The sequence below is a fragment of the Acidiluteibacter ferrifornacis genome, from assembly GCF_009909615.1.
Taxonomy (GTDB): Bacteria; Bacteroidota; Bacteroidia; order Flavobacteriales_E; family Vicingaceae; genus Acidiluteibacter; species Acidiluteibacter ferrifornacis.
Window position 1 is genome coordinate 1 of the sequence record NZ_WWNE01000008.1, and the last position, 225,347, is coordinate 225,347.

Genomic DNA, 225,347 nt, shown 5'->3' on the forward strand with positions numbered 1-225,347 from the left:
GAGCAATCAATTCTGATTACTCCTTGTAGTAGCGGGGATACGTCCCGATAGCTATCGGGACAAACGAGTGACCAAATTTTAATATCTATTGAAGTGTTCTGAAAAAGTTAGAACAAAAAAAGGAGCAATCATTTCTGATTACTCCTTGTAGTAGCGGGGATACGTCCCGATAGCTATCGGGACGAACGTATGACCTAATTTCAATTTCTATTGAAGTGTTTGTAAAAATAAGGCACAAAAAAAAGGAGCAATCATTTCTGATTACTCCTTGTAGTAGCGGGGATACGACTCGAACGTATGACCTTCGGGTTATGAGCCCGACGAGCTACCAACTGCTCCACCCCGCAATATATCTTTAAACAATATTGTCTTTTTCAGTAAATCGATCCCGTTAAACCGCTGTTTAACTCTCAATTAAAGGCTATTTTTATTCAATAAATAAAGGTGCCTTCCTTAATTGGAGTGCAAATATATTATTTGTTTCTTTGCAGTGCAAATAAAATGCATAAAAAATGTCACATAAAGCAGGATTTGTTAACATCATCGGTAACCCAAATGTGGGCAAGTCGACACTAATGAATGGATTAGTGGGAGAAAAGATGTCAATAATAACATCAAAGGCTCAAACGACTCGTCATCGTATTTTGGGAATAGTGAACGATGAGGACTATCAAATCGTCTTTTCTGACACTCCTGGGGTGTTAGAACCGAACTATAAACTGCACGAAGGAATGATGAAATTCGTGTATTCTGCATTAGAGGATGCCGATGTTTTATTATTGATTGTAGATGCCTACGATCAAATCATCAAAAATGAGAAGGTCTTAAAGCGTCTTCAAACTATTGAAGTGCCATTAATCATTGTAGTCAACAAAATAGATTTGTTGGATCAAGAACGATTAGAGCAGACGGTTAATCTTTGGATTGAGCAGTTCCCTAAAGCTGAAATCTTACCTATGTCAGCTTTGCACAAGCAAGGCCTAGATACTTTGTTAAAAAAGATTACAGAATTGTTGCCTGATTCGGCACCGTACTTCGAGAAGGATGCTTTAACAGATAAAACGGAGCGTTTTTTTATGGCTGAAATCATTCGTGAAAAGATTTTCATGAACTATAAAAAGGAGATTCCATATTCTTGTGAAGTGGTTGTAAATTCATTTTTAGACGAAGAGAATATTGTTAGAATTGCTGCAGATATAATGGTAGCTAGGGATTCTCAAAAAGGGATATTAATTGGACATCAAGGAAAGATGTTGAAGAAAGTTGGAACGTCTGCACGAATTGATATGGAGAAGTTCTTAGATAAAAAAGTGTTTTTAGAATTATACGTGAAAGTTGATAAAGACTGGAGAGATGAAGATTCTAAATTAAAGCGTTACGGCTATTTATAAGTAGAAATTATGGCAAATATTGTTGCAATTGTAGGACGTCCAAATGTTGGAAAGTCTACATTATTTAATCGTATTACAGAAAGTAGAAAGGCAATCGTAGATGAGCAAAGTGGGGTTACTCGCGATCGTCATCATGGTCATGCCAATTGGTCTGGACGTGAGTTTACGATAATCGATACTGGTGGTTATATCAGTGGGTCAGAGGATGTTTTCGAAGGTGAAATTCGAAAACAAGTTGAAATTTCTATTCAAGAAGCCAATATTATTTTATTTGTAGTAGACGTTACTGCAGGTATTACCGATTTGGATGATGTGGTGGCTGATATGCTGCGTAAAAGTGGAAAAAAAGTGTTTGTTATTGCCAATAAGGTAGATAATAACGAGCGGTGGGGAGAATCTGCAGTGTTTCATTCATTTGGCTTAGGTGCTCCTTATAATATTTCTTCACTGAGTGGCAGTGGTACAGGAGATCTACTAGATGCTGTAATTGCCGAATTTCATGATGGAGATGAGGAAGAATTAGATATCCCAAAGTTTGCAATTGTTGGTCGCCCGAATGTTGGGAAGTCGTCTTTGGTAAATGCTCTAATTGGTAAAGAAAAGAATATCGTCACAGACATCGCAGGAACTACACGTGATGCACTTGGTACTCGTTACAATGCATACGGTTTTGACTTTATGTTAACTGATACTGCAGGACTGCGTAAGAAAGGTAAGGTGGACGAAGATGTAGAATTTTATTCTGTAATGAGGTCGATTCGTGCCATTGAAAATAGTGACGTTTGTATTCTGTTAATTGAAGCAGATAAAGGCGTGATGGCTCAAGATCTGAACATTCTTCAGTTAGCGTTGAAGAATAAGAAGGGTTTGGTAATTATGGTGAATAAATGGGATTTAATTGCGGATAAAGGATCAAACACCATGCGTGATTTTAAGAACGCGATTTTAGAAAAAATTGCACCTTTTAATGATGTTCCAATCATTTTTACTTCGGTGACCGAAAAGCAACGAATATTTAATGTTCTAGAAGAGGCTGTTCATGTGTATCAAAACAGAATCAGAAAGATTCCTACCAATAAACTGAATAAAGTGATGTTGCCAATTATCGAAGCAGTGCCACCTCCAGCAGTTAAGGGGAAGTATATTAAAATTAAGTTTGTAAATATGCTGCCAACTTTCAAGCCTACTTTCGTCTTTTACTGTAATTTACCTCAGTATATTAAGGAGTCGTACAAGCGGTTTTTAGAAAATAAATTGAGAGAGCAATTTGATTATACTGGAGTTCCTATTCAATTGTTTTTTAGAGAAAAATAATAGCATACTGTCTAAAACGAAAAACCATCTTAGAATCAACTAAGATGGTTTTTTTATGAATATAAGTTTCAGAAATTACAATCCAAAACCTGCTTTTACTTTATCTACATAGTCTAACTTTTCCCAAGTAAACAATTCAACATCCATTGTTTTAGTCTCGCCATTTGGTTGCGTAAAACTTTTAGAAACCACTTCGTTTACTCTACCCATATGTCCGTATGCAGCAGTTTCGCTGTACATAGGAGAGCGTAATTTCAATCTGCTTTCAATAGCTGATGGACGCATGTCAAAGATTTCAGAAACCTTTTTAGCGATTTCGCCATCTTTCATGTTCACTTTAGAAGTTCCATAGGTTTCCACAAAAATTCCCATCGGTTCTACAACTCCAATTGCATAAGAAACTTGAACTAAAATCTCATCAGCAACGCCTGCAGCTACTAAGTTTTTAGCGATATGACGTGTAGCGTATGCAGCACTTCTATCTACCTTACTTGGATCTTTTCCTGAAAATGCACCACCACCGTGAGCACCTTTACCACCGTAGGTGTCTACAATAATCTTTCGGCCAGTTAAACCAGTGTCTCCATGAGGACCACCAATTACAAACTTTCCTGTTGGATTAATGTGGTATTTAATATTGTCATTGAATAATGCTTGTATTTCCGGTGATAACAAGGCTTTCACTCTTGGAATAACGATTTCTATAATGTCTTTTCTAATTTGAGCCAACATAGTTTCGTCATCAGCAAAATCATCGTGCTGTGTAGAAACAACAATAGCTTCAATTCTTTGAGGAACGTTATCGTCAGAATACTCTATAGTAACTTGGCTTTTAGCATCAGGACGCAAGTACGAAATATCTGTTCCTTCTCTTCTCATTTTCGCCATTTCCTTAAGGATTAAATGCGATAAATCTAAAGCTAAAGGCATGTAATTTTTAGTCTCGTTGGTTGCATAACCGAACATCATTCCTTGGTCACCTGCACCTTGCTCTTCTTTCGAAGCTCTATCAACTCCACGGTTGATATCGTCAGATTGCTCATGAATGGCAGAAAGTACTCCGCAAGAGTTTCCATCAAACATATATTCACCTTTTGTGTAACCAATTTTGTTGATTACGTCACGTGCAATTTTCTGAACGTCTAAATAGGTATTTGATTTTACTTCACCAGCAAGAATAACTTGTCCGGTTGTAACTAAAGTCTCACAAGCCACTTTCGACTCAGGGTCAAAAGCTAAAAAATTATCAATAAGAGCGTCAGAAATTTGATCTGCTACTTTGTCAGGATGTCCTTCTGAAACCGACTCGGATGTAAATAAATATGGCATTTAATTATATTATTGAATTGTTATAAGGGCGCTAAAGTACGAATTTGACTTAGAAAAATAAAAGTCATTTATAAGCTTTATTTATTGCCTAGTTAATTGTTTAAATACGTCTTCTAATTTTTGAGATTCCTTTTGCAGAGTAAGCACAGCAGCACCTTCGCTCACCGCAAAGTTGAAAATAGCGGTTCTTAAATCTATATCAGAGCTACTTTCTATTTTGTATGTATTGTCTCCTATTTTGGCAAATTGAGTAATTCCTTTGATGTTTTTTAGGTTTGATTCTTTAATTTGACCTTCAAACTCTACTGTTATTACTGTTTTTTCAGTAGCTAAATTGGTTAATTCCTTCGCCGACTTATTGGCTACCAATGACCCTTTATTGATGATCATCACTCGGTCACAAATGGCCTCCACCTCTTGCATGATGTGAGTAGAAAGCATTACCGTTTTTTCTTTTCCCACCAGCTTGATTAGATTTCTAATCTCAGCCAATTGGTTAGGATCTAATCCTGTGGTAGGTTCATCTAAAATCAACACTTTGGGGTCGTGAATTAAGGCTTGCGCTAATCCTACTCGTTGCCGATATCCTTTTGATAAAGCGCCAATTTTTTTATTTTGCTCTACTTGAAGTCCTACTTTTTCTATGATGTCATCAATTACCTTTTTGGTGGGTTTGATGCCGTGTATCTGAGCCACAAAGGCAATCGACTCTCTAACGTACATGTCTAAATAAAGTGGGTTGTGTTCAGGTAGGTACCCAATTAGTCCTCGCACGGCAAGTGCATCTTTGGTCACATCAATGCCGCAAACACTTACCTGTCCTTCTGATGCTGGAATGTAAGTCGTTATGATTTTCATCATTGTAGACTTTCCTGCACCATTTGGCCCTAAGAATCCAACGATTTCTCCCGGTTTTACCTCAAAACTAACATCGTTTAACGCACGCTGAGTGCCATATAATTTAGTTATATTCTCTACCTTTATCGACATATTTAAACCTCGTTTAGAAAGGCCGAATTTACTAATTTTAAGCTGTAAGGCATTGTTAAAATAATTGAAATACATTTGAAAGGAATAGTTACAAAATCAACAGGTAGTTGGTACATAGTTCGAGGAGTAGATGGGGAAATCTATAATTGCCGTATAAAAGGTAAGTTTAGGATAAAAGGGATAAAAAGTACTAATCCTATTGCTGTGGGAGATAAGGTGGAGTTTGATTCAGATACTGACTCTTATGTTATCCACAAACTAGAACCCCGAGAGAATTATATTGTCCGAAAATCAATTAATTTATCCAAGCAAACGCATATCATCGCGGCCAATATTGATCAAGCATTTTTATTTGTAACATTAAAGTTGCCAGAGACTTCCACGGAGTTTATTGATCGGTTTTTAGTAAGTGCTGAAGCTTATCACATTCCTGTGAAATTGATTTTTAATAAGATAGACATCTACGATGAAGAGGAGTTGAAGTTCTTGCGTTTTATTCAATCTATTTATAAAAAGATAGGCTACGATTGTTACGAGGTCTCTGCGGAAAAACAAATTAATCTTGAGATAATTAAGGGGTTGTTAAAAGATAAGATCACCATGCTTTCGGGTCATTCGGGAGTTGGAAAAAGTACTTTAATCAATCAATTGGATCCTGAGTTGGATCTTCGAACATTGGCGATTTCAGAAGCTAATAAATCAGGAATGCACACCACCACTTTTGCAGAAATGCATCCACTTATTTTTGGAGGCGATATTATCGATACCCCCGGAATTAAAGGTTTCGGAGTAGTGGATTTGGAAAGTGGCGAACTCAGTCACTACTTCCCAGAAATGATGAAAGTGCTGCCCGATTGTAAATTCAGTAATTGCATTCATATTAATGAGCCTGGCTGTGCTGTAAAAGCAGCAGTCGATTCTGGAGAAATTTCACCAACAAGATATAGCAGTTACTTGTCAATAACGGAAGATGAGAAAGGAGAGAATTACAGAGCAAAAGGATATTAATGAGAGTGATTATTCAACGAGTGTCAGAAGCTTCTGTCACGATAGATGGCAAAGAGAAAGCAAATATTAATCAAGGTTTATTAATATTGTTAGGTATTGAGGTTGCCGATGAAAAGGACGACCGCGATTGGTTGATTCGAAAGGTGGTCAATATGCGTATATTCAATGACAAAGATGGCGTTATGAATTTATCTGTCAATGACATTAACGGAGATGTTTTGATAGTAAGCCAGTTTACGTTGCACGCAAGTACTAAAAAAGGAAATCGTCCATCTTATATGAAAGCTGCCCCACCCGTTCAAGCAGAAGAGCATTATGAATTGTTCAAGAAAGAAATGACGGAAGCTATTGGTAAGCCCATCCAATGTGGAGAGTTCGGTGCAGATATGAAAGTCCATTTGTTGAATGATGGACCTGTGACAATAATTATGGATTCTAAAAACAAAGAATAATGACATTGCAAGAAGCTCAGAAAAAGGTAGACGATTGGATCAAGCAATACGGTGTTCGGTATTTTAATGAAATGACCAATATGGCTATTCTAACTGAAGAAGTTGGAGAGGTCGCTCGGATAATGGCCCGAGAATATGGGGAGCAGTCCAAGAAGAAATCAGACGAAGGAAAAGAGTTGGGAGATGAATTAGCGGATGTTTTATTTGTGTTGGTTTGCATTGCTAATCAAACCGGAATCGACTTACAAGCTGCTTTTGAAAAAAATATAGAGAAGAAAACGCAACGGGATAGCACTCGACACAAAGAAAACGACAAGTTGTAACAGTGGTTTTTGATAATTGGTTACAAAATGTAGGCTTCAATAGCCAACAAATTCAAAAAACATGATGGCGATTGTTTCATTAATGTTAAATTTGGGTTTCTTATAAAAAATATTCAATAAATGATCCGATTCACAGCGTTATCAAAATCAATCGTTTTGACGATTGGAATACTTTTTAGTTCATTGTTAATGGCTCAAATTCAAGAGCCGATTAAGTGGGAAGCTTCAGTTAATCAATTGGAAAATGGAGAAGCAGAATTAATAATGACTGCTAAAATTGATAAAGGGTGGCATTTGTATTCTCAGTATCTGCCTAATGATGATGGTCCTATAGCGACTGAGTTTTCTTTTACTCCTTCCGATAAATACCAATTAATTGGAAAAGTAGAAGAGCCAAAACCGATAACAGAATACGACAAGAATTTTGATATGGAATTGAGCTTCTTTGCTAAAAAAGTTCAGTTTATTCAAAAGATTAAAATCCTTTCTGGTGCAGATTTTACCATTTCCGGAGAGAGTTACTCTATGGTGTGTAACGACGAAATGTGTTTGCCTCCAGAAGCGATTGAGCATGTTTTTAAAATAAAGGGGTCGGGAGAAACGACTGGTAGTGTCTCTTCTGAAGGTGAGAATGCGACTACTTCTGTTTCAGACGAATTTTTAGATGCTGTGAAATGGGAGTATTCTTCCATTTTAAAGGACGAAAGTACTGGTGCTTATGAATTCCACTTTAAAGGAGAAATAGGAGAAGGATGGCATTTGTATTCACAAAAGCAGAAGTCGGAAGAAGAGCAAGTAATGGCGACGAAATTCTATTTGAATCGTTCATTAGAAGCGGATGGTGGATTCAATGAAATTGGAGAATTGATTACAGCATTTGATCCTACGGCAGATTTAGAACTAAACTATTTTGAGCACAATGTAGACTTTGTGAAAACCATTAGTGGGTTAGATAAAGGAGTTTACACCATTGAATTTGAGTATATTGTTTGTAATGCTACCATGTGTTTGCCACCTGAATTAATCGAAGTAGAGTTTGATTTAGCTACTGGTAAAGGAATGAATGTTTTAGAGAAAGAATCCCAAGAAGCTTCTTTGGATATTACTACCATTATACCTCATTTGCCACTTGTAGACTTAGAAAATCCTCAAGGTGACTGCGGCGAAGAAAAGCAAGAAGTGAGTAATGTGTGGATGGTTTTCTTATTTGGATTCATTGGCGGGTTGATTGCATTATTAACTCCATGTGTATTCCCAATGATTCCATTAACGGTAAGCTTTTTTACCAAAGGCGACGGTGGTGGAAAAGGATTAGGGAAGGCCGTTCTTTACGGATTTTTTATTTTCTTGATTTATGCCATTCTAAGTATTCCTTTTCACTTTAATACCGACCCAGCAGTCCTCAATGAAGTGGCTACGAGTGTTACTTTGAACATCATTTTCTTCATTGTGTTTGTAGTGTTTGCAATCTCGTTTTTCGGATACTTCGAAATTACATTACCTAGCAAATTGACCAATAAAGCAGACAATGCTTCAGAGGTAGGTGGTATTCTGGGGATCTTCTTTATGGCGTTAACGCTAGCATTGGTTTCATTCTCTTGTACCGGTCCAATTTTAGGAACTGTTTTAGGAAACGCTCTGAAAAACGGACCATGGCCAATTACAGCAGCCATGAGTGGCTTCGGTATCGCTTTGGGGCTTCCATTTGCGATTTTTGCAGCTTTCCCAAGTATGATGAGTAAGTTACCAAAGTCGGGTGGATGGTTGAATTCTGTAAAAGTAGTGTTAGGTTTTATTGAAGTTGCTTTAGCGATCAAGTTCTTGTCAAATGCTGATTTAGTAGAGCAGTGGGGATTGTTAAAAAGAGAAAGTTTCTTTTTGATATGGACAGTTATAGGAATTGGGTTAACAGCTTATTTGTTTGGATGGATTAAGTTTCCACATGACTCTCCAATAAAACGATTGTCTCCATTTAGAATTGGATTAGCAATACTCGTTTTAGCGTTCACTATTTATATCGCTCCAGGAGTTATGAAAACTTCTCCATGGAATCATAATTTGTTAAGTGGATTTCCACCTCCAACGTTCTACAGTTGGTATGAAAAAGAAACTTTCCACGCAGAATTTGATAGCTTCGATGAGGCTTTAGCAGAATCTAAGCGTGTGAATAAACCACTGTTGATCGACTTTACAGGGTGGGCTTGTGTAAACTGTAGAAAAATGGAAGAATCGGTTTGGACAGTAGAAAGTGTAAAAAAGAAATTGGAAGAAGATTTCGTTTTGGTGTCACTTTACGTTGATGATAAAGTAATGCTACCAGAAGAGCAACAGGGTGTTTTTGAATACATGGCTGGAGAAGAAATGAAGAAGAAAAAAATCAAAACCATTGGAAATAAATGGGCAACTTTTCAGACGCAAGTATTCAACAATAATTCTCAACCTTATTACGTGATGCTGAGTCCAGATGGATACTTATTGGGTAACCCTGTTGGATATACTCCAAGTGTAGAAGAGTATTCTGACTTCTTGGATTGCGGAATAGCTGCATTTAAAATGAACGCATCGAATTAGATTTAATTCCACTTAAAATACAAAAAGCATCTCGATTTTCGGGATGCTTTTTTTGTGAGAATTATAGCAACGTTGAGGTGATGTTTTATTTCTGAGTTGAAGTTTTTAAATCTTTATTTTGTCTTTTAAGCGGCTTCTATAGCAGAAGTCTAGATGACTCCATAGCTAGAATTTATAGAAGATTGCTTGCAAATTACCCCAATAACAATCCCAGTCCCAATATAGATAATACCCCAACGTTCATCCATTTGGTGTATTGCCAGAATCGATCGCTACGAAGGAATGGGGTTAATTTGGCTGCTAGGAGACAAACTATCCCGAAGATGAGAATAGCTTGAGTCATAAAAATTCCACCTAGAAAAACCATTTGTGTGGCGACTGTTAAATCACTTTCAGAAAGAATAAACTGGGGGAAGAAAGCGATAAAAAATAACGACACTTTGGGATTTAGGACATTCATAAAGAAGCCCACTTTCCAACGTTTCCAAAAGGAAGGGGAAACCTGCTCATTCCCATTCATGCTTATTGGACTAGAGGTGCTTTTAGCTGCTTGAAAGGCCAAATAGAATAAATAGGCTGCTCCGGCGTATTGAATTCCTTTCATCGCCCATTCGGATTGTGCTATGACAATGGAAAGTCCAGTAGCGGCTAAAGTAGTATGTACAATCAACCCACTGACTAAACCAATAGCTATGCTGAAACCGATTTTAGCTCCATTGCTCACGCTTTGAATTACAACAAATACTAAGTCAGGACCTGGCAACAAGGTGAGGGCAATAGATGCCAAGATAAAACTCCAATAATTGGTTAACAATTCCAATTAGTCGATCATTGTAGGAGATGGTGCTCGATTGTAGGCTTTTCTTTTCGGCTTAATGCTTTTGACAAACATCACATTGATTAGCTCGTCTTCTACTGTCACCATGGTCTTAGAAATTCCATTCGTAATTTTTAAAAACTTGTCGTACTTGGATTTCTTATCCAATGGTTCAAATGTTTTATCTATCATCTGAATTTGGATGTTGTTGCCATCAATTTTTCCATTGCTTACAGTTACTTTTCCAATGAAGCAGTCCGCAAAAGTTCCTTTTCTTACAGTAATTACAACATCATCATAAGTGCCATCTTCTACAAAATTAGCACCTCTAGTTTCAAATATCTTTGCATATTCTTGATAGCAATTCGAGTCGTCTTGAGCGTTTAAGCTCATGAAGGTCAATAAAGTAAATGTTGCGGCTAAGAAAAGTTTCATGTGTTGGTTGATTTGAAATATTAAGCCGCTAAAATAAAAATACTTTTTCGAAATACCCCGAAGAAGTTCAGCTTATTCTATCTTTGTGTAAAAGGAAACGATAGAGCTATGAGTTTACAGACCATCAAAGACAACTTTACGGAGGCGCAAGAAGTATTGAATCAATTTATTTCAAACGAATCGAATTTGAAAAAAGTTGATGATGCTGCGACATTAATCGCAGCTGCTTTGAAGGCAGGAAACAAAGTTATTTCGTGTGGTAACGGTGGGAGCATGTGTGACGCCATGCATTTTGCAGAAGAGTTAAGTGGTCGTTTTAGAAATGATCGACCTGCATTGGCTGCGATCTCTATTTCAGACCCTTCTCACATTAGCTGTGTTGGAAACGATTATGGGTATGAATATATCTTTTCTAGATACGTAGAAGGGGTTGGCCAAAAAGGCGATGTGTTGTTAGGGATTAGCACGAGTGGAACCTCTAAAAATGTGATCAAAGCAATTGAGGCTGCCAAAAGTAAAGGCATGAAAGTTATTGGTTTGACAGGCAAAGATGGCGGTGTTATGGCTGATTTATGTGACATCGAAATTAGAGCTCCGCATACTACTTATGCGGATAGAGCTCAAGAAATACACATCAAAGTAATCCACAGTTTAATTCATACCATCGAGCAGAAAGTTTAGTTGCTGGAGTTCGAATTGCCGTCAAACATTTCAAACCCACCTGAGCCGCCTGCATTAAAAAGAAGTCTGAAAGTCATCTTCGTACGGACAGCTTTTCCATCTTTTATTCCTGGTTCCCATCTCATCAATTGCAGTAGTCTCAATGTCTCCTCATTACAACCCGCAGGGAGAGCATTTACTAATTTATAGTTGGAAGACATGCCATAAGGTTCAATTATAAATTCATATTTCACCTCTCCTTTTACTTTTCGCACAATAGCTTCTTGAGGATATTTCATCGCTTTCAATGCAAATGCATTCATATTGTCTGCTCCAATTAAATTCGGGACAGAATCCAGTTGTTTCACCGTATATATTGTTCCAGATTCATCAACAGGAATACCTTCTGGATACGGTAATCCATCATAACCTCTTTTTTTAACTACTTTTTTATAGGTTTTAGGCGAAAACTTGATTCGCAATCCATCCTCCAGTTTTTCATTGACCAAACGTGTGTAGTCTACTTTCCAAACAATGTGATGGAAGAGTCGCATGGCTTCTTTATTAAATGCTTCATTGGTAGAAGCACTAATATTTGACTGAACCACTTCTCCTTCATTATTAATGATGTATCGAATTGTGACCTCTCCCTCCGTTTCGCTTTCGAGCATTGTTTTGGGATAAACAATTTCTTGTTTAATAAAGTCCTCTAAGTATTCGTTGCCTCCAACTGGAGAGGCTGCAAACCTGGAAGCCGGTAATAATTCAATCTTTTGAGCGAAGCCAATAGTGGATAGCCCTATGATTATTAGTGCAGTTATAATAAATTTCATTTGCTTTCTTTATATGCTAAAGGTAATAAAATTGTTATATTGCTATTTCATTTTGAAGGGTTTAATATGCTAGTAAAAACATACGGTAGTGCGGTTCAAGGGGTAGATGCCATTACAATAACAGTTGAGGTAAATGTAGATCAGGGTATTAATTTCTTATTGGTGGGACTTCCTGATAGTGCTGTAAAAGAGAGTCAACAGCGAATTGATTCGGCCTTAAGGTGTCACGGATATAAAATTCCTGGGAAAAAGGTTGTGATTAATATGGCACCAGCTGATATTAGAAAAGAGGGTTCTGCTTATGACCTGACGATTGGAGTTGGTATCCTAGCAGCTTCCGAACAAATGAAGTCTGATCAAATAAGTGACTTTGTAATCATGGGTGAACTTTCATTAGATGGTGGGTTACAATCGATGAAAGGCGCCTTGCCTATTGCCATTCAAGCTAAGAAGGAAGGATTTAGAGGAATTATTTTGCCGAAACAAAATGCTCGGGAAGCAGCTATCGTTGAAGGCCTAGAAGTCTATGGTGTAGAAAACATTAAAGAAGTAATTGACTTCTTTAATGGTGTTGGAGAGTTGGAGCGAGTAACTTTAGACATCAAACAAGAATTTTACAAGAATCTAACTTCTATTGAGTTCGATTTTCAAGATGTAAAAGGACAGGAGAATATAAAGCGTGCCTTAGAGATTGCCGCCGCTGGTGGACATAATGTGATTTTGATTGGTCCACCTGGAGCAGGTAAAACTATGCTGGCAAAACGATTGCCAACCATACTTCCTCCACTTTCTTTAAATGAAGCCTTGGAAACCACTAAAATTCATTCGGTGGCTGGTAAAATGGATCATAATGCAAGTTTGATAACTATGCGCCCATTTCGATCGCCACACCATACCATTTCTGATGTTGCCTTAGTCGGTGGAGGTGGATTTCCTCAGCCCGGTGAGATTTCTTTGGCTCACAATGGAGTGCTGTTTTTAGATGAATTGCCTGAATTTAAACGGACGGTTTTAGAAGTGATGCGCCAACCAATGGAGGAACGAAGAGTCACAATTTCTAGAGCACGTTTCACGGTTGATTATCCAGCAGCGTTTATGCTGATTGCCTCCATGAATCCATGCCCTTGTGGGTATTACAATCACCCCGAAAAGGAATGCATGTGTGCTCCTGGTGTGGTGCATCGATATTTGAATAAGATTTCAGGACCTTTATTGGATCGTATTGATTTGCATGTAGAAGTGACGCCGGTGCCTTTTAGTAAATTGTCGGAAGCGGCACTTTCTGAGAAAAGCCACGAAATTCGAGAAAGGGTTATCAAAGCAAGAGAAATTCAGAATGTGCGCTATGCTGAAAGTGAGAGCATTTATTGTAATGCTCAGATGGGTTCTAAACAGTTGAGAGAAATTTGTCGAATTGAAAAGGAAGGGCAAGATTTGCTCAAAACAGCAATGGACCGATTGGGATTATCAGCACGTGCGTATGATCGCATCTTAAAAGTATCGCGCACCATTGCTGATCTGGAAGAGAGTGAAAATATTCAAACGCATCATCTTGCCGAAGCGATTCAATACAGAAGCTTAGATAGAGAAGGTTGGGCAGGTTAACTATTTCTTGATCAACTTACGGATTAACAAAACCACAAACGCGATCATCGGAACACCATGCATAATGGTATCCCACCAATCCATGGGTTGCATTCCGTTTGCTCCACCCATTATCCATTTTACTTTTCCAAACAAGTGCGGCTCAGGCGAAAAAGGGGCTAGTCCAATCGCCAAGCAGGCTATGATAATAAACCATCCACTTTGATTGGTCGTATTGTTTGTGGTATTATTCATCTTTTATGAAAGGATAAATTTCTTGTTTAACAAATGATTCAGGAAATTCGTTTTCGTCGTCAAAACCCAATTCAATATCTCTGCCATCATGTGGAATGTAAGCCGTTTTAAATAGGTAGTCCCATATACTTAATGTCAACCCAAAATTAACTCCCATTTTTCGATCTTCGGGGAGTTTTTTTGCATGATGCCATATGTGCATTTGAGGGTTGTTAAAGATGTATTTTAATGGACCTAAATTCAATTTGAAGTTGCTGTGGTTGAAATGCCCCACCGCCAATGCGAATGCATCTACAATGAAAAATTCTACTAAATTAAATCCTAGCATGGCCAATGGAACATATTGAATGAATTTATAAACGATGGTTTCCATCCAGTGAAAACGAAGGTGAGCAGCAAATCCCATTTCTTTTACACTATGGTGTAATTTATGAAACTGCCACAAAAAAGGGGAGGCATGTAATAAACGATGAACGTTCCATTGAATAAAATCTCGAACGATGAAAAGTATACCTAACTGTGCCCAAATTGCTAGTTCGTTAATTTTTATGGCTACGATGTTAGTGATTCCAAATAGAGCTAAGAAATCACTAAAAAGAGTTACCAATACATTGGAAACCGAATTGTAAATGATCAACGAAAAAATGAAAAAGTTGAAAAACATATAAAATACATCCAACCAAAAGTCTTTTCGGATTAGTTTTTGATTTTTTCGCCAAGGGAAAAATATTTCAAGCAAATAGAAAAAGATAGACACTGCGATTAACAAATAAAAATAGCTGTGCCAAGAGGGATTAACAATGTCATTGACTAGATAATTCCAATAATCTCCAAAACCTTTAAGAAATATTTCAATGTATTTACTCATTTCATTTTACAATTGGTAATCCTTCTTTATTCCATGCGCCTATGCCACCATCCAAATCGTAAACTGCAGGAAATCCTTGAGATTTTATAAAATTAGCGGCCCTCGCACTTCGTCCTCCAACGGCACAATAAACCAAAACAGGTTTTGATTTATCCAGTGCAGCGATTTGGGCTTCAAATTGAGCATCGTTAATATTGATGTTCTTCGCATGCTCTATGTGCCCGCTGTTAAACTCTGTAGGAGTTCTCACATCAATCACTTGAATAGTGGATGGGTCATCCATTTTAGAAAGAAAACTGTTGCAGTTAATTACTTCAGAGACTGTTCCTTGCTTTAAGCTTTCTTGCCTTTGTTGTTGTGGCTCTTGTCCGTTTGAACAGCTTATTAAGCTGATGGAAAGAAATGAGAATAAAATGATTCTTTTCATATTTGTTTTATTTTTGAAGTTCTTCGGCCGTTTTTTCTACACCTTTATAGCTAAAAAATAAGTTGGCCCAAATGATTTTTGAAATGGCATAAATGAATGGAGAGAAAAGAATTAGAATTCCTGCAATGACGAAAACGATGGTCCAATAACTTAAATCTAATCCTAAAATTAATGTGGCTACCCAAACTGTTATCATTACTGCTACTCCAATGGAATAGGCTACATACATAGCTCCAAAATAAAAGCCAGTTTCCATATGCAGACTACGGTCGCAAACGGGACACCTTTTAAGTACCGGCGACATAGTCGATAAATTGTATGGGTTTTTATCTTCGTAAAATTCACCCTCATGACAATGGGGGCATTTTCGATGAAGGATACTATAGGCCTTGGTTCCTTTTTTTATCATTTTAAATAAAGTTGCAGTTTTTAATACAGTCAAATAATCTAAGAATAGATGGATCTACTAAACTGTAATTAATGTTTCTACCATTTCTTACCGACTTCAGTACACCCTTATCCTTCATTTTTATTAGGTGATGAGAAATTAATGATTGCTCAAGTCCTGTTAATTCCATTATTTGAGCAACGTTAAGAGCTTCTGAATTATTCATCATTTTTAAAATTTCTAGACGTACAGGATGAGCAATAGCTTTTAAAATGTCAGCTATTTTCTCCATTTTTTCGATTGAAATTTCTGTTTCTTTTGATTTCATAATTCTAAATACAAAAATATGAAAATATGTTCATATTACATTTAAGAAAGGTTAAATTAATAGCTAGTTCATATTGATTAGAAAAACATAATCCAATACTAAGATTGAGAATATATAGAGATAAGATAATGGGTTGAAATTAGTACACCATAAAATAGAGATTAAGTCTTTAATAAAAATTAATTAAAACTCTAATTATGAATTATTTAATTGAAATATATCAATTGTTAGTAATCCGATTTTTTCGTAAAAGGTGGGCCGGATTGTTTCATCAGCCAATGAGGCATAAAAAGTCGATGGATAACATTAATCCTCAAGTGGTATGAGTCAATCCAATTTAAAACGTTCTATAGATCTAGTAGTGTTATCAGATATCCACCTCGGAACTCGAGGTTGTCATGCAAAGGAGTTGCTGAAGTATATGAAAAGCATAGACCCTCAAAAGGTAATTTTGAATGGGGATATAGTGGACATATGGCAATTTAAAAAAAGTTATTTTCCTAAAGCGCATATGCAGGTAATTAAGCAAATTGCGAACTGGGCTACCAAAGGAGTTAAGGTGTATTATGTAACTGGGAACCACGATGAAATGCTCCGAAAGTTTGTAGGTTTTGAAATGGGAAGCTTGAAAATTGTCAATAAGGTAGTATTGAAATTGAATGGTAAAAAAGCTTGGTTCTTTCATGGTGATGTATTTGATGTCACGATGCAGCATAGTAAGTGGTTAGCTAAACTTGGAGCAAATGGATACGATTTGTTGATATTAATCAATCGATTAGTGAATCATATCTCAATGAAATTAGGGAAAGGAAAAATTTCTTTGTCGAAGCGAATTAAAAATAGCGTAAAAGGAGCGGTGAAATTCATAAATGACTTTGAAACCGTAGCCGCAGATATTGCTATTTCCAATAATTACGATTTTGTGGTTTGTGGGCACATTCATCAACCAGAAATGAGACTAATCAAAAATGAAGAAGGAGAAGTGTTGTATTTAAACTCTGGAGACTGGATAGAAAATCTAACAGCATTGGAGTTCAATAACAAGGCGTGGAGTATCTATAAATATGACGATGCGCATTATACAGACGATCATTTTCAAATAACACCGGATCAGGAATACAATAATAAAGAGCTGTTTGCTAAGTTGGTGGCAGAATTCAAATTGATGGAATTGACAAAAAGTTAGCAAATGAAAATATTATATGCGATACAAGGAACTGGAAATGGCCATTTGAGCAGGGCAAAGGAAATTATCCCTTACTTGAAAGAAAAGGGGGAGTTGGACCTTTTAGTGAGTGGAATACAATCTGATATTCCATTGCCTTATGAGGTGAAATACGTATTCAAAGGAATGAGTTTTGTTTTCGGGAAAAAGGGAGGAATAGATTACCTAAATACGTACATGAAAAATCATGTAAATCGTTTTATTGCTGAAGTCAAGAGTTTACCCATTGAACAATACGATATAATAATAAACGATTTTGAGCCAATTTCAGCTTGGGCTGCGCATTTTAAAAAGAAGTCTTGTATTAGCTTAAGTAATCAATGTGCGGTATTGTCTCCCAATGCCCCTAAACCTAAAAAAGAAGATACTTTGGGGAAATTCATGTTGAATAATTATGCACCAACAACGGCTACTTATGGTTTTCATTTTCAAAGTTATTCGGATAATATTTATACCCCAATTGTTCGTCAAGAAGTCAGAGACTTAAAGGTCTCCAATTTGGGTCATTATACTGTTTATTTGCCGGCCTATGATGATGAACGAATTATCAAGAAGTTGAAACTAGTTACGGATGTCCAATTTCAAGTTTTCACTAAACACGGTAAGTCAACTTACCAAAATGAGAATATACATGTTCAGCCCATCAACAATGAGGCGTTTCTAAAAAGTATGGCTTCTTGTACAGGGGTATTGTGTGCAGCAGGATTTGGAACTCCATCAGAAGCTTTATTTTTAAAAAAGAAATTGATGGTAATTCCGATGAAAGCACAGTATGAGCAACAATGCAATGCTGAGGCCTTAAAGTTAATGGGAGTGCCCGTTATTAAAGAATTACGGAAAAAACACATTCCCGCTATATTAAAATGGATTATGACAGACGATTTTGTGGAAGTAAATTATCCGAATCAAACCAAAGAAATAGTCGATTCCATTTTTGAAAATGAATTCTTTAAAAGGGATTCTTACTTGAATTTTATTCAAACGGATCAATTTAAAGTAGGCGCATAATAATGGAAGAATTTCAATTTCGCGACGACTTCCATTGGGGGGTGTCAACTTCTGCTTTTCAGATAGAAGGAGCACATGATCAATATGGAAAAGGGCCCTCTATATGGGATAAGTTCACCGAGAACAAAAAAAATATTTCCAATAGGGATAATGCTAAAATAGCATGCGATTTTTATCATAAGTATGAAGAAGACTTGCAAACCATCAAAGCACTTGGGATACCCAATTTTAGATTTTCTATTTCATGGTCAAGAATTTATCCTGAAGGATATGGGCACATCAACCAAAAGGGCGTTGATTTTTACAACCGATTAATAGATCGGTGTCTGGAATTGGAAATTGAACCTTGGGTGACTTTATATCATTGGGATTTGCCACACAATATTGAGTTGAGAGGAGGGTGGACAAATAGACGAATCGTTGACTGGTTTTTTGAGTATACTGCTTTTTGTGTTGCTCATTTTGGAGATCGTGTGAAACGATGGATGGTGCTAAATGAGCCAATGGTTTTTACGGGAGCTGGATATTTTTTGGGCATACACGCACCTGGTAAAAGGGGGTTGAAAAATTTTGTTCCAGCGGTTCATCATGCAGTATTGGCACAAGCAGTTAGTGGGAATATAATTAAAGATTTACGTCCAGACAGTATAGTGGGAACCACTTTTTCATGTAGTTTGATTGAACCCTTTAGGCCAGATAACGAGAAAGATATTCGTGCAGCAAAACGTGTAGATGCGTTGACCAACAGACTTTTTATCGAGCCCTCTTTAGGAATGGGGTACCCATTAAAGGAACTTCCATTTTTGAAAAGGATAGAAAAATATATGCGACACGATGATGAGGCACGAATGAAATTTGACTTTGATTTTGTAGGTATTCAGAATTATACGCGAGAAATAATCAAATTTTCACGATTTACTCCTTATATCGGTGCGAAGTTAGTTGAATCTAAAAAGCGAAATGTTCCCACAACAGAAATGGGGTGGGAAGTGTATCCCAAATCGCTGTATGCAATGGCGAAAAAGTTTTCGGCTTACGATGGGGTAAAGCAAGTGATTGTGACAGAAAATGGTGCTGCTTTTGATGACGAGATTCAGAATGATAAAATCTATGATTCCAACCGAATCAGTTACATCGCCCAAAATTTAAAACAATTAAAAAGAGCTCACTTAGAAAATTTGAAAGTTTCAGGATATTTCGTTTGGTCGTTGCTCGATAATTTTGAATGGTCGGAAGGTTATCGGCCACGATTCGGTATAGTTCATGTAGATTACAAAACTCTGAATAGAACCATAAAGTCGTCTGCCTTGTGGTACCAACAAGTGATTCAGTACAATCAAACTCAAATGAAGCAAAGTTGCCTTTAGCCTAATACCTAACCCGGCTAAGACTGCTATAGAAATCACATTGGACGTAGAGCAAATAGAAGGAGTAAAAATGCTCCGAGTTTATGCCATCAATGGACAAATTTTTACAAGGCAAGGTCGTGCAATCGGTTAATCACAAGGTCAATTCTATTGCTGTCAATGGCTTAAAAAATGGCATTTACTTTCTAAAAGTCATTTCAGAGAACGGGGTGAGTACGGAGAAAGTGGTGGTAGCTAAATAAGCGTAACACCTCTTAGGTTTTCAAAACTTTGGAGGGCTCTAATATGAAAATGCTCAATATGACTAAAATTTCTAAGCGATAACAAATGTTCATTTTTTAATTAAGATTAATTTGTGCGATTGGCCTTGAGTGATTCTCGAGGTTTTCGAAGTAGAGCCTTAGTAAATTCGTCTAGCTCCGAAGAACTGAGGAGATCCGACGAATGTCTTAGGCTGTAGGAGACAAATTGAAGTGAATTACTCAAAGCCTTGAACTTTTGGTTCATTTTGGTTCAAGCCAAAAGAACAAAAAAATCGCTTACCTATTATTCTAGTATGTACTCATTGATTTAGTTTCTAGGTCCCCGTTTGGTTGAAAGTAAATCATTTGAAACCGATCATCATTCGTTACTTTTATTTCGTAAAACAAATCTTCTCCAGTGCTCTCCGCTTCATAAGCCTCTTCTACTTTCCAAAATTTATATTCTGTCTTTTTAAATCCTTTCACTATTTTCTTCGGAAGTTCATCCGGCCAAGCGAGTTTTTTTCTTCGTTCTAAGATTCCTCCTTTTTCGTTTATCAAAACTTTGTGTGTCTCTCCGTTTAATGCAAATTCAGCTTGATAATTTTTGTCAATTCTCCACCACTGAATTAGTTTTCCTTCTGGATAAGAAGCTTCAAAACTTTCAATGGCATCGTCAGGTACTTCTGCTGCCGTTAGTCTAGCTACATGATTGGATTGAGCATCTAATGTGCTGGTTGATAAGAATAAATTAAAGAGAATTAAGTGAAGTAAATAGAAGCGTTTCATATTTTTTAATTTTTTTAAAAGACTAAAGAAACATTTATGCCGTTTTTGGTGTCTAGGGAATAAGTGTGTTTTCTTCCTCATCAATTCAAGATAGGTGAGGATTTTTAGAAATAAAGTGTGAATAATTTGTTACACTAGTTTACAGCTTGAAGAAGTAACTTTTAGTACAGAATGTTGGCACAATTTTTAACCACTTCAATTGAATTAAAACGTACTGATATGAACATTACAGAAAATAGAATGCAATTGTTTCCCCACGCTGGTGGTTGGGCGATATTTTATGAACGAACCTTTTCGTTCTCTAAAGTGATTCACAGTTTTGCAAAAGCATTGTTAGTTGCGAAAGAACTAGCACGGATGAATTGCGCTCAACTATTAGTAAGAGATGAAGAAGGACAAGTGTTGTTAAACGCGTCGTTCACTAGTTAGTTAGAATTAGATTGTTAGTTAGTTAATACGGATAAGGAGGAATGCCTAAAAAGGCATTCCTCCTTTTTTTTACAGCAATTCGTTGGCAATGTTTGCTAGTTCTGATCGCTCTCCTTTTTCTAGTGTGATGTGAGCGAATAGTTTGTTTCCTTTTAATCGATCTACTAAATAACTCAAACCATTACTTTGTTCGTCCAAGTATGGGGTGTCAATTTGATGTACATCGCCTGTAAAGATGATCTTGGTGTTTTCTCCAGCTCTTGTGATAATTGTTTTGACTTCATGTGGCGTTAAGTTTTGAGCCTCATCTACTATAAAGATAACATCAGAGAGGCTTCTGCCTCGAATGTAAGCAAGAGGAGTAATGATGATTTTTTCACTGCTTTGCATTTCAGTGATTTGTTTGTATCGCTTGTCTGCTTCGTCAAACTGGTTCTTGATGTACTTTAAGTTGTCAAATAATGGTTCCATGTATGGACCAATTTTGTCTTTAATGTCTCCTGGTAAGAAGCCCAAATCTTTATTGCTCAATGGTACAATTGGGCGCGCTAAAATGATCTGCTTAAAATTCCTTTTTTGTTCTATTGCACCTGCCAGTGCTAAGAGTGTTTTTCCGGTTCCAGCCACTCCTTGAAGTGTAACCAATTTGATGTCCGGATTTAAAATGGCATGAAGCGCAAATGCTTGTTCTGCATTTTTTGGTTTTATTCCAAAAGCATTTTCCTTTTCTACGCGTTCTATTCGATCTAGTACTGGATTGTAGAACGCGAGTGAACTGGCTTTACCATTTTTTAGAATGTAAAAATGGTTGTTGATAATCTCTTTTTGCATGAAAGAATAATCCTCTAAAAAGCCTTTTTCGTATATATTTTTAATTATTTCATGGTCAAGATTGTTGATGAGCATCTTGCCACTGAAAACACTTCCTAAGTCCTTTACTTTTCCGGTTTCATAGTCTTCAGCAATTATATTTAATGCTTTAGCTTTTAATCGAAGGTTGATGTCTTTGGTCACTAATATTATTTTCCTACCCTTTTCGGTTTCCTGAAGACTTAATGCAGTATTTAATATTTTATGATCTGCTTTTTTATCTCCAAAAACCTTTTCGGCATCAACAAGGTAATTTTTGTTGGCAAGCACTATCTTAAACTTAGATTTTTTGTTTTCAGCCAAAGGAATCCATTCCTGAAGAGTGTGGTTAGCACTCAATCGATCGATGATTCTTGTAAACTCTCTTGCTTCATAATTTTTGGAGTCGTTCCCTTTTTTAAAATTGTCTAATTCTTCTAAAACGGTGATTGGAATAACGACATCATTGTCTTCGAAATTATGAATGGAGTTGTGATCGTGTATAATCACGGATGTGTCTAAGACATAAATTTTGGCTTTTTTTTGAGACTTGGTGGGGGTAGTTTTTTTAGTAGTAGTTTTCGGAGATTTGGCACTTGCTGGCATAGGCACTGTTTTTTTCTTTTAAATCTACACCCAATAATCACTTTAATGGACGCTTGAGCGAAAAAGAAATAAACTGTTAACCTTTGATAATTATTAGTTAATGAAAATGTAAAACGAATTAAATGATTGCTTAACTTGTACCTTCGTTTGGAGCTTAAGCATCCTTTTTGGACAGATAATCGAGAATTTTTTGGGTAGCTCCTCCTTGACTAAAGACGTATTCTTTGGCTTTCTTTCCTTTCTGGATACGATCGGTATTATTTTTAAAAAGAGTATCCGCAGTGATTTGAAATTCTTTGGCATTAGAAATGCTTCTAGCCGCCTCGATGTCAATCAAATCTTTGGCCTCTTGAAATTTATCAAAATTGGGCCCAAAAACGACTGGAATGCCATAGCTAGCAGCTTCTAAGGTGTTGTGAATCCCCGTGCCAAATCCTCCTCCAATATAAGCCCAAGAGCCATATGCATAAAGGGAAGAGAGTAATCCAATGGTATCTATGATAAGGATGTTTTTAGACACATCCATGGTAGAATATAAAGTAGCATCAGAACCAAAAATATGCTGTAGTGATTTTATCCTTGAAGGATTTACTTCATGAGGAGCAATGATTAATTTGATAGTATTTTGTTGCACATAGGGAGCAATTACTTTTTCATCTTCAAGCCAAGTGCTTCCTGCTACAATAGTTGGTTGATCGTTTACAAAAGCAGAAATATCATGCAGTGGCTTGGAAGATTTGACCACATCTATCACTCGGTCAAACCTTGTGTCGCCAGTCAAGGTGTAGTTATGGTAATTAATGGATTGAAGTAAATCTAAGGACGTCTGATTTTGTATGAAAAAATGTTCGAAAGAGCTTAGCTGTTTTCTAAACCACCCGCCATACCATTTAAAGAAATGTTGTTGTGGCCTAAATATCCCAGATACCAAAAAAGTAGAAGTATTTGATTTTTTCAGTTCGTTGAGATAGTTAAACCAAAACTCATATTTCACAAAGAATGCTAAGGAAGGGTTTACGGTCTTTATAAAACGGTTGGCATTATTGCTCGTATCAGCAGGCAAATAGCAGACATAATCTGCATGGATATAATTTTTTCTTATTTCATATCCCGAAGGAGAAAAGAAGGAGAGCAAAATAAAGTCGTCTGAATAAGCTTTTTTGTAGGCTTCTATTAATGAACGTCCTTGCTCAAATTCACCTAGAGAAGCACAATGAAACCAAATTACCTTTTTGTCCTTTGGAACATTCTTTTCTAAATCTTCAAAAATAGTAGCACGACCAACTGACCATAATTTTGCTTTTTTATTGATGGGAGCAACGAGTTTAATCGCAAATTGATAGATAAGGATGCTGAAGGTATAAATTATCCTCATCGATGTTTAGTAATAATAAAATTCTTGGGTAGTTTTTTTATAGAATGGGATAATCCATCCTACCTTAATACCATACATGCTGTCGAAGCGTTCTTTTGTATCAACTTTCTGTGTGTCGTAGTTATAGCCTCTTCTATTTTTCGTAAATGCCTGAATGCCCTCAATTCCTGCAAAGAAGTTGATTAATCTAGTTTTTCCAAAATACTGATAACCGATAAACTGGTTCAAGGAAAATCCTGTTGAAAGTCGGTCATAGCCTTTTTCCATTTCTTCAGTAAGTTGCAATACGTTACCATCCCGATAATCTAAATTTATTCGATGACTGAGAAAACCAATACCAGCTGAAATTAAAAGGCCTGAGTTTTTATTAGCTCCGTTGAAATTAAAAATTTTACCTGTCATAAAGTGAAAATTGTACCCTCTTTGTTCAACAAGAATTGAAGTAATTATTCCCTCCTGTGTCGTAACATCTCCATCTCCATTGGTTAAAAAATTTAGTATGGAAGGCTCTTTTACTGTATTGCCAAAGTTAGCATCCATTTTAAAAGAGAATTGCCAATTAGATTTTGTTTTATACCCAATTTCACCTCCTACAGATGCAGTATTTCCAAATCTCTTTTCAAAATCGTTTGCTGGGGCGAAATAGCCGAAGTTGAGTTTCACAAATGGAACCCCAAGTAATGAGTCCATATTTACTTGTGAAATTCCTTTAAGGCATGCTATCACAAGAAAGGCTAATAAAAGAAAAGACTTTATTGGAGAAATGATTTTTTTCATTCTGCGAATTTACGAATTGTTTTAAATGCCTAAGGTCACTCAAAAATAACTATCTTCGCAACGCAATTTTTTATATTATCTTATGAATGATATTCAAATGGTTGACCTAAAAGGTCAATACCAAAAAATTAAGGATAAAGTGGATGCCCGTATCGCTGAAGTGATTAACTCTGCTGCATTTATTAATGGTCCTGAGGTTAAGTCCTTTCAAGAAGAATTAGAGCAATATTTAGATGTAAAACATGTGATTCCTTGTGCAAACGGAACGGACGCCTTGCAAATAGCAATGATGGCTTTGGATTTAAAGCCTGGTGACGAGGTAATTACAACGACTTTTACTTTTGTGGCAACGGCTGAGGTTATTGCTCTTCTTGGATTGGTGCCTGTTCTGGTTGATGTGGATCCTGATACTTATACCATTAATGCAGAGTCATTAAAAGCAGCAATTACTGATAAAACAAAAGCTATCGTTCCAGTTCATCTGTTTGGACAATGTTCCAATATGGATGAAGTGATGGAAATTGCCAACGAGAAATGTCTATTCGTAATAGAAGATAACGCTCAAGCAATAGGTGCAGATTATACCTTTAAGGATGGGACTGTTAAAAAGGCAGGCACTATAGGTTTAGTAGGTTGTACTTCTTTTTTTCCATCCAAAAACTTGGGTTGCTATGGCGATGGAGGTGCTATTTTTACGAATAATGATAAATTAGCTGAAAGGATTAGGATGGTAGTTAACCACGGCATGAAAGTGCGCTACTATCATGATGAAATAGGAGTGAACTCTAGACTGGATAGTATCCAAGCTGCAGTTTTGGGAGTAAAATTGCCTGAGCTGGATCAATACAATGCTGCGAGAAGAGCGGCAGCAGATTTTTATGATGCAGCATTTGCTGGAACTAATAAGATTGAGACTCCCGCACGAGCTCCCTATTCCACACACGTATTTCATCAGTATACCTTGAAATTAAATGGAGTTGATAGGGCAGGTTTGCAACAATATTTGTCGGATCATGGGATTCCTGCAATGATTTACTATCCTGTGCCGTTGCATTTACAAAAAGCATACAAAGATGACAGATATAATGATGGAGATTTTCCTGTTTCCGAAGATTTAAGTAAAAGGGTGTTGTCTCTTCCAATGCATACAGAATTAACAAAGGAACAATTGACATTTATCACCGAGAAGGTGTTAGAATTTATAAACAAATAATAAATATTTTCTATGAAAATAGCAGTAGTAGGAACCGGTTATGTAGGGTTAGTAACAGGTACTTGTTTAGCCGAAACTGGAAATGATGTGATTTGCGTAGATATTGACGCATCAAAAGTTGAAAAAATGAAAAGTGGAATTGTGCCCATCTACGAGCCCCACTTAGATGTTATTTTTGAGCGAAACATCAAGCAGAAGCGATTAAAGTTTACCACAGATCTAGAGTCTGCAGTAAAGAAGGCCCAAATCATTTTTTTAGCATTACCGACTCCTCCAGGAGAAGATGGATCTGCTGATTTGTCTTATGTGTTAGGAGTAGCAGACCAGTTGGGTAAAATAATTGAAGATTATAAGGTCATTATTGATAAAAGCACTGTGCCTGTTGGGACTGCTGAAAAAGTACATGCAGCAGTAGCTGCTAATGCAAAAGTTGATTTTGATGTGGTGTCCAACCCAGAGTTTTTAAGGGAAGGTTTCGCAGTCGACGATTTTTTAAAGCCAGATAGGGTAGTAATTGGTACAGAGTCTCCTAGGGCTAGAAAGATATTGGAAGAGTTATATAAGCCTTACGTGCGTCAAGGTAATCCAATAATTTTTATGGATGAGAAGTCTGCTGAATTAACAAAATATGCTGCTAATGCATTTTTAGCGACTAAAATTACTTTCATGAATGAAATTGCAAATTTCTGTGAGAAAGTAGGCGCTGATGTTGATATGGTAAGAGCCGGAATTGGTTCAGATACTAGAATTGGAAAGCGATTTTTATTTCCAGGAATTGGATATGGTGGTAGCTGTTTTCCAAAGGATGTTCAAGCATTAAGTAAGTCGGGAATTGAGGCGGGCTATCCATTCCAGATTTTAGATGCGGTTATGAAAGTTAATCAAGAACAAAAAACATCCATTCTTCCGAAAATTGAAGACTATTTTAACGGAGATTTAAAGAATAAAAAAATTGCCATTTGGGGGTTAGCGTTTAAGCCTGACACAGATGACATTAGAGAGGCTCCAGCATTGTATATCATTGAAGAATTAATAAAAAGAGGTGCTACAGTAACTGCTTATGATCCGGAAGCAATGGATAATGTTAGTAAGGTTTTAGGCAATAAAATAAATTACGCATTAAACATGTATGCCGCTGCAGAGGAGGCAGATGCATTAGTGATCGCTACCGAATGGTCTGCATTTAGAACACCTGATTTCTCTAAACTAGCCAAAAAATTAAAGAATAAAGTTATATTCGATGGACGGAACTTATATGACTTAGAGCAGATGAAAGAGCAGGGTTACTATTATAGCAGTATTGGAAGAACATTAATTGCTTAAAATGAAAAGAATACTAATAACTGGGGCAGCAGGTTTTCTGGGCTCACATTTGTGTGACCGATTTATAAAAGAAGGGTATTACGTTATCGCCATGGATAACTTAATAACTGGTAATATTGAGAATCTGAGCCACCTGATGCCTTTGGCGAACTTTGAGTTTTTTCACCACGATGTATCCAATTATGTGCACGTTTCAGGTGAATTAGATTATATTTTGCATTTTGCCTCACCGGCAAGCCCGATCGATTATTTAAAAATTCCGATCCAGACATTGAAAGTAAGTTCTTTAGGAACACATCGTTTGTTAGGCTTGGCAAAGGCTAAAGGTGCTAAAATATTAGTTGCTTCTACTTCAGAAGTCTATGGAGATCCGTTGGTTCATCCTCAAACCGAAGATTACTGGGGGAATGTTAATCCGATTGGTCCCAGAGGAGTTTATGATGAAGCTAAGCGATTTCAAGAAGCCATTACGATGGCATACCATACCTATCATGGTGTTAGGACTTCAATAGTTCGAATTTTTAATACTTATGGACCTCGAATGCGATTGAATGATGGTCGAGTTCTGCCCGCTTTTATTGGCCAAGCCTTGAGGGGAGAAGACTTAACCGTTTTTGGTGATGGAAGCCAGACTCGTTCATTCTGTTACGTAGATGATTTAATAGAAGGAATCTATCGATTGTTGATGAGTGATATTTCTGAACCTGTTAATATTGGAAACCCCAACGAGATTACTATAAGTCAATTTGCAGAAGAAATAATTAAACTAACCAATACTACTCAAAAGGTTATTTATAAGCCACTTCCTGTGGACGATCCTATGCAAAGACAACCAGATATTACAAGGGCAAAAACTTTACTGCGATGGGAGCCTAAAGTCGATCGTGCCGAAGGCTTAAGAATTACTTATGAGTACTTTAAGTCACTGCCGGAGACAGAATTGTATAAAAAGGAACATAACACCTTCGAAGGATATATAAAGCACTAATGGATTATTACTCACACGAAACGGCAGTAATTGACGAAGGCTGCCAGATAGGAGCAGGAACAAAAATTTGGCATTTTACACATATTATGCCGAATTGTGTAATTGGTAATGAATGTAATATTGGCCAAAACTGTGTTATTTCACCAGATGTGGTATTGGGGAATAATGTTAAGGTTCAAAATAATGTATCCATTTACACAGGGGTTGTTTGTGAAGATGATGTTTTCTTAGGTCCTTCAATGGTTTTCACGAATGTTATAAATCCAAGAAGTGCCGTTGCAAGGAGAGATCAATATTTAAAAACAGTAGTGAAAAAAGGAGCTAGTATTGGTGCAAATGCTACCATTGTATGCGGGCATGACATAGGCGAATACTCTTTTATTGGTGCAGGTGCAGTAGTGACTAAAACGGTCTTACCTTATGCTTTGGTAGTTGGTAATCCGGCTAAACAGATTGGTTGGATCAGTGAGTTCGGACATCGATTAGAGTTTGGAAAAGATGGGATAGCCACATGTGCAGAAAGTAAACAGAAATATAAATTAGAGAATAATAGTGTAAATAGAATTGCGTAATGGGAATCTATAAAAAAATAGTAGAAAAAGAGACCTCAATCGCGGTAATTGGACTTGGTTATGTTGGGTTACCCATTGCTTTGGAGTTTGCGAAAAAAGTAAAGGTTGTTGGATTTGATATTAATCAGGAGCGAGTTAATATGATGAACAATCATATTGATCCGAGTGAGGAACTAGAAAAGGAAGCTTTTGAGAATTGTGATATTGTTTTTACTGCTGATAAGACAGATCTGAAGTCAGCTACGTTTTTTGTTGTGGCAGTGCCTACTCCAATTGATCAACATAATCTGCCAGATTTGAAGCCGCTATTGTCTGCTTCTAAAATTGTAGGAGAAGTTTTAAAAAAGGGAGATTATGTAGTTTTTGAATCAACAGTATACCCTGGTTGTACCGAAGAGGATTGTATTCCTGTGCTAGAGCAAGTTTCAGGCTTAAAGTTTAAAGAGGACTTTAAAGTAGGGTATTCTCCTGAACGAATTAATCCGGGAGACAAAGAGCATACTTTACACAATGTGGTAAAGGTTGCTTCAGGGTGCTGTGAAGAGTCGCTAGAGGAGATCGCTCAAGTATATGAACTTGTTGTTCAGGCAGGGGTACATAGAGCTTCATCAATTAAAGTCGCTGAAGCAGCAAAAATTATTGAGAATACTCAGCGTGATGTAAACATAGCACTAGTTAATGAGCTTTCAATGATATTCAACAAGATGAATATAAATACCTATGAGGTGCTTGAAGCTGCAGGTACAAAATGGAACTTCCTTAACTTCAGACCAGGTTTAGTTGGTGGACACTGTATAGGAGTGGATCCGTATTACTTAACATACAAGGCAAAGGAGTTTGGTTTCCATGCGCAAATAATCAATTCAGGCCGATCTGTAAATGATGGGATGGGCGCCTACATCGCGAAAAACACTATTAAAAAGATCATATCTAGTGGTGTACATGTAGGAGAGTCTAAGGTTTTAGTAATGGGTGCCACATTCAAGGAAAATGTGAGTGATATTCGAAACTCTAAAGTCGCAGATGTGATAGAAGAATTGAAATCATTTGGAGCAACTGTTGATGTAATTGATCCCCATGCGAGTTCTGAACACTTAAAACATGAATACAATTTTGGTTTAGTAGATAAACTTTCAAATAATTACAATGCAGTAATAGTGGCAGTTAATCACAAAGAGTATTGCGATTATGATGAAAATTACTTTAAATCTATAACGACCAAAGATGCGTTAGTTTATGATTTGAAAGGTATTTATAAAGGAAAAATTAGAGATTTAAACTACTTAAGTTTGTAATAATGAAGAATGTTTTAATAACCGGTGGTGCGGGATTTATAGGTTCACATGTTGTACGTCTATTTGTTAACAAATATCCTGATTATCAAATTTACAATTTAGATAAGCTGACTTACGCTGGAAATTTAGAGAATTTAAAAGATATTGAATCAAAGCCTAATTATACTTTTCTAAAAGGAGATATAGTAGACGGTGATTTTTTGAAATCCATTTTTGAAAAATATCAATTCGATGCAGTTGTGCATTTAGCTGCCGAATCTCATGTGGATCGCTCAATTTCAAACCCACTAGAGTTTATTAAAACGAATATTGTTGGGACTGTAGAGTTATTGAATATTGCCCGAACCTCCTGGAATGGGAATTATGAAGGAAAACGATTTTATCACATCTCTACTGATGAGGTGTATGGGTCGTTAGGAGAGACAGGACTATTTGAAGAGACTACTCCTTATGATCCAAGAAGTCCTTACTCCTCTTCTAAAGCATCTAGTGACCACCTTGTTCGTGCCTATTTTCATACCTACAACATGCCTGTAGTTATTTCTAATTGTTCAAATAATTATGGATCACATCAGTTTCCAGAAAAGTTGATTCCTTTATTCATTCATAATATCAAGAATAATAAAGCATTACCTGTATACGGGAAAGGAGAGAATGTTAGGGATTGGTTGTGGGTGAATGATCATGCTATTGCGATTGATTTAATTTTTCATAAAGGAAAGAACGGAGAAACTTACAATATTGGTGGCCATAATGAATGGACGAATATTGATTTAATTAAAGAATTGTGTTCTATAATGGATGATCGTTTGGGTCGAGAAAAAGGTACGTCTGAACAATTAATCACATACGTAAAAGATAGAGCCGGTCACGATGCACGATATGCAATTGATGCAACTAAAATTAAAAATGAGTTAGGATGGGTTCCATCAATCACGTTTGAGGAAGGTTTACGAAATACAGTAGATTGGTATTTAAATAATGAAGATTGGTTGAATAATGTAACGTCTGGAGACTATAAAAAGTATTACGAACAACAATACCAAGAGAGATAATATGTACGATACTCCCTATCATGCTATTGATCTGACCTCAAGAACAGTTTTGGTAACTGGAGCTGCTGGGTTTATAGGTTCTCATATTGCAGAGTATTTATTAAAATATGGCGCTAAGGTAGTAGCTTTTGATAGTTTAGTTACAGGCTTGCAATCTAATATTGATTTATTCCTTAATCATCCTAACTACACTTTTGTAAAAGGAGAATTAACCAACCTATACGATTGTGAGAGAGCAATGGTAGGTGTTGATGTTATTTGTCATCAGGCTGCATTGGGATCTGTGCCAAGGTCTTTAAAGTATCCCAAAGCCACACATGAGTCTAACGTAACAGGCTTCTTGAATATCCTAGAAGCCGCCAAAACTCATTCAATAAAAAGGGTGGTTTATGCTAGTTCTTCATCTGTTTATGGAGATAGCAAGGGATTGCCAAAAGTAGAAAGCAGTATTGGGCAGCCATTATCGCCCTACGCGGTTTCAAAGTATAGTGATGAGTTATATGCGAATGTATACAATTCAGCATATGAAATGGAATTGATTGGGTTGCGTTACTTTAATGTGTTTGGCCCAAGACAGAATCCCGAAGGAGAATATGCAGCCGTCATTCCTCTTTTTATGAAGAGCCTGCTTGCCAACCAGTCACCTTATATTAATGGGGATGGAGAACAGACACGGGACTTTACTTTTGTTGAGAATGCTGTGCAAGCAAATATTAAAGCACTCTTTACCACTAATCCTGCTGCATTTGGAGAGGCCTATAATGTTGCCTTTGGAGCGAGAGTTTCACTTAATCATTTGGTAGATCAGCTAAAAGTTTTGACTAATACCAATGTCAATGCCATTCATCGAGAGCCACGACAAGGGGATATTAAAGATTCATTAGCAGATATTTCTAAAGCTAAAGAGTTAATTGGTTATCAACCTTTGTTTAACATTGATGTAGGGTTGAAAATTACTTTGAAGTGGTTTGAGGAGAATCAAGAAATCTTAGGTTTGTAAAAGAGGTTAGTATCGTAATTATGGGCTTATTTTCAAAATTATTTAAGAAGAAAGAAAAATTAATAGAGCCTGCTGACCTATCAGTGCTCCAAACAGATTTTCATTCCCATATCATTCCTGGTATAGATGATGGCGCTCAAACTATTGAAGACTCAATTGATTTAATCAAAGGTCTTATGGAGTTGGGTTTTAAAAAAATCATCACAACGCCACACTGTATGGTCGATTATTACCGCAATACCCCAGAGATTATAAATGAAGGATTGGCAAAGGTACAAGCGGAGATAAAAAAGCAAAACTTGAATGTCGTCTTGGAAGCAGCAGCTGAATACTATGTCGATGATGACTTTGAACGAAAAATCAATGCTGGTGAAATTCTTACTTTCGGGAATAATTATGTATTATTTGAATTGCCCTTTCTATCAGAGCCGCCGAATCTTGCTCAAGTAGTATTTTCATTACAGTCAATGGGTTATCGCCCTATTTTGGCCCACCCTGAACGGTATGGATTTTACTATAATGATTTTGAAAAGTATCAGGACTTTGTTGATCGAGGGGTGTATTTACAGGTCAACTTGATGAGTCTAATGGGGCATTATTCACCTGAAACAAAAAAAGTTGCTGAAAAATTAATTGAGCGGGGCCTTGTATCCTTCATTGGAAGTGATTTGCACAACGTACGTCAATTAGAATTGTTGAAATTGGCCACTAAGTTCCCTCATTTGCATCAGCTGCTTGATTCAGGAAAGTTAAAAAATGCTGAACTGTAGATTATATAATATTTACTTCTCTCTCTAATTCAACACCAAATTTACCCTTTACTGACTCAAGAATGTCGGTAGATAACTGGAATATTTCGTTTCCGGAAGCACCACCATAGTTTACTAATACAAGAGCTTGTTGTTTGTGAACTCCAAAATTTCGAATTGTTTTCCCTTTCCATCCGCACTGCTCAATTAGCCATCCTGCAGCCAATTTGAATTCATTATTTCCGACATCGTAAATTGGAATGTCTGGAAATTGTTGCTTGAGGGCGTTTGCTTTTTTTGTGCTGACTACTGGGTTTTTGAAAAAACTTCCTGCATTACCAATAATTTTTGGGTCCGGTAACTTAGAAGATCGAATTGCAATTACTGCATCACTTACATCTTTGATGGTTGGTGAGGTAATCCCTTTTTTGTTGAGCTCTGTGTTAATTGCACCATAACTAGTGTTGACATTGGGATTCTTATTCAACTTGAAGTTTACTGCTGTAATTAAGTACTGGCCTTTTACAGTTGTTTTAAAAATACTTGTCCGATAGCCGAATTCGCAAACTTCGTTGGAAAAAGTTCTCTTTTCGCTAGTTGGTAAGTGATAGGCTTCCACACTTTCGATTACATCTTTCACTTCTACCCCGTATGCACCTATATTTTGCATCGGACTGGCACCTACTTTGCCAGGAATTAAAGAAAGGTTTTCTATTCCTGCATAATTGTTTTTAATACAAAACAAAACAAATTGATGCCATCCTTCTCCAGCTGCTACTTTAAGAGAAACAGAATGTTCGTCTTCGTCAGTTTTTTTAATTCCTTTCAGATTGTTAATGAGCACTATTCCATCAAAGTCTTTCGTGAACAAAACATTACTGCCTCCTCCTAAGATTAGTAAATCCTTTTGGCAGTTAGCAACATACTCCAAGATGGAGGGGATTTGGTTTTCATTTGATAAATCAATGAGTTCTGATGTGGAACACTGAATTCCAAAAGTATTAAGTGATTTTAATGAAACATTCTTGTCAATCTGCATAATGTGCTGGTTTGTCTACAAATTTAGATTTTCCACAATAATATAAGAAACCAATGGTTAAACTATTTGCTTTTTATATTTTCGCAACTCCATTATGGCAAAAAATCGATACGTCATTGTTTCTGTAACAAATGACCTTTGCACTGATCAAAGAGTCGCGAAGGTTTGTCAATTTTTGGTTGATCAAGGGTATAGAGTAACTTTAGTTGGGAGAAACCTTCCTAGTAGTTGGGAATTAAAGGTTCCGTATGCTACTAAAAGATTTAATTTGATATTTAATAAAGGCCCTCTCTTTTACATCAATTATTCTGTTTCACTTTTTTTCTATTTATTGTGGGCTCGAAGGTCTATTTTGTTATCCAATGATTTAGACACTCTGTTTCCTAATTTTATCATTTCAAAATTAAAACAAGTTCCATTAGTGTATGATAGCCATGAATACTTTACAGAAGTTCCGGAGCTAATCAATCGCCCTTTTGTACAAAGAGTTTGGGAGTCCATCGAAAAGGCCATTGTGCCTCAATTAAAATTATGTTATACCGTAAGCGGAGCTATTGCTGAAGCCTATGAGAAAAAATACGGGGTTCAGTTCAGGCTCGTAAGAAATTTACCCAAGGAAAGAGAGGTAGAAATTATGGAAAAGAAAAATAGAATCATCTATCAAGGGGCTCTGAATGTTGGTAGAGGCTTAGAATATTTAATAGAGTCGATGCAGTTTGTTGAGGGAGAGTTAATCATTGCAGGAGCCGGTGATATTGAAGAGAGGTTAAGAATGATGGTTAATCATTTTGCACTTGGTAATAAGGTCAGGTTTGTAGGCCGTTTGAATGCTTCGGATTTATTTGAGCTTACCAAAACAGCTAAAATTGGCGTTTCACTAGAGGAGGAGCTGGGGCTGAATTATACTTATGCCCTTCCCAATAAACTATTTGATTATATTCAAGCAAGAGTGCCAGTTTTAGTCTCTTCATTACCTGAGATGAAAAAGGTGACTCAACAATATGGTATTGGAGAAATAATTAATTCGCATGATCCAAAAGTGATTGGCGACGCCTTGAATAGAATGTTAGCTTCAAACCATTACCAAAAATGGGTCGAAAACTGTGATCAAGCTGCGAGAATTTTGAATTGGGAAAATGAACAGACCGTGCTAAAAGAAATTTTTAGTTCTCTTTAGTCAATACTCTGAGAAGCGTTTTTCTCATTGGGAACTTCTACTTTCGCTATACCAGGATCAATAGTTCCTTTTTCAAAACTTAGTTTTCTTCCAGGGAATTTTGCCATTAATTCGTAATCATGGGTGGCCATCAACACCGCTTTCCCATTTTGAGCAATACTAAATAAAAGCTTCATTATTTCATTTGATGTTTCAGGATCCAAGTTTCCGGTAGGCTCATCCGCAAGTATAATATCAGGATCATTGACCAAGGCTCTTGCAATTGCTACTCGTTGTTGTTCGCCGCCAGAAAGTTCATGAGGAAACTTAAATCCTTTTGTTCCGAGGCCTACTTTAGTTAACAATTCTTGAATGGCTTCTTCCATTTTCCGCTTTTCTTTCCATCCCGTAGCCTTCATGACAAACTTTAAGTTGTCATTTACACTTCGGTCAGTTAAAAGTTGAAAATCTTGAAAAACAATGCCAATCTCTCTTCTTAAAAATGGTACTTTTTTGCGCTTTAGTTCTTTTAAGTTAAATCCTGCGACATTCCCTTCTCCATGTTCTAGTTTCAATTCACCATAAAGCGTTTTCAAGAAACTACTTTTGCCACTACCATTTTTGCCGACTAAAAAAACAAACTCTCCTTTATTGATTTGAATACTAACGTTTGAAAGTACTAAGTGTTTTTTTATAAATACTTGAACATTAGTTAAGTCGATGATAGTTTCTGAGGCCATGATTATTATTTTATTAAAAGACAAAGATATAAAATCTATTCGGCACTAAAGATTTTGATAATTCAAGTACAAATATGATACAAATAGGTTTGGAAACACTTTGCACTTGTTATTTATGTAAACAAGATTGCGTTGAAAACTTGAGAAGGAATAATTTTCGTGCACCATAATATAGTTTAATTTTAACGTTTATAGTTATCCAATCAATTAAAGAAAATTAAAGGTGAGTGTCATTCAAACCCCAAAAAAGGCGATTCATTTTTCACAATTACTCGCTGCTCTATTGGTTTTAATGTTCTGTTTCCAACTGGAGATTAAAGCGCAGCAGTCGGTGAATTATGTAGACGAATATGTTTCATACCGAGAAGCTTTGGATCTTTTTGATAAAGAGAAGTATGGTCCTGCTCAAGAGAAGTTTTCTCAAGCGATGACCTTTATCAATAATACCTCAAGCGAGGCCTACAAAGATGCAAAGTATTTGCACGCCATTTGTGCGATTGAATTGTTTCATGCTGATGCAGAAGCATTGTTAGTTGATTTTATTCACCAGTATCCGGAGAGTAAAAACATAAAGCAGGCTTATTTTAATCTTGGAAAATTTGAATTTCGAAAGAAAAGATACGATGATGCTATCGAATATTTTGATAAGATTGTGGTGTCTGATTTAGAGGTAAAACAGCAGCCGGAGTATTATTTCAAAAAAGGGTATAGCTTGTTTTCAGAAGAGCGTTTTGATGAAGCGGCAAATAACTTTTATGAAATTGTGGATACTGATAATCCATACACTTCCACGGCAAGATATTATTACGCCCATATTTCCTATCACAATGGAAAGTATGAAACCGCAGCCCGAAACTTCAAGAAGATACAAAATGATCCTCTCTTTGCGCATATAGTTCCTTACTATTTCACTCAAATTTATTATTTACAGGAAAAATATGACACTTTGTTAGCATACGCACCTGGTCTTTTGGATTCTACTAAAACAGATAGAGCGGCAGAAATTAGTCGATTGGTAGGAGATGCATATTACAGAACAGGAAAGTATGCGGAGTCTTTACCTTATTTGGAGAAGTACATGATCGGTAACCCATCTGTTCGTTATGAGGACAAGTATCAATTAGGGTATGCTTACTATAAAAGTGGTGATTGTGACAAATCTATTGATTGGCTAGAAGGTGCAATCGGAGATAATGATACAATCAATCAATCGGCATTTTACAGTCTTGGAGAATGTTTCTTAAAAGTAAATAATAAGAAACAAGCAAGAGCGGCATTTAGAAGTGCTTCTGAGATTGATGTGGATGCTTCAATTAAAGAGGATGCATTATTCAATTATGCTAAACTAGCCTATGAGTTGTCCTATCATCCTTATGATGATGCTATTTTAGCATTTGAAGAATTCATTAATACCTATCCAAAGTCAAGAAAGGTTGAAGATGCCTATGAGTATTTGGTGGCGGTCTACTATACGACCAAGAATTATAAAGAAGCCCTTCGTTCGATGGCGCGTATTAAAGATAAAAATTATAAGCTTCAGCAGGCTGAACAACGAATCGCATACTACAGAGGAGTTGAGTTATATAATGATGGAGAATATAAATCAGCTGTAGTGCATTTTGATCAGTCTACAGCTCTCCCAATTGATCCTGTCTTGACTGCTCAAGCTACTTATTGGAAGGCAGACGCTTCGTATAGAGTGAAGGATTATGATAATGCAATTGGTTACTTTACTGAGTTTTTATACTTACCGAGCTCTGCTAAATTGAGCTATTATAATTCAGCTTTTTATAATACAGCTTATGCGTTTTACGATCAAAAGGATTATGCAACAGCAATTTACTGGTTTAGAAATTTTATCTCCAAAGAGAAGGGTAAGAAAACCCCGCTCAGAAATGATGCTTATTTAAGATTGGCAGATGCATATTATGTCACTACAGATTATAATAAAGCACTAGAGAATTATGAAGAAGCATTGAATATTGGTTTAATTGAAATGCCATACGCCACCTATCAGTCTGCCATGGCTAGTGGTTTAATAGGAGATAATAAAGGGAAGTCAGAATTGTTGAAACTATTAATTAATGATTACGATAAGTCTGACTATACAGATGATGCGTTGTTCGAGTTAGCAAAGACGCAGCTTGTATTTAATAATCCTGATGCGGCTTTAGCAAATTTTCAACGATTGATTACAGAGTTTCCTAATAGTAGTTATATGAGTGAATCCTTACTTAAAAAGGGCTTGATTTATTACAACAAAAATCAAGATGATATGGCGTTGGCCGCATTTGATAAGGTAGTTAAAGATTATGGAAATAGTAAAAACGCAAAGGAGGCTTTAGAGAAAATTAGAAAAATTTATGTTGATAAAGGAGATATTAGTGCATTTGAAAAATATATTGATGGAGTGCCATTTGCTGATATTTCCAAAGCACGTTTAGATTCTACTTCTTATGAAATCGCTCAAAATAGCTATTTGTCTGGTGATTGTAAGGGAGCTACAAAAAATCTAACGAATTATATTTCTAGGTATCCCAACGGAGTGTTTAAGTTAAATGCGCATTTCTATAGGGCTGATTGTGAATATAAAAACAGCTTCTTCAATGAGGCGTTGTTGGATTATAAGGTAGTATTGTCAGCACCTAAAAATAAGTTTACTGAAGACGCGACTTATGCGACAGCATTTATTTACAAAGCACTAAATGATACAATGAAGGCGATTTCAACCTTCGAAAAGTTAGAGAAAATTGCTGAGAAGCCTACTAATCGTTTTGATGCCCAGTATAATCTGATGGAGTTGTATTTTATGAATAAAAACTTTGATGCCGCTTTTAAATATGCGGAATTAATTTTAGCTAGTGAGAAGTTAGATGCCCAATTAATGGAGGAAGTGAAGTTAATTAAAGCGAAAATTGATTTTACAAGAGAAAATTATGACTCCGCCATTTCGACCTATGAAGAGGTTTCTAAATACGCTAATAAGCGAGGAGCAGAAGCAAAGTACATGGTGGCAAAAATTCGTTACCTAAAAGGGAATTATAAAGGGTGCGAAGAGATGGTTTATAAGTTAGTTAACCAAGTTCCATCTTATCCTAAATGGATAGGAAAAGCATTTATACTATTGGCCGATAACTTTTTAGCTCAAGATGATGCGTTTAACGCTAAAGTAACCCTGCAGAGCGTAATTGATAATGCAGATGATGAAGAATTGATTCAAATTGCTAAAGAAAAATTGAATATCATTATTAAGACTGAAAAAGAAGAGCAGTCCAAAGAAAGGAAAAAAGCACCTGAAATCGAGTTGATCGAAAATGATTCCAAAGATGAAAAATTATTCAATGAGCAAACTCAAGCAGAGAAAGAGGAGGGTAAAGATGAAAAGTAAAATTCTATTTTTAGCTGCACTTTTTACAATGGTTCAAATGAGTGCTCAAAATCAAGTTCTACGCGACTCCTTTGTAGTCGTAAAATCTTATAAGCCAACAATAGCTGAAGGAAACCGAATAGGATTTAACCCTGTAATTGAAGATACTCAAAAAGTTATTCAAGATTTGAAGTATTCTTTCATCACCAAGCAGGTTCCTGTTAGTTTTGAAGTTGAGCCCATCTCTGCTGCTAAAATAAAGGGAGAGCCTCTCGTGAAACTATACAATGGGTATGCTAGGGTTGGCGTTGGAAATGCAATTACACCATTAGCAGAATTGTACTTGCATAATTCGCGTTCTAAAACCTTTTCCCTAGGTACACATTTAAGGTATCAAAATAACAATGATATCAAAGGATATGATAACTCCTCCATGAGTAGGTTAGGAGCAACTGTATTTGGTAAACGTTTTTGGAGATCGAACACTTTTGGCGGTGCTGTTGACTACAATCGTGAAGGTTTTAACTATTACGGTTTCAAGATTGATGATACTAATCAGGCTATGGCAGATACCACCGATACGAAGCAAGTGTACCATTTGTTGTCTGCAAATTTAGAATTAAAGAGTACTAAACAAGATTCATTTAACTTACGCCACACTTTTGGCCTTAACTTTTATAGAATAACTGATCTGGATGCTATTGCGGCTGAGAATAATTTGGTTGCTACTGCAAATGTTGGAAAGTTTCAAGGGAATGAATATTACATGGTTGATGCGTCATTAGATTTCAACAATATATCCAACCCTTACGATACAACTAATAATGTTTTGGTTAGCTTAAGGCCTCAAGTAAATAGCATTGGGGAAAAGTTTAGACTGAATGTTGGGTTAGGGATATATGTAGATGCCAATGAGTCTGCCAAATTTCACTTTTATCCGATTGTGGACTTTAAATATAATGCATTGCGCGACGTAATTGTACCTTATGCAGGCTTTACGGGACGGATGCAACGAAACAACTTCCGTTCAATAACTAGAGATAACGAATTTGTTACCAATAATTTATTGTTGTTGAATACGAATTATCGTTATGAAGCATTCGCTGGAATAAGAGGTGTAATTAGTTCTAAACTTTCCTTCAATACTTCGATTAAGAAGTCAAAGATGGATGATTATGGAATGTTTGTAAAAGACGTAAGTGGATTGAATAACAAATTTAATATTGTCTATGACGATATCGAGCAACTACAATTAACTGGTGAGGTGCACTATCAACAATCTAAAAAGTTAAAGGTTTATTTAAGAGGAGATTATTTTGGTTATGACGCTGGGGCTGAGGAAGAAGTATGGCATTTGCCCAATTATAAAGTAACACTTTCTGGAGTGTATGATCTTAATGATAAAATCTTGGTTCGTTTAGATCTGCACAGTATTGGTGCGCAGTATGCTAAACTTTATGAGCCTGTAATTACCAATTCTACATTAGTTGCTGATGTAGTAACTAAAGAAAAATTAGATGGAGTTTTTGATGCTAATTTAGGATTGGAGTATCGCTATACAAAGAGACTTTCAGCTTTCATCAACTTCAATAATATTGGTTCGTTTAGTTATGAAAGATGGCAGGATTACCCGACTCAACGCTTCAGCGTTTTGGGAGGGTTAACTTATAGTTTTTAATTAATTAACAAACGAAATAATTATTTCTGTTTCAATTGGTTAAATGTTGATAAAAGACTTGATTTAGTCGTTGATTTATTGGTTCGCTAGAAAGGCAATGGTTATATTTGTTACTGATTGAATTTAATATAAATCCAAGCTGATAAAATGAGCGAAAAAGAAGAAGAAAAGTTGGATCGAGGTGATTATTCTGCATCCAATATACAGGTCCTCGAAGGATTAGAGGCTGTTAGGAAAAGGCCAGCGATGTATATCGGTGATATCGGAATTAAAGGATTGCATCACCTGGTTTATGAAGTTGTTGATAACTCAATTGATGAGGCATTAGCAGGCCACTGTGATACTATAGGTGTATACATCAATGAGGATAATTCCATTACTGTCGAAGATAATGGTAGAGGAATTCCAGTAGATTATCATGAGAAGGAAAAGAAGTCTGCTCTCGAAGTGGTAATGACGGTATTGCACGCCGGTGGTAAGTTCGATAAGGATACTTATAAAGTGTCTGGAGGTCTTCATGGTGTAGGTGTTTCTTGTGTGAATGCTTTGTCAACAGATTTAAAAGTAGAAGTTCATCGTAAGGGAAAAATCTATCAACAAGAATATAAAATTGGAAAACCTTCTTATCCTGTTAAAGAAGTAGGAGATACAGATAGAACCGGTACTATCGTGACTTTTATGCCTGATAAGTCCATTTTTCAGGAGTCAGTATACAACTATAATACGTTGGTTGCGAGGTTAAGAGAGTTAGCATTCTTAAATAAGAAGATTCGACTAACTATTACTGATAAAAGAACCAAAGACGAAGAAGGGAATTTTATTTCTGACTCCTTTTACAGTGAAGGCGGTTTAAGAGAATTTGTTGAGTTTTTGGATGAATCAAGAGAGAGGTTAATTGAAGATACTATCTACATGGAAGGGGAAAAGAATGGAATTCCTGTAGAAGTAGCTATGGTCTATAATACCTCTTATTCTGAGAATATTCACTCTTATGTGAATAATATTAATACTCATGAAGGAGGAACTCACTTATCTGGGTTTAGAAGAGGTCTGACCAGGACTTTGAAGAAATATGCAGAGGAGTCTGGGGCCCTTTCGAAGTTAAAATTTGATATTAATGGTGATGATTTTAGAGAGGGTTTAACCACCGTTATCTCTGTAAACGTTGCCGAACCTCAATTTGAAGGTCAAACTAAAACCAAACTGGGTAACAGTGAGGTGATGGGAGCTGTTGATCAGGCTGTAAGTGAGATGCTTGCCAATTATTTGGAAGAGCACCCCAAAGATGCTAGACAAATCGTTCAGAAAGTTATTTTGGCCGCCACCGCACGTCATGCTGCTAGAAAAGCACGAGAAATGGTCCAGCGGAAGAATGTAATGTCGGGAAGTGGATTGCCAGGTAAATTGGCGGATTGTTCGGAAAAAGATGCTTCTCAGTGCGAGATTTATTTGGTCGAGGGTGACTCTGCAGGTGGTACTGCAAAGCAAGGCCGTGATCGAAAGTTTCAAGCTATTATGCCTTTGCGAGGTAAGATTTTGAATGTGGAAAAGGCCATGCACCATAAGATTTTTGAGAATGAAGAAATTAAAAATATATATACGGCACTTGGTGTAAGAGTTGGTACAGAGGAAGATTCTAAGGCACTTGATACTTCTAAATTGCGTTACCATAAAGTAATTATTATGTGTGATGCCGACGTAGATGGTAGCCACATTGAAACATTGATACTTACCTTCTTTTTCCGTCATATGAAAGAGTTGATTGAAGGTGGAAACATTTATATAGCTACGCCACCACTTTACTTAGTAAAGAAGGGAAATCAATCAGAGTATTGCTGGACTGATCTTCAAAGGGATCAAGCAGTTGAGCGAATGAAAGGTAATGGAAAGGAAAGCAGTGTAGGTGTTCAGCGCTATAAGGGTCTTGGAGAGATGAATGCAGAGCAATTGTGGTCGACTACCATGAATCCTGAGTTCAGGACACTCCGACAAGTTGGAATCGATTCTGCTGCAGAAGCAGATCGTATTTTCTCTATGTTGATGGGCGACGAAGTTCCACCAAGAAGAGAATTTATCGAGAAGAACGCAAAATACGCAAAAGTGGATGTATAGACAATCCATTTATTACTTGAAGAGCCATCCAAATATATTTGGATGGCTTTTTTATTGGTTCGATTCATATTTCCTTAAAGTGATAGGCTTATAGATTTTGATTAGTTTTATTGCTTTAAAATTTATCTTGAGTGAGTAAAATATTAGGAATTTCTGCATTTTATCACGATTCTGCAGCAGCAATAATTGATAACCATGATATTATTGCAGCGGCACAAGAGGAGCGCTTTACAAGAGTCAAGCATACTTCTGAATTTCCTATTCAATCTATACAATATTGTTTGGAAGCTTCTGGCTATACAATTGATGAATTGGATGCAGTAGTGTTTTATGATAAACCATTCTTAAAATTTGAACGTTTATTAGAGACCTATTACGCATACGCACCGAGAGGATTGGTTTCATTCTTGAAATCAATGCCAATTTGGTTAAATGAAAAACTATTTTTAAAAAAGCAGATTCTGGATGGTTTGAAAGATGTTCAATCCTATGATAAGAAAAAGTTAAAATTGTTGTTTTCTGAACATCATTTGTCTCATGCAGCGAGCGCCTTTTACCCTTCCAGTTTTGAAGAGTCTGCAATTTTAACTATTGACGGAGTAGGAGAATGGGCAACCGCATCTATTGGGAAAGGTGTTGGGAATAAAATTTCTATTCTTAAAGAAATGCATTTTCCGCATTCAGTAGGGTTGTTGTACAGTGCTTTCACCTATTACTTGGGCTTTAAAGTTAATTCTGGAGAATACAAGTTGATGGGTTTGGCTCCTTATGGTGATCCAAATTCATTGCAAACCAAAAATTATATAAAAACTATAAAAACTAATTTGGTTGATATTAAATCGGATGGATCAATTTGGTTGAATCAAAAATATTTTAATTACGCTGTGGGCTTAAGAATGATTCATTCTAATAAATGGAATGAGTTATTTGGATTGCAAGAAAGAACGGAAGAAGATGAGCTGACTCAATCCCATTGCAATTTAGCTTTAGCTATTCAGCTAGTGACCGAAGAAATTGTTCTTTTACTAGGCAGGGAAGCCAAAAGGCTTACTTCTTCGGATAATTTAGTGATGGCTGGAGGTGTTGCGCTAAATTGTGTGGCTAATGGGAAATTGCAAGCCTCGGGATTGTTTAAGAGTATATTCGTTCAGCCCGCATCAGGAGATGCGGGAGCCTCTTTAGGCGCAGCTTTAGCAGTTAATTACGGTTATTTCAATAATAATAGAAAGGTAGATTCTTCTAGTGGTAGTATGAAAGGCGCCTATTTAGGTCCTTATTATTCTGAAAAAGAGATTTTACAAATGAATGCAGCATATAAAGCGGTTTCAATAAAAATTGAGTCGGATGAAGGATTGACAGCAATTTGTACTCAACATTTATTAGAGAACAAAGTGGTTGGATGGTTTCAAGGGAGAATGGAGTTTGGACCTAGAGCTCTTGGCAATAGGAGTATTCTTGCAATTGCAAACGATGCGGATATGCAGCAGAAAATTAATCTTAAAATCAAGTATAGAGAGAGTTTTAGACCATTTGCTCCTTCTGTTCTTAAAGAAGATGCTAAGCTCCTTTTTGAACTTGATAGTGATTCTCCATATATGCTGATGGTTTCCTCTTTAAAGGAGGTGCATAGATTTTCTATTCCGAAAGAGTCTTTTTCAATTCCCCTTAAGGAGCGGATGTCCATCCCACGGAGCAAATGGAGTGCGGTGACGCATATGGATTATTCTGCAAGAGTACAAACGGTGACTGAGTTAGAGAATCCTTTGTTTTACAAGTTATTAAAACAAGTGAAAATGGAGACAGGGTTTGGTATTTTGGTAAATACCAGTTTTAATGTGCGTGGAGAGCCCTTGGTATGCAGTCCTGTAGATGCTTATAGTTGTTTTATGAATACTGAAATGGATGTTTTAGTTATCAATAACTATATGTATTTCAAGGAAAATCAACCCGATTGGCAGAATAATAAGAAGTGGAAAAAACAATTTAAAAAAGATTAGAATGGATTTTATTAGAAATTTATGGCTTTTTATGCGTGAGAGGAAAAAGTTTTGGCTGGCTCCAATGATTATTATTCTTTTGTTGATTGGCTTTTTAATTGTATTTGGTTCAGGCAGCGCTGTGGCTCCATTTATTTACACCTTATTTTGAATGAAAAAATTGAAGGCGAATACAGATAAATCAATACTGACTATAGTTGTAGGTTTAACATTGATTTCTATATTGTCAGAGGTCAATGAATTTCTTTATGCAGCTGTCATTATTGGAGGAGTTAGTTTAGTTTCAGTTTCTCTATCCAAATGGATCGAGAAGTTATGGATGTGTCTAGCAAACGTTTTAAGTTATATTATCCCAAATATTATTCTGACTCTTTTATTCTACTTAGTGCTAACGCCATTGGCATATTTGTCACGATTAGGTAATAAGAATCCTTTGCAGTTAAAAAATACGGAAGGCAGTATGTTTAAAGATAGAATTACTGAATTTCAGCCGACCGATTTTGATAAAATGTGGTGAATCATTTAAATTAAAAAAGGAGCTCAAAACAATTTGACCTCCTTTTTGTAACTAGTTAGAATAGGGATTCATAATTAGTAATTTCTTTATTTGAAATTTACAATTTTAATTTGTCCATTATGAGGATGAATTTCGTTGTTGTCATCATATAAATTAACTTTCCATAAATACGTTCCGACAGGCATTAACTCCCCATCGTTATTTCGTCTCCCATTCCAAGGTTTTGAAAAGTCAGTAGTGCTGTATAGTAATTGACCTGATAAGCTATAGATCATCATTTCGAATTTCAAATTATTCGCTTCTATCGCTTTTGGTATAAATTCATCATTTATACCGTCTCCATTTGGGGTAAAAGCATCGTATGAATAGATGTCGAAGTCTTCTTCAATTTGTATAGTTTTAAGTGTATTGGATTTGCATCCTGAAGCATTTTCAGTTGCTAATTTAACTTCAATCTTTTCTGATCTTCTAAAGTGTTTATTAAAATCTGGCTTGTTAGAAACTACTTCTCCATTGATCCTCCATTCATACTTATACTCATCATTAGTTTCACTTTCAAAATTATAAGTGATTTTTGCAAATTCTTCACTTTTCTTGCTAGCAATAAAATTAGATTTAGGTTTCGAGGCAATCGTAATTGCTTTTGAGTCAACGATTAATCCATCTTCTAGTAGTTCTATTTTATAATCGCCTTCTACCTCGGGAATAAACTCTGAAGTAGTTAAAGACTTGTTGTTAACCTTGAAGCTAAAATGACTGTTGAGTGGTTGGCTGGTCTGTATTTTAATTAAATCATTGATGCAATAAACAGATTTTTCAATTCGTAATTTAATCGAGTGCTTTTTATTTTCATTAACACTGGAAATCTTTTTTTGATTTTGATTGAGGATGTTGTCTAACTTTTCTTCTGAATTAATGACTTGTTCAGCTGATGCTTTATCTTGTTCGGCTATATCTTGATTGAACCTCTTAGGTTTATTTTGCTTAAAATCATGGGAAGTTAGGTTCTCTTTTTCTTGCGAAATAGAATCTGATCCTATTTCGGATAAAGTAGGTTTATTTTCATCTGCTTCAAAAATTGGAGTTGCCTGCTCAGTTTGGGGAGATTGAATTTCTTGAATGTTTTTATCATTACTTAAATAAAAAGCGCCTGCCGCAATAATTAAAGCACCCGCAAATATAGAGGCGATTTTGAGGTAGCTAGGAAATCCCTTTTTAGGCAACTTTTTAGACAAAGAAGTCCAGTCAGCCGCATCATATTCAAATTCAAACCCATCAAGTTTGTCTTGAATCAACTTATTATATTTTTCGTGTTCTTTCATTTTAATATCTTTTTCTATCTTCTAGAAGAGTTCTCAGGTTTCTTTTTGCCTTAGCTAAATTTGATTTTGAAGTGCCCTCACTAATATTTAATTCGGTTGCAATTTCTTTGTGGGAATATCCATCTAGCACGAACATGCTAAAAACGGTCCGATAAGAAGGGCTCAACTTCTGAATACTTTCCATTATGTCTTTCGCATTGATTTCTTCATAAATTGATTCATCTTCATCAACTTCTTCAATGAGCATATCTTCATTGATATTAGCTTCTGAAATAGCAAACTTATTTTTATTCAATCGATAATAGTCAATGGCATTATTAACCATTATTCTCCTGATCCATCCTTCTAAAGAACCTGCATTATTGAACTTATGTATTTTTTTAAATACCTTCAAAAAACCATCTTGAAGCAAATCTTTAGCTTCTTCTGGTCTTCTTGAGTACCGATAGCACACTGCTAGCATTTTACCATACATCAACTTGTATAGATCTTGCTGCGCATCACGATTGCCTTTTACGCAACCTTCCACTATTTCTTCTAACTTTTCAGGCGATATCGGCTCCATTCAACTTTTATACTGCTTTGACGGTAAAAGTAACAAAGGTTGCCTTCAACTTTTGAATTTAATTGATTCCTTTTTTTTAGTGTTTTTTACAATAAATAAATCGTGGTTTATTTTCCTTAAAGGTTTAGGTTTCCTAATTTAGCAACGTCCTTAGAGTTTCTTATTAAAACATAAAATAAAATGAAAGTAACTGTAGTTGGTGCCGGTAATGTAGGTGCAACATGTGCAAATGTTATTGCTCACAAAGAGCTTGCTAATGAAGTAGTATTAGTTGATATTAAAGAGGGATTTGCCGAGGGTAAAGCTCTTGATATTTGGGAGACTTCCCCAATCAATTTGTATGATACTAGAACAATTGGTTCTACAAATGATTACACTAAGACTGCTAATTCAGACGTAGTTGTTATTACATCAGGTTTGCCAAGAAAGCCAGGTATGAGTAGAGATGACTTAATTTCTACTAACGCAGGTATCGTAAAGTCAGTAACTGAAAATATCATTAAGCACTCCCCTAATTCAAAAATTATCATTGTATCTAACCCATTAGATGTAATGACTTATGTGGCTTATTTAACTGCCAAAGTTGATTCAAGTAGAGTGTTTGGAATGGCTGGTATATTAGATACTGCACGTTACAGAAGTTTCTTAGCCGAGGCTTTAGATGTTTCACCAAAGGATATTCAGGCAGTGCTAATGGGTGGTCATGGAGATACTATGGTTCCTCTTCCACGTTACACTACTGTTGGTGGTATCCCAGTAACTGAATTAATCGATTCAGAAAAATTAGATGCAATTGTTGAACGTACCAAGAAAGGTGGTGGAGAGCTAGTTAACCTTATGGGTACTTCTGCTTGGTATGCTCCAGGTGCAGCCGCTGCTCAAATGGTTGAAGCTATCGTTAGAGATCAAAAAAGAGTATTCCCTGTTTGTGCGTGGTTGCAAGGTGAGTATGGAATGAAGGATATCTATTTGGGAGTTCCAGTTGTTTTGGGAAAAAATGGAATAGAGAAGATTATTGAGTTAGACTTGAATGATGATGAAAAGGCATTGTTAAAAGAGTCCGCTGCTGCTGTTAAATCAGTGATGGATGTATTTGATAATATGAATATCGTTTAATTTTAATAAAACACTTATGTTTAGGGTGAGATTTTCTCACCCTTTTTTTTTGTCAGAATGCAAGTAGTTATTCCGATTGAATTTGTAGTTATTGATGAAGGAATTCACCTTCTGGTAAAAGTGGAAGTAAATAGTTTCAGAGTAAACTTAGTGTTAGATACTGGAGCTTCCAAATCAGTTTTAGACAGTAATTCTATTGACTTGTTTTTAGTAGATCAAATTCATGATACTGATGAAGAGTCTACGAGTATTGGAAATACGACACTCAGAAGTCAAAAGGCACTGATTGAGGAGTTGAAATTTGGAGGAATTACCTTATGGAATAAAATGGTAAATGTACTTGACCTCTCTAATGTTATTCATGTCTATGAAAGCCTCAATCTTCCTATGATACACGGTATTCTTGGGGCCGATCTACTGCAAGAATTGAATGCAGTAGTCGACTTTAAGAATAAAACATTAATGTTAGAATATTAGCGGATTACCAATTTTTCAGAACGACTAACCTTTCCATCGGTCAATAATTGAATAAAATAAATCCCTTTGTTTTGTTGATTTATATCTAGTCGAGTTATCTCTTGATTTATTGACTTTGATAAAATTAATTTTCCAACTAAATCAAATATTTTAATTTGATAATTATTACCCTCTTTAAAGTTGGTTATTTGGATATTAAATTCTCCGTCCGTTGGATTTGGGAATACGCTAAGCCCTGATTTATTGGAGCTTTGAAAAGAAGGGTGTTGATCGTCAATACCAACAAATCCATCGCCATATAGTATGTTTATTCCTCCAGACTCGTTTCCTAAAACGATATCAATTTTGCCATCATTGTTTAAGTCGTAAACGTCACCTGATAAATTGTATCCAAGATTTACCTCAAGTGCATTATCCTGATAATAAGTGAAAGAACCAAAAATATTGGAGTCTATGTCTGTAAATGATTTTATTCGCCCGTCATTGGTAGGTGATAATAGTTGAAGTTTTCCTTGATATTCGTAAAATAAAGGTTGACTATTGTTAGAGGATCTGTTGCGGTTATCAGAGATGAAGTCTCGGACATTTCCAATAGAATCATAAACAACTCCAATGTAACCTTTCCCGCTTTCATTAATGGTGTCACTATCTATGATGTAATTTCTGAATGTCAAGGAATAGTTAGATTGATTTATACTGGTTAAATATAGGAATCCTTTGTTTGCTGGTATGTTGGTTTCCGTAATTTCATAACGCTTGTTTATGGTTAGTCCAGAAAGGTCAGGGTTTCCACCTAAATAATACCTATAAATATAGTTTCCTTCCCAGATTATTGAGTCAATTTTTAAGGTGAAAATAGGGTTTGCGTTAGTGCCTCTATTTTTAAAAAAGTTAAGGTTTCCGAGTATTTCTCCTACGACCAGGTCAAGTTTCCCATCTTTATCGAGGTCTAAGATTCTTGGATTTGCGTTTTCTCCGACTTCAATTTGCTGAAAATTTTGCTCGCTTAATCTAAAGTCGGCCTCAGCACCAATTGATGCGACATTTTCAAAATAATGTAATTTCCCTGATTCATCACCAATAATCATATCCTTGTCTCCATCATTATCTAAATCGCCAAATGCAGTGGAAAGCCTCCTAGTGGCACGTGAACCAAAGCCTAATAAGGGAAGAGTGTCTATCTGTAAATAGTTACGATTAACTAATTCAAATTTTGGATAATTTAGAGTTCCTACATTTTTCAATAGTGCCAATCGACCTTCGATTTTCGAAGAATCATCTAAATAATACTCATTGCCAACAACAATGTCCATCAAGCCATCAGAATTATAATCAAAGAAAGTAGGGAGAGATCCTCTACCAAAATCTAAGATTTCATCTTGAAGGAAATCACTTTTCAGGTAAGTAAAGTCAGGGTTTCCCACTGTTCCATTATTTAGGAATAGTCTGATATTCTTAGCATTAAGTGCGTTTGTGTCGTCAGAAGTATTAACAGTTAGAATTAAGTCGTCTTTTCCATCATTATTAAAATCTTGAATATATGCAGCAGGGAAGATTGCTATTTTGTTTCTATTGAGTGAGTCAGGTGGGTATACGCCATCGTAACTAACTATTTTTGATGATTTAAAGTCTGGTGACATGTCTCCATTGATCAATCTTTTAACAGAGTACGAGGAAATGTCTCCTAATAAAAGGTCCATTCCATTTTTATTATCAAAGTCATATAAAGTAACAGTGGAGCCAGCATGTTTGTCGGTATTTTGTTGAGTTCCTTTGGTACCATCACCCGTTAATTCTGGGTTTACAATGGTGTTGAAACCACAACTGTCCAAGAATATTTGTTCATCCAGACCTCCTTCGGTAAAACTTCCCCAACAAACACTTCTTAACTCAAACTTTAACCCACATACTCCCAATGAATCCATAGATACATTCTTTTGATAAAGTAGTTGTGTAGCTCCAAAGGTTAGAAAGTCGATGTCTCCGTCACCATCGATGTCTGCAATACCCGGAATATCTGTTTTTATAGCACTTAAATTTTGTGGAAAACTAGAATTACTCTTAATAAATAGTAATTCTCCAGGTCCAAATTGAATGTTTCCAGTTGAGCCAATATTTCGATGCACGATAACGTTACTGGATTGATTGCCATGAAATAAGTCTGCTCTACCGTCACAGTCGTAGTCAATTAATTTCATCCAGTCGAATATAAATGGCGGAAATATTTTGAGGTATTGGGGGGCGTATTCATAGTTGATTGATCCTAGACCTCCTTTATTGAGATATGGTGTGATTTTATGTCCTGCCCTATCGAAAACAATTAAATCCATTTTGCCATCACCATCCAAGTCAATATTATTAAATTGAGGGGCATTGAATCCACCTGCAAGTGCTGATTTTAATAATTTCCCATTTTCTGAAACCTGTATGGTGTCAGCTAATTCGTACGTAAATTGTCCGAAGCAAAGCTGGTGAAAAAGAAACATTACAAAAATGATGGTAGTTTTTCTTGAGAATTGCATGATTTCGATAGTTAATTTTAACTCAAGGAAGTAGACGATGAAAGGGTTTTAAAGGTTGTCTATATCGCTCAATATTTTAAATAAAAAATAATCTAAATATAAAAGTACATCAAAATTGTTAATTACTAATGGAAATTCTATATTTGCACGCTTAATTTTGACGCACAAATACTAATAAAATGCAGAACAAAGGTTTAATCTGGACTTTCATCGTATTGCTATCACTAGCTTGTCTTTATCAATTATCGTTTACTTGGGTAGTATCCGGAGTAGAAGCTGATGCAAAAGATTACTCGAATGGAGACCCAAAGGCTGAAGAAAGATATTTAGATTCTATGTCTTCAGTAGAAGTGTATCCAATTTTTGGATTTACTTATGCAGAAAGTAAGAAAAATGAATTGAACTTAGGTCTTGACCTAAAAGGAGGTATGAACGTGACCTTAGAGGTTTCTGTTGAGGATGTAGTAAAAGCATTAGCTTCAAACAGCCAAGATGAAACTTTTACAAGAGTAATCGATCGAGCTAAGGAATTGAAAAAAGAAAGTGATGAGGATTATGTAACTCTTTTTGAAAGTGCTTGGAAAGAAGTGGCTGTTGATAAACAAATGACAGCTATTTTTTATACGCTTGAGAATAAAGATCGAATTGAAAGAAGTGCTTCAAATGAAGAAGTAATTGCTTTTATTCGCGAAGAAGCGGAGTCTGCTTTCGATAGAAGTTTTGAAGTTTTAAGAACGAGGGTAAATCTATTTGGAGTTGCTCAACCTAATATTCAAAAATTGGCGGCTTCCGACCGAATTTTGGTGGAATTGCCAGGTGTTAAGGATAAAGATAGAGTAAGACAATTACTTCAAGGGACTGCTAAATTGGAATTCTGGGAGACTTATGAGAACCAAGAAGTATATCCAATGTTGGCGGAGGCTAATACTAAGCTAAAGGGCTTGTTGTTGGGAGAGGAGTCTGATAAGGTAATTGAGATAGATTCTGCTGATGCTATCATTGCTGATACTACTGTAGAAATAGCTGAAAATAATGAGGAATTACTTTCAGCAGACTCAACATTAGTGGATACTGCTGTTGTAGAGGAGGAGAACTTAACGGATTTGATATCTGCAGGAAATGACACAGATAGTTTAGGTCAAAACCAACAATCATTAGAAGAGTTCACAAAGGAGAATCCTTTGTTTGCAGTTTTAACTCCTGCTATCTTTCAGAATGAACAAGGTAGCTATAGCCCTGGTAATGGTCCTGCAGTCGGTTTTTCAAGAATTTCAGATACTGCTAAGGTTAATGAATATCTGAGAATGGAAGAGATTCAAGCAATGTTCCCTTCTAAGTTGAAGTTGTTGTGGACTGCAAAGCCTTATGATGATGCTGAGCAATTTCTTCAGTTGATAGCAATTAAGGTTAACAATAGAGATGGTAAGGCACCCTTAGAAGGAGATGTTATTACTGATGCATTTCAAGACTTTAGCCCGATGGGGGGACGTCCAGAGATTACCATGAAAATGGATGCTGTCGGCGCAAAAGAGTGGAAAGCAATCACAAAAAGTAATGTTGGTTCTAGTATTGCAATTGTTCTGGATAATTACGTTTACTCTTTCCCAAATGTTAATCAAGAAATTTCTGGTGGTGTTTCTTCAATAGAAGGAGACTTTACTATTGATGAGGCAAAATTAATTGCTAATATCTTAAAGGCAGGTAAGTTGCCGGCTCCTGCTAAAATCGTAGAAGAAGCTATCGTAGGTCCTTCGTTGGGTCAAGAAGCAATAACTTCAGGTTTATCATCATTTATGATTGCCTTGGTGATTGTACTTATTTACATGGTTTTCTATTACGGTAAAGCTGGTTTAGCATCAGATATTGCGCTTTTAGCAAACTTATTCTTTGTTCTAGGGGTTTTAGCTTCTACCAACATAGCATTGACTTTGCCAGGAATTGCAGGTATTGTATTGACAATTGGTATGTCGGTAGATGCGAACGTTCTTATCTATGAGCGAATCAGAGAGGAGTTGGCGGCTGGTAAAGGTGCTCGATTGGCGATTGAGGATGGATATAAGAATGCTTACTCTTCCATTTTAGATGCGAATGTCACAACGTTGTTAACCGGAGCAATTCTTTGGTTCTTCGGTACAGGTCCTGTTGAAGGCTTCGCTAAAACTTTAGTGATTGGTATTTTCACCTCTTTATTCTCAGCTATTTTTATTACAAGATTGATATTCGCATGGAGATTAGATAATAAAAAGAAAATAACTGTTTCTACATCATTTACTGAAGGTGCTTTCCAAAATATTGCATTGAAGTTCGTAACCAATAGAAAGAAGTTTTATATCTTCTCTGGTATTTTGATTCTAGTTGGAATTGGATCATTTGCAACTAAAGGTTTGTCCTACGGAATTGATTTTACTGGTGGTAGAACTTACTTAGTACGTTTTGATCAAGAGGTAAATACTACTGATGTTAGAAACTCTTTGCAAGATGCTTTTGTGACTGCAAGTGGTGTTAATTTGTCACCTGAAGTTAAAACATTTGGTAATGCCGACCAAGTTAAAATTACAACTTCATACCTTATCGATAGCGAAGATATTGATGCTGATGATCAAGTTGAAGGTAAGTTAAATGAAGGGTTGGCTCAAATGAACCTTAATTATGAAATTATGAGTTCTCAGAAAGTCGGTCCTACTATTGCGGATGATATTAAGTCTTCTTCTTTTTGGGCGATTGCATTCTCATTGGTTATCATATTTTTGTACATTGTGTTTAGGTTTAGAAAATGGCAATATGGCCTTGGGGCAATTGTTGCTATTTTTCATGATGTTTTGATTGTTTTAGCAATCTTCTCAATTTTCTATGGTATATTACCTTTCTCTTTAGAAATTGATCAAGCATTTATAGCCGCAATTTTGACTGTTGTAGGTTATTCTATAAATGATACTGTTGTTGTTTTTGATAGGATTAGAGAATATTTAGGTATGCATAAAAAAGCGCCTATGGAAGAAACGATTAATAATGCATTAAATAGTACTTTAAGTAGGACTTTCAACACCTCATTGAGTACAATTTTCGTATTGTTAATGATATTTTTATTCGGTGGAGAAGTTATTCGTGGATTTGCATTTGCGCTATTAGTTGGTGTAATTGTTGGAACATATTCTTCACTTTGCATTGCAACTCCTGTTGTAGTTGACCTTGCAAAAAGAGATGAGCAAAAGAAAGGTAAGTAATAAATATATTATTTGATTAAGCCCCATTCTTCAATAGAGGAGTGGGGCTTTTTATATAATTTTGTTTCAAATTATCTTAATATGTTGAATTCAATATTGCTTTTTTTCAATATCGGTACTCCCGAGTTATTTGTGATTATCCTCGTAATCATTATGTTTTTTGGATCAAAGAAAATTCCTGAATTGGCCAGAGGTCTTGGGAAAGGAATTCGAGAATTTAAAAATGCAACTTCAGATATACAAGAGGAAATTAGGAAAAGTTCTAAGGTGGTAAATGATGAAATTAATATTACGAAAGATATTAATAGCCAGCCTAGGAAGAATAATTCTAGTAACTGATGTTGTTATCCACTCTTTTTCTCGTCGGTGGTTTTTTACTGTTAATTCTAAGTGGAGACTTCTTAGTTAAAGGGGCTGTTTCATTGGCTTTGAAATTTAAATTGTCTTCTTTGGTTATAGGAATGACAATTGTTTCTTTCGGTACTTCTGCGCCAGAATTGCTTGTAAGTGTAGATGCTGCCTTAAGCGGTTTTCCTGATATTACTGTGGGTGCAATAGTTGGCTCTAATATTTCAAATATTGCCTTAATTTTAGGTCTAACTGCAATAATATTCCCAATAGCAGTTCAAAGAGCAACCATTCGGACGGATTGGCCGATGATGATGTTCTCTACTTTGTTGTTTGTTTCTTTTGTTATTGATGGAGTGTTGTCAGCCATAGAGGGTGTTGTCTTATTTTCTTCTTTAGTGGTTTTCATTACATGGTTGATATACAATAGTAGGAAAAATCATCAGCTACCTGCAATGGCAGAAGAGTTGGATGAGAGTGTGAAGTCGATGCCAATTTGGAAAGCTGTTTTTTTTATAGGTTTAGGAGCGCTAGGACTTGTATTTGGAGCTGATTTGATGTTAGAAGGGGCTGTTGATATTGCACGTAAATTTGAGGTGACTGAACGCGTGATTGGGTTAACAATTGTCGCTTTTGGTACAAGTCTCCCGGAGTTAATAACCTCATGTGTTGCTGCATATAGGAAGGAGGCTGATATTTCAATTGGCAATTTAATTGGTTCAAACATCTTTAATCTATTGGCTATTTTAGGAATTACTGCTATGATTCACCCTATTGATGTCTCCCAAAGTATTATCAATTTTGATAATTATGTTTTAGTCGGTATTTCGGCTCTTATTTTTCCATTAATCTATTTTGGAAAGCAAGTTTCAAGAATGAAAGGTGTTTTTCTTGTTGTGTTTTATGTAATTTATATTTATTCTCTATTCTAGACTCAATTTATAAGGGGTTTTGTAAAATAAACTACACTTTTTTTGAATGGGGAGATAAAAAATGGGAGGGGTGATTGAAAAAAATTGCTTTTTATAGTTGGCGTGTTGATTATCTAATTAAATTTGTTGAATAATTCACCTCAAATTTAATTGTATGTCTACCGTTCGTTTTAAAGCATTAGAGGCTGTTATGTCTCGCGCGCCAAAAGAAGTAAATTACCCATCAGCAAAAGTTTCTGACTACTATGGTGTTCATGTATTTGATAAAGATGCAATGAGCCAATATATGCCAAAAGATATTTATAAGGCAGTAGTAGAGGCAATTGATAAGGGAACAAGAGTTGAGCGTAAAATAACTGATTTAGTAGCATCGTCTATGAAGTCATGGGCAATGGAAAAAGGTTGTACGCACTACACCCACTGGTTTCAACCTTTAACAGGGACAACTGCTGAAAAGCATGATGCTTTTTTTGAACCAATTTGTGATAATAATGTGGTAGAACGTTTTGATGGGAATCAATTGGTTCAACAAGAGCCAGATGCCTCCAGTTTGCCAAATGGGGGGATTAGAAACACCTTCGAAGCCAGAGGTTATACAGCCTGGGATCCTTCTTCTCCTGCTTTTATTATAGGAAAAACACTATGTATACCAACAATATTTATTTCATATACAGGAGAGTCTTTAGATTACAAAATGCCGCTTCTTAAAGCTTTACATGCTGTTGATAAAGCAGCGGTAGATGTCAATCAATACTTTGATAAAAATGTAAACAAAGTAATTGCTACGTTAGGTTGGGAACAAGAATACTTCTTAGTTGACATTGCTTTATTTAATGCACGCCCTGATTTAATTACAACAGGAAGGACTGTTTTTGGTCATTCGCCTGCTAAAGGTCAAGAATTAGAAGATCATTACTTTGGAGCGATTCCAGAGAGGGCTAGTGCGTTTATGCGTGAGTTGGAAATCGAATGTATGCGATTAGGAATTCCCGTAAAAACACGTCACAACGAAGTTGCACCTAATCAATTTGAATGTGCTCCTATCTTTGAGGAGGCTAATTTAGCTGTAGATCACAACCAACTGTTAATGGACATAATGGATCGAGTGGCGCGTAAACACAATTTTAAAGTGTTGTTACATGAGAAGCCTTATGCAGGTGTTAATGGTTCTGGGAAACACAATAACTGGTCTTTAAGTACCAATACTGGTGTGAATTTATTGAGCCCCGGAAGTACCCCAAAATCCAACTTAAGGTTCTTGACTTTCTTTATAAATACGATCAAAGCAGTACACGATAATGCAGACTTGTTGCGTTCTTCAATAGCAACCCCTGGTAATGAACATCGTTTAGGTGCTAATGAAGCTCCACCCGCTATAATTTCTGTTTTTATAGGGTCTCAGTTAACAAAAGTGCTGAATCAATTAGAAGCCAAAGTGAGCGAGAATAAGGCATTGTCAGCAGATGAAAAAACTGAATTAAAATTGAATATTGGTAAAATCCCTCAAATCTTGTTGGATAATACAGATCGAAACAGAACTTCTCCTTTTGCTTTTACCGGTAATAAGTTTGAATTCAGAGCAGTTGGTTCAACGGCGAATTGTGCAAATGCCATGACCATAATCAATACTATTGTTGCTAAACAATTAGTCGATTTTAAAGAAGATGTAGATGCTTTAATATCTAAGGGAGATAAAAAGGATGATGCTATTTTTAAAGTGCTGAGAAGGTATGTTGTGGAGTCTAAGAAAATTAGATTTGAAGGAAATGGATACGGAGAAGAATGGTTGAAAGAGGCTGCTAAAAGAGGATTAAATAATATTAATTCTGCTCCACATGCATTGGATGTAATGAAGGAACAGAAAACTATCGATTTGTTTGCTTCACAAGGGGTGCTTACACATAGAGAATTAGAAGCTAGACACGAAATAGCATTGGATAATTACACAACGGTTATCCGAATTGAATCAAGAGTAATGGGAGATTTGGCAATTAATCATATTATTCCTGTTGCCATACGTTATCAAAATATTCTAATCAATAATGTAAAAGGGCTAAAGACAATATATGACGCTGCCGATTTTAAGAAGAATGCAAAGAATCAATTGGAAATGATAGCAGCTATTTCTAATCATATTCAAATTATATCTGAGAACGCTGAGAAAATGCGTGTAGAACGAAAGAGAATTAACAATTTGGAGTCTGCCGAAGAAAGAGCTAAAGAGTATAGTTTGAAGGTGAAACCTTTCTTTGATATCATAAGAAAAAGTGTCGATAAATTAGAATTGACAATAGATGATGAGATGTGGCCTTTGCCAAAATACAGAGAATTGCTTTATACTAAATAGTATTGGAATTTAATCATGTACCGCTATTGAGCGGACATGATTGATTTTACTTTAATAAACTTCATTGTATCATTAAAAAGATTTGTTTATTTTAGCACCCGTTGTGTAAAAAAAACCTTAATTCACCTCTATGAACTATAACAAATTAGTAGGTCTATTTTTCTTTGCTTTTATTTTCTCCCTGAATATTAGCGCTCAAAAGAATTTTTTGGAAGAAGCAGATCATGCCCTGTACAAAGAAGGGAAGTATTTTGATGCTATCGAAATGTATAAGAAAGCTTACACCAAAGAGAAGGGTAGAGATGTTAAAGCTGAAATCATATTTAAAATTGCAGAGTCATATCGATTAAGTGACCAAGCAGAGCAAGCTGAAGTTTGGTATGATAAGGCTATTTTGGCGCGTTATAACAACCCATTATCGTATCTTCATTTGGGTGAGATGAAAATGCTCAACGGGAAGTATGATGAAGCTATTGTGCAATTTAAAAAGTATATCGCCGAGGTTCCTGAAGATCCAAGAGGAGAGCAAGGTGTGAAGTCAGCACAAGATGCACAGAAATGGAAAGATCAACCTACAAAGTATGTGGTAGAGCCTATGAGTTTACTGAACTCTGAAGGATATGATTTTTCTCCAACTTTTGCAGATAAAAATAACGAAGAAATTATCTTTACTTCATTAAGAGAAGGTGCTACAGGTTCAGGCGTTTCGGCTGTTACTGGTCAGAGCTTTGCCGATTTATATGTTTCATCTGTTGATAGAAAAGGGAAGTGGAGTGAGCCTAAGTTAGTAGAAGGTATTAACACCGAAAGTGAAGAAGGATCAGCGGTAATGAATCAACGTAGAAATACAATCTATTTTACTAGATGTATGGTTGATAAAAAGGGATATTTCGGATGTAAGATTTATCAGGCGAAAAAGATGGGTAATGCATTTGGTCAGGAAGAAGCTATTGCCATTGGTAATGACAGCACCACGATTGGTCATCCAGCATTATCTAGCGATGATAAAACATTGATTTTTGCTGCAGATTTAGAAGGTGGTTATGGTGGTAAGGATTTGTGGTATACTACTTTGATATCTAGATCTAAAGGGTGGTCGGAGCCAATTAATTTAGGCTCAGACATCAATACCAAGGGCGACGAAATGTTTCCATACATTAAGGAAGATGGAACACTTTATTTCGCTTCTGATGGCTTGCCTGGAATGGGTGGATTGGATATATTTAGTGCAGAGTCTTTAGGAGAAAATAAATGGGGGAATCCACAAAATATGAAATCTCCAATAAATTCAAATGCGAATGACTTTGGAATCATTTTTAATGGAAATCAAAATAGAGGATACTTTACAACTAGTCGTCAAGGAGGTAAAGGGGAGGATGATATTTGGTCATTTTCTGAACCACCATTATTCTTTAAGTTGAACGGGTTAGTAAAAAATCTTGAAACAGGAGAGCCATTGGTTGCCGCTACTGTTACTTTAATTGGAACTGATGGAACAACCGCAGAAGCAGAAACTGATGCTGCTGGTACCTTTGAGTTTGCAGATAATGCTGGAGATCCTTACATCAAGCCAAATACTTCCTACTCGATTTCTGTAACAAAACCGGGGTTTTTAAAGGCGAAAGGTAATGAGACAACAGTTGATATCGAAGAAAGTAAGCAGTTCTCTCACTTATACGAATTGCAGCCAATTACTAAAGACCCAATTAAGCTTCCTGAGATTTTATATGAATTCAATAAAACGACTTTGACTCAACAAGCGAAAGATTCATTAAATTACTTGTATGGAATTTTAGTAGATAACCCTAATATCGTTATTGAATTAAAAGCAAATACAGATAGTAGAGGTAGTGGTCCGTATAACTTAAAACTATCTCAAGGTCGAGCAGAGTCTGCTGTAAATTATTTGGTAAGCCTTGGTATTGCAGAGGATAGAATGGTTCCTAAAGGATATGGTGAAAATGCTCTATTGATCACAGATGCTGAGATTAATGCAATGGCAACCGAGGAAGAGCGTGAAGCAGCTCATCAATTGAATAGAAGAACGGAATTCTCTATCTTAAGAACAGATTATATACCTAAGAATAGTGCTCCTACTCCGAAAATGGATCAGGGAACACCTCAAGATGAAGTTCCTACTGAGGAATCAACCCCAACAGAGGAAAACGGGTCTACTAATGAACAAAAAGAAGATACTGCTCCTGAAGGAGAGGAGTAGCGCAAAATAAATTATGATACTAAACGTCCCTTTCGTCTTTTTCGAAGGGGATGTTTTTTTATTTTAACACATGAGTAATAAAGAAAGATACGCACAGAGAGGTGTTTCCGCATCCAAAGAGGATGTGCACAATGCCATTAAGAATGTAGATAAAGGATTGTTTCCACAGGCATTCTGTAAGATAGTCCCTGATACTTTAACTGGAAGTGATGATCATTGTATTGTGATGCACGCAGATGGCGCAGGTACGAAATCTTCGTTGGCTTATGCTTACTGGAAAGAGACTGGTGATGTAGCAGTTTGGAGAGGAATCGCACAAGATGCCATTATCATGAACACTGATGATTTATTGTGCGTGGGAGCAGTAGATAATATATTAGTTTCATCTACGATTGGTAGAAATAAAAACTTAGTGCCAGGTGAAGTAATCTCTGCTATCATAAATGGAACTGAGGAAGTTTTGGCAGATTTAAGAAGTCAAGGAATTGGGATATATTCTACCGGTGGAGAAACCGCAGATGTAGGGGATTTGGTTCGAACTATTATTGTCGATTCTACAGTGACATGCAGAATGAAAAAAGCGGATGTAATCTCAAATCATAATATCAAATCAGGCAATGTAATAGTTGGATTGGCTTCTTTTGGTCAGGCTACTTATGAGACAGAGTATAATGGAGGGATGGGAAGTAATGGTTTAACTAGTGCTCGTCATGATGTCTTTGGTAGTGCGATTAAAGAAAAGTATCCTGAAACTTATGATGCTGCAATTCCCGATGATTTAACTTATTCTGGAAAATATGCTTTAACAGATCGTCTGGAAGGTGTTTCTATTGATATAGGTAAGTTGGTATTGTCACCAACAAGAACATATGCGCCAATTATTAAACAAATTCTAGAGAAGTATAAAGGAAAGATTGATGGAATGGTTCACTGCAGTGGTGGAGCCCAAACAAAAGTGCTTCACTTTGTGGATAATGTTCATGTCATAAAAGATAACCTTTTTGAGGTTCCCCCTTTATTTAAATTGATAAAAGAGCAATCGGGAACAGATTGGAGTGAAATGTATAAGGTCTTTAACATGGGACATCGAATGGAATTGTACGTTGATGAGTCTATTGCTCAGGATATTATTAATATTTCTCAATCTTTTAATGTGGAAGCGAAAATTGTAGGAAGAGTTGAGCAGTGTGATCAAAGGAAACTGACGATTAAGAGTGAATTTGGTGAATTTATTTATTAAGAACTATGAGTAATCTATTACAAAAGCTACAATCCATTAAAGAGCGTTGGGACGAAGTAGCACAGTTGATCGTTGATCCTGAAATTATTTCAGATATGGATCGTTATGTTAAACTGAATAAGGAGTATAAAGATCTTGAGGTTTTTGTAGTAACGTATGAAGAATACAAAAACGTTTTAGAAAATATTGTTTCCTCTAAAGATATTTTGGCCAAAGAAAAAGATGAAGAGTTTCGTGAAATGGCAAAAATGGAACTGGATGAGTTAATAGAAAAGAGAGATGAATTAGAGGAGAAAATTAAATACATGTTGATACCAAAAGATCCGGAAGATTCGAAGGATGTTATAGTAGAGATTCGTGGTGGAACAGGAGGTGATGAAGCAGCTATTTTTGCTGGAGATCTTTTCAATATGTATACTCGATTTGTACAATCTAAAGGGTGGAAATATGAAGTGCTATCAATGAATGAAGGAACTTCAGGTGGTTTTAAGGAGGTGTCATTTAGTGTAAGTGGTGATGATATCTACGGAACGTTAAAATATGAATCCGGGGTTCACCGCGTACAACGAGTGCCGCAAACAGAGACACAAGGTAGAGTGCATACTTCTGCAGCTACAGTAGCTGTTCTTCCAGAAGCAGATGAAGTCGATATTAAATTAAATATGTCAGATGTAAAGAAAGATACCTTTAGGTCGTCTGGGGCTGGTGGGCAACACGTTAATAAAACGGAATCTGCAGTTCGGTTAACACACATACCCACTAATACAGTAGTAGAATGTCAAGAGGGGAGAAGTCAGATCAAGAACTACGAAAAGGCCTTGACGGTATTAAGATCTAGGTTGTATGAAAAGGAATTAGCTATTAAGAATGCAGAGAGGGCAGAGCATCGTAAAACTTTAGTTTCTTCTGGTGATCGTTCTGCAAAAATAAGAACCTACAACTACCCTCAAGGTAGAGTAACTGACCATAGAATTAATTTGACGGTATATAATTTAGATGCAATTATTAATGGTGGCGCTTTAGATGAAATAAGTGATGCATTAAAAATGGCGGAGAATACTGAAAAGATGAAGGAAGGATCAATTGAATAAGACATGAATAGACAAGAACTAGTTGCCCATATCAAAGCAAAGAAAAGTTTCCTATGCGTAGGGTTAGATACAGATATTGAAAAAATTCCCAATCACTTAAAGGAAACAGAAGATCCTATATATGAATTCAATAAAGCAATTATTGATGCTACTAAGGATTATTGTGTAGCTTATAAACCCAATATTGCCTTTTATGAAAGTTTGGGTAGTAAAGGCTGGTCGAGCTTAGAAAAGACATTGAATTATATACCAAAGGATATTTTCACGATTGCAGATGCCAAACGAGGAGATATTGGAAATACTTCAAAGTTATATGCTCGTGCTTTTTTTGAGCAAATGGATTTTGATTCAATAACAGTAGCTCCATATATGGGGAGTGATTCAGTTTTACCTTTTTTATCATACGAAAATAAGTTTGTTATTTTATTGGCATTGACTTCCAATGAAGGAGCGTTAGATTTTCAGTTTATGACATCTAATTCTACTGGACTGAAACTATATGAAAAAGTAATTGAAAAGGCGAGTACTTGGGGAAATCCAGAGAACTTAATGTTTGTCGTTGGTGCCACTCGCCCAGAGATGTTGAAGAATATACGAAAGTTGGCTCCTGATAATTTTCTGCTAGTTCCTGGTGTAGGTGCTCAAGGCGGTAGTTTAGAAGGAGTGGCCATGAATGGTATGAATAAAGACTGTGGACTATTGGTTAATTCTAGTAGAGGGGTTATTTATGCCGATCAATCAGAAAGCTTTGCAACTGTAGCTGGTGAAAAAGCAAAAGAGCTTCAACAAGAAATGGAAGGTTACTTAAAGAAATTTGGAGTAATTTAAAGCAAAAAATGAAAGAAGACTTTCTACATTATATCTGGAAATTTCAAAATTTCAATACAGTAGAACTGGTTGGAACAAAAGGCGAACAGATTACAGTAAAGTCGATAGGAGTGCACAACCAAGATGCAGGTCCTGATTTTTTAAACGCTAGATTAGTAATTGATGACAGAGATTGGGCTGGTAATGTGGAGGTCCACATTAATTCCTCTGACTGGTATGCGCATAAGCACGACCTAGATAAGGATTATGAAAGTGTTATACTCCATGTGGTTTACAAATATGACAAGCCGGTATTTCTAAGGGATGGTTCTGAAATTCCAGTTTTAGAGCTTAAATCATTAATTCCTGAGGTAGTCGTTTCAAATTATGATCGGTTGATGTTAGAGACTGATTGGTTATCCTGTAGAAATAGTCTCTCTAATATAGATTCATTTACTTTAAAAAATTGGTTAGATCGTTTGCTCATTGAAAGGTTAGAAGCTAAGGTGAGCCCCATTAATCAAACATTGTCGCAACTAAATGGGGACTGGGAAAGTGTATTTTATATCTGGTTGGCAAAATATTTTGGTTTTAAAGTGAATAGTGAACCATTTTACCAATTAGCTATTAATGTGCCTTTTCAATTATATTCTAAGTATGAACAACAATTTCAAATCGAAGCGCTGCTTTTTGGGCAAGCTGGGCTTTTAAATAAGAATTTTGTTGATGAATATCCAAATCGATTAAAAACAGAATACAATTTTTTGAAATCAAAACATAGACTTTTTGAACTCAATGGCAGTAGTTGGAAATTTTTAAGGTTACGACCTGCTAATTTTCCTACGATTCGGTTGTCTCAGTTTGCTAGTTTAGTTTTTCGACATAAAAAAATGTTTGCGTTGATATTAAAGACAAGCACTATTAATGAGATGATAGAATTGTTTGACACTCGAGCAAATGAATATTGGGAGAATCATTTTCTATTTGATAAACCTTCCAAACAGAACAAATACACTAATCTAGGGATTTCAGGTAAAAGAATTTTAATCATTAATGCAGTGGTGCCAGTAATGTTTGCTTACGGGAAGAAAATAGGAGATGATCAAATTATCGAACGAGCCGTCCGTTTTCTAGAAGAATTGCGTTCTGAGGATAATACAATAATTTCACACTTCAAGTCATTTGGAATTGATTCCAAAAATGCTTTTACTTCACAATCATTAATCCAATTGAGTGTTGCCTATTGTAAAAATAAAAATTGCTTAAATTGTGCTATCGGAAATAAAATAATTAGAAGTTGATTCATGAAGAAGAGGATTCAAGAAATATTTGAAAGAAATGCATTTGGGGTATGCGAATGGTGGGGCGAAAAACTTGGAATTAAAATTCAAAGGATTCGTTTATTCTTTATTTATTTTTCCTTTATTTCAGTAGGATTGTCTTTTTTGATATACCTATCAATGGCATTTATTTTGGAACACAAGGAGCTTTTTAAGCATGTTTTTTCTAAGAAAAGAACCAATATTTGGGACTTATAATAACAATTATTTGTAGTAAAAAATATAAAATAGATTTCATTGAAAAGAATACTTATTACAGGAAGTAATGGCCTGCTTGGTCAAAAGCTGATCAAGAACTTAATAACCCTTAGAGAGGAGAATTACGATGTATTAGCCACTTCTCAAGGAGAAAATAGAATGTCTGACAGAAAAGGATATAATTATCAATCGTTGGATATAACTAATGTTAATGACGTTGAAGCGGTATTTGATAGTTTTCAACCTGATGTCGTTATTAACACCGCAGCAATGACTAATGTTGATGTTTGTGAAACCGAAAAGGAAAAGTGTCGACAATTGAATGTGGAAGCTGTGATGCACCTGATAAATGCCTCAAGAAAGCACAATTCGCACTTGATTCATTTATCAACAGATTTTGTTTTTGATGGAAAGAGTGGACCATACCGTGAAACAGATAAACCCAACCCACTTAGTTTTTATGGACAAAGTAAATTTGACTCAGAACGACTGTTGGAGGAAAGCAATATTAAATGGAGTATAGTTAGAACAATCATAGTATACGGTGTAGCGGAGTCTATGAGTAGAAATAATATTGTACTATGGGCCAAACAAGCATTAGAAAAAGGAGATCCTTTGAGTATAGTAAATGACCAATTCCGGTCTCCAACTTTGGCAGAAGATCTAGCGGAAGGATGTTTGTTAATTGCAGACAAAGAGAAAGAAGGAGTTTTTCATTTGTCAGGTAAGGATCAAATGAGCATTGTTGAGTTAGTAAAAAGAGTTGCTAACTATTTTCATTTGAATACTATATCTATTAAAGAGGTGAGTTCAAGCACCCTTAGCCAAGCTGCTAAAAGACCACCTAAGACTGGATTTATTTTAGATAAAGCAATTTCAGAATTAGGGTATAACCCTCACTCTTTTGAGGAAGGATTGCAAATACTCGAGAACCAATTGCAAGCATAAAAAAAACAATATATTTGTTAAGTTACCTAAACAAAAATCTCAAATCTTTATACATGTTTAAATACACCAATTATTTATTAGCTTTTTTATTCATTAGTGCAAACGTATCGGCCTCTGAGTTTAAAGCGACAGTTACAACAGACAATCCATCACCTGAAATAAACGATGGGGAAGCAAGAGTAAAAGTCAATGGTGGTGTTCCTCCTTACACTTATAAATGGAATAAACAAGATGTAAAATTATCGTCTGATTTTGCTAACGGACTTACTGAAGGTGAAGAGTTTGCTGTAATTGTAAGAGATTCATTAGGTTCAGAAATTAGGTTGTCAGGGGTAGTAGAAACCAAATCTGGGCCCGAGGCTATCAATTCATTTGTTAAACCTATCGTAGGTTATATGAGTGATTTTTTATTTTGGGATCCTTTTTCTGCGATAGGTATTTATGACCCTGTAGTATATGCAGAATTAAAGAATGTAAAGGCTCCTGGATGGTCAAATCCTGAGGTTACAAAAATAATATTGAAGGAATGGAAAATTGAAGAAGGTAGTCAAGTAAAAAAGGGAGATTTGATTGCAATTGTAACGCAAGATAATGTCAAGGATATTGAGGTTTATGCCAATGCTCAAGGCAAATTGAAACACAATACCGCTGAAGGTAAAACTATTTTTGATTCTAACAACATAAACGATATAATTCAAGTAGGGGCTGAAAATATGGCCTCCATTGTATATGATACTCATCAACCCGTATTGCACCCAAATGGAGATATTCAGAAAAAGGGAATACCCTTTATAGTGGTTTGGTTGGTTCTTGGAGCAATTTTCTTCACTATTAGAATGCGTTTTATTAATGCAATGGGATTGCCCCATGCAATGCAGTTAATAAAGGGAAAGTTTGACAATCCAGATGATGAAGGCCAAGTTAGTCATTTTCAAGCATTGACAACTGCGTTGTCAGGTACCGTAGGTCTGGGAAATATAGCAGGGGTAGCAGTCGCAATTAGCTTAGGAGGACCTGGTGCAACATTTTGGATGATAGTTGCAGGACTAATTGGTATGGCAAGTAAATTCACAGAATGTACACTGGGGGTAAAGTATAGAGTTGTAGGTAAGGATGGTGATGTATCAGGAGGGCCAATGTATTACTTGAGTGAAGGGCTTAAGCGTAAGGGCTTAGGAGGATTAGGTAAAGTGTTGGCAGTATTGTTTGCAATACTTTGTATTGGAGGTTCCTTCGGAGGAGGTAACATGTTTCAGGCTAATCAGGCTTTTGCCCAATTGTCAGGTGAATTTCCTATCCTAGAAGGAATGGGTATTTGGTTCGGAATCATCTTAGCACTTTTGGTAGGAATCGTAATAATTGGTGGTATCAAAAGTATCGCAAAGGTTACTGATAAGATTGTGCCTTTTATGACTGGAATTTATGTGCTTTTTGCTCTAATAATAATAGGTATTAATTTCGCCAATGTAGGTGATGTATTTTATGAGATATATGAAGGTGCATTTAATTCTCCTGCAATTAAAGGAGGAGTAATTGGAGTCTTAATTGTAGGATTTCAAAGAGCAGCTTTTTCTAATGAAGCAGGTGTAGGGTCCGCTTCAATTGCCCACTCTGCTTCCAAAACTAATGAACCTGTAAGTGAAGGTGTGGTTGCATTATTGGAACCGTTTGTAGATACGGTATTGGTTTGCACCATGACAGCATTAGTGTTGGTATTTACAGGATATGCAGACGGAACTTCCGGGTTAGAGGGATCTGAATTGACGTCTGCAGCGTTTGGTTCTGTCTTTCCATGGTTTTCATTAGTTTTAGTAATTGCGATTTTTCTATTTGCTTTTTCCACCATGATTTCATGGTCTTATTATGGACTAAAAGCGTGGACCTACTTATTTGGAAAAAGCAAAACAGCAGAAAATACTTACAAGTTAATCTTTCTAATTTTTATTGTTATTGGTTCTTCAGTTGGACTTGGTGCGGTTCTCGACTTTTCAGATTTAATGATTCTTGGTATGGCATTCCCAAACATTCTAGGTCTGTTGATTTTGTCTAAAGAAGTTAGAACTGATATGATTTCCTATTTCCAGCGAATTAAATCTGGAGAAATTAAAAAGTTCAAATAGTTCGGTTTTTAAAAATCAGTATATTAGAGGTGTAAAATGCCTCTATGAGAAAACAAGTTCGAGACTTTTTAACATTTACAAAATTAGAAAAAGAAGGTGTTTTCGTTTTCTTGCTGCTCATTTTATTCATTTGTGGGCTTATCTATACTATGGATTGGATAAACTGGAAGGCCAATCCGAATTCAGAAAAGTTAAAGTCGGAATTTGAGAGAGTTAAACATTTGTTTGACTCGGTACAGGCTACGAAACCTACCTCATCTACAGTATATCAGGATTTTAAGAGAATTGATAAAGACAATCAATTAATAGATATGGTGGACGATACCATTTCATTCGCTCCGTTTGATCCTAACCACTTTTCATTAGAAATTGGAGCTTCAATTGGTTTGACTGAAAATCAATCAAATTCAATTTTAAAATATTTAAATAAGGGTGGGCAATTTAAAATCAAAAGTGACTTCAAGAAAATGTACGTAATTTCTGATGAAAAATATAAATCATTAGAGCCGTTTATTATGTTGCCTGAAAATTTTCCGGCGAAGGATAAAATTAAATTCGAACAGTCCACAAAAGTGAAGTCTACTTCTCCCCAAATTAATGAGCCTTATATAGCGGATATTAATAGTGCTGATTCTGCGGCGTTAAGAAAAGTAAAAGGAATTGGTGGATATTATGCCAAATCGATCGTAGCTTATCGTGAGAAACTTGGAGGTTATGTACAATTGGAACAATTGATGGAAATATATGGAATGGATGAAGAGCGGTATTTAGCATTACAACCTTTCTTAAAGATTACAAATCCAAAACCATTTCGAAAGATAAATGTTAATACCATAACCAAGGAAGAGTTAAAACTTCACCCTTATTTTGATTGGAACTTAACCAGGTCTTTGATCAATTACAGAGACAATCATGGTAAGTTTAGGAACATTCAGGACTTAAATAAACTTCAGTTGATAGACACTAATATATATCGTAAAATTGCACCTTATTTAACTTTATAAGCATGTTAGAAGATAAAATTAAAGGAACAATTCGTGATGTGATCGACTTTCCAAAACAAGGGATAGTTTTTAAAGATATTACCCCAATTTTGGAGAATCCTGAACTAACTTCAGAAATTACAAAGGCTTTTGTAAGTAAAAGTGAAGTTTTGAAGCCCGATGCAATTATAGGTATAGAAAGTCGTGGTTTTTTCTGGGGGTTACTAATCGCTCAAGCGATGGATATTCCATTTATTCCTGTTAGAAAAAAAGGGAAATTGCCATATAAAACCATTTCTTACAAATATGATTTAGAATATGGTTCAGCAGAGATTGAAATGCATGAAGATGCCTTATCTAAAGGTATGAACGTAATAGTTCATGATGATTTGTTAGCGACAGGAGGTACTGCAATGGCTGCAGCACAGCTAGTAAAGTCCCAAGGAGCTAATGTTGTAGGATTTTCATTTTTAGTGAATCTAACATTTTTAGATGGAGAGCAAAAGATTGCACCATTTTCTAATAATATAATCAGTTTAGTCAATTATTAAAAAGTATATAATGGATTTTAATTACAATGAAAATCAGAAAATGATTGCGGATATGATTCGTGACTTTGCTGATGCAAACATTCGTCCTGATGTGATGAAGTGGGATGAGAGCCAAGAGTTCCCGATTCATATTTTTAAAGAACTTGGTAAATTAGGACTGATGGGAGTTTTAGTGCCTACTGAATATGGGGGCTCTGGATTTACATACGACGAATACGTAACAGTGATTTCTGAGATTGCAAAAGTGTGTGGTTCTATCGGTTTGTCTGTCGCAGCTCACAACTCCTTGTGCACAGGTCATATTTTAACATTTGGAAACGAAGAGCAAAAGAAAAATTATTTGCCCAAATTAGCGACGGCTGAATATATTGGAGGGTGGGCATTGACTGAACCCAATACAGGTTCCGATGCTATGCGAATGAAATGTACCGCAGTTGAAGACGGAGATGACTACATTATAAATGGAACAAAGTGTTGGATAACCCATGGTAAAAGTTCCGATGTTGTAGTTGTAATAGCCAGAACCGGGGAACTCTTAGATTCACATGGAATGACAACTTTTATCGTAGAACGTTCTAATCCTGGTTTAAAAGCAGGAAAGAAGGAAGATAAATTAGGAATGAGAGCTTCTGAAACTGCTGAAGTTATTTTTGATAACTGTCGGGTTCCTAAGTCAGCCATATTAGGTAATGTGGGTGATGGTTTTATTCAAGCAATGAAAATTTTAGATGGAGGTCGTATTTCAATAGCTGCATTAGGTTTAGGAATTGCTAAAGGAGCTTATGAGGCATCAGTTAAATATGCGAAGGAGAGAGAGCAGTTCGGGAAGCCCATTTCAGAATTTCAGGCGATTGCATTCAAAATTGCTGATATGGCAACTGAAATTGAAGCTGCCGAATTAATGATTTACCATTCCGCAGATTTGAAGAATCGTGGTGAAAAAATGACAAAAGAATCAGCAATCGCTAAATATTATTCTTCAGAAATAGCAGTTAAAATTTCAACTGATGCAATTCAGATTTTTGGAGGGTATGGCTACACAAAAGAATTCCCGGTAGAAAAATACTATAGAGATTCTAAACTTTGTACAATAGGTGAAGGAACCTCAGAGATTCAAAAATTAGTTATTTCAAGAGAAATTTTAAAGTAGTTGTTTTTATATTAAAAAATAGCTACTTTTGTCGCCCAATTAAATTTAAAAAAGGATTTACGATGATTATAGTTCCCGTAAAAGAAGGAGAAAACATTGAAAGAGCGCTTAAGAAGTTCAAGAAGAAATTCGACAAAACTGGCGTTGTTAAAGAATTAAGAGAGCGTCAGCAATTTGACAAGCCTTCTGTAATAAATAGACAGCAAAAATTGAAAGCTATCTATAAGCAGCATTTGCAGCAAGAAGAAGCTTAGTAATAAGCATCTTTAATAATATATCTGAAGAGATATAATTTTCTGTGGCTAAGTCTTAACTTAGTGCAGAAAATTGTATCTCTTTTTTTATGCTCAAAAAATTTATTGATTTCCTCCGAAACGAAAAACGCTGCTCCGAGAATACCATATTAGCGTATCAGAATGACCTTGTTCAATTTTCAGAATTCTTAGAAGAGCAGTATTCTATAAAATTAGAAGAAGAGGAGATTTTTTCAGACCATATTCGTTCGTGGATGGTTTTTATGGTAGACTCTGGAATTTCTTCACGTACTATCAATAGGAAGATGACTACTCTAAAGTCATACTTTAAGTTTTTGCTTCAAAAAAAAATAGTAAACGCCAATCCTACTTATAAAATAAGAAGTCTTAAGAATCATAGGAAATTGCCTCAGTTTGTTTCAGAAAAGGAAATGTTTCAATTATTCGAATCTTATTTTGTAGAGGATTCCTACGAATGTTCAAGAGATCGGATAATCTTAGAGTTGTTTTATGCTACAGGTATTCGGTTGTCGGAATTGATAAATCTGAAGTTTAGAGATATAGATTATAGTAAGGGTGTTATGAAAGTGCTAGGTAAAAGGAATAAAGAGCGATTTGTGCCACTTTATACGGAGTTACTTCAACGACTATCTGCTCTTCAGATGCTCAATCAAGAACTGGTCAGTAATGCTGATTTTGTATTTTTAACAAAAAAAGGAACTAAAATATACTCTAGACTTGTATATAGAATCGTTAATACCTACCTTAGTCAAGCTAGTAATAGCGAAAAGAGAAGTCCTCACGTTCTTCGACATACTTTTGCTACACACCTTTTAAATAATGGTGCTGAATTGAATACCATAAAAGAGTTGTTGGGGCATACTAGCTTAGCTGCAACGCAAGTATACACCCACAATTCAATTGAAAAATTAAAAATGATATATCAACAAGCTCATCCTAGAGCATAAAATTTAATAGTATGGATGTAAAATTGAATGTAAGATCAGTGCATTTTGATGCAGATCAGAAATTAATAGACTTTATTCAGGAGAAAATTAACAAGCTAAGTCAGTACTTTGACAAGATTATTGATGCAGATGTCTATTTAAAGTTAGAAAATGTATCAAATCTTGAGAATAAAACTGTAGAAATTCGTGTGAATATACCAGGGAATGACTTATTTGCGAAAAAGACTTCAAAATCTTTTGAAGAGTCTACAGATGAAGTGACTGAAGCATTAAGAAGGCAAATAAAACGTCATAAGGAGAAGGTTAGAGGGTAGAAATTACTGACCAAAATCATTGAAAAATAGTGCAATTTTAATTGCACTATTTTTTTTGTTTAAAAAAAATGGAAAAATGTTTTTTCAATAAATAAATCTTTTTTACATTTGCAGACCTTTTTGAAGGGGATGTTAGAAACGCCTCGATTAAAGGATTGAAATTTTGAAAAGCCGGTGTAGCTCAGTTGGCCAGAGCAGCTGATTTGTAATCAGCGGGTCGTGGGTTCGAATCCCTCCACTGGCTCTCGTTTTTTGAATATTGAAGATTAAGTGTTGGGGGGATACTCAAGCGGCCAACGAGGACAGACTGTAAATCTGTTGGTGTACACCTTCGCAGGTTCGAATCCTGCTCCCCCCACAAAAAAACGATTAAAAGCGGGAGTAGCTCAGCTGGCTAGAGCATCAGCCTTCCAAGCTGAGGGTCGCGGGTTCGAATCCCGTTTCCCGCTCTTTTAATTCTTTAGCCGATGTAGCTCAGGGGTAGAGCGTTTCCTTGGTAAGGAAGAGGTCAGGGGTTCAATTCCCCTCATTGGCTCGAGTTTGGGAAGTTTTTTAAGTAAGTAATAAATAAAAGTTAATAATCTAAACAAGCAATAAGTCATGGCTAAAGAAACATTTGATAGATCCAAGCCGCACGTAAACATCGGTACTATTGGTCACGTTGACCACGGTAAAACCACTTTGACTGCTGCAATTACTGCAGTATTGGCAAAGAAGGGTTTTTCTGCCGCTAGAGATTTTGCATCTATCGACAACGCTCCTGAAGAAAAAGAAAGAGGTATTACAATTAACTCTTCACACGTAGAATATCAAACTGCAAACAGACACTACGCTCACGTAGATTGTCCTGGTCACGCGGATTACGTTAAGAACATGGTAACTGGTGCTGCTCAGATGGATGGTGCTATTTTGGTAGTTGCTGCTACTGATGGTCCAATGCCACAAACTAGAGAGCACATTCTTCTTGCACGTCAGGTTGGAGTACCATCTATCGTTGTTTTTATGAACAAAGCGGATATGGTTGATGATCCTGAATTGTTAGAATTAGTTGAGATGGAAGTTAGAGACTTATTAAGCTTTTACGAGTTTGATGGTGATAACACTCCAATCATTATTGGTTCTGCATTAGGAGGTCTTAATGGAGAAGCTCAGTGGGAAGATAAAATTATGGAGTTAATGGATGCAGTTGATTCATTTATTCCAATTCCTCCACGTGAAGTTGATAAGCCATTTATTTTGCCAGTTGAAGATGTGTTCTCAATTACTGGTAGAGGTACTGTAGCGACAGGTAGAATCGAAACTGGAGTTATTAACTCAGGTGATGAGGTTGTAATTATCGGTATGGGTGCTGAAAACAAAAAATCAACTGTTACAGGTGTTGAGATGTTTAGAAAAATTCTTGACAGAGGTGAAGCAGGTGATAACGTAGGTTTGTTATTGAGAGGTATTGAAAAGTCTGATATCAAGAGAGGTATGGTAATTGCTCGTCCGGGTACTATTACTCCTCACACTGAGTTTAAAGCAGAGGTTTATATCTTGAAGAAAGAAGAAGGTGGACGTCACACTCCATTCCATAATAAGTACCGTCCTCAGTTTTATGTTAGAACAACTGATGTAACTGGAGAGATCTTTTTAGAAGATGGTAGAGAAATGGTAATGCCTGGTGATAACGTTACTATTACTGTAAAATTAATTGCTCCTGTAGCTTTGAATAAAGGTTTAAGATTTGCAATTAGAGAAGGTGGTAGAACTGTTGGTGCAGGTCAGGTTACTGAGATTTTAGTTTAATCACTGAATTAGATTTATATCAAGAAAGGTGTCTCGCAAAAGCGTGATACCTTTCTTGACTTTATAATAATAGACCTACGGGTGTAGCTCAATTGGTAGAGTAGTGGTCTCCAAAACCATTGGCTGGGAGTTCGAGTCTCTCCACCCGTGCAAAAATAAAAGAAATGTCAAAAATTAGAACATATATCGAAGAGTCTGCGGATGAGCTTTTTAATAAAGTTTCATGGCCAACTTGGAGTGAACTTCAGAGTAGTGCTCTTGTGGTGATGGTTGCAGCTGTAATTATTTCACTTTTGATTTTTGCAATGGACTCTACTTTCAGTACGATGATGGAGTTCATTTATCAGATGTTTTAATTTATTGGAGGGATAGAAGATGAGTGAGACTACTAAAAAGTGGTACGTTGTAAGAGCCGTAAGTGGTAAAGAAAAGAAGGTTAAGTTGTACATAGAAGACGAGATCTCAAGGTTAGGATTGTCAGATTATGTAACCCAAGTACTTATTCCGACTGAGAAAATATACCAGATACGTAAAGGAAAAAAGATAAGTAAGGAAAGGAGTTTCTTTCCTGGATATATCTTAATCGAAGCAGATTTAGTGGGTGAGGTTCCTCACGTTATTAAAAATGTAAACAATGTTATTGGTTTTTTAGGAGCTGAAAAGGGAGGAGATCCTGTTCCTTTAAGAATGGCTGAAGTAAATAGAATATTAGGAAAAGTTGATGAGCTTGCAGAAAGCGAAGAAGAGTTGAATATTCCATTTATTGTTGGAGAATCTATCAAAGTTATTGATGGACCTTTTAATGGCTTCAATGGAACAATTGAAGAAATTAATGAAGAGAAGAAAAAGCTGAAAGTAATGGTGAAAATATTCGGAAGGAAGCAACCATTAGAACTAAGCTTTCTTCAAGTAGAAAAAGAATCTTAATAGTATACAATAAAGAAGACTAAGATGGCAAAAGAAGTAAGTGGTTTAATTAAGCTACAGATTAAAGGAGGGGCAGCAAATCCATCTCCACCCGTAGGTCCTGCATTAGGAGCTAAAGGAGTTAATATTATGGAGTTTTGTAAGCAGTTTAATGCTCGAACTCAGGATAAAGCTGGAAGAATTGTTCCTGCTGTAATTACGGTTTATGCTGATAAATCTTTTGATTTTGTAATCAAAACTGCACCAGCTCCGATTCAATTGTTGGATGCTGCAAAAGTTAAATCAGGGTCACCTGAACCAAATAGAAAGAAAGTTGCTTCTGTTACTTGGGATCAAGTAAGAGCAATTGCAGAAGATAAAATGGAAGATTTAAATGCTTTCAAAATTGAATCTGCAATGTCGATGGTAGCCGGTACTGCAAGAAGTATGGGTTTAACAGTGAAGGGTACTAAACCTTTCTAATTAAGTTAAGAAAAGAAAAGTTTTAAAAATGGCAACATTAACAAAAAATAGAAAAGCAGTTGAAGCTAAGTTAGATAAGAATAAAATGTATTCTTTGAAGGAAGCTTCTCAGCTAGTTAAAGAAATTACTTTTACAAAATTTGATTCTTCAGTAGATATCGATTTGCGTTTAGGAGTTGATCCTAGAAAAGCTAATCAGATGGTTAGAGGAACAGTATCTTTACCTCATGGTATTGGAAAAACGGTAAAAGTTTTGGCACTAGTTTCTGCTGATAAGGAAGAGGAAGCTAAGGCTGCTGGTGCTGACTACGTTGGTTTAGACGAGTATATTGAAAAAATCAAAGGTGGATGGACTGATATTGATGTTATTATTACTATGCCAAGCGTTATGGGTAAAGTAGGTGCTTTGGGTCGTGTATTAGGACCTAGAGGTTTGATGCCAAACCCTAAGTCAGGTACAGTAACAATGGATGTTGCTAAAGCAGTAACTGAGGTAAAAGCAGGAAAAATTGACTTTAAAGTAGATAAGTATGGTATTATCCACACTACTATTGGTCGTATTTCTTTTGATGAAAAGCAATTAGCTGAGAATGCAAGAGAATTTATTCAGACTGTAGTGAAGTTGAAGCCTGCTGCTTCTAAAGGGGTATATCTAAAAGGAGTCGCTATTTCTAGTACTATGAGTCCTGGAATACATGTGGATCCAAAAAGATTTATAGAAGATTAATACAAATAATTCAACCGAAAGGCGATGACTAAAGAAGAAAAAAATAACATAGTTAATGAGCTTTCAGATAAACTGAATCAAGCGAGTGTATTTTATTTAGCCGATGTTGCTGAATTGGATGCAATAAGTTCATCAAAGCTTAGAAGATTATGTTTTAACAAACAAGTATCTCTTCAAGTTGTGAAAAATACCCTTCTTAGGAAGGCATTAGAGCAAGCTGATGGAGAATACGAAGAGCTATATGCTGTGTTAAAAGGAAATACTTCGATTATGTTCGCAGAAACTGGAAATGTTCCTGCAAAATTGATCAAAGATTTTAGAAAGAAAGGTACTAAACCAGCATTGAAAGGTGCTTTTATTGACTCTGCAATTTACATTGGAGACAATCAATTAGATGCATTGATTAATATCAAGTCTAAGGAAGAAGTTATTGCAGATGTTATTGCTTTACTTCAATCTCCAGCGAAGAATGTTTTATCTGCACTTCAGTCAGGTGGAGCTACTATCGCAGGACTTGTAAAAACATTAGGTGATAGACCTGAATAGTATTGTACGCACTCAATCCAAATAATAAAAATTTAAAATAATAAAAAGTAGTAAAATGGCGGATTTAAAAGCACTTGCTGAAGAGTTGGTAAACTTAACAGTAAAAGACGTAAATGAGTTAGCAGGTATTCTTAAAGATGAGTACGGAATTGAGCCAGCTGCAGCAGCAGTTGCAGTAGCAGGTCCAGCAGGCGGAGACGCAGGTGATGCAGCAGAGGAGAAATCAGAGTTTGATGTAATCTTGAAAGCAGCAGGTGGATCTAAGTTAGCAGTAGTTAAATTGGTTAAGGAATTAACTGGTTTAGGTTTGAAAGAAGCTAAAGAATTAGTTGATGGAGCACCAAAAGCTGTTAAAGAAGGTGTATCTAAAGACGAAGCTGAGTCATTAAAAACTTCATTAGAAGAGGCAGGAGCAGAAGTTGAGCTTAAGTAATATTAGTTCAACAATATAATATTTAAGGTTTAGACCCAGCTGTATAGTTGGGTCTAAACCCTTTTGTCGTTTATATCTATTATTAACTAATCATTTCTCCAAAATGATGAATCCAGCAGTCTCTAATAAAAAGCAAGGAAGGATAAGTTTTGCTTCCATCAAAAATAAATTAGAATATCCTGATTTCTTAGATATCCAATTGAAATCTTTTAAAGATTTCTTTCAATTGGAAACTAATCCTGAGAATAGAGAGGAAGAGGGTCTATTTAAGGTATTCAGTGAGAATTTCCCTATAACGGATGCAAGAAATCAATTCGTATTAGAATTCCTTGATTATTTTGTTGATCCACCCCGTTACACTATTGAAGAGTGTATCGAAAGAGGATTGACTTATAGTGTGCCTTTAAAAGCCAAGCTTAAATTATATTGTACAGATCCTGAACACGAAGATTTTGAAACAATTGTTCAGGATGTATACTTGGGAACTATCCCCTATATGACACCAAAGGGTACTTTTTGTATCAATGGTGCTGAACGTGTTATTGTTTCTCAATTGCATCGTTCACCTGGTGTTTTCTTCGGTCAAAGTCGCCATGCGAATGGGACTAAATTATACTCTGCTAGAGTAATTCCGTTCAAAGGTTCTTGGATCGAATTTGCGACTGACATCAACAACGTGATGTACGCATATATTGATAGAAAAAAGAAATTACCTGTAACCACATTGTTAAGAGCTATTGGTTACGAGTTTGACAAAGACATTTTAGATATTTTCAACCTAGCTGACGAAATTAAAGTTAGTAAAGCCGGATTGAAAAAAGTATTAGGTAGAAAATTAGCCGCAAGAGTTTTAAAAACTTGGGTAGAAGATTTTGTGGATGAGGATACAGGAGAGGTTGTTTCTATCGAAAGAAATGAAGTAATTATTGATCGTGAAACGGTATTGGACAAAGAACACATCGATGCTATCGTTGATTCTGGTGCAAAGACTATCATCTTACACAAAGAGGATGTAAATTCTACAGATTTTGCGATCATCTACAATACATTACAAAAAGATCCATCTAACTCAGAAAAAGAAGCAGTAGAGCATATCTACAGACAACTTCGTAACTCTGAGCCGCCAGATGAAGAAACAGCAAGAGGGGTAATTGATAAGTTGTTTTTCTCTGAAAATCGTTATGATTTAGGTGAAGTTGGTCGTTACAGAATCAATAAGAAGTTGAACTTGAATATTGATTCCGAAGTAAAAATATTAACGAGAGAGGATATTATTTCCATCATTAAGTACTTAATTGAGTTGATCAATTCTAAGGCTGATGTGGATGATATTGATCACTTAAGCAACAGACGTGTAAGAACAGTTGGTGAGCAATTGTACAGCCAGTTTGGTGTTGGTCTTGCAAGAATGGCAAGAACAATCAGAGAGCGAATGAACGTTAGAGATAACGAAGTATTTACTCCTGCCGATTTGATTAATGCAAAGACTCTATCTTCTGTAATTAATTCTTTCTTTGGAACGAATCAATTATCTCAATTTATGGATCAAACGAATCCACTAGCTGAGATTACTCATAAGAGAAGAATGTCTGCACTTGGACCTGGTGGTCTTTCAAGAGAAAGAGCAGGATTTGAGGTTCGAGATGTACACTACACGCATTACGGAAGATTGTGTCCGATTGAAACACCTGAAGGTCCAAACATTGGTTTGATTTCTTCTTTGTGTGTTTATGCAAAAGTTAACAGATTAGGATTTATTGAGACTCCTTACCGAAAGGTAGAGAACAGTAAAGTAGATTTGGATCCGGACAATGTGATTTACTTGAGTGCAGAGGAAGAAGATGCTCAAACTATTGCTCAAGCTAATGCTCAAATTGACGAAAAGGGTTCGTTCTTGACAGAGCGAGTTAAATCTCGTTTAGAGGGTGACTTCCCAGTAGTTGAGCCAAGTGAATTATCACTAATGGACGTATCTCCTAACCAGATTGCTTCTATCGCAGCATCTTTGATTCCGTTTTTGGAGCATGATGATGCAAACAGAGCTTTGATGGGGTCTAACATGCAACGTCAAGCAGTACCTTTGATGCAACCACAAGCACCTATTGTTGGAACCGGTTTAGAAGAGCGTATTGCTATTGACTCTAGGGTATTAATTAATGCAGAAGGTGATGGGACTGTTGAGTATGTCGATGCGCGTACTATCTCTATCAAATATGACAGAACTGAAGAAGATAAGCTGGTTAGCTTTAATGAAGATATAAAAACTTATAGTTTAATCAAATATCAAAAAACGAATCAGAGTACGACCATCAGCTTAAGACCAATCGTAAGAAAGGGAGAGAAAGTTAAAAAGGGTCAAGTATTATGTGAAGGATATGCTACTGAGGGTGGAGAACTAGCTTTAGGTAGAAACTTGAAAGTGGCATTTATGCCATGGAAGGGTTATAACTTTGAGGATGCGATTGTGATTTCTGAGAAAGTAGTACGTGAAGATGTATTTACTTCAGTTCATATTGAAGAATTCGTTTTAGAAGTAAGAGATACTAAGAGGGGATTAGAGGAGTTGACTGCTGATATTCCAAACGTAAGTGAGGAAGCAACGAAAGATTTGGACGAAAATGGTTTGATCAGAGTTGGAGCTGAAGTTAAGGAAGGAGATATCCTAATTGGTAAGATTACACCGAAAGGAGAAACCGATCCAACCCCTGAAGAGAAGTTATTAAGAGCTATTTTTGGAGATAAAGCCGGTGATGTAAAAGATGCGTCATTGAAAGTATCTCCTTCGGTTAAGGGTGTTGTTATCGATAAAAAATTGTTTGAAAGAGCAATTAAAGATCGTAAGGCAAGATCTGAAGAGAAAGTAGTTCTAGAAAAGTTAGATATCGAAATGGAAAAAGAGTTAATGGCTCTTAAGGACAGATTGATTGAAAAACTTTACTCAATTGTAAATGGTAAAACGTCACAAGGAGTTTTTGACTTTTATAAGGAGGAGAAAATTGCTAAGGGAACGAAATTTACTCAAAAGATTTTGGCAGGAATCGATGATTTTGGTCACATAGATCCAAATAATTGGACTACTCAAGATGAGTTAAATGTTTTGATTAAGAGATTGCTTCATAATCATAACTTAAAAGCAACTGAGATTCAAGGATTGTATAAGCGTAAAAAGTATGCCATTACAATTGGAGACGAGTTACCTACTGGTATCGTGAAATTAGCGAAAGTATATCTTGCAAAGAAACGGAAGTTGAAAGTAGGAGATAAAATGGCTGGACGACATGGTAACAAAGGTATCGTAGCCAAAATCGTAAGGGCAGAAGATATGCCATTCCTAGAGGATGGTACTCCAGTAGATATTGTATTGAACCCGCTTGGTGTACCTTCACGTATGAACTTAGGTCAGATATACGAAACTGTTTTAGGATGGGCAGGTGAAAAATTAGGTTTGAAATTTTCAACTCCAATTTTTGACGGTGCTACTTTAGACCAAATCAATGAGTATACAGATCAGGCTGGAATTCCTAGAAACGGTAGAACTTATCTTCACGATGGAGGTACAGGGGAACGTTTCCACCAACCAGCAACTGTAGGTATTATTTATATGTTGAAGTTAGGTCACATGGTTGACGATAAAATGCACGCAAGATCCATCGGACCATATTCATTGATTACACAGCAACCATTGGGTGGTAAAGCCCAGTTTGGAGGCCAGCGTTTTGGTGAAATGGAGGTTTGGGCTCTTGAAGCATTTGGAGCAGCAAATATCTTACAGGAAATTTTGACCATTAAATCTGATGATGTAATGGGAAGAGCAAAAGCTTACGAAGCAATTGTTAAAGGCGAGGCTATGCCAACTCCAGGAATTCCGGAGTCGTTTAACGTATTGTTACATGAATTAAGAGGATTAGGATTGAACATCACTTTGGGAGAGTAATCTCTCAAAGTGGAGTTCTCCACTTTTTAATTTTTGTAAGCTTATTAATGTATTAACAACTTATTCAACTTAAAGAATATGGCTTTTAAGAGAGAAAATAAAACACAAAGTAGTTTTAATAAAATTACTATCAGTTTAGCTTCACCAGAGATGATTTTAGAATCTTCTAGTGGAGAAGTACTCAAGCCTGAAACGATTAATTATCGTACATACAAACCGGAAAGAGATGGTCTTTTTTGCGAGAGAATCTTTGGTCCAGTAAAGGATTGGGAATGTCATTGTGGTAAATACAAAAGAATTCGATATAAAGGAATTGTTTGTGACCGTTGTGGTGTTGAAGTAACTGAGAAAAAAGTTCGTAGAGAACGAATGGGGCATATTTCATTAGTTGTTCCTGTAGCGCATATTTGGTATTTCAAATCGTTGCCTAACAAAATTGGCTACTTATTAGGTTTGCCTACTAAGAAATTGGATACTATCATATATTATGAGAGATATGTAGTGGTTCAAGCAGGTATTGCTAAAAACACAAATGGAGAAGAACTAGAGTATTTGGATTTCCTTACAGAGGAAGAATACTTGGATATATTAGATACTCTTCCAAAAGAGAATCAGTATTTAGACGATACAGATCCAAATAAATTTATCGCTAAGATGGGTGCTGATGCACTTTATGAATTGTTGAAGCGATTAGATTTAGATAGTCTTTCTTATGATTTGAGACATAAGGCCAATCATGAGACTTCTCAACAAAGAAAGAATGAAGCATTAAAGAGACTTCAAGTAGTAGAGTCTTTTAGAAATGCAAATGAAAATATTGAGAATCGTCCTGAATGGATGATTGTAAAAGTTGTTCCTGTTATACCACCAGAATTGAGACCATTGGTTCCTTTGGATGGAGGACGTTTTGCAACTTCTGACTTGAACGACTTATACAGAAGAGTAATTATTAGAAACAATCGTTTGAAGCGTTTGTTAGAGATAAAAGCTCCTGAAGTTATCTTAAGAAATGAGAAACGTATGCTTCAAGAAGCAGTTGACTCTTTATTGGATAACTCGAGAAAATCAAGTGCTGTTAAAACTGATTCTAATAGAGCGTTAAAATCACTTTCTGACAGTTTAAAAGGTAAGTCTGGACGTTTCCGTCAAAACTTACTAGGTAAGCGTGTAGATTACTCTGGTCGTTCGGTAATTGTAGTAGGACCAAGTTTAAAATTGCACGAATGTGGTTTGCCGAAGGATATGGCAGCTGAACTTTACAAGCCGTTCGTTATCCGTAAACTGATCGAAAGAGGTATTGTAAAAACGGTAAAGTCTGCTAAGAAAATTGTTGATCGTAAGGATCCTGTAGTTTGGGATATTTTGGAGAATGTGTTGAGAGGGCATCCAGTGTTGCTTAACCGTGCTCCTACATTGCACAGATTAGGAATTCAAGCGTTCCAACCAAAGTTAATTGAAGGAAAGGCAATTCAATTGCACCCATTAGTTTGTTCGGCGTTTAACGCTGATTTCGATGGTGACCAGATGGCTGTTCACTTACCATTAGGTAATGCTGCTATCTTAGAAGCGCAAATGTTGATGTTGTCTTCTCACAATATTTTGAACCCTGCAAACGGTTCTCCTATTACTGTACCTTCTCAGGATATGGTCTTGGGACTTTATTATCTGACCAAAGAAAGATACTCTGAGGGTGACTTAATTATCAAGGGAGAAGGAAAAACATTCTACTCGCCTGAAGAAGTTATTATTGCTAATAACGAAGGCCGTCTTGATATTCACGCTAAAATTAAAGTGAGAATTAAAGATAAGGGAGAAGTTAAAATTATTGACACCACTTGTGGTCGAGTTATTTTTAACCAAGTGGTTCCGGAAAGTGCAGGATATATCAATGAGTTGTTAACGAAAAAATCACTTAGAGATATTATTGGAACAATTTTGAAGGATGCAGGAACTGCATTGACAGCCAAGTTCTTGGATGATATTAAGGATATTGGTTACGAGATGTCATTCAAAGGTGGTCTTTCTTTTAACTTAGGGGATGTAATTATTCCGAAGGAGAAAGATGAGTTGATGGAAAAAGCTGCTGGCCAAGTTCAGGAAGTTTGGGATAATTATAACATGGGTTTCATTACCAATAATGAGCGTTACAACCAAATTATTGATATCTGGACACACACCAATACTCGTTTAACAAATACCGTAATGGATCGTTTGAAAAATGATAATCAAGGATTCAACTCTGTATATATGATGTTTGATTCTGGTGCAAGGGGTTCTAAGGAGCAAATTCGTCAGTTATCCGGAATGAGAGGATTGATGGCGAAGCCACAAAAATCTGGTTCAACAGGTCAAGAAATTATTGAAAACCCAATTCTTTCTAACTTTAAAGAGGGACTTTCAATTTTGGAGTACTTTATTTCTACTCACGGTGCACGTAAGGGTCTTGCGGATACTGCATTGAAAACAGCAGATGCGGGTTACTTAACTCGTAGATTGGTAGATGTTTCCCAAGATGTTGTTATTATCGATGAAGACTGTGGTACTTTAAGAGGCGTAATGATTTCACCGTTGGTTAAGAATGATGAGATCGTAGAGTCTATGTACGATAGAATTTTAGGAAGAACAACTGTACATGATGTTTATCATCCAAATACTGGCGATTTAATTATTGAAGCTGGAGAGGAAGTAACTGAAGAAATTGCGAAAACAATTGAAGAGTCACCAATTGAAGAATTGGAAATGCGCTCTGTATTGACTTGTGAATTGAAAAGAGGAGTTTGTTCTAAATGTTATGGAAGAAGTCTTTCAACAGGTAGAATGGCACAAAGAGGAGAGTCTGTTGGTGTAATTGCAGCGCAATCAATCGGTGAGCCTGGAACTCAGTTAACGCTAAGAACATTCCACGTAGGGGGTACGGCTTCTAAAATTGCTGACGAATCAAGAATTGAAGCGAAGTACGATGGTATTCTTGAAATGGATGAATTGAAAACAGTAGAAGGAGAAAATAAAGATGGAAAGAAAGTTCACATTGTAATTGGACGTTCTGCTGAAATGAGAATCCTTGATGAAAAAACCAATATCTTGTTAGCAACTGCTAACATTCCTTATGGTGCTTTATTGTATCAAAAAGAAAATGGTAAGGTTAAGAAAGGAGATTTGATTTGTGAATGGGATCCGTATAACGCAGTAATTGTTGCTGAGTTCAAAGGAAAGATTGTTTTCGAAAACTTAATTGCAGGTGTTACTTACAAAGAAGAGTCTGATGAGCAAACCGGATTTAGAGAAAAAGTAGTTACTGAGAATAAGGATAAGAAAAACGTTCCTGAGATTAAGATTGTTAACAAGAAAGGAGAAGTGCTTAAGACTTATAACTTACCTGTAGGTGCTCACATTTCGATTGACGAAGGTGATGAAATTGAAACAGGAAAGATTTTGGTTAAGATTCCTAGAGTTTCTGGTAAGTCTGGTGATATTACAGGGGGTCTTCCTAGAGTAACTGAGTTATTCGAAGCTAGAAACCCTTCAAATCCTGCCGTTGTTTCTGAAATTGATGGAATCGTATCTTTCGGTAAGATTAAGAGAGGTAATAGAGAGGTTATTGTAGAGTCAAGAACTGGAGAGGTTAAGAAATATTTGATTAACTTATCTAAGCACATTTTGGTTCAAGAGAATGACTTCGTTAGAGCAGGAAGTTCGCTTTCTGATGGAGCTATTACTCCTGCCGATATCTTAGCGATAAAAGGACCTACACAAGTTCAAGAATATATTGTAAACGAAGTACAAGAGGTATACCGACTACAAGGTGTGAAAATCAATGATAAACACTTTGAAGTAATCGTTAGACAAATGATGCGTAAGGTGGTTATTCAAGATCCAGGTGATACGCGTTTCTTAGAGAAGCAAATCGTTAACAAGACTGAGTTTATGGAAGAAAACGATTGGATTTTCGGCAAAAAGATTGTTGAGGATGCAGGAGAATCTGACGTATTGAAACAAGGACAAATTGTAACAGCTCGTAAGTTAAGAGAAGAAAACTCTAGATTGAAGCGTTCGGATAAGAAACTTGTTGTAGCTAGAGATACTATGGCAGCTACTTCGAGTTCGATACTTCAAGGAATTACAAGAGCATCTTTACAAACGGATAGTTTCATTTCTGCTGCATCTTTCCAGGAAACGACTAAGGTGTTGAATGAAGCCGCCGTTAGTAGCAAAGTTGATTATTTAATGGGATTAAAAGAAAACGTTATTGTTGGACACTTAATCCCTGCAGGTACAGGTTTGAAAGCTTATCAAGATGTTATTGTAGGTTCAAATGAAGAATATACAAGATTAAAAGCTGCTAAAGAGGTAACTCAAGAAGTAGAATAAAAAAGAAGCGATATGAGTGACGAAAAAAAGGATGAAAAACTCAACATTGAGTTGAGTGAAGAGATTGCAGAAGGTCAGTATTCTAATTTGGCCATTATCAGTCATTCGAGTTCTGAGTTTGTTTTTGATTTTATCAAAATCATGCCAGGAATGCCGAAAGGAAAGGTGAAGTCTAGAATTTTGATGACTCCTCAACACGCCAAAAGATTGTTAAGAGCGCTTAATGACAATGTGGTAAAGTTTGAGTCGCAAAACGGAACTATTACTGAAGGAGAGCAGCCTAGCTTTCCGATGAATTTCGGCGGTCCTACTGCTCAAGCATAGTATAATTCGCTATAAAACATGAAAGGTCTTAGTCTAGAAAACGACTAAGACCTTTTTTTATGTCTTTTAAAAATATCTGCTATGCTTAGGATTATTGCAACCTATCTGATTGGTAAACTTTTCAGTTTTAGGTAAGAGGGAGAGTTTTTAGTCTAAAGCCTTTTTGTTGAAAATAATATAGCCAAAATGGATTAGAAATTTGTATTGATCTACTGCTTTGTCGTAATAATTGAAGGAGGCTGCAATTGGGCCTATACGTGTTGAATATACAGCAGTTGCAGTAGCTATAAAATCCCTGGTTGACAATTCTTCACCATAACTTGGTTGCTTATTAACGTCTAATATCTCTTGGAAAGGCTGGAATAAATACCCTTCTAAGCGAACGTCTAATTTTTTAAAAATTGAATAAATAGATTTTAAACCAATACCTGAGTAGGAGTGTGTTCTGTATTGATATTGAAACAGGGTAGCCATTTCTGGCAGCGGTTTAAACGAAGGAGCAATTAAAACAGTGGAGGTATAATTACTAAAGAAAGGCTGATTTGTGGAGATGAACTCAAACTGTGCACCTAACTTAAACTTATGTTTGCTTAAAAAGTAATTCTCATATTTGAATTTCAATTCAAACCACTCTCGTTTGTTAAATGATTTTTCAGACTCTAATGATGTGGAGCCCGGTTTGTTTTTTTCATCACCGTATACCCACCTGGCTTGCAATTGTAAAAAACTTCCAGTCTTTGCAAATTGTTTTTCATCCAATGTACTCCGTGTGTATCCTAAATAAGGTGAAAAACCTTTAAATTCATTTATATCAGCAGTGTCTGTTCGTAAGAAATTATTGTTTTGATAGTATTCATTCTCTAGTGAAAATAGGGTTGTTCCTAATTCCAATTTTCCTTTGAAGCGAATTGGAGTACCTACTTTAGCCTCGATAAAGCTTTCATTTTTGATCAAATAGGAGGGATTGATGTCTTCCAATATGGTGGTAGAGCTATTAAAGAAATCCCATTTGCTGGCGGTATAACTTAATTCCGAATAGATGGGGAGTTTGTTTGGAAACTCCATTCGGGTACTAATTTTAGCTGAACTATGTAACTTCCCAAAATAGATATTCCCACTTAGTGTTAAATTGGTTTTTTTCATTCTGTTATACCTTAATCCAACAAATCCTGTGTTAATCGGACGAGTTGATATAATACCTCCAAATTCAACTTGAAAAGCTTTCTCTTTCTTTATATGTAAGTTTAAATCGTATAAGCCTGTAGCATTGTTGTATGTGGCTAATGGATAAATTTCTCTAATTCCTCGATCAGAGAGCAATCGCATATAGGATTGCTCTAATTTATCGAATTCAAAATAAGATTTATTCTTTAGTGCTTGTTTGAAAATATAATTAGTTTGCTGTTCATCAATTCCATCTACTGATACATCCCCAAATAGTAATGGCTTTTTTTTGTTGATGAATTGTCGTCGTTCTTCATATAACAAACTGTCGCTTTTACTTACTCTTACATGCTCTTTAATTGAATCCATCACATTTATGGTAGCTCTATAGCCTTCTTGAATGGCGCTATAATTCTCTTCAAAGTCAAGTAAAGTGATTTCCTCCACATTAGGAGAAATAATTATTCCTTTGGCACATTCTATCGTATAGTTAGACTCTTTACTCAACATGCTTTTTATTTGTGATATCAAATTGTCCTCCGTTGGCGGTAAGTCAGCACGAGAAACATTGCTTCCGATGATGTAATCAGGCATAAAGTCATTGTACATAATATCTGAAGGGAAATTGTTGTATAATCCTCCATCAAAAAGTAATCTATTGTTGTGTTTAATAGGAGAAAGATAAAAAGGGTAGGCCATAGAGGCTCTCACTGCAGTAGATAAATCTCCATTGTAAAAGGGATATTCCCTACCATTAGTAATGTCTGCGGCAATACACCTAAATGGAATGAATAAACTGTCAAAGTTGTACTGTGCAGCTGCAGATGCAGGTGCAAATAATTTCAGTAAACCGAAATCAATAGGTACCGAAGAAATAAAACTTGTAGGAAGGTTATTCTCAAAGAGAGTGTCAAGGTTAAAATCGATATTTACAACTTCTGCACTTGGATCTTCCTGTTTATAATAGAAGGAGTAACGATCGATAGCCACTCCGTTAGACCATTTAATAAAGTCGTCAGAAATAAACAATGCTTCAATTTCTCTTGGCGTTTTTCCTGAGGCATATAATGCACCTACTAAAGCACCTATTGATGTTCCAGTGATGTAATCGATTGGAATGTTATTGTCCTCTAGTGCTTTTAGTACTCCAATATGAGCAGCACCACTTGCTCCTCCGCCACTCAACACAACACCTACTTTCTGACCATTCAATACAAATGGTAAAGAAATTAATAGAAAAGTGAGTTGGCGAATATATTTGAACATGAATGCTTTAATTCGAATAAAGTTATTAAAATTTTAAATGTCGAATCTACCGTTTATCATTTAAAAGAAGTCAAGTAGTTTTTTACTTTATAAAATCTTGAACCATACCACGAAAATGCCTCTCCATCCACTATTCTAATTTTAGTAGTTGGAAATTTTTCTTGGAATTCTCTCAGATGATTTTCTTTGAATGGAAATGGTTCAGAAGATAAAAGTAGTTCATTAGGTTGAAGCAGGTTGATATCTTCTTCCGTTAACATAGGATAACGCGTTTTATTGTTCATACAATTTTTGTAGCCAACTCTCTCTAACATATGGTTGATAAAAGTATCATTTCCGATACTCATCATTGGGTCATTCCAAATCAGATAAACAGCGGTTCTATTTGGCTGTATTGGATCAATGGCATCCATTGTTTCCACTATTTTATTACTAATTGTTTTTGCTTCTTCTTTTCGGTCACAAATTTGCCCAATATCTGAGATAAACGATAGTGTTTCAGTTATAGTGTTGATATCACTAATGTAGGTAGGAATAACCTCTGAAATTGCTTCAATTTCTTCTTTGGTATTCTCTTCCAAATTGGCAATAACCAGGTCTGGTTTTAAATCGAATAGCCTATTCAGTTTTACGTTTTTTGTGCCCCCGACTATGACTTTCTCCTCTCGCAGCTGCACAGGATGTATGCAGAATTTTGTAATTCCAACTAGTTCTTCTTGAAGATTTAAATCCCAAAGTAGTTCACTTATGGAAGGAACAAGTGATACAATTTTTTTAGGAACGTGCTCAAAGTTGAGCACGTTTCCTAACTGATCTTTCAATTGTATCATTTTTAATTTTATTTCAATGAATCAATTACATCGTGAATAGTGATGATGTGAGTTACACCAGCAGCATCTTTGATCAACGCAGCCCTATTGTTTTTGTCGATTAGTTTTGACACATCTTCAATCGTTGAGTTGGCTTCAACAAATGGATATGCTTTACCCATTACCGAACTTACTTTATCATCTCCAATTTTTGGGTTTTTGATTAAAGCAGCATATAATTCTGTATCGTTTAATGAACCCACATATTCTCCTGATATATTTGTTACAGGCACTTGAGAAATGTTGAATTTCGTCAATACTGCAATTGCTTCAGAAATGGTTTGTTCGTCATTTACTGTAACCAATGTTTTGTCTTTGTGATTTTTTATCAAATCCAAAGCTCTTGCTTTTTCTTTATCTAAGAATCCTCTGTCACGCATCCAATCGTCATTAAAGATTTTTCCTACATAACGAGAACCGTGATCATGAAAAATAACAACTACGACATCGTCTTTAGTCAATTCATTTTTCAATTGATTTAAACCGGCCACAGCACTTCCTGCTGAGTTACCCATGAATAAACCTTCTTCTCGAGCCAAACGTCTTGTCATTAACATTCCGTCTTTATCGCTTACTTTTTCGAATTTATCGATTAATCCAAAATCAACATTCTTTGGTAAAATATCTTCTCCAATACCCTCGGTTAAGTATGAATAAATTTCGTTCTCATCGAACTCACCAGTTTCGTGGTACTTTTTAAACACAGAACCATAAGTGTCAATTCCCCAAATTTTTACGTTTGGATTTTGTTCTTTCAAATATTTTGCTGTCCCTGAGATTGTTCCTCCCGTTCCGACACCAACTACCAAGTGCGTAATCTTTCCGTCTGTTTGTTCCCAAATTTCAGGGCCAGTTTGCTCATAGTGTGCCTTTCTATTCGACAAGTTATCGTATTGGTTGGGATAAAAAGAATTCGGAATATCTTCATTTAGCTTCTTGGCTACAGAATAGTATGATCTTGGGTCGTCAGAAGCAACATTAGTGGGCGTTACAATAACTTCAGCTCCCATTGCTCTTAAAATGTCTATTTTTTCTTGAGACTGCTTGTCAGCCATTGTACAGATTAGTTTGTATCCTTTAGCAATAGCAGCCAAAGCCAATCCCATCCCTGTGTTTCCTGAAGTTCCTTCTATGATGGTTCCGCCTGGTTTTAATATGCCTGCAGCTTCAGCATCTTCTACCATTTTAACCGCCATTCGATCCTTAATTGAATGGCCAGGGTTGAAAGTTTCTACTTTAGCTAAAACTAATGCCGGAACATCAGCTACTGTTTTGTTTAATTTAACCAATGGCGTGTTACCAATAGTTTCTATAATATTATTGAAATACTTCATGATTGTTCTTTTTTTACGACTACAAAAGTATCATTTTAATGACCCAAATAGAAGTGAAAACCATTCTATTTGAAAAGAAAACTAATCGAATTTAATCGCTTTAGCAGGAGATATTTTAGAAATGATCAAAGAGGGGATCAATAGCATGATAACACTGATCACTAACGTGCCAATATTTAGCCCTATTATATCTAATCCGGAAATTTCTATAGGCACATGGTCGATGTAGTATGCGTCTTGATCTAATTTTAAAAACTCAAATTTGGATTGCAGGATACAAAAAGAGATGCCAATCAAATTGCCCCAAAATAATCCAACTCCCACTAGGTAAGTTGCACTGTACAAGAAAATTTTACGAACACTTAAATTATTGGCTCCAATTGACTTCAATATTCCAATCATATTGGTTCGCTCTATCACCATAATCAATAACGCAGATATAATGTTGATGCCTGCCACTAAAAGCATTAGTATGATAATAACAAATACATTAATGTCTTGTAATTCGAGCCAATTAAAAATGTCTGCTCTGGATTTTTTAATACTTGTAGAATTGAAATTATAGCCAATTGAATGGTAAATTTCTTCATCTACAGCTTCTAAATCTTCAAAATCATTGATAGAAACCTCGAACCCTGCCACTAAATTTTCTGACCAGTCATTCAATTTTTGAATGTGTCGAATGTCACAAATAGCAAAGACTTCATCCATTTCGCCAAATCCAGTATTGTAGATACCCGAGATGGTAAATTTTCGAATTCTAGGAGGCTCTTGAATAAAATAAATTTTGATATCGTCACCAACTTTTAAGAATAGTTTGTTGGCCACATATTCCGAAATTAAAATTGAATTACTTTTTGAACTGTCTTCAATGGAAAAGATTGTACCATTCACTAATTTATCTTCGAAGAAGCTCCAATCGTAATCTTTGTCGATTCCTTTGAGAACAATACCATAAATGTCTTCATCCGTTTTTATTATTCCACCTTTGTTAGCAAAGACCTGTATGTTATCCACTTTTGGGTTTTCTTTGATGGAGGAATAGAAATCTTGATTTCTATCAATTGGTTTGGCTTCGAGTGGATTGTCGGTATTGTAGGAAGTGATGCTAATGTGTGAGCCAAAACCAACTATTTTGTTTCGAATTTCGGTTTGAAAACCTGTTACTACGGCCAATGCAATAATCATAACTGCCATGCCTAGTGCTATCGCTAAAATAGAAATACGTATGATGGGTGCAGAAAAACGATTACCTTCGCTGTTACCTTGAAGGATTTTTTTGGCTGTAAAAAGTTCGAAATTCAATGGGTAATATTTAATGACAAAGGTAATAATAAGATGTATCCATATAAAAAAGCATTTTCACTACTCCTGATTTTATTTTTAACAGCTTCATTTAGCCTACTAGCTTGTAATGATGTGGTGAAACGAGTAGAAAAAACGGAAGAAAAAATCCATAACACGGATCCAATTGAAACCAAATTAATTTTAGGAGCGGAGCAGTTAGAGGTGTTACTTCCAATGTTGAAAGATAAGAATGTTGGAATAACTGGTAATCACAGTACATTAATCGGCACCGTTCATTTAGTAGATTCTTTGTTGGCCCTAAAAGTAGCAGTCAAAAAAGTGTACAGTCCTGAGCATGGATTTCGCGGTGATGCTGATGCCGGAGAAAAAGTGAACTCTTCTTTGGATTCAAAAACTGGGTTACCGATTTTCTCTTTGTATGGGAAAAACAAAAAACCATCCAATGAAATGTTGACGGGAATTGATGTGATGATATTTGACATTCAAGATGTGGGAGCACGATTTTACACCTACATTTCTACGCTGCATTATGTGATGGAAGCTTGCGCTGAAAATAATATTCAAGTAATTGTTTTGGATCGTCCGAATCCGAATGGATACTATATAGATGGACCAATTTTAGAAAAAGACTATTCTTCATTTGTGGGAATGCATCCAATTCCTGTGGTGCATGGAATGACCATTGGAGAATATGCCAAAATGATCAATGGGGAAAAGTGGTTGAAGAATAAAATACAAGCTGATTTGAAAGTAATCCCGATGTTGGGTTACTCCCACAAGGATAGGTATCAGTTACCGGTAAAACCTTCACCTAACTTGCCGAATATGGACGCCATTTATTTATATCCATCGTTGTGCTTTTTTGAAGGGACGCCAATTTCAATTGGTAGAGGAACCGATAAACCTTTTCAATTATTTGGACATCCTTCATTCAAGATGTACTCATTTGCGTTCACACCTAAACCCATGTATGGTGCAAAAGATCCAAGACTAAAAGGAGTGAATTGTTATGGTCGTTTGTTGACCCAAGATGCCAGTCGAATTAAAAAAGAAGGAATGTTGGACTTGCAATGGTTGATTGATGGATATAATCAATACAGCCCCAAAGAAGAATATTTCACGAACTTTTTTTTATTGTTAGCCGGAACCAAACAATTGGAAGCTCAGATAAAATCGGATTTATCAGCAGATGAAATTAGAGCCTCATGGCAACCAGGTTTGGAGAAATTTCAAAAGGAAGTGAGAAGCAAGTATTTGTTGTATGAGGATTTTTGAGAGGAATTACATACAGAATCACGGACTGCAATTCCGCGGGAATGGGAAACTAACTAATATGAGATATCTAGGAGTTGTATTTTTATTTATTATTAGTCAAGAGTTGTTTGCTCAAAAACGGCCTATTAATATTTCTAATGAAAAAGTAGATTCTTATCTTGAAGATTCTCTTTTGTTACAAGTAAAAACAAATAATAGCTCGAATCATTACCTTGAAGTTGATAGTATAGTTGTTTCTTATCTTGATTGGAAAGTAAGAACAAGAGGTAGGTTGAGCTGTGAAGACGTGAAGAATTACAATAATGGACGAAATGCTAGGTATGTTATATCCGATAAGGTTGTTATTCAAAAGTTTGTTAGAGCCCTCTCTTTAGTTCATATGAATCTTACTATGAAAAAAGAAGAAGGAGATATTAGAATGGTATTAGATTTCTATAAATCAGGTGAATTAAAGAAAGAAATTTGTTTAAACTATATTAGAGGAGTTTTAATTGATGGGAATTTGTATATGAGTTTACCCTTATATTTTTTAATAGATGAAGAAATTCCTAGAACTACTGCTCCATTTTGATTTAATTTCTCTAGCCTTTAGCTCCGCCAGATGGGCCCATTAGTAGGGACTTGCAGTTCGTGAAAAATTATCTTAAAAGTTGAAAGGATCTAGCTTGCGCTCAAAGAAGAAGAAAAGCTACAATCTACTTACTTAACAACTGCAAAGTTCCTTTGGTATTCAATTTCTTCCCATCAATAAAGTGAATCTCCATTTGATAGAAGTAAGTCCCATCAGTTGCTTTTTCACCACTCTTGTTTCTTCCATCCCAACAAACATCTCTTCCTTCAAAAATTACAACGCCCCATCTATTTATGATCGAAAATTGATAACTGACAATGTCGTTTCCTACGGGCTCGAAGCAATCGTTAATTCCATCGCCATTTGGTGTAAATATGTTGGGTATAGTATAATCCGATGGCAAAACTTCAATGGTTTTTTGAACTTCGAAGGAACATTCTTCGGCTGATTTTAGGGTTAATAGAACAGGATAAAACCCGGGAGAATTAAATTGATAAATAATACTGTCTTGATTATGAATTTCATTATTTTCAATTTTCCATTTCGGGAAGAGCGAATTTCGAGTGCTATTAATAAATTGAACAGAATCTCTTGTTTGAATAACTGCTGGAGTCCATTCAAAAGAAGGTTCTATCGAAGGATGAGTTTGTATAAAAATGCTGTCCCTCAATGTGTCGCAACCGTTATAAACCTCAACCCAAAATATCCCAGAATCCTGAACAGTGATAGTCGAAGTCGTTTCATTGGTTGACCATAAATAATTCGGATAAACTCCAGCAGTTAACTCCAACGATTCATTGGGGCAAATAGTAGTGTCCTTTCCAAGTGAAAGTGGCGATAGTGAAGGAATTTCAGTAATTTCTATGGAATCTCTAACACTGCCACACAAGTCAGTGGATTCTAACCAGTAGGTTCCAGCTTGGCTCACTTTTATTGTTGCTGTTGTAGCACCATTCGACCAAGTGTAATTGGGTAATGGAGTATTATTTTGAATTAAAACCGAATCTCCGTTACAGATGGAAGTATCATTTCCTAAGTCGATTGAGAGTGGTTGTTGGTAGCTAATGGTTATCGTATCTCTTAAAGTATCGCAGGCAGCAAGAACAGATAATATGTATTGCCCCGGTTGATTAACAGTAATTGTTTTTGAAGTCGCTCCATTTGACCATGAATAAGCATCAAAGTTTGAATTTGGATCTCCAAGTTCAATGGTTTCAGAGCCGCAAAGTAAAGTGTCTTTTCCTAATTCAATATTCCCCCGATCTTTTGTATAGCTGCAAAGGGTAGATGTTGTAATAATTTGATTTGTTGTGGAGTATGGTTCGTTTGAGTCACGAATGACTGTATTGTCAATCAGATTAGGCAATGAAAGTGGGTTGGTATTTAATGTATCTATCGTATAATTGGCGGTATAATTTATTCCTTCACAATTCACCAATGAGAGCGTGTCATTCAGTTTGACTAAAGAAACTTTGGGAGTCAATTGAGTGGTAGTGATACCACTTGCATACAAATTGCCTTTTTTATCTTCGAACAAATCTGAGAGCGTGATATTAGAAAAATTGGGTAGTAATTCTTTAAATTTAAGAGGAGTACCATCCAATGCACTCAATTCTAAAATAGTGTTAACTCCTGTACTTCCATCCATTCCTAGATAGACTAAGTTCCCGTTTTTAAGCAGTATTGAATTTCTTACAATAAAAGTATTGAGGTTAGAGATGTTCCAGCGCACAGAACCGTCTTTATTTAGCATTAAAAAGTTGATAGGAATAGCTGAGGAATGATCGAAGGAAGAAAAAGCATAGCCATAATCAGTTTCTATTCCCTTCATTGGATTGAATCTGCCGTTAAATTCTTTCATCCATTCTACATTACCAAGGCTATCTATTTTTACAAATGTTTTAGACATAGTGAATAATGCACCACCATCTTTTGTTGCCATCATGAAACCATATTGCCAAGAATGAAAACCGTAAAGTTTGTACCAATCAATGGTTCCATCCGGCTTTAACTTTAGAATAGAAGGTCTACTTGCCGGTCCTGCTGTAGTAATATCATAATTTATGTAGACCAAAATTTCATTTTTAGTGGAAATCTCCATAGAGTAGGTGAGACTGCTTAAATTGGAATTGTTGGTGATATACCTTTTGAAAAAGTTAATGCTTCCATTTTTGTCCAAGCTTACCACGTATGGTTCCCGAAAGCTATTCTCATCAAAATATCCGGCTAGGATAATATTATCATTCTGGTCAACTAGGATGTCTACCAGTCGCATATTGGTTTGATGTTCTACCAACTTCGACCACAGCACATCTCCACAAGAATTATGAGAAGTAATAAATAGGCTTCTTTTGCTTTGAAGATTACTCTTATTTGCAGCTATAATGATTGCACCATCACTTAGTGAAGCCATTTTAGTTTGATCGATCGTTGTGTTTGTTGGATTATCAAACTGTTTGAGGTATAAATCTTGAGAGAAGCCGAATATTGGGAGGAGTAAAATCAAAGTTATTAATCGTCTCATGCCTAAATGACGAAGAAAGGTAGCGAAGGGTTGTTTTTTTGGTCAAAAAAAAGAATGACTGCTCTGATATCGCAAAAGGCAGTCATTCCATTCTTCAGTTAAACAATTCAGTTTGAAGTTGAAAACAGATAAGTGCTTCAAACGTCATCATTTTAGAATAGTTTAGGAAATGGAATTTCATAGATGACGATATATTGTTCATAATAGTTGCAAAAGATCAAATGAAAAAAGTCACTTACTATTCAACTAGTGAATAATAAGTGACTTTGTAGTCAATGATATAAAATTTACACTACCTATTTTTATAAGCCTCTAATCCTTTTTCGAGGCATACAACTGCTTTCTTTAGTTTTTCAATTTCTAAAACGTAGGCTAAACGAACTTCATTTTTTCCACTTCTGGGAGTTGAATAAAATCCACTTGCAGGAGCCATCATCACAGTTTCTCCGTTGTAATCAAATGAATCCAACATCCATTGGCAGAAATGTCCTGCATCTTCAACAGGAAGCTGAGCCACGGCATAAAAAGCACCACCTGGTTTTGGGCAAAATACACCATCAATGGCATTTAAACCATCCACTAATACATCTCTTCTATGAACATATTCTTTTATTACCCCGTCAAAATAACTTTGAGGAGTTTTCAATGCTGCTTCAGAAGCTACTTGACCTAATGAGGGAGGACTCAATCTTGCTTGCGCAAATTTCATAGCAGTGGCCATTAATTCTTTATTTCGACTGATCATAGCTCCAATTCGAACACCACACATGCTGTAACGCTTCGATACAGAATCAACAACCACTACGTTTTGTTCTATTCCTTCTAAATTTAAAACAGAATGATGAACATTGTTGTCGTAGCAAAACTCACGGTAAACTTCATCAGCAAATAAGAACAAATCGTGTTTTTTTACAATGTCTCTCAATGCCTCTAACTCTTCTTTTGAATACAAATAACCTGTTGGGTTACCTGGGTTGCAGATTAGAATAGCCTTGGTTTTTGAAGTAATGTTTTTCTCAAACTCTTCAATCGGAGGCAATGCAAATCCACTTTCAATAGAAGAAGCGATTGGTTTTACAGTGATTCCTGCGGTGGTTGAAAATCCATTGTAATTCGCGTAAAACGGCTCAGGAATAATTACTTCATCACCTGGATTTAGACAACTCATAAAACCAAAAATTAGCGCTTCTGATCCCCCAGTGGTAATGATGATATCCTCGTAGGAAATTCCTTTACTAATGTTATCGTAATAACCGGCCAATCCACGTCTATAGCTTTCAAAACCTGCAGAATGGCTGTATTCTATCACTTTTGGCTCATAATTATGTACAGCTTTTAATGCTACTTCAGGCGTAGCAATGTCAGGCTGTCCAATGTTTAATTGGAAAATAGTTTTTCCTTGAGCTCTTGCTTTTTCAGCAAATGGAACCAATTTTCTAATCGGCGATTCAGGCATTTGTTGCCCTCTATTAGATATTTGAGGCATATTATTTTCTTTAATGTTCAAGTGCAAAACTCAACATTATTTCTATTAAATCGAAATGAAAAATATAGGCAAAAAAAAAGCGTCTTGGCTTAGCCAAAACGCTTTCGAAAAAATTAAGTTATTCGCAGTAACTTAGTTTATATTAGTTCTCTACTGGGCCAGCTGGTGCTGGTTTTTCTGGAGTTGTTTGTACGTCTTTTACCGTTCCTTTTATTCTTAAGACCGTAGTTGGATTAGTTGCGTTAGAAGTAACGGTAACTGATTTGTTGATAGGTCCAACTCTATCGGTCGCATACTTTACTTTAATTGAGCCCTTTTCTCCTGGTTTGATAGGCTCTTTTGGCCAAGATGGAACTGTACAACCACAAGAACCTCTAGAGTTAGATATAATTAATGGCTGGTTACCAGTGTTTGTAAATGTAAACTCTCTAACACCGTCAGCATATCGATCGATAGTACCGTAATCGATAACTTCTGTATCGAAAGTAATTTCAGGACCGTCTCCAGATGGCTTTGCAGTTGAACTCTGTGCATTCACGGCAAAAATAGAGCTGATTAGTATTCCAAATAGTAAGATGCTTTTTTTCATGACTCTTGTTTTTTAAGATTGTTTCAAATTTAAAGATAATTTGAGCTTCAATAAAAGATGTTAACAGTTCTTTAACACTTTTTTTTGAAGTATTGGAGCTGTAAATATAGGCTTATTGTTTTTTAAATCATTTAATTAGCTTGTGGTGTTGTAGGCTTTATTATCACTCTATTTAGTCTGTTTGTACTTGTAATAGTGTAGATTGAATCCAATTAATTGACGAATTCTTCGTGTAGTATCACTAATTCAAATTTGAAATTTTAGATGCTATTTTGATTTTTAACATACCAGAGAGACAATTAAAAAATTCGTTAGAATAGCACAATTGGAATTGATAAATTTGCAATTCATTTTTTAATTTCAAGAATACCGTATTAATGGAAATTTCAAAAGCATACAACGCAATAGAGTCGGAGAAAAAGTGGTACAGCTACTGGATGGAACAAAATTTCTTTCACTCTGAACCAGATGAGAGAGAGGCGTATACCATCGTAATTCCTCCTCCAAATGTTACCGGTGTATTACACATGGGGCATATGTTGAACAATACAATTCAAGATGTATTGGTCAGAAGAGCGCGTATGTTGGGTAAAAATGCATGTTGGGTTCCCGGAACCGATCACGCTTCCATTGCTACAGAAGCTAAGGTAGTTGATAAATTAAAGAAACAAGGAATCAATAAATCTGACCTTACCAGAGAAGAGTTTTTAAAACACGCTTGGGAATGGACAGAAGAATACGGTGGTACTATTTTGAGCCAGCTTAAGCGATTAGGAGCTTCTTGTGATTGGGAACGAACCCGATTTACGATGGAAGGAGATTTGTCTGCTGCGGTTCAAGAAGTATTTATTGATTTGTTCAATAAAGGATTAATTTACCGTGGAGTTCGAATGATCAACTGGGATCCTTCGGCTCAAACGGCACTTTCTGATGAAGAAGTGGTTCATAAGGAAGTGAATTCAAAGTTTTACCATATTCAATATCAAGTAGAAGGAAGCGATGAAAAGTTGACAATTGCAACTACACGTCCAGAAACTATTTTGGGTGATACCGCTATTTGTGTCAACCCAACAGATGAGCGATATACTCACCTAAAAGGAAAGAAAGCAATCGTCCCTTTAATAGGAAGAGTGATTCCGATTATTCAGGATGATTATGTGGATGTAGAATTTGGGACAGGATGTCTGAAGGTAACTCCTGCTCACGATATCAATGATTACGAATTAGGAATTCGTCACAATTTAGAGAGTATCGACATTTTAAATGATGACGGTACATTGAATGAAGCGGCGCAATTATATGTTGGTCAAGATCGATTTGAAGTAAGAAAACAAATCGCGAAAGACTTAAAAGAAAAAGGGGCCTTAATCAAGGAAGAAGACATCCAAAATAAGGTAGGCTATTCAGAAAGAACCAATGCTGCTATCGAACCAAAATTGTCGATGCAGTGGTTTTGCAAGATGAAAGAAATGGCTGCTCCTGCTTTGGATAAAGTAATGGACGATACTATTAAATTTTACCCTGCAAATACGAAGAACACCTACAAACACTGGATGGAGAACATCAAAGATTGGTGTGTTTCTCGTCAGTTATGGTGGGGTCATCAAATTCCTGCTTTTTACTTTGGTAATGGAGCCAATGATTATGTGGTTGCTGCAACTGCTGAGTTAGCATTGGAGCTAGCAAAAGAGAAGTCTGGAAATTTTACTTTAACAGTTTCAGATTTAAGACAAGATGAAGATTGCTTAGATACGTGGTTTTCTTCATGGTTGTGGCCTATTTCTGTTTTTGATGGATTTAAAGATCCCAACAACAAAGATATTAACTATTATTATCCGACTAATGATTTAGTAACTGCTCCGGAGATTATGTTCTTTTGGGTAGCACGAATGATTATGGCGGGTTACGAATACAAGGATTTGCCACCGTTTAAGAATGTATACTACACAGGTATTGTTCGCGATAAACAAGGACGAAAAATGTCTAAATCTTTAGGTAATTCGCCTGACCCGATAGAACTAATTGAAAAGTACAGCGCCGACGGTGTTCGTATTGGGATGTTGTTCAGTTCGCCTGCTGGAAATGATTTATTGTTTGACGAAAGTTCATGTGAGCAAGGAAGAAATTTTAGCAATAAGATTTGGAATGCTTTCCGATTGGTAAAAGGATGGGAAGTAGCAGACATAGAACAGCCAGAAAGCTCAAAAAAAGCCATTGAGTGGTTCGACCATAAATTGAATGAGACATTAATAACGATTGAAGATCATTACGGGAAATTCCGAATGTCTGATGCATTAATGTCGACTTATAAATTAGTTTGGGACGAGTTCTGCTCATGGTATTTAGAGATGATTAAGCCGGCCTATCAGCAGCCAATCGATAGAGTGACTTTTGATGCTACGATAATGAATTTCGAGAGAATCCTTAAAGTGATTCATCCATTTATGCCATTTATTTCAGAGGAATTGTGGCACCTAATTGCTGATCGTGAAGAAAAGGATTGTTTGATAGTAGCACAGTGGCCAACCATCGGAACACCTGATGAAAAGTTGTTGGCTGACTTTGATTACACCAAAGAGATTGTTTCTGCAATAAGAAACTTTAGAAAATCGAAAAACATACCAAATAAAGATGCCATTCAACTAAAGGTAAAATTGAATGATGCCTATAATAAGTCGTTTGATTCCGTATTGACGAAGTTGGGTAATATTGAAGAGTTGGAGTTCGTTACTGATAAAGTGGATGAAGCCATGTCAATCGTAATCGGAAAAAATGAATTCTTTATTCCTGTTTCAGGGGCGATTGATGTAGAAGCTGAAAAGGAAAAAATTCAGAAAGAACTAGAGTATACAAAAGGCTTTATGAAAGGGGTAGAGAAGAAACTGAGTAATGAACGTTTTGTTAATAATGCCCCAGAAGCTGTAGTTGCAATTGAGAAGAAAAAACTAGAGGATGCTAAAGCTAGAATTTCGGTGCTTGAAGAGCAATTGTCCAACCTGAAATAACAAATTTGAAATAATAGAATAGGAAAGGAGGGCTAAACAGCCCTCCTTTTTTTATGCATCTAGAGGTTGTTAAAAATTGTTGAATGCTACTGTTTTTTTTACTTAATTTAATAATCAATTAACTACAGTCATCTAAAAATCGCTTTACTTTGGAGATTCATATAATGTGATATGGCAAGAAAAGAGTGGGAATATCAAAACAGGGAGATAAGCTGGTTGTCTTTTAACGAACGAGTACTTCAAGAGGCTATGGATCCGAATGTTCCATTGTTGGAGCGGATTCGTTTTTTAGGGATTTATTCCAATAACTTAGACGAGTTTTTTCGAGTAAGAGTAGCGACTATCAGTAGAATGATAGAGTACGGGAAAAAAGCCATTCCTATTTTAGGTTATGATCCTAAAGTAACCCTGAAAGAAATTCTGAAAATAAATAAAGAACATCAATTACAATTTGAAGAAACGTATGCCGATTTAAAAAGGCAACTTTCAGAACAAGAGATTTTTATTGTTAACGAAAGAGAATTGACTTCAGATCAGGGCGTTCAAGTTACAAAGTACTTTAGAAATCACGTTCGACCATCATTGGTTCCATTGATGATCGAAGATAAGCGACCATTTCCAACACTAAATGGGAAAGGAATTTATTTTGCGGTGAAATTGTACAATGGAGAAGGTTCCTCTAAAAAGGATATTCAGTATTCCATTATTGAAATCCCTTCTCAAATCATTTCACGGTTTTATGTGCTACCTGAAGAGGAAGGGAAAAAGTATATCATATTGTTGGATGACGTCATCCGTTATTGTTTGGCAGAGATTTATGCCATTTTTGAATACGAGAATGTAGAAGCTTACACCATAAAGTTTACTCGTGATGAGGAGCTAGATATGGAAGACAACGTTTCTGTTAGTTTAATTGAAAAATTGGAATCAGGAATTAAAGCTCGAAAGCGAGGTGATACCGTCCGTTTTGTTTACGATAAAACAATGCCTCAGGATTTATTGGATTTTTTGTTATCGAATAACGCTATCGAAGAAGAAGACAACATTGTAGCAGGAGGCCGCTATCACAATTTTAAAGATTTTATAGACTTCCCAGTAATAGGAGCAAAACGGCTGAGGTATAAGCCACTTCCTGCTGTAAAACACAAATATTTAGAGAGTCATGTAAGTTTGTTTACAGCCATTAAAGAAAAAGATATTTTATTGTCTTACCCCTATCAATCTTTCAATTATGTAATTGATTTGTTGAGAGAAGCGGCAATTGATCCGAAAGTGCGATCGATAAAAATTACATTGTATCGAGTAGCTAAAAACTCTAAAGTAATTAATGCTTTAATTAATGCTGCCAAAAATGGAAAAACTGTCACTGTAATTGTTGAATTACAAGCGAGATTTGATGAGGAATCGAATATTTATTATGCTAATAAATTACAAGAAGAAGGAATAAAAGTCAACTTTGGTATAGCAGGACTGAAGGTGCATACCAAGATAATCTTGATTAGAAGAAAAGAAGCCAATAAGAATGTGTATTATGCCCACATTGGAACTGGTAATTTTAACGAGAAAACTTCGGAAATATACTGTGACCACTCTTTCTTAACAGCCAATACAAAAATTACCAATGAGGTAAAAAAGGTATTCGCTTTCTTTAAAGATAACTACAAAAGACATGTGTTTCGTCATTTGATGGTTAGTCCGTTTAATACTCGTCGTCAATTCATCAAGCTAGTAAAAGCGGAGATTGATAATGCTAAGTCTGGTTTGCCATCTGGAATTACTATTAAGGTCAACAACTTGAATGACGAGGATATGGCAAATGTGCTTTATGAAGCCAGTGAGGCAGGAGTCAAGGTGAACCTGATTGTTAGAAGTATTTGTAATGTTATTCCTCAGCAATCATACAGTAAGAATATTCATGCGATTAGCCTAGTCGATCGCTTGCTGGAACATGCGCGTGTAATGATTTTTCACAATGCAGGAGAGCCCAAAGTTTATATTGGCTCAGCTGATTGGATGACTAGGAATATCGATAGGAGAGTAGAAGTGACGGTTCCTATTTTTGATTCAAGCATCAAACAAGAATTAATTGATATTATTAATATTCAGCTAAAAGACAATAAGAAGGCGAGAATTTGGGACAAAGAGCTAAGTAATCAGTATGTCAAAACAGACTCTGATAAAGAAGTTAGGGCTCAAATAGCCACTCATGAATATTTTAAGCGAAAGTTAGACGCAAAGAAGTAGGATCTATCTTTTTAAAGGAGATTGTCTCTATTTTTTAACCACATCAATCTTTCTCTTTCGTCTAAATCCATTAAATTTGAAATATGGTGGAGACATTGAGGTTTGCGGCTATTGATATTGGTTCTAACGCTATTCGGTTATTGTTTAGTAATGTTTACGAAACCCAAAGTGGACCAATAATAAAAAAGGCCTCATTGATTAGAATACCCATTCGTTTAGGAGAAGATTCTTTTAATCTGAATAGAATTACGGAAGAGAAAGAAGCAAAACTAATCAAGAGTATGTTGGCCTTCCGAAATTTGATGGAAGCTTACGATGTAGTTTCTTATAAAGCATGTGCCACATCAGCAATGCGAGATGCTGAAAATGGGCCTGATGTAATCAAAAGAATTTTCAAAAAGTCTGGTGTTCAGTTGAACATTATTGATGGCGAATCTGAAGCAGAGCTTATTTTTCAGACACATATCGCAGATGCCTTAGATGCTTCTAAAACATATCTTTACATGGATGTTGGTGGAGGTAGTACAGAGTACACAGTATTCAAAGATGGAGAGAAAGTAATCGCTCGTTCATTTAATATCGGAACTATTCGATTGAGAGATAATATTGTGAAAGAAGGTGTTTGGGATGAAATGAATACTTGGCTGAGGATGGTTGGTAAAAAGTTTGACCCTGATTTAGTGATTGGTTCAGGTGGAAACATCAATAAGCTTTTTAAGTTGAGTTCTCTACCACCGATGAAGATTTTAAAGAATGCCAAGCTGAAGCATTTGAAGGAGCATCTCGAGTCTTTTTCTTTGGAAGATAGAATAGAAGTTCTTGGGCTTCGTCCAGATAGAGCAGATGTAATAATTCCAGCTGCAGATCTCTTTCTAAATACTTTGAAACAGGCCAAAATTTCAGGAATTTTGGTTCCGAAAGTGGGACTTGCAGATGGTATTGTTCACAAATTATACCATGATTACAAAGCCCAAAATGGCTAGTGTTTGATGAGGTATTTAATTTTCTTTGTATTTTCTTGTCTGCCGTTCGGCATATTTTCTCAGATAGTAAACATAGAGGATCAACGACAGAATGCACCTGAAATGGGTTTAAGCGGACAAGCTGATTTTAATTTCAATATCAATAAGAATACTACAGTGCTCTACCAATTGGGTAATCGAATACAAGCACGCTATCGGGAAGACGAACATCTCTTTTTGTTTTTCAATGAAATTAATTTAGTAAAGGCTGACGGTGAAGATTTTGTAAATGGAGGGTTTCAACACTTAAGGTACAATAAAATAATAAGTGAAAAATTTCGATGGGAAGCATTTACGCAAAGTCAGTATAATGGTGTACAGAAAATTGATTGGCGGTATTTGTTAGGCGCCGGCCCACGATTTACCTTATTAAATACGGACTCTTTAGCGATAAATACTGGAGTATTGACAATGTTTGAATACGAGCAGTTGAAGGAGGGTCTGGGCTCCGAAGCAACAGTAAGGTTGAGTACTTATTTGTCATTTAAATATGATATTACCAAAAACATGAACCTGAGTAGCACCACTTATTATCAACCCAAGGTGTGGAATTTTAAAGACTACCGTATTTCCAACGAAACAACTTTTAATATTGGTCTCACGAATAAATTGTCGCTTAAGGTTATATACACTTTAGTTTACGATTCTCGTCCTGCTTTTGAAGTTCCCGAGACCATCTACAATCTTAAAAATGCAATTTCTTATAAGTTTTAGTCGGTAATCGATTTGGCTGCTAGTACTCCTTTCTTTATCGAATCGGAAACAGAAACACCGTGAATAAAATTTCCTATTATTTGGTAATTGGGGTTCTCCGAAGAAAAAAAGTGTTCTTGTTTTACTAGTTCTTCGTGACCCATATTATATTGGGGTATCCCTTTCTCCCATTTAATATAATTTACCAATTCTGGTTCTCCCGAAATTTCCATTATCTCAGCCAATTCAGTTTTTATTTTTTTGAGTAACTCATCTTTTGGCAATTGAGTTAATTCTGGAGATCGGGCTCCACCAATTATGATGGCAAATAAGTCTTTGTTTTTAGGTGTATTGTGTGGGAAAAATCGATTGATAAACAAGATGCCCAAAAAACTTTTTTGTTCCTTAGCTCTAGTTAAAATACCGAACCCAGGTTCTTGATTTTTTACTTGCTTTTTATCATATCCAAGATGAATAACCACAGTAGGTGCATAATAAACTTGGTTTAGCTGTTCGCTAAATCTAGGGTAAAAGTCTTTCCAAAAGTTAGCTTCAACGTATGCTGGTAAACCACTTATAATTTGGTCAACTTCCAATTGATGTTGCTGTCCATTTTGAGTGTAAGAAATGCGATAAGCATTTTCAATTTTCTCAATTGCGGTAACAGAAGAATTCAACTTTAGTCGACCTCCTAATTTGTTTTGAATTAATTCTGGAATTGTACGAAGACCATCTTTGAAGCTGATCATTTTTTGCTTGGGCAATTCTTGTTGTCTTGGGTCGGCTTTCTTTTCCTTCATCGACTTTATCATCCCTTTGATGATACTACCGTAATTTTTTTCTGCATCCCACAATGCTTTCATAGAATATTTCGCACTCATTTTTTCTGGGTCACCGGCATACACCCCCGTTACAAACGGTGCAATAACATTATCTAAAAGGGAAGTGCTGAATCTTCTTTTACAAAATGAAGCCAATGATTCATCAGCTGAATAACGATTGGCTTTTTGGAAGGGTTCTCTTAAAATGGTGGCAATGCCTCCCCACCCAATTAATTTATTTCCAAATAGGTTTCCTGGTCCTGATGGCAAAGCAACAGGCTTTTTCCCCATTAGTATAAATCGACTCTTAGCTGCGACTTCTTCTGGGTAAATGATAGAATCTACTAGATTCAAATCTTTAAGCAGATCTAAAAATTCTGGATTGTTAAGCATCACCGAATTTGGTCCGGTTTCTAAATGATAGCCATCTTTGGTAACAGTATTCATCAACCCTCCCACTTGGTTGGATTGCTCGATTACAGTCAACTCAATGTCTTCTCGAATTAAAAAATTAGCAGCGCTTAAACCACTTATTCCTGCTCCTAAAACTGCTATTCTTTTCATTTTTTATCTTATTGTTTACCCTAAAATCATCTAAGAACAACTAAAATGCACTTAACAAAACCAAAGTTTAACCGCAAAGCCCACAAAGGTTTCGCAAAGTTCGCTAAGTGAAGAATACCAATTGATTTAACTTTTTCCTTTAGCAGCGCAGCGGTCATCTAACTTCTAAAAAGCGAAGCGTTCTTCCCCTTAAATCGTCATCGAAAACAGCTGCGTCTGTGGTTTATTTCGAATCAATCGCACATCAAATGCCATACAAATGTTTCTGATAAAAGGCTTTCCAGCTTCTGTCACTTTTAAACTCTTATTTCCTAATTCTAAGAACCCATCTTCAATCAATTCTGTTAATCTTGGAATGCATTCATCAATAATTTCATGGTAGCTTTCTTCGTCAGCCCATGAAGTTTCGTAGTGACACATAATGTCCAAAATGTGTCTTCTAATGACCAAATCTTCCTCCGTTAATTCATGCCCTCTAAAAATTGGAATTTCTCCTTCTTCTATTATTTTGTAGTATTCTTCAACTGTCTTAACATTTTGAGCAAAGGCATACCAACTGTCGCTAATTGATGAAACGCCTAACCCAATCATCAATTGAGTTTTGGATGCAGAATATCCCATAAAATTTCGGTGTAACTCTTTGTTTTTCATGGAAACATACATGCTGTCAGTTTCTAAAGCAAAGTGATCCATTCCTATTTCTTTATAGCCAGAATCCAATAGCAGTTGATAACCGATCTCGTATAATTCTCTTTTTTCATCGTCTTTTGGAAGGTCGGCTTCGTCATATCCACGCTGGCCATTTCCTTTAATCCATGGCACGTGAGCATAGCTGTAATATGCAATGCGATCTGGCTTTAATTCCCTCACCTTATTGATGGTGTCAATGATACTCTCTTTGGTTTGGTGCGGCAATCCATAAACCAAATCAAAGCTGGTGGATGTGTATCCGGCAGCTCTGGTATTATTAATAACTTCTTCTACTACTTCAAATGGTTGAATTCGATTAATCGTTTTTTGCACTTTCGGATCAAAATCTTGAACACCGTAGCTTGCGCGATTGAAACCTAATTCGTTCATCACTTTTAAGTGCTCCAACTTGGTGTTGTTCGGATGGCCTTCAAAGCTGTAAGAATGATTCTCAGGAATAATTCCTTTAGAAGTTAGTCCTAAAATGAGTTTTCTCAAACTTTCGGGGCTGAAAAAAGTAGGAGTGCCACCACCAAAGTGAATCTCGCTAATAATTGGAGTTTCTCCTAAAAGTTCCAAATATAAATCCCACTCTTTTAAAACTGCTGTGATATATGGATCTTCAACTTCGTGGTTTTTGGTGATTCGTTTGTTGCAACCACAGAAAGTACACAAGCTTTCGCAAAAAGGTAAATGCACATATAGACTAATGCCTTCTTTTTCATTGCTTTCATCAAACGAAAGTTTTACAGATTTTTTCCAAGCATCTAAGTCAATTCCCTTTTCATCCCAATACGGAACGGTAGGGTAAGAAGTATAGCGAGGTCCAGGTATATTGTATTTTGCGATAAGCGATTGAGCCATAATATTTCTTCGTTTTGATTCGTCAAATTTACGAAGAAAGGAAGACTAAGGTCGAGCAAAATCGAAAAGTCTTTTTTATTGCTTTTTTTGGATTAGCCAGCTTACTCCTGCTGAAATAAATCGGGTGTTTGTAGAGTAGTTGTCATTTTTTAAATCTAGATTCGTTCCGAACGAAAGGTCCAATTGAAGGGTTTCCTTTGCTAGGAAAGTAACACCTCCATTTATATAAGTCCTATGATCTATCGACTGGCTGCCGTATCCTTCTCTTAGAAATGCGTATTCTTCTATAAAAAAGCCAAATCGTTCTTTTAACTTATAGGTTGCCGCTATAGAGATAAAGACTTCATGGTATCCATATTCATAATAAGTATGCCCTAAGTTGTAACCAAAAGAAAATGAATCATCTATTTTATGTGAGATTAAAAGCCTATTGTTAATTCCAAAGCTTTCAGAGCTAAAGCCGTCAGAACCTGCTGGGACTATGAAATTTGTTAGCCAACCGAGTTTTATTAGGCGATCTTCTTTATTTAAGAGTTGGAATTTAAATCCAACTTGAAGGTCACTAATGCCAGTTTCTGAGTATGATTGACTTAGGCCAAAGTTTGGATAGCTACTTTTTTCTTCAAATCGATTAATCTGGGCAACTAATCTAACTTCTACATTCTTTACAAATGCATACCTTAAAGTAGTTGTAGGTATTGCAAATTGAAGTGCTTCATAATTGTCGTTTCCTTTATTTGTAGTCTTCGCAGCTGCTAACCCTGCCTCAATCTGAAAACTTCCTTGTGGTATAACTATGGCGCTCGCTCCCTGTGTAGGCCTGTCTGTATCTATGGTTTGAGCTACCAATAACACAGTAGAAAGCATTAGAAGAGGTAATAAAAATGCTTTTTTCATAAAAATGTAGGTTTAGGAAAAGTATCAAGACTAAGTCTAACTGATAGTAAACAAAGCTATTAATTTCTTTTTATTCTAAGGCTTGAAAAGTGTAAATTTGTGTTCTTAAAAATTTCAAGAAATGATAGACGCAAAACCATATACACCTAAGAATAAAGTCAGAATTGTAACTGCAGCTTCTTTATTCGATGGGCATGATGCTGCCATCAATGTGATGCGAAGAATTATTCAAGCTACTGGCGTAGAGGTGATTCATTTAGGTCATGATAGAAGTGTGCAAGAAGTGGTAGATACTGCCATTCAAGAAGATGCTAATGCAATTGCCATGACATCTTATCAAGGAGGTCATGTTGAGTATTTCAAATACATGCGTGATTTATTAGTAGAAAATGGCGCAGGACATATTAAATTATTTGGAGGTGGCGGTGGAGTAATTCTTCCAGAAGAAATTCAAGAATTACACGATTATGGTATTGAGCGTATCTATTCCCCAGATGATGGTCGCTCTCTAGGATTACAAGGAATGATTAATGATTTAGTGGAGCGTTCTGATTATCCTACAGGTAAGGATATTACCGACGAGGTAGATTTCCTAAAAGCGAAAAAGTCAACTGCAATTGCTCGATTAATTTCAGCGGCAGAAAACTTCCCTGAAGAGAGTAAAGAGGTGCTAGACAGGGTGCACGAAATGGCTGAAAAAGTAAAAACGCCAATTTTGGGGATAACTGGAACCGGTGGAGCTGGTAAATCTTCATTAGTGGATGAGTTAGTGCGCCGGTTTTTATTGGATTTTGAAGATAAAACAATAGCTATTGTATCCGTTGACCCATCAAAGAGAAAAACTGGTGGAGCATTATTAGGAGATCGAATTCGAATGAATGCAATCAAGAATGATCGTGTGTATATGCGTTCTCTTGCAACACGTCAGTCTAATTTGGCGTTGTCAAAATACGTAGCTGAAGCCATTTCCATACTGAAAGCTGCAGAGTACGACTTGATTATATTAGAAACTTCAGGAATTGGACAGTCTGATACTGAAATTACTGACCATTCTGATGTTAGTTTATATGTAATGACTCCTGAATTTGGTGCTGCTACTCAGCTGGAGAAGATTGATATGTTAGACTTTGCTGACTTAGTGGCGATCAATAAGTTTGATAAACGAGGTGCTTTGGATGCGCTGAGGGATGTGAAGAAGCAATTCAGAAGAAATCATTTATTGTGGGAAGCCGACGATAAAGATATCCCTGTTTTTGGAACAATCGCATCTCAGTTCAATGATCCAGGTATGAATCAACTGTATCGTTCATTGATGGAGAAAGTCGAAGAGGTAACTTATGCAGGATTGAAGTCTAGTCTTGCCATTTCAGATGAAATGTCTGAGAAGATTTTTATTATTCCTCCGAGTCGAGTGCGCTATTTATCAGAAATCTCTGAGAACAATCGAAGCTATGATAAGTGGGTAGAAGAGCAAGCTAACGTCGCAGAGCAGCTTTATGGGTTGCACAATTCTATCGAAACGATAAAAAACTCATCCATGGATGATAAAGATCGTTTAGTGAAAGGTCTACAAGAGTCTTTTGAAACGGTAAAATTAGAGCTAGACCCTAAGAACTGGTTGCTGTTAGAAGAATGGGAAGCTAAAAAAGATAAATATAAACAACCGGTCTTTACTTTTAAAGTAAGAGACAAAGAGTTAAAAATAAAGACACATACCACGTCATTGTCTCAATCGGAGATTCCTAAAGTGGCATTGCCAAAGTATCGCTCGTGGGGAGATATATTAAAATGGAATTTGCAAGAAAATGTGCCAGGTGAGTTTCCATACACTGCAGGTTTGTTCCCATTTAAGCGCGAAGGTGAGGACCCGACAAGAATGTTCGCAGGTGAAGGTGGTCCTGAAAGAACCAACCGACGATTCCACTATGTTTCACTTTCGATGCCTGCAAAACGTTTATCCACCGCATTTGATTCGGTTACACTTTATGGGAATGACCCAGCTTATCGCCCAGATATTTATGGTAAAATTGGAAATGCAGGTGTTTCTATATGCTGTCTAGATGACGCTAAGAAGTTGTATTCAGGTTTTAATTTATCAGATCCAATGACTTCTGTTTCTATGACCATCAACGGACCTGCGCCGATGCTGTTAGGTTTCTTTATGAATGCAGCCATTGATCAACAATGTGAGTTCTATATTAAAGAGAATGGATTAGAGAAAGAAGTAGAAGCGAAGATTGAGAAAATTTATCAAGAGAAAGGTGTTGCACGTCCGAAATACCAAGGTGAATTGCCTGAAGGAAACGACGGACTAGGATTGATGTTGCTAGGGGTTACTGGTGATCAGGTGTTACCTGCTGGGGTTTATGAAGAAATTAAGAAATCGACTCTTACGAAAGTTAGAGGAACAGTTCAGGCGGATATATTGAAAGAAGATCAAGCACAGAATACATGTATTTTCTCCACTGAGTTTGCGTTGCGACTAATGGGTGATGTTCAAGAATACTTTATTCGAGAAAATGTTCGAAACTTCTACTCCGTTTCTATTTCGGGATATCACATTGCTGAAGCTGGAGCAAATCCTATTACTCAGTTAGCCTTTACTATAGCGAATGGATTTACCTACGTAGAATATTATTTAAGTCGTGGAATGGACATCAATAAATTTGGTCCAAATTTATCGTTCTTTTTCTCCAATGGAATCGATCCAGAATATGCTGTAATTGGTCGAGTAGCTCGAAGAATATGGAGTAAAGCCCTAAAAAATAAATATGGGGCAAATGCAAGAGCGCAAATGTTGAAATACCATATTCAAACTTCAGGTCGTTCGTTGCATGCTCAGGAGATTGATTTTAATGATATTAGAACCACGCTTCAAGCACTTTATGCGATTTATGATAACTGTAATTCATTGCACACTAATGCCTACGATGAGGCCATAACGACTCCAACAGAGGAGAGTGTAAGACGCGCCATGGCTATACAGTTGATTATTAATCGTGAGTTGGGGTTAGCAAAAAATGAGAATCCATTACAAGGTTCATTTATAATTGAAGAATTAACTGATTTAGTTGAAGAGGCAGTTCTTTCAGAGTTTGATAGAATTACCGAGAGAGGTGGTGTTCTTGGAGCTATGGAAACCATGTATCAGCGAAGTAAAATTCAAGAAGAAAGTTTGTATTATGAAGGTCTGAAGCATTCGGGTGAATTCCCAATTATTGGAGTGAACACGTTCTTAAGCTCTAAAGGGTCTCCTACTGTATTGCCAAGAGAAGTAATTCGGGCAACTAAAGAAGAGAAGGAGTATCAAATTGAAATGGTAGAAGCGCTGCAAAAGAAAAACGCAGATCGCTCAGAGAAGTTGCTTCGTGAACTACAGGAAAAAGCCATTGCCAACGAGAACTTATTTGAAGAGTTAATGGAAGTAACAAAATATTGTTCTTTAGGACAAATCACTAACTCTTTGTTCAATGTAGGTGGACAGTATAGAAGGAATATGTAATTTAAAAATCAACAACTTAGAGCGCGATTTATCGCGTTCTTTTTGTTTGTACCCATCTCAAAAAAATTAAAAATGAAAAAGATACTTATTGCAGCAATAGTGAGTATAGGTTTAGCTGCTTGTCAATCTAAGTCTACCGAATCAATTGATCAAGAAGGGTCAACAAATATAAAGGAACTAAAAGATACGTCCGCCTTCTACTACTCCATTGAGGAAGCTCATAATGCCGAAAAATGGTACACTCAAGAGGTTTTTAAAACGAATATTGAGTTGATCTTTGGCGGAAAAGTTAGATTTCGAGGAGTAATGTATACTACACCAGATGGAGGTAAGACTAGAATGGAGTCTGAAGATGGGACGGTTATGGTCTTTGATGGACAGAATGCCTACATCAGTCCCGATACTTCTTCTTATCAAAGAGCGAGGTTTGATGTGCTGACATGGCCATATTTTCTGACTGCGGCTTATAAGTTATCCGATCCAGGAACGAATATTGAAAAACAAGGAAACCGACAGCTAGATGGTGTGGATTTTGAAGCAGCTAGATTGACTTTTGAAGCTAACGTGGGAGATACTCCAGATGACTGGTATATACTTTATAAAGACCCATCAACGAATTATCTTGCAGCCATGGCCTATATTGTTACGTATGGTAAGGATTTGGAAAAAGCAAATGCAGATCCACACTGTTTGACGTATGAGAATTTTGTAGACTTTAATGGAATTCCAATTGCAACCACATGGAATTTATGGACGTGGAATGAAGCTGGAGAGATTAGTAAATTGTTAGGAACAGCAACATTGAGCTATTTTGAATCTGTAAAAATGGCTCCAGATTTGTTTAGCAAAAGTAAAAATTCTCGTTTAGCACCTATAGCAAGCGTGGAATAATTCAAAAGAAATAGTATTTTTAGCTAAACTTAAAAGAAAAAAAATGAAGATTAAATTAATTATGCTCACTTTTTTCGCCTCAATTTTTGCTGTCTCAGCATATGCTCAAGGTGATATTTTTGGTAAATGGAAAACCATCGACGATGAGACTGGGAAACCAAAGTCTATTGTAGAAATTTACAAAAAGGATGGTAAAGCCTATGGTAAAATTGTTAAGTTATTCCGTGAGCCGGGAGAAGATCAGGATCCGATTTGTGATAAGTGTGAAGACTATAGAAAGGATAAAAAAATCATTGGGATGACCATTATTACCGGAATGGAATACGATGAAGATGATAAAGAATGGGATGATGGTGAAATACTAGATCCTAAAAAGGGAACTATTTACGACTGTAAATTATGGCTAGAAGATGGAGATTTGCAAGTTAGAGGTTATATCGCCTTCTTTTTTAGAACTCAGACTTGGAAGCGCGTAGAATAATATAATGTTGACTAAATGATAGAAAGGGGATGTTGATTAATTCAATATTCCCTTTTTTTATATACAGCATTCGCAATGAACTCACCGTAGTAATAATGCTTGGTCAATAAGAGGTATCCATTTTTTTCAAACAGAAATGAATAATCCTCAATCCTGGAAGAGGTGATTTGGGTAGTAAATTTTAAAAATTGAAACATGGTGAATTCAATTCCCTTTTGCCACCATTTTTTAGAGACGTTAAAGTCAGCGTAAAGCCAAATTCCATTTACCTTAAGGTGGGAGTGAAGTTGGTTAAATAACATTTCAATTTCTGGCTGTTCAAATAAGTCTAGGAAAAAAAAGGTGCAAACTATGTCGTATTGCTGATCGGGAATATTTGCTATCCCTCCTCGAATAAAAACAGTATTCGGATTAGTAGACTTCTTTTTAGACAACTCCACCATTCTCGAAGAGGCTTCAATATACGTGATGTTGATTTGTGGCTTAAGGGTCTCAATTTTTTGTAGAGTTGTGCCTGTTCCTCCTCCGATGAAAAGTAAATGGCCTTCATCGGGTAGCGAATGGATTAGATCTTCCTGTGCTTTTACCGATTGTTTTAAAAAGACAATGTTATTAATGGAATCGTAAAGGTGCGCTATTGAATTATAGTTATTTTTAAACATAAAAAAAGCTCCTAAGTTATCAGGAGCTAAAGTAAAGGATTATTGTTCGCTATTGTTTAATGCCTTGTTTTTTTGATTTTAATTGATCAACGTTAGAGTCCGAAGTCCTAATTTTCATTTCAAGTTCTTTTAATTTCTTATTATTCTCTTCGATTTGCTCAGCTTTCTCTTTGTTCTCTTTGGTCATTTTTTCGATATCTTTTTTATTCTCTTCGATATCATCTATTAGATCTTTATTCTTGTCAGTAAGCTTTGATTGGTCTTTTTTTAGATCTCCACTCAGTCCTACAGCATCGTCTAACTTTTCTTCATAATATTCTCCTAAATACTGATTGAGAAAATCTTGAAAAAGCGTCCTCATGTTTGAGAAAGCAGTGCCATCTGAAGACGGAGTAATGTATAAATCGTAACCTTTTCGGGCAAATAGAGTCATTTGAGTGCCACCATCCTTATTCTCTTTGAACGCACTATATAAGTCAATTTGGACATCGGTAATAGCAATTACCTTGCTTTGCTTTACGGCATAAAAATTACCGTTACGTTTTAGTTTTACATCGTGCTGTTTTTTTAAATATTTCTTAAATGCTTTTCTGGCTTCTTTAGGCTCCGGTGCTATTTCTACCTCCAAAGAAGTTTGACTTTTTTCTTCATGATAAGCAGTTGACTGTATTATTGAATAGGTCTGAGCAGTTAAACTAAGTGAAGCAATTGAAAATATTAGAAGTATTGTGTTTTTCATGTTAAATTTTAGTGTTAGTGGATTGAATATTCCTTTAAATGTAAGCAATTGACATGCCCTAGTACACAAAAAACAACAATTTTTATACATTTGTGTTTCAAATTAGATAAATGTTAAACAATAAGAAGGTGGTAGTCGTAATGCCTGCCTACAATGCCTCAAAAACTCTAGACCGGACTTATTCAGAAATTCCATTCCCACTCGTTGATGAAGTTATTCTTGTTGATGATAATAGTTCTGATGATACATACATAAAGGCTAGAGAGCTAGGTATAAAACATGTCATCAAACATGAAAAGAATCGGGGCTATGGGGGTAATCAAAAAACGTGTTATGCAGCCGCATTGAAGCTGAATGCAGATATCGTAATTATGGTTCATCCAGACTACCAGTATACGCCAAAATTAATCCCCGCTATGGCCGAAATGTTGACTAGTGGATTATATGAAGTGGTTTTGGGTTCTCGAATACTGGGTACGGGAGCACTCAAAGGAGGTATGCCTTTCTACAAATATTTTGCAAATCGAGTGTTAACATTTACTCAGAATCTTCTTGTAGGAGCAAAGCTATCAGAGTATCATACAGGATATCGTGCTTTTACTAAAGAGGCAATTCAGTCAATAGATATCTCTAAAAATTCAGATAATTTTATTTTTGACAATCAAATGCTTTCTCAGTTATTGATGAAAGGTTACGAAATAGCAGAAATAACTTGTCCAACGAAGTATTTCGATGAGGGTTCCTCTATCAATTTCAAAAATAGTACTATTTATGGGTTAGGAGTATTGAAAGTAAGTATTCAACATCGTTTAAAACGAATGGGGATCTACACCGCAAAAATCTATCAATAACGCAGTAACTCTAGTTCTTGTTATCCCCATTTTGAAATCTTAATTTCGCATTTCCATTTATGATAAGAATTAAAAATTTAAGATATGTCAAACGCTATTTTTAAAACGCCAATTGCTACCAACGAGCCTATATTAAATTACGCTCCAGGATCTGCAGAGCGAAAAGAATTACAAGATACCGTAGCCAAAATGAAAGCTACTCCTGTCGATGTTCCAATGTATATTGGAGGTAAAGAGGTGAGGACAGGAAATACTGTAAGTATGCATCCGCCATATGATCATCAGCATAATTTGGGACATTTTCACAAAGGAGATGGTTCTCATGTGAAAATGGCTATTGATGCTGCCTTAGCAGCAAAAGAGTCATGGGCGAATACTTCATGGGAGCATAGAGCTTCTGTGTTTTTAAAGGCAGCGGAATTGATTGCAGGTCCATACAGAGCAAAGTTGAATGGAGCTACCATGTTAGCACAGTCTAAGAATGCCTTTCAAGCTGAAATTGATTCGGCATGCGAGATTATAGACTTCTTTAGATACAATGTGCAGTTTATGCGTCAAATTTATACAGAGCAACCAGAATCAGGTCCTGGTGTTTGGAATAAATTGGAATATCGTCCTTTAGAAGGATTTGTATTTGCATTGACTCCATTTAATTTTACTGCTATTGCAGGTAATTTGCCAGCAGCTCCAGCTATGATGGGTAATACAGTAGTTTGGAAAGCCGCAGATACTCAGATATATTCAGCGAGAGTTATCATGGAAATTTTGATTGAGGCAGGTTTGCCAGATGGTGTTATCAATTTAGTTTATGTTGGTGGGCAAGAGGCAGGTGATGTAATTTTTAGCCACAGAGATTTTGCAGGTATTCATTTCACAGGATCTACCGCTGTTTTTGAAAATATTTGGAAAACAATTGGAAATAACATCTCTACATACAAGAGTTATCCGAGAATTGTTGGAGAGACCGGTGGAAAGGATTTTATCATAGCTCACGAGTCTGCTGATCCTATTCAAATAGCAACTGCTATTTCTAGAGGAGCTTTCGAATTTCAAGGGCAAAAATGTTCAGCGGCTTCAAGAGCTTATATTCCAAAAAGTCTATGGCCAGCAGTTAAAGAACGTTTAGAAATAGATGTAAAGTCATTTAAAATGGGTTCGCCTGAAGATTTTACGAATTTTGTAAATGCTGTAATCAGTGAAAAGGCCTTTGATAGTATTGCCAACTATATTGATGGAGCTAAGAATTCTTCAGATGCTGAAATTATCCTTGGAGGAGGATACGATAAATCTAAAGGTTACTTTATCGAACCAACAGTCATTGTAGCAAAGGATCCTAAATTTACCACCATGTGCGAAGAAATCTTCGGTCCAGTAATCACGATTTTTGTATACGAAGAAAATGATTTTGAGGCAACATTGGATTTGGTGGACGACAATGCTTACGCCTTAACAGGCGCAATTTTTGCGAAAGACAGAATCGTAATTGAACATATGTGTAAGCGATTAGTGAATGCAGCAGGGAACTTCTATATCAATGATAAACCAACTGGGGCTGTAGTCGGTCAGCAGCCATTCGGTGGAGCTAGAAAATCTGGAACTAACGATAAGGCTGGGGCAATGCAAAATTTAATGCGTTGGGTTTCTGCTCGTACAATGAAAGAAACTTTCGTAACACCAACAGATTATAGATACCCGTTTTTGGGGTAAATCAAATTAAGTCCACTAACAAACGCCTGTTAAGATTTTAACAGGCGTTTTGTATTTACATTGGTTTTGTATGTCTAATTTTGGAATGATGAATAGATTGTGGAATAAAATACCGCCTTTTTTTAGGAATAAATACGTTTTTACATTTATTGTATTCATTGTTTGGTTATTCTTTTTTGACCAAAACAATTGGATTGCTCAGATGCAGTATCAATTTGAGTTAAATAAATTGGACAATGAGCGGGAGTTTTACGAAGAGGAAATAAAAATTGTCACACAAGATTTAAAAGAGTTACAGACCAATCCGAAATCATTGGAGAAGTTTGCAAGGGAAAAATACCTCATGAAAAAAGATAATGAAGAGGTATTCGTATTAATTGATGAAGACTAAGAACGTAGAACAAAAAAGGCTCATTTTAATCAAATGAGCCTTTTAATTTTGGTTTATTTTGCGGGTAATACTTTGGTGGAAACCTCACCAAATCCAACTCTTATTCCATTTTTTTCTGCATATCCTCGCATTATAACGGTGTCTCCATCGTTAATGAATGTGCGCTCAGAGCCATCATCTAACTTTAAAGGCTTTGTTGCATTCCAAGCAAGCTCTAACATGGAGCCATAAGAATCCGGGGTGTGTCCTGAAATTGTACCACTACCGTACATGTCACCGGCTTTTATATTACATCCATTAATAGTATGATGAGCTAATTGTTGCTCCATATTCCAATACATGTATTTGTAATTTGATTTAGAAACAACCGATTCTACACTTCCTTCAGGTTGGATTAAAACCTCTAAGTTAATGTCAATGTTTTTGTTTCCATTAAATTTAAGGTAAGGAAATACTTCAGGCTCTTGTTTAGGTCCTTCAACTCTGTACGGTTCCAAAGCATCCATAGTAACTACCCATGATGAAATAGAGGAGGCGAAGTTCTTGGCAAGGAACGGTCCTAGAGGAACATATTCCCACTTTTGGATATCTCTAGCACTCCAATCATTGAATAAAACCATTCCAAAAATAAAATTATCTGCTTCATCAGGTGTAATGTGATCACCTAATTCTTTTCCTGGATATGTAATAAATGCTGTTTCTAATTCAAAGTCCAATCGTTTGCATGGACCAAATGTAGGAGCCCCATCATTCGGTTTTTGCTGGCCTTTTGGGCGATGAATGGCGACTCCGGAATTGATAATGGAAGAAGATCGTCCATGATAACCTACTGGAATATATTTCCAGTTCGGTAATAGGGCGTTGTTTGGATCTCTAAACATTGTTCCTACGTTTGTTGCGTGTTCAATGCTTGAATAAAAGTCAGTATAATCACCAATTTTTGCAGGTAAATGGGTCTGAACTCTATCTATGGGTGTAATCACTTCCAGTAATGCATTCTCTTTTTTTCTTAGTTCATCATTTCCTTTTGTGAAGATTTCAGATATTCGATCACGAATGATTCGAGTGTAGGCTTTACCCTTTTCAATAAAAGAGTTGAGCGAATCTTGATTGAAAATATTATCCGTTTCTATTCCATCAAAGTAACCCAATTCAGCTAAGCATTGTAAGTCGATTACACTATTACCAATACGTGTAGCGACTCTTTTCGTTTTTTTGTCCGTACTGATAATTCCAAAAGGAATGTTTTGAATAGGGAAGTCCGATCCCTCGTTTATTTCAATCCAACTCGTTAATTCTGGGTTATTGGCTTTTATATTCATGTGAAATTATATTAAGTTTTTTACAAAAGTAGTATTTTGAAAGTGTTTAAAAAATGATGCAACCTCAAATGAGCTTTTTGCGTCTTGTTTTTGCAACTACTGAAAAGGGCTGCTTTGTAGTGTTGAAAAAGATTTAAGTTGTATTATTATGATACTATAATTAAATTAGCCCAACTTTAAATAACTAATCGATTTTAAGATGAGAAGAAGTTTACAATTCTTTACGTTTACCTTGACAGTAATGCTTTCTAGCATTGCTTTTTACACTTTTGGACAAACCCCAACAGTGAATGTTTTTGAAGAGCGATTTGATGGCCCCACAATTAAGATGACTTCTTCGTCAGCTTCTGGTCTAAATAATAATCGTTGGGCTATTACTAATAGGGTGGGAGCACAAGGAAGCACTCCATATAGCAGTGATTCGGCACAAGTAGTTGCCGGAGATATTCTCTATCTAACAACAGATCCTATTGATTTAACTCCATATGTTTCAGCGTTGTTGAGTTTTGATCATGTAGCTAAAATCGAAGGTGGGGATAGGGCTCATGTTGAGTTATCTATTGATAATGGGGCTACTTGGATTCATTTGGGAAAGAAGAATACTAACTATCAAGGTCAGACGAATATGTTACCAGATAGTGCTTGGTCGGAATTTTCTGATGTAATTGGATGGAGAGGAACACCAACTCAAGCCAATATAGTAGCTTATCCTCAACCCTCTTGGTTTAGAAAGGAAAATTTCGATATTTCAGAATTGGCGGGGGGACAACCCAATGTGAGAATTCGATTTGTGCTAAGAGATATGCTAAATTCTCAAGCTGGACCTTCAGGAAGAGCAGGATGGTTTCTTGATAATGTAATTGTAGCCGGTGCATTTTGTGAGTTGTTTCCACCAGCAGTTAATCTGTCGGCTCCTAGCTCTTATCCTGGTTCCTATGGAGACGGTAGAGTTTATGATACTGGTCCATTTGATTTTATTGCTTCTGTGACTGATCAATCTGGACTTTTGTTGGATTCTACCTATGTAGCATACGCTAGATATGACAACAGTAACCCAAGAGTGCTAATCGTACGAGATACTGTAAAAATGGTGAATGTTTCAGCTGCTAACTTTCGAGGAACAATACCCGCTGCTAATGTTGGAGATTCAATAAGGTATTCGTTAATTTACACCGATGCAAGTGGTTGCTTTAATAAAACCCGATTCCCATTAGCAGGAGAGCGATACATGATTATTTACCCTGATTTGCCACAGCCTTGTCAACAATTGCCTGAATTTCAATTTCCCTATAAAGAAGATTTTGAATCATTTCCAAGGGATGAGACAGGTAAAATGTATAACAACTGGGTTAATTTGCAAGGAGATTTTCATGATTGGTGGGTAGGAGTTGATTCTACACTAACCAATGGAACTGGTCCTAAGGGAGGTAAATCTGGAATTAAATTCTTGTATTTAGAGGCAACCGGTCATGTAGGCCAAGAAGCGCATATCGTTTCACCCTGTTTGGACTTTTTTGAAACTCCAAACCCGACACTTGAATTCTGGTATCATATGAATGGTCAAAATATTGATGAATTGCATATTGATATTTATGATGAAACTATACCAGGTTGGGTAAATGATGTCGCTCCTCCAATTATTGGGAATCAAGGTGATTTCTGGAGGTTGAAGCAAATCAATTTTTACAACTACAGAGATCGAGTAGTTCAGATACGTTTGAGAGCTAAGGCAGGAAAAGGTGGAGATATTGGCGATATTGCGATCGACGACTTCTATATTTACAATGGTCCAATTCATAATGCTGCAGTTGTTGAAGTATATAGAACTCCTTTTACTCCAAAAGTAAATGACCAATTATCATTTAGATTAGAGAATTTTGGAGTACTACCAATTACGACGCTTAGTGCGACTTACAATATTTATGATCGATTTAATAATCTTGAATCAACAGTTACTGAAACTTTTAATGGACTCAATGTTCCACCAGCAGCAACACAAGATTTGACTTTTTCTACTCCGTTTTTAGCACCTGATAGCATATTTTTTGCACAAGTCATAGTAAATCTTGCAATGGATACTGCCAATAATAATGATACGAATATTGCTCAATCATATGGGGTAAACAAGCGTCCTATTTCTTATTATGACAACTATGATGTGGATTCAAGGGCTGATGATTGGGTTAACTTTCCCTTACAAGTAGGGGTGCCAGATAAATGGAAGAGATTGAAACCCGGTACAGGTTTTGGTGAGCCAAAACAAGCCTTTTCACCTGATTATGTTTGGAGTGTGAATGGAACGCAGAAGTATGGCCCAGGCTCTGATAATCAGTTAATTTCTCCATTTATTGATATGAGAAATTCAGACTCTACATTTGTTCAGTTTTACATGCAAAGAGATATTGCTAACCTAGATGGTGTGCACCTAGAATACAGTTTAGATAGAGGAGCAACTTGGAGACTTGTCGCAGATGATAATAATCCGCCTGCTACTTTAAACTGGTATAATAGTATTAATTATGACGGAATACCTTGTTGGGCCGATACTACTGGCGGATACAAATTGTCGCGAATTAAAACTACCTATTTAGATGACTTAGATGAAGTTCTATTTAGATTTAGATTCATGTCAGATACGAATGATTTTGCTGGTTTTGGTGCGGCTGTTGATAACTTTAACATTATCAATCCTCAGCCATTAGATGTAGCGGTTACTGGTGTGTTTTCTCCTTTGTCTTATTGCGATATTGATTCAGCGAAGGTGGAGTTTAAATTGGAAAATTACGGTAGAACTTCCATGAGTTCTATTCCAGTCGTGATATCAGTAATAGATGAAAATAACAATACAGTTAGCTCTATAAATGAGACAGTGAATGCTAATCTAGGGGTCTTTGACTCAGTAAGAGTTACATCTACAGGTTGGGTAAAGTTGCCAAGATATGGGAATTATAAAGTACAAGTAGTATCTAATTTAGCCGGCGACGGAGATGCAAGAAATGATACTGCATTTAAGTTCACCGAAAGTTATTATGGATGTAATTTGACATTAAGGTATTCAACTAGCCTTACTATTGGTGGAGAAGGTTCATGGGAAGTCCTCGTTAATAATGCCTCACCAGAGAGGAGATTGATTGAAAAAACGGATACATTACTACCTTCTACTACTTATACGAAAGAAGTTTGTATAAAAGATGGACAGGAAGTAAAAGTGAACCTTAAAGATGGTAATTCTAACTTAATTCAATTTGAAGTGTTAGGTTTTGGTTATTCTTATTGGAGAACTCTAGGTGGAAACCAAAACATTAACTCAAATTCTTTTGATTGGGACTGTCCTCCCAAATTATCAATGGGGGTAACAAAAATTGACCTACAAGGATTAGCTGGGAACTTACCTTTTGCCATCGATTATCCTATAGAAATTACCTTATTAGATAATGGTTTGGATTCTATAGATGATGTGAAGGTTAACTTACAGATTGATAACGATCCCGTTATAACAGAATCCCTTGTTTTTGACCCAGAATTGAGGTATAAAGATGTTAGAAAACATCTATTCCAAAACCCTTGGAGTGCTACACCTGGTATTCATAAAATTAAAGCTTGGACAAGTGAGCCAAATAGTAATAATTTCCCTGATACAGATCCAACGGACGATACGGCATACTTTGATATGCATGTTTTAGATACTGTGAAAGCCGTTTCTGTAAATAATTATTGCAACGATTTTGAGAATGTGTCAAAAGCTTGGAGAGGTTTGAACTTTAGTACGTATACCAAATTGGGAAATAGCTTTCAACTGGGTACAGGTACTAAGCCGAATCTAAATACGAGTAATAGTGGGCAAAATTCATGGATAACCACATTGGATTCCAATTATGTTGATTATGATTCTTCTAGTGTCGTTTCTGACTTCTTTCAACTAAAAGCTCAAAAATGTTATGAAGTAAGTTTCTTCCATAAGTTCGAAACAGAGGAGGATAATGATGGAGGACACTTCCAGTACTCAATTAACAATGGCCAGTCTTGGATTACTTTATACGATAATAGCGGAACAGCAACGGAATGGTTCAACACCCAACACGTAGCTGCTATGTTGAATAATAGCCAGAATGCTGGATGGACTGGAACAAGCGCTTGGATTCAATCTAAAAATACTTTGGGACTGTGGGAAGATAAACAAACAATTTTCAGATTTAGATATCAGTCGGATGGTTCTGTCAGAAACGAAGGCTGGCAAATTGATGATTTTTGCATCAATGAAATTGCAAAATCTGACTCACTGAGGTACCAAACCTGTTTTCCAGTTGGGCTTAATACTTTTAACTCAAAAAATATTTCTTTAAGTCAAAATGTACCTAACCCAACTAATGGAGTAACAACAATAACTTACGGTTTAACGAAATCAGGTCAGGTGAACTTTAATGTCACTAACATGTTGGGACAAACCTTTGCTCAAACTTCTGAATTCATGAGCGCAGGTGATCACATGATTGAATTGAATGTTGCTGAATGGGCTGATGGAGTATATTTTTACTCTATTGAGTTTGAAGGAGAAAGAATTGTTAAGAAAATGATTATTTCTAAATAATATTTAATTGTTATATATTTAAAGGGAACTATTGAGAAATAGTTCCCTTTTTTTGTAATTAAAATCCATAGAATGAAAAGAATAAGTCTATTTTTTGTTTTTATTTCAATGAGTATGTTTGCTTTTTCGCAAACTGTAATAGTCAATGAAGATTTTGAAGGCAGTTCAACTTCATTTAATAGTTATGCAGCTTCTAATCCATTTGCATTTTGGAATACAAACTCTGTTTTTAGTACGAGTGGTTCAAAATCCTATCGCGGAGTAGTAACTTTTAACGACACTTTATTTTTGGAGTCTAATTCATTTTCTACGATGGGCTATTTGAGTGTGGGTTTATCCTTTAATCAAATTTGTAAAATAGGAAGCCTGGACAAGGCTCATTTGCAATATTCATTAGATAATGGAATCACATGGACCTATCTCACCACTAATGAATATTTAGGTACAGGATTATTTGCTCAAAACCTGTTTTCTTCAAGATCATACGCGGATTGGTTATCCAGCCAACCTACAACCCTGCCAAATAATACGTGGTGGAAGAATGAAACTTTTGACATCTCTGCCACAGCCAACAATAGTCAAGTAAAAATTCGGTTGGTACTAGTTGATGGGGATTTTAATGGCCCTGCTTCTAATTATGGGTGGTTAATCGATGATTTTCAAATTGTGGGAGCTGCTTGTGAGCTCATTCCACCTACTCTTTCAAATGCAACGGTGATTACTGGTGCCACTTATTCCTTGTCACCAACGCGATTATCAATTGATGCCTTTGATCAATCTGGAATCTCTTCCGCAAAAGTATACTTCACTATCAATAATGGGGCGATTGACTCTGTGTCATTGAGTAATGTATCCGGAAATACGTGGACAGGAAATTTGCCATCGGGGTCAATTAATGATACCATTTGTTATTATTATTCTATAAGAGATGCCTCCACATGCTTTAATCAAGAAGTATTGCCAGCCAGTCAATGTTATCAATTTTATATTGACCCATTACCGCCAGTGCCTTGCATAGGAACGGCTATAACAAACTATCCCTATAACGAAGATTTTACTACATTTCTAGTTGGCACAAGTGGCGCTCTGGTTAATAACTGGGAAAATTCGACATTTGATGATTTTGACTGGTACGTTCACTCAGGTGCAACAACTTCTACAAATACGGGACCTTCCTCAGATCATACAGGAGGAAATGGCAAATACCTCTATATGGAAGCAACAGGGCCTTTATCAGGAGAAGAGGCTCATTTAATTACACCCTGCTATACTTTAGGTAGTAATTCATTTTATCAATTTAGCTTTTGGTACCATATGTATGGAGTGGGAATGGGAGAGTTGCATGTAGATCTTTTTGCGAATAATATGTGGAACTTGGACATTATGCCTTCCATCGCTGGAGATCAAGGGAATCAATGGCTGAAAGCTACTATTGATGTGTCTAATTATGCAGGTCAGACCATTAAACTTCGGTTTAGAGGCCGAAAAGGCCCTAGTTATACCAGTGATATTGCGCTCGATGATATTGGTTTAAATGTAACTACAGGAGAGGATGTCTCAGTTGCATCAATTAGCAATCCAATGGATAAAACATGTTTGTTAAATCCATCTCAAAGAGTGGATGTTTCAATTTTTAATAATGGTTTCGTGCCTATTTCATCCATTCCAGTGGCTTATCAATTAAATAATGGTCCTGTGGTAAGGTCAACTTCTACATCTAGTATTTTGCCCTCTAGTTCCCAAATCTTTACTTTTTCAACACCAATTACCGTCACTCCAAATGTTCAGCATACTTTAAAAATTTGGACAGAATTATCAACGGATATCAATACCGCTAATGATACTTTAACTTATAATTTTGCAATGAATAGTACTGTGAGTTCGTTTCCTTTTACAGAATTGTTTGACCAGTTTACTGTTGGAGCTCCTGGCATTCTTATCAATGGTTGGGAAAACGATCAGCAAGATGATATGGATTGGAATGTTAATACCGGAGGAACTCCATCGGCTAATACTGGACCTTCTCAAGATCATAATTCAATTGGAGGAGGAAATTACATGTATATTGAAACAAGCAACACTCCTCAAGGTTACGAAGCGTATCTCATTAGCCCTTGCATTGATTTATCCAATGTACTAGCCCCTCAATTGAATTTTTGGTACCATATGTATGGAGCGACTATGGGTGCTTTGCATGTGGATATATGGTCTAATGGTGCTTGGGTATTAGATGTAATGCCGATTATTTCAGGAAATCAAGGCAATGTATGGAAAAATCAGATTGTCAATTTGTCCACATACGCTAATCAAATCATTAAAGTTCGATTTAGAGGGGAGGTAGGATCCAGTTTTACTAGTGATATAGCAATAGATGAAGTGACCTTGACTAATCTAGCCACTATTGATATTTCACTTAATTCCTTGTCTAGTCCAATGAATCAGGGATGCCAGACCGCTTTAAACCAAAATGTAAGTTTAAACATTCAGAATTTCAGTAATGTGACCCTCACTAATATCCCTTTAGCGTTTCAAAATAATGGTGGAATTACATATAGAGACACGCTGGCAGGTCCGTTAGCACCTTTTGCCAGCCAAAACTTTACCTTTACTAATCAAGTAGTTTTTCAACCATCAATGAATAATTTTTTCAGAGTATGGCTAGAAGAACCATTAGATTTAAACCCTTTTAACGATACCCTTGTAAGGCTGATTTCAACCAATGGAATCGTCAATCAGTTTCCCAATAATGAGGATTTTGATGGCTTTTTTGTTGGGGCGCCGGGTACATTACTAAATGGATGGGAGAATGAGTTAGCCGCAGACAATCACGATTGGTATGTTAATTCGGGAGCAACGCCTACAGCCTTAACTGGCCCTGTTGGTGACCATACTAATCTGAATGGGAATTACATGTACATCAAAGCGGATGGAAATAGTGGTAAAAGTGCCAGATTACTCAGTCCATGTTTTGATTTAAGTTCTACCAATAAGGCTCAACTTTCTTTTTGGTATCATATGCTTGGTTCAGATATGGGCAGTTTACATGTTGATATTATCATTAATGGGTTTTACGTCCAAGATATTATTCAGCCTATTTCAGGAAATCAAGGGCAAAGTTGGTTGAATCAAACGATTGACTTATCCGGTTATTCTGGAACTATTCGGGTAGTTTTTAGAGGTGATGTGATTACTAAATCTGGAACAATAGCAGGTGATATTGCCATTGACGATATTGAGGTAAGTGATGTTTTAGTTGGATTAAATACCTATGCCACGAGTAATTATGTTGGGGAAATTTATCCTAACCCAACGGCTAGAGCTGCTTATATTGCTCTTCAATCATCATTGGAACAAACAACGCAAATAAAGATTATGGACATGAAAGGACAGTTGATCCAACAATCAAGTCTAAATTTAGGAATGGGTAAACAAACGGTAGAGCTACCCATTGACAACTTGAAAAGTGGTGTTTATCTTTTGCAACTCTCAATGGGCAATGATCTTTATACACGTAAGTTGATTGTCCATTAAAAATGGGGATAAAAAAAGACGTTTAAAAGAAAGCTACAGCTATTGCATAAAAAATCCCATTGCAGAATATTTCTTATGCAATGGGATTTTTATTTTTTGTGTAGGACTTAGTATAGCCCGTTGATACGATAAAGAGAATACGTTAGCTTTTCGGAATCAATAATCAAAAAGAGGCAAATCTTCCATTAAATGATTCACTTGCTTTTTTATGTTGGCTAATTCGCTCTCATTGTTTTTATGGTTAATTGCGTTATCTATCAACTCAGCAATCAAAGGAATCTCCTTTTCTGTAATTCCACGCGTGGTAATTGCAGGTGTCCCAATACGTATTCCGGAAGTAACAAAAGGACTTCTAGTGTCGAAAGGAACCATGTTTTTATTGACAGTAATGTCAGCTAATCCTAGCACTCTTTCCGCTTCCTTTCCGGTAATGTCTTTTGAATTTAGGTTAATCAATAAACAGTGATTGTCTGTTCCTCCTGAGATAATGTCAAATCCTCTTTTTACCAATTCTTCTCCTAACAATTTAGAGTTTTTCATGACTTGTAAAGTGTACTCCATGAAGGAATCTTCTAAAGCTTCACCAAATGCTACAGCCTTACCAGCTATCACATGTTCTAAAGGACCACCTTGGGTGCCAGGAAATACTGCAGAATCCAATAGCGCAGACATCATTCTAATGTCTCCTTTAGGAGTTTTTATGCCCCATGGATTTTCAAAGTCTTGTCCCATCATAATCATCCCACCTCTAGGTCCTCTTAATGTTTTATGAGTAGTTGTGGTCACGATATGGCAATGGGGTAGTGGGTCATTTAAAATTCCTTTTGCAATTAAACCAGCAGGATGAGAAATGTCGGCCATTAGCAAAGCTCCAACTTCGTCCGCGATTGCTCTCATTTTTTTATAATCCCAATCTCTGCTATAAGATGAAGCACCTGCTATCATCAATTTAGGTTGCTCCTTTTTAGCTATGGCCTCTATTTTATCAAAATCAATTCTACCAGTTTCTTGTTCTACTCCATAGAAGGTAGAGCGATATAGTTTTCCAGAAAAATTGACCGGAGAGCCATGGGTCAAATGTCCCCCATGAGCTAGATCAAACCCTAGGATGGTATCACCTGGATTTAATACTGCCAACATAACTGCTGCATTGGCTTGGGCACCTGAGTGTGGTTGAACATTTACCCATTCTGCATTAAAAAGGGCCTTTGCACGGTCTATTGCCAATTGCTCTACTTGGTCCACTATTTGACAACCTCCATAGTACCTTTTGCCTGGAAGTCCTTCGGCGTATTTGTTCGTCAACACTGAGCCCATTGCTTTCAATACTCCTTTACTAACATAGTTTTCGGAAGCAATTAACTCTAATCCCTCAGTTTGTCTTTTCTTCTCTTTCTTTATGAGTTTGAATAGTTCTTTATCTTTCATATCGGATATATCTTAGACGGCTAAAATTAGTCAAATACTTCGTATTTTTTAAATAAGTCAATGCTGTATTCCTTCGGATTATTTTTATTTCGGATTTGATCAATGAATGTGTCGGTGGATGATGCAATACTTTTTCATAGGAGGACAAATCGTGTTGAATTAATCCCATAATCAAATCGCTGTAAATACTATTTTTAGAAGGTCATCGTCTGCTATTAGAGCCTCCTGATGCAGTTTTGTTTAACATGAGAGTATAGCGGTTCCAATAGAGTACCGCCCCTTTTAAAAAACTTGATTTGTATGGAACGGCGCTTTCAATTTGAAGTGAGATGCTCTTTTAATGGAACAATAATAAAAATAAATACACAAAAAAAAGGAAGACTATTGGTCTTCCTTTTTTTGATTCATTTCATATACTTTTTTACCACCGTAGGCAGCTCCTGCAATTAACAACCAGGAGAGTCCTCCATCAATGGGAACACAGGGAGGAGGGAAGCATGGACCAGGTCCACCGCCACCGCCAGGGCCACCACCAGGAGGTTGTGCATTTAAATCGGAGGTTGCTAAGAATAGAATAGCAACTAATGGTATATATCTCAATATCTTTTTCATATTCAATTGTTCTGTGTGCAAATATAGAAATTTCTTAGAAATTAAACTTTTCAGTGATCACTTCATTGTTGGTACGTACCACGATTAAATGGATACCATTTAATTCGGTCGTAAAATCTAGTTCCTTAGAGCCATTTCCATCAATACCAATGTATTGTGTAGTGGCTACTTTCTGACCATTTAAATTGTATATATCAACTTGTGCTTGTTGTGCTTCTTCAACTGCATAGTTCAATTCTACAATTTGACCTCTTTTAAGGATAGAAACTCCATTGGAAGATGGATTAGATTCCGAAGCCTTGTTCAATAAATCTATACAATCTTCTGCAGATTTAAATAAGTGCAATTCAAAACGATCGTATTTACCGGTATTGGCAGCGAAGGTGTAAGTAGCTTCTGAACTGAGGTCAATTATTTTACCTACTTCTTTGTCTTCCAATAATGCACAGTTATAAACGGCTAACAATTCAGCTACATCTTCTGCTTCGATGGTATAAGAACCATTCTCTCCTGCCAAAAATGAAATTGGAAGGTGGTGAGCGTTATCCATTGAGTTGATGGAAGATCCAATCAACTCCACATTACTCTCTGAAGCTTTTGTGATTAATGAAGTAGCAGCTTTGTGTGGACTAGCTAAGTAATATTCATCTTCTGTATCCAAGCCATTTTCAGCTGTAGAAGAAGGCATCACCGATAACTCATTACCAAACCCATTTCCTAAACTACTTATGGCTAAAGCAAATTTCTTTTCTTTTTTCTGCTTAGAAATCAAGCTTATAGCCAATGGAAACTTGTTTGACTCATTAAATGTAATGACCTTATCGCTACCAGAAGTATTGTTCACCCAAAAACCTTGATGAGCGGCAATGAACCCACCAGTAAACAACTGGTAAGCTCCATTATTTTGGACATAGACGTAGAACTGGTTGCTTACTCCAGAAGGCTTCGTTACCGAGCTGTAATTGATGAAACAAGAATATGGATTAGCAATTAAATTAAAACCTGGTTTTAGTGTGATACTGATAGGTCCTGTATAAGGAGTTCCTCTATGATCCATCGTTTGTGCGGCAAAAGTGGATAAGTTGTCTCCTAAAAATAGCTCAACTCCTTCTCCAGCTACAATGGTTTCAGCAGTAGAAGTGATGTATATATACGCTTTGGTAGTATTGTTGTATTTGGTAACGCTGTAGTAAATTGGTCCACCAGCACCATCTCTCGCATCTCCATCGTTACCGCCAACACCACTCATGAACAATTCTGCATCCCAATCGGCGATAGTTGTAGAAACTACAGGAGCAGTAATGTCCGCATAATTGGCTGCTCTAGCAGAGAAATAACGTTGTAAAATAAATTCTCCACTAAATGAGTTGGTAGCAGATGGCTGAATTTGCGCCTGTGTACTTGCATCAGAAACTAAAGTAACAGTTGCACCATCATTAACTAATTGTCCTGCTGCCACTTTAATAAAATTGGTAATGTTCCAATCTCCTGATTTAAAAGAAACCGTAGTACTGTTGTTGGCATAAAAGTCAAATTGAGTAATAGCACTGCCCGAATTATTCCATAATTCTTGTGCTCCTGTTCCCACAAATCCGAGTAACCCTGTTGAGCTGCTAATCGAACCATTTACCAATAAATCGCCATTGAGCAATAAACTGTCGTTGCTATTGAAATTTAGTGTTGCGCCTGCATCAATGGTTAAACCTTCAGCAGTAGCAGTTGCTCCATCTACATCAACGACACGCGGCGATGGAATTACTACATTGTCGGTTGAAGTAGGAACGCAAGTACAACTCCAAGTTGCCGGAGTATTCCATGCTCCATCGCCTACAGCAGTGATCACGTTAGGACGCACCGCTAATGTAATGTAATCTCCATCAGTAAGCGCAACACCCGTAAACGTGATGGTTTCATCAATGGCGTTATACGTTCCTATTAAGGATTGTGAAATACTAGAATTATCAAATGCTCCTGTGGTGTTATCGATTAATAAACGGTAATCATTTGCAGGGTCAACAGCAAAGTTATTACCAGTTAGAAAGAACTTGATGTCAATTGTTCCAGGGGTATTGGTAACATCTGCTCTCCATGTTTGATTGAATCGGTTACTTGCGTAAGCGGATCCTACAGAAGTAGTAGTGCTAAGGCCACCATTGTCATGCCCAATTAATAAATAATCTCCATTTCCCAATGTAGAAGCGTTAGAAATTTCTACGATTCCTGTTCCTTGAGCGTTGGTGTTGGCACCATCAGACTCTTGACCAATACCGAATACTTCAAAGTTGTGAGTTGAAATATGAGAATAATAGGTGTTGAGAGTGTTGACACTAAATTTACTACCTAAATAAGCACTAATAATATTTCGTTCTGCTGAATTTAAGCGTCTATTAAAAATGATAATTTCTGAGATTTCGCCGTTTTGAAACCTAATAGGGGAGCCTGATGAGTTGACTAATGTTCCAACAGTAGAGATAGAATTGGATAATAATGCTGTTCTTGTAATAGTACTATTGTCTCTACGTGCAGAATTCGCTCGACCATACTCCAACAGTCCACCAGTAAACGAGTTGTCTGTATGAAATTGAAAAATGGTTGGATCGTTTTGGGAAAATGGGAAGGTATAGTATTTATTAGGAGATGTGTAAGAAACACCCACCGCGTTTGAAATGGAGTAAATAAAGTGCTTTTGTAAGGTAAGTACACCATTTATAGCAGTGGACTGCGATTGATGCACTGTGAAAACAGAAGTATGGTCAGTCGTTATATGACTGCTAAATTGCAGAAAATCGTTGGAGCCATCAAAGTCAACTGCAGAAATTCCATTTATGAGACTTGTTTTGAATAAGGGCTGTCTACTTGAAGTAGCCTGAATAGCGTGATTATTATTTCCTGAAAAATCGGTCCAAGAAGATATAGCAGAGTTGTCGGGTAGACTTAATCTATTAGCATCTAGCCAAACTAAGTTATCTGAGGAATTGCCAATTCCACCAGGTCCAATTTGAGAAAAAATTATCGTGGGGCTTAAAAAAAGTGTTAGTAGGAAAGGAATAAAATTTCTTTTCATCTTCTATAAAATATATCGTACAAATCTACGTTAAAAAAATTTCTTATTCAAAGTATTTAAGGCATATAATGTGATACTTATAAATAAGAATATAAGGGGACTATGTATCCACCCAACTAATATACGTAAGTATGGATAAAAAGTTGGGAATTGATTCAAAAAAAATGCAAGTAGCATTAGAAGAATTGTTAGAACTGTGCAAAATCCATAAATAAACTTTACCATGGTTTTGCCCAAAGCGCTATTAAACCCTTTTTTAATTCCAAAATACGTAATGAACATAAACAGCACAGTAAATCCTACAGTTAACCCGTACTTCAGTAGATTCAACTCAGAAGGATTGTAATTCATTAAATAAGGCAAAGGAGTGGTTTTAGCGTAAAAAGTATTAGCTCCCTCCATGATGGCGTTGATGCTTCTGAACACCACTTCTCGCCAATAGCTTAGGACATAAAGGAGAGTTAAAGCTGCCCACCAAACTGCTCTTCGACTTATTTTTTGATCCATTGGTAAATTTTAATGCGCCACATCCACAGTAAAAAGACGATGCCGTAAACAAAAAGGGTGAAGGTGTAGGAATGGTGAAAATCCAATTGGTCTGGAGCGTAGACCACAATCAGCGCCAAGGCCGTTACCCGGAGTACGTTTAAGCTGTGTATGATCGTGACCCCAACTGCTATGGAAAGCCCTTTCATCCACCACACCCCTTTAAAGGAAAGGATGAAGGTGGCGTACAAAATAAACAAGCTCAGCCCGTCGCAAGGTCCGCCTATGATGACTCCACTACTGCCTTGGATTCCCATTAGGAATTGGGTTTGGGAGGAATTGGACATCAATTCGTATCCCAGCCCACTGAGGATCCATTCCGATTGAGCAATGATAATGTTAATCAGCCCACTGTCAATGGAGGTGTAAGGAGAGAGCCCCCAATGGTAAAGGGCTGATAGTATAGCATAGATGGCTACCATTTTTAAGATAAAATGAAAGCCTTGCTTGTTTTGCTGATAGACGAGTTTTAGATTGCTCCACATAACTACAAAATAAATGATTTAAATTCGTTTCTTTGCTCATTATAATTGTTTCAGCGACTTAAATATGCAAAATAATACTGCTCACAGTACTTCTTTTCAAATAGATCCTCGCATTTTTCTGGTTTACATTTTAAGGTATTGGTATTTTATTTTAATTGGCCTGATTGGTGGAGTTGTATATGCTTTTTATCAAGTGCGATATACTCCTGCTACCTATTCCACTAATGCGCGTATGTTGGTGAAAGATGAATATTCTTCGTGGGGGCAAGAGTATTTTTTGCCTGGGATGGAGCTAGTGAGTGGAAGAAACCGATTGATCAACGAAATTGGAATCATCAAGTCTTATCCACTGATGGATAGAGTGGCTAAAAAATTGAACTGGGAAGTTTCTTATTACAAATTGGGGAATATCAAAACTACCGAAATGTATCCCATTTCTTCTTTCAAGGTCGATTTGGTTGAGGGGGTGAAAACGTTTCAACGCAATTACATTCAATTTTTGTCTGATGACAAGTTCCAAATTAGTTTGGACATAGAGACCATAAAGGATGGATCCATATATCAAGTAGGTGAGGTTTTTGAATGGGATGGTGGGAAGTTGATTTTGACTTCTAATTATGTGGAAGAAAGTGATGAAGTTTTCGCATTTCAATTTAATCCAATTAGCAGTTGGACGCGTTATTTTCAGCAGGCAATCAATATCGATGTAGAAAACACGGAGTCCTCTATTTTGATTTTATCTGAGAATAATCAGACGCCCCAAAAGTCTATTGATTTTTTAAATGCCCTAATGGATGAGTATATTCAATGGGGTATGGATCAGAATAATGAAATAGCAGTCAACACTATGGCATTTGTGGATCAGCAATTGCAAGGTATTGCCGATTCTTTGGTGGTTACTGAATATCGATTGGAGCAGTTCCAACAAAAGAATTTTTCTGAGCGGATTTTTATTACGGAGGAAGAGAGTAACATAATGGAGGTGTTTCAACTGGAAGAAGAGTTGACCCAAAAAAGCATTCAGCGGGAATATTATTCAGCATTAATTAAAACACTAGAATCAAAAGAGTTTACTGCTTTTCCCTCTTCGGCTGTATTTGGCTTTCTTGATCCCAATATTGATCGGCTGACGGAGCGCATTCAAGTTTTGGTTCAAGAGCAGAGGGAGGCTAGTTTTCAATTTCAAAATGTTAATTTAAGAATCGAGCAGCAGCAGCAGGAGCTTGATCGTCAAATTGATGCTTTGTTGTCGGTTGCAAAAGCGAACCGAGAGCAAGTGAATGTGTTGATAGATTCACTCAAAAAAATGATTGCTAAGGAAGAGAATAAAGTTTTACGAATTCCTAGCGAACAACGGGAATATTTCAATCTAAAGCGAGAAAATAAATTGTTGAGTGATTTGTATACCTTTCTGTTGAATAAGCGTTCTGAGGCTGGAATTGCTAAAGCCTCCAATGTACCCAAAGCTCAAATATTGGATTACGCCACTGAATTTCGGAGTGCCTACGTTGGTCCTAAGGTTTCTGGCGTTTATATTAACGCCATCTTTCTGGGTTTATTAATTCCCCTGTTTATTATTCTACTACTGTATTTTTTTAATTCCAAAATTGTTGATCGTGCGGATTTGGAAAAGATTACCTCTATTCCATTGCTAGGTTCTATTATGCATAAAAAAGATTTGGATAGCAATGTGGTGGTGAGTACCAATTTAAAATCCATCGTTTCCGAAGCGTTTCGAAGCATACGTACCAACATCAATTACATGGTAGAAGGAAAGGAACAACAAGTGGTGATGGTGACTTCATCCATATCTGGAGAGGGAAAAACCTTTACTTCCATTAATTTAGCGGCCATTTATGCCGCCTCTGGAAAAAAAACCATCCTGGTGGGTGCAGATTTACGTAAGCCGAAGATTTTTCAAGACTTTGGATTGACCAATGAAGTTGGATTGAGTACCTACTTGATTCGAAAAGGAGGGTTGAATGATTGTGTGCGTAAAACGCATGTTAAGAATTTAGATTTAATATCATCTGGGCCTATTCCGCCCAATCCCGCAGAATTGATTGAAAGCGAACGAATGCACCAATTTTTAGCGGATCTGAAGTCTACTTATGACATCATCATTATCGATACACCTCCGGTGGGATTGGTAACAGATGCCTTAATCATCAATCAACATGTAGATGCGTCCATCTATATTGTGCGACATGGGTATACCAAAAAATCCTACTTAGAAAATATCAATGAATTACATGTTCAAGGAAAAATAAAAAGATTAGGGATTGTAGTGAATGCAGTCAAGGAAAAGAATGGGCCATTAGGAAGTGGTTATGGCTATGGCTATGGTTATGGATACGGCTATGGATATGGATACGGCTATGGATATTATTCAGACGATAATTAGGGAATGAGTTCTTTAAAACGAAGATCAGCAATTGCAGTCGCTTGGGATTTAGGTGGAGTATTACTTAATCACGGTACGAGCTTTATTATATCTATCTTTTTAGCGAGGCTCTTAAGTCCAAAGGAGTTTGGATTAGTAGGAATGGCAATGGTTTTTATCACTATTTCTCAAGTGTTTGTTGATGTAGGCTTTTCCTCCGCACTAATTCAAAACAAGAGAAACTCAAATTTAGGATATAACTCAGTATTTTATTTCAATATTGTAGCAGGTTTGCTGCTGACTATCCTCTTTTTTTTTTTAGCGCCTTTTATTGGTTTATTTTATGAAAATAACACTGTTTCAAACTTGGTTCGCTGGTTGTCTTTAAGTATTTTAATAAGTTCCTTTAATCAGGTTCAATCAGCCATCCTTAGTCGAAAATTAGATTTTAAGGCACTTGCTCTTCGGCATGTGATTGCGTCGGTTGTTGGAGGAATAGTTGGAGTTCTTGCAGCTTTTAACGGGGCGGGTGTATATGCACTAGTTTTAAAATCTTTATTGGCCTCTTTTTTAAGTTCAGTTTTGCTATGGAAGGCTTCTAAATGGAGACCGAGTTTACAATTTTCTCTGGATGAATTAAAAAAAATGATGGGATTTAGTTCCTATGTTTTTTTTGATAGAATTGTAACTACTATACTTGGTAGCTTAGATGTCCTGACTGTAGCTAAAGTTTTTTCAGCATCTACTTTAGGTTTTTACAGTAGAGCTGTTACTTTGAAAGATCAAGTAACCACTTACTCAACAGTTAGTATTCAAAAAGTGTTCTTTCCTGTGCTCTCTTCTCTGCAAGAGAATGAAGCCGAATATCAAAGAATTTATTTTAGGATAATTTCAGTAGTTGCTTTTGTATCTTATGGATTGACGGGTGTTTTGTATATTTTAGGAGAACCGATCATCATTGGATTGTTTGGGGAAAAATGGGGCGCCTCAGTAGCTATTTTTCAAGTGTTGATTCTGTCAGCTTGCAATACTCCTTTAAATGCCATGATGATAAATGCCTTTATGAGCAAAGGATTAACTAAGGAAAATTTTAAAATTGGATTGTTTAGAAAGGCAGTACAGCTAATTCCTATCTTAATTGCTTATTATTATGGATTATATGCTTTTACTGTTTCAGTTGTTATTGTTAGTTATCTAATAACATTTACAAATATTTTATTTTTGAGTCATTATTTACAGCTAAGCATCAGTAAACATTTATTAAAAGTGTTTGAAGGGATGTTCCCACTATTGTTGTTTATTGCAATAATTAAATTTATAGGTTTAGACGGATTATGTATAAAACTTATATTTGCTTTGTTATTTGGGATATTCTACTGTGCCTATAGTTATGTCTTGAAATCAGAAGGTTTTGTTTTTGTGCAACAAAATATTTTAAATGGAGTTAGTAAATGGATATTAAAAAGAAAGTAAATGGGTATTTTTATCGGATTTACAACAGAATTTTTGTTCCCTTACAAATAAGGAATCATCCAAAAGTGTTCTGTATAGGAATGAATAAGACTGGTACGACTTCCTTTATATGTGCAATGAAAGATTTGGGATATGTTGTGGGAGACCAGGCAAAGGGTGAGCAATTGCTTCGAGATTATCGAAAAAATAAATTTAAAAGAATAATAGATTATTGTCGAACTGCCGAGGTGTTTCAGGATGTACCATTTTCATTACCTAAAACCTATGAGTATTTAGATAGAGAGTTTCCCAAGGCTAAATTTATTCTAACTGTTAGAGACTCCTCCGAGCAGTGGTATAATTCAATTACAAAGTTTCATGCTCTTCGTTTTGGTAATGGAGAATTACCCACTAGTGAACAATTAAAAAAAGCAGATTATATCTATCCTTCTTACATGTGGCACTTGATGCAAGCAATATGCAATTCATCTGAAAAGAATCCTTATGATAAAGATTTATTAATGGATGCTTATGATGTGTATAATTCTCAGGTAATTAGTTATTTTGATAATAGACCAAAGGATTTTCTTTTAATTAACTTATCTAATAAAGATAGTTATTCTAAACTTGTTGATTTCTTGGGTGTTTCATCACCCTTTAAAGATTTTCCGTGGGAAAATAAAACTAATCAATTCACCAAACAATGATACCAGTAACAAAACCATACTTACCTGAATTAAGTAAATATCAAGACTATGTTAAAACAATATTTAGTCGACAATGGTTGACCAATAATGGGCCCTTAGTTCAACAGTTAGAACAGAAGTTTAGAGAGTACTTGAATATTCAAAATTTGCTTTATGTTAGTAATGGAACTATAGCCTTGCAGTTGGCCATCAAGGCCTTAGATTTAAAAGGAGAGATTATTACCACTCCTTTTTCTTATGTGGCTACCACTAGTAGCATTGTTTGGGAAGGATGTAAACCGGTTTTTGTGGATATCGATTCGCAAACATTAAATATTGATCCAGCAAAAATTGAAGCGGCTATTACTCCTCGAACATCAGCCATATTAGCCACTCATTGCTTTGGTAACGCTTGTGATATAGAAGCTATAGATGCTATAGCAAAAAAGCATCACTTAAAAGTGATTTATGATGCGGCTCATTGTTTTGGAACCAAGTATAAGGGTAAAAGTATTTTTGATTTTGGAGATATCAGTACAACTAGTTTACATGCCACTAAGTTAATGCACTCTACAGAAGGAGGGATTGTTTTTGCCAATGCAAAGGAATTAATACATCGGATGAGTTTAATGAGAAATTTCGGACACGACGGCTTCGACAAGTTTAATGGGGTAGGTATCAATGGGAAGAATTCGGAGTTTCATGCGGCAATGGGACTTTGCGTTTTAGAAGATTTGGAACTTATTTTAAAAGAAAGAAAGAAGCAGTCTGAATTATACTCTCAGCTTTTGACGGGGCTGACCATTGATACTCCAACGATACAGCCTTCATGTAATTTTAATTATGCTTATTATCCTGTAATTTTTGAGAATGAGTCGACAGCTTTAGATGTAAAATTGAAATTGGAGAAAAATGATATTTATCCTCGAAGATATTTCTATCCATCATTAAGCAGTCTCGATTATGTAGATTTGGCTAGTACTCCAATTTCTGATAACATTGCATCCCGTATACTATGTCTACCTCTATATCATGAACTTCATAAAGATTCACAAAGTTTGATTTGTGAAATAATTTCACAAGCATTAATTAAGTAGCTAAAAAATAGCATTTTAAATTATGAGAGTATTGGTTTTAAGTGATAATGTTCAACAGTATATTCGGATAAAAAAATTGTTTCAAGAGAGGGATCGGAAGGAATTGAAAATAGATTATAAGCATAGTCCTATACGCTCATCTATATGGGAACATGAAGATTTTAATGGAAAGAACTTAGTAATAAATGTAAAAAGGGACTGGAGAGAACTTTTGTTAAACTATGATTTGATTATTTCAATGCATTGCATGCAGTTGTTTCCTAAAGAGCTTGTTGAGGGGGTCCGCTGTATAAATATTCATCCTGGTTATAATCCTGTTAATCGAGGCTGGTATCCGCAAGTATTCGCAATTATCCATGATACTATTATTGGAGCAACTATTCATGAAATGGATGAAAAGTTGGATCATGGTCCTATCATAGCTCATGAAACAGTTCCAAAATATCTTTATGATACATCTATAGACATATATAATCGAGTTTTGTCAAAAGAAATTGAATTGTTCGAGAAATATTTTGATTCTATTATTGATAATACATATATAACCAATAGTTTTGAAAATCAAGGTAAAGTATATTTAAAAAGAGACTTTATAGACTTATGTGAATTGGAACTGGATGAAAAGGTCACATACAGGGAAGTAATTAATAGATTAAGAGCACTGACTCATGGAGATTATAAAAATGCTTACTTTTTTGATGAAGAAGGAAGGAAAGTTTATGTGTCAGTTAATTTGGAATTAGATGAGTAAGCGTAATATTTTAGTTTCTGCCTGTATTATCACCTATAACCAAGAGAAATATATAAAACAATGTATTGATAGTGTTTTAAAGCAAAACCTAGACTATAATCTAGAGATTGTTATTGGAGATGATTGCTCAACAGATTCAACTGGACAAATATGTCTAGAATATGCACAGCAAAATCCTGAACTTATTCGATTTCAAACAAGAAGCAAAAATTTAGGCGTCGGTAAGAATTGGTCAGAGACAATTTTAGCGTGTAAAGGGGATTATATAGCTTTATGTGAAGGAGATGATTTCTGGATAGATCCAAATAAATTACAAAAACAAATTGATTTTTTGGAAACGCAAGATAACTTTGTAATGAGTTTTCACGATGTGAAAGTTGTCGATCAAAATTCTGAGCCAATTGAACACTACAGCAATTCGAATAATAATAAGAGAAGCTATTCTTCGTTTGAAATGCTCTCTGGGCCGATAATGCCAACTGCGAGTAACGTTGTAAGAGGTGATGCGTTGAGAAAGGCAGTGAAATTTCCGGAGGTTAGCAAAGTTTTCAATATGGATACATTTACGCATGCTCATTTGTCTCGTTTTGGGGAGGCCTATTTTCATGAAAATATGACGTCGGCAGCGTATCGTGTTCATGATGGTGGTGTCTGGACTAGGGCTCGTTACAATTTTAGGGTACAAGAAGCTCTCAAAACGTTACTACTTGTTTATACTACTATTGGTGATTTAGAGTCAAAAAAAATTTTAAGGCGAGATATAAATAGAGCATATTGGAATATTTTTAAATTTCATTTAAAAAAGTTAGACTTTATTTCTCTTTTTAGGGACGCTAAAAATTTTCTATTTTTTTCACTTAATGTACAATAAATAAGCAATATTATCAGAATAGTTTATTTAGTAAATAGGTTTAACTGAGGGAAAAAGATGATGGTATCAGTTGCAATGATAACTTATGGGCATGAGCATTATATAGAAGAAGCCATTAATGGTGTTTTGATGCAACAATGTAACTTTGAGGTAGAGTTAATTATTGCTGATGATTGTTCTCCTGACCATACAAAACAAATAGTCAATAGAATTATAAGTACTCACCCCAAAGGGGCTTGGATAAAGTACACTAGACACAAGAAGAATCTGGGTATCGCACGTAATTTTGCTTGGTCGATGCTTGAGGGTAAGGGTAAATACATCGCAATTTGTGAAGGGGATGACTATTGGACGGATCCTCTAAAATTACAAAAGCAGGTCGACTTTTTAAATGCAAACCCTAATTATATGATGGCTTGCCATTCTAGTAATGAAGTTGATGCTAACGGGAATGTGTTTAAAATAGCCACCAGAAAAGATAAAGTTATAGACTTATCTATTGTGCTTAAACAGGGATGGTTTATTAGAACAGCCTCCATGCTTTTTCGCAAAGAAACACTTGAAAACGGTTTTCCTCCTTTTTTCTTCGACGCTTATTCTACAGATTATATTTTACAAGTGATGATTCTTAAAAAGGGTATCTGCAAATACTTTCCTGAAGTAATGAGTGCATATAGAAGACATGATGGTGGGGTTTCAGGAGCAACACCAAACATTCAGTTCAACAGGTGGAGTGATAAATTGAAACTGTTGGATAAAATTGACCAGTTCTGCGATTTAAAATATAAAAAAGAAATTGATATCCAAAAGGCTGATATAAAAATGAGTATCGTATTGTATCTGCTTAAATATCCCTATTTAGTAAAAGTAGTTGGTGTTGATGGGTATTTAGGCCATATCTTTTCCATGCATTTTTTTAAATTAATTAGCCTAAAATTAAAGAAGAAATTGAAATTCTAACTTCTTTCCATTAAATACCAGTTATAATCGGTGATTTAATATGTGTCAATATATTGTGCAACTGAGAAATCAAGATGTTTAAATTATGTCAAAATTACACTCGAGCTCATTTTTTATCTTTCATTTTCGGCCTCTAGAAAATTATCCCCCAATCTTGAATATGTTAGATTATTTGGGGAAAAAAAATGAGCTCAATTCAATATATTGCATCAGTACCAATGGCCAAGTTTCCAATAGGGGGTTTTTAAAAAAGGTAAAGGTTTTTCGATTCGGAAATGTTGGTGGGTCAAAGTTTTGCCTTTGGTATACATATTTATTTTTTAATGTGTTAGGCTTATTATTATTATTATTAAAGCGACCCCAAAAAATTCTTTACTATGAAAGTTTGTCTGCTTTCCCTGTATATATTTATAAAAGATTTATAAATAAAAAGGCGGATGTCTATATACATTTTCATGAGTATGTTAGTTTAGAAGAATACAATCAAAGTTCAATAGTTGAGCGGTTTTTTCACAAAAAGGAAATATTCTTATATTCTAGATGCGAATGGATCTCACATACTAATACAGTTAGATTGAATAGGTTCTTAAAGGACTATGGCATAACTTATCTTCCAAGGAAACATAGAGTGTTACCGAATTATCCATCTAAAGAGTGGGTAAAAAAAAATAAGGCGTGGACAAGAGGAGAAACTATAAAAATTGTTTTTGTTGGATATACCCTAACGAAGGGTGGTAGTTATTTACAGGAATTAGTTGAAATTCTAAAACAACAGCGAATACCTATTCATTTAAGCATATATTGCTCTAAATTAAATGCCTTTATTGAAAACTTTCAAGGGAACTATGGTGATTTGGAGATATCTGTTCATTCAGCAATAATGTATAAGGATGTAGCTCATGTACTACAAAGACATCATATTGGAGTTATTTTATACAAAGCTAAAACAGAGAATGTGATTCATTGTGCTCCTAATAAACTTTTTGAATATTTAGGCTGTGGTTTGGATGTCTGGTATCCCCATGAGATGAAGGGTACTTATGCTTATGACAGCATGATAGAGCCTAGAGTACTTCGAATTAACTTTAACGATATCTCAAATTTTAATGTAAAACCTTTAATTAGGGAGAACCCAAATCCGATACAATATCAATATTATGCAGAGACGGCATACCAATTATTCTTTAATTTTTTATCTACTAAATAGTTTGAAAGCTATGAATGCTTTTAACTTAACAATCTAGAAAATTTTTACAAAGATAGATTTCCACCTTGACATTTAATTGAGGATAATTAAATTAAAAATGATTTGAATTCTAATCATAGTCGAAATGGTATGCATTATTCTTATATTCGTGCCAAAAATAGAATGTGCAGACAAATTAACTTGATTTTATATTGATGATCAAACGGAAGAAGTTTAAAGTGATTGTTAGTCATCCTATTCAGTATCATGCGGTTTTGTGGAGAAGCTTGCCCAAGATTGAAGGCTTAGACGTTGAAGTTTTTTTTTGTTCTGATCATGGACAGCAAAAATCTTTGGATAAGGATTTTGGAGTATCCTTTAGTTGGGATATTCCTTTAAGAGATGGTTATAAAAGTAAGGTCTTTAAGAATTATGGATTTGGAAATGGTTTCTTTAAATACATTAATTTTTCTCTAATTATTTCTATTTTGTCAACTAGAAATGATTTTGTTTATTTTCACGGTGTTAATAGTTTTACATCGTATTTAAGTTTTTGGATTTCAAAAATTAAGGGATCTAAAATTATTGTTAGAAATATTGCACACCTTAACGGAGAACCTAATCGAAGTAAATTTAATAGACTCTTAAGGGATTTTGTTTACGGTAGTGTTTATCGAAATGCATCTTACTGTTTATATACAGGTCGGTTTAATAAAGAGTTTTTTAAGAGTTTTAGGGTAAAGGTTGATAGATTAATTCATGCTCCACATGTTGTTGATAATGATTTTTTTAAACAAAGAGAGCTTGACGGTGAAGAATATTTTGATTTTAAGGAAAGACTATCAATAGAAAGGAATGAAGTAGTGCTTATGTTTTGTGGAAAATATACAGCTATCAAACAACCTATAATGCTTTTAGATGCTTTTCAAAATAGCATATTGAAATGTAAAGCGACTTTGCTATTTATAGGAGATGGTATTTTAAGGGATTCATTGCTAAATAAAGCTCAAGAAATTAATGAACCTGATAATTTTAAAAGGGTATTGTTTCTAGGGTTTAAGAATCAGACAGAATTGCCTGCCTATTACAGTATTGCTGATATTTTAGTTTTGCCATCTATTCGTGAAACTTGGGGTCTTGTCGTAAATGAAGCTTTAAACTTTTCAACGTCTATCATCGTAAGTAGTGATGTGGCTTGTGGGCCTGAATTGGTTGAAAACAAAACTGGGGTTATTTTTAATAAAAATAGTCAGGAGGAACTAAAAAGTTCAATCGAACAATTAGTTAATGATGATAAACTATTAAAAAAGTATAAGAATAATGGTAAGAAAATCATTATGAATTGGAGTGTAAATGAATATGTTGAAGTTATAAAAAAGATTGTAAATGGTTGATTATTTATGTAGCACAGAGGGTTTGAGTGGTGATTTAGCCCATTTTGTAGGTTTTCATGATATCTGTCCATGGAATGAGGCTAATGAGCTTTTAGCAATACATCAAGCAGAAAAAGATGATATAAAGGCAAGAACAAAAGCAGACTTTGTTAATATAGCGCTTTGGCATCCCCAAAAGGAGGAGATAAACATAATAGATGAGACAAATTGCTGGAATTGGCAACAAGGAAGTAGACTCCAATGGATTCCTAATTCTTCAAGCATAATATATAACAAAAGGATAAATGATCGGTTAATTTCTCAAATATATAATGTTGGTGAGAGTAAATTTGAGTCTGTTATAGAAAGACCAATTTATGAAATCGATCATTCTGGAAAAAAGGCTTTATCCTATAGTTTTTCCAGACTCGGTGAGTTATGGAAGGGGTATGGATATGCAGAACTGCAAAAGGACTTTGATCAAGATGAAATTGCTCCTGCCACAAATGGAATTTTTGAAGTTGACCTTGTAAATAATACTAGTAAATTGTTAATTTCTCTAGCTCAAACATTTGAAATAGGTCGAAAAAGTAATTTTGATTCTTTTAAACGTTTCTTTACTCACTGTTCTTTCAACCCCTCAGGTACTAGGTTCTGCTTCTTTGAGCGATTTCATACTGCTGAGGGGGCACTGTATTCGAGATTTTTTGTTGCTAATAGTGATGGGACAGGATTAAAACTTATTTCAGAAGGAAAGCAAAGTCATTTTGATTGGTTTAATGATAGTAAAATTTTAATTTGGAGTAGGCCATCTAAAAGTTTGATCAATTCTGCACATAAGATGGGGATGCTTCATAAGTTCCCATTTAAACAAATTATACGCTTGATTAGAAGTCTAAATCCATCGTTAAAGAGTAAGATGACCAATGAATACTTTAGAATTATAGATGTGACCGATAAAGATAACGATCTTGTTGTTGCTCGTGAAATTGTAAAGGAGGATGGTCATCCAATGTTTAGTAAGGATAGGAAACAGTTTGTAAATGATACATATCCTAATTCGGAAGGAAAGCAAGAGTTAATGCTTATTGAGATGGATACATTCTCAAAAAAATCCTTGGGATGGTTTAGTGTACCTCAAAAATTCCAAGATACAGATTTGAAATGTGACTTGCACCCTCGATGGGATAGAAACTTTTCTAATATTTGTGTTGACTCTAGTCATTCAGGGAAAAGACAAGTTTATATATTATCAGGAAAGTAAGTCATGAAGAGCCTTTTATACGTTTATCAGAATTATAGAAAATCCTATTCTAGTGCTTCTTTAAGTATTTTAAGAGCTTTGCATAGTTTGAAGGGATTCAAAATTGAAGATTTTGAAGTAAAGCCAATTTCCTATAGTAATTTTATAAATAGGATATTGAATAAGGTTTCATTTATTAGAACACGGCACTTTAAAGTACAGAATGAGCTTTTGATGACAAAAGTTGGAAATGGATGTTATGACTATATGTTTGTAATGAAGGGAACCGATATTAAGTCAGATACTTTGCTTACTATTAAAAAGAATAATCCTTCGATAAAGCTTATTTGTTTTAATCCCGACGACCCTTTTAATAGAGCTTCTTCAAATGAAGAAATAATTAAATCGATTGCTGTCTATGATTATTATTGTATTTGGACTAGGCATTTAGATTTAAAACTGAAAGCAGCAGGCGCTAACCATATAAAATATTTACCATTTGGCGTCGATGAAACCATAATTTACCCTTTGGATGCGGAATATAAATATGAAATATCTTTTGTAGGGAATGGTGACGATGAAAGGCACCAGCTAATAAGGGGATTGGCCTTAGAGTTTGAGAGGAGAAATTTAATGATTAGAATACATATTTTCGGGAGTAATTGGCCTGATTTAGGATCAAATGTAATTGTAGATGGTCAAAAAAATGCAGAGGATCTTTTGAAAACTATAGCGGCATCTAAAATAAACCTAAACTTATTACGAAAACAAAATAAAAACTCAATTAACATGAGAACCTTCGAAATTCCTGCGGCTAGAGGATTCATGTTGCATGAAAGAAGTGATGAAGCTCAAAGTTTTTTTACCTCAAACACAGAAGTAGTATATTTTGATGATGTTGTAGATTTAGCAAATAAATGTGAGTATTACCTAAAGAATGAGGAGGAGAGAAAGGGATGTGTAACTAATTGCAATAAAAAATTGAAATCGATAGATTATTCGTACCAAAAGATAATAGATAACGTATTTAATCAGTTATAAAGCCGATTTATTCTTAATATTTTTAATGTTCAAATACCCTAAGGTGATTTAGGTCTCTGTATTCTGGTTAATTTTTATGATATTTGATTGTAGAAGATTTTTCATTATCACTAAGAAACTGGCCTCCTAAACATTCCGTACTTGTATAACACTTTATTATACTTTGATTAATAATAGATACCTTCCTGTTTTAATTGCACTCCTATACTTTTCCTATAGCCTAATTTTTACTAGCAGTTTGTTTATTACAAACATTGGATTATCATTTACGTTATACGTTTTTTTGGATTTTGTAAATAAGCTTGGTCATCTTATCCCGATTAAGGAATTAATTATTTTAATAGCTTCATTGCAGTGGATATTAGGAGCATCAATTTCATATCAAATAAGTGTTCAACATTACAGATATTACATGTATGTTGATGAATCTACTTATATGAGTTATATTGTACCTTCCTTGATACTTCTTTGGTTGGGCTTTCAACTTGTTAATGTGAAGTTGATTAAACAGAAAATAGTAGATTTATTTGCTGAGGAAAAGGATACATTAAAAAAGCATGGTTTTGTTTTCGTAACAATTGGACTAATTTCAAGGATAGTTGTTTCCTTAATAAGTATTCCGAGTTTAAGTTTTGTCCTATATCTGTTGAATTTAGTATTGATTATTGGTGTTGTGTATTTATTTTTTTGCTATCCAAATAGGAAATGGAGTTTATTTCTTTTAACCATTACCTCCTTTTTTATTTCTGCGATATATTCTGGCCTGTTTCATGGGTTTTTGCTTATTGCTATTTTTCTCACATTTTTTGTGATATCTGAAAAAATGAAATTTGTTTCAAAGATGTTTATGTTAGTGATTAGTTTCGGGGTCGTTTTTACTATACAAACCGTTAAAACAGAGTTAAGATCAGAAGTGTGGGTTAGTTCTAATAAAAAGGATGCTTTAAGTGTTTTTTGGAATTTAGTACAAAGTCAATTTTTTCAAGAATCAACGACTAAATCCTCCTTAAACTATGAAAGTGAAAAGTTAAATGAGACTAATGAAGTAAATAGCCGATTAAATCAAGGTTGGATAATTAGTAAGATAATGAGTAATATACCATATAAAGAAGATTATTTGGGTGGAGAAACCGTAAGAGAAGCTTTCAGCTCTAGTCTCTTACCACGATTTCTATTTCCTGATAAAAAAGGAGCTGCTGATGGTATTGAAGATTTTAAGAGAATTACTGGACTGGATTTACAAAGAGGAACATCAATGGGGCTATCAATTACAGGTGAGTTTTATGCGAACTATGGTATTTATGGTGGTTGGCTTGCAATATTTATTTATGGACTTTTAATCTCATTATTTATAAAATGGTTTATTAATTTTTCTGGTCATAAATCTCCATTAACATATATCTGGCTAGTTTTAATTTTTTATCAGGTGGTAAAGGCAGAAACTGAATTAATTAAGATATTAAATCATATGTTTAAGTCACTAATTATTTTCTATATATTTAAGTTAATTGCAAATTCTTTTCAATTTAAATTTTTAATTAAAGGAGATAAATAGCTTGTTTTACTAAAATTGACCTTGTTGGTTATGCTTATTTTTAGAAAGAAATTAGTAAGTTTTAACAGTATTGAAAATGTATTCAATACCTTACTTCCGTACCTTGAACAACAGGAAGTTGAACTGCCATACCATAGTGTGGGCTTATTGCCTAGATTAAAAAATATAGCCTTTGTTGCTCAGTTCCAAAAACACTTAAAACACATCACTGGCCACGATCATTACCTCCTGTGGTGGCCCTTTAAGAGGACGGTATTGACCATTCACGACATAGAAGCATTGAAGCGGAAGAGCGGCTTTAAAAAGTGGATCTTTCAAAAATTATGGTTCGATTGGCCTATTGCCAATGCAACGGTAATTACCACTATTTCAGAATTCAGTAGACAGGAAATTCTGACTTTAAAAAACTATAAAACTCCTATAGAAGTGATCTATAATCCCCTGACCTTACCCATGGATTTTAATCCGAAACCTTTCAATACCCATTGTCCTCAAATTTTGCATTTAGGGGTTAAGAAAAATAAGAATTTAGTTCGTTTGATTGCTGCTTTAAATGGAATTTCTTGCCGCTTAATTATTATAGGGAAACCCACATCGGATTTAAAAAAGTTGCTTCAAGAACATCAGGTCGATTGTGTCTTTAAAACTGGACTGAATAATGAAGAGATTATCTCGGAGTATCAGTCGTGTGACTTGGTTGCTTTTGTCTCTACCTATGAAGGGTTCGGGTTACCCATTATAGAGGCCCAGGCAGTCGGTCGTCCTGTGATTACAAGTAATGTTGCTTCAATGCCAGAAGTAGCAGGGGACGGGGGAGCCTTATTAGTAGACCCATTTGATGAAACGGCTATTAGAGAAGGGATAATTCGATTAATAGATGACGATAAATTGAGAGATCGCTTAATTATTAATGGTTTAGATAATGTTAGACGTTTTCGGCCTGAGAAGATTGCTGCTCAATATCGCCTGCTATATAAAACGATAGATAGATAAAAAGTGAGTGCCTTGTTGGTCAATTTACCTTAGTTTTGTGGGAAGAAATTTTAATGATGACATGAGTTCGGCATTTGTAACATATGACTACAAGACATTTTCTATTTCGGGAGGAAGGGCATTTGACCGACTAGAAGTTGAAGTAAAGGGAGTCTTAACCAACCTTAATTTCTTATCCGAGAAGTTGGGTGGTGTAAATTCAAAGGAAGAAATCGTTGCTGCAGCTTATACCAAATGGGGGAAACATTTTATTGATCAAATAGAGGGGACTTTTTTTATTGTCATTTTTGACCAAGAGAAAAGAGAATTGTTGTTGTATAGAGATAAAATGGGGGTTGTCCCTTGTTATTATTTTAAAACGGATCACTTTTTTGCTTGCTCTACTTCTATTCAATCATTGCTACAACTAGACGAAGTAGATAGGGCTTTGAATGTTTCAGCTTTAGGGAGTTATATTTCTTATGGACATGTGCATTCATCAGAAACTTTGATTAAGGGTGTTTCTCAACTGCTACCAGCTCATTATTTAATTCTGAATGATGAAGAGTTTACAATCACTCCTTATTGGTCGATTACTTCACATTATGACTATATTTCAGAAGGGCGGACACGAGAACAACATACTTTTCATTTGGATCAGCTACTGGAAGGTTTTAACAGCGAAAACTCACCGACTTTGTTGGAACAATCTGAAACAACAGGAGGAAATCGTTTTATGAAATGGATTGCTAAGGTGGATCATCCTTCCATTCATGCGCTTGATTATTTTGAAATTTTTGAGCAAGCTGATTTAAAAACGAAACATCTTGCTGTAATGATTGGTGAGAATGAAGTATGGGGGAAAGGAAAATTATACGACTCTTTAGAGGGACTTCAGTCAAAAAAGTGGTTGTTAAGTTACCCTAAAAACTTAAGAAGTTTTCTAAGTCGTTGGGTTAATATTCCGCACAAACAAAGTTTAGGAGAAACTTATTCTCAGCTAATTTTTCAAGATTATTTTGACCTAGATTATTTATACCCCACTTATCGCAGGTTGTACCCTATTGCTTCTTTGAAAAAGAGTTTGGAGGTGGAATTTGTAGATGAAGTTCAAGGATGGGCTAGAAAGACAGTGGTTTATCAAACGGAAGGTTTTCAGTTCCCTTATTTGTCTAAGTTGGGGTTGATGGAGCTACAAACTAGAGTTGTGAATGCACAATTACCTGCATTGTATGATGCCCAACGAGTATTTCACCAAAGGGTTCATAGGCCCTATCTGGAGTGGAAACGATTACGCTACCTTTTAAATTTGCCTGATCAACACAAAACTGGATTAAGGAAATGGTATGATTCGGTAAGTAAAAATGTGGTTGGATTAGAGATGAGTTGGGACAAGACTGAAGATGGAGTTCAAAAGTTGCATCAATTTGCCCACCGAAAAGTAATTAAAGACCCATTAAGAAAGGATATCATTAATGGATTTCCACGCTTAACAAAGGAAAAGCGAAATCAATTGAATCATTCCATTATTATTTTAGAAGCCTGGTTGCAACAAAACAAAATCAATGATTAAGAGAAAGTTGCTCATTTTTATAGATTGGTATTACCCAGCCTTCAAAGCAGGGGGTCCTATCAAATCGGTTTTCAATATTGCTCAAACGTTAAAAGAAGACCTAGAGATTTCCATTATTACTTCTGCATATGATTTGGGGGAAGTGAATTCCCTCGAAGGAGTTCCAACTGATACTTGGATGACCAATGATGAGATCAAGGTTATTTATTTAAAAAGGGAACAGCAGAGCCGTTCACGATTAAAGGAATTAATATTAGAGGTATCTCCAGATATCATTTATTTCAATAGTTTATTTTCGACTGCGTTCACTTTAAAGCCAATAATAATTGCTAAACGGTTGGGAATTAATAGAATTATAGTTGCCCCCCGAGGGATGTTAGGGAAGGCGGCCTTAGAAATTAAACCACTTAAAAAACGGGTGTTTCTTTCAATCGCTAGGGCGATGGGGATATTTGCAAATGTTCAATGGCATGCGTCTACAGAACAAGAAAGGAAAGAGATAGAGATGGTTTTTGGTCAAGGTGCCACGATTTCTATTGCTAAAAATATTGCAGGAAGAGCATTGCGTAGAGAGTTGCCATCTAGATTTAAAGTTCCGGGTGAACTTAAACTGGTTTTTTTCTCACGCATTAATGAAAAGAAAAACTTGCTGTTTGCATTAGAGGTCCTAAGGGAATGGGAGGAAGGAGCGATTTATTTGGATATTTATGGACCCATTGAAGATAGAAACTATTGGGAAAAGTGCCTTCAATTGATGAAGAATTCTAGTGTACATTTTGACTATAAAGGATTGATTCATCCAACTCAATTGGATGCTATTTTGCACCATTACCATTATTTGTTTTTTCCTACCAAACATGAAAATTATGGGCATGTGATCGCTGAATCTTTATGTGCTTCCCTGCCAGTTATAATCAGTCAAAATACTCCATGGAGAAATTTAGCAGCTCAGAATTTGGGTTCCGACTTACCGCTACTCGTTGAAGACTTTAAAGTGTATATATCCAAAGTGGTAGAGGAAGGAGAATTGGAGTATAAGGTCAAAGTAGAGGCAGCGTATGCTTATAGTCTCCAAAATATTGTGCATGTTGATGTTATTGACGAAAATAGAAAGTTGTTCTTATGATTCATACAGATTTATCCCGATATGATAATAGTGATTTTAAGCTAGGGCGTGGAGTTGTAGTTCGTACCATTTGGTATTTCATCAATACCTTAGTTTTTAAGTCTTATTTATTGCCAATTAATTCGATAAAAATAGGGTTGTTACGCTTGTTTGGAGCCCGGGTAGGTAAGGGTGTAGTCATTAAGCCCAATGTAAATATCAAATATCCTTGGAGGCTCTCTATTGGTGAACATACATGGATAGGAGAAGAAGTGTGGATTGATAATTTGACAACAGTTGCTATAGGCGCCAATTGTTGTCTATCTCAAGGTGCATTTTTATTGTGTGGTAACCATGATTTTAAAAAGTCCACTTTTGATTTAATAACTTTACCTATAACTTTGGAGGATGGAGTTTGGATAGGTGCCAAGTCTATCGTGTGTCCAGGTGTTAAAGCTTTTTCTCATTCTGTTTTAGCGGTGAATTCAGTAGCAACTCGAGATATGGAAGCCTATTTTGTTTATCAAGGGAACCCCGCACAAAAAGTTAAAAGCAGAACAATAGTAGAATAGTAACTATATGAAAATTTCCATCATAACGGTTTGTTACAATAGTGCAAAGACCATTCAAGATTGCATTCAATCGGTAGTTAATCAGTCTTATCCAGATGTAGAGTATATCTTAATTGATGGACAGTCAACCGACAATACGTTAGAGATTGTGCATTCCTTTGGGAATAAGATCAGTCAAGTCATTTCTGAACAAGACAAGGGAATGTACGATGCCATTAATAAAGGCATAAAGCTGGCTACTGGTGATATCATCGGGATCTTGAATTCAGACGATATGTATGTGGATGAACTAGTGTTGTCAGAAGTAGTCCAAAAAATGATAGCGACGAATGCTGATGCCTTGTATGCCGATTTGAACTATGTGGATCAAATGGATACCAATAAAGTGATTCGCTATTGGAAATCTGGAGAATACAAAAAGGGGTCGTTTCTGTCGGGCTGGATGCCTCCACATCCTACTTTTTTTATCAAGAAGGAGTTTTATTCTCAATATGGAGGGTATAGTCTGGATTTAGTTTCGGCAGCAGATTATGAGTTAATGCTTCGCATGATTCATAAGAATTCAGCAAAAATGGCCTATTTACCTCGGGTGATTGTCAATATGCGAGTAGGAGGGATGAGTAATTCTAGTCTCTCCAATCGACTAAGAGCCAATAAAGAAGATCGAAAAGCTTGGGATATGAATGGATTGACCCCTAGGTCTTTTACGCTGCTTTTTAAACCGCTTCGCAAGCTAATTCAATATGTGAAGCGATAAAGTCGACTGTAGAATAATTTTAAAAAAGACATTTCGGTACACTTTAGTACCTTGAGTGGTTTTGTTGTAAAGAAGATTGTATCGTAAGGTACTAATAGCACTTTGAAAAGTGCTTTAATGGGTCTAAATAAAAAAGCTCCTTGAATTGGAATCAAGGAGCGTTCTATATTTAAAAAACTTTGGTTTAAAACTTAGTTCGTTTTCTTCGTTTGTTGATCACACTGTTATAGCGTCTTTTGTAGAAGGAGCTTTTTCCTCTGAAAGCGTAAGAAAAGGAAACTTGTCCGACCAAATATCCATCATTACTATCTGGATTGCCTCGAATAGCACCATTGTTATAATAACCAGCATGGGGGAAATTTGCATCTCCTTCTATTGCTCGTCTTTCATTGGTTCTACTTGCCAAAAGCTGTGATTCAACATATGGTAGTTGAGTTGCTGGGTCTTTAACATATCTGGTACTCACATCGTCTAAGTAATCCGTAAAAGTAGCTCTGTAGCCAATTTCCATTCCAATTCTAAAATTACGTTGAAAGGTAAAATAAAATCCGGCTCCAAAAGGTAAAGCAAAACTTACTTTTTCGTATTCACTAGATTGCCCTTCTGTTCTTAATTCTCTTAGATTGTAGGTTTTTCCTTGGTATTCTGCCGTAGGGTTAAAGTAAAATGCGCTGAACCCTCCAAAAATGTATGCTTTGAAATCATTCCGATAACGACCAGTACGATTTAAATCACCTATTGTCCAGAAGTAATATTCAACTGTAGTAGACAATTCTATGACGTCAGTTTTAAAACTTAAATTTCTTGCTCTTCTAACAGGGTCGTCTGTCAAACTATCTGCACTAGCCAATCGAATGTAATTTAAAGCTAATTTTCCTGCAAATCGATTGTGGAAACGATACCTTGCAAAAGCTCCACCTGAAAAGTTGGTGGCGTCCAAGTTCATGTCCATGAAGCTATTTTTGGGAGATCCTTTAGGTCCTCCTAGCTCACCTAGGTAATTGGAAACACCTAGTGAAACCCCAACGTCTAGATTGTATTGCGCATTAACGCAAATGCTTGATATAGCAAGCCCTATGAAAATTAGTATTTTTCTCATGCTACAAATGTAAAAAAAAACTTTAATTGTTAACGAAATTTAAAGAAAAACCTTGAGGTAACAGATAGTGATTGTTTAATTTAGGCGACTTTTAAAGCGTTACAGGATGAAAAATAAAATTACGCAATTGCTAAACATTCAATATCCCATTATTCAAGGAGGAATGGTTTGGAATAGTGGTTGGAAATTAGCGGCCGCTGTCAGTAATGCAGGAGGTTTAGGATTGATTGGAGCAGGCTCAATGAAACCTGAACTGTTAGAAGAACATATTCATCGTACTCAACAGGCCACGGATAAACCATTTGGAGTTAATGTGCCTATTTTTTCTCCCTATGCCACAGCACAAATCCAGACCATAATAGATGCAGGTGTGCGCATTGTATTTACTTCTGCTGGGAGTCCCGCCCAATTTACAGCTCAATTAAAGTCACATGGAATTACAGTAGTTCATGTAGTTTCAAGCGCTTATTTTGCTATGAAGGCTCAAGCAGCCGGTGTAGATGCCGTTGTTGCGGAAGGATTTGAAGCTGGAGGACACAATGGAAGGGAAGAAACCACTACGCTCTGTTTAATTCCTGAGGTCAAACGAGTAATAAAAGTTCCTTTAATCGCTGCGGGAGGAATAGCAACTGGAGCAGCTATGCATGCGGTCATGGCTTTAGGAGCAGATGGAATTCAAATGGGTAGTCGGTTTGCAGCATCTGTGGAGGCGTCTTCACACATCAACTATAAAAACTTAATTGTAGAAGCGAAAGAGGGATCAACTCAACTTCGACTAAAACAACTGGCTCCAGTTCGGTTGTTAAAAAATGAATTCTTTCAATCTGTTGTCCAATTGGAAGAATCAGGAGCTTCTCCTAAAGAGTTAATGGAGTTGTTGGGCAAAGGTCGAGCTAAAAAAGGTATGTTTGAGGGAAATTTGGTAGATGGGGAGCTAGAGGTTGGACAAGTTGCCAGCTTGATCGATGAGATTTTACCTGTTGATCAAATTTTTAAGAATTTATTAGAAGAATATGAAGCTTCTATTCAATCAATCACACAAGAAAAATATAAATTTTAATGATTCAATTTGAAAAGTTTTCGTTGAGGAACGGCTTGAGAGTAATTGTTCACCGTGACGAAACAACGCCTATCGTGGCTTTTAACTTATTGTATGATGTCGGTGCAAGAGATGAGGATGAGTCAAAAACAGGGTTTGCTCATTTATTTGAGCATTTAATGTTTGGTGGCTCTGTAAATATTCCAAATTATGATTCTCCATTACAGGAGGTCGGAGGTGAAAATAATGCATTTACATCCAACGACATCACGAATTACTACATTACACTACCAAAAGAGAATATTGAAACTGCCTTTTGGTTAGAGTCTGATCGAATGTTGAGCTTGGCGTTTACAGAAAAGAGTTTGGAAGTACAGCGCAATGTGGTTATTGAAGAGTTCAAGCAGCGGTATTTAAATCAGCCCTATGGAGATGTTTGGTTGCTACTTAGACCTTTGGCTTATACTCGCCACCCATATAAATGGGCTACAATTGGTAAGGAAATTAAACACATCGAGGAGGCAACGATGGAAGATGTAAAGTCTTTTTTCTTTAAACATTATCGACCCAATAATGCAATACTTTCTGTAGCAGGAGATATTTCTAAAGAACAGATTGAAAAGTTGGCAGAAAAGTGGTTTGGGGATATTCCACAAGGAGATATCGTACCGAGAGACCTGCCTAAGGAGCCAAAGCAACTGCAAGCGAGAAGTTTGACTGTTGAAAGAGACGTTCCTTCAGATGCCATTTATAAAGCATATCACATTTGTAATCGAGTTGATCCTAATTATTATGCAATTGATTTAGTTTCCGATATATTATCAAGAGGGGATTCTTCTCGTTTGTTTGAATCGTTGATTAAAGAGCAAGAGTTGTGCTCTAATGTTAACGCTTATATTACAGGAGATATGGATGAGGGCTTGTTTGTGATATCTGCTACTGCTAATGAAGGGGTTTCTTTAGAGAAAGTGGAAGATGCGATCCATAGAGAATTAGAGCTGCTCAATAAGAATGGGGTAAGTGATTTGGAGCTGCGGAAAGTTAAAAATAAGGTAGAGTCGGCTCATGCATTTGGGAATACATCAGTTTTAAATAAAGCGATGGGCTTGGCTATAGCTGAGCTAATAGTTGATGCCTCACTAGTCAACCAAGAAATGGATTTTTACCAAGCTGTAACAACTGATCAAATTCAAGCATATTGTCAGCAAGTGTTAGTTCCTACCAATTGTTCAACATTGTATTATAAATCGAATAAATCGAAATGATAGATAGAAAAATTCCGCCTATTTTTAAATCAATTGAAGAAGTTAAAGTTCTTCAAGCTCAAGAATTAGTTTTGTCAAATGGGGTTGAGGTCGGTTATATCAACGCTGGTACGGAAAAGGTATTAAAGTTAGAAATTATAATGAATGCAGGTGTTGTCGATGCTAGCCATCCGGCAATTGCCTTTGCCGCAGCCGATTTAATAGATAAAGGTACCGACTCTATGTCGGCTAACCAGGTAGCTACAGCCTTTGATACGTTGGGGGCATATGTCAATACTGAGGTTAACTTTGATCGTACTAGTTTGTCGGTGTTTTGCCTGAGTAGAAATGTGGAACAAGTTCTAGAACTCCTGCTAAATGTTCTCTTGAATGCTAAATTTCCCCAAAAAGAGTTGGACAATTACATCAATAACCAAAAACAAAAAATGAAAGTTAACTTGGAGCGTGTTAGTTATGTAGCTAAAAAGCGTTTCCCAGCATTAATTTTTGGTTCGGCTCATCCTTATGCCTCCACGGTAGAATTGGTCGATTATGATAGTTTGAGGTTGGTTGACATTGTTGAGTTTTACACTCAAAAGCTGCTTTCAAAAGGTATGCGTGTTCAAGCTTCTGGAGATGTCAATGAGCAGGTTTTAAAGTTAATATCCAATGCTTTTTCGCCCATAGAGTTGGTACCTAATTCAATGGTTTCTTTCCCAAAAATGGTGGAGATGCGTGCAAGAAAGCAATACATAGAAAAGCCCAATGCGGTGCAATCTGCTATACGTATTGGAAAGTCGCTTTTTAATAGAACGCATACGGATTATGTCAAAATGCAAATGGTCTCAACTATATTGGGTGGGTATTTTGGGTCGAGATTGATGGCAAATATTCGAGAAGATAAAGGGTATACCTACGGAATTGGTTCAGCCATTGTCCCGTTAAAACATACTGGCTACTTTTTCTTGACTACTGAGGTGGGTAAAGAAGTAAAGGATGCTGCGTTGGCCGAGATTTATAAAGAGATAAAGTTGCTTCAAGAAGAATTAATTACTGATCAAGAACTGAAATTGGTTAAGAATTACGTTTTAGGTAGTTTTTTGAAAAGTGTGGATGGGCCATTTGCTCAGATGGATAAGTACCAGTTGATAAAAGATAGTGAATTGAATTATGACTATTTTGAGAGGTATCTTCAAACGGTGAAGAATTTGACCAAGGAAGAGGTAAAAGAATTGGCCAATAAGTACCTTCAAATAGATTCATTGAGTGAGTTGGTTGTCGGTTGATTGTTCTATTGGGTGGGTAAGGATTTGTCTTGATTAGATTAAACTTTTCTAGTGCAACCTATTGGAGTTGTTTAGAGTCTAAATTGATATTAAATTAGCACAAACTGAAACAATCTATGAAAAGTCAAAACCTACTTCTAGCCATTTTATTGTTATTTTCAATCCAACTTTCCGCCTCTCACTATATAGGAGGCGAAGTCTATTGGAGGTGTATTCAAGGTACAGGGAAGTACATTTTCTATATGGATTATTATAGAGATTGTAATAGCACCTCTGCTGATATTGGTACAGGTCCCGTTACTTTAAGGGTTTACAACACGCCACTGCCCAATAATGGGGCTTTAAGTCAAATCACAATGACGTTTGTTCCGCCAGATCCGGGAACTCCTCTTGGGCCTAATGGTGGTGCTTCAGTTGCTCCTCTTTGTAAAGGTTGTGCAAATTCCTCTCAACCTATTTCTTGTGTTACAGAGGATAGAGGAACTTTAGAAAAGTACTCTTATCGTTCTCAGCCTATTACCTTGAGTGGTAAACCGCCAAGTGGTAACGGTACTACTGCAGGTTGGGTGTTTGGATATACTTCACCTTGTTGTCGTTCTGGTGATATAGAGAACTTATCCAATTTAGGGTCTTCTGCTATGTTTAAGGCAATTATGTATGGTGACGGACGAGCATCTCAAGATCCATGTTATGATAGTTCTCCATTATTTAAAGAAGAACCGTCTGCAATTATTTGTGAGGGGTATGATTTTCAGTTTAATCATGGAGTATATGATGAACAGCTGGACTCTTTGTCATTTCAATGGGCAAACGTGGTGAATTCAAGTTCAAGTGCAACACATTATCAACCAGTTATTAATAACTGGGAAGCAGGCTTTTCTTTGGCTAACCCTACGCCAACACCAGCCATGAATCCGCTCAACAAATCGGCGACTATAGATAGTAGAACAGGGAATGTAAAATTTTTTACTATTTTGCCTCCAAGTGTTCCTGCTAATATTGCTGGTATTTACGTTACTTCTACACAAGTTGATGCATGGGGGGTAAGTCCAATCACAGGGAAGAGGGTAAAGACAGGTACCATTTATAGAGATATGCCATTTAATATTTTTAGGTGCCCTTCCATCTTTTTTACCTTCAACGATATAAATGGTAATCCTCGAACTGTGAATGAAGTAAATAAACCACCATTTGTTTTCTTGAGTAGTGGTAGAGATGCAAAAAGTATTGATACTACAATTATTATAGGGGATTCTCTGAAATTTGATTATGTAGTGATAGATACCAATGCCAATCCTTGTGATATTGGTTTATTGACTCAAGTTTCTATACAGCCTAGTGGAGTTCAATTTGATTCTAGCTTTTCGAATACGAATGGAAATTGCTTGCTTCCGCCTTGTGCAATATTAAATCCAGCACCGATAGGGCGCCCTGCGCGTCTTGTCGGAAACTCAATAGTTGAAACCCAGTTTAATTGGAAAGCAGATTGTGCACATTTGATGGAGTTGGGTGCCTCCATGCAAGCGGATGCGAGGAGAAACTTTCAGTTCGTATTTAAGATATACGATGATTTTTGCCCTGTGCCTGCAATGAATTATGCTAGTTTAAATGTGACGATTAAGTTACCTGAAGTTCCCCAACCGCCTAAAGTTTATTGTTTTGATACTTCGAGCGCTAGCATAAATTTCTTTTATGAACTCACAAATTATAACCCTAATAGGTTTAATAGTGTCGAAGTGTATTTAGGACAGAGGCTTAAAGGGTCACAAGGGTCTTTTTCCTTTTTTACGCAACCAATTGAATATATTACTAATCATATTGGTCAAGGATTTATTCCTATGAATCAACTTGACCCTAATCAAGAGTATGCCATCAGATTAAAACATCGAGATTCGATTTGTACATGGGATGTAACATCTCAGTATAGTAATGTTATTTCTGCCGGTCAGACTGACACCGTTCAGTTTAATTTAAACTATAAAGACAGTACTTTAAGTTTGTCGAATCCGCTAAATGGAAATTTACAGTGGTATAAGAATGGAGTTTTGATAGCCAATGCATCAGGAAATGCTATAGTAATATCGGATACTGGCAGGTACGAAGTAGAGGTAACCATTGGAGGATGTGTGTTCCGAAGTCAACCTTATATTATTTCTGTGGTGAGCAGTATAGAGCTGAAGTCATCCATTTCTGAGCTGTCTATTTTTCCTAATCCAACAAATGGTAATTTAAGTATCAGTGGACTCCATGAGAATGAGAGTATTAAAAGTGTTAGTGTTTATAACTTAAATGGACAATTAAAAGCTTTGCCAAATAGTGGTTCATTCATAGATTTGAGTGTTCTCCCTAAACAATTATACATTCTTAGAATTGAGACGAATTGGAGAGTGGTGACGAAGAAAATAGTAAAACAGTAGCGTCTAATAGCTGAAGATTCTATTTTTTTTTCGAAATTGCGGCAACCATTGTAGTTTTACTCGTCTTTTGGACGTAAAAGAAACTACTTACGTTTTAATTTAATGACTATGAAAAAGATAAGTTTACTGCTGTTGATTTTTATCTCAGCCATTTCCAGTTCTTTTGCCTCTCACTATGTAGGAGGTGAAGTCTATTGGAGGTGTATTCAAGGGACAGGGAAGTACATTTTCTATATGGATTATTATAGAGATTGTAATAGCACCTCTGCTGATATTGGGACGGGTCCCGTTACTTTAAGGGTTTACAATACGCCATTGCCCAATAATGGGGCTTTAAGTCAAATCACAATGACTTTTGTTCCGCCAGACCCAGGAACTCCTCTAGGACCTAATGGAGGTGCTTCAGTTGCGCCTCTTTGTACAGGTTGTGCAGGTTCGCCACAACCCATTTCTTGCGTTACAGAGGATAGAGGAACTTTAGAAAAGTACTCTTACCGTTCTCAGCCTATTACCTTAAGTGGTAAGCCACCAAGTGGTACCGGTACTACTGCAGGTTGGGTGTTTGGATATACTGCACCTTGTTGTCGTTCTGGTGATGTAGAGAACTTATCCAATTTAGGGTCTTCTGCTATGTTTAAGGCAATTATGTATGGTGATGGGCGAGCATCCCAAGATCCATGCTATGATAGTTCTCCTCAGTTTAAAGAATCTCCTTCGGTGATTATTTGTGAGGGGTATGATTTTCAGTTTAATCACAATGCGACTGATGATGAATTGGATTCATTGTCTTATCACTGGGCAAACGTAGTGAATTCAAGCTCAAGCACAACGCAATATCAACCTGTTATTAATAACTGGGCAGCAGGCTTTTCTTTGGCTAATCCTACGCCAACACCAGCGATGAATCCGCTAAACAAGTCAGCGACCATCGATCCATTAACAGGAGAAATTAGAATGTTTACAATATTGCCTCCAAGTGTGCCTGCTAATATTGCTGGTATTTACGTTACTTCTGCGCAAGTTGATGCATGGGGGATAAGTCCAATTACAGGAAAGAGGGTAAAGACAGGTACTATTTTTAGAGATATGCCATTTAATATTTTTAGATGTCCTAAAATTACATACACCGCTGTCATAAATGGTAGTCCGGTTACAGTTAACGAAACTAATAAGCCGCCGTTTGTTCAAATTGGGGCTGCTGCTGGTTCAAATAGTTTGGATACAATTGTTTATGCTGGAGATTTTGTTTCTATTCCATTTTTAGCAGTTGATTCCAATACTAGTCCTTGTTCCGTAACATCATTGACCGAAGTTTCGGTTGAGCCGACAGGTTATCAGTTTGATAAGTCTTTTAATGATCCGCAAGGTAATTGCCCAATTAAGCCGTGTGCAACTCTAACTCCTGCCCCATCAGGAGCTCCAGTAAAAAGACTGAGAGGGCTCTCTACTGTAGGAACTAGATTTAATTGGCAAACGACTTGTGACCATCTAAATCCAGTGGGTGTTCAGCAGTTATCTTCAGGACGATTTACATTCGTTATGAAAGTGTACGATGACTTCTGTCCTGTACCTGCAATTAACTACCCCACTATTAATATTACACTTAAAGCGCCCGATCCATTAGGGCCTCCTGTTATTCGTTGTGTCAATAAATTGGATGACGGAAGTTATGTTATTAGTTGGACTGGGCCAGTGCATCCTGATACGACCAATTCATTTCATTCTTATCAACTGTTCCTTTCTCAAAGAACAGCGGGTTCAAATGTTCCTTATACTAATTTAAGTAACCCTATCGCTTTTGGTTTGACAGATTATGAAGGCTCATATACTATTCCAGCGAGTGCTTTCCCTCCTGGTCAAGAAGTGGCATTTAGAATGAAAACTAGATATGGCTGTGGTGGGTCTGATACTTCTGATTTCTCTCCATTATATGCGACAACTAATCGTTTGAAGGCGGTGCATTCTGGGACGTTACCAGCTGGAGATCCTAATGCTCCTCAAACTAAAGTTACACTTAGTTGGAAGTCACTATTTAATACCATCCCTAATTACAATCCTAGAAAGCCTTTATTAATGGCTTCTTCGATGCTAGAGTCGTGGAATGGCGTATTTTATATTTATCAGCGTCACTCGCCACATAACTCAGGGCCTTGGTTGTTGATAGATTCCATTATGGAGACCGATACCTCTAAATTTAAATGGACAGGAGAAAGCCCTGTCTGTGACGATTCTGTTTCGTTTAAGATTGCAACTAGGGATACCTTGGCCAATTGTGAGTCATTTAGTAATGTGGTGACAAAGAATATGAAATCTATTGTGCCGCCTGCAAAGCCAAAATTAATTGAAACATTGGTTCGTCCAAATGGTGATGTTTTCTTGAAGTGGGCAGTTTTGGGACTTTCTGCTGATTCATATGTAATCTATGAATCGGATGCTACTGGAGCCTTGATGAATAAGCTTGATAGTGTAATTGTGCCTCAAGACACTTTTATTCATATAGGAGCAGGAGCCGATCTAGGTGCTAAGTATTATGTAATAATTCCTTATGACACTTGTAATAAGGCTGTAGCAGGAACAAAATCAGAAGTTATTAAGACTTCCCAAGCTAGCGTTTCGTTGTCAGGAAACTGTATTGTTACTGCCAATATCACTTGGACTCCATTTTTAGGGTTTGGTGCAGGCGCTATTACTCAGTATGAGTTTTACATTGTTGAGAATGGTGTGACTACTAAAATCGGGACTAGAAATGTGCCCGTTACCTCATTTGATTACAATGTAGGTCCTCAAACATCTTATGATTTTTATGTAGTTGCGAAGGCGGGTGCAGGGCAATCGGCTCGTTCAAGTATGTTTAATGTAGTAACTGGTAGCTTACCCGATACTTTTGTTATTGCTCCTCCAGATGTGCGATGTGTTCGTTATATTGGAAATGTTGTTGAATTGGAATGGTTGAAACCATTAAATCCGAAGAATAATTTTGAAGAGTATCGTGTAGAGCGTTTAGATGGCAATAATTGGGTTGTGGCACCAAATGGAATAATTACAGACTATAACACTACAACATATACGGATGCAAGTCCTATAGTAGATTTGAAGTATCGAGTAGCTTCTGTTTCTAATTATTGTAATCAGCGAAAGGACTCTCTTCCTGGAGGTTTTGTAACTCCGATTGTTTTAGACGTTGAAAATTATGTAATTCCAAATGTGCCAACAGCTCCTAAGTTGAAATTGGAGTGGACTAGTACAGGAATTCAATATGAGAATAACTATGAAATTTTAAGAGACGCATCAGTCGGAGTGCCAAGTGGTGTATATAATGTTGATACAACTGTTAAGCAAACTGTTTTGTCTTTTATTGATACGGATAGTTGTACGAAAATTGGAAGATATTTTGTTCAAGTTCAAGATACTTCAGGTTGTTATAGTGTATCAAATACAGCCGAGGAAACTTTTAGAGACTCTGAAGGACCACTTAAGCAGTACATCGATTATGTTACTGTAGATTATACAGATATTAATAATTTGGCTGTAAAAATAGTATGGTCTAAAAACCCTTCAAAGGATGTTAAAAGGTATATCATCGAACGACCTCTAACTACCTTCCCAATTACTAATATTACAATTGATACGAGTGGGGAGACTACAGAAGTTACTGAGTATGTTAATCCTGCTGATACTTCTTACACCTACACTATTTTTGCAGAAGATTCGTGTGATGGTATTTCTGACGGACCATTCGATGAAGCTACCACAATTGATATCGACAGTAGGTTCTTGATTTGTGATTCTGCGGTGGAGTTGACATGGAATCGTTACGATTGGTTCAGATCTGGTTCAGAGGTGTTGTATGAAATTTACGCATCTCAAACAAAGGTGTTTGCTGATTTTGTGAAAATTGGTTCAACAACTAGAAATGTTTTTACACATGAAGGTGTCCAATCAGGAGATAATTACTACTATGTAAAAGCGCTTGATTTAAATGGAGCTGGTCCATTCTTTTCAAATTCTAATTTAACATATGAATTTGTTGAATATCCTGATCCTCCTGCATATCAATACATGCACTCTGTATATGTTAATTCTCCAAACTTTATAGAAATTCAATGCTATGTGGATACAGCAGCATTGGTTAAAGGATATGCCATTTACCGTGGAGTAGATTCTTCCGCATTGGTTAAAATTGATCAAGTAGGAACAGATGCAGTAGTAGATGGTGCTGTTAATTTCTCAGACTATAATGTAGTTTCTGATGAAGGTAGCTATTACTATAGAATAAACGCGCTGGATTCTTGCGGAAACTTGTCTATCGCCTCTAATTTAGGTAAGTCTATTTACTTGGTTAATACTACGGATAACTTGGCTTTAACCAATACTTTGAAGTGGACAGCATATGAAGATTGGGCCAACGGAGTAGATTATTACCTAATCTACAAGGCAGAGAAGAATAAGTTTGGCGTAGATGCTTATGATACGTTATATGTAGAGCCAGGAATGGGGAATGTTATTACCTATACGGATGATGTTTCTGATTACCTAGATGACAAGGATAACTTCCTTAAAAATGGCCAATATTGTTATTATGTAGTAGCCGTTGAGAATGGAAGAGGAGTTCCTTCTGATCCTTCAATAGGTTCAGGAATGGCTTTATCAAACGCGGTTTGCACAAATATGCAGCCTGCAATGTACATTCCGAATGCTTTTTCTCCTGGTACTGCGGTAAATAATGTGTTTAGACCTGAAGGGGTTTACTTTGATTTCACAAGGTATGAGATGATTATTTACAACCGATGGGGAGAAGTTGTTTTCGAAACCAATGACTATTACAAAGGATGGGATGGTTCATTGAGTGGAGGAAAGTATGCTCCAATAGGAACTTATGTATACTCGATTCGATTTATAGATTCGAATGGGGAAGAGCGTTCAAGAAAAGGAACTTTAACCATTGTAAGGTAATTTAATCTATAATTACATGAAAGACCCTGATTAGTTTCACCTAGTCAGGGTCTTTTTTTGTTTTTTTTAAATTTTTAGCTGGCTTAAAATTGTTAATTTTGCCCCTATTTATAAAGAATTTCACCGATTATGAAAAACGCAGAACCGACAAAATTTATCGCTGAAGGATTGACTTACGACGATGTCCTATTGGTGCCTTCATATTCAGAAGTTATGCCACGAGAAGTGGTAATTTCTTCGATGTTTACCAAAAAGATTAAATTGAATACTCCAATCGTCTCTGCCGCGATGGATACTGTGACTGAATCTGCGTTGGCAATTGCGATTGCACAAGAAGGAGGAATAGGAGTGCTGCACAAAAATATGAGTATTGAAGCTCAAGCAGGTGAGGTTAGAAAAGTGAAGCGTTCGGAAAGTGGAATGATAAAAGATCCCATTACCTTACATGACAGTGCCACCGTTTTCGATGCTAAGAAAATTATGCGTGAAAACAAGATTGGTGGGATTCCTATAGTTGATGATCAAAATGTGTTAGTAGGAATTATAACTAACAGAGATTTGCGATTCGAAAAGGATTTCAATAAAAAAGTAGCAGATATTATGACTACTCAAGAATTGATTACCGCTCAAGAAGGTACTGATCTTTCAAAGGCTGAATCAATCTTACAACAGCATAAGATTGAAAAATTGCCGGTGGTCAATGAAAACAATGAGTTAGTTGGTCTAATTACTTATAGAGATATTATTAAGTTGAAAGAACGTCCAAATGCATGTAAGGATGAATTTGGTCGTTTGAGGGTTGCTGCAGCTGTAGGTGTAACCGCTGATGTTGTGGATAGAATTACTGCATTGGTTGCAGTTGGAGTTGATGCAGTAGTTATAGATACTGCACATGGCCATTCTAAAGCTGTTTTAGAGACACTAAAAAAAGTAAAGTCTACATTTCCTGAGTTACAAGTCGTGGTTGGGAATATTGCAACTGGAGAAGCTGCATTGGCTTTGGCTGAAGCTGGAGCTGACGCCGTTAAGGTAGGTATAGGCCCAGGTTCTATTTGTACTACCAGAGTTATTGCAGGAGTGGGAGTTCCTCAATTATCGGCTGTTTTAGTTGTTGCTGAAGCATTGAAAGGTTCAGGAGTGCCAATTATTGCTGATGGAGGACTACGCTTTACAGGAGATGTTGTAAAAGCAATAGCAGCAGGTGCCAATACAGTAATGGCAGGTTCAATGTTTGCAGGAGTAGAAGAATCTCCTGGTGAAACAATTATCTATGAGGGAAGAAAATTTAAGGCCTATAGAGGAATGGGCAGTATTGAGGCCATGCAGAAAGGATCAAAAGACCGATACTTTCAAGATATGGAAGACGATATTGCTAAATTAGTACCGGAGGGAATATCAGCTAGAGTGCCTTATAAAGGAAATATATCAGAAGTGATTTATCAATTAGTTGGTGGTTTACGTGCAGGTATGGGGTATTGTGGATCCAGTACTGTAGAAGAATTGCAGAAAAAGTCTCAATTCATCCGCATTACCAATGCTGGAATCAGAGAAAGTCATCCTCATGGAGTAGCTATTACAAGAGAGGCTCCGAATTATAGTCGATAAGAAACAATATTAACCAGATAATAAAGTTTAATTACCCAATATTTAACAGTATGAATTTCTATAAAAATCTATTATTTGCGGCTGCGGCCATTTCTATAAACGTAGCAATTGGTCAAGAAAAGGATCCTGTTTTATTAACAATAGGTGAGGATAAAGTTTTGTTGTCGGAGTTTAAGTCAGTGTATGAGAAAAATAACTCCAACACTCAGGTGGCTAAAAGCAGCCCCGAAGAATATCTGGATTTATACGTGAAGTTTAGGTTAAAAGTAAAGCAAGCTATGGATTTGCAAATGGATACCTTACCTACATTTGTTCAGGAGCTTGAAGGTTATAGAAAACAACTGGCACAGCCTTATTTAACTGATGAGAAAACCAAAGAACGATTAAAAAAGGAGACCTATGAGCGATTGCAGCAAGAGGTTAGGGCTTCTCATATTTTAATTCGAGTAGATGAAACCGCATCAGCTGCAGATACATTAAAAGCCTATAAAAAGGCTCAGGAGGCTAGAAAAAAAGTGCTAGCAGGAGAAGATTTCGCTGCGGTAGCTAAAGAGTATTCTGAAGATCCATCCGTTAGAAACAATAATGGTGACTTAGGCTTCTTTACTGCTATGTTTATGGTCTATCCATTTGAGAAAGCGGCCTATGGTACCGAAGTAGGAGAAATTAGTGATATTATAAGAACGTCCTATGGTTATCATATAATTAAGGTAACTGATAAGAGAAAGGCAAGAGGTGACATTCAAGTCGCACACATTTTAGTTCGATTTAATGATGGTGCTAAAGAAGAGTCGGTAAAGGATATTGCTGTTTCGGATAGTAAAAAGAAAATCGATGAAATTTATGCGAAATTAAAAGCAGGAGAATCTTTTGAAGAATTAGCCTCTCTTTATTCTGAAGATAATAAAACGGCTAAAAGTGGTGGAGTCTTACCTCCATTCGGTACTGGGAAAATGATTCAGCCTTTTGAGGATAATGCTTTCGAGTTAGAGGAAGATGGCGACTTTTCAGAGCCTTTTGAAACTCAATTCGGATATCATATTATAAAGCGAATCAAAGCATTCCCAATTCCTTCGTATGATGAAATGGAATCAAAAATCGAAAAGAATTTGTCTCGTGATGCAAAGAAACTATACACCACGGAGGCGGTTGTTAATCGTTTGAAAAAGGAATACTTTTTTAAAGAAATGAAGAATAATCTAAAGCCATTTTATAGTTTAGGAGAGGAGTTTGAAGATAAAAAGTGGAATGGAGAAGGGATTAAAAAATCCAATCAAGTAATGGCAACATTTGCAGATCAGCAAATAACCAATCAAGACTTTATTGATTTCTTGGTAAAAAGAACACCTGATTTGAGAAAGCAGGATCGCAAGATATTAATTAATAAGCAGTATAATCACTTCATTAATGAGACAATGTTGGATTATGAAGATTCTCAATTGGAAAGAAAATATCCTGAATTTAAAGCTTTGGTTCAAGAATACCACGATGGAATTTTATTGTTTGAATTAACTGAAGATCAAGTTTGGAATAAAGCAATCATCGATACCAATGGGTTTAAACAGTTTTATGAAGACAATATTATGGACTATCAATGGCCTGAACGTGTTGATGCTGTTATTTACGTTGCCAATGATTTAAAAATTGCCAATAACACCTATAAGTTAGTAAGAAAGAGAATTAATAAAGACTGGACTCCAGAAGATATTAAGAAAATGATCAATGAAACATCTCAGTTGAATTTGGAGGTATTAGAAGGGAAATATGCTTCCCAAGATAATCCATACATCGATAAAGTTAATTGGGTCCCTAGTTTGTCAAAACCGATAGCAATTGATGGAAAATATGCAGTAATTGAAATATTAGGTGTGATAGAGCCAGGAGCTAAATCGATTGAAGAAATAAGAGGGAAAATTACTTCTGATTATCAAGATTATTTAGAAAAAGAATGGATTCAGTCTTTACGAGAGACCTATCCAGTTGAAGTGAATCAGGACGTATTGAATTCAATAAAATAGAGGTGGTTTTAAATCAACCTAAAGTAGTTTTAATTGCACTGTGTTTTGTTGCACTTGCTTCTTGTAATTATTTCAAATCTAAAGAAGATGGGAAATTGATTGCTTCTGTATTTGATAAAAACTTATATGAGAAGGATATAAGTGAGTTATTCAATACTGAGATGTCACCGGAGGATAGTACTGCAGTGGCCAATGCCTATATCGATAAATGGATTAAGGATAATTTATTGTTGAAAAAGGCTGAATTGAATTTAAGTATTGAGCAAAAGGACTTTGAAAAGCAATTAGAAAATTATAGAAACTCTTTAATTACATTTAACTACGAGAAAAGACTAGTAGAGCAAAACCTGGATACGTTAATAACTTCCCAAGAGATACAAGAGTACTACACTCAGAATTCAGCGAATTTTGAATTGAAGAACAATATTTTGAAGGCCGTTTTTGTGAAGGTCTCCAAAGAGGCCCCAAAGGTGGAGAAGTTGAGAAAAGCAATTCAACTGAGCAAAGAGAGAGATTGGAAAGAGTTGGAAGAGTATTGTGTTCAATTTGCAGAAGTTTATTCATTGGATACAACGGATTGGTTATTATTTTCTGATTTTAGAAAATTGACGGGTTTAAATGTTGAGGATGAAGAAGGGTTTATTCGAAGTAATCCTACTAAGGAATGGAGCGACTCTACTGGAACTTATTTTATAAATGTACTCGACCATAAAGTAAAGTCTAGAATTTCACCTTTAGAATTTGCAAGAGACGATATAAGGTCAATATTGTTAAATCAACGCAAGTTAAAGTTGATTGCGAAAATGAAACAAAGTATATACGAGGAAGCACTTCGTAAAAAGCAATTTGAAATTTATGAAGATTAAAATGATAAAGGCGATAACCACAATTGGACTAATGATGGTGCTGGCTTTCTCTAATTCGTTAGTAGCCCAGCCGGAGAACAGACAAGTCATAGATGAAGTAATCGCAATAGTTGGAGATGAAATTGTAACTAAAAGTTCATTAGAAACTCAGTACTTACAATACTTATCTCAAGGAGAGAAAGTGACTGATGATTTGAGGTGTATTATAATGGAAGATCTATTGTTCCAGAAGTTATTATTGAACCAAGCTAAAATTGATAGTATCGAAGTGTCAGATGGACAAGTGGAATCTGAAATGGAAAGAAGGTTGAGGTATTTTATTGGCCAAATTGGGAGCGAAAAAGCACTAGAGGCTTACTATAAGAAATCAATTGATCAGATTAAATCAGAATTAAGGGAGTCTCTAAAAGAACAGTTATTGGTACAAACCATGCAAGATAAAATCACTGCTGATGTATCGGTGACTCCTTCTGAGGTTGCTGAATTCTTTCATTCTTTTCCAAAGGACAGTTTGCCTTTAATCAATTCAGAGGTAGAGGTGGCTCAAATTGTAAAATATGCACCAATTAGTGAAGAGAGTAAAGAATATGCGAAAGAGCGATTGCGCGAATTTAAAGAGCGAATTAGAAAAGGAGAAAAGCTTTCTACATTAGCAGTTTTATATTCGGATGATAAGGGGTCTGCTAAGAAGGGTGGAGAGATTGGTTACATTGGGAGAGCTGAAGTTGAACCAGAATTTGCTCAAGCTGCATTTAAGCTAAAGCCTGGACAAGTGTCGGAGGTTTTTTCAACGCGATATGGTTACCATATTGTAGAGTTGATAGATCGGAAAGGTGAAAAGGTAAATGTTCGTCATATTTTAATTAAACCAACCATAGATTATGCTGGACTAGAAAGGTTAAAGAAGGAATTGGATAGTGTAGCTAAGGTTGTTGAAAATGATACCATTACTTTTTCTCAAATGGCTCAGAAATATTCAGAGGATGAGGATTCTAAAAACAACGGAGGGTTGATATTAAATCCCTATTCAGGAACTTCAGTTTTTCAAGCCGATCAGCTAGATCCTTCCTTTTTTTTTGTTATTGATAAAATGCAAGTAGGTGAAATTTCTACAGCTTTTTCTACTTCAGATCAGCGAAATAGAGAAGGTTATAGAATAATAAAATTGATAAAACGAACTGAGCCACATACAGCGAACTTGAATGATGATTATCAGAAGTTGAAAAATGTGGCCACCCAACAAAAAGAGCAGGAGGTGGTTCAAAAATGGATACAAGATCGATTAGAGACATCTTATATAAAAATGAATGAGAAGTATACTGATTGCGATTATAGAAACAATTGGTTGAAAAAATCACCACAATAAAACAAGTAAATATGTCTGAATTGAATTTTAAGTCAGAAGTGGAAGCGGTAGATGCATTAGTAACGAAATACAAAGCGTTAAATGCAGAAATTGGTAAAGTCATAGTAGGGCAAGAAGAGGTCGTAAAGAATGTTTTGATTTCTATCTTTAGTAACGGACATTGTTTGTTAGTTGGAGTTCCTGGATTGGCTAAAACGCTTTTGGTGAATACGATTTCTCAAGTATTAGGGCTAACTTTTAACCGAATTCAGTTTACACCTGATTTAATGCCTTCAGATATTATCGGTTCAGAAATTTTAGATGAAACTAGAAACTTTAAATTCATCAAAGGACCATTGTTTTCCAATTTGATATTAGCGGATGAGATTAACAGAACTCCCCCTAAAACTCAATCTGCATTGTTAGAGGCAATGCAGGAAAAATCAATTACAACAGGAGGGAAAACTTATCCATTGGGAAATCCATTTTTTGTATTAGCTACTCAAAACCCGATAGAGCAAGAGGGGACATATCCATTGCCAGAGGCTCAATTGGATCGTTTTATGTTCAATATTTGGTTGGATTACCCAACATTTGAAGAAGAAGTAGCAGTTGTTAAAGCAACGACTACAGAGGCTAAATTTCAGGTGAATAAAATAATGTCAGCTGAAGAAATTATCTACTTTCAACAATTGATTCGTAAAATTCCAATTACAGATAATGTGCTTAATTATGCTGTAAAATTAGCTTCAAGCACACGACCAAACACTCCCATGGCACATGATATCGTCAACCAATACATCGGCTGGGGCGCAGGGCCTAGAGCATCTCAATTTTTGGTGCTAGGAGCTAAATGTCATGCTGCTATTAATGGAAAGTATGCTCCAGATATAGAGGATGTGAAAGCGGTATCTAAGGCTATTTTGCGTCATCGAATGGTTAAAAATTATAAAGCTGAAGCAGAGGGTTTATCAATTGATGCTATTATAGAGAAATTACTTGAAGCATAGTATCATTTCCCGTAAGGTTTAAATAAATTCTTACTTTGAATGGTATCTCTATGCTTTACTTCAAATGCTTTATCTTTTTTCTCTAATCCTTCCTCTACATCGATATCAGCTTCATAATCCCAATAGCGTCCACCCCAATTATAGGCATCAAAAATAAATGCAGGTCCATAATATTCATAAACACCAACTAAAGAAGGATTAGAAGGGCTCAAGGATTCAAAAATAATGCGATTTAAGTGGCGCTGAAACGCCATTTGCATGCTTACTTCGGCAGAGAATTCGAAAATCTTGCGATAATATACTTCTCGTCTTTCACGTATAATTGGGCTACCAAACCGTAAACTATCGTCTCGGTCAAAGTAAAAGATGTCGATTACTTTTTTATGACTCATGTTATTGTTACCATCCCATCCTAATATGGTATACATGTCTTTTAGTCCGTTATTGATTAAAGCCACATCGTAATACATACTTCCCCACCAATTCTCAGAAGAAAGGACTAGCTTTTCGGGGTCGACTATTTCATCTGATCGGTCCTTCAACTCATAAAGTAAATAGTCTCCATCGGCTTTTAAACGCTGAACAAATCCAAAATAATGATAGCTATTGTTGGCATCTAAGAGACTCCAAGTTAAAATGCGTATAGTACTATCAGCTGATCTAACTTTCATCAAATTACTTACTCGATCAAATGGTAATTTTATACTGTCGTCTTTTGCTAATAAACTACTCAAATGGGTTTTAAATGCTTTACATGCACTATCCCTGTCTTGAAATAATGCCGCATTAAGAATACGCTGACCCAACTGAGCTAAGGTCTTTTCTTCCTCTTCATAATTAGTGATATCTTCATAGTATTGACCAAAAGATAGGTTGGAAAAGGTTAAAGCGAATATAAAAGATAGTATGGAGTATTTCATAGAGTTCATTCTTTGCAATTAACGTGCAAAATTAATCTGAATTGTAAAAATAGTGGAAATAAAAAAACCGTCGGAGACTAGCCACGACGGTTTCTATTTTCAATCACTGTATTACAAGTGCATTTTTGCTTTTTTTCCAAGTAGTATCTCCTCCGATTCTCTGTAATTAGGATCGTCTACGCAGCAGTCTACCGGGCAAACTGCCGCACATTGTGGTTCATCATGAAAACCTACACATTCTGTACATTTATCTGGTACGATATAGTAGTAATCTAAACTAATCGGTTCGTTTGCTGTTTCTGCATCTACAGTACTTCCATCTAATTTTTGAAAGTCGCCTGTAAGCGTCGTTCCATCAGAGAATCTCCATTCTTCTCCTCCTTCATATATTGCATTATTTGGACACTCCGGCTCACACGCTCCGCAGTTGATACATTCATCTGTAATTACAATTGCCATGCTTTTTCTTTTTTATGTTAGTAGCTTTGTATAAAACTAAAAAATTGCAAAATAGTTTTTTATATGAAGTGCAAATTTAATTGATTTTAGGTCAGAAATTATTTTAGAATGATTATAAATAGTAGAATTGAAGGGATGAAGAAGTTGGGTCAGTTTATGGCACAATTTAAAGTGGATGGGCAGAAGAATCCTGACGTAATGTCTATCAATGAAGTTCATTACGATAATGTTGAGTCGGCTATTCATCAGGCTAAAATATTAAATGGTTGGTTTACTGAAGAAAATGTTAGAAGTAGTTTTTCTGCTTGGGGGGAATCATTGACCGAAGAAAAATTAAATATCTGGTTGGGATCGTACGATTTGTCAATTACAATTAAATCTAAATCAGTTGGGATTATCATGGCGGGAAATATTCCTCTGGTTGGGTTTCATGATTTCTTGACTACTGTGCTCAGTGGTCATAAAGCGGTTATCAAACTTGCTTCTGATGACTCTCTTTTAATGCCGCTTATACTTGAAGTTTTGACTACGATAGATCCGGAATTTTCTAATTATTTTGAAATTGTTGATCGGTTGATTTCAGTCGATGCAGTTATTGCTACAGGAAGTAATAATTCTGCTAGGTATTTTGAACACTATTTTGGAAAGTATCCACATATTATTAGAAAAAATAGAACTTCTCTAGCGGTATTGACAGGTGAAGAAACAAAAGAAGATTTAGAAAAATTGGGAAGAGATATGTTTCTTTATTTTGGTTTGGGTTGTAGAAATGTTTCTAAAATATACCTTCCTAAGAATTTTGACATTAACCGAATTTTTGAAGCAATATATCCGTACAATGAATTGGCAAACCATAATAAATACGCCAATAACTATGACTACAATAAAGCGATTTATTTATTGAATAAAGAGCCTCTTCTGGAGAATGGTTTTGTATTGTTCAGAGAAGCGAAAGAAATAAACTCACCTGTCGCTGTTATGTTGTATGAACGATACTCCGATCTAAAAGAATTAAAACAGACCATTAATGCGATGCGCTCAGAAATACAATGCGTAGTGACAAATGCAGAATCGTTTATAGGTGCTGTTCCTTTTGGGAAAGCTCAACATCCCGATTTGTGGGATTATGCAGACGGAGTGGATACGCTTGAGTTTCTTTTGAATCTGTAACTATTGAAATTCGTAACATCCGGCATCCGGTGCACTATCTGCTGTTCTACTAATGCCCTCCAAGTCTAATGGGACTTGATTTCCGATAAGAGTATTCCCAATATTGATTGCAGATGAATTTGCCCTTAGGTGATAGTCTTTAGTGCCTACAGACTGGAAAATGCTATCCGTAGGATTTATTACCATATTGGCATATCGCGCATTGTTCGCGGTAACCTTATTCGTTTTAAGTAATGAATTTTGAAAATTGAAATTAACAGAACTAGTATCGTATCCCTCAAAATCCCATTCATTTTCTAGGCTGCCATGGATAATGGAATTGCTGACATTGACATTTGGCTCTCCGACTAACAAACCTTCAGAATAGCTCTGATAGCTTTGTGCATAGAATAGCGGAGTTTCTCTTTTTGATTCGTTCCAATAATTTGCAAAAGTGCAGTGCTTGAAGTTGTAGGTCCCAGCACCTGTTATTGCTACGTTGTATTCTCCACAGTTTTCAATCAATACATTTTCTGCATCAATTTGATAGAGGGTTCCTAGGAGGCCAAAGCCTGAGGCATTTCTAATTATAGTGTTGTTTAGATTTAACTTGTTATTGGAAATGGCTTTCGTTTCTGCAAATGGGTAATATTCTGCTTGAATGCCAATAAACGCATTTTCTATGATCGCGTAATTGAAGTTGTTGTTTACTGATCCTTCATTGATCCATATTCGATCCCATTGACCCGGTACATCATCATAATCTCTCTCCAATCGGTCACCTCGGAATAATACTGGTTCGCTTAGTGTTCCATTTACTTGGATATTGGCGTCTTGATATACCCATAAGCCACCATTGTTATGGAAATAGATTCGAGTTCCCGCCTCTATATTCAATGTAGCTCCTTCATCTACTACTGCATATCCATATATAACGTAGGGCTTGTCTTTAGTCCAAGTTACCGTTTGGTTTTCTTCTGCAATAATGCTAAAAGGTGGTAAGCCTTGAATGACTGTAGTAGGGGTAAAATAAATGGCATTCTGACCGTAGGCTATTAATTTCAAACTTTTTACATTACCATTGGTGAAAAACTGAATTTCATCTTCGATAAAAAATGGATTTAAATCATTTGTTGGATCTACGGTCACTTCTACAAAACCAAAAATGCTGTCTTTTGGCGGAATAATGACATCCATTTGTGCTCCAGGTAATCCATCAATATTAATTCTAAATTGAGAATCCCCGCCTTTTCCTAAACGTATAGAACTAATTTTGATACTCTCTTTATAAGGGTTGTGGATTGTAAAGTTTTTTGTAACTGAACCTATGGTAGTAAAGACTGTATCAAAGGAAATACTGTCTGTTGAAAACCGAACTTGAGCAGAAGAAGATTCAATGATTTGATCTTCTTTTCTGCACGAGAAAAGTAAAATCATACCGATAAATAAACCAATAAGAAGTATGGATTTTTTCATAGTGACAAATATACCTAAAGAACTGTAAAACTGATTATTTTATTGCTTCAGTTGGTGTGAGAACTGCATCGATTAATTGACCAAAATCAGCTTGGAACGAATTCGTTTTGTCCATAATGTACCATCGTTGTAGTGCTTCTGAAATTTCAGTGTAAGGAGCCTCTTTGGTTTTCAACTCTAGCATAAGCTCTTGAGCTCCGTTTGGTCTTGGTCCCCATTCACCCATAACTTCTAGAGATTCTGCATCTATGGCAATTACTTTAGGGATAGATCTTCCTCCATTTGTCAAATACTGATCCATGATGTCTAGATTCTCATCTCTTAAGATGATTTTCAATTCTATGTTTGGACTAAACTCGGCAGCCTTGGCAATTAACGGAACATTCTGAGCTGCATCACCACACCAAGCTTCTGTTATTACTAAAAAGTAAGTCTTGCTTTTTACTTGATTAATTTTCTCAATTAACAAGTCATTCAAAGTAGCCGTTTTTACTAAACGCTTCATTCGAGATAAGTTTAGTTTTGTATAATGCGCTAAATCTTCAGATTGATTAGGTCCAGTAGTTTTACCTTCTTTCACTAATTTTTCTGTTAAACTATAATATGTTTGAAAGCTCATGCCTTCTTGGATTCTTTTTTTATCAAATGGAAATTTCATACGCTTGTTGTTTCTTAAATTTGAGTACAAAAATAACCCTCTTTTTTGGGTTCATTTGTAACTAAAGCGACAGATTTGAAAAGAGAAATTATTACTACTGCAGATGGCTCGCATTCTTTGTATGTTCCTGATTTGGATGAACACTATCATTCCTACCACGGATCTATAAAAGAATCACAACGTGTTTTTATTGAGTTAGGATTAGAGCATGTGGCAGAAAAAGTAGATTCAGTTTCTATTTTGGAAGTAGGTATGGGCACCGGTCTCAACGTATTAATGACAGCATTAGCGAACGAAGGTTTAAAAAAGAACATTCGATACGATGCGATTGAAGCCTTTCCATTGGAGGATGAGTTGTTGAATCAACTGAACTATGCCGATCAATTATTGCATCCATCAGCGACAGAATTATTCGAAGCAATTCATTCAGCACCTTGGAATGAAGGAACGGCAATTACTGATTTATTTGTTTTAACCAAAATTGAGGCACCAATAGAAGCCATTGATTTTTCTCCAGAACAATATGATTTAATTTATTTTGATGCATTTGCTCCTGATGTGCAGGGGGAATTATGGACTGATGATATTTTTGCAAAAATGTATGCTATCCTTAAGCCAGGAGGAGTATTGTCTACTTATTGTGTTAAAGGTGATGTAAAGAGAGCATTAATAAAGCAAGGATTTAGAATTGAAAAGCACAACGGCCCTGATGGCGGAAAGAGAGAAGTGCTGAGAGCGATAAAATGAAAGAGAAACTAGACGTTAGAAACTAGAAAAGAGATATAACGATTTCTTATTGGTTCTTAATAATTAATGATTGTTTTTCTTATGTCAATAATCCTAACCTAAAATTCAGACCTTTACTTTATCAAACAACTAACTTTTGAAGCCAATCCCAACTTTCTTAACCGATAAACTTGCAATAGCCGATCAGAATAAAAAAGAGAATAAAGCTTTTTTAGACCGATTGAAAAAGAAGAAACCCAAAGATTTGGATCAACAGTTTCATGAATTGCACGAAGAAGTTTTTGATGAAATAGATTGTTTGGATTGTGGGAATTGCTGCAAAACCACTTCACCTATTTTTCAGCAGAAAGACATCGAGCGAATGGCGAAGCATTTCAAAATGCGACCTGCTGAATTTGTAACCCAATATTTAGTAGAAGACGACGAGCACGACTTTGTGTTTCCTGCTGCTCCTTGTCCGTTTTTGGCAGACGATAATTACTGCATGGCGTATGAAGCACGTCCAAATGCTTGTCGAGAATATCCGCATACTGACCGGCGAAAAATGCATCAGATATTAAATTTGACGTATAAAAACACTTTGGTTTGTCCAGCTGTTTCAGACATTGTAGAGCAGATAAAAATCAATTACGCCAATAGGTAACTGTATTTAAAGCCATTTTAGGGGAGTTTTTTAAAAATATCCCCTTATTTTTATGCACTATCTTTTTAAGCAATGAGTCAATTATTACAAACGTCTATTGAATACCTCAAAGGGGTTGGACCTAAGCGGGCCGAGCTTCTTAAAAAGGGGTTGAATATTCATACGTTTGGCGAATTAATGACCCATTATCCATTCCGCTATGTGGATAAAACGAAATTCTATACTATTTCAGAGCTTCATCCTGATTTGCCCTACATCCAAATTGTAGGAGAGTTTGTTCACATAGAAACCATTGGCGCAACACGTCAAAAGCGTTTGTCTGCAATCTTCAAAGACGATACAGGTAGGATTCAGGTAGTTTGGTTCAAGGGAATTAAATTTTTAGGATCCACCGTTCGTGTAGGAGTCAAATATGTTTTGTATGGTAAGGTCAATGCCTTTAATAACTCACTGAGCATAGTTCATCCAGAGTTGGAGACATTAGTGGAGTACAAAAATACACTGCAATCCACCTTGCAAGCGGTTTATGCCTCTACGGAGAAGTTGAATAACTCGGGACTTAATTCCAAGAACATTGTCAAACTCCAAAAGAACTTATTTACCCAGATAATTGGTAAAATTCCAGAGAATTTATCATCGGATATTATCGATCGGTATAAATTACTGTCGAGAGAAAAAGCATTGATTCAATTGCACTTTCCAAAGAATGCGGAAATTCTTAAACGTGCTATTTTTCGTTTGAAATTTGAGGAGTTGTTTTTTATTCAACTCGAATTATTGAAATTAAAGCTGATTAACACCAATAAAACCAGAGGATTTGCTTTTCCTTCAATTGGAGACTATTTCAATCATTTTTATGAACAGAATTTAGCATTTGAATTGACTAACGCTCAAAAACGAGTATTGAAAGAAATCCGAAAAGACATGGGCACTGGCCGACAGATGAATCGGTTGCTGCAAGGAGATGTTGGGAGTGGTAAAACAGTTGTGGGGCTTATGTCTATGTTGATGGCTATTGATAATGGTTTTCAAGCCTGCTTAATGGCACCAACAGAAATTTTAGCACAACAGCACTATGCCTCATTAAGCGAAATGCTTGAAGGAATGCCAGTGAAAATATCATTGCTAACGGGGTCGGTAAAAGTCAAAGAACGTAGGATTATTCATAAAGAACTAGAGAGTGGAGAATTGCACATATTAGTTGGTACGCATGCATTATTGGAGGATAAAGTTAAGTTTCACAATTTGGGCTTGTGCGTAATTGACGAACAACACCGATTTGGTGTAGCTCAACGAGCACGTTTATGGAAGAAAAATAGCAATGGTGTACCGCATATTTTAGTCATGACTGCTACACCTATTCCCAGAACACTAGCTATGACGCTTTATGGCGATTTAGATGTGTCTGTAATCGATGAATTACCACCTGGTAGAAAGCCGATAGAAACCATACATTGGTTTGAAAATAAGCGAGAACGATTGTGGGGAGTGCTCCGAGAACAAATAAAGTTAGGCCGGCAAGTCTACATCGTTTATCCATTAATCGACGAGTCCGAGAAAATGGATTATGCCAACTTACAAGCAGGTTTTGAGGATGTACTGAATAAATTTCCTCGGCCTGATTATCAGGTGAGTATTGTTCATGGTCAAATGACCAATGAAAATAAGGAGTTCGAGATGCAGCGTTTTGTGAATGGAGAAACCCACATTATGGTGGCCACAACTGTAATTGAAGTGGGTGTAAATGTGCCCAATGCTTCCTTGATGGTGATTGAAAGTGCAGAGCGCTTTGGATTATCACAATTGCATCAATTAAGAGGTAGAGTAGGGCGAGGAGCTGAGCAGTCGTATTGTTACTTGATGACGGGTTATAAATTGTCGGACGATGGGAAATTGAGAATGAAAACCATGACGGAAACCAATGATGGATTTCAAATTGCTGAGGTAGATTTAAAGTTACGTGGTCCAGGAGATTTATCAGGAACCCAACAAAGCGGAGTGCCTGTCAACTTAAAGCTTACAAATTTGGCCAAGGATGGACAAATGATAGAAATAGCACGAAATGCGGCCAAAGATATTTTAGATAAGGATCCAAATTTGCAATTGCCCGAGCATCAGCCAATATTGGCCTTCGCTCGAGAACAACAAAGAGGAAAGACGAATTGGAGTAGGATTTCGTAGGGAAGAAGTAAGACCGTTTCGCTGTTAGATCAGAAGTTAGACTTCTTTTATGGTATTTATAGACTACTTGTTTCTTAGTGAACTTAGCGAAAATTCTTTGAGCCCTTTGTGGTAATAATCATTAAAATATTTTCTGTGTGAATTAGCGAAATCAACAGGAGGAAGTTATGATTAGTCAGTCAATTATTCTTAATATAGATTTCACTCAAACATCTATATTCTAGCAGCAAAGTGGTCTAACCTCTCTTTTCTTTAGTATCATTTTTTAAACCCTTAATTTTACCCCAAAAACTCAGTTTTGACAGAAATCCTCACCTTCGTAAAAGAATACCACGAACACCAAGCAGCAGTTTATGCCCTAGAGCAAGGCCCAACGCCTGAAACCTTTTTTTCAGCGGGATCTGACCGAAAAGTCATCTTATGGAATGTAACAACCGATGAGCACAAAGTAATCGCTCAAATTCCTGCCATGATTGTTTCTTTGTGTTATTTATCGGAGCAAAACATTTTGTTAGTCGGGCAAACTGGTGGAGGAATTCACGTGCTGGATTTAGCTCAAAAGAAAGAAATTAAATTGCTCGCAGCGCATAAAGCCTATGTGTTCGACATGAAATATAACGCTGATAAAAAGCAGTTTTATGTGGCGTCAGGTGATGGAAGTATTTCCATTTGGAATGCAGAAAACTTTGAATTGATTTGTCAAATAAAGTTCACAAAAGAAAAAATTAGGCAACTAGCCTATTCCAACAATAGAAGTGAATTAGCGGTAGGTTGCGGAGATGGATTAATACACTTAATGAATATTGATACCTTTCAAAAAAAACAAACGTTGACGCATGATTCAGGTGTTAATTCATTGGTGTATATCAACAACGATCATCATTTATTAGTTGGATTAAAAGAAGCTTATTTAGTAGAGTGGGACTTGATGATGTATCAAAAAGTCAATGAATTTCCTGCGCACAATTGGGCTATTTATAATTTGCAACAGTTTCCCAACACGCCATATGTTATTTCAGCAAGTCGTGATAAAACAATAAAGGTGTGGGATGTAGATACTTTAAAGCCTTTGCAACGCATTCAATTTCCAAAATCAAAAGGACATACCCATTCTGTAAATGCATTGCTACCGCTATCTATCAATAAATACCTAATTAGCACAGGTGATGATCGACGTGTGAAAGTCTGGAAGGTGAATAATTAATCACGAACCTTTCCTATTCTATCTATGCGTTTTTTTATCTTTGTTTTTTTAATTTTTGATTTCATTTATCCATGAAGATAGCATACAGTTGGTTACGCAATTACATTAAAGCTGATATTACCCCTCAAGAAGTGTCTACTTATCTAACTGATTGTGGATTAGAAGTAGAAGGGATGGAAGAGGTAGAAACCATCAAAGGGGGGTTGAAAGGCATAGTAATTGGTGAGGTTTTAACCAAAGTGAAGCATCCTGATGCGGATAAATTAAATTGTACCACCGTAAATGTGGGTGGCGATGAGCCGTTGAGTATTGTTTGTGGTGCACCCAATGTGGAAGTTGGGCAAAAGGTAGTGGTGTCCACTGTCGGAGCAGAACTATTTCCAATTGACGGGGAGTCGTTTAAAATCAAAAAATCAAAAATTAGAGGCCAAGTGTCTGAAGGGATGATTTGTGCAGAAGATGAAATCGGACTGGGGGAAGGACATGATGGAATCATGGTCTTAGATCCCAATGCTGTTGTAGGTACTCCAGCTGCAGAATATTTTAATGTAGAAAGCGATTGGATGATCGAGATTGGTTTAACACCAAATAGAGCTGATGCCGCTTCACATTTTGGAGTCGCAAGAGATTTAGTAGCGGTATTGAAGCGATACGATAAAACAGCAGAATTAATAAAGCCATCAGTAGCTAATTTTAAAGTAGCCAATACTTCAAGAACTGTATCGGTAACTGTAGAAGATCAGGAAGCGTGTCCTCGATATTCTTCCTTGACTATTTCAGGTGTTGCCGTAAAGGATAGTCCGAATTGGTTGAAGAATCACCTATTGACTATTGGCGCTAAGCCGATTAATAATGTGGTGGATGTGACCAATTATGTATTGCACGAAATGGGACAGCCGCTTCATGCGTTTGATGCCGATAAAATTATTGGCGATAAGGTAATCGTGAAGCAATTGTTTGAAGGGACTGAATTTGTAACTTTAGATGGAGCAGAAAGAAAGTTGTCTGACAAAGACCTGATGATTTGCAATGCAGAAGAAGGCATGTGTATTGCAGGTGTTTTTGGTGGCGAAAAATGTGGCGTAAAGACTTCTACCACTAATGTATTTTTAGAAAGTGCATACTTTAATCCGGTATCAGTTCGTAAAACGGCGAAACGTCATGGATTAAACACAGATGCATCTTTCCGATACGAAAGAGGGACTGACCCTAACATAACAATTTATGCTTTGAAAAGAGCTGCATTGCTGATTCAAGAATTAGCAGGTGGCGAGATTTCAAGTGAGATCGACGATATCTATCCAAATCCAATTTCTAATTTTGAGTTTGATTTTTCCATTGCCAACTGCAATAGAATTATTGGTCAGGAAATAGAAGAGGAGCGAATCAAACAAATTTTAACTGATTTAGAAATAGAAATAAAAGCAGAAAAGGATGGCGTTTTGAGTTTGTCTGTTCCTCCTTATCGAGTAGACGTACAGCGAGAAATTGATGTGATTGAAGATGTGTTAAGAATCTTTGGTTACAACCACATTGAGATGCCAGATTTTTTGAAGTCTTCTTTGTCGTATGCGCCAAAACCTGATGCTGAAGAAATTCAGAACGGTGTTTCTAACTTAATGACCGATAACGGATTTTTCGAGATTTGGAACAATTCATTAACGGCTGCTAACTTGTATAAAACTGATGATAAATTAGGTGATGATGTAGTAGAAATGCTAAATCCATTGAGCTCTGACTTAAGTGTAATGCGTCAAAATTTATTGTTTGGCGGATTAGATACGTTGAGGTATAACATCAACCGAAAGTCTGATCGTTTAAAATTGTATGAATTCGGAAAGACCTATTTCAGAACAGAAGAAGGAAAATACAAAGAGATTAAGAGATTAAGTCTATTTATGACTGGAACGAAACAGTCAGAAAATTGGCAATCCAAGACAAGTAATGTTGATTTTTTTGACCTAAAAAATCAAGTAGAATTGATTATTCAAAAGTTGCGATTGAAAGGCCGATTAGAAACGGAAGAAGTTAAGAATGATCATTTCGCTTACGGTATTTCGTATACTTTAAATAAGCGATCGTTGGTTGATTTCGGAGCTGTTAGCAACGAATTACTTAATAGGTTTGACGTTTCTCAAGAGGTGTTATACGCGGACTTTAACTGGGATAATATTTTGAAATTGGTTTCAACTAAAGCCGTTCAATATAGCCCGATTTCTAAATTCCCAACCGTAAGAAGAGACTTGGCACTATTAATTAATGACTCCATTACGTTTGAGCAAATCGAACAATTAGCACAAAAGCAAGAGCGAAAGCTATTGAAAGAAGTGAACCTGTTTGATGTATACCAAGGAAAGAACTTAGCTGAAGGAAAGAAATCATACGGCGTTAGTTTTACTTTCGGAGACGACGATAAAACATTAACTGATGTTCAAATCGAAAAGGTAATGGACAAGTTAATTAAGACGTATCAGAAGGAGTTAGGAGCGGAGTTGCGTTAATTAAGGAAGCTAGAAGTTAGAGCTAAGAAGTTAGACTTTTTTGGTTTAATATCACTTATTTTTGTTTTTAGGGATAATATTTTTCTTTTGTCAGTTTGAGCCTATTAGGTTTATATTGAGCACAGCTGAAATGAAAATTTAAAGGTAAGTATTGGAATTGATTAATCTAAGTGAAATTCATTCTTAGCGCTCTTTGTGAAACCTCTGCGAACTTTGCGGTAAAGAACTAAAAAAAGGCTTCAGTTTCCCAAAGCCTTTCGATTTATCTTTTCCTTTGTCATCCAGAGCGGAGTCGATTTGTCATCCTGATTGGAGTTGATTTGTCATCTTGAGCGGAGTTGATTTGTCATCTTGAGCGGAGTCGAAAGATAAGACAAAGAATCATATCTACTAAAACAATCCCTCTAAATCAGCATCATCTGCAATATTAGGAAGAGTAACTTTCAATAAAGGTTCAGCAGCCATGGCACGTTTAATAGCGAAAATAGCTTCGTCATTTCTAGCCCAGTTTCTACGTGCAATACCATTGTTTACATCCCAATGCAGCATCGATTTCAATCTTCTGTCGCTATCAGCCGATCCGTCCAACATCATTCCAAAACCTCCGTTGATCACTTCTCCCCAGCCTACGCCACCACCATTGTGGATAGAAACCCAAGTGGCACCTCTAAACGAATCACCGATTACATTTTGAATAGCCATATCTGCCGTAAATTGTGATCCATCATAAATGTTTGATGTTTCTCTATACGGAGAATCAGTACCGGAAACATCGTGGTGATCTCTTCCCAAAATAATGGGGGCAGACAATTCACCAGAAGCAACCGCATTATTAAACGCTTCAGCAATCTTCATTCTTCCTTCCGCATCGGCGTAAAGAATTCGGGCCTGAGAACCAACAACTAGTTTGTTTTCACTTGCGGCCTTTATCCACTTGATGTTGTCCTGCATCTGCTGTGTAATCTCAGTAGGTGCAGTTTTAGCCATTTCTTCCAGTACTTCTGTCGCGAGATGATCGGTTATTTCTAAATCTTTTGGATCGTTTGAAGCACAAACCCATCTAAAAGGACCGAATCCATAATCAAAACACATTGGTCCAAGAATGTCTTGAACGTAAGAAGGGTATTTAAATTCGACTTCATTTTTCATGACATCAGCTCCTGCTCTGGAAGCTTCCAATAAAAATGCATTTCCGTAATCGAAGAAATACATACCTTTTGCTGATAATTTATTAATCGCAGAAGCGTGTCTTTTTAATGTGTTTTGAATTGCTGTTTTGAATGCCTCTGGCTCTTCCGCCATCATTCGGTTGGCTTCTTCAAAACTCATCCCTACCGGATAATATCCACCTGCCCAAGGATTGTGTAAAGATGTTTGGTCTGAACCTAAGTCTACATGAAAATCTTCTTTAACTAATTTCTCCCATAGATCAACAATGTTCCCTTGATAAACCAATGATACAGCCTCTTTGTTGTTTTGAGCTTGTTTTGTACGAGCTAACAGTTCGTCTAAATTAGAGAATACCTCATCTACCCAACCTTGAGAATGTCTAGTATGCGTCGCTTTTGGATTTATCTCTGCAGTAATACTTACTGCACCTGCAATTTTAGCGGCTTTTGGTTGAGCGCCAGACATGCCTCCCAAACCTGCAGTAACGAATAATTTTCCACCCAAGCCCTCACCAGGAATTTTAGCAATCTTCCGACCTGCATTTAATACAGTAATCGTAGTTCCATGCACAATTCCTTGTGGACCAATGTACATGAATGAACCTGCAGTCATTTGGCCATATTGACTTACCCCCAATGCATTGAATTTTTCCCAATCGTCAGGCTTGCTGTAATTAGGAATCACCATTCCATTGGTCACTACTACTCTTGGTGCATCTTTATGTGATGGAAATAAACCCATCGGATGACCTGAATATAATGCTAAGGTTTGCTCGTCCGTCATTTCAGCCAAATACTTCATTGTTAAGCGATATTGCGCCCAGTTTTGAAATACGGCCCCATTTCCACCATAAGTAATTAACTCGTGTGGGTGTTGTGCTACTGCATAATCTAGGTTGTTGCTTAGCATTAGCATGATACCTGCAGCTTGCTTGGATTGATGAGGGAAGTCGGTATAATTTCTTGCTTTGATTTCATAGTCAGGTCGATACCTGTACATATAGATTCTACCGTATGTTTTGAGTTCGTCAGCGAATTCCGCCGCTAATTCTTTATGTTGCTCCTTTGGAAAATAGCGCAATGCATTTTTTAGAGCTAATTTTTTCTCTTCCTGATTTAAAATTTCCTTTCGCTTAGGAGCGTGATTGATATTGGGATCATACTCTTTTTTTGCAGGAATTGATTGTGGAATTCCTTCTAAAACGGACTTTTTGAAATCTTCTAGTTGCATTGTATTCATTTCTGAAATCTTTTTTTGTTGGTTTTATTAAATCCATATGGGCAATGCCTACAACCATTCTTGCAGCAATACCCTCTTTTTAAATGATATTTTTCTGTAAAGACTAAATACCCTTCTTTTGAAGTGTAGTAGTCTTCGGGGTCTAGTTTGTTAAAAGGTGAAAATCCGTCCATACCATTTTTGAAAGGTACAAAGTTAATCATCAACACTGCAATTAGGAAATGAATTCGATTAATACCGATTTGACTCTTAAATGTCGCAAACTACTGCCTCTACACCAAATTGCATAATTTTTTGTTTTCTTGTTTATGAGTAGCTCGGCATTTATCTCATATACCCTTAAAGTATAAAGCATCTTATTTTGTTCGGTAAATTAAAGGTTATTTGATATAACTTTGAAGAATGGTAAACGCACAACAAACCGCGATTGTTCAAGAATTATTTTCTCCGCTTTATGAGGCGAAAAAGGTGCGTTTGTTTTTACAACGAGATGATTTGTTGCATCCTGAAGTAAGTGGGAATAAATTCAGAAAGCTGAAATACAATATTCGCTATGCGATAGAGCAAGGGAATAAGACCATTCTAACATTTGGAGGAGCTTATTCCAACCACATTGCTGCAACTGCAGCCGCGGCTAAACTTTCTAATCTAAATTCAATAGGTATCATAAGAGGGGAGGAGCATTTGCCACTCAACGCTACATTAAAAACTGCTGTAGATAATGGCATGGAATTGCATTACATCAGTAGAAGCGACTATAAATTAAAGAAGGATGTTTCATTTTTAGAAGGCTTGAAGCAGCGATTCGGTGAAGTATGCATTATTCCTGAAGGAGGAACCAATCAGTTGGCGATAAATGGGGTGGCCGAAATGAAAGCAGATTGGGGTCAAGAATATGATTGTATTGCTACTCCTTTTGGAAGTGGAGGAACTGCAGCCGGAATTTATTCGGTGTTGGATGAAGAGCAGCAATTACTCATTTTTTCTGCGTTGAAAGGAGAGAAGGTAGGCGAAGAGTTTACTTCTATTTTGGCTGATAATAATATCGTTGATAACAACAACTGGACGATGTTCAACCAATATCATTTTGGTGGTTATGCTAAAGTAAAACCAGAATTAGTTGATTTTGTGAATTTATTCAAAAAAGATTATCACATTCAATTGGACTTAATCTACAATGGTAAAATGCTCTTCGGATTAACTGATTTGATTCGAAAGGACTATTTCTCTCCTGGCACTGAGATTTTAGCCATACATACAGGTGGTGTGCAAGGTAATAAAGGAATGGAAGAGCGGCTAGGGTTAGGGTTGTATTAATTTAATAATTCACTGTTAATATCTTGTTCATTTTACTCAATTTTTTTTCTACAACTACGTTTAAATTTGCAGTTTAAACTTATTAACACCAGTTGATAACATGCGTAGTTTACTATTCACACTTATATTTTTATCATGTTCCATATTGTTTGCACAGGCAGGCTCTAAACGAATGACTCGTGCAGAGTATATCGCGACCTATAAAGACGATGCCATCGAAGAAATGCAGCGCACAGGAATTCCTGCGAGCATTACCTTGGCTCAAGGAATCTTAGAGTCGGGAGATGGGAATAGTGCATTAGCGCGTTACGCTAAAAATCACTTCGGAATTAAATGCCATTCAGATTGGAAAGGGCCAACCTTTACAATGGATGACGATGCTAAAGATGAGTGTTTTAGAAAATACCGAAAAGTAATTGAAAGTTATAAAGATCACTCTGCATTTTTAACAGGGAGAAATAGGTATGCATTTCTTTTCGAATTAAAAATTACAGATTATAAAGGTTGGGCAAAAGGCTTAAAGAAGGCAGGGTATGCTACCAATCCAAAGTATCCAGATTTGTTGATAGGGATTATTGAAAAAAATGAACTTTATAAGTTCGATGATCCAAAAGCGCACAAAAAGGATCAAAAGCAATTGGCGGAAAAGAAAGATAAAAAGGAGGATCGCTCAAAATCGAATAAAGGATCGACTGCTTACACCAGTAAAAATGGAAATCATAAGGTAGCTACACACGATAACAATATTAAATATGTGATTGCCAAATCAAACGATAATTTGGAGGATATAGCAGATGAATTCAATATGGGATTATGGCAAATAACTAAATACAATGATTTGGAAGAAACGGACTCGCCTGAATTGGGAGATATTATCTATCTTCAACCCAAACGTGGAAAGGCAAAAAAAGATATCCATATCGTAAATTCTGGAGAAACCTTATTGGATATTTCTCAAATGCATGGTGTAAAGCTGAAGAAGTTGTGGAAACGAAATAGAGTAGAAGAAGGTTATCAACCCAAGGTGGGCGAGAAAATATACCTAAACAAGAAACGACCTTAATGTCAAAATGAAAAAGAGGGGAGGAATCATCTACTTGATGTTTCTCCCCTCTTTTGATATAAAATCAAATATTAATATCTCAATCCAACTGTGAATTGAATTAGATGACTGTTCTGATCTAAATTCGCAGTATTCATTATTCCTTGTAAAATTTGAGTCTCTGAGTATTGTCTTAAAGAGTAAGCTAAGTCTATGAAGTAACCTTTTTCGTCTTTATAACCGATTCCTGCAGAGAAGGTTTTTGCCGAAAGATTTTCAGATAAATTCGTATTTAAAGGATTGTCGTTGTATTTAAACCCTGCTCTTACGCTATATGGTTGATTGATTCTATATTCTAACCCCAATCTAATATTATGGGCTTTAGAAAAATCGTCATTTATTTGAATGTTTTCTTCTTCAAAACCATAGCTAGAAGTCGCATCAATTGCATCTTTAAGTTTGGCTTTGGGGTAATTGACATATTCATAATCAGCAGAAATAATTGCTTTTTTAGCAAGGATAAATCCCACACCAGCATTCGTTCTCCATGGTGTATTTATTCGGTAACCAAATTCTGAAAGGTACTCGTCTGAAAAACTACTTCCATCACTTAAGCTGGAGCTGTAACTTGTGGAGTAGTTGTCGTCCAAAGAAAGATATGTTGGCGATTGAATAGACGCTCCAACTCTAACTGCATCGATTGGTTTGTAGATTAAACCAAACTTTAGATTAACTCCGCTACCAGTAACATCCAAGCTAGTTCTTCTAGTGAATTCATTTACTCTATAAAATTCATTTGCTTGATTAGTAGAGTCAATTGGTGTACTGTAATTCATCCGCTCTTTGTAAGTCGTTTGTTGATTAAAGTTAACGATAGAGAATGCTACCGCAGCACCAATGTATAGCTTGTCTTCATAGTTTGCTCCTACAGTAATTCCTAGGTCACCCATTCCACCTTTCTCAATTACATTGAATGATTTTGAAATTCCATCTGCATCATAGAATCTTACATCATAGCCACCACCATTGATAGAGTCTATTAAGTAGGTTTGGTAAGCCATAGAAATATCAGCAGGATAATAAGAGCCGATTTGATTGGCTGCTAAACCAAACCCTGAATTGTACGAGTTTAATTCATTTACATAAGTATTAATTAAAGAAGAGTTGTCTTCGTAACCACTTCTAAAATTATACTCTCTATTGAAGCTGTTAGTTCTGCTGTAGCCTACAGCAAAGTTTAGAGCTTTCCATCCGTTTTTATCTTGTTTGGAATGTCCTACGTATCCAATGTTACCTATATTAAAGTTCAGTCTTCCATTGTCTGTGGTTTTGCCATAGAAGTCCGCAGAATTGCTGGTGAATAGAAAACTTGGGGTAAAGGTTAGCTCTGAACTTCTATAGATACCGGCACTTGCAGGATTGATTGAGATAGAAGAAAAGTCACCTCCAAGAGCTGTGAATGCTCCACCCATAGCATTAAATCTAGCTGTACCGCTATAATTTAAGTTAGAGTATCGCAATGCATCTAATTCATTTTGAGCAAATACGCTTGTGTAAGATGTGAATCCTAAAAGGATGATTGAAAGAATCTGTTTCATGTGTTTTTTTATTATCGTCTTGGAGAACTGCTTCGTGAACCACTTGTAGAGCCGCCAGAGCTTCTGTTGTAGCTCGGGGTACTATTGTAAGATGGAGTAGAACGTGTTGGTCTTGTCTGTGTTGGTCTTGTTTGTGTTGGTCGAGTTTGAGTCGGTGTGGATTGGTTATAACTTCCACCTCTGCTTGGTCTGCTGTATGTGTTTGTTGGTCTGTTATTTCTAACAGGTTGGGTGTTGGTGTTAGGTACCTCAGTAGCATTGTTAGGTACTGAGGTTGCAGGGTTTCTATTAATTATAACTGGAGTTTCGTTCTGATTTTGTTCCAGTTGATTAGACGCTGGTTGATTTGTTGATGTTCTTGGAGTCGTGCTTGTAGGACGAGCGACTGCTGGTTGAGAAGTCGTATTGGAATTAGACCTAGTAACATTGTTTGGGACTACAGTATTGGTTGGGTTGGCAGTCCTTCCGCTAGGTCTTGGAGTGTTTCCAGTAGTGCTTCTGCCTCCTACTGTTTGGTATGGGGAGTTGATATTGGCACCTCTAGGTCCATAATAAACATTACTTGATCTTCCTCCCTCATATATTCCTCCAGTATAAAAACCGTTATAATACCCATTGTAAAAACCGTGATTATAACCCAGCCAGTAGTTGTTATACCCCCATGGATTGTAGCCCCAAGGGTGATATCCCCAGTGATTGAATCCGCCGTACCCCCAAGAATTATAGCCCATTCCAAACCCAATTGAGATACTAGAGTATGGTCTTAAAAATGGATCATAATAGATACTTGTTCCAGCATAGTAGGGGTTGTAATTATAAAAATAAGCGTCAGTAAAATATGGGTCATAATAACTCATACCCATTGAAGGTCCATGAAAACGTCTCAGCCTAGATGCATATTCATAATCATAATAGTCGTCATAATCAAAATTGGACGAGTTATTGTAGTTTGGAGCACTTAATTCAGTTCCTGGTTTACTATTTTCAGGAACATACTCTGATGGTTGCTCTGTTGATGATGCCGTTTCCTTAATGGGTTGAGAAGTGGGTTTGTCTTTAGAAGAGTAGTAGATATCATCGAATCGACTCATAGTGCTGCTATTTTGAAAACTCGAAGAGCAAGCCGTTAAGGTAATCGATAAACCTAAGATGAAGAAGTGTTTATATCTTAACATGGTATTATAGTTTACTATTTTTATTGTGTAGTATTTACGATTGAAGACCCTATAAAAATCATTATTTTTGCCTCCAATTCATTTCATTTTTATCAAATACTATACCAACAATTATGGCCAAAGACTTTACATCAAGAAAAGAAAATTATTCTCAATGGTATAACGAAATTGTCGCAAAGGCAGACCTTGCAGAGCATTCAGCCGTAAGGGGTTGCATGGTTATAAAGCCTTATGGTTATGCTATATGGGAAAAGATGCAGGCGCAGTTAGACAAGATGTTTAAAGAGACTGGTCATGTTAATGCTTATTTCCCTCTATTTGTTCCCAAGAGTTTGTTTGAAGCTGAAGAGAAGAACGCAGAAGGGTTTGCGAAGGAATGTGCTGTAGTGACGCATTACCGTTTGAAAACTGATCCAAATGATAAGACTAAACTGATAGTCGATCCAGAAGCAAAATTGGAGGAAGAACTAATAGTTCGTCCGACCAGTGAGGCCGTAATATGGAATACTTATAAAGGTTGGATTCAATCCTACCGAGATTTACCTATTTTGGTAAATCAATGGGCAAATGTGGTAAGGTGGGAGATGAGAACTCGCTTGTTTTTAAGAACAGCTGAGTTTTTATGGCAAGAAGGGCATACAGCCCACGCCACAAAGGAGGAAGCTATTGAGGAATCAAAAACGATGTTGGATGTTTATGCAGAATTTGCTGAGCAATATATGGCTATGCCTGTAATGAAGGGCGTCAAAACTGAGAGCGAACGATTTGCAGGAGCAGAGGAAACTTACTGTATTGAAGCATTAATGCAAGATGGGAAGGCATTGCAAGCAGGTACCTCACACTTTTTGGGGCAAAATTTTGCGAAAGCCTTTGAGGTTAAGTTTGCCAACAAAGAAGGTAAGTTAGATTACGTTTGGGCAACTTCTTGGGGAGTGTCTACTCGATTGATTGGAGGATTGATCATGACGCATTCGGATGATAACGGATTGGTATTGCCTCCTAATTTGGCTCCAATTCAGGTTGCTATAGTGCCGATTTACAAAGGAGAAGAGCAATTAGCTATTATATCAGAAACCGCACTGAAGATTAAGAAAAATTTAGAGTCCAAAGGGATATCTGTGAAATTTGACGATAGAGATACCCACAAACCAGGATGGAAGTTTGCCGAGTATGAGTTTAAAGGTGTGCCTGTTAGAGTAGCAATTGGTCCTAGAGATTTAGAAAACGGTACTGTTGAGGTTGCTCGCAGAGATACTTTAGAGAAGGAAGTCCTACAAATTCAAGATATTGAAGTGAAGATAGAAAATCTTTTGACAAATATTCAAAATAATCTACTTCAAAAATCAATTGATTTTAGGGAAGAGAATTCACATCATGTCGATACCTATGAGGAATTTAAAAAAGTGCTTGAAGAAAAGTCTGGTTTTATCTATGCCCATTGGGATGGTACAGCAGAAACTGAAGAGAAAATTAAACAAGAAACAAAAGCTACCATTCGATGCATTCCTTTGAATCAGAAGCAATCGGAAGGGTATTGTGTTTACTCAGGAAAACCTTCAAAAGGAAGGGTAATATTTGCAAAAGCATATTAGTATGGAAGCATTAGATTCGAAGGTGGGTTTGATTGCCAAAGAGCTTGAAAATAAGGGCAATTTGAAGCAGGCTGTTTATCGTAATACGAAAGAGCAATTTAAACAACTTAAAAAGGTCGCAAAAAAAATTGTTGAGGAATTAAATGACCTGACTGAGGATAGGTTAGATAGTAATATTGAAATTTTATTTATCGACAAAGGGGATTACGAAGCTCGTATAAAGTTTGCCGGAGATGTGTTAGTTATTTATATGCACACTAACGTTTTTGAATTCGAGCGATCACATTCGATGTATAGCACAAGTTATATCAAGGAAGATGAACAACGTTCTTTTTGCGGCATGATTAACTTTTATAATTTCTTAGCAGACTCATTCAAGTACGATCGATTTAACGATAGTGGATATTTAATTGCCCGAATTTTTGTAAATAAAGACAATCACTTTTTTGTTGAAGGAAAACGACAGCTAGGGTTCTTATTTAATGACTTTAGCAATAGTAAAATTTCTGCCACATCATTAAGGTCAATCATTGAAACTGCAATATTGTATGCGATGGAGTTTGATTTATACACTCCCCCATACAACGAAGTCAAAGAAATTTCTATTGGATCGATGATTCATGAATCAAGTATTTTGAAAGTAAAAACCTCAAAAAGAATGGGGTATAAATTTTCTCAAGAAGAAGATGAATAATTTTTAATTTTTTTTTTCAAAAATGCTTGCTGAAAATAAAAAAGGTATTACTTTTGTCAACCCAAATCAAAGGGAACACAATACGGTCCGTTCGTCTAGGGGTTAGGACGCCAGGTTTTCATCCTGGTAACAGGGGTTCGATTCCCCTACGGACTGCAAATTTTTAAAGAAATAAAAACTATGGCTAATCACAAGTCGGCATTAAAAAGAATCAGACAAGCTAAAGTTCGTAACGAAAGAAATCGTTACCAAGGTAAGACAACTAGAAACGCTATTAGCAAGTTGAGATCTACTACTGAGAAGAAGGAAGCACAAGATTTATTGCCTAAGGTTGTTACTATGATTGATAAGTTAGCTAAGAATAACATTATTCATAAGAATAAAGCTGCTAACTTAAAGTCGAAGTTAACTAAGCACGTTTCTGCTTTGTAAGACTTTTCTTTAAAAGAAATTTGAAAGCCTCGATTTTGTCGAGGCTTTTTTTTGCTGGAGAAGTTTTGGTTATTTAAACAATGCCTTTGTTGAGGATTCAATATTTCTTTGAGTAGTTATCTCAAGTGTATCTAAGTTCAAACAGATTAAATTCCCTTGATCCTTTATCTTTTTTGAGCTGCAACCATTGTCTATTGGTAAGACCATTTTATTTTCTAAAACTTGACGTTCGATATATGATAGAGAATGTCTGTAATGGCCATGTACAATTTTTTTGAAATTGATTTTTTCATAGTCCGGAGTATACTTCCGAATCGATAACATTTTTGAAAAGGACTTTAGTGGCTTTTCAGCTTTAAAGTCGAAACCTGCGTGCACGAGATAATAGTCGTCCAATTCAATGTAATATAAACACTCTTGCAAAAAGTCAAAAACCTTTGACCTAAGTCTTCCTTCTTTGTTAAGTAAATCAGCCGACCCATATTTTTTTAAGAAAGCTTTTAGCTGTAGCGGCCACCTTCTTAACACATCAAGTATCATTTGTTCATGATTGCCTCTCAAACAATATACTTGATAGCCTGCTTCTTGAAGATTTAGAATGGTTTTAATGACACCAATACTATCATTTCCACGATTAACAAAATCCCCTAATAGAAAAAGTTGATCTTTTGGTTGTAAATCGATTTTGGTTAATAATGCTTCAAAAGTTTTATTGCAGCCATGAATGTCGCTTATAGCAAAACGGCGGCCGTCTTTTTGAGCAGAAATGTAGAGATGTTTTGGCATTAATACGTATAATTATCGGAGCACAATTTTATGAAGTTTCTCTTTACCATCAGCCTTTATGGTTAAAAAATAAACTCCTTGTCCGAAATTGTTTGAATCAAAGGTTATTGCATTGTAATCGTAGTATCCACTTTGTTGTATGGTTAAAACTTCTTGCCCCAAGCTGTTGTGCATTATAACTTCGATTTCTCCATCATTCTCCAATGTGATTTCTATAGTTACTAAGCCTTTGCTAGGATTAGGAAAAACTTTGGATTGAAATGAATAGGTCTTAGGCGGAGTTCTGTTTACAGTAAACTGATCTAGTCGATCCCTTATATAGATGGTTTTTATTTCTTCACTAAGCGATCGTAACTCTGTTAAGCTATCGGCAGCTGAAATGGCAAATGCCACGACTAAACTGCTATCTTTCGTTAGTGAAAAAGGGCCATAACTCAAAGAGGAAAGGATGTCATTTCCCTCAATCCCGACATTGCCCGCGATAGGATTATAGTTAGAAAGGACAGTATATTTTTCAGACTTGCTAAAGCCTGAGCTGACATCAACTCCACCGGAACCTCCTCCAGCTACATTATCTATAGCGAAAGGTGTAGCTTGGTTTTGAGAAAGTAGTTGTATTCCCAAATAAGGGGAGTTGTTTTCTGTAGAGTAGCTGTAGGCAAGATTATTAGTAGCATCATATTCGCATTTATTTTTGCTGTAATCCATAATATCCCAGTCAATTAGAACACCTGCATAGTAATTGTTGAGCTCAGCTAATGCGACAATTTTGTAGGCATGAATAACAAAATTTTGATTGCTGATATTAGTATAGAAATAACTCTTATGTTGGATTTCAAAATCTGGATTATTTTCAGCACTAAAAATTCCTTGAAATTCATGATTAGCCTTTTGAGGAATGATTTTTTTTACTGTCTCCTCATTCGTAAAGTCTTCAGAAGTTTGATTGTTCTCCCCTCGGAAACCATCAGATATACTATTGAAATTTCCAACCATTAAACTGCCTTCATACAAAGCAGGTGAATTTTTATAAACGAAGCCTTTTCCTTCCCCACGACTCAAATTACTATAACCAATTCGACCATTGCTAGTTAGTGTAGTTGTAATGTCATTATGATTAAAGTTGATGTAGTCGACATTAATGGTGGTTTCGAACCAGCTGTTTCTTACGTAGTTGTTTGCTTTAACTGAGATTTTAAACTCAATTAATTCTTTACTCTTTCCTCGGTTGTTGATCACCACTAGAAAAGGGTCATTTAGATTATTTTTCTCTTCCAGTGTATTAAGAGCGCCAATAGAATAGGACTTTTTTAAAATTCGAATGGAATTACTAGGTGAAGATAGTTCAGCAGTAAAATTTGAACCTGGAGCTAAATAATTAATGAATTTAAAAGTTAATCTTAAGGTATCGCCTGCAACAAATGCGCTATCGTTTCCATCTAAAATTGATATTATAGATGTTCTTACTCCTGGTTGAAGTGGGTTTTTAACCGCGGCAAACATATTTAATCGACCTCCGCCAATCTTCTCTATATATTCGCTAGTTTGTCGAACTGAAATGTCATCGGCTGTATTTCTTAAGTGTTCTGCAATTTGAAGGGGAGTAAATTGAGGATAATGCGATTTAACTAGAGCAGCTGCTCCTGAAACTAGTGGACTAGCCATACTGGTACCACCGTTGTAACTATAATTGGCATTCATAGCTGTAGTAATCATACCTTGCCCTACGGCTAATAAATCAATATGGTATCCATAATTGGAATTGCTCCTGATAACATCGAAACTATCTGTCATTCCTATTGCCATTGCATTTTCATAGGCTGCAGGATAAAATTTAGCATTTCGACCGTCATTTCCGGCACCACAAATTACTAGGCTTCCTTTGTTGGTCGCGTAATTAATGATATCGTTTCCAAAATTACTTGCTGAATAGCTTCCCCAAGAACAATTAATTATGTCTACGCCTTGATCTGCGGCATAGACTATAGCCTGATAGGCACCAGTTAATTGGCCAGTATTATTTTCGATTTTTATTGGAAGGAATTTGCAATTGAAGCCTGTACCTGCGATACCTATACCGTTGTTGGTTTCGGCCGCAGCAAGTCCGGCAACATTATCACCATGGCTAGTAAATCCTGATGACGGATCATTGTCATTGTCACCTGTGTCCCAGCCGAAATAATTATCGATATAACCATCTGCGTCATCATCAATCCCATTTATAGGGTCATCATAATTGTAAGCGATCTTATTAACCAAGTCTGGATGGTCTAAATCAGCTCCGGTATCAGTGATACCGATAACAATGTTGCTGTCTCCCTTTTCTATGTCCCATGCTTGAAATGCTTTAATTATCTCAAGTTGATATTGTCTACTTATTAAACTATCTGAAGGTGTAAAACAAAGTCGAGGCAAAATCATTGGTTCTGCATATATAACATTAGGCATATTACTGATTTGCTTACTAAGTGTAATTGCGTCAGTTGGATAGGGGTAGGTGATTTGGTAGATGTTCGACAAGTCAAATGCACCTTTTGCAGACTTTTCTACTCTGTGTTGTGGAAAAACAGCCTTCAACTCTCCATTAGTTTCTCTCAGAAATGCATTTAATTGGGTGTTACTCGTAGAGCCATTTTTGTCAGTTGTCAAGTTGGCCTTGATAATTATTGTAGTATTAGAAATCTCTTCTGGATAAAAATTGGATTTAAAATTTTGTCCATATATTTCTAAGTGAATTCGTAAAATGACGAAAAGAAGTAGAGAAAACCGCATTTATTGAAGTATGATTTTAAAGTTTTGCGAGAGTTGATTGGACTCTATTTTGAGAATATAAACACCTCTCTTTAGATGAGACGTAATCAATTCAATTTTGTTGTCTGATTTGATGGATTCTATTGGCAGAAATTGTCCTTGAAGGTTATATAATTGAATTGAAAATTGGCTAGTTGTTAGATTTTTGATTGAAATATAATGAGTTGCAGGGTTAGGATAAATGACAGCATTGTTAATTGTCGGGACATTAACACTAGCTAAGGAAGTAATTGAATAATAAACGGAGTCAGAAAAGCTTCCACAAGAGGTTTGTAAATCAATTAATTTATTCCAATAATTTCCATTTTGGTAAACAACTAAAAAAGAATCTATTGCTCCATTAATTTTAAATCCATCTTTGTACCAATTGTAGTGACCTGAAGTTGTGGAATACAAGGTGTCTTTATTTTGAAGTAACTGTGGTTTGGGTGGAGTAGGATTAAATATCAATTGAATGCTGTCAGAGTGGGAGTTGCAACCTTGAATGTTGGTTACTTGTACCGCGTATTTTCCAGATTGAAAAATAGTTGTAAAACTGGTGGTGTCGGCGTTGCTCCATCTAAATTTGCTATAATTTGACGAGTTTAGAAATAGGAGAGTAGTATCTCCAATACATAAATTTTGTGTCGTTATTGGCGAAATTTGAGGCTTTTGGATGGAGTTAATCAAAATATTGAAACCATCAACTTTTCCGAAGCCATAACTGTAATTTGGCACTACTCCGGTGAAAACATCACTTTTAGCGTGATTAATTATTGCTTGATTGATTTCAGCATAAGACGCCGTGGGGCACTTTTGTAAGTATAATGCAGCAATACCAGCTACAACAGGACTAGCCATTGATGTGCCGCCATTACGCATGTGCATAGAATCGGCTGATATTTTTGAAGGATCAGATGAAATGGTTGTTTGCATCGTCGCGATTCTTCCTGAGGCAAGTGTGTAGTCTCCTGAGGCTGAAATGTCTGGTTTGGTTACCCCTAGACGATTTGGTCCTAAGCTTGATTTTACAGAAATCCGACCTGGAGTACCTTGCATGGTTTGGATTGTATTATTGACCGCTCTATATTTTTTTCGGTTTTGATAATTGCCAACACTAATCACACTAGGTAAGCATGTGAAACTACTCACCATTGTTTGTAAAGTGTCTGGTCGCTTGTAGTTAACTATTGAAGGGAACGAGGTGGATGAAGGTAGGTTTGAGGATATCATATCCGAAGATGGCATTAATGAATTAGATGACCAGCAGTCGAACTTTCCTGAGCCAGTAGTTTCAAATCGATAGTTGTAATTCAATGAATCGGGACGATTCATAAACACTTCTAACATATACACACCATCTACTTTTTCTGCATAAGTTCTAATTTCTGTAATAACACTATTGTTAGAAGGGCTAAAAATGGTGTCATACAAATAGGTGTTTAAATTTCCATTTATGGATCGAAATGGAATCCTACCACGAAATTTGGTGGCAGGTACTGTTTGATCCGCTCCAATACTATATCTCACATTTACAAAATCTATGGAGTCAGCATAAATTCTAAAATGTACATACGGATTAAATGGGTTTGGTGCGGGTTTAAACCAGGTAAAGTTGGTGTCTGAAGTTACCTGATATCCAAGATGGAATTTTTGGTCACCAGCGTTTCCATTAGCAGCTACAAAGGCTTGGCCTCTTTTGGCTTTAATTAATCCATCAATAATTTGAGCTGCAACATCTTTGCCGTCATGAGAACCAACATAAGTACCTAGACTGGCGTTTATGACACAAGGCTGACCAAGACTGTCTGCAATTCTGTAGATGTAATCTGTAGCATCAGCTATTGATGCTAAAAAATTAGAAGAGCCGAAATTGCTTGCTACGACAACCAGATTGGCTTTTGGTGCTACGCCTTTGTAATTTCCTGTTGCTAACCCATTAGAAGCGGCTGCCCCGGCTACCATACTTCCGTGACCGAAATGGTTAGCAGGGTCATCATGAGGACAATTGTTGGAATTGATATTAGCACTGTCAAAGGCTTGCCCATATCCATATCGAACGGGGGTGTTTGAATTGGTGGCTAAATTCTGATCCCAAATGGCTAAAATTCTGGTATTGCCGAGACTATCTTTAAAGTCTGGATGGTTAAAGTCAATACCACTGTCAATAATGCCTAAAATAACACCCTCACCATCATATTTTTGACTCAATGGTGGTGATGCATTGTGGATGCCAACCAAGTTATTGTTAATTAACATGGTGTCACTCATTAAATGTCCAGTAGCTAATGAAAAGTCAATCTGTAATAAATTTTCTGAGCGTGCAAACGTTCTTATCTCATTGGCAGGAATTACTATTGAATAATTTAAGCCAGATTTGACTTTAACTCTACCTCCTAAACTCATTAAATCTTCCTCAATTTCTGGATGATTTGCTTTAATTAATAAGTGAACAAGTGAGTTTTCAGATTGAGTTTTTAAAAACTCATCTAATTGAATATTAATCAATGTTCTGCTCTCTTGAGCAGTTGTAATTGTAAGTGAGAAAAGAGCTAAAAAAAGAGTAATGACTACCTTCATAAGAAATGATTGAACGTAAAGTTAATCAATTTGTAAGAGTTGATGGTAATCGGGCACTTCACTTAAAAAAATAGAAGCTTGAGTTTTAAAATTGATTTGACAAACATAGTGTTGTAGACCATTGCTTACTAATAAAAATGGAACTTTATAATGGATGTTGTATCGGCTTATCTGATCAAATGTAGCTTGAGTAATAGGAATATCAGGTGCTTTGCATTCTACTAATAATTGCGCTTTTTGATTTCGATCAAAAAGGATGATATCGGACCTTCTTTTAAGACCATTTTGAACGAGACTTTTTTCAACACCAATTAGACCTGCGGGATAATTCTTTTCTTGAATCAAATATTGAATCAAGTTCTGACGTACCCATTCTTCAGGCGTTAATACAATATACTTTCTTCGAATGCTATCGAAAATTTTTGTTTTTTTGTCCTCTGTTTTTAGGCGAAAATTATATTCTGGAAGATTTAATTTTTTTATCATGCTAACAGCAAATGTAATCAGTTTCTTTTATGACATACAATCAGATTATCGCAGATATTAAACGAAAGGTTTACCATCCTATTTATGTATTGCATGGGGAGGAGGAATATTATATCGATCAAATTTCTGATTTGTTAGAAGCGAGTGTGCTGGATGATAATGAAAAAGAGTTTAACCTAACTATTCTTTATGGATTAGAGACAGATGATGCAACTATTGTAGCAGAATCAAAACGCTATCCAATGATGGCCAATCACAATTTGGTGATTGTGAAGGAGGCTCAAAATGTAAAATCCTTTGATCATTTAGAGAGCTATTTGGCTCAACCTTTAGACTCAACAATTTTGGTGTTGTGCTTCAAACACAAGAAGATTGATGGACGTAAAAAGGCGTTTAAAATAGCTTCGCAAATTGGAGTAGTTTTTGAATCTAAACCTATATATGATAATCAGGTAGGGGAATGGGTTCAGAATTATTTAAAGACTCATGGTTTTTTTATTTCAGAAAAGGCAAAATTTCTGGTGGCAGAGTCTATTGGTACAAATTTGTCGCGGTTAGTTAATGAATTGGACAAATTGACAATCTCTTTGCAAAAGGGTGCAACCATTAATGAAGATGATGTAGAAAAGTGTATCGGAATTAGCAAAGACTTTAACGTCTTCGAACTGAATAATGCCCTGGGGAAAAAGGATGTCGCAAAATGCAATTTAATTATCAATCATTTTGCAGCAAATGAAAAGGCTTATCCAGTTGTAATGGTTGTAAATGCGGTGTATTTGTATTTTTCAAGGTTAATAAAATACCTCTATTTGACAGATAAAACTTCGAAAAATGCAGCCGCAGAATTAAAAATCAATCCATATTTTATTAAGGATTATGCTGTCGCGGCAAAGAATTATGATATTAGAAAGGCTGTTGCTGCAGTTTACCATCTTCATGAAGCAGATTTAAGGTCAAAAGGAGTAGGGGCTGCCAATATGAAACAAGGAGAGATTTTAAAAGAAATGGTGTTTAAAATTCTTCATTAGGCAACATTTTTTGATTGTTTGTGTCTAGCTTCAAGATTAACCTCTCAATTCTCTTATATTTGACTTCTCAAAAAAATAGAATATAATCAATGCGTAACTTTACTATACTTTCTTTCCTCGGAATTTTATTGCTTTCCTCTTCAGTTTTCGCTCAAAATGCCAACATTAGGGGCTTTGTTTATGATAAAGCCACGGGAGAACCAGTTATATTTACAAATGTAGTATTAAAGGGTACTGTTTATGGCGCTCCAACAGACGAGAATGGATATTTTAGTATTACCAAGTTGCCTGCAGGGACGTACACAGTAATTGCTACGTCTCTTGGTTATGATTCAGCCACAGCAGTTGTTACATTGAAAGAGAATTCCATCGAAAGTAGAAAGTTTTACATCGGAGAATCTAGTGTAAATCTTGGGGATGTTACAATTTCTGCTGATAAAGTGGAGTCGCAGACAACTGTAAAAATGTCTGTTACTAAACTAACTCCAAAGGAAATAAAGAAAATGCCTTCGATTGGAGGAGAGCCTGACTTAGCTCAGTATCTACAAGTATTACCTGGAGTAGTTTTTACTGGAGATCAAGGGGGACAGTTATACATCCGAGGTGGCTCACCTGTTCAAAATAAAGTATTATTGGATGGGATGGTTATTTATAACCCTTTTCATTCAATTGGATTATTTTCTGTGTTCGATACTGATATCATGAGGAATGCTGATGTTTATACCGGTGGTTATGGAGCAGAATATGGGGGCAGAATTTCATCAATAATGGACATTACTACTAGAGATGGAAATCAAAAGCGTTTAGCAGGAAAAATTTCTGCTACAACCTTCGGTGCAAAAGCTTTAATTGAGGGACCTATTAAAAAGGCAAAGGAAACAGGAGGAGGGAGTAGTACTTTTATTCTCTCTGCGAAAAGTTCATATATAGATCGTTCATCAGAAGCATTATATAATAATTTAGATGAGGACGGATTGCCCTATAACTTTACGGATTTGTATGGTAAAATATCGCTTAATGGAGACAATGGGTCAAAAATCAACTTCTTTGGATTTAATTTTAAAGATGAAGTGGATTATCCTTCTCTTGCTAAAATAGATTGGAATTCAGTTGGGTTTGGTTCTAATTTTGTTTTGATTCCAGCTCGATCTCAAGTATTAATGGAGGGGATATTCGCCTATTCAAAATATGAAACTGGTATAGATGAGAATGATTTCGCTGGCGGACTTACGGATAGAAATAGTGCAATCAGTGGATTTAATATGGGGTTAAATTTTACCTCTTTTAAAGGGGCGAATGAAGCAAAATATGGATTTGAGATAAACGGATTTAACACAGACTTTTCATTTATTAATCAACAATCTATTGAAATTAAACAAGAAGAAAATACTACTGAAATTGCTGGTTATTTTACTTATACTATAAACAAAGGAAAGTTTGTGATTGAGCCTGGGTTAAGATTGCACTACTTTGCTTCATTAAGTGAGATGTCTCCTGAACCTCGTTTGGGATTGAAATATAATGCAACCGATAAATTACGAATAAAGTTTGCAGGAGGGTTATATGCTCAAAATTTAATGTCGGCTAGTTCTGATAGAGATATTGTAAATCTATTTTATGGCTTTCTTTCCGGACCGCAGGACTTACAGGATAATTTAGTAACTGAAGATGGGGATGTAAAAAGCATTAATAGCAGTTTGCAAAAGGCACAACATTTTATTTTAGGATTTGAGTATGATATTACTCCTAATTTGAATGTAAATGTAGAGGGGTATTTGAAACGCTTTACACAATTGACCAACTTGAATAGAAATAAATTATTTGAAGATGTAAGTCCTTATAATCAAGTTGGTAATGAAAAGTACGTAGATGAAGTTTATAGAACTGATTATATTGTAGAAACAGGTGATGCCTATGGTGTAGATGTTGTTTTTAAGTACGAGCGAAAGCAGTTAAGTTTATGGGCGGTATACTCATTGGGAAAAGTAACAAGGTGGGATGGAATTCAAGAGTATGCTCCGATATTTGATAGAAGACATAATGTTAATTTGGTTGGATCATATGCATTTGGAGAAGATCGAGATTGGTCATTTGATGCTAGATGGAATTTAGGTTCTGGCTTTCCGTTTACCCAAACGTCAGCATTTTATGAGCAAAATACTTTCCTTAACGGTATAAATACAGATTATGTAAACCAGAATGGACAATTAGGGATCGAATACTCAGAATTGAGCGGCGGTCGACTGCCATACTATCATAGATTGGATATTAGCTTAAAGAAGAAATTTGTAGTTTCTAAAAACTCGATTTTAGAGGCGACTGCAAGTGTGACTAATGTATACGATAGAAAAAATATATTTTATATCAATAGGATAACAGCTGATAGGAAGGATCAATTACCTATCTTACCTAGTTTAGGTGTGAGTTTAACCTTCTAATAAAAAGATAGATTTTCATTCATTTTTAGTTTCAAAGGCGCTTTAATTATCGTAATTTTGCCCACAGTTTTTTCATATTTAAACTGTAAATTATCCGCTCTATGGCATCGTCCACAAAGTATGTCTTCGTTACTGGAGGCGTTACATCTTCCTTAGGGAAAGGTATTATTTCGGCTTCATTAGCTAAATTGCTTCAAGCTAGAGGTTATTCTGTAACCATTCAAAAATTGGATCCATACATTAACGTAGATCCAGGAACATTGAATCCTTATGAGCATGGAGAATGTTTTGTAACCGAAGATGGAGCAGAAACTGATTTAGATCTTGGGCACTATGAAAGATATTTGAATGTTCCTACCTCTCAAGGAAATAATGTAACCACCGGAAGGATTTACCAATCAGTAATTAACAAGGAAAGAGCAGGTGAGTTTTTAGGTAAAACGGTTCAAGTGATTCCACATATTACCGATGAAATAAAACGAAGAATACAAATTTTAGGTCAGGATGGTAAACACGATATAGTAATTACTGAAATAGGCGGAACAGTAGGCGATATTGAATCTTTACCATATATCGAGGCAGTTCGTCAATTGAAATGGGATCCTGATGTAGATTGTATCGTTATCCATTTGACCTTGGTGCCTTATCTTGCATCTTCAGGTGAGCTAAAAACAAAACCAACTCAACATTCTGTAAAGCAGCTATTGGAAAGCGGTGTTCAAGCTGACGTTTTAGTCCTTCGAACCGAACATCACCTAGCTCCTGATATTAAACATAAAGTAGCCTTGTTTTGTAACATTTCAAAAGGGGCAGTGATAGAGTCAATTAATGTGGATACCATTTACGAAGTTCCACTAAAAATGCAGGCAGAAGAGTTAGATATTGTTGTTTTAGATAAATTGAATTTGCCGCATGGAAATACTCCTAAGCTTGAAAAATGGAGGACATTTCTAACTAACTTGAAAACACCAGAGCATACTGTTACGATAGGATTAATCGGTAAATACATCGAGTTGAAAGACTCTTATATTTCGATAAACGAAGCACTGATTCATTCAGGAGTAAGTAATAAGACTAAAGTTGATGTAAAATGGATTCACTCAGAATCCATTACGCCTGATAATTGTCAAGATGAATTAGGTGGTTTAGATGGAATTATTGTCGCTCCCGGTTTTGGAGAGCGTGGAATTGAAGGCAAGATTAGCGCAGTTAAGTTTGCAAGAGAAAATAGGATTCCATTTTTGGGTATTTGTCTCGGTATGCAATGCGCTGTTATTGAGTTTGGTCGTAATGTAGTTGGGTTAAAAGATGCCCATTCTTCTGAGATGTCACCACAAACAAAGGATCCCGTAATTTACCTTATGAAAGATCAAGAGAATGTCTCAGATAAAGGAGGTACTATGCGATTAGGTGCTTATCCTTGTGCTGTCACAAAGGGGTCTAATGCATTTGAAGCATATGGATCGGAATTGATTTCGGAACGTCATCGTCATCGTTATGAATTTAATAATAAATACATGGCTGATTATGAAAAGAATGGAATGATTGCTACAGGTATCAACCCTAATGGAGGTCTTGTGGAAATCGTTGAAGTTGCAGATCATCCATGGTTTGTAGGTGTTCAATTCCACCCTGAATATAAAAGTACTGTTGTTAACCCTCACCCACTATTTGTGAAGTTTGTAGAAGCTTCATTAAGTAATAAGAAATAAGAATAGAATGGATAAGAATTCAATCATTGGTCTATTTATTATTGGAGCTATTATTATAGGTTTCGGTATATATAATCAGCCTTCTCAAGAACAAATTGATGCAGCAAGAAAATACAACGATTCTATAGCATTAGTTCAAAAAGAAAAAGCAGTTGTAGAGTTAGCTACTAAAGATGAGACACCTGTAGAGGTAATGAAGGAGGGAATCGTAGAAATGGATTCAGCTTCCCAAGTAATTGCTGACTCAATCAAAAAGGCCGAGATGAATCAAACATATGGTGTCTTTACAACTTCCGCTCTTTCGGAAGGTAAGGATATTGTTGTAGAAAATGACGTCTTAAAGTTGATTTTTGCTACCAAAGGAGGTCGAATCAAGTCAGCGGAACTGAAAGATTATCAAACTTACGATTCTTTACCGTTAGTTATAATGGATGCTTCTTCAAGGTTTGGATTGAACTTTTTTACTCGGAATAATAAAAATATTGTTACAGAGGAATTGAATTTTGAAGTTAATAACGAAGGGTTTGTTGTGACAGGAGATAATGAGAAATCCATAACCTTCCGTTTAAATGCAGGTTCTGGAAAGTATCTAGAGTATGTTTATACAATAAAGGGTAATGACTACATGATAGACCTTGACTTGAATATGGTTGGTCTGAATGAAGTGATGGCGCCTCGAACATCAGAACTTTTATTGGACTGGAAAGTCAATACACCAATACTTGAGAAAAGTAGAGTAGATCAGGTTAATAAGTCTACTTTGTATTACAAGTTTGTAGATCAAGATGTGGATTATATCTCGGAAAGGAGTGATGAAAAGGAAAACTTCGAGGCAGATGTAAAGTGGGTTTCACTGAAGCAACAATTTTTTAATACCTCTTTAATTGCAAAAAGCGCTTTTTCCAAATACAATGCATACGGAGAAACAGAGACACGCCCTGATACATCTAAGTATATCAAAACGCTATCTACCAGCTTAAGTGTGCCTTTTGGCGGAAGCGACATTGAAACTTTTGGTATGTCCATATTTTTAGGACCTAATAAGCACGATTTATTGGAGAATTATGGGATTGGATTGGAGCAAATTATTGATTTGGGTTGGGGTATTTTAGGCTGGATTAATGAATATGCCGTTATACCAGTTTTTAATGCTTTGGACAGCACAGCAATGAGTTATGGGATTATAATTTTAATTCTTACTGTATTGTTAAAGTTGGTCTTGTTTCCAATCACCTACAAAACTTATATGTCTGGAGCTAAAATGAGAGTTTTAAAGCCAGAAATAGCTGAAATCAATGCAAAGTATGGTGATGATGCCATGAAAAAGCAACAAGCAACAATGGCTTTGTACCGACAAACTGGAGTGAATCCTTTAGCAGGTTGTATTCCAATGTTGATACAGATGCCGATTTTGATTGCCATGTTTAAGTTTTTTCCTGCCTCTATTGAATTGAGACAGGAGTCTTTTTTATGGGCTACGGATTTGTCTACCTATGATTCTATTTTGAATCTTGGTTTTGAAATCCCATTTTATGGGGATCATGTTAGTTTATTTACCATTCTGATGGCCATATCATTAGCTTTCTACACAAAGTTTAATAGTCAAATGGGGATGGGAGCAACTGCTGAGGGGCCAATGGCAGCTCAAATGAAAATTATGATGTACTTAATGCCTGTGATGATGCTATTTTTCTTTAACAGCTATCCTGCAGGATTAAGTTACTATTATTTCTTGGCAAACGTAATTTCGCTACTGCAGACTTTAATTATTCAAAAGGTATTCATTAATGAGGATGCAATTAGAGCTAAATTAGAAGCCAATAAGAAAAGACCTAAGGCGAATAAAAAATCAAAGTTCCAGCAAAAGTTGGAGGAGATGGCAAAACAACAGCAACAATTGAAAGGGAAAGGAAAGTAATTATAGTGATTAATAAAAAGTAAGAAGCTTTTTAGTTTCAATTTTGTAAATTGAACATATTTAAAAGTTAAAATTATGAAGAATACAAACTGGAACTTATTGCTTATTGTTTTGTTTTTAAGTTTGATAGCTGTTTCTTGTAAAAATTCAAAGGATACAACTAATAACAAAGATGTTAGTACTTCCGAGGTAAAGGTTGATGAAACAATGGAGCAACCTTCAGATTCTGTTCAGTTCTCTCAAGAAAGTCTAGAGCAGCGAAATAGAACAGTTAAAGGCATGGTAGATTCTTTGTTTTTTAGGATTGAGCGTACTTCTTGTTTTGGCAGATGTCCTACCTATTCTATTACTGTTTACCAAAGTGGATATGTTGAATATCATGGCAAGAGAAATGTGGAAAAGATTGGTTTTTTCTCTGCATGGCTTACTGACGAACAAAAAAATGTAATCATTCAAAAGTGTGAAGAAATTGACTTTTTTAAACTAAAAGATCGGTACGATGCTAATATGACGGATGTACCATCTACGATTTTGTCTTTCCAATACGAGGATAACCGAAAGGTAGTCGTTGATAGAGCGAATGCCCCACCTGAGCTTCATATCTTTGAAAAAGAAGTAGAAATGATTCTTAATCACTTGGAATATTCAGAAGTAAAGAAGTATTGAGTTAGTTTATAGAAACGGTATTTTTACATTAGTGTTAGTGCTTAGTAGATTCTAGTTTAAGTTTTTATTGAGTAACCTTAAAAGGGTGTTGTTTTTACAACAGACTTCTGTTTAATTTAATACTTATTACAAAGTTTCTGTAAACCAATTGCAGTCCCCCGCCCAGTTGAAGCACAAACAACACAAAGTCTCAGAAGAGTATTTTTCGGTTAGTTGATAGTATTTAGCTATTGTCATTGATGATGAAATAATATCAACGACTTTTATAGAAGCTTATGCTGAGAATTAGCAAATCTTTGCTAGTACTTTTAAGGGGTTGAATGGAGCATTAATAAATGATAAGTTTTTTAATAAAAGTTCTGGATTTTATACTGCTGAAACTAATATTCTTCTTGGTACTAATAGAGATAGTATAGGAGGAATTAAGACCTCTTTTTCCATGTACCCCTTTCCTCCATTGAAGTTATATTAACCATATCGATTGATATGGCTAATTTGAATGTTTTGTAGATTACTTTTCACTTAGGAGTATATAAAATTTTAGAACTATCAATCATATTGTAGTATTCTCCCCGGTCATGGATATTTTTCACTTAAAGCATAGATTTCTCTAAAATGGTAGCAATGGAGCCCTTTCAATTAAAAATGGGGTGTGAGTTATTGTTGCTGAGAATAGTAAAATTTACCTTAAGTCTATCAGTTCTTATAATTATTTGCCGGTTATAACTGAAATATTCTTTTCAAAGCTCATAAGGTGTAAATCTTGGTGGCTTTTACTTTTTTAGAACATTTTGAATGTGGCTATAAATGAGGAGTAAGTATTCTTACTTATTTTTTAAGAAAGTTTATTTTTTATATTAAAGTTTTTCCAACAAATAAAAATGCTTCAAAAGTTATAACTAGTTCAATGGTAAATCTAATTTAAAGAGTAAGTGTTTTAGCCCATAAATAATTTAGCGATTGAGAATAAAAAAGTAGTTAGCATATTTGTTTTATGTCGAAATTTAGCCGCCAATTATTAAAAAATGATTGACATTTATTTAACTAATTATTAATAAACTAATTAATATGAATCTAAATTTTAGGCATGAATGGACTAGGTATCTTTCATCCTGCATTAAGGCAAAAAGCATACTTTTATTATTATTATTGTCAATTCAGGGAGTTGCTCAGTTTCAGCTAAATACAGTTCCTCCATTAAATGGGGGGAATGGATCTCAAGGGATAACTTTTGGATTAAGAACAAATCAAGTAATTGTTCTGGATACAATATTTAACTCTTTTAGCTCAGTTGGATTAACTGACGTATGGTATACTACAACTGACGTGTCTGGTCCACCTAATATAAGTGCTACAACAGGTTGGACCAAAATTGGACAGGCAACAATTCCTGTAGCTAGTGGAATAGGTGCAATAGTGCCAATACCATTAAATATAGGATTAACAATTTTACCTGGTGTGAATTATCGATTCTTCATAAATGGAAATATAGGAGCTGCTGCTATATATAGTAACTCCGGATCAACTCCTATTCCACCTCCCCTTGGGACATTTACAGATGGAATAATAACTATAGAGACAGGAGACTTAGTTGGGTACGGAGGTGCTGCTCCAAACCCCACTAATCATCCACGACAATTTAATGGAGGAATTAAATATACAATAAATGGTGGTTTTAATGACGCTGCCGTACTTTCAGTTGATTCCCCTAATGTATTTTGTCCCGGGAATCAGAATGTATATGCTACCATTGCAAATTTTGGAAAGAATAGAATCGATTCTGTTATCGTGAATTGGGAGTTTAATGGAGCTATACAAACACCTTTTCATTTCAAAGGATTACTTGATACCCTAAAAGGATTAAATCCAAATAGTACTAAAGTTTTTTTAGGAAACAAATCTTTTGCTTCAGGTAATCAAGAGGTAATAAAAGTGTGGACTTCGATGCCAAATGGTGTTGCCGATACTTCAAATTTAAATGATACAACCATAGCTACTAAGGTGGCATCATTAGCTGGAGGGGTTTATACAATTAACTCTTTATCTGCGCCTTCTGCAACTAATTTTGTTGATTTTACCTCTTTATTTAATGTAATTAATCAATCTGGTATTTGTAGTTCGATTACTGTGAATGTAGTTTCAGGTTCAGGACCATACCTAGAGCAGGTTAATATTAAAAACTTCGCAGGTTCACCTTCTAGAACACTCACCATTAATGGAAATGGGGAAACAGTAAATTTTGCTGCTACATTGACAGGCGAACGTTCTACTTTAGTTATAGAAAATTCTTCTTACGTTACTATTAACAATTTGAATGTTGAGGCTTCAGGTTCAACATACGGTGTTGCTTTTTTTGCAAATAACATTAGTAATGTTACTGTTGACGGTTGTTCCTTTATAGTTTCAACTACCTCTACTTCTAGCAATTATTCATGCGTTAGGATTAGTGGGTCGCAAACTTCCTATACGACAGCTACTGCAATTAATGAGTTTACGTTTAATAATAATCAAGTGTCAGGCGGATTTTATGGAATGACACTATATGGAAGTACTACTAATTATTTATCTAATATTGAATTAACAGGTAATCTAATTACCGAATTCTATAATTATGGACTTTATGTGTTATATGCTGATAGTATATTGATAGAGCAAAACGAGATTACTCGACCATCAAGGACTTCAGTTACTTCAACATACCCCCTATATACCTCGAGCAATAGGAATATGGTTATAAATAGAAATTCTATTCATAACCTTTTTGATGGGGTTCCAACTTCTACTTCACTTTGCTATGTGTTATATTCTTCTAATGATGCTGTGCTTGGAAGTGAAAATATCATAAGTAATAATATGATTTACAATATCAATCATAATGGTACTATTTATGGTTTATATGATTTAGGTAGTGATTATACGAAGTACTATAACAATACGGTTTCTTTAGATAATATTGCTGCTACAGCAGGTATAACTCGAGGTATATATAACACTGCGTCAGCTACTGGTTTAGAATTTCAGAATAACATAGTATCTATTACTAGGGGTGGAACAGGTATTAAACACGGTATTTATTTATCAACTTCCTCTACTATTACTTCTAATTATAACAATGTTTATGTTGCTTCGGCTGGTACAGGAGCTCAGTATTACGGGTATTTAGGAAGCAATCAATCTACTTTAATTGATTTTCAAACAGCAGGTTATGGTTTAAATGATATCAACGCTGATCCATTATTTAATTCTATTGTATTAGATGATTATAGCTCAAATAATATTTCATTAAATGCTAGCGGATTTAACACAACTCTAGTCCCAGTGGACTTTTTTGGAACAGCAAGAAACTCATTAGCTATGGATATCGGAGCAATTGAGGTTAGTTCACCTGCTTTGGATGTTGCTGTTGCTTCTTTTAGTTTACCTACTGCTCAGTGTGCTGGATTAAGCAGCGTTGATGTTAATTTATCCAATAATGGTACACAGCAATTGGATAGCGTAATTGTAAACTGGTCTATTGATGGGGTGGTTCAAACTCCTATTCACTATAAAACTAAAATTGATACCATTGGTTCAGTTGCCGGAAACACGGCATCTATATTTTTAACTAATTATAGCCTAGTTTCAGGAGTGGCAGTTGATTTTGAGGTATGGTTGACTCAACCAAATGGATTAGTTTCAGGAGATGCTTTTCCATCAAACGATAGTTTGATGGTCACTACTGGCGGAGCATTGGCCGGTTCTTATACTTTAAATTCATTAATGGCACCTTCCGTAACTAATTTTATTTCATTTAACGATTTTACAAATGCAGTTAGTTTATTCGGGTTTTGTGGAAACGTTACACTAGATGTCGTTCTTGGAAGTGGGCCTTATGCTGAGAGTGTTTCATTTAACGCTGTTAATGGTATCAACATTACAGACACTTTATTTGTAAATGGAAATAGTGAAGAGATTACTTACGCTTCTACACTTACGGACGATAGAACTACTTTGAGTATCGAAAATTCTTCAAATATTATAGTAAGTGATTTGATTATTTCTGCCACTGGAACCTTTGGAACAGGGATATATTTGAACAATGTTAATAATGTAGAGATCTCAGATTGTCAAATTACCTTACCGAATAATTCAACTTCAGCGAACTATACAGGAATTAATCTTTCAGGTTCTGAAACTTCAATTTCGACTTCAGGTTCCGGAAATGATGTTCGAATTTTAAGAAATAGTGTGGAAGGTGCATATTATTCATTCAACTTCTATGGTACTTCTGGTAATAACGCATTAAGAAATGTGATTGTTAGGGATAATATTTTTGCTGATTTTTATTCTTATGGAGCTCGTTTTTATTATGCGGATTCACTTTTATTTGAAGGAAATGAAATACTCCAAACTAATAGAACAGCTATAACTTCTACTTATGGTATATATAGCTTGGGCAATAGCAACCTAAAGGTGAATAGAAACTCTATACATGATTTGGGTACTGGTATCCCAACTTCGACTTCATTAATATATGCGCTATACAATAGTAGTGATGTAACTATAGGTAATGAAAACATTTTCATGAATAACCTGATTTATAACATTAATCACAATGGTACTATTTATGGAATATATGATTTAGGTAGTGATAACAACAAGTATTACAACAATACAATTTCATTAGATAATGCTGCTGCTACCGCCGGAATTACAAGAGGAATTTATAATTCAGCTACTGCTGCGGGTCTAGAGTTTATTAATAACATTGTAACCATTACAAGAGGTGGTTCTGGTGTTAAGCACGGAATTTATTTGAATGGCACTTCTACTGTTGCTGATTATAATAATATTTATGTAAATTCATTAGGTACTGGTGCGCAATCATATGGTTATGCCTCCTCAGGAACCAGAGCTACACTTGCTGATTTCAGAGCAGTAATGTTGGGCTTAAATGATTTAGATTCTGATCCGTTGTTTGCTAATCTTGCAGGGAATGATTATACTCCTTTGAACAGCCAATTGGATGGAGCAGGTTTTTCTACTCCATTGGTAACAGAAGATTTCTTTGGAACTACAAGAAATACCTCATCACAAGATATTGGAGCTATTGATTTTGCACCTCCAGCTATCGATGCAGGAATACTTTCCATCGATTTGCCTACAACATTCTGTTCAGGCCAAGTGCCAGTTGCAATAACTGTTTCTAATAACGGTCAAGACCAGATAGATAGTTTGATTGTTAATTACAGTATTGACGGAGTTCCTCAAACATCATTTAAATATAGAGGAACGATAGATACTCTAAATTCTGTATCAGGGAATATAGTTCAGATTCCGGTTACAAACTTTAATTTCTTACAGGGGGCTCCGGCAGTTTTTGACTTTGTAATTTCAAATGTGAATGGTTTAGGACAAGACGCATTCTCTAGTAATGATAGTTTATCGACTACAACAGCAGCATCGCTCCAAGGAACATTAACAATTAATCCTGCTCTTCCTGCGAGTGGCACCGTATTTAATGATTTTTCAAGTCTGGCTGCAGCGCTAAATATTAGTGGAGTTTGTGGTCCGGTGGTAGTAAATGTAGCTCCAGGTACTTACATTGATTATTTGAAATTAGATGGTATAACAGGAACAAGTTCTACAAATACCATTACTATAGATGGAGGTGATGCCGCTACTACAATTTTGCAGCACGATGGATCTGCTAGTTATGGAACAGTAAGTTTAAATGCTGTTTCACACATTACCATTAAAAATATGACTATTGCATCTACAGCTGTATCAGCAAATACAGGTGTAATAATGGCCAATGTGAGTGACATAACTGTAGATAGTACAATTATTTCTGTGGATGCTTCTGTTGTAAGTACTTCCTTAGTGGGTGTTTCACTATCAGGAAACGTAACGAGTCATACAACAGGTGCAAATGCTAACAATGTAACAGTCTCTAATAGTAAATTTATTGGTGGATATTATGGTGTTAGACAATATGGTTCTACTTCCTTGTCAGTTTCGAATACAAAAGTGTTAAACAATTCCTTCGAAAATGTGTATTGGGGTGCAATCTATTCTTACTATGCAAATAACTTAGATTTTATTGGAAATAAAATAGATATGGTTCAAAGAGGATATACTTCTTCTTATGGGGCTTATTTGTATTATACAGAGAATGTTTTGTTTACTGAGAATAATATTAGATCAATTGGTTATGGGGTATACCACTATAATTTTACTGATTATAACAAAAAAACAAGAAAGAATAGATATGTGAATAACATGATTCATTCTGCCAATAGTTACGGAGCGTATTTGTATTATGTAGATAGTGTTGATATTTTACACAATACAATCGTTTCAGGTTCAGCAACTATTCCAGCCACTCAAGTGTATAGTTCAACTTCAAAAACTATTGAGGACTATGATGTTCGAAATAATATTATTTACTCTTCAGGAAGCTTTGCCATTAGAACTAATATGGCGAACAACTTTATCTCTCATCTAGATAATAATGTGTACTATACCACTGGAGCAAGTTTGTTTAGTTTTAATAGTACTGTTTTCGCGAACTTAGCGGCTTACAAAACGGCACAACCCACATTAAATATTAATTCATATGAGGGAGACCCAATTTTTGTAAATGTTCCAAATAATTTACATGTTATCGGTTTGTTAGCAAATAATGCTGGTGATAATTCAGTAGGGGTTTTAAATGACATTGATGGAGATTCTCGACCAATCGCTGGATCTACTGCAGTTGATATTGGTGCAGACGAATTTGATCCTGCATCTTGTTTCCCTCCATCTTCAGTAACCTTTACAAATACAACGGCTAATTCAACTGATGTAGTAATTTCAGGAGGAACTAGTTCTTCTTGGCAGTATGAATATGGTTTGTTCGGATTTGTTCAAGGTTCTGGGAATAAATTCATTACAGCGAATAGTAGTCACACTATTTCTAATTTAACTTCAGGTACTGATTACCAGTATTATATTAGGGAAATATGTGGAGCCGGTGATACCTCTCTATATGCAGGCCCTTTTAGTTTTTACACTTTGTATTCTGTGCCGATGAGAGAGACTTTTGAGAATTTCCCTGCAGGACAAACTGGATTAAACTTTACTAAAGGCTGGACTAGTACTTCAACTGCCAACCCTCGTTGGGAAACTGAAGTGTCTACGGGAGCTAATGTAAATTCATTGAATACAGGTCCATTGTTTGATGCAACCTTCCCTAGTACAGCAGGAGGTAAATATTTTTATTATGAAACAAGTGGGGGTTCTTTAGGATCTTCAAACACTTTGTCTTCGCCGTTTATCTCTGCTCCTTCTACTTCAGGAGGTATTATAGTCGAGTTTGCTTACCACATGTATGGTTCAGGTATGGGTAATCTGTATTTGGTGGTTGACACCAATGGAGTCTTAGATACTCTCATCAAAATTACTGGTCAACAACAAGCGACTGCTGCTGCTGCTTGGAGAGATACCAGTGCGGTATTGATTGGCTATCAAGGAAAAAACTTTAAGTTGAAATTTATCGGAGAAAGAGGATCGGACTACATGAGTGATATGTCAATTGATGAAATTAGGCTAAGGGATACAGTAGCAATCGCAGCATCATTGGATTCTATAATTTCACCAGTATCTAATTGTGGTTTATCATCGGCAGAGGATGTTACTATTGCGATAAAAAACTACGGTTTATCACCGATTTCAAATTTCAATGCAACTTATGAGTTCGATGGTGGAGCGCCTGTTACTGAGTTAGTGACGGCTAGTATTAATCCTGGCACAACTTATAATTTTACGTTTGCTACCAAAGTCAATGCATCTGCTTTAAAAAGTTATAGCATTAAAAGTTATATTAATGTGACCAACGACCCGAATACTTTGGATGACACCTTGAGTGGAAGTGCTTTGAATAGTTTTTCTGATGTGATTAGTAATGTTTCGCCCACTAAATTCTCTGATTTGGAGGCTGATGCAGGAAATTGGATTCAGTATGGCGCCAACAGCTCTTGGGCTTGGGGGACTCCAAGTACATTTTATATCAATAACGCATATTCTGGGTCAAAAGCATGGGTAACAGGATTAGCTGGAAACTATAACGCTAATGAATTGTCCTACTTAGAGTCTTCATGTTATGATTTGTCTACAATGAATACTGCTGATCCTTTGTTTTTCCAGTTTTATACTGTTTATAGAACAGAGGCCGGATTTGACAGAGTTTGGATAGAAACTTCTACAGATAATGGTGCTACTTGGAATAAAATGTTACCGAGTGCAGGTTCAATCAATTTCTACAATAATAAGACGGCAAATGTTTGGGAAGGATTCTCATCTTCAGGAGCTTCTGTTTGGATTCCAGTAATAAATGAGATAGTTGGATTAGCAGGAAATGCAAAAGTGAAATTTAGGTTTGTATTTCAATCTAATGGAACCACTCAAAATGATGGATTTGGGATTGATAATATTCAAATAAATTTAGCAGTTGGTCAGAAGGAATTATTGAACGGAGAAGAACTGTTAAGTATTCAACCCAACCCATCAAATGGAGAATTTAACATTTCATTTGGTAATTATGAGGAAGGCGACTACCAGTTGAAAATTGTTTCTACCACAGGTCAGCTAGTAAGGGAAGAAATGTTGAGTATTTCTAACTCTTTTGAAGTAAGGAATATAGATCTTAAATCAATTGAAAAAGGAGTTTACTTTGTTCAGATTATTAATGGAAAGTCAATTAAGACCGAGAAGTTGATAATTAAGTAGTTGTAATTTATTTTTTTTCTAAATGGCTCACTTTAAAAGGTGAGCCATTTTTTTTTGAAATACTCAAAAAAAATGAACTATAAAAGTGTTAAATTGGTGGACACTAAATTAATTAACAACTATTATGAAGAAAAAACTATTATTAGCTTTATCGATGTTGAGCTTTTTGGTCACTTTTTCCCAGACCAATATTGCTCCATTAGCTACAGCAACAGCAGGAGGAGGAAATGCCGCCGGCTGTCAAACAGGTCCTTGTTCAACTTTAAATGATTTGAACTTGGGTAACTGTGGATCACAAGAAATGTGGATTAATACCACTCCGCCAAATCCTATTGGAGTGGATTATATTCAATTTGATTTCCCAATTCCCCAAACCTTTGATTCCTTAATTATTCACCATGGTCAGACAGGGGCTAGATTTTTGTCCGGAGGTTTGGTGCAATACTGGGATGGTTCTTCATGGGTGAATCAGTACAATTTTACAGGTTTGCCAATGAATTGTATTTCAAGGTTATATATTGGTAAGGTGACTACAAATAGGTTTCGAATCACTTCATTTGAAGTGAGTGGTTCTCAGTTATCTAACCCTAACTTTAGAGAAATTGAAATTATTTCTGCTCCTAATGGAACAAACGACGCTGCAGTATTTGCTGTAGATTCTCCTTCAGTATTTTGTCCAGGGGTTCAAAATATTTACGCTACAGTCGGAAACTATGGGTTGAACCGAATCGACTCAGTAACGATTGATTGGGAATTTGACGGTGTTCGACAAAATACCATCAAATATGTTGGTCTGCTTGATACTGTAGGTGGGCAATTTAGTCGATCAGCCCTAGTTTATTTAGGTACTAAGACTTTTACTGCCGGTGTTGAAAATGAAATAAAGGTATGGACATCCCTACCAAACAATGTAGTGGATACTATACCAACTAATGATACACTTACTGTTTATCGTGGGCCTTCATTACCCGGTGGAGTTTACACAATTAATTCAGGGGCTCCTTCAAGTTTAACAAACTTCCAAAGTTTCACAGAGATGGACTCTATTGTTACTAAATATGGAATTTGTGGAGATGTTACCGTTAATGTCGTGCCACTTTCTGGACCTTACCTCGAACAAGTAAATATTTCAGGTTTTCAGGGTGCTCCTGGTCGTGAATTGACCATCAATGGAAATGGAGAAGAGGTAAGTTTTGCTGCAACTGCCAGTGCTGAAAGAGCCACTTTTGCAATAGAAAGTTCGTCTTTTATCACTGTTAATAACTTGAAAGTTAGGGCGACCGGATCTACTTATGGTGTGGCATTGTATATGAATAATATTAACAATGTTACCATAGAGAATAGTTTATTTGCAGTGGATTCTTCAAGTACATCCACTAATTATGCTTGTGTTCGAATTAGTGGTTCTCAGACTTCTCAAGCTTCAGCGACAGTCTTTGATGGCTTGACTTTTAGAAACAATACCGTTGTTGGTGGATATTATGGGTTGTCTTTATATGGAAATGTAGGTTCTCCATCAAGTAATGTCGTTGTTTCAAACAATTCTATTAGAGGGTTCTATTATTATGGTAGCTACGTGTACTATACAGATGGCTGTAATTTTATTCAAAATGATATTAGTCGACCAAATAGAACTGTACTGACCACTGTATATGGATTTTATTCTTCTGGTAACAGTAATTTAAAGGTAGATAGAAACGCTATTCATAATTTATTTGATGGCTCACTGACTTCAACATCTGCTTGCTATGTTTTATACAGCAGTAACGATGCTACACCTAGTAATGAGAATTACTTTACTAACAACCTCATTTATGATATCAATCATAGAGGGACTATTTATGCCTTATATGATGGTGGAAGTAACCATACCAAATATTACAATAATACGGTCTCTTTAGATAATATAGCCTCTACAGCCGGAACAACTCGCGGTATATATGCCATAGGTGGTGCTACTGGTTTAGAATTTCAAAATAATATTATTTCAATCACTAGAGGAGGCTCCGGTGTTAAACATGGTGTATACTTGAATGCGACACCTGATGCTTTTAACCACAATAATATTTATTTAGGTTCAGCTGGATCTGGAGCTCAGTCCTATGCATTTTTAGGTTCAGATATTACCTCTTTAGATGATTTTAAGAAAACTGGATTTTCTGCTAATGATATTGATACAGACCCGATGTTTGCTAATATTTTGACGGGTGATTTTACACCTACCAATTTATCTTTAAATGCATCTGGTTTCTCTACCAATAGTGTAACCGAAGATTTTAATGGCTTGCCTAGAGTAGCTGGAGCAATTGATATGGGAGCTATTGAAGTTGCTTCTACAACCCTTGATGCTGCGGTTAAATCTATTCAAGTTGGTTCAGGTGCATTTTGTGCAGGTACACAGCCGGTTGTTGCAAGTATTGCTAATAATGGGACGACTCGATTGAATAGCATAGTTGTAAATTGGAGTATTGATGGAGTAGTTCAAACTCCAATTAATTATAACACTTTAATAGATACGATAGGTGCTACTGCAGGTAATTCTGTGCAAATTCCTCTTGTGAATTATACATTTGTTAATGGAGTTGCAGTAGAGTTTTTAGTTTGGACTTCAGCTCCAAATGCATCAACTGATTTGTATGCTTTAAATGATACGATGGCAATTACTGTAGGTGCTGGTATGGCAGGAGCAATAACTATTAATCCAAATCTTCCTGCTACTGCTACGAATTACCTCTCGTTTTCAGACTTTTGTGAGTATATTAACCTTTCAGGAGTTTGTGGACCTGTTGACGTAACAGTTGCCGCAGGAAATTACACTGAGAGTATTTCACTTAGAAATGTTGCTGGATTAAGTGCTACAAATACTATTACAATAGATGGTTTAGATTCTTCTACTACAATTTTAACCTATAGTGGTAATGGTTTAGGAATGGGAGTAGTTTCTCTGCAAGGGGTAGATTATGTTACCATCAAAAATTTGGGATTGATTCATACTGGCTCTTCCAATGCAGCCGGTATTGTGATGGCTGATGCAAACTATAATACAGTGTCAAATTGTGATATCCAAGTGAATAACAGTTCTACATCTTCTACCATAAATGGTATAGTGACTTCGGGAAGTATATTTAGTCTAAGTACTGAAGCTTATACAGATAGAAATGAATACTCTAATAATAAAATTACAGGTGGATACTATGGCTATAGAGAGTATGGTTCAGTAAGCAAAGCTGTAGTAGGAAGTAGGTTAATCAATAATAGCTTTAGTGATATTTACTATTATGGAATCTATACGTACTATAGTGATTCATTAGAAGTTATCGGAAATGACGTTGACCAATTAACACGTGCAAATGTGAATGGTGATGGAGCTTATGTATATTATGCTTCTAATACGATCTTTACAGGTAATAATATCAAGGCGGCTGACTATGGTGTTTATTTTTATAACTTCACTACTCCGTTTGCTAAGACTAGAAAAACATTGATTGCCAATAATATGATTTATGCAGATACGGACTATGGATTGTATTTGTATTACATAGATAGTGCTGACGTGTTTCATAATACTGTGGTTGTTAATGGTTCTACTCCTGCAATGCGTTTCTTTGGTACAGCTGCAGTCTTGACAGATGATATGGATGTAAGAAACAATATCTTTTATGCTGCTGGTGGTGGGTTGGCGTTTGAGATTAATTTATCTGACACCTCATTTAATGCGTTGGATTACAATTTGTATTATTCAACTGGATCTAATTTAATCGGAGTAGATGGAGTAAGCTATCCAAGTTTAGCTGCTTACACTACAGTTAACCCTTCTTTAAATGTGAATTCTCTAGATGGAGATCCACAACTATTGAATATCCCAACAGATCTTCATGTGCTTGGTGTATTGGCTAATAACTCTGGAGATAATTCAGTAGGGATTTTGGTTGATATTGATGGGGATACGCGACCGATGAGTGGTTCAACTATAGTGGATATAGGTGCTGATGAATTTGATCCTCCCTCATGTCCTCCACCAACATCTGTAGTGTTTACGAATACTACCATTTCGTCTGTAGATGTGACCTTCACAGCTGGAACAGGAAATTCATTTAGATATGAATACGGTCTTCTAGGATTTACTCCAGGAGCAGGAATTTCTGCTTTGTCAACTTCTCCAACTGTTACCATCTCTGGTTTAGTTTCGGGTACCACTTATGAATTGTACGTGAAGGCGTTGTGTTCAGCAAATGATTCATCTCCTGCCATTGGGCCATATCAGTTTGGAACTGCATTTTCAATTCCTTTACATGAAGATTTTGAATCATTCCCAGCAGGTCAAATAGGTACATCATTCACTAATGGTTGGACAAGTACGGGGTCTACAAACCCACGTTGGGAGAGTGAAGTTGCTACAGGGGCGAACACTAACTCTTCTTTAACAGGGCCATTCTATGATGCAACGGTACCAGCCGCATCAGGCGGTACTTATATGTATCTTGAAACATCTTCTCCTTCCACGTTAGGACAAACAAATGTGTTGTCATCACCAGCAGTATTTATTCCAACAAATGGAAATACACTAGTATTGGAGTACGCTTATCATATGTTTGGATCAACTATGGGTAATTTGTATGTTGTGATAGACACGAATAATGTTCAAGATACAATTGCAGCTTATATCGGAGCTCAGCAGCCTAGTCAAGCGGCAGCTTTTAAAGATACAATGCACTTGTTAAATGGATATTCAGGAAAGTCGCTTTCAATTAGGTTTATTGGAGAGGCCGGTTCAAGCTTTTACAGTGATATGGCAATTGATGAAGTTCATTTATATGATACAGTAGGTGTAGATTTAGCATTAGATTCTATTTTGTCTCCATACTCTGATTGTGGCTTGTCAGCTGCAGAAGATGTGACTATAGCAATTCATAATGCGGGTCTCTCTCCGATTTCTAATTTCAATGCAACATATATATTTGATGGGGGTGCGCCAGTTACAGAGTTGGTAACTGCTACAGTAAACCCGGGAACTGTATTTAATTATACTTTTACTACTAAAGTTAATGCCTCAGTAGTTAAAAGCTATACTTTAGAAACCTATATTTCAGCCGCTGGTGATGGTGATATTGCTAATGATAGTATTCGAAATTACTCTTTCTCGAGTAGTTTTTCAGATGCTATTGACTTAACCACGCCTACAAAGTTTTATACTTTTGAGACTGATCCAGGTAACTGGATTGCTTATGGTGCAAATAGTTCATGGGAGTGGGGAACGCCAAGTACATTCTATATTCCTGCAGCAAATTCAGGAGTCAAAGCATGGGTTACTTCTGCTACCAGTAATTACAATGCGAATGAGTTGTCATATCTAGAGTCTTCTTGTTATGATATGAGTTCAATTGCAGCAACGACTCCAATTTATTTGTCCTTCTATACAGTTTATAAAACGGAGAGTGCAAATGATCAGGTTTGGATGGAGTATTCAATAGATAATGGTCGAAACTGGACTAAAGTAATGTCGTCAATGGCCGGAATTAATTTCTATAATAATACAACTCAAAATGTTTGGGAAGGATTCTCAAATGCTGGTGCAGGAATCTGGATTCCTGTTTTGAATGATCTTCAAGGATTGGGTGGTAATTCAGCTGTTAAGTTTAGATTCGTATTCTCATCTAATGGCACAACTCAAAATGATGGATTTGCAATCGATGACTTTCAAGTAGGAACTATTGTGGGAGTAGATGACAACCTAGCTGTTAATTCAAAAACGGTGAGTTTGATGCCAAACCCTGCAAAGGAGAGGGTGAATATTTCTTTTAATAATTATGAGTTGGGATCATATCAAGTGAGTGTTATTGATGCCAAAGGTCAGTCAGTTATTGAGGAGTTAGTGAATGTTTCTAGTAAGTCTGAAATTACAACACTTGATTTGTCGAACGTCGATAAGGGTGTTTATCTAGTCAGAATTATGAATGAAACAAGTATTTCAACACAAAAATTAATTGTGGATTAAATTATTTGTTTTTTCAAATTGATAAGGAGCGCAGCAGGTTTTACCTGCTGCGTTTTTTTTTTGAATTGACTGTCAAAAGAATTACTCTCTAAAGGATACCATTTAATTTTATGCTCATCAAAAAATGACATAATAGATTAGGAGGTAATAAGTTGGGCGAGATGGGAGTTTGATGATTTTAATTAGCTAAGTACTTTTACTTAAAAATTGCTAAATTTTTGTGATTAAATAGTTAATTTTATGGGATTAATATTTTAACTAATTATTCTAAATTCTTATTTATGAGCTTTTTAAGCAAATTTTATTGCCGACATTACTTTGAGTCGGTCAAAAATAGAAAAGTGAACTTCTTGATCCTTTTCTCATTTTTATTTTCTTTTAATTCTAATGCCCAGGGCTATAGTGAGGTCACCGCACCTCAGTGTATCTCAACCACATCTTCCACTTTAAATTTTAGTTTTCCATCTCCTCGCCCACCGGCAAATGATGGTCAATTAACCATTTATTTCAAAGGTGATCTCGATGGAGGTACTGGCGGTGGAGAGGTGATGGAGATTTATGACCCAAGTAATAACTTGGTAGCAACCACTCCGGCTGCTTCAGGTCAATGTTTGGCAACATATGATTCTGCTACCTTTACAATTCCATTAGCAACGCTAATCGGGTGGGTTGGAGGGCCAACTTTAGATATTGATGTATTGGCGCTTCCTAATGTTAGTACAACGCTTTGTGCTACTGGTTCATGTGCTTATCTAAAACTAGAGTACCCGTCAGTTTCTGGAGATAATGATGCTGCTGTACTTGCTATAGATTCTCCTTCTGTTTTTTGTGCGGGCAGTCAACCTGTATATGCCACAATAGCTAATGGAGGTTCAAATCAAATAAATTCGCTAACAATAAATTGGGAAGTTAATGGAGTAGCTCAGACTGCAGTTTCTTACACTCAATTAATCGACACCATTAATGGTTCTAATCCAAATTCTGTTAGTGTTTTGTTAGGATCAGCCAATTTTACTGCTGGGAATAATACTATTAAGGTGTATAGTTCAATGCCAAATGGAGTTGCAGATACTGTCAACTTTAATGATACGGCTTTTGTAAATGTGATGACAGCAAGTCAACCCACATCAGTATTACTAATAAATACAACCTTAAATTCAGCAACTATAGATGCTATAGGTGGAGCAGGAGCTGTTGAATATGAATTTGGTCCTGTTGGGTTTGCACAATCTTCAGGAACTTTAGGTTCTTCACCTACATCTTTGTTTACCATCAATGGTTTGACCTCAGGCACCACTTACGATGTTTATGTTCGTTCAAATTGTGGATCAGGAGATGTTTCTTCTTGGGTTGGTCCATTAACCTTTGGAACCTCATATGGCGTTCCTTACTTTGAAGATTTTGAGTTATTCACAGCAGGGAATGTTGTAAATCCTTGGCCTAGAGGTTGGTCTTCGACCAATAATGCGTCTGCGCCAAGATGGGAGTCAGAAGATGCTACGGGAGCCAATGAGAACTCCTTGAATACAGGTCCATTTTACGATAATACGACCCCTTCAACAGTTGGAGG

Annotated in this window: 168 protein-coding genes, 7 tRNA genes and 1 pseudogene; 125 read left to right on the forward strand and 51 right to left on the reverse strand. The window is 36.1% G+C overall.

The genetic code is table 11. The features are described 5' to 3' along the window. Window positions 1-274 precede the first annotated feature (274 nt). Window positions 275-347: transfer RNA gene (locus tag GQN54_RS10435), tRNA-Met, on the reverse strand. A 165-nt stretch (window positions 348-512) separates the two neighbouring features. Here GQN54_RS10435 and era point away from each other — a divergent pair. Together era and der are read left to right on the forward strand one after the other, a co-directional pair. Then, a complete protein-coding gene (gene era / locus GQN54_RS10440; RefSeq protein WP_160633495.1) occupies window positions 513-1,391 on the forward strand; it encodes a GTPase Era in 879 nt (292 codons plus the stop codon). A 9-nt stretch (window positions 1,392-1,400) separates the two neighbouring features. Then, a complete protein-coding gene (gene der, locus GQN54_RS10445; RefSeq protein WP_160633496.1) occupies window positions 1,401-2,705 on the forward strand; it encodes a ribosome biogenesis GTPase Der in 1,305 nt (434 codons plus the stop codon). A 75-nt stretch (window positions 2,706-2,780) separates the two neighbouring features. Here der and metK read toward each other — a convergent pair whose 3' ends face one another. Together metK and gldA are read right to left on the reverse strand one after the other, a co-directional pair. Next, window positions 2,781-4,034 carry a methionine adenosyltransferase gene (gene metK, locus GQN54_RS10450; RefSeq protein WP_160633497.1) on the reverse strand — a complete coding sequence of 418 codons (1,254 nt, stop codon included), beginning with the start codon at window positions 4,032-4,034 and terminating at the stop codon, window positions 2,781-2,783. 81 nt (window positions 4,035-4,115) lie between these two features. Beyond that, on the reverse strand, window positions 4,116-5,024 hold the full coding sequence (gene gldA, locus GQN54_RS10455) for a gliding motility-associated ABC transporter ATP-binding subunit GldA (RefSeq protein ID WP_160633498.1): 909 nt from the start codon (window positions 5,022-5,024) through the stop codon (window positions 4,116-4,118). Window positions 5,025-5,099: 75 nt separating this feature from the next. Here gldA and rsgA point away from each other — a divergent pair, with 75 nt between their 5' ends. From rsgA to GQN54_RS10475, 4 genes are all read left to right on the forward strand, one after another. Then, window positions 5,100-6,032, forward strand: a complete 933-nt coding sequence (gene rsgA / locus GQN54_RS10460; protein ID WP_160633499.1) for a ribosome small subunit-dependent GTPase A — start codon at window positions 5,100-5,102, stop codon at window positions 6,030-6,032. Further along, window positions 6,032-6,484 carry a D-aminoacyl-tRNA deacylase gene (dtd, locus tag GQN54_RS10465; RefSeq protein WP_160633500.1) on the forward strand — a complete coding sequence of 151 codons (453 nt, stop codon included), beginning with the start codon at window positions 6,032-6,034 and terminating at the stop codon, window positions 6,482-6,484. Before rsgA ends, dtd begins: the two co-directional genes overlap by 1 nt. Continuing rightward, window positions 6,484-6,807 carry a nucleotide pyrophosphohydrolase gene (locus tag GQN54_RS10470; protein WP_160633501.1) on the forward strand — a complete coding sequence of 108 codons (324 nt, stop codon included), beginning with the start codon at window positions 6,484-6,486 and terminating at the stop codon, window positions 6,805-6,807. Before dtd ends, GQN54_RS10470 begins: the two co-directional genes overlap by 1 nt. A gap of 120 nt (window positions 6,808-6,927) precedes the next feature. After that, window positions 6,928-9,378, forward strand: coding sequence for a protein-disulfide reductase DsbD family protein (locus tag GQN54_RS10475; RefSeq protein WP_160633502.1), 2,451 nt, complete (start codon window positions 6,928-6,930; stop codon window positions 9,376-9,378). 193 nt (window positions 9,379-9,571) lie between these two features. Here GQN54_RS10475 and GQN54_RS10480 read toward each other — a convergent pair whose 3' ends face one another. Next, window positions 9,572-10,165: a LysE family translocator gene (locus GQN54_RS10480; protein WP_207554878.1), complete on the reverse strand. Its 594-nt coding sequence runs from the start codon at window positions 10,163-10,165 to the stop codon at window positions 9,572-9,574. A 33-nt stretch (window positions 10,166-10,198) separates the two neighbouring features. Continuing rightward, window positions 10,199-10,630 carry a hypothetical protein gene (locus GQN54_RS10485; RefSeq protein ID WP_160633504.1) on the reverse strand — a complete coding sequence of 144 codons (432 nt, stop codon included), beginning with the start codon at window positions 10,628-10,630 and terminating at the stop codon, window positions 10,199-10,201. A 108-nt stretch (window positions 10,631-10,738) separates the two neighbouring features. Between GQN54_RS10485 and lpcA the strand changes: the two genes are divergently transcribed. Continuing rightward, the gene (lpcA, locus tag GQN54_RS10490) at window positions 10,739-11,311 is read left to right on the forward strand and encodes a D-sedoheptulose 7-phosphate isomerase (protein ID WP_160633505.1); all 573 of its coding nucleotides are present in this window, start codon (window positions 10,739-10,741) and stop codon (window positions 11,309-11,311) included. On the opposite strand, the gene GQN54_RS10495 is transcribed toward lpcA, so the two are convergent. Then, window positions 11,308-12,123, reverse strand: a complete 816-nt coding sequence (locus GQN54_RS10495; protein ID WP_160633506.1) for an energy transducer TonB — start codon at window positions 12,121-12,123, stop codon at window positions 11,308-11,310. The genes lpcA and GQN54_RS10495 overlap by 4 nt on opposite strands. 66 nt (window positions 12,124-12,189) lie before the next feature. Here GQN54_RS10495 and GQN54_RS10500 point away from each other — a divergent pair, with 66 nt between their 5' ends. Next, window positions 12,190-13,728, forward strand: coding sequence for a YifB family Mg chelatase-like AAA ATPase (locus GQN54_RS10500; protein ID WP_160633507.1), 1,539 nt, complete (start codon window positions 12,190-12,192; stop codon window positions 13,726-13,728). On the opposite strand, the gene GQN54_RS10505 is transcribed toward GQN54_RS10500, so the two are convergent. From GQN54_RS10505 to GQN54_RS10525, 5 genes are read right to left on the reverse strand one after another with little or no spacing between them, the layout of a single operon-like run. Further along, a complete protein-coding gene (locus GQN54_RS10505; RefSeq protein WP_160633508.1) occupies window positions 13,729-13,962 on the reverse strand; it encodes a hypothetical protein in 234 nt (77 codons plus the stop codon). Further along, complete coding sequence (locus GQN54_RS10510) at window positions 13,955-14,830, reverse strand: sterol desaturase family protein (RefSeq protein WP_160633509.1); 876 nt, start codon at window positions 14,828-14,830, stop codon at window positions 13,955-13,957. The genes GQN54_RS10505 and GQN54_RS10510 overlap by 8 nt, the downstream gene beginning before the upstream one ends. Window position 14,831: 1 nt before the next feature. Beyond that, window positions 14,832-15,257, reverse strand: a complete 426-nt coding sequence (locus tag GQN54_RS10515; protein ID WP_160633510.1) for a rhodanese-like domain-containing protein — start codon at window positions 15,255-15,257, stop codon at window positions 14,832-14,834. 7 nt (window positions 15,258-15,264) lie between these two features. Continuing rightward, the gene (locus GQN54_RS10520) at window positions 15,265-15,666 is read right to left on the reverse strand and encodes a DUF983 domain-containing protein (RefSeq protein ID WP_160633511.1); all 402 of its coding nucleotides are present in this window, start codon (window positions 15,664-15,666) and stop codon (window positions 15,265-15,267) included. A gap of 1 nt (window position 15,667) precedes the next feature. Further along, window positions 15,668-15,973: an ArsR/SmtB family transcription factor gene (locus GQN54_RS10525; protein ID WP_160633512.1), complete on the reverse strand. Its 306-nt coding sequence runs from the start codon at window positions 15,971-15,973 to the stop codon at window positions 15,668-15,670. A gap of 197 nt (window positions 15,974-16,170) precedes the next feature. Between GQN54_RS10525 and GQN54_RS15530 the strand changes: the two genes are divergently transcribed. From GQN54_RS15530 to GQN54_RS10545, 5 genes are all read left to right on the forward strand, one after another. Further along, window positions 16,171-16,299, forward strand: coding sequence for a hypothetical protein (locus GQN54_RS15530; protein WP_262885870.1), 129 nt, complete (start codon window positions 16,171-16,173; stop codon window positions 16,297-16,299). Continuing rightward, window positions 16,296-17,159, forward strand: coding sequence for a UDP-2,3-diacylglucosamine diphosphatase (locus tag GQN54_RS10530; protein ID WP_160633513.1), 864 nt, complete (start codon window positions 16,296-16,298; stop codon window positions 17,157-17,159). Before GQN54_RS15530 ends, GQN54_RS10530 begins: the two co-directional genes overlap by 4 nt. Window positions 17,160-17,162: 3 nt before the next feature. After that, entirely contained in the window at window positions 17,163-18,206 is a 1,044-nt protein-coding gene (locus GQN54_RS10535; RefSeq protein ID WP_160633514.1) for a glycosyltransferase family protein, read from the forward strand. Window positions 18,207-18,208: 2 nt separating this feature from the next. Next, window positions 18,209-19,573 (forward strand): GH1 family beta-glucosidase, encoded by a 1,365-nt coding sequence (locus GQN54_RS10540; RefSeq protein ID WP_207554879.1) that lies wholly within the window; start codon window positions 18,209-18,211, stop codon window positions 19,571-19,573. Between the two features lie 92 nt (window positions 19,574-19,665). Beyond that, the gene (locus GQN54_RS10545) at window positions 19,666-19,815 is read left to right on the forward strand and encodes a T9SS type A sorting domain-containing protein (protein WP_160633515.1); all 150 of its coding nucleotides are present in this window, start codon (window positions 19,666-19,668) and stop codon (window positions 19,813-19,815) included. Window positions 19,816-20,124: 309 nt separating this feature from the next. On the opposite strand, the gene GQN54_RS10550 is transcribed toward GQN54_RS10545, so the two are convergent. Next, a complete protein-coding gene (locus GQN54_RS10550; protein ID WP_160633516.1) occupies window positions 20,125-20,604 on the reverse strand; it encodes a PepSY-like domain-containing protein in 480 nt (159 codons plus the stop codon). A gap of 219 nt (window positions 20,605-20,823) precedes the next feature. On the opposite strand from GQN54_RS10550, the gene GQN54_RS10555 reads away from it, so the two are divergent. Beyond that, on the forward strand, window positions 20,824-21,033 hold the full coding sequence (locus GQN54_RS10555) for a hypothetical protein (protein ID WP_160633517.1): 210 nt from the start codon (window positions 20,824-20,826) through the stop codon (window positions 21,031-21,033). 69 nt (window positions 21,034-21,102) lie between these two features. Here the strand turns inward: GQN54_RS10555 and GQN54_RS10560 are convergent, their stop codons facing one another. From GQN54_RS10560 to GQN54_RS10570, 3 genes are all read right to left on the reverse strand, one after another. After that, entirely contained in the window at window positions 21,103-22,488 is a 1,386-nt protein-coding gene (locus GQN54_RS10560) for a PhoH family protein (protein WP_160633518.1), read from the reverse strand. Between the two features lie 154 nt (window positions 22,489-22,642). Then, on the reverse strand, window positions 22,643-23,863 hold the full coding sequence (locus GQN54_RS10565) for a 3-deoxy-D-manno-octulosonic acid transferase (RefSeq protein ID WP_160633519.1): 1,221 nt from the start codon (window positions 23,861-23,863) through the stop codon (window positions 22,643-22,645). 6 nt (window positions 23,864-23,869) lie between these two features. After that, a complete protein-coding gene (locus GQN54_RS10570; RefSeq protein WP_160633520.1) occupies window positions 23,870-24,640 on the reverse strand; it encodes a hypothetical protein in 771 nt (256 codons plus the stop codon). Window positions 24,641-24,722: 82 nt separating this feature from the next. Here GQN54_RS10570 and GQN54_RS10575 point away from each other — a divergent pair, with 82 nt between their 5' ends. Genes GQN54_RS10575 through GQN54_RS10610 form a run of 8 tightly spaced genes read left to right on the forward strand, consistent with a single transcriptional unit; the run spans window position 24,723 to window position 32,856 of the window. Beyond that, complete coding sequence (locus tag GQN54_RS10575) at window positions 24,723-25,853, forward strand: DegT/DnrJ/EryC1/StrS family aminotransferase (protein ID WP_160633521.1); 1,131 nt, start codon at window positions 24,723-24,725, stop codon at window positions 25,851-25,853. A 12-nt stretch (window positions 25,854-25,865) separates the two neighbouring features. Beyond that, window positions 25,866-27,176: a UDP-glucose dehydrogenase family protein gene (locus tag GQN54_RS10580; protein WP_160633522.1), complete on the forward strand. Its 1,311-nt coding sequence runs from the start codon at window positions 25,866-25,868 to the stop codon at window positions 27,174-27,176. Window position 27,177: 1 nt separating this feature from the next. Then, a complete protein-coding gene (locus tag GQN54_RS10585; RefSeq protein ID WP_160633523.1) occupies window positions 27,178-28,164 on the forward strand; it encodes a UDP-glucuronic acid decarboxylase family protein in 987 nt (328 codons plus the stop codon). After that, window positions 28,164-28,736 carry an acyltransferase gene (locus GQN54_RS10590; protein ID WP_160633524.1) on the forward strand — a complete coding sequence of 191 codons (573 nt, stop codon included), beginning with the start codon at window positions 28,164-28,166 and terminating at the stop codon, window positions 28,734-28,736. The genes GQN54_RS10585 and GQN54_RS10590 overlap by 1 nt, the downstream gene beginning before the upstream one ends. Next, the gene (locus GQN54_RS10595; RefSeq protein ID WP_207554880.1) at window positions 28,736-30,031 is read left to right on the forward strand and encodes a nucleotide sugar dehydrogenase; all 1,296 of its coding nucleotides are present in this window, start codon (window positions 28,736-28,738) and stop codon (window positions 30,029-30,031) included. Before GQN54_RS10590 ends, GQN54_RS10595 begins: the two co-directional genes overlap by 1 nt. Window positions 30,032-30,033: 2 nt before the next feature. Beyond that, entirely contained in the window at window positions 30,034-31,086 is a 1,053-nt protein-coding gene (gene rfbB, locus GQN54_RS10600) for a dTDP-glucose 4,6-dehydratase (RefSeq protein WP_160633525.1), read from the forward strand. Window position 31,087: 1 nt separating this feature from the next. After that, window positions 31,088-32,086: an SDR family oxidoreductase gene (locus GQN54_RS10605; RefSeq protein ID WP_160633526.1), complete on the forward strand. Its 999-nt coding sequence runs from the start codon at window positions 31,088-31,090 to the stop codon at window positions 32,084-32,086. A 20-nt stretch (window positions 32,087-32,106) separates the two neighbouring features. Then, window positions 32,107-32,856, forward strand: coding sequence for a tyrosine-protein phosphatase (locus GQN54_RS10610; protein ID WP_160633527.1), 750 nt, complete (start codon window positions 32,107-32,109; stop codon window positions 32,854-32,856). 1 nt (window position 32,857) lies between these two features. On the opposite strand, the gene murB is transcribed toward GQN54_RS10610, so the two are convergent. Then, a complete protein-coding gene (gene murB / locus GQN54_RS10615; RefSeq protein ID WP_160633528.1) occupies window positions 32,858-33,874 on the reverse strand; it encodes a UDP-N-acetylmuramate dehydrogenase in 1,017 nt (338 codons plus the stop codon). A gap of 94 nt (window positions 33,875-33,968) precedes the next feature. On the opposite strand from murB, the gene GQN54_RS10620 reads away from it, so the two are divergent. Then, window positions 33,969-35,051, forward strand: a complete 1,083-nt coding sequence (locus GQN54_RS10620; protein WP_160633529.1) for a glycosyltransferase — start codon at window positions 33,969-33,971, stop codon at window positions 35,049-35,051. On the opposite strand, the gene GQN54_RS10625 is transcribed toward GQN54_RS10620, so the two are convergent. Beyond that, window positions 35,048-35,770 carry a cell division ATP-binding protein FtsE gene (locus GQN54_RS10625; protein WP_160633530.1) on the reverse strand — a complete coding sequence of 241 codons (723 nt, stop codon included), beginning with the start codon at window positions 35,768-35,770 and terminating at the stop codon, window positions 35,048-35,050. The genes GQN54_RS10620 and GQN54_RS10625 overlap by 4 nt on opposite strands. Window positions 35,771-35,993: 223 nt before the next feature. On the opposite strand from GQN54_RS10625, the gene GQN54_RS10630 reads away from it, so the two are divergent. The 6 genes from GQN54_RS10630 (at window position 35,994) to GQN54_RS10650 (ending at window position 45,441) form a co-directional block, all read left to right on the forward strand. Then, window positions 35,994-39,158: a tetratricopeptide repeat protein gene (locus GQN54_RS10630; RefSeq protein WP_160633531.1), complete on the forward strand. Its 3,165-nt coding sequence runs from the start codon at window positions 35,994-35,996 to the stop codon at window positions 39,156-39,158. After that, the gene (locus GQN54_RS10635; RefSeq protein WP_160633532.1) at window positions 39,148-40,815 is read left to right on the forward strand and encodes a TonB-dependent receptor; all 1,668 of its coding nucleotides are present in this window, start codon (window positions 39,148-39,150) and stop codon (window positions 40,813-40,815) included. The genes GQN54_RS10630 and GQN54_RS10635 overlap by 11 nt, the downstream gene beginning before the upstream one ends. A 147-nt stretch (window positions 40,816-40,962) precedes the next feature. After that, window positions 40,963-42,927, forward strand: coding sequence for a DNA topoisomerase (ATP-hydrolyzing) subunit B (gyrB, locus tag GQN54_RS10640; protein WP_160633533.1), 1,965 nt, complete (start codon window positions 40,963-40,965; stop codon window positions 42,925-42,927). Between the two features lie 131 nt (window positions 42,928-43,058). Beyond that, the gene (locus GQN54_RS15600) at window positions 43,059-44,924 is read left to right on the forward strand and encodes a carbamoyltransferase family protein (RefSeq protein WP_160633534.1); all 1,866 of its coding nucleotides are present in this window, start codon (window positions 43,059-43,061) and stop codon (window positions 44,922-44,924) included. Window position 44,925: 1 nt separating this feature from the next. Next, entirely contained in the window at window positions 44,926-45,075 is a 150-nt protein-coding gene (locus tag GQN54_RS15315; protein WP_207554881.1) for a DUF5989 family protein, read from the forward strand. After that, complete coding sequence (locus tag GQN54_RS10650; protein WP_160633535.1) at window positions 45,076-45,441, forward strand: SxtJ family membrane protein; 366 nt, start codon at window positions 45,076-45,078, stop codon at window positions 45,439-45,441. An 86-nt stretch (window positions 45,442-45,527) separates the two neighbouring features. Here the strand turns inward: GQN54_RS10650 and GQN54_RS10655 are convergent, their stop codons facing one another. Both GQN54_RS10655 and GQN54_RS10660 read right to left on the reverse strand, forming a co-directional pair. Further along, the gene (locus tag GQN54_RS10655) at window positions 45,528-46,763 is read right to left on the reverse strand and encodes a T9SS type B sorting domain-containing protein (protein ID WP_160633536.1); all 1,236 of its coding nucleotides are present in this window, start codon (window positions 46,761-46,763) and stop codon (window positions 45,528-45,530) included. Window position 46,764: 1 nt separating this feature from the next. Then, window positions 46,765-47,328 (reverse strand): RNA polymerase sigma factor, encoded by a 564-nt coding sequence (locus GQN54_RS10660; RefSeq protein WP_160633537.1) that lies wholly within the window; start codon window positions 47,326-47,328, stop codon window positions 46,765-46,767. A gap of 180 nt (window positions 47,329-47,508) precedes the next feature. Here GQN54_RS10660 and mdh point away from each other — a divergent pair, with 180 nt between their 5' ends. After that, window positions 47,509-48,444, forward strand: coding sequence for a malate dehydrogenase (gene mdh, locus GQN54_RS10665; protein ID WP_160633538.1), 936 nt, complete (start codon window positions 47,509-47,511; stop codon window positions 48,442-48,444). 57 nt (window positions 48,445-48,501) lie between these two features. After that, window positions 48,502-48,921, forward strand: a complete 420-nt coding sequence (locus GQN54_RS10670; protein ID WP_160633539.1) for an aspartyl protease family protein — start codon at window positions 48,502-48,504, stop codon at window positions 48,919-48,921. On the opposite strand, the gene GQN54_RS10675 is transcribed toward GQN54_RS10670, so the two are convergent. Next, entirely contained in the window at window positions 48,918-51,443 is a 2,526-nt protein-coding gene (locus GQN54_RS10675; protein WP_160633540.1) for a T9SS type A sorting domain-containing protein, read from the reverse strand. The genes GQN54_RS10670 and GQN54_RS10675 overlap by 4 nt on opposite strands. Before the next feature lie 179 nt (window positions 51,444-51,622). Between GQN54_RS10675 and secDF the strand changes: the two genes are divergently transcribed. The 33 genes from secDF to GQN54_RS10835 all read left to right on the forward strand — a co-directional run bounded on the left by secDF (window position 51,623) and on the right by GQN54_RS10835 (window position 85,985). Beyond that, complete coding sequence (gene secDF, locus GQN54_RS10680) at window positions 51,623-54,667, forward strand: protein translocase subunit SecDF (RefSeq protein WP_160633541.1); 3,045 nt, start codon at window positions 51,623-51,625, stop codon at window positions 54,665-54,667. 81 nt (window positions 54,668-54,748) lie between these two features. Continuing rightward, a complete protein-coding gene (locus GQN54_RS10685; protein WP_160633542.1) occupies window positions 54,749-55,006 on the forward strand; it encodes a Sec-independent protein translocase subunit TatA/TatB in 258 nt (85 codons plus the stop codon). Then, complete coding sequence (locus GQN54_RS10690) at window positions 55,006-55,947, forward strand: calcium/sodium antiporter (RefSeq protein ID WP_160633543.1); 942 nt, start codon at window positions 55,006-55,008, stop codon at window positions 55,945-55,947. Before GQN54_RS10685 ends, GQN54_RS10690 begins: the two co-directional genes overlap by 1 nt. Window positions 55,948-56,101: 154 nt before the next feature. After that, entirely contained in the window at window positions 56,102-58,294 is a 2,193-nt protein-coding gene (locus GQN54_RS10695; RefSeq protein ID WP_160633544.1) for a glutamine synthetase III family protein, read from the forward strand. Window positions 58,295-58,424: 130 nt separating this feature from the next. After that, a complete protein-coding gene (locus tag GQN54_RS10700) occupies window positions 58,425-60,512 on the forward strand; it encodes an OmpA family protein (protein WP_160633545.1) in 2,088 nt (695 codons plus the stop codon). A 70-nt stretch (window positions 60,513-60,582) separates the two neighbouring features. Further along, window positions 60,583-61,752 (forward strand): AIR synthase related protein, encoded by a 1,170-nt coding sequence (locus GQN54_RS10705; RefSeq protein WP_160633546.1) that lies wholly within the window; start codon window positions 60,583-60,585, stop codon window positions 61,750-61,752. A gap of 5 nt (window positions 61,753-61,757) precedes the next feature. Next, complete coding sequence (gene prfA / locus GQN54_RS10710) at window positions 61,758-62,843, forward strand: peptide chain release factor 1 (RefSeq protein WP_160633547.1); 1,086 nt, start codon at window positions 61,758-61,760, stop codon at window positions 62,841-62,843. Window positions 62,844-62,846: 3 nt separating this feature from the next. Beyond that, window positions 62,847-63,671, forward strand: coding sequence for an orotidine-5'-phosphate decarboxylase (pyrF, locus tag GQN54_RS10715; RefSeq protein ID WP_160633548.1), 825 nt, complete (start codon window positions 62,847-62,849; stop codon window positions 63,669-63,671). An 8-nt stretch (window positions 63,672-63,679) separates the two neighbouring features. Then, entirely contained in the window at window positions 63,680-64,951 is a 1,272-nt protein-coding gene (locus tag GQN54_RS10720) for a DUF2851 family protein (protein WP_160633549.1), read from the forward strand. Between the two features lie 3 nt (window positions 64,952-64,954). Next, window positions 64,955-65,188, forward strand: a complete 234-nt coding sequence (locus GQN54_RS15320) for a PspC family transcriptional regulator (protein WP_207554882.1) — start codon at window positions 64,955-64,957, stop codon at window positions 65,186-65,188. 39 nt (window positions 65,189-65,227) lie between these two features. After that, on the forward strand, window positions 65,228-66,136 hold the full coding sequence (locus GQN54_RS10725) for an SDR family oxidoreductase (RefSeq protein WP_160633550.1): 909 nt from the start codon (window positions 65,228-65,230) through the stop codon (window positions 66,134-66,136). Between the two features lie 53 nt (window positions 66,137-66,189). Continuing rightward, window positions 66,190-68,256 carry an amino acid carrier protein gene (locus GQN54_RS10730; protein WP_160633551.1) on the forward strand — a complete coding sequence of 689 codons (2,067 nt, stop codon included), beginning with the start codon at window positions 66,190-66,192 and terminating at the stop codon, window positions 68,254-68,256. Between the two features lie 44 nt (window positions 68,257-68,300). After that, window positions 68,301-69,260, forward strand: a complete 960-nt coding sequence (locus tag GQN54_RS10735) for a helix-hairpin-helix domain-containing protein (protein ID WP_160633552.1) — start codon at window positions 68,301-68,303, stop codon at window positions 69,258-69,260. A 2-nt stretch (window positions 69,261-69,262) separates the two neighbouring features. Further along, on the forward strand, window positions 69,263-69,790 hold the full coding sequence (locus GQN54_RS10740) for an adenine phosphoribosyltransferase (protein WP_160633553.1): 528 nt from the start codon (window positions 69,263-69,265) through the stop codon (window positions 69,788-69,790). 10 nt (window positions 69,791-69,800) lie between these two features. Further along, window positions 69,801-70,940 carry an acyl-CoA dehydrogenase family protein gene (locus tag GQN54_RS10745; protein WP_160633554.1) on the forward strand — a complete coding sequence of 380 codons (1,140 nt, stop codon included), beginning with the start codon at window positions 69,801-69,803 and terminating at the stop codon, window positions 70,938-70,940. Window positions 70,941-71,002: 62 nt separating this feature from the next. Next, the gene (rpsU, locus tag GQN54_RS10750) at window positions 71,003-71,194 is read left to right on the forward strand and encodes a 30S ribosomal protein S21 (RefSeq protein ID WP_160633555.1); all 192 of its coding nucleotides are present in this window, start codon (window positions 71,003-71,005) and stop codon (window positions 71,192-71,194) included. A gap of 89 nt (window positions 71,195-71,283) precedes the next feature. Further along, window positions 71,284-72,162: a tyrosine-type recombinase/integrase gene (locus GQN54_RS10755; RefSeq protein WP_160633556.1), complete on the forward strand. Its 879-nt coding sequence runs from the start codon at window positions 71,284-71,286 to the stop codon at window positions 72,160-72,162. A gap of 11 nt (window positions 72,163-72,173) precedes the next feature. Next, window positions 72,174-72,476 carry a ribosome hibernation-promoting factor, HPF/YfiA family gene (gene hpf, locus GQN54_RS10760; RefSeq protein ID WP_160633557.1) on the forward strand — a complete coding sequence of 101 codons (303 nt, stop codon included), beginning with the start codon at window positions 72,174-72,176 and terminating at the stop codon, window positions 72,474-72,476. 170 nt (window positions 72,477-72,646) lie between these two features. Continuing rightward, window positions 72,647-72,720, forward strand: a tRNA-Thr gene (locus GQN54_RS10765). Between the two features lie 31 nt (window positions 72,721-72,751). Further along, a tRNA-Tyr gene (locus GQN54_RS10770) sits at window positions 72,752-72,834 on the forward strand. A gap of 17 nt (window positions 72,835-72,851) precedes the next feature. After that, window positions 72,852-72,925 (forward strand) — tRNA-Gly (locus GQN54_RS10775). Between the two features lie 14 nt (window positions 72,926-72,939). Further along, window positions 72,940-73,011 (forward strand) — tRNA-Thr (locus GQN54_RS10780). A 65-nt stretch (window positions 73,012-73,076) separates the two neighbouring features. Then, window positions 73,077-74,264, forward strand: coding sequence for an elongation factor Tu (gene tuf / locus GQN54_RS10785; RefSeq protein WP_160633558.1), 1,188 nt, complete (start codon window positions 73,077-73,079; stop codon window positions 74,262-74,264). A 77-nt stretch (window positions 74,265-74,341) separates the two neighbouring features. Continuing rightward, window positions 74,342-74,414 (forward strand) — tRNA-Trp (locus GQN54_RS10790). Between the two features lie 14 nt (window positions 74,415-74,428). Then, complete coding sequence (secE, locus tag GQN54_RS10795) at window positions 74,429-74,620, forward strand: preprotein translocase subunit SecE (RefSeq protein ID WP_160633559.1); 192 nt, start codon at window positions 74,429-74,431, stop codon at window positions 74,618-74,620. A 19-nt stretch (window positions 74,621-74,639) separates the two neighbouring features. Beyond that, complete coding sequence (gene nusG / locus GQN54_RS10800; protein ID WP_160633560.1) at window positions 74,640-75,191, forward strand: transcription termination/antitermination protein NusG; 552 nt, start codon at window positions 74,640-74,642, stop codon at window positions 75,189-75,191. A 24-nt stretch (window positions 75,192-75,215) separates the two neighbouring features. Then, a complete protein-coding gene (gene rplK / locus GQN54_RS10805) occupies window positions 75,216-75,653 on the forward strand; it encodes a 50S ribosomal protein L11 (RefSeq protein ID WP_160633561.1) in 438 nt (145 codons plus the stop codon). A gap of 28 nt (window positions 75,654-75,681) precedes the next feature. After that, window positions 75,682-76,380 carry a 50S ribosomal protein L1 gene (gene rplA / locus GQN54_RS10810; RefSeq protein ID WP_160633562.1) on the forward strand — a complete coding sequence of 233 codons (699 nt, stop codon included), beginning with the start codon at window positions 75,682-75,684 and terminating at the stop codon, window positions 76,378-76,380. Window positions 76,381-76,404: 24 nt separating this feature from the next. Then, window positions 76,405-76,926, forward strand: coding sequence for a 50S ribosomal protein L10 (rplJ, locus tag GQN54_RS10815; protein WP_160633563.1), 522 nt, complete (start codon window positions 76,405-76,407; stop codon window positions 76,924-76,926). 55 nt (window positions 76,927-76,981) lie between these two features. After that, the gene (gene rplL / locus GQN54_RS10820) at window positions 76,982-77,359 is read left to right on the forward strand and encodes a 50S ribosomal protein L7/L12 (RefSeq protein ID WP_160633564.1); all 378 of its coding nucleotides are present in this window, start codon (window positions 76,982-76,984) and stop codon (window positions 77,357-77,359) included. A gap of 103 nt (window positions 77,360-77,462) precedes the next feature. Beyond that, on the forward strand, window positions 77,463-81,293 hold the full coding sequence (rpoB, locus tag GQN54_RS10825) for a DNA-directed RNA polymerase subunit beta (protein ID WP_235933055.1): 3,831 nt from the start codon (window positions 77,463-77,465) through the stop codon (window positions 81,291-81,293). 78 nt (window positions 81,294-81,371) lie between these two features. Next, on the forward strand, window positions 81,372-85,661 hold the full coding sequence (gene rpoC, locus GQN54_RS10830) for a DNA-directed RNA polymerase subunit beta' (protein ID WP_160633565.1): 4,290 nt from the start codon (window positions 81,372-81,374) through the stop codon (window positions 85,659-85,661). 12 nt (window positions 85,662-85,673) lie between these two features. Next, entirely contained in the window at window positions 85,674-85,985 is a 312-nt protein-coding gene (locus GQN54_RS10835) for a DUF3467 domain-containing protein (RefSeq protein ID WP_160633566.1), read from the forward strand. Between the two features lie 147 nt (window positions 85,986-86,132). Here GQN54_RS10835 and GQN54_RS10840 read toward each other — a convergent pair whose 3' ends face one another. The 4 genes from GQN54_RS10840 to GQN54_RS10855 all read right to left on the reverse strand — a co-directional run bounded on the left by GQN54_RS10840 (window position 86,133) and on the right by GQN54_RS10855 (window position 91,923). Continuing rightward, window positions 86,133-88,415 carry a patatin-like phospholipase family protein gene (locus GQN54_RS10840; RefSeq protein ID WP_160633567.1) on the reverse strand — a complete coding sequence of 761 codons (2,283 nt, stop codon included), beginning with the start codon at window positions 88,413-88,415 and terminating at the stop codon, window positions 86,133-86,135. A 56-nt stretch (window positions 88,416-88,471) separates the two neighbouring features. Beyond that, a complete protein-coding gene (locus GQN54_RS10845) occupies window positions 88,472-89,245 on the reverse strand; it encodes a helical backbone metal receptor (RefSeq protein WP_160633568.1) in 774 nt (257 codons plus the stop codon). A gap of 8 nt (window positions 89,246-89,253) precedes the next feature. Beyond that, window positions 89,254-90,618 carry a pyridoxal-phosphate dependent enzyme gene (locus GQN54_RS10850; protein WP_160633569.1) on the reverse strand — a complete coding sequence of 455 codons (1,365 nt, stop codon included), beginning with the start codon at window positions 90,616-90,618 and terminating at the stop codon, window positions 89,254-89,256. 81 nt (window positions 90,619-90,699) lie between these two features. Then, window positions 90,700-91,923, reverse strand: coding sequence for an ABC transporter permease (locus GQN54_RS10855; RefSeq protein WP_160633570.1), 1,224 nt, complete (start codon window positions 91,921-91,923; stop codon window positions 90,700-90,702). 33 nt (window positions 91,924-91,956) lie between these two features. Between GQN54_RS10855 and GQN54_RS10860 the strand changes: the two genes are divergently transcribed. Continuing rightward, window positions 91,957-93,201 (forward strand): exo-beta-N-acetylmuramidase NamZ family protein, encoded by a 1,245-nt coding sequence (locus GQN54_RS10860; protein ID WP_160633571.1) that lies wholly within the window; start codon window positions 91,957-91,959, stop codon window positions 93,199-93,201. Window positions 93,202-93,259: 58 nt separating this feature from the next. Beyond that, a complete protein-coding gene (locus GQN54_RS10865) occupies window positions 93,260-93,772 on the forward strand; it encodes a hypothetical protein (protein WP_160633572.1) in 513 nt (170 codons plus the stop codon). A gap of 124 nt (window positions 93,773-93,896) precedes the next feature. Here GQN54_RS10865 and GQN54_RS10870 read toward each other — a convergent pair whose 3' ends face one another. The 3 genes from GQN54_RS10870 to GQN54_RS10880 all read right to left on the reverse strand — a co-directional run bounded on the left by GQN54_RS10870 (window position 93,897) and on the right by GQN54_RS10880 (window position 98,371). Next, window positions 93,897-96,296: a gliding motility-associated C-terminal domain-containing protein gene (locus GQN54_RS10870; protein ID WP_160633573.1), complete on the reverse strand. Its 2,400-nt coding sequence runs from the start codon at window positions 96,294-96,296 to the stop codon at window positions 93,897-93,899. 292 nt (window positions 96,297-96,588) lie between these two features. After that, a complete protein-coding gene (locus tag GQN54_RS10875) occupies window positions 96,589-97,782 on the reverse strand; it encodes a pyridoxal phosphate-dependent aminotransferase (protein WP_160633574.1) in 1,194 nt (397 codons plus the stop codon). Window positions 97,783-97,924: 142 nt separating this feature from the next. Then, window positions 97,925-98,371: a DUF1573 domain-containing protein gene (locus GQN54_RS10880; RefSeq protein WP_160633575.1), complete on the reverse strand. Its 447-nt coding sequence runs from the start codon at window positions 98,369-98,371 to the stop codon at window positions 97,925-97,927. Window positions 98,372-98,748: 377 nt separating this feature from the next. On the opposite strand from GQN54_RS10880, the gene GQN54_RS10885 reads away from it, so the two are divergent. The 4 genes from GQN54_RS10885 (at window position 98,749) to GQN54_RS10900 (ending at window position 105,356) form a co-directional block, all read left to right on the forward strand. Continuing rightward, entirely contained in the window at window positions 98,749-101,376 is a 2,628-nt protein-coding gene (locus tag GQN54_RS10885; protein ID WP_160633576.1) for a valine--tRNA ligase, read from the forward strand. Between the two features lie 171 nt (window positions 101,377-101,547). Beyond that, window positions 101,548-103,620, forward strand: a complete 2,073-nt coding sequence (gene ppk1, locus GQN54_RS10890) for a polyphosphate kinase 1 (protein WP_160633577.1) — start codon at window positions 101,548-101,550, stop codon at window positions 103,618-103,620. Window positions 103,621-103,703: 83 nt separating this feature from the next. Beyond that, window positions 103,704-104,603 carry a Ppx/GppA phosphatase family protein gene (locus tag GQN54_RS10895; RefSeq protein ID WP_207554883.1) on the forward strand — a complete coding sequence of 300 codons (900 nt, stop codon included), beginning with the start codon at window positions 103,704-103,706 and terminating at the stop codon, window positions 104,601-104,603. A gap of 6 nt (window positions 104,604-104,609) precedes the next feature. Beyond that, complete coding sequence (locus GQN54_RS10900) at window positions 104,610-105,356, forward strand: DUF481 domain-containing protein (RefSeq protein ID WP_160633578.1); 747 nt, start codon at window positions 104,610-104,612, stop codon at window positions 105,354-105,356. On the opposite strand, the gene hemG is transcribed toward GQN54_RS10900, so the two are convergent. From hemG to GQN54_RS10915, 3 genes are all read right to left on the reverse strand, one after another. Then, window positions 105,353-106,720, reverse strand: a complete 1,368-nt coding sequence (hemG, locus tag GQN54_RS10905; RefSeq protein ID WP_160633579.1) for a protoporphyrinogen oxidase — start codon at window positions 106,718-106,720, stop codon at window positions 105,353-105,355. The genes GQN54_RS10900 and hemG overlap by 4 nt on opposite strands. A 189-nt stretch (window positions 106,721-106,909) precedes the next feature. Beyond that, window positions 106,910-108,274 carry an oxygen-independent coproporphyrinogen III oxidase gene (gene hemN / locus GQN54_RS10910; protein WP_160633580.1) on the reverse strand — a complete coding sequence of 455 codons (1,365 nt, stop codon included), beginning with the start codon at window positions 108,272-108,274 and terminating at the stop codon, window positions 106,910-106,912. Window positions 108,275-108,349: 75 nt separating this feature from the next. After that, a complete protein-coding gene (locus GQN54_RS10915; protein WP_160633581.1) occupies window positions 108,350-109,171 on the reverse strand; it encodes a transporter in 822 nt (273 codons plus the stop codon). 121 nt (window positions 109,172-109,292) lie between these two features. Here GQN54_RS10915 and GQN54_RS10920 point away from each other — a divergent pair, with 121 nt between their 5' ends. The 3 genes from GQN54_RS10920 (at window position 109,293) to GQN54_RS10930 (ending at window position 114,045) form a co-directional block, all read left to right on the forward strand. Then, the gene (locus GQN54_RS10920; protein WP_160633582.1) at window positions 109,293-112,673 is read left to right on the forward strand and encodes a methylmalonyl-CoA mutase family protein; all 3,381 of its coding nucleotides are present in this window, start codon (window positions 109,293-109,295) and stop codon (window positions 112,671-112,673) included. Between the two features lie 72 nt (window positions 112,674-112,745). After that, window positions 112,746-113,564, forward strand: a complete 819-nt coding sequence (locus GQN54_RS10925) for a putative periplasmic lipoprotein (RefSeq protein ID WP_160633583.1) — start codon at window positions 112,746-112,748, stop codon at window positions 113,562-113,564. 43 nt (window positions 113,565-113,607) lie between these two features. Further along, window positions 113,608-114,045, forward strand: a complete 438-nt coding sequence (locus GQN54_RS10930) for a DUF2147 domain-containing protein (RefSeq protein ID WP_160633584.1) — start codon at window positions 113,608-113,610, stop codon at window positions 114,043-114,045. Window positions 114,046-114,086: 41 nt separating this feature from the next. Here the strand turns inward: GQN54_RS10930 and GQN54_RS10935 are convergent, their stop codons facing one another. Together GQN54_RS10935 and GQN54_RS10940 are read right to left on the reverse strand one after the other, a co-directional pair. Continuing rightward, window positions 114,087-114,707: a class I SAM-dependent methyltransferase gene (locus GQN54_RS10935; RefSeq protein WP_160633585.1), complete on the reverse strand. Its 621-nt coding sequence runs from the start codon at window positions 114,705-114,707 to the stop codon at window positions 114,087-114,089. A 49-nt stretch (window positions 114,708-114,756) separates the two neighbouring features. Continuing rightward, complete coding sequence (locus tag GQN54_RS10940; RefSeq protein WP_160633586.1) at window positions 114,757-115,446, reverse strand: hypothetical protein; 690 nt, start codon at window positions 115,444-115,446, stop codon at window positions 114,757-114,759. A gap of 110 nt (window positions 115,447-115,556) precedes the next feature. Between GQN54_RS10940 and GQN54_RS10945 the strand changes: the two genes are divergently transcribed. From GQN54_RS10945 to GQN54_RS10955, 3 genes are all read left to right on the forward strand, one after another. Then, window positions 115,557-116,297: a glycosyltransferase family 2 protein gene (locus tag GQN54_RS10945; RefSeq protein ID WP_160633587.1), complete on the forward strand. Its 741-nt coding sequence runs from the start codon at window positions 115,557-115,559 to the stop codon at window positions 116,295-116,297. A gap of 84 nt (window positions 116,298-116,381) precedes the next feature. Next, window positions 116,382-118,004 carry an L-glutamate gamma-semialdehyde dehydrogenase gene (gene pruA / locus GQN54_RS10950; protein ID WP_160633588.1) on the forward strand — a complete coding sequence of 541 codons (1,623 nt, stop codon included), beginning with the start codon at window positions 116,382-116,384 and terminating at the stop codon, window positions 118,002-118,004. A 70-nt stretch (window positions 118,005-118,074) separates the two neighbouring features. Further along, the gene (locus GQN54_RS10955) at window positions 118,075-118,395 is read left to right on the forward strand and encodes an FtsB family cell division protein (RefSeq protein ID WP_207554884.1); all 321 of its coding nucleotides are present in this window, start codon (window positions 118,075-118,077) and stop codon (window positions 118,393-118,395) included. 53 nt (window positions 118,396-118,448) lie between these two features. On the opposite strand, the gene fahA is transcribed toward GQN54_RS10955, so the two are convergent. Further along, entirely contained in the window at window positions 118,449-119,717 is a 1,269-nt protein-coding gene (gene fahA, locus GQN54_RS10960) for a fumarylacetoacetase (RefSeq protein ID WP_160633589.1), read from the reverse strand. A 199-nt stretch (window positions 119,718-119,916) separates the two neighbouring features. On the opposite strand from fahA, the gene GQN54_RS10965 reads away from it, so the two are divergent. Both GQN54_RS10965 and GQN54_RS10970 read left to right on the forward strand, forming a co-directional pair. Then, on the forward strand, window positions 119,917-124,305 hold the full coding sequence (locus GQN54_RS10965) for a T9SS type A sorting domain-containing protein (protein ID WP_160633590.1): 4,389 nt from the start codon (window positions 119,917-119,919) through the stop codon (window positions 124,303-124,305). A gap of 72 nt (window positions 124,306-124,377) precedes the next feature. Beyond that, entirely contained in the window at window positions 124,378-127,836 is a 3,459-nt protein-coding gene (locus tag GQN54_RS10970; RefSeq protein ID WP_160633591.1) for a T9SS-dependent choice-of-anchor J family protein, read from the forward strand. A 156-nt stretch (window positions 127,837-127,992) separates the two neighbouring features. Here GQN54_RS10970 and glyA read toward each other — a convergent pair whose 3' ends face one another. The 5 genes from glyA to xrtF all read right to left on the reverse strand — a co-directional run bounded on the left by glyA (window position 127,993) and on the right by xrtF (window position 133,971). Continuing rightward, window positions 127,993-129,264 (reverse strand): serine hydroxymethyltransferase, encoded by a 1,272-nt coding sequence (gene glyA, locus GQN54_RS10975; RefSeq protein ID WP_160633592.1) that lies wholly within the window; start codon window positions 129,262-129,264, stop codon window positions 127,993-127,995. Window positions 129,265-129,645: 381 nt separating this feature from the next. After that, window positions 129,646-129,876, reverse strand: coding sequence for a PID-CTERM protein-sorting domain-containing protein (locus tag GQN54_RS10980; protein ID WP_207554885.1), 231 nt, complete (start codon window positions 129,874-129,876; stop codon window positions 129,646-129,648). A gap of 34 nt (window positions 129,877-129,910) precedes the next feature. Beyond that, on the reverse strand, window positions 129,911-132,940 hold the full coding sequence (locus tag GQN54_RS10985; RefSeq protein ID WP_160633593.1) for a T9SS type A sorting domain-containing protein: 3,030 nt from the start codon (window positions 132,938-132,940) through the stop codon (window positions 129,911-129,913). Window positions 132,941-132,970: 30 nt separating this feature from the next. Next, window positions 132,971-133,447, reverse strand: coding sequence for a hypothetical protein (locus GQN54_RS10990; protein ID WP_160633594.1), 477 nt, complete (start codon window positions 133,445-133,447; stop codon window positions 132,971-132,973). Continuing rightward, window positions 133,432-133,971 carry an exosortase family protein XrtF gene (xrtF, locus tag GQN54_RS10995; protein ID WP_160633595.1) on the reverse strand — a complete coding sequence of 180 codons (540 nt, stop codon included), beginning with the start codon at window positions 133,969-133,971 and terminating at the stop codon, window positions 133,432-133,434. The genes GQN54_RS10990 and xrtF overlap by 16 nt, the downstream gene beginning before the upstream one ends. Window positions 133,972-134,035: 64 nt before the next feature. Between xrtF and GQN54_RS11000 the strand changes: the two genes are divergently transcribed. From GQN54_RS11000 to GQN54_RS11080, 17 genes are all read left to right on the forward strand, one after another. Further along, window positions 134,036-136,375 carry a polysaccharide biosynthesis tyrosine autokinase gene (locus GQN54_RS11000; RefSeq protein WP_160633596.1) on the forward strand — a complete coding sequence of 780 codons (2,340 nt, stop codon included), beginning with the start codon at window positions 134,036-134,038 and terminating at the stop codon, window positions 136,373-136,375. A gap of 3 nt (window positions 136,376-136,378) precedes the next feature. Further along, window positions 136,379-137,827, forward strand: a complete 1,449-nt coding sequence (locus tag GQN54_RS11005) for a lipopolysaccharide biosynthesis protein (RefSeq protein ID WP_160633597.1) — start codon at window positions 136,379-136,381, stop codon at window positions 137,825-137,827. Next, window positions 137,806-138,513, forward strand: a complete 708-nt coding sequence (locus GQN54_RS11010) for a sulfotransferase (RefSeq protein WP_160633598.1) — start codon at window positions 137,806-137,808, stop codon at window positions 138,511-138,513. Before GQN54_RS11005 ends, GQN54_RS11010 begins: the two co-directional genes overlap by 22 nt. Further along, window positions 138,510-139,589, forward strand: a complete 1,080-nt coding sequence (locus GQN54_RS11015) for a DegT/DnrJ/EryC1/StrS family aminotransferase (protein ID WP_160633599.1) — start codon at window positions 138,510-138,512, stop codon at window positions 139,587-139,589. Before GQN54_RS11010 ends, GQN54_RS11015 begins: the two co-directional genes overlap by 4 nt. 22 nt (window positions 139,590-139,611) lie before the next feature. Further along, window positions 139,612-140,340 (forward strand): dTDP-4-amino-4,6-dideoxyglucose formyltransferase, encoded by a 729-nt coding sequence (locus GQN54_RS11020; protein ID WP_160633600.1) that lies wholly within the window; start codon window positions 139,612-139,614, stop codon window positions 140,338-140,340. Beyond that, entirely contained in the window at window positions 140,333-141,211 is an 879-nt protein-coding gene (locus GQN54_RS11025; protein ID WP_160633601.1) for a glycosyltransferase, read from the forward strand. The genes GQN54_RS11020 and GQN54_RS11025 overlap by 8 nt, the downstream gene beginning before the upstream one ends. A gap of 57 nt (window positions 141,212-141,268) precedes the next feature. Further along, a complete protein-coding gene (locus GQN54_RS11030; protein WP_160633602.1) occupies window positions 141,269-142,171 on the forward strand; it encodes a glycosyltransferase in 903 nt (300 codons plus the stop codon). 574 nt (window positions 142,172-142,745) lie between these two features. Continuing rightward, window positions 142,746-143,378 carry a hypothetical protein gene (locus GQN54_RS11035; RefSeq protein WP_160633603.1) on the forward strand — a complete coding sequence of 211 codons (633 nt, stop codon included), beginning with the start codon at window positions 142,746-142,748 and terminating at the stop codon, window positions 143,376-143,378. Between the two features lie 194 nt (window positions 143,379-143,572). Then, window positions 143,573-144,751, forward strand: a complete 1,179-nt coding sequence (locus GQN54_RS11040; protein WP_160633604.1) for a glycosyltransferase family 4 protein — start codon at window positions 143,573-143,575, stop codon at window positions 144,749-144,751. Continuing rightward, a complete protein-coding gene (locus GQN54_RS11045; RefSeq protein ID WP_160633605.1) occupies window positions 144,744-145,994 on the forward strand; it encodes a hypothetical protein in 1,251 nt (416 codons plus the stop codon). The genes GQN54_RS11040 and GQN54_RS11045 overlap by 8 nt, the downstream gene beginning before the upstream one ends. Window positions 145,995-145,997: 3 nt before the next feature. Then, entirely contained in the window at window positions 145,998-147,014 is a 1,017-nt protein-coding gene (locus GQN54_RS11050) for a CgeB family protein (protein WP_160633606.1), read from the forward strand. Between the two features lie 283 nt (window positions 147,015-147,297). Next, complete coding sequence (locus GQN54_RS11055; protein ID WP_160633607.1) at window positions 147,298-148,569, forward strand: hypothetical protein; 1,272 nt, start codon at window positions 147,298-147,300, stop codon at window positions 148,567-148,569. A gap of 30 nt (window positions 148,570-148,599) precedes the next feature. Continuing rightward, a complete protein-coding gene (locus GQN54_RS11060; protein ID WP_160633608.1) occupies window positions 148,600-149,562 on the forward strand; it encodes a glycosyltransferase family 4 protein in 963 nt (320 codons plus the stop codon). 37 nt (window positions 149,563-149,599) lie between these two features. Beyond that, window positions 149,600-151,114 (forward strand): asparagine synthetase B family protein, encoded by a 1,515-nt coding sequence (locus GQN54_RS11065; protein WP_160633609.1) that lies wholly within the window; start codon window positions 149,600-149,602, stop codon window positions 151,112-151,114. Continuing rightward, entirely contained in the window at window positions 151,107-152,240 is a 1,134-nt protein-coding gene (locus GQN54_RS11070) for a glycosyltransferase (protein WP_160633610.1), read from the forward strand. Before GQN54_RS11065 ends, GQN54_RS11070 begins: the two co-directional genes overlap by 8 nt. Beyond that, on the forward strand, window positions 152,237-152,791 hold the full coding sequence (locus GQN54_RS11075) for a WcaF family extracellular polysaccharide biosynthesis acetyltransferase (protein ID WP_160633611.1): 555 nt from the start codon (window positions 152,237-152,239) through the stop codon (window positions 152,789-152,791). Before GQN54_RS11070 ends, GQN54_RS11075 begins: the two co-directional genes overlap by 4 nt. Before the next feature lie 7 nt (window positions 152,792-152,798). Beyond that, window positions 152,799-153,548 (forward strand): glycosyltransferase family 2 protein, encoded by a 750-nt coding sequence (locus tag GQN54_RS11080; RefSeq protein ID WP_160633612.1) that lies wholly within the window; start codon window positions 152,799-152,801, stop codon window positions 153,546-153,548. Window positions 153,549-153,732: 184 nt separating this feature from the next. Here GQN54_RS11080 and GQN54_RS11085 read toward each other — a convergent pair whose 3' ends face one another. Continuing rightward, on the reverse strand, window positions 153,733-154,647 hold the full coding sequence (locus tag GQN54_RS11085) for a DUF6089 family protein (RefSeq protein WP_160633613.1): 915 nt from the start codon (window positions 154,645-154,647) through the stop codon (window positions 153,733-153,735). A gap of 106 nt (window positions 154,648-154,753) precedes the next feature. Between GQN54_RS11085 and GQN54_RS11090 the strand changes: the two genes are divergently transcribed. From GQN54_RS11090 to GQN54_RS11135, 10 genes are all read left to right on the forward strand, one after another. Next, window positions 154,754-155,707 (forward strand): NAD(P)H-dependent flavin oxidoreductase, encoded by a 954-nt coding sequence (locus tag GQN54_RS11090; RefSeq protein WP_160633614.1) that lies wholly within the window; start codon window positions 154,754-154,756, stop codon window positions 155,705-155,707. Next, on the forward strand, window positions 155,707-156,951 hold the full coding sequence (locus GQN54_RS11095; protein ID WP_160633615.1) for a M16 family metallopeptidase: 1,245 nt from the start codon (window positions 155,707-155,709) through the stop codon (window positions 156,949-156,951). Before GQN54_RS11090 ends, GQN54_RS11095 begins: the two co-directional genes overlap by 1 nt. Next, window positions 156,948-158,216, forward strand: coding sequence for a M16 family metallopeptidase (locus GQN54_RS11100; RefSeq protein WP_160633616.1), 1,269 nt, complete (start codon window positions 156,948-156,950; stop codon window positions 158,214-158,216). Before GQN54_RS11095 ends, GQN54_RS11100 begins: the two co-directional genes overlap by 4 nt. Window positions 158,217-158,332: 116 nt before the next feature. Next, entirely contained in the window at window positions 158,333-160,633 is a 2,301-nt protein-coding gene (locus GQN54_RS11105) for a T9SS type A sorting domain-containing protein (RefSeq protein WP_160633617.1), read from the forward strand. 108 nt (window positions 160,634-160,741) lie between these two features. Continuing rightward, complete coding sequence (locus GQN54_RS11110; RefSeq protein WP_160633618.1) at window positions 160,742-165,586, forward strand: T9SS type B sorting domain-containing protein; 4,845 nt, start codon at window positions 160,742-160,744, stop codon at window positions 165,584-165,586. A gap of 129 nt (window positions 165,587-165,715) precedes the next feature. Beyond that, window positions 165,716-167,191: an IMP dehydrogenase gene (gene guaB / locus GQN54_RS11115; protein WP_160633619.1), complete on the forward strand. Its 1,476-nt coding sequence runs from the start codon at window positions 165,716-165,718 to the stop codon at window positions 167,189-167,191. A gap of 50 nt (window positions 167,192-167,241) precedes the next feature. Then, entirely contained in the window at window positions 167,242-169,209 is a 1,968-nt protein-coding gene (locus GQN54_RS11120; protein WP_160633620.1) for a peptidylprolyl isomerase, read from the forward strand. A 2-nt stretch (window positions 169,210-169,211) separates the two neighbouring features. After that, on the forward strand, window positions 169,212-170,075 hold the full coding sequence (locus GQN54_RS11125; RefSeq protein WP_160633621.1) for a hypothetical protein: 864 nt from the start codon (window positions 169,212-169,214) through the stop codon (window positions 170,073-170,075). Then, window positions 170,065-171,441: a peptidylprolyl isomerase gene (locus tag GQN54_RS11130; protein WP_160633622.1), complete on the forward strand. Its 1,377-nt coding sequence runs from the start codon at window positions 170,065-170,067 to the stop codon at window positions 171,439-171,441. The genes GQN54_RS11125 and GQN54_RS11130 overlap by 11 nt, the downstream gene beginning before the upstream one ends. Before the next feature lie 11 nt (window positions 171,442-171,452). Continuing rightward, entirely contained in the window at window positions 171,453-172,430 is a 978-nt protein-coding gene (locus GQN54_RS11135) for an AAA family ATPase (protein WP_207554886.1), read from the forward strand. Between the two features lie 2 nt (window positions 172,431-172,432). Here GQN54_RS11135 and GQN54_RS11140 read toward each other — a convergent pair whose 3' ends face one another. Together GQN54_RS11140 and GQN54_RS11145 are read right to left on the reverse strand one after the other, a co-directional pair. Next, on the reverse strand, window positions 172,433-173,350 hold the full coding sequence (locus tag GQN54_RS11140; protein ID WP_160633623.1) for a hypothetical protein: 918 nt from the start codon (window positions 173,348-173,350) through the stop codon (window positions 172,433-172,435). Window positions 173,351-173,461: 111 nt separating this feature from the next. Continuing rightward, a complete protein-coding gene (locus GQN54_RS11145; RefSeq protein ID WP_160633624.1) occupies window positions 173,462-173,809 on the reverse strand; it encodes a 4Fe-4S dicluster domain-containing protein in 348 nt (115 codons plus the stop codon). A gap of 108 nt (window positions 173,810-173,917) precedes the next feature. Here GQN54_RS11145 and GQN54_RS11150 point away from each other — a divergent pair, with 108 nt between their 5' ends. Continuing rightward, window positions 173,918-174,979 (forward strand): acyl-CoA reductase, encoded by a 1,062-nt coding sequence (locus GQN54_RS11150; RefSeq protein WP_160633625.1) that lies wholly within the window; start codon window positions 173,918-173,920, stop codon window positions 174,977-174,979. Here the strand turns inward: GQN54_RS11150 and GQN54_RS11155 are convergent, their stop codons facing one another. Together GQN54_RS11155 and GQN54_RS11160 are read right to left on the reverse strand one after the other, a co-directional pair. After that, window positions 174,980-176,434, reverse strand: coding sequence for a choice-of-anchor Q domain-containing protein (locus GQN54_RS11155; protein ID WP_160633626.1), 1,455 nt, complete (start codon window positions 176,432-176,434; stop codon window positions 174,980-174,982). Between the two features lie 34 nt (window positions 176,435-176,468). Beyond that, a complete protein-coding gene (locus tag GQN54_RS11160) occupies window positions 176,469-177,092 on the reverse strand; it encodes a thioredoxin family protein (RefSeq protein ID WP_160633627.1) in 624 nt (207 codons plus the stop codon). A gap of 75 nt (window positions 177,093-177,167) precedes the next feature. Here GQN54_RS11160 and mnmD point away from each other — a divergent pair, with 75 nt between their 5' ends. The 5 genes from mnmD (at window position 177,168) to pheT (ending at window position 184,368) form a co-directional block, all read left to right on the forward strand. After that, a complete protein-coding gene (mnmD, locus tag GQN54_RS11165; protein ID WP_160633628.1) occupies window positions 177,168-177,839 on the forward strand; it encodes a tRNA (5-methylaminomethyl-2-thiouridine)(34)-methyltransferase MnmD in 672 nt (223 codons plus the stop codon). A 136-nt stretch (window positions 177,840-177,975) separates the two neighbouring features. After that, the gene (locus tag GQN54_RS11170; protein WP_207554887.1) at window positions 177,976-178,482 is read left to right on the forward strand and encodes a YkgJ family cysteine cluster protein; all 507 of its coding nucleotides are present in this window, start codon (window positions 177,976-177,978) and stop codon (window positions 178,480-178,482) included. Between the two features lie 72 nt (window positions 178,483-178,554). Beyond that, window positions 178,555-180,663 carry an ATP-dependent DNA helicase RecG gene (recG, locus tag GQN54_RS11175; protein ID WP_160633629.1) on the forward strand — a complete coding sequence of 703 codons (2,109 nt, stop codon included), beginning with the start codon at window positions 178,555-178,557 and terminating at the stop codon, window positions 180,661-180,663. 298 nt (window positions 180,664-180,961) lie between these two features. Next, a complete protein-coding gene (locus GQN54_RS11180) occupies window positions 180,962-181,867 on the forward strand; it encodes a WD40 repeat domain-containing protein (protein WP_160633630.1) in 906 nt (301 codons plus the stop codon). Window positions 181,868-181,938: 71 nt separating this feature from the next. After that, window positions 181,939-184,368 (forward strand): phenylalanine--tRNA ligase subunit beta, encoded by a 2,430-nt coding sequence (gene pheT / locus GQN54_RS11185; RefSeq protein WP_160633631.1) that lies wholly within the window; start codon window positions 181,939-181,941, stop codon window positions 184,366-184,368. A gap of 390 nt (window positions 184,369-184,758) precedes the next feature. On the opposite strand, the gene GQN54_RS11190 is transcribed toward pheT, so the two are convergent. After that, window positions 184,759-186,768 carry a urocanate hydratase gene (locus GQN54_RS11190; RefSeq protein ID WP_160633659.1) on the reverse strand — a complete coding sequence of 670 codons (2,010 nt, stop codon included), beginning with the start codon at window positions 186,766-186,768 and terminating at the stop codon, window positions 184,759-184,761. 5 nt (window positions 186,769-186,773) lie between these two features. After that, window positions 186,774-186,950, reverse strand: coding sequence for a DUF5522 domain-containing protein (locus tag GQN54_RS11195; protein ID WP_160633660.1), 177 nt, complete (start codon window positions 186,948-186,950; stop codon window positions 186,774-186,776). Between the two features lie 229 nt (window positions 186,951-187,179). On the opposite strand from GQN54_RS11195, the gene GQN54_RS11200 reads away from it, so the two are divergent. Then, window positions 187,180-188,094, forward strand: coding sequence for a 1-aminocyclopropane-1-carboxylate deaminase/D-cysteine desulfhydrase (locus GQN54_RS11200; protein WP_160633632.1), 915 nt, complete (start codon window positions 187,180-187,182; stop codon window positions 188,092-188,094). Window positions 188,095-188,194: 100 nt separating this feature from the next. Next, window positions 188,195-189,157, forward strand: coding sequence for a glucosaminidase domain-containing protein (locus GQN54_RS11205; protein WP_160633633.1), 963 nt, complete (start codon window positions 188,195-188,197; stop codon window positions 189,155-189,157). A 71-nt stretch (window positions 189,158-189,228) separates the two neighbouring features. Here GQN54_RS11205 and GQN54_RS11210 read toward each other — a convergent pair whose 3' ends face one another. Beyond that, a complete protein-coding gene (locus tag GQN54_RS11210; protein WP_160633634.1) occupies window positions 189,229-190,734 on the reverse strand; it encodes an OmpP1/FadL family transporter in 1,506 nt (501 codons plus the stop codon). 11 nt (window positions 190,735-190,745) lie between these two features. Further along, window positions 190,746-191,909, reverse strand: a complete 1,164-nt coding sequence (locus tag GQN54_RS11215; RefSeq protein WP_160633635.1) for a hypothetical protein — start codon at window positions 191,907-191,909, stop codon at window positions 190,746-190,748. A 113-nt stretch (window positions 191,910-192,022) separates the two neighbouring features. Here GQN54_RS11215 and proS point away from each other — a divergent pair, with 113 nt between their 5' ends. From proS to rpsT, 4 genes are all read left to right on the forward strand, one after another. Further along, window positions 192,023-193,501 (forward strand): proline--tRNA ligase, encoded by a 1,479-nt coding sequence (gene proS, locus GQN54_RS11220; protein WP_160633636.1) that lies wholly within the window; start codon window positions 192,023-192,025, stop codon window positions 193,499-193,501. A gap of 1 nt (window position 193,502) precedes the next feature. Beyond that, window positions 193,503-194,195, forward strand: a complete 693-nt coding sequence (locus GQN54_RS11225) for a hypothetical protein (protein ID WP_160633637.1) — start codon at window positions 193,503-193,505, stop codon at window positions 194,193-194,195. Between the two features lie 84 nt (window positions 194,196-194,279). Further along, window positions 194,280-194,351 (forward strand) — tRNA-Glu (locus GQN54_RS11230). Between the two features lie 24 nt (window positions 194,352-194,375). Continuing rightward, window positions 194,376-194,627, forward strand: a complete 252-nt coding sequence (gene rpsT, locus GQN54_RS11235) for a 30S ribosomal protein S20 (protein ID WP_160633638.1) — start codon at window positions 194,376-194,378, stop codon at window positions 194,625-194,627. A gap of 69 nt (window positions 194,628-194,696) precedes the next feature. Here rpsT and GQN54_RS11240 read toward each other — a convergent pair whose 3' ends face one another. The 4 genes from GQN54_RS11240 to GQN54_RS11255 are packed head-to-tail and all read right to left on the reverse strand — an operon-like array spanning window position 194,697 to window position 201,269. Then, entirely contained in the window at window positions 194,697-195,413 is a 717-nt protein-coding gene (locus tag GQN54_RS11240; RefSeq protein ID WP_160633639.1) for a metallophosphoesterase family protein, read from the reverse strand. A gap of 12 nt (window positions 195,414-195,425) precedes the next feature. Next, window positions 195,426-198,185, reverse strand: coding sequence for a S8 family serine peptidase (locus tag GQN54_RS11245; RefSeq protein WP_160633640.1), 2,760 nt, complete (start codon window positions 198,183-198,185; stop codon window positions 195,426-195,428). Further along, window positions 198,186-200,783 (reverse strand): S8 family peptidase, encoded by a 2,598-nt coding sequence (locus tag GQN54_RS11250; protein WP_160633641.1) that lies wholly within the window; start codon window positions 200,781-200,783, stop codon window positions 198,186-198,188. 21 nt (window positions 200,784-200,804) lie between these two features. Next, a complete protein-coding gene (locus GQN54_RS11255; RefSeq protein WP_207554888.1) occupies window positions 200,805-201,269 on the reverse strand; it encodes a type I restriction enzyme HsdR N-terminal domain-containing protein in 465 nt (154 codons plus the stop codon). Between the two features lie 29 nt (window positions 201,270-201,298). Between GQN54_RS11255 and holA the strand changes: the two genes are divergently transcribed. From holA to GQN54_RS11295, 8 genes and pseudogenes are all read left to right on the forward strand, one after another. Next, complete coding sequence (gene holA / locus GQN54_RS11260; RefSeq protein WP_160633642.1) at window positions 201,299-202,297, forward strand: DNA polymerase III subunit delta; 999 nt, start codon at window positions 201,299-201,301, stop codon at window positions 202,295-202,297. Between the two features lie 89 nt (window positions 202,298-202,386). After that, window positions 202,387-204,735 carry a TonB-dependent receptor gene (locus tag GQN54_RS11265; protein WP_160633643.1) on the forward strand — a complete coding sequence of 783 codons (2,349 nt, stop codon included), beginning with the start codon at window positions 202,387-202,389 and terminating at the stop codon, window positions 204,733-204,735. Window positions 204,736-204,836: 101 nt separating this feature from the next. Beyond that, entirely contained in the window at window positions 204,837-206,447 is a 1,611-nt protein-coding gene (locus GQN54_RS11270) for a CTP synthase (RefSeq protein WP_160633644.1), read from the forward strand. Between the two features lie 7 nt (window positions 206,448-206,454). After that, window positions 206,455-208,365, forward strand: a complete 1,911-nt coding sequence (gene yidC, locus GQN54_RS11275) for a membrane protein insertase YidC (RefSeq protein WP_160633645.1) — start codon at window positions 206,455-206,457, stop codon at window positions 208,363-208,365. A gap of 75 nt (window positions 208,366-208,440) precedes the next feature. Further along, window positions 208,441-209,031 (forward strand): DUF6438 domain-containing protein, encoded by a 591-nt coding sequence (locus tag GQN54_RS11280; RefSeq protein WP_160633646.1) that lies wholly within the window; start codon window positions 208,441-208,443, stop codon window positions 209,029-209,031. 1,068 nt (window positions 209,032-210,099) lie between these two features. Then, the gene (locus GQN54_RS11285) at window positions 210,100-217,782 is read left to right on the forward strand and encodes a right-handed parallel beta-helix repeat-containing protein (protein WP_160633647.1); all 7,683 of its coding nucleotides are present in this window, start codon (window positions 210,100-210,102) and stop codon (window positions 217,780-217,782) included. A gap of 124 nt (window positions 217,783-217,906) precedes the next feature. Then, window positions 217,907-223,777, forward strand: coding sequence for a T9SS type A sorting domain-containing protein (locus GQN54_RS11290; protein ID WP_160633648.1), 5,871 nt, complete (start codon window positions 217,907-217,909; stop codon window positions 223,775-223,777). A gap of 341 nt (window positions 223,778-224,118) precedes the next feature. Then, a pseudogene (locus GQN54_RS11295) lies at window positions 224,119-225,347 on the forward strand (hypothetical protein); the annotation flags it as partial.

Excerpts from the sequence above, each read along its gene's own strand:
- era (WP_160633495.1), top strand. The coding sequence starts at position 513 with ATGTCACATAAAGCAGGATTTGTTAACATCATCGGTAACCCAAATGTG.
- der (WP_160633496.1), top strand. The coding sequence starts at position 1,401 with ATGGCAAATATTGTTGCAATTGTAGGACGTCCAAATGTTGGAAAGTCT.
- metK (WP_160633497.1), bottom strand. The coding sequence starts at position 4,034 with ATGCCATATTTATTTACATCCGAGTCGGTTTCAGAAGGACATCCTGAC.
- gldA (WP_160633498.1), bottom strand. The coding sequence starts at position 5,024 with ATGTCGATAAAGGTAGAGAATATAACTAAATTATATGGCACTCAGCGT.
- dtd (WP_160633500.1), top strand. The coding sequence starts at position 6,032 with ATGAGAGTGATTATTCAACGAGTGTCAGAAGCTTCTGTCACGATAGAT.
- GQN54_RS10470 (WP_160633501.1), top strand. The coding sequence starts at position 6,484 with ATGACATTGCAAGAAGCTCAGAAAAAGGTAGACGATTGGATCAAGCAA.
- GQN54_RS10475 (WP_160633502.1), top strand. The coding sequence starts at position 6,928 with ATGATCCGATTCACAGCGTTATCAAAATCAATCGTTTTGACGATTGGA.
- GQN54_RS10485 (WP_160633504.1), bottom strand. The coding sequence starts at position 10,630 with ATGAAACTTTTCTTAGCCGCAACATTTACTTTATTGACCTTCATGAGC.
- lpcA (WP_160633505.1), top strand. The coding sequence starts at position 10,739 with ATGAGTTTACAGACCATCAAAGACAACTTTACGGAGGCGCAAGAAGTA.
- GQN54_RS10495 (WP_160633506.1), bottom strand. The coding sequence starts at position 12,123 with ATGAAATTTATTATAACTGCACTAATAATCATAGGGCTATCCACTATT.
- GQN54_RS10500 (WP_160633507.1), top strand. The coding sequence starts at position 12,190 with ATGCTAGTAAAAACATACGGTAGTGCGGTTCAAGGGGTAGATGCCATT.
- GQN54_RS10505 (WP_160633508.1), bottom strand. The coding sequence starts at position 13,962 with ATGAATAATACCACAAACAATACGACCAATCAAAGTGGATGGTTTATT.
- GQN54_RS10510 (WP_160633509.1), bottom strand. The coding sequence starts at position 14,830 with ATGAGTAAATACATTGAAATATTTCTTAAAGGTTTTGGAGATTATTGG.
- GQN54_RS10515 (WP_160633510.1), bottom strand. The coding sequence starts at position 15,257 with ATGAAAAGAATCATTTTATTCTCATTTCTTTCCATCAGCTTAATAAGC.
- GQN54_RS10520 (WP_160633511.1), bottom strand. The coding sequence starts at position 15,666 with ATGATAAAAAAAGGAACCAAGGCCTATAGTATCCTTCATCGAAAATGC.
- GQN54_RS10525 (WP_160633512.1), bottom strand. The coding sequence starts at position 15,973 with ATGAAATCAAAAGAAACAGAAATTTCAATCGAAAAAATGGAGAAAATA.
- GQN54_RS15530 (WP_262885870.1), top strand. The coding sequence starts at position 16,171 with ATGAATTATTTAATTGAAATATATCAATTGTTAGTAATCCGATTTTTT.
- GQN54_RS10530 (WP_160633513.1), top strand. The coding sequence starts at position 16,296 with ATGAGTCAATCCAATTTAAAACGTTCTATAGATCTAGTAGTGTTATCA.
- GQN54_RS10535 (WP_160633514.1), top strand. The coding sequence starts at position 17,163 with ATGAAAATATTATATGCGATACAAGGAACTGGAAATGGCCATTTGAGC.
- GQN54_RS10540 (WP_207554879.1), top strand. The coding sequence starts at position 18,209 with ATGGAAGAATTTCAATTTCGCGACGACTTCCATTGGGGGGTGTCAACT.
- GQN54_RS10545 (WP_160633515.1), top strand. The coding sequence starts at position 19,666 with ATGGACAAATTTTTACAAGGCAAGGTCGTGCAATCGGTTAATCACAAG.
- GQN54_RS10550 (WP_160633516.1), bottom strand. The coding sequence starts at position 20,604 with ATGAAACGCTTCTATTTACTTCACTTAATTCTCTTTAATTTATTCTTA.
- GQN54_RS10555 (WP_160633517.1), top strand. The coding sequence starts at position 20,824 with ATGAACATTACAGAAAATAGAATGCAATTGTTTCCCCACGCTGGTGGT.
- GQN54_RS10560 (WP_160633518.1), bottom strand. The coding sequence starts at position 22,488 with ATGCCAGCAAGTGCCAAATCTCCGAAAACTACTACTAAAAAAACTACC.
- GQN54_RS10565 (WP_160633519.1), bottom strand. The coding sequence starts at position 23,863 with ATGAGGATAATTTATACCTTCAGCATCCTTATCTATCAATTTGCGATT.
- GQN54_RS10570 (WP_160633520.1), bottom strand. The coding sequence starts at position 24,640 with ATGAAAAAAATCATTTCTCCAATAAAGTCTTTTCTTTTATTAGCCTTT.
- GQN54_RS10575 (WP_160633521.1), top strand. The coding sequence starts at position 24,723 with ATGAATGATATTCAAATGGTTGACCTAAAAGGTCAATACCAAAAAATT.
- GQN54_RS10580 (WP_160633522.1), top strand. The coding sequence starts at position 25,866 with ATGAAAATAGCAGTAGTAGGAACCGGTTATGTAGGGTTAGTAACAGGT.
- GQN54_RS10585 (WP_160633523.1), top strand. The coding sequence starts at position 27,178 with ATGAAAAGAATACTAATAACTGGGGCAGCAGGTTTTCTGGGCTCACAT.
- GQN54_RS10590 (WP_160633524.1), top strand. The coding sequence starts at position 28,164 with ATGGATTATTACTCACACGAAACGGCAGTAATTGACGAAGGCTGCCAG.
- GQN54_RS10595 (WP_207554880.1), top strand. The coding sequence starts at position 28,736 with ATGGGAATCTATAAAAAAATAGTAGAAAAAGAGACCTCAATCGCGGTA.
- rfbB (WP_160633525.1), top strand. The coding sequence starts at position 30,034 with ATGAAGAATGTTTTAATAACCGGTGGTGCGGGATTTATAGGTTCACAT.
- GQN54_RS10605 (WP_160633526.1), top strand. The coding sequence starts at position 31,088 with ATGTACGATACTCCCTATCATGCTATTGATCTGACCTCAAGAACAGTT.
- GQN54_RS10610 (WP_160633527.1), top strand. The coding sequence starts at position 32,107 with ATGGGCTTATTTTCAAAATTATTTAAGAAGAAAGAAAAATTAATAGAG.
- murB (WP_160633528.1), bottom strand. The coding sequence starts at position 33,874 with ATGCAGATTGACAAGAATGTTTCATTAAAATCACTTAATACTTTTGGA.
- GQN54_RS10620 (WP_160633529.1), top strand. The coding sequence starts at position 33,969 with ATGGCAAAAAATCGATACGTCATTGTTTCTGTAACAAATGACCTTTGC.
- GQN54_RS10625 (WP_160633530.1), bottom strand. The coding sequence starts at position 35,770 with ATGGCCTCAGAAACTATCATCGACTTAACTAATGTTCAAGTATTTATA.
- GQN54_RS10635 (WP_160633532.1), top strand. The coding sequence starts at position 39,148 with ATGAAAAGTAAAATTCTATTTTTAGCTGCACTTTTTACAATGGTTCAA.
- gyrB (WP_160633533.1), top strand. The coding sequence starts at position 40,963 with ATGAGCGAAAAAGAAGAAGAAAAGTTGGATCGAGGTGATTATTCTGCA.
- GQN54_RS15315 (WP_207554881.1), top strand. The coding sequence starts at position 44,926 with ATGGATTTTATTAGAAATTTATGGCTTTTTATGCGTGAGAGGAAAAAG.
- GQN54_RS10650 (WP_160633535.1), top strand. The coding sequence starts at position 45,076 with ATGAAAAAATTGAAGGCGAATACAGATAAATCAATACTGACTATAGTT.
- GQN54_RS10655 (WP_160633536.1), bottom strand. The coding sequence starts at position 46,763 with ATGAAAGAACACGAAAAATATAATAAGTTGATTCAAGACAAACTTGAT.
- GQN54_RS10660 (WP_160633537.1), bottom strand. The coding sequence starts at position 47,328 with ATGGAGCCGATATCGCCTGAAAAGTTAGAAGAAATAGTGGAAGGTTGC.
- mdh (WP_160633538.1), top strand. The coding sequence starts at position 47,509 with ATGAAAGTAACTGTAGTTGGTGCCGGTAATGTAGGTGCAACATGTGCA.
- GQN54_RS10670 (WP_160633539.1), top strand. The coding sequence starts at position 48,502 with ATGCAAGTAGTTATTCCGATTGAATTTGTAGTTATTGATGAAGGAATT.
- GQN54_RS10675 (WP_160633540.1), bottom strand. The coding sequence starts at position 51,443 with ATGCAATTCTCAAGAAAAACTACCATCATTTTTGTAATGTTTCTTTTT.
- secDF (WP_160633541.1), top strand. The coding sequence starts at position 51,623 with ATGCAGAACAAAGGTTTAATCTGGACTTTCATCGTATTGCTATCACTA.
- GQN54_RS10685 (WP_160633542.1), top strand. The coding sequence starts at position 54,749 with ATGTTGAATTCAATATTGCTTTTTTTCAATATCGGTACTCCCGAGTTA.
- GQN54_RS10690 (WP_160633543.1), top strand. The coding sequence starts at position 55,006 with ATGTTGTTATCCACTCTTTTTCTCGTCGGTGGTTTTTTACTGTTAATT.
- GQN54_RS10695 (WP_160633544.1), top strand. The coding sequence starts at position 56,102 with ATGTCTACCGTTCGTTTTAAAGCATTAGAGGCTGTTATGTCTCGCGCG.
- GQN54_RS10700 (WP_160633545.1), top strand. The coding sequence starts at position 58,425 with ATGAACTATAACAAATTAGTAGGTCTATTTTTCTTTGCTTTTATTTTC.
- GQN54_RS10705 (WP_160633546.1), top strand. The coding sequence starts at position 60,583 with ATGAGTAATAAAGAAAGATACGCACAGAGAGGTGTTTCCGCATCCAAA.
- prfA (WP_160633547.1), top strand. The coding sequence starts at position 61,758 with ATGAGTAATCTATTACAAAAGCTACAATCCATTAAAGAGCGTTGGGAC.
- pyrF (WP_160633548.1), top strand. The coding sequence starts at position 62,847 with ATGAATAGACAAGAACTAGTTGCCCATATCAAAGCAAAGAAAAGTTTC.
- GQN54_RS10720 (WP_160633549.1), top strand. The coding sequence starts at position 63,680 with ATGAAAGAAGACTTTCTACATTATATCTGGAAATTTCAAAATTTCAAT.
- GQN54_RS15320 (WP_207554882.1), top strand. The coding sequence starts at position 64,955 with ATGAAGAAGAGGATTCAAGAAATATTTGAAAGAAATGCATTTGGGGTA.
- GQN54_RS10730 (WP_160633551.1), top strand. The coding sequence starts at position 66,190 with ATGTTTAAATACACCAATTATTTATTAGCTTTTTTATTCATTAGTGCA.
- GQN54_RS10735 (WP_160633552.1), top strand. The coding sequence starts at position 68,301 with ATGAGAAAACAAGTTCGAGACTTTTTAACATTTACAAAATTAGAAAAA.
- GQN54_RS10740 (WP_160633553.1), top strand. The coding sequence starts at position 69,263 with ATGTTAGAAGATAAAATTAAAGGAACAATTCGTGATGTGATCGACTTT.
- GQN54_RS10745 (WP_160633554.1), top strand. The coding sequence starts at position 69,801 with ATGGATTTTAATTACAATGAAAATCAGAAAATGATTGCGGATATGATT.
- rpsU (WP_160633555.1), top strand. The coding sequence starts at position 71,003 with ATGATTATAGTTCCCGTAAAAGAAGGAGAAAACATTGAAAGAGCGCTT.
- GQN54_RS10755 (WP_160633556.1), top strand. The coding sequence starts at position 71,284 with ATGCTCAAAAAATTTATTGATTTCCTCCGAAACGAAAAACGCTGCTCC.
- hpf (WP_160633557.1), top strand. The coding sequence starts at position 72,174 with ATGGATGTAAAATTGAATGTAAGATCAGTGCATTTTGATGCAGATCAG.
- tuf (WP_160633558.1), top strand. The coding sequence starts at position 73,077 with ATGGCTAAAGAAACATTTGATAGATCCAAGCCGCACGTAAACATCGGT.
- secE (WP_160633559.1), top strand. The coding sequence starts at position 74,429 with ATGTCAAAAATTAGAACATATATCGAAGAGTCTGCGGATGAGCTTTTT.
- nusG (WP_160633560.1), top strand. The coding sequence starts at position 74,640 with ATGAGTGAGACTACTAAAAAGTGGTACGTTGTAAGAGCCGTAAGTGGT.
- rplK (WP_160633561.1), top strand. The coding sequence starts at position 75,216 with ATGGCAAAAGAAGTAAGTGGTTTAATTAAGCTACAGATTAAAGGAGGG.
- rplA (WP_160633562.1), top strand. The coding sequence starts at position 75,682 with ATGGCAACATTAACAAAAAATAGAAAAGCAGTTGAAGCTAAGTTAGAT.
- rplJ (WP_160633563.1), top strand. The coding sequence starts at position 76,405 with ATGACTAAAGAAGAAAAAAATAACATAGTTAATGAGCTTTCAGATAAA.
- rplL (WP_160633564.1), top strand. The coding sequence starts at position 76,982 with ATGGCGGATTTAAAAGCACTTGCTGAAGAGTTGGTAAACTTAACAGTA.
- rpoB (WP_235933055.1), top strand. The coding sequence starts at position 77,463 with ATGATGAATCCAGCAGTCTCTAATAAAAAGCAAGGAAGGATAAGTTTT.
- rpoC (WP_160633565.1), top strand. The coding sequence starts at position 81,372 with ATGGCTTTTAAGAGAGAAAATAAAACACAAAGTAGTTTTAATAAAATT.
- GQN54_RS10835 (WP_160633566.1), top strand. The coding sequence starts at position 85,674 with ATGAGTGACGAAAAAAAGGATGAAAAACTCAACATTGAGTTGAGTGAA.
- GQN54_RS10840 (WP_160633567.1), bottom strand. The coding sequence starts at position 88,415 with ATGTTCAAATATATTCGCCAACTCACTTTTCTATTAATTTCTTTACCA.
- GQN54_RS10845 (WP_160633568.1), bottom strand. The coding sequence starts at position 89,245 with ATGATACAATTGAAAGATCAGTTAGGAAACGTGCTCAACTTTGAGCAC.
- GQN54_RS10850 (WP_160633569.1), bottom strand. The coding sequence starts at position 90,618 with ATGAAGTATTTCAATAATATTATAGAAACTATTGGTAACACGCCATTG.
- GQN54_RS10860 (WP_160633571.1), top strand. The coding sequence starts at position 91,957 with ATGTATCCATATAAAAAAGCATTTTCACTACTCCTGATTTTATTTTTA.
- GQN54_RS10865 (WP_160633572.1), top strand. The coding sequence starts at position 93,260 with ATGAGATATCTAGGAGTTGTATTTTTATTTATTATTAGTCAAGAGTTG.
- GQN54_RS10870 (WP_160633573.1), bottom strand. The coding sequence starts at position 96,296 with ATGAGACGATTAATAACTTTGATTTTACTCCTCCCAATATTCGGCTTC.
- GQN54_RS10875 (WP_160633574.1), bottom strand. The coding sequence starts at position 97,782 with ATGCCTCAAATATCTAATAGAGGGCAACAAATGCCTGAATCGCCGATT.
- GQN54_RS10880 (WP_160633575.1), bottom strand. The coding sequence starts at position 98,371 with ATGAAAAAAAGCATCTTACTATTTGGAATACTAATCAGCTCTATTTTT.
- GQN54_RS10885 (WP_160633576.1), top strand. The coding sequence starts at position 98,749 with ATGGAAATTTCAAAAGCATACAACGCAATAGAGTCGGAGAAAAAGTGG.
- ppk1 (WP_160633577.1), top strand. The coding sequence starts at position 101,548 with ATGGCAAGAAAAGAGTGGGAATATCAAAACAGGGAGATAAGCTGGTTG.
- GQN54_RS10895 (WP_207554883.1), top strand. The coding sequence starts at position 103,704 with ATGGTGGAGACATTGAGGTTTGCGGCTATTGATATTGGTTCTAACGCT.
- GQN54_RS10900 (WP_160633578.1), top strand. The coding sequence starts at position 104,610 with ATGAGGTATTTAATTTTCTTTGTATTTTCTTGTCTGCCGTTCGGCATA.
- hemG (WP_160633579.1), bottom strand. The coding sequence starts at position 106,720 with ATGAAAAGAATAGCAGTTTTAGGAGCAGGAATAAGTGGTTTAAGCGCT.
- hemN (WP_160633580.1), bottom strand. The coding sequence starts at position 108,274 with ATGGCTCAATCGCTTATCGCAAAATACAATATACCTGGACCTCGCTAT.
- GQN54_RS10915 (WP_160633581.1), bottom strand. The coding sequence starts at position 109,171 with ATGAAAAAAGCATTTTTATTACCTCTTCTAATGCTTTCTACTGTGTTA.
- GQN54_RS10920 (WP_160633582.1), top strand. The coding sequence starts at position 109,293 with ATGATAGACGCAAAACCATATACACCTAAGAATAAAGTCAGAATTGTA.
- GQN54_RS10925 (WP_160633583.1), top strand. The coding sequence starts at position 112,746 with ATGAAAAAGATACTTATTGCAGCAATAGTGAGTATAGGTTTAGCTGCT.
- GQN54_RS10930 (WP_160633584.1), top strand. The coding sequence starts at position 113,608 with ATGAAGATTAAATTAATTATGCTCACTTTTTTCGCCTCAATTTTTGCT.
- GQN54_RS10935 (WP_160633585.1), bottom strand. The coding sequence starts at position 114,707 with ATGTTTAAAAATAACTATAATTCAATAGCGCACCTTTACGATTCCATT.
- GQN54_RS10940 (WP_160633586.1), bottom strand. The coding sequence starts at position 115,446 with ATGAAAAACACAATACTTCTAATATTTTCAATTGCTTCACTTAGTTTA.
- GQN54_RS10945 (WP_160633587.1), top strand. The coding sequence starts at position 115,557 with ATGTTAAACAATAAGAAGGTGGTAGTCGTAATGCCTGCCTACAATGCC.
- pruA (WP_160633588.1), top strand. The coding sequence starts at position 116,382 with ATGTCAAACGCTATTTTTAAAACGCCAATTGCTACCAACGAGCCTATA.
- GQN54_RS10955 (WP_207554884.1), top strand. The coding sequence starts at position 118,075 with ATGTCTAATTTTGGAATGATGAATAGATTGTGGAATAAAATACCGCCT.
- fahA (WP_160633589.1), bottom strand. The coding sequence starts at position 119,717 with ATGAATATAAAAGCCAATAACCCAGAATTAACGAGTTGGATTGAAATA.
- GQN54_RS10965 (WP_160633590.1), top strand. The coding sequence starts at position 119,917 with ATGAGAAGAAGTTTACAATTCTTTACGTTTACCTTGACAGTAATGCTT.
- GQN54_RS10970 (WP_160633591.1), top strand. The coding sequence starts at position 124,378 with ATGAAAAGAATAAGTCTATTTTTTGTTTTTATTTCAATGAGTATGTTT.
- glyA (WP_160633592.1), bottom strand. The coding sequence starts at position 129,264 with ATGAAAGATAAAGAACTATTCAAACTCATAAAGAAAGAGAAGAAAAGA.
- GQN54_RS10980 (WP_207554885.1), bottom strand. The coding sequence starts at position 129,876 with ATGAAAAAGATATTGAGATATATACCATTAGTTGCTATTCTATTCTTA.
- GQN54_RS10985 (WP_160633593.1), bottom strand. The coding sequence starts at position 132,940 with ATGAAAAGAAATTTTATTCCTTTCCTACTAACACTTTTTTTAAGCCCC.
- GQN54_RS10990 (WP_160633594.1), bottom strand. The coding sequence starts at position 133,447 with ATGGATCAAAAAATAAGTCGAAGAGCAGTTTGGTGGGCAGCTTTAACT.
- xrtF (WP_160633595.1), bottom strand. The coding sequence starts at position 133,971 with ATGTGGAGCAATCTAAAACTCGTCTATCAGCAAAACAAGCAAGGCTTT.
- GQN54_RS11000 (WP_160633596.1), top strand. The coding sequence starts at position 134,036 with ATGCAAAATAATACTGCTCACAGTACTTCTTTTCAAATAGATCCTCGC.
- GQN54_RS11005 (WP_160633597.1), top strand. The coding sequence starts at position 136,379 with ATGAGTTCTTTAAAACGAAGATCAGCAATTGCAGTCGCTTGGGATTTA.
- GQN54_RS11010 (WP_160633598.1), top strand. The coding sequence starts at position 137,806 with ATGGATATTAAAAAGAAAGTAAATGGGTATTTTTATCGGATTTACAAC.
- GQN54_RS11015 (WP_160633599.1), top strand. The coding sequence starts at position 138,510 with ATGATACCAGTAACAAAACCATACTTACCTGAATTAAGTAAATATCAA.
- GQN54_RS11020 (WP_160633600.1), top strand. The coding sequence starts at position 139,612 with ATGAGAGTATTGGTTTTAAGTGATAATGTTCAACAGTATATTCGGATA.
- GQN54_RS11025 (WP_160633601.1), top strand. The coding sequence starts at position 140,333 with ATGAGTAAGCGTAATATTTTAGTTTCTGCCTGTATTATCACCTATAAC.
- GQN54_RS11030 (WP_160633602.1), top strand. The coding sequence starts at position 141,269 with ATGATGGTATCAGTTGCAATGATAACTTATGGGCATGAGCATTATATA.
- GQN54_RS11040 (WP_160633604.1), top strand. The coding sequence starts at position 143,573 with ATGATCAAACGGAAGAAGTTTAAAGTGATTGTTAGTCATCCTATTCAG.
- GQN54_RS11045 (WP_160633605.1), top strand. The coding sequence starts at position 144,744 with ATGGTTGATTATTTATGTAGCACAGAGGGTTTGAGTGGTGATTTAGCC.
- GQN54_RS11050 (WP_160633606.1), top strand. The coding sequence starts at position 145,998 with ATGAAGAGCCTTTTATACGTTTATCAGAATTATAGAAAATCCTATTCT.
- GQN54_RS11060 (WP_160633608.1), top strand. The coding sequence starts at position 148,600 with ATGCTTATTTTTAGAAAGAAATTAGTAAGTTTTAACAGTATTGAAAAT.
- GQN54_RS11070 (WP_160633610.1), top strand. The coding sequence starts at position 151,107 with ATGATTAAGAGAAAGTTGCTCATTTTTATAGATTGGTATTACCCAGCC.
- GQN54_RS11075 (WP_160633611.1), top strand. The coding sequence starts at position 152,237 with ATGATTCATACAGATTTATCCCGATATGATAATAGTGATTTTAAGCTA.
- GQN54_RS11080 (WP_160633612.1), top strand. The coding sequence starts at position 152,799 with ATGAAAATTTCCATCATAACGGTTTGTTACAATAGTGCAAAGACCATT.
- GQN54_RS11085 (WP_160633613.1), bottom strand. The coding sequence starts at position 154,647 with ATGAGAAAAATACTAATTTTCATAGGGCTTGCTATATCAAGCATTTGC.
- GQN54_RS11090 (WP_160633614.1), top strand. The coding sequence starts at position 154,754 with ATGAAAAATAAAATTACGCAATTGCTAAACATTCAATATCCCATTATT.
- GQN54_RS11095 (WP_160633615.1), top strand. The coding sequence starts at position 155,707 with ATGATTCAATTTGAAAAGTTTTCGTTGAGGAACGGCTTGAGAGTAATT.
- GQN54_RS11100 (WP_160633616.1), top strand. The coding sequence starts at position 156,948 with ATGATAGATAGAAAAATTCCGCCTATTTTTAAATCAATTGAAGAAGTT.
- GQN54_RS11105 (WP_160633617.1), top strand. The coding sequence starts at position 158,333 with ATGAAAAGTCAAAACCTACTTCTAGCCATTTTATTGTTATTTTCAATC.
- GQN54_RS11110 (WP_160633618.1), top strand. The coding sequence starts at position 160,742 with ATGAAAAAGATAAGTTTACTGCTGTTGATTTTTATCTCAGCCATTTCC.
- guaB (WP_160633619.1), top strand. The coding sequence starts at position 165,716 with ATGAAAAACGCAGAACCGACAAAATTTATCGCTGAAGGATTGACTTAC.
- GQN54_RS11120 (WP_160633620.1), top strand. The coding sequence starts at position 167,242 with ATGAATTTCTATAAAAATCTATTATTTGCGGCTGCGGCCATTTCTATA.
- GQN54_RS11130 (WP_160633622.1), top strand. The coding sequence starts at position 170,065 with ATGAAGATTAAAATGATAAAGGCGATAACCACAATTGGACTAATGATG.
- GQN54_RS11135 (WP_207554886.1), top strand. The coding sequence starts at position 171,453 with ATGTCTGAATTGAATTTTAAGTCAGAAGTGGAAGCGGTAGATGCATTA.
- GQN54_RS11140 (WP_160633623.1), bottom strand. The coding sequence starts at position 173,350 with ATGAAATACTCCATACTATCTTTTATATTCGCTTTAACCTTTTCCAAC.
- GQN54_RS11145 (WP_160633624.1), bottom strand. The coding sequence starts at position 173,809 with ATGGCAATTGTAATTACAGATGAATGTATCAACTGCGGAGCGTGTGAG.
- GQN54_RS11150 (WP_160633625.1), top strand. The coding sequence starts at position 173,918 with ATGATTATAAATAGTAGAATTGAAGGGATGAAGAAGTTGGGTCAGTTT.
- GQN54_RS11155 (WP_160633626.1), bottom strand. The coding sequence starts at position 176,434 with ATGAAAAAATCCATACTTCTTATTGGTTTATTTATCGGTATGATTTTA.
- GQN54_RS11160 (WP_160633627.1), bottom strand. The coding sequence starts at position 177,092 with ATGAAATTTCCATTTGATAAAAAAAGAATCCAAGAAGGCATGAGCTTT.
- recG (WP_160633629.1), top strand. The coding sequence starts at position 178,555 with ATGAGTCAATTATTACAAACGTCTATTGAATACCTCAAAGGGGTTGGA.
- pheT (WP_160633631.1), top strand. The coding sequence starts at position 181,939 with ATGAAGATAGCATACAGTTGGTTACGCAATTACATTAAAGCTGATATT.
- GQN54_RS11190 (WP_160633659.1), bottom strand. The coding sequence starts at position 186,768 with ATGCAACTAGAAGATTTCAAAAAGTCCGTTTTAGAAGGAATTCCACAA.
- GQN54_RS11195 (WP_160633660.1), bottom strand. The coding sequence starts at position 186,950 with ATGGACGGATTTTCACCTTTTAACAAACTAGACCCCGAAGACTACTAC.
- GQN54_RS11200 (WP_160633632.1), top strand. The coding sequence starts at position 187,180 with ATGGTAAACGCACAACAAACCGCGATTGTTCAAGAATTATTTTCTCCG.
- GQN54_RS11205 (WP_160633633.1), top strand. The coding sequence starts at position 188,195 with ATGCGTAGTTTACTATTCACACTTATATTTTTATCATGTTCCATATTG.
- GQN54_RS11210 (WP_160633634.1), bottom strand. The coding sequence starts at position 190,734 with ATGAAACAGATTCTTTCAATCATCCTTTTAGGATTCACATCTTACACA.
- GQN54_RS11215 (WP_160633635.1), bottom strand. The coding sequence starts at position 191,909 with ATGTTAAGATATAAACACTTCTTCATCTTAGGTTTATCGATTACCTTA.
- proS (WP_160633636.1), top strand. The coding sequence starts at position 192,023 with ATGGCCAAAGACTTTACATCAAGAAAAGAAAATTATTCTCAATGGTAT.
- GQN54_RS11225 (WP_160633637.1), top strand. The coding sequence starts at position 193,503 with ATGGAAGCATTAGATTCGAAGGTGGGTTTGATTGCCAAAGAGCTTGAA.
- rpsT (WP_160633638.1), top strand. The coding sequence starts at position 194,376 with ATGGCTAATCACAAGTCGGCATTAAAAAGAATCAGACAAGCTAAAGTT.
- GQN54_RS11240 (WP_160633639.1), bottom strand. The coding sequence starts at position 195,413 with ATGCCAAAACATCTCTACATTTCTGCTCAAAAAGACGGCCGCCGTTTT.
- GQN54_RS11245 (WP_160633640.1), bottom strand. The coding sequence starts at position 198,185 with ATGCGGTTTTCTCTACTTCTTTTCGTCATTTTACGAATTCACTTAGAA.
- GQN54_RS11250 (WP_160633641.1), bottom strand. The coding sequence starts at position 200,783 with ATGAAGGTAGTCATTACTCTTTTTTTAGCTCTTTTCTCACTTACAATT.
- GQN54_RS11255 (WP_207554888.1), bottom strand. The coding sequence starts at position 201,269 with ATGATAAAAAAATTAAATCTTCCAGAATATAATTTTCGCCTAAAAACA.
- holA (WP_160633642.1), top strand. The coding sequence starts at position 201,299 with ATGACATACAATCAGATTATCGCAGATATTAAACGAAAGGTTTACCAT.
- GQN54_RS11265 (WP_160633643.1), top strand. The coding sequence starts at position 202,387 with ATGCGTAACTTTACTATACTTTCTTTCCTCGGAATTTTATTGCTTTCC.
- GQN54_RS11270 (WP_160633644.1), top strand. The coding sequence starts at position 204,837 with ATGGCATCGTCCACAAAGTATGTCTTCGTTACTGGAGGCGTTACATCT.
- yidC (WP_160633645.1), top strand. The coding sequence starts at position 206,455 with ATGGATAAGAATTCAATCATTGGTCTATTTATTATTGGAGCTATTATT.
- GQN54_RS11280 (WP_160633646.1), top strand. The coding sequence starts at position 208,441 with ATGAAGAATACAAACTGGAACTTATTGCTTATTGTTTTGTTTTTAAGT.
- GQN54_RS11285 (WP_160633647.1), top strand. The coding sequence starts at position 210,100 with ATGAATCTAAATTTTAGGCATGAATGGACTAGGTATCTTTCATCCTGC.
- GQN54_RS11290 (WP_160633648.1), top strand. The coding sequence starts at position 217,907 with ATGAAGAAAAAACTATTATTAGCTTTATCGATGTTGAGCTTTTTGGTC.